Below are 229,723 nucleotides of genomic sequence, written 5' to 3' on the forward strand. Positions count from 1 at the left end.
GCAGGTAGTAGGTTGACAAGTTCAAAGCGTAAAGAGTGCTTTTGCTCAACGTATTCATTCGGTATATTTAGATTATTTCCAATTTGATGGAGGACCCAGTCAATCGATTTTTCTTTTTCGATAAGTTCTTTTGCTACGACAGATTGAGCTTTTGCAAAAGAATGGCCTACTTCAGCTCCCATGAAAGAGCCTTGAAATGTAACTCGAGGTCTTTCAATGACACCGCTCTCAATTAATATTTTTTCGTCAGGCAGTCCAACGTAGATTAGATTATTTCCAGGTATGACAATTCTATCCCAATATAAGGCGTAATAACGAATTTCTTGCTCTGAAAGTCCGCGTTCCATTACAAATCCATTGCCTTGGACGTTGATTATCGCAGGTGCTGCAATTACTCCACGGCTCATATTGATCCCCTCGCGTAACTTTCCGATGATTGTTATCTGTTTTAACTATGTGGATGTAGCACAAATAGTAAGTTATGATTTCTAAATTTATTGATGTTTACGATAGTTTAGCTCGAGTGCAAGTCGTTTTCGCGATTATTTTTAGTAACTGGTTCAGTAAAGTGTCTAACGAGAACTCTACGACCACTGGCTACGTTGATCCTTGGCGCCACTAGGCCGATGCTGTGGGTGGTGTCCGGTTTTCCGGACGCTGGCCGCGGAATGGCGCGGCACACAACAATCAGATCCGGCGGGTGTGGTGGCAGCATGACGGCTACCCACGATGACCGGACACGCCAAGGGAGAGCCGATCATGGCTCAGCAGATGCCAGTGTCAGGCGCGGCGGGTGGAGCGAAGGCGGCTGCTCCGCTGCGCAACGATTCACCTGCCACCTCGATTCATGTCGAGCGGGCGCGTCGCGAGTTGCTGCGGGCCGCGATGGATGCGGTGGAGGAGTGGGTGGTGGTGGTGGATGCCCAGGGCGGTATCCAGTTTCTGAACGCCCCCTATGCCGAGTTTCTCGGCGTCGAGGCCAGCGAGGTGCTGGGGCGCGATGTCAGCGAGGTGATCGAGAACACCCGCATGCATGAGGTGCTGGAAAGCGGACGCGCGGAGCTGGCCCAGCTGCAGTTGATTCGTGGCCACCACATGATTGCCCACCGTTACCCCATCTTCCGCGATGGCGAGCTGATCGGCGCCATCGGCTCGGTGCTCTATCACGACACCTGGGAATGGCGGCAGGTGAATGCTCAGGTCCAGGCGCTGGAAGCGGAGGTGGACTACTACCGTCAGGCGCTGGAAACCCCCAACGGCGCCCGCTGGCAGTTGAGTGACATCATCGGGGATTCGCCCGCCATGCGGGAGCTGGCCAGCAAGGTACGCAAGATCGCCCCCGGTGGCGCCTCGGTATTGATCCGGGGCGAGTCCGGTACCGGCAAGGAGCTGTATGCCCATGCGCTGCATCGCAGCTCGGCGCGTGCCAAGGGGCCCTTCATCAAGCTCAACTGCGCGGCGATTCCCGAAGCGCTGCTGGAGGCGGAGCTGTTCGGCTATGAGGAAGGCGCGTTCACCGGCGCGAGACGAGGCGGCAAGCCCGGCAAGTTCCAGCTCGCGGATGGCGGCACGCTGTTTCTCGATGAGGTCGGCGACATGCCGCTGGCGATGCAGGCCAAGTTGCTGCGCGTGCTGCAGGACCGTGAAGTCGAGGCCGTCGGCGCGACACGGCTGGTCACCGTCGATGTACGAGTCATCGCCGCTACGCACCGCCCGCTGGAGGCGCTGGTCGAGAGCGGGGAATTCCGCGAAGACCTCTTCTATCGCATCAACGTGGTGCCACTGCAGGTGCCGCCGCTGCGCGAGCGCCGTGACGACCTGCCGACCCTGGCCACGCATCTGCTGTCACGTCTGGCGCGTCGCAGTGGCCGTCGTCCGCCGATGCTCTCCGAGGCCGCGTTGGAGCGCCTGTGTGCCCATCACTGGCCCGGCAACGTGCGCGAGCTGGAAAACGTCCTCGAAGCCGCCTTCTATCTAGGCGGTAGCCATATCCAACCAACCGATCTGCCGGATGCCATCGGTGCCCGGCATGGCGATGCGCGGCATGGCGATGCCCGCCGGACTGAATTATCCACACCCCCCTCGGATTCAGACGTGCTTGCTGCTTCCGACACGCCAGTGGCAACCGGCTCGCTGCGGGAGGCGATGGCGCAGACCGAGCGACGCCTGATTGAGGCCGCCCTGTCTGCCGCCAATGGCAATCGCACCCGCGCCGCCCGTCAGCTCGGCATCGCCAAGTCCTCGCTCTACGAGAAGCTCAACCGTCATGGCCTGTTGGCCGAAACGCCCTGATCGAGAGTGGTTTCACCTTCCCGCCACAGACGAGGGGTCAAAGCGTCCGGAAACTCGGTCAGTGACCGAAATTCCGGACGCTTTGCGTGTCACGCCACCCCACGCCGTGCCTACCCGCATGGGGTCTGCCTTCCACTATCGGCATATTCGACTGGAGTCGTAGACCGAATTCATGTCAGCGCGCGACCTTGGTCGCAGCCTTGGCGACCCGCGTGTCCGGCTTTCCGGACGCTGCCGAGCATGGATGGCGGCATCGAGGACATCGTGCGGCTACTCGTGCGTGATTGGCTCTCGTAGCTCTCTGAAATCATTGGAATTGTTGTGGCGTGGTCAGGCGCTTGCGTTGTCAATGGGTAAGTTGACGTAAGCGTCAGCTTATTGCGTGCCTTATCGCCAGAAAGCATCGAGCCGTACGACCAGCCAGTACAACAACAAATCAGGGAGCCGTGCCATGTTGCATCACGCCACGCCGCGTCACACGACGCCGACTCGTCGCCTGCGCCTCGGAGCCGCCATCGCGGCGGCCGTCGCCACCACCACCTTGATGGCCGCCGCACCTGCTCAGGCGGAAGGGCCGAAGCAGCTCGACGTCGCCAGTACCTTCTCGACCAAGAACTTCCTGGGCGCCGGGGCCGTGCGTCTGTCCGAGGAACTCAAGAGCGCCACCGGCGGTGAAGTCGGTCTGCGCGTGCACGAGCCGGGCGATCTGGTGCCGGCCTTCGAAGTCTTCAACTCCGTCTCTTCCGGCGCGATCCAGGCCGGTTGGGACTGGATGGGCTACTGGGCCGGCACGGTGCCGATCACCAACCTCTACGGGGCGCTGCCGTTCGGCCCGAGCCCGGAAGCCTTCATGTCATGGATGTGGGCCGGTGAGGGCACCGAGCTGATCCAGGCGGCCTATGACCCCTACGGCGTGAAGGTGCTGCCGTGCTTCATCTCCCCGCAGGAGACGGGCGGCTGGTACAACAAGGAAATCAACTCGCCGGATGACTTCAAGGGCCTGTCGATGCGCATCTCGGGCCTCGGCGCCAAGGTGCTCAACAAGCTGGGCGCCTCCACCCAGCTGGTACCGGGCAGCGAGATCTATCTTGCACTGGAGCGTGGCCGTGTCGATGCCACCGAGTTCTCGGTGCCGCAGGTCGATCAGGCGATGGGCTTCAATGAAGTCGCCAAGTACTACTACTTCCCGGGTTGGCACCAGAGCGCCAGCTGGTTCTCGCTGTTGATCAACCAGCAGGTGTGGGACAGCTACAGTGACCAGCGCAAGGCGCAGTTCCAGACCGCCTGCCGCGCGACCCTGCAATGGGCGATGGCCGAAGCGCCGCCGGCTCAGGTACGTGCGATCCATGAGCTCGAAGCCAAGGGTGTCGAGGTCAAGCGCTTCCCGGAACCGGTGATGACCGCGCTGCAGAAGGCATGGGGGGAAGTGCTTCAAGAAGAGAAGCAGACCAATCCTGACTTCGCCAAGGCCTACGATTCGCTGATGAAGCATGCCGCACTGATCGACGAATGGTACGAGCTGCAGGCCATGCCGCAGCCGATGGCCATGAAGCAGGCCGGTGACGCTGAGGAGGGTAGCGCCCAATGACCGACCCCCGCCTTGCGCCCTGGCGGGCACAGGGCGGGGCGGTGTGTGACGCCCTGGGCCGACCGCTGGTCGGCCTGGGGCTATGGGTGGGTCGCCTGACCAGCTGGTTGGGTCTGGCGATCATCCTGGCCGTGCTCACCACCGTCACGCTCAACGCCCTGGGCATCAATGAAATCGCCAACTGGGGGTCGCCTGACGTGCTGCTGTTCGGCACCGCGATCACCATCAATTCCGTCACCGAGCTTCAATGGCATCTGTTCGGCCTGCTGACGCTGTTCGGTGGCACCTATGCCTTGCACAGCGACACGCATGTGCGGGTCGATCTGTTCTACCAGCGCCTCTCGCCGCGTGGGCGAGCCGTGGTTGATATCCTCGGCCACCTCATCATGCTGATTCCCTTCTGCCTGCTGATCGCCTGGCTGTCCAAGCACTTCGTCACCATGTCCTACATGTCCGGCGAGAAGTCCAACTATGGCGGGCTGGTGGACCGGTATCTGATCAAGGCGATGCTGCCGACGGGGCTGGTGTTTCTCGCCCTCGGCGCACTTGGGCAGATCTTCGAGAATCTGGCCTGTCTGTTCGACCCGGCGCGCACTCCTGAGCGCCTGAAGGACCACGAGATTGCCAGTCTTGCCGGCCTTGCACCTCAGGCAGGCAAGACGCAGGACACCGCTGCACACGAGACGGCCGGCACGACGGCACCCAAGGATCAAGCAGACGGGAGCCATGACGATGCTCGCTGAATACGCCTTGCCCATCACCATGGTGGTGGCACTTCTGATCGGTATCTTCTCCGGCTACCCGGTAGCCTTCCTGCTCGGCGGGCTGGGTATCCTGTTCGCCTTCATCGGTGACATCCCGCTGCCGTTTCTCGGCACCGTCGGCTCGCGCATCTTCGGCGGGGTGATCGAGAACTGGCTGCTGATCGCGATTCCGCTGTTCGTGTTCATGGGGCTGATGCTGGAAAGCTCCGGGGTGGCGCGCAATCTGCTGATGACGTTGCAGCGCCTGTTCGGTCGCGTGCATGGCGGTCTGGCCGTCTCGGTGGCGCTATTGGGCGTGGTGATGGCGGCCAGTACCGGCATCATCGGTGCCTCGGTGGTCATGCTGGGGCTGCTGGCGCTGCCGGTGATGCTGGGGCAGGGCTACAAGGCCGAGATGGCCTGTGGCGTGATCGCGGCCTCCGGCACCCTGGGCATCCTGATTCCGCCCTCGATCATGCTGGTGCTGATGGGCTCCATCCTGCAGATCTCGGTGGGGGCGCTGTTCAAGGCGGCGCTGATTCCGGGGCTGATGCTCGGCGCGCTCTACGTGGCCTATCTGCTGATCACCGCCAAGCTGCGTCCGGACTGGGCACCGCTGCCGGACCAGTCGCTGCTCGGCACCGACAAGACACCGCTGCCGCTGGCGCTGCTGCGGGATCTGCTCGGCCCGATGGTGCTGATCGTCGCGGTGCTGGGCTCGATCATGACCGGTATCGCCACGCCTACCGAGGCTGCGGCCATCGGCGCAGGTGGCAGTCTGCTGCTGGCGCTGGTGATGGGCGGGCTGTCCTTCGACACCCTGCGCAACACGCTCCGCGATACCTCGCGGACCAGCGCGATGATCCTGTTCGTCGTCATCGGCGCGACCTGCTTCTCGGTGGTCTTCAAGCGCCTGGGCGGCGACTATCTGATCGAGGATGTCATCACCGGCACCGGCCTGGGTCCCTACGGCCTGCTGTTGCTGCTGATGGGACTGATCTTCGTGCTCGGCTTCTTCCTGGAGTGGATCGAGATCAGCTTCGTGGTGCTGCCGCTGGTGGCGCCGGTGGTCGAGGCGCTGGACTTCGGGCTCGGGCTTTCCGGCCAGGGGCTGCTGGTATGGTTCGCGATTCTGGTCGCCATCAATCTGCAGACGAGTTTCCTGACGCCCCCCTTCGGCTACGCATTGTTCTATCTCAAGGGCATCACCGCCGGGCAGGTCTCCATCGGCACCATCTATCGCTCGATTCTGCCCTTCGTCGGCCTGCAGCTGGCGGGGTTGATCCTGTGCATGCTGTTCCCCGCGCTGGTGCTGTGGTTGCCGGGGCTGATGCCCTGAGTGCGGGCAGGGGGCGGGCAGGGTGCGGGCAGAGTGCGGGCGTGACATCGGCGCCGTGCCACCGCCACGCCGGGGAAGGTAGTCAGCAGGGCGAGGGGCATCACAGGGAGGTGATGTGCCACAGATCAGCCGTGATCGGCAGAGCGATCCATCAGGGAGAACGAGATGCTGCCACGACGCAGGGTATTGATTGCGGGGCAGGGGGAATGGCTGGAAGCCATGGCGCGCACCTTCCTGGAAGATGGTGCCATCATCGCCCTGATGAGCACCGCGCAGACGGATCTCGAGCGCGTGCTGGACGCGCTGGGCGGCGAGCAGTCGGATCGCTTCGGTCAGGTGGTGGGCGAGGGCTGTTTCGAGGTGCTGGTGGCGCGTCTCGGCCGTCTCGACGTGCTGGTCTGCATGCCGCCGCAGGCCGTGGCCGGGCAGTCGCTGGAGGCGTGTCTGGTCGCGCAGGTCGCCGGGCCCGGCGCCTTGCTCAAGGCGGCCTGTGCACGCATGTTGCGCCACGGTGGACGCCTGCTGGCCGTCGCGCCGCCGCTGTCCTCGCCGCTGCCCTCGCAGGAGCATCACGGCACTGCCATGGCGCAGGCGGCGCTGGGTGAGTTGATCCAGCGCCTCGCGCTGCGTGCCCCCGACAGGGTGCGCGCCAATCTGCTGTGTCCCGAGGGCAGCCGACCGGACGCCGTGGCGGAGTGCGCGCGCTTCCTGGCCGGTGGTGCCGGTCGCGCGCTCAACGGTCAGGTCCTGCACCTGACCGACTGATGTCGAATGGGGGCTCCCGGCCCTCGTTCTCTTGTCGTACCCCCGGCGCACGATAGCTGCCGGGCCTGCCTGCCATTCCTTCCCAAGCCTTGCCGATTCGTTTCCGCGGATGCGCCGCGTCCGCTGGTCCGACATATGGCCAATTTCATCAAATCTATGTCCAATTTCCTCAAACCACTTCGACGGTAGGGGCTTAAGGTAGAAGAGATTCCAGTCGGACCCGCCCCCGAGAGCAGGCACCTGCCAGGGAAAACAAGCGTGCCGCTCCCCAGCCGTGGAGAACATCGAGTGCCCAGCGCCCCCCTTTCCGTCTGCCTGACAGACTCCGGACGACAACTGCAGCTGAGCCACCCCGAGGGTGATCTGACCCTCGAGGCCCTCTGGCTGCGCGAGCGGAGTCCTGATGAAGCGACTCTCGATTCCCTGACCGGTCAGCGCCTGATCGAGGCGGCGGATCTGCCGCTGGATCTGCGCCTGAGCGAGGCGCAGCTCGACGGCGATACGCTGTCGCTGGCCTTCAGCGACGGCCACGCGGTGAGTGTCTCGTCGTCGGCTCTGCTAGCGGAGTGTCGCGCGCCACAGGCCTACCAGGGCATGACGTTCTGGAAGGGGGGTCTCGCCCAGCTGCCCGAGGCTGACTTCGCGGCAGCACTGGACGATGACGCGGCCTTGCTGGACATGCTCGAGCAGTTGCAGCGCTTCGGCTTCGTGCGGGTCAGTGGCGTGCCGGATCACGAAGATGGCATGCAGAGTCTGATCCATCGCATCGGCCCGCTGCGACGCACCAACTGGGGCGGCATCGCCGACGTGAAATCCGTCGCCAACGCCTACGACCTCACCATGACCCAGCGCGGGCTGGAGCCGCATACCGATAACCCCTATCGCGATCCGATTCCCGGCTATATCTGGCTGCACTGCCTGCGCAATGCCGCCCAGGGGGGTGACAGTACGCTGGTGGACGGGTTCAGCGCGGCGGAGCATCTGCGTCGTGAAGACCCCGAGGCCTTTGCCTGCTTAACCGAGGTCAGCCCCGGATTCCGCTATCACGATGCCACCACGCGGCTGGAGAGCGAAGGCCCGTTGATCGAGCTGGACAGTCGGGGGCAGGTGGCCCGTGTGCGCTTCTCCAATCGTACCGAGCGGGTGCCGGCGTTGCCGAGCGCGACCCTGCGCCGTTACTACGCGGCCCGTCAGGCGTTCTACCGCCTGATTGCCGGTGACGACTTCACGCTGCACCTCAAGCTGGCGCCGGGCCAGATGCTGATCATGGACAACTACCGGCTGTTCCATGGCCGCAGTGCCTTCCAGCTGGAAGGCGGCATCCGCCATATGCGTCAGGGCTATGTGGATCGCGACTCCACGGCCAGCCGCCGCCTGCTGCTGGCCGACCAGCTTGCCGATCAGCTCAGCGGTCAGCCGGACAACCGGGAGGAGGCCACCGCATGAGCCAGCAAGATACCGTCCCGATGACCCAGGCGCGCTTTCGCAGCTTCGCGGAAAGCACGCATGCCGAATGGGCGCTGATCGATGCGCACTTCCGGGAGTATCAGTCCGATGCCTGTCGGCGCGTGATCGCCCACCTGGGCTGCCTCCAGGGAGATCACCATGGCTATCCGGTGGATCGCTACGAGCACTGCCTGCAGACGGCGACCCGCGCCTTGCGTGCCGGCGCCGATGAGGAGATGGTGGTCTGCGCGCTGTTGCACGACATCGGCGATGATCTCGCACCGGCCAATCATGCCGAGATCGCCGCGGGTATCCTCGAACCGTTCATCGATCCGCTCAATGTCTGGATGATTCGCCATCACGAGCTGTTCCAGGGCTATCACTACCGGGAATTCTTCGGCCAGGACCGCCATGCACGTGATGCCTACGCCCACCACCCTGCCTATGAGCGCACCGTGCGCTTCTGTGACGAGTGGGACCAGACCAGCTTCGACCCCGAATACGACACCCTGCCGCTTGCGCATTTCCTCCCGATGCTTGCGCGCGTGATGGGGCGTGAGCCCTTTGGCGGCCTGCCGAAACTGGTGGCAGCGCCATCGGCTGCAGTCGCGCAAGGCATGCAAGACCCCGCTTGACACTCCCTATAACAAGGCCCGGCGCGACCGGTGCTGACAAGGAACGACAAGATGAAGCGACCCCTGACCTGCCTGACCTCTTCCCCGTTGCGCGGCACCCGCCGCGGACTTCTCACGCTCGGTGCACTGCTGCTCAGTACGGCGCCGCTGGCGGCTTCTGCCCAGGACACGGACGACGCCTTGACGCTCATCGTGCCGCCCTGGCCCGGTGTCAGCGTCAAGAGCGAGATCGTCGCCCAGATTCTCGCCCCGATGGGCTATGACGTGGAGCGGCAGGAAGTCAGCTCCACCGTCGGTTACAACACCCTGACCACCGGCGACAGCGATGCCTTCCTTGCCGGCTGGCTGCCGGCCCAGAAGGACAGCTACGACGCGGCCATGGCGGCCGGCGCGATCACGGATCTCGGCAACAACGTCACCGGTGCCCGGATGGGCTTCGCGGTGCCGGGCTATGTCTATGACGAGGGTATCCACAGCGCGGCGGATCTGGCCGCCCACGCCGATGAATTCGATGAGACCATCTACTCCATCGAAAGCGGCTCCACCATCAGCGACATGCTCAACGGCGCCATCGACGACGATGTCTATGGGCTGGGTGACTGGGATGCGATGGAATCCTCGACACCGGGGATGCTCAGTGAAGTGCGCGCCGCCGAGCGCGAGCAACGCTGGATCGCCTTCTACGGCTGGACGCCGCACTGGATGGTGCCGGAATTCGACACCCATATCCTGGAAGACCCGGAATCGGTCTTCGGCCCTGACAACGGCGCCAGTGACGTCAAGACCGTCGTGCGGACCGCCTACGCCGAGGCCAATCCCAACCTGACGCGCTTTCTCGATCAGCTGGTCTTCAGCTCCGATGAGCAGAGCGCCTTCATCCTCGACTACAGCCTGAACGAGCGTGACCTCGATGAGGTGGCGCACGACTGGCTCGTCGCCCACCCGGAGCGTCTGGCGGAGTTTCTTGCCGGCGTGACGACCCGCGATGGCGAAGATGCCGTCGCTGCCGTGAACGCCAGCCTGCAAGACTGACGTAGCCTCCCTACCGCGATGACGGCATGGGGCGAGAGCTGACAGATTCCTGCCCCGTGTGGCATTGCTGCGTCGCCTCAAGGCTTGCATTTCGTGCTGATAGTGCCTGCCGCACCCGTCCGTGGTGTGGGGAGTCGTTATGTGGAACGCCTATTGCTATACAACTGTATCAATTGTTGTTCGCGCTACCGCTGATGTCGCGACGGGTCGCGGCAGATCGCGGCAGGGCAAGCACCATCTGGCCATCGGTCGCTTCGGTCAGGCAGTCGCGCAGCGCATCAAAGTAGTGCGTCATGCCGATCCCCGCTGCACGGTGCCCCATCCCAAGCCAGCCACAGCCACCCACTTGTGAGTCGCTCATGACTATCTCGCCCTCGAACGTATCTCCCATGACCCGCTCGATGAAAGCAGACAGCAACGGCATCTCTCAGCCTCAGGAAGTCTGCCTTGAAGGCAGGGCAGGGCCCTCGCGATCCTCATCGAATCGGGTCATCGTCGAAGCCAGCAACATCGTCAAGCACTACGGTGATCTGGCAGTGCTGCATGACGTGTCATTGCGCGTGACGGAAGGCAGTGTCACCACCATCATCGGCGCCAGTGGCTCCGGCAAGAGTACCTTGCTGCGCTGCATGAATCTGTTGGAACGCCCCAACAGGGGGGAGCTGTCGATCGCCGATGAGCATCTACGTTTCGATCGCGACAGCCGTGGTGGCCTCATCGGGCTGGATCGTCGTCAGATCCAGCGCCTGCGCTCCAAGGTCACCATGGTCTTCCAGCAGTTCAATCTGTGGCCGCACCTGACCGTGCTCGGCAACGTCACCGAAGCGCCGATGCGCGTGAAAGGCAAGTCTCGGCGTGAGGCGACTCGCATCGCGGAACATTACCTGGAGCGGGTCGGCATGCTGGAGCGCGCCGACAGCTATCCGGCGTTTCTCTCCGGGGGGCAGCAGCAGCGAGTCGCGATCGCGCGTGCGCTGGCAATGGAACCGCGTGTCTTGCTCTTTGATGAGCCGACATCCGCTCTGGACCCGGAGCGGGTCAGTGAAGTGCTCAGTGTCATCCGCAGTCTCGCCGATGAAGGACGCACCATGCTGATGGTGACCCACGAAATGGCCTTCGCCAGAGAAGTGTCCGACCAGATCGTTTTCCTCGATGAAGGCCGAGTCGGGGTGGCAGGCAGTCCGGCGGAGGTCTTCGAGCAGACCCGCCATGAACGCTGCCGACGCTTCATCGCACCGGCAGCTTGAGGAGGCCTCCACTGAATTGCCCCGGCATGGACTTCCCCACCATGCCGCTGATGGAACCACAACAATTGCCAGGAGATGGCCTGATGATCTTGATGAACGATGCTGGATTCGCTGCCAAGATACCTTCACTGACCGCGCGTGGAACGCGTTCTGCCTCGACTTCCACATCTGCGCTGCGCAAGCTGGCCGGTGCACTGATGATGGGGGGACTGGCACTGGGTGGCCTGACGCTTGGCGCCGCCCAGGTGCACGCCGCCGACACTCTCAAGGTCGGGATCTCCGCCGAACCTTACCCGCCCTTTACCTATACCTCCGCCAGCGGCGAGTGGACCGGCTTCGAGGTCGAGCTGGCCAACGCGATCTGTGACGCCATGCAACGTGAGTGCGAGATTACCCCCACAGGCTGGAGCGGCATCATTCCTTCGCTGAAGGCCGGGCGTATCGACATGATCATGAATTCGATGACCATCACCAATGCTCGCGAGAAGGTTATCGACTTCAGCATTCCCTATTACCATTCATCGGGTGCCTATGTGGCCGCCAGCGACCTGGATATCGATATTCCAGAAGGCCTGGATGGCATGGTTCTCGGTGCCCAGGCGGCGACCACCCACGCCAACTTCGCGCGCCGGGCATTGAGGGACAGCGGTGTCCAGGTGCGCCTCTATGACCAGCAGGAGCAGGCCAACAGTGACCTGTTTTCCGGTCGGGTGGATGTGATTCTGGCAGACGAGATCGCCATGAATGCGCTGATCAAGCGCGAGGAGGCACACGGCTTCGAGATCAAGGCGACCACGCCGCAGCACCCGGCCTATGGCGAGGGGGTCGGCATCGGGATTCGCAAGGAAGAGGGGGCGCTGAAGGCGGCGATCGATGATGCCATCCAGAAGGTCTACGCGGACGGTACCTGCACGGCGCTGTCGAACAAGTACTTCGATACCGACGTCTGCCTGGGCTGATCACGAGCGTGCTGGCCCGATGGCTGGTGTCGTCTGGCCAGCACGCTTCCCGTAGTGCCTTCCTCCTATTCACCTGATACGACAAGGCTTCTGATCATGTCCCAGTTTGCCCAAGAAGGGCTTGCCGATTGGGCCGGCCCTATCCTGTCCGGTGCCGTCACCACCTTGCAGATCGCCTTTGCTGCCTATGCCATCGGGTTGCTGCTGGGGTTGGTCGGCGCAGCGGCAAGACTCAGCCCATGGGCGGTGCTGCGGGCGCTTGCCACCAGCTACTCGACCGCCGTTCGCGCGGTGCCGGAACTGCTGCTGATCATCCTGCTGTATTACGGTGGCTCCCAGGCACTCACTGCGCTCATGAACGCGCTGGGTGTCGCGGGCCAGATCGAGATCAGTGGCTTCGTCACTGCCGTCGGCGTGCTGGCCTTCGTCCAGGGGGCCTACATGACCGAGGTCTTCCGGGGCGCCATTCTGGCCATTCCCAAGGGCCAGCTCGAGGCCGCCGATGCCTATGGCTTTTCTCCGCTGGCACGGTTTCGCCATATCACGCTGCCCGGCATGCTGCCCAATGCACTGCCCGGCATGTCAAACCTGTGGCTGATTCTGATCAAGGACACGGCGTTGATCAGTGTCATTGGCTTCAGTGAGCTGTTCTTCACCGTGCAACAGGCGGCGGCCAGCACGCGCGACTACTTCCTGTTCTACAGCGTGGCAGGACTTCTGTATCTGCTGATGACGCTGACCTCGAGCCTCGCGTTCGGCCGGCTGGAGCGCTACGTGCGCCGTGGCGAGCCCGTCATTTCTGCCCAGGAGGCGTGATATGGACTTCAGCTGGTTGTCGGACCCCTACTATCAGGAATCATTGTGGCGGGGGTTGTTCAATACCCTGTTGTTGCTGGTGGTGTCGGCCGTGCTGGGTTTCACGCTGGCGGTCGGCATGGCATTGGCGCGCATCAAGGGCCCCAGGCCCCTCGCTTGGCTAGCCAATGGCGTGACCATCGTGATGCGAGGCACGCCCCTGCTGGTGCAGTTGTTCTTCTTCTATTACGGCATCGGTCGGCTGCTGGAAGGCATCCCCGGCATTCGCGAGAGCCTGTTCTGGGGCGTTCTGCGTGACCCGTTCTTCTACGCCACCCTGACCTTCACCCTCTCGGTGGGCGCCTATACCGGCGAAGTCCTGCGCGGTGCGCTGCTCAGCGTGCCACCGGGTGAGCGGGAAGCGGGGCGTGCCTTCGGCATGAGGCCCTTCCAGGTCTTCACTCGCCTGTGGTTGCCGCGTGCCATCCAGCTATGCCTGCCGACCCTGACCGGCGAGATGATCCTGCTGCTCAAGTCGGTGCCGCTGGTCTCGACGATCGCGATGATGGACCTGCTGCAGGTCGCCAACATCATTCGTGACGAGAACTTCCTCACCTACGAGCCGCTGCTGTTCATCGGTGCCATCTACCTCGTGCTGACCATCGTGCTGACCCTGTGTCTGCGTCAGGTGGAACTCAACTTCCCCGGTGTGCGCGCCCAGGCACGCAATGGCGGGTGGTTATCACGACTGCGTCCGGCAGGTTCCGTGTAATGATGTGAGACATCGCGTATTACCTGACAGGCTGCCCTGACACTCCACACCAACGACAACAGCCCCACCCTCGAGTGTCGAGAGTGGGGCTGTTGTCATTGGTGCGTCAGTCGACTGTCACCGTTCACGACAGCGCTCAGGCGTCAGGCATCAGGCATCAGACAAGCTCAGTAATAGACGGCCTTCTTTTCTTCACGATCCACCATCACGGACAGCACATCGGGGCGGGCGTAATGCCCCACCGGATCGAAATCCAGCTTGCTGCGGATCAACGTATCGCGCGCAAGTGTGGCATGCAGGATGGTACGCTCATTGAAGACAGGGCCTGCGATGATCTCGCCGAGTGGTCCGAGAATCACGCTGCCGCCGCGCATCAGGACATGTTCCGGCGAGTCACCGAGTACGCAGTTGTAGTCATCTCCGAAGTCGCCACGTGTCAGGTACTGGCAGGCACTCAGGACATAGCAGCGGCCTTCCAGCGCGATGTGCTGCATGGAAGACAGCCAGGTATCGCGGTCATCAGCCGTCGGTGCGCAGTAGATCTCCACTCCCTGCCCATACATCGTCTGGCGCAGTGCCGGCATGTAATTTTCCCAGCAGATCACCGCGCCGACCTTGGCCAGTGAGCTATCCACGGCATCCAATGTCGAGCCGTCTCCGAAGCCCCAGATGAGACGCTCCGAGCCCGTGGGCATGAGCTTGCGACGCTTGCCGACAATTCCTGCCTGCGGATCGATGAACACCACGCTGCAATACAGGGTCGAGCCATCGCGTTCGATGATGCCCATGACGATGAAGACGCCATGTTCGCGGGCTGATTCTTCAATGCTGCGCAGTTCCGGTCCGTCGATTTCCACGGCGCCTTCAAAATAGCGTCGAAAGTCTTCACGTCCTTCCGGGAGCCGCGTGCCTACCGGGGCGCCGAATGTCAGCCCCTTGGGATAGGTACCCAGAAACGCCTCTGGAAATACCACCAGCTCGGCCTCTCCCTGCGCAGCTTCCTCTATGAGACGGCATGCCTTGAGGGCTGTCTTCTCGGCATCGAATGGCACGCTGCTGTCCTGGATCACTGCAACTTTTACGTTGTCTTGCATGAGAGTCACCTATGAATTGGAGATAAAGGACGCCATGAGAATTCAGCGCGAAGGTTGAGTGCTTGAGGGAACAGGCGTGTCGCAGTTGTCGCGCATGTATTCATCGAACATGTCATGGAATTCATGCTGTGATCGTTCACAGACCGGAGCTGACAGACGACTGACGACCATCATCACGACAAGGTTGACGATGAAGCCTGAGATACTGGGGCCGATGACGATATCCAGTTGCAAGATGGCCAGGATCGCCATCACCGCAGTCCCCGAGAGCAGCCCTGCAAAGGCACCGGCTTCCGTGATTCGACGGAAATGCAGCATGCCGAGTGCGGAAGGCACCAGTTGCAGACCGAGACCGAAGCCGAGCGAAGCGATGGGCACCAGATAGCCTGCACCACTGGGCAACATGGCCAGCAGGAAGACTAGTACGGTCAATGACGCCACGACTACACGCGTGATGAGCGTGATGCGCTGACTGCTCAGCGGCTCCTTGGTGAAGCTGTTGACGATGTCTTCCGCCACGATACTGGCCGATGACAGTAGCTGGCTGTTGATGGTCGAGATGGCGGCGGCCAGGATGCCGGCAACCACGAAGGCGCCCAGCAGTGGCAGATGCTCGTTGAAGATCAAGGGAAGAATGGTGTCGCTGCTGCTGGCATCGAGGCCCGGAGCCACTCCGGGGATCACGGCCGCCAGACCCACGAGCAGCGGAATGATCGCCATCATCCAGGAATTCCAGAACGGGGTGGCCATGGCGACCTTGCCGAGTACCTCTGCGGAGGAGGCGGAATAGAACTTCTGCCACATGTGCGGCAATACCCAGGCACCGAAGCCAAGTCCCAGCCAGAGTTCCAACATTTTCAATGGCTTGCCGGAATTGACCAGCAGCTCTGGTTGAATTTCGGCCACGGCTGCGAACATCTGACTGCCGCCGGCAAGATTCATCACATAGATGGCAGTGAAGATGAGAATCGAGGCAAAGAAGATACCCATGAAGGAGTCCGTCCAGGCGGTGCCCTTGAAGCCGGCCCACAGCACGATCACACCGACCATGATGGATGTGACGGTCACACCGACAACATAGGGAATGGCTCCCCCTGACAGGGCATCCAGTGCCTTGGCACCTCCGATGACCTGGATCAGCATGACAGGCACCAGAGCCGTGATGCCGGTGACGGCCACGGCGATCTTCAGGCGCTTGCTGCGGTAGTAACGCTCGACCATCTGTCCGGGAGTGATGAAGCCGAAGCGCTTGCCAGCCAGCCAGATGCGGGTGCCGAACATCCAGATGAAGATACCGTGGAAGATGGTCCAGACGGCAAAGCCGACGAACCAGATGCCTTCGCGATAGTAGGAACCGAAGGCCCCGAGCAATGTCCAGGTGGAGAAATAGGTTGCGCCCATGGAGAGCACCAGCACCAGAGTGCCCATGCCTCTCCCGCCGATGACGAAATCCTCGGAAGTCGTGGATTGCGTATTGTTGGCACTGCGTTTGGCGAATAGCGAAATCAGGATGAAGACACTGATGAAGGCGACAAGTACAGCAATCGTGACGGTGTTATTCATGTGAATGCTCCTCCACGATGGGCCTTGCTTTCAGTGCATTCATCAAGGGCTTGAAATACAGGGGATATAGCGAAATGACGCAGAGTGTGAGCACCGCATTGCATACCAGCGTCAGTGCCAGCGGCTGGGGAATTCCCCAAATCAATTTCGAGGAGTTGAATATTCCAATATAAGGAAGCCATGTCAGTAATAGACAGAGAGCGACCACCCACCATACGAACTTTCTTATATTTCTTATGCTCATCATGTTTCCTTGCATATGACATGCAGGTCAGGATCGTTATTTATCGTGATGAAATCTTCCGGGAGATGTCCTGTTCAGAGTAAACGCGACTCCCTGTATGGGAAATTAGAATCTTGAGCACGCCGCGTTGACGTAAAGTACACACCTGACAACGTTCTGAACGTCAGAAGTGCGCTTAAATGGTGCTGACCAACCGCCCCTCGATCAGGAGGCTCCCATTCAGATACTCACTTATCGTTATTTCCTGGCTGTCGCGGAAACCGGGTCAGTTCGTCAGGCGGCGCATGAGCTGCATGTCAGTCCGTCGGCCATCAGTCGCCAGATACAGAACCTGGAACATAGCTTTCAGACGGCTCTCTTCGATCGTCGTTCTTCGGGCATGTTCCTGACGGAAGAGGGGCGCATCCTGGAAGCTCACATGCGCAATACCCTGAGAGAGATGGACCTTGCGAAGTCGAAGATTCAGGAAATCCATGGTCTGATGGCGGGGACCGTGCGCTTCGCCACCATAGAGGGGGTGATGAGAACCTGGCTGTCGCCGGCCATCGCCCGTTTCCAGCGACAGCATGAACAGGTCACCTTCTCCGGTACCGTCACGGGAAGTCCGGCGGTCTATGACCAGCTGAGTTCGGACGCGGTGGATATCGGAGTTGCCATGGAAGTGGATCTGCCTGCCGATATTGAGGTCATCGAGCGTTACCCGACGCATTTCATTGCTGTCGCGCGGCCCGACCATCCACTGGCCGGGTGCGATTCGATCACCCTGGAAGCGCTGGTGGGGTGCTCGCTTGCGATGCTGAACGGGAGTTTTCTTACGCGACAACTGGTCAATGCAGCCTCCGTCAGGATCGGCAAGACGTTCAGAGTCATCTTTGAAATGGACAATATCGAGATGCTGAAGCTGCATGTCCTGGCCAATGGAGGCATGACGATATTGCCAAGTTACGCGATCAGTCAGGTGGAGCTGAGTCGCGGCGACCTGGTCGCCATTCCGATGCAGGGTACCGCCTGCCTGGCGTGTTCCACGGTATTGTGCAAACGCCGTGATCGGCGGATGACCCATGCAGCCAGGGCCTTTGTCGAGACGCTTTGTACTGTTCCCATGACGACGCATCCATAACCTCATCGGCGGGGCTGGGTCATCACGTCAGGGGCCCAGTGTTCAGGCCCCGAAACCCGCGATGAAGACGCGCACGCAGCGCCTGACGTGTGGTCGCAGGCTTTCCGGGTCGGCCGGTTCGGGGAAGCTGCCCAGCAGGGCATCGACATGCAGCGGGTTGAGCAGCATGCCGGTCAGCAGGTTGGCGGCGGCCAGCGGTTCCTGCCCGAGGCCGGAGCCTGGCAAGTGGCCCTCCGCCACCTGTCGTGACAGGTAGCCTGCCAGCCGCTGGCGCGTCAGCTTGGGGCCATTGTCGAGGAAGAGCTTGCCGAGCTGCGGGTTGCGGCCGCTCTCGAAGGCGAGGCCACGAAACAGCCGGATCAGCTGTGGTTCGAGGGCCAGTGTCAGCATCGCCATCCCGAAGTGTTCCAGGGCCTCGTCGACGCGACGTGCCTCATTGACCTCGTGATCCATCACCGACCATACCGACTGTGCTTCCTGCTGCATCACGGCGAGGAACAGCCCCTCCTTGTTGCCGAAATTCCGATAAAGCGTCGTCAGTGATCCGCCGGCCTCCCGTGCGATCTCGTTGATGCTGGTCGCGGCGTAGCCATTTTGCAGGAAGTGTTCTCTGGCGACTTCCCGCTGGCGTCTGCGGCGGGCTTCCCCGCGCGGGGAAGTGCGGGATGTGGAGGTGTCCGGAGCACTCTGCGAGGAAGGGGAGTCCGTCATGTCTGTGTCCTCTGGTGAAAGGGGCCGACTGACGCCGTCAGGGTTGCGATATTGCGAACGAGGCACGCTGTCGGTTGACGCTGTCGGGGGTGGCTCAATGAAGTGTAGTATTCATTACACTTAGTGGCGGTGCAAGATGGCAGTCCCGAGCGCAGGCGTTGCGTCATCGAGGCCGGCCACCGTCAGACGGTTTCCCTGCCTGGCACTGACAGGCAGCAACAGAGAGTCGCCGTATGAACAAGGCAGGCAAGGGCGCAGTGGCGCTCCTCGTGGTGGCGGGCGTGATCGCGGGTGGCGTGATGGGAGTCGAGTGGTGGCAGGTCGGGCGCTTCATGCAGGAGACCGACAATGCCTATGTGCGGACCGACAGCGTGCCGGTACGTTCCGAGATCACCGCGCGTGTGACGCGCATGCTGGTGCATGACAACCAGCCGGTGAAGAAAGGGCAGTTGCTGGTTCAGCTGGACGACGGGGATGCCAGGGCCAACCTGGATCAGGCGAGCGCCGCACTCGACAAGGCGCGCACCGGGGAAGTCCAGGCCGAGCGTCAGCTGGATCTGCAGAGCGCGAAGATCGATGTGGCCAAGGCGGCCCTGGCCTCGGCCAAGGCCGAGCGCGATCAGGCCGCGCTGCATCTCAAGCGCTCAAGGAGTCTTGAGAGCCGCAGCTACGCCTCGCGGCAGTCCCTTGAAGATGACCAGGTGACCCTGCGCACCGCCGAGGCCAGCGTGGCGCAGCAGCAGGCGTCGCTGGTCTCCGCGCGTCAGCAACTCGAGGTCTACAAGGCACAGCTGGACTCGGCCCGCGCCGAAGTGGTGTCAGCGGCGGCGGATCTCGCCTACGCGCGCCACCAGCTGGAGAAGACCTCGATTCGTGCGCCCCAGAACGGCGTGGTCGGCAATCGCAGTGTCGAGGTCGGCACCATGGCCAGCGCCTCGCTGACCCTGATGCAGCTGGTGCCGGTGGAAAGCGCCTACGTGGTGGCCAACTACAAGGAAACCCAGACCGAGCGCATGCGTGTCGGGCAGCCGGTCCACCTTGAGGTGGATGCCTATCCGGACATCGAGTTCGAGGGGGTGGTGGACAGCCTCGCGCCGGCGACCGGCACCGAGTTCAGCCTGCTGCCGACGGACAATGCCACCGGCAACTTCAACAAGATCGTCCAGCGCGTGCCGGTGCGTATCCGTCTGACGGGCCCGGAAGCGGCATTGCCACGCCTGCGGGCGGGGCTGTCGGTCGTGCCGTCCATCGACACCCGCGAGCTGCCGGAGACCGGCACCTATGCGGCCAGTGTCACCGCGCCAGTCATGGCACCTGATAGCGTGCAGGCCGCCTCCGATGTCGCGGCCACCGCCGAACACGGAGCGCAGTGAGCATGGCCGAGGCAACCGCAGCCCCGGCAGGGGCTGCCAGTGACATGCCGTCGCGCCGTCAGCAGATCGGCTTCATCGCGGCGGTGTTCGGCATGTTCATGGCGATCCTGGATATCCAGATCGTCGCCAGCTCGCTCAATGAGATCCAGGCGGGCCTGGCGGCCAGTCCCGAGCAGGTCTCCTGGATCCAGACCAGCTATCTGATCGCCGAGATCGTGATGATTCCGCTCTCGGGCATGCTGGCGCGCATCTTCTCGACCCGCGTGGTACTGACCGTCTCGGCGCTGGGGTTCACGCTGGCGAGTCTGGGCTGTGCATTGTCCACCTCGCTTGAGGCGCTGATCGTGCTGCGTGCGGTCCAGGGCTTCATGGGCGGGGCGATGATTCCGCTGACCCAGGCCGTGAGCTTCTCGATCTTCCCGCGGCGCAAGATGGGCACCATTCAGGCGGTGATCGGCCTGGTGGCGACCATGGCGCCGTCCATCGGTCCCACCGTCGGTGGCTATCTGACCGAGTATTTCAGCTGGCACTGGCTGTTTCTGGCCAATCTGCTGCCGGGCATCCTCGTGGCCAGTCTGGTGTGGCGCAATCTGGAGATCGACAGCGGTGATCGCGGACTGCTCAAGCGTCTGGACACGCTGGGACTGTCGTTGATGGCGGTGTTTCTCGGCAGCCTCGAATACGTGCTGGAGGAGGGGCCGGGAGATGACTGGTTCGCCAGCACCCCCATTCTGCTGTGGGCCATCGTCTGCGCGCTGAGCTGCGTGGGCTTCTTCTGGCGCGTGCTGAGTGCTGACAACCCCATCGTGGATCTGCGCGTGTTCAAGAATCGCAACTTCGCGCTCGGCGCGCTGGTCGGCTTCTGGCTGGGCGTGGTGCTCTACGGGCTGGTCTATCTGGTGCCGCTGTTCCTCGGCAGCGTGCGTGGCTTCTCGAGCCTGCAGATCGGCGAGGTGATGTTCGTGGCGGGCGTGGCGATGTTCCTGATGGCACCGCTGTCGGGCAAGCTCTCCGATCTCATCGATCTGCGCCTGATGATGTTCATCGGTCTGGTGCTGACCGGTGTCGGCACCGGCATGAATGCTCATCTGACGTCGGGCTCGGGCTACAACGAGTTCTTCTGGCCGCAGGTCATCCGTGGCGTGGGCCAGATTCTGGTGCTGCTGTCGGTGTCACGCCTGGCGATGGGACGACTGGCGCCCCACGAACTGGGCAACGGCAGTGGCCTGTTCAACGTGATGCGCAACCTGGGCGGCGCGGTGGGGCTGGCGCTGATCGATACCGTGCGCGACTGGCGGGAGGACTACCACTGGAACCAGCTGATCGGCTCCATTGACCAGAGCCGTCAGGTGGTGATCGACCAGCTGGCCAGCTATCAGGTGACCTTCTCGGGCCTGACCGACCCCTGGCAGGCGGGCGTCGCGATGATCGCGCAGCGCATCAGTCTTCAGGCCGAGGTGCTGGCCTTCGACAATATCTTCCTGTGGCTGGGTGCGGTCTATGTGGTGGGCAGTGTCGTGGTGATCGCCTTCCGTCGCCCGGAGAACGAGGGCAGTGACGAAGGCGGCGCTCACTAGCGTGGCGTCCCGTGGCGTCACCGCCGCCCCGGCCAACAAAAAGACCCGCCTTGATGGCGGGTCTTGTCGTTTCAGCCTTCGGGTGACAGCGTCTCACCAGCCCCAGAACATCAGGTACCAGACCCCCAGCGCGGGCAGGCAGGCCAGTGCGACGCTTGTCGTGCCGACCAGTCGTGCGGCGTTGCCGGCGAGCCGTCCACCGTTGCGCTGCTCGCCGTTGCGCTGCTCGCCGTTGCGCTGCTCGCCATTGTACTGCTCGCCAGTGATGCGCCAGGCCAGTCGCAGGCCCCACAGGCAGGCCAGTGCCAGCAGCACGGCACGAAGATCATTGGCCCAGGTGAGGTTGATGCCGTCACCGCGCAGCAGCGTCATGGTGGTGGCGGAGAGGCCGAGGAACACGCCGAGCCCGCCCAGCGGAATCAGGCTCAGCGAGAGATGCCACAGGCGTGACAGCGTCGCCTTGCCCCCCATCAGCCAGTTGCCAAGCAAGAGCGGCAGGCTGGTGAGTGCGCCCAGCAGACCGCCGCCCACCACGATCCACAGCGTGATCAGACTGCCATCGAGCAGATTGAAGACATCGTTGTGCTCGGGGTAGTTGGTCAGGATCCAGGTGGGCAGGGTGGTGGTCAGCGGCCACATCAGGTCATGCTCGATCAGCCAGACGGCCAGCTGCTGCTTGAGCGCGACGAACCACGGGCTGGCGCTCCAGCTGAAGGCGCCGATGGCGATGCCGAGCAGGCCGAACACCAGCACCGAGTAGTGGGTGAAACGCACCGGCTGCGGCGGTTCGACCAGCTCCACGCCCGGCGACCGCCATTCCAGCTGCATCGCGTCCTTGTAGCCACTGCAGCGCCCGCAGACATGGCAGTCGCCGGCACTGTCGAGCTGCTTGAGCGGAATCAATGGCGCGCAGTCAGGCGCATGCGTACGCACGGCATTGCCCTGGCGCACGGCGCGGTTGTGGGCGTTCCAGCGCGCCTGGTCGGTACGGAAGTGGGTCGGCGAAAGGCGCGCCAGCAGATTGAAGACGCCATTCACCGGGCATAGCTGACGGCACCAGACACGTGTGCCCTTGCCGTAGATCAGCCCGACCACGATCGCCGCCACCGTCGAGCCGCCCAGTACCACCAGCGCGCCCAGCGGGTACTGATAGACGCTGGCCAGCTGACCGTAGAGCGTGGTGCCCAGGAAGGCCACGAAGGGCCAGCCTCCCCAGCGCATCCAGCCCGGAATCGGCCGGCCGAGCCCGATGCGGCTGGCGGCCTCCGTCAGGGTACCCTCGGGGCAGAAGACCCCGCACCACACCCGGCCCATCAGCACCATGCTGATCAGCACGAAGGGCCACCACAGCCCCCAGAACACGAATTCGGCGAACACCGTCAGATTGGTGAGGATGTGCGCCTGATAGTCGGGCAGCGGCAGCAATGCCGGCACCACCAGCAGGAAGGCGTAGATGCCCACCACCAGCCACTGGATCAGCTGGATCAGGCCGCGCCGCTGTTGCATCGCCTGGCCGAAACGCGCGATACGCGTGGCTCGGGAGGCGCCGGCTCCGGCGTCACTGGCGATGATGTCCGCCCGTGCGTCGGGGCGTGCGGAGTGTGTACTGCAATGGGCCATGAACGCTTCCTCTTCTCTCACTGGGCAGTGCGCGGGACGGGCATCAGCTGCGCGCGCGGGCGGTGAGCTGCTTGCGCTGATCCTTGCGCTCCACCTTGCGCTGGCGCTTCATCAGAGTGATGACGATGACCCAGTAGAGGGCATAGCCCAGCACCATGGTGGTGGCGGGCCAGGCGCGATAGCCGGCGAAGGTCGCCAGCAGGCCACCGAGACCGCTGCCATCATCGAGCAGCCAGCTGGAATCCCACAGCGGGTCGAGACCGGCCGGCAGATAGCCCAGGCCGATGAGCTGCTCAAGCCCTGACATCAACAATGACGCGGCCAGCAGCAGCAGCAGGACTTCCGTGACGCGGAAGAACAGCTTCCAGGAGAACAGGCGCGAACCCAGCTGCAGGGCCATGAAGGTCGCCACTGCCAGCGCGAAACCGATGAAGGCCGCGAGAGAGAAGCTGCCGATGCCACCGGACTGCAGGCTGGCGGCGCCCATGCCGTAGAGGAAGACGACGGTTTCCGCACCTTCACGTGCCACGGCGATGGCGACCAGTACCGCGACCCCCCAGTAGCTGCCGGAGGAGACGGCCTCGGCCAGGCCGCTCTCGAGTTCTGCCTTGAGAGTCCGGCCCTTGGTCCGCATCCAGAGCACCATCTGGGTGATCAGCAGGCAGGCGATCAGTACCAGCGCCGCCTGGAAGACTTCCTGGGCGGTGCCGGTCAGCCAGGTGTTGGCGCCCATCAGGGCCGCGCCCATCAGCCCGGCCAGCACCAGACCGGCAACGACCCCACCCCACAGGTAGCGCAGCCCGGCGCGCGTGCCCGACTGCACCAGCCAGGCATGCATGATGCCGATGACGAGAATGGCTTCGACGCTTTCGCGCCAGACGATAAACAGAACCTGATCAAACATGGCGGGACTCTCGGGGACAGCGGGCAGGGTGAGGAATCGGCAATGCCGTTCGTGCCCTGACAGGGAAGAGGTGGCAGGCGCGGCAGGGGACGAGACGAGTGACGGCGGACATGTGCCTGTGCCTCAGTCTTCTGCGACGACCTTGCCGCGGGCATCCGGCAGGTGGAAGTCATCGAAGTAGTCGTAGCTGCCGGCACGCAAGGGGTGGATCACCACGAAGGATTTCACGCCCGGGGCCAGCACCTTCTCCTTGCGCAGCGAATTGCTCTCGAATTCGGCGGGCGTGTTGCCCGCGTTGTGCAGCTGGATGACGAATTTCTCGCCGGCCTTGACCTTGAGCACCTCGGGACTGAGCTTGCCGTTGGTGAGCGTCAGGTCATAGGACGGCATGTCGCTGGCCAGCGTCACGCGCGGCAGCAGTACCGCCAGCAGCAGAGCGAGGGTCGGCAGCAGCGCAGCGACGGACTGCCGGGCAGAGCGACGACGAGGAAGGCGCATGATGGGCTCCGGGATAGTGGGGTAGGCACTCGGCAGAGGCACGAGGGAGAGTCATTCGGACGTGGCACTCGCGGGCGCCAGGTGCCAGGGATGGAGGGTTGCCGGCAGAGCGACCAATGGCCGCGAGCGCTTTTCAGCACAGGCGGCCATTGGAGACAGCGGGCGGACATGCCGGCGGATACGAGATGGCGCCGTCATGTCCGCCACGTGCAGAGGCTGGTGCTCAGTAGCCGCCTTTCTTGCCGACACCGGCATACACGAAGTCGTAATCGGTGGTGATGGTGTCCGGCCACTCGGCGACACCGGTTTCCTTGTCGATGTGACGCGGCATGTCCGGGTGCTGGATGTCGAAGGTCAGGTGGTACTTGCCCGGGCCATCCAGCTTGACGTTCTTGCCATAGTGGGTGCCGTCGTTGGCGATCATCGGTACCAGATCGCCTTCGATCGGGGTATCACTGCCCTGCTTGGTCAGGGTGTAGTGAATGCCCAGATAGGGAATCCAGTCGCCCGGCGCGAAGCCGTTGTCGTTTTCCATCAGTGCGTGGATATCGGCTTCCAGATGGATGTCGGCCTGATTGGCCGGCAGCTTGCCTGCCGGGGCCATCACCACTGGCTGCAGATAGACGGCCGCGATTTCCATGCCGCCTTCCTTGACCGGAGTGCCGATCGGGTATTCCAGTGCCGAGGCCTGGCCCGCCACGAACGGTGCCGCCAGGCTCAGGGCGAGCAGGGCAGGCTTGAGCGCGCGGGGCAGAGTAGTGGTGACGAAATGACGCTGTGGCATCGGGGATGGCTCGCAATAATGGGAAGTGGAGCTTCATTATCCTGATAGGCATAAATATAACCATTCTCATTCTTGCGCCGCCTGCGTTGCCTATCTTGCAACGGGGTGTTTTTAAATATGAGATATTACTTAAGTAAAAGGACGTTGAGAGAGAGGGCTGCCCGGCGTGACTGGCCCCTGGCCTCCCGTCATGGGGATTCCAGCACCATGTCTGGTCTGCCACGTCACCATGCGGCATGCTGCGCGCCATGATGACGACTTCTTCACGTTACCCCGCCCCATTGGACCCTCCCGCCATCGATGCCTGGTGCCGGACACTGCATGAGCGCCTGCTCGCGCGGCATCAGCGCGCCTGTCTGTGGATCAGCGGCGGAGAGGGCACGAGCGGTGATCCCTGCGCTGCTGCGCTGGCGATCTGTGATCTGTGGCCAGCGCGTGAGCCTGCTCCACTGTGGCTGGGAGCCGGAGAGGCGATCACGACGCCGGGCGGGACACACGTGCGCTCGCTGGCGATGGCCAAGGCTGCCACTCAGCTGGGCGGCGAGCAGGCATTGGTCGTCTTCGATGCCGCACATCCACAGAGTGGTCTTGATCCCGATGCCTTCGGGGCCGTGGCCGGCACTCTGATGGCGGGAGGACTGCTGGTGCTGGTGACGCCTGCCGCCTGGGCCGACGCCGAGCCAGCGCCAGCGCCGGATGGCGACTACGCGCGTCTGGCGCACTGGCCGTTCGCGCGTGAGCAGCTTGCGGCGCGCTATCTGGCGCGGCTGGCACGGCGTCTCCAGGCGGATGCCAGCGTACTGCACTGGCCGCAGGGCGAACCGTTACCGGCGCTGCCACCCGCCGGGGAGGCAGCGACCCGTGTCGGTGAGGTCACGGACCCTGATTGCCTGACGTCGGATCAGGCCGAGGTGGTGGCCGCGCTGGCGGCACTCCGCCCGAACCAGCCGGTGGTGATCAGTGCCGATCGTGGCCGCGGCAAGAGTGCCGCGCTGGGCATCGCCGCGGCACGCTGTCTGGCAGCGGGGGAAAGTGTCTGGCTGACGGCGCCACGGCCGGCGGCGGTGGCCGCGGTCTTCGCGCGTCTGGCAGCGCTGCTGCCGCGGGGGCGCCGCGAGGGCAATGCCTTTCGGCTTTGCGTGCCGGCAGCACCCCCCGCGCAAGGCGGGTGGACAGCTGATGGAGCGGAGGTTGCGAGCGAGCTGCGTTTCCTGGCGCCGGACGCCATCGCCGCCGCCCGCCTTGCCTGCCCGGAGGGGCCGCTGCCGCGCTTGTTCGTCGATGAAGCGGCCGCCATCCCCACCCCGTTGCTCAAGGCGTCTCTGGCGCATTTTCCGCGCATCGCCTTCGCCACCACCGTCCATGGCTATGAAGGTACCGGGCGAGGGTTCCAGCTGCGTTTCCGCCAGCATCTCGAGCGTCAATGCCCCGGCTGGCAGGCGCTTGAGATGACCACGCCTGTCCGCTGGGCGTCCGGTGATCCGCTGGAGGCGCTGACCGATGATCTGTTGTTGCTCTCGGCACTGCCATCAACGTTGGCGCCGGTCATGGAGGGTCGCAGCGATGTCGAGCAATGGCTGGCCGGCAGTGAGGTCGTCGTGCTGGATCGGGACGCTCTGGCACGCGATGAAGCGATGCTGGAGTCGCTGTTCGGCCTGCTGGTGCAGGCGCATTACCGCACCACGCCGGCGGACCTGCGCCAGCTGCTGGATACCCCGGGGCTCAGGCTGCTGGCGATTCGCCATCAGGAGACCGCCAGTGGCAAGCCGGCATGGCTGGGCGTCGTGGCGGCCGTCGAGGAGGGCGGGTTTCCTGCACCGCTGGCAGAGGATATCTGGCGAGGTCAGCGGCGGCCGCGCGGGCATCTGCTGGCGCAGTCTCTGGCGGCGCATGCCGGTCATCAGGCGGCCGCCGAGACGCGCTGGTGGCGGATTCTGCGCATCGCGATACATCCCGCACTGTGGCGGCGTGGGCAGGGGGCGCGCTTGCTCAATGCGCTGGAGCAGCAGGCACGGCTGGCGGGTGTCACTCGTCTCGGCACCAGTTTCGGGGCCGAGGCGGGGCTGGTGGCCTTCTGGCTGTCCCAAGGCTTCATGCCACTGCGCATGGGGCTCAAGCGGGATGCGGCCAGTGGCGAGCATGCGGTGATGATGGGCAAGGCGACGGGGGAGTCATGCGATGGCGCAGGCGAGGCCTCGCCGGGAGATACCTTGCTCGAGGCGCTGCATCAGGACTTTCAGCATCTGCTGCCGAGCCTGCTGGCGCATGAGCTGGCCGGGCTGCCTGACGTGCTGGCATCGCGGCTCGCCCTGGGCGGTCAACTGGCTCAAGGCTGTCAACCGGCTCAAGGCTGTCAACCGGCTCAAGGCTGTCAACCGGCTCAAGGCTGGCCGCAACGACTCGACTGGTATCGGCGCGGTGGCGGAGGTCTTGCCCTGGTGCGGCCGTGGCTGCAGGCCGCGCTGAAAGCCCACGGCTCCCCGGATGAGCAGTGCGTCGGCTCATCCGGACTGGATGAGGCCGCGCGTCACGGGCTCGCACTGGCCCTGGCCGGCCAGGATGCACCAGCCTTCATCGACTGGGCCCAGCGTCAGGGCATCGTGGGGCGCAAGGCGCGTGATCGCTGGTGTCGTGCGGCGGCAGGGCGTCTCGTCGATGCGCACGGTGCCCTGCCTGCCGGCGATCATTGATCAGAGGCCGGGGATGCCGATCGGTCCCGGCATGTCGGGAATCGGCGAGCAGCCGCTCAGCATCAGCAGGCCAGCAGTGGCGGAAAGGACGGATAACAGCAGAAGTCGGCGGGGCATGAGGGCTCCGGTTGTCAGGGGCTGGAAGTGCACAGCGTGGCCGTGTCGAGAGATCTCATCCTTGCATATTCGCAGTCACTGATCGACAGGCACCGACAACCACTAGCCACGGCCGTGGACGGTTCCGTATGCTCGGGGATGACAAGAACAGGAAACTTCGCCATGAATGAGCATATCGACACGTTGGAACCCGCCATTGTCTGGCGTCATTTTCGTACCCTGTGCAATATCCCGCGCCCTTCCGGGCATGAAGCGGCACTGGTTGAGCATCTGATTGAGTGGGCGCAGTCGCGCGGCCTCGCGCATGACCGCGACGATTTCGGCAACCTGCGTCTGCGCAAGGCGGCCACCCCCGGCCATGAGAGCGCGCCGGGGATCGTGTTGCAGGGGCATCTCGACATGGTGGCCCAGGCGGCCAGCGACTCCCGCCATGACTTCACCCGTGATGCGCTCGAGACCTATCTCGAGGATGGCTGGCTCAAGGCGCGCGGCACGACGCTAGGCGCCGACAATGGCCTCGGCGTCGCCGCGGCGCTGGCGGTGCTGGAAGACGAGACGCTGGTGCATGGTCCGCTGGAGGCGTTGTTCACCCTCGAGGAAGAAACCTCGATGGGCGGCGCATTGAATCTGGCCGAAGGCTGGCTGGAAGGGCGCTATCTGCTCAATCTGGACTCGGAGGACCGTGGCCAGGTCTACATCGGTTGCGCTGGCGGTGCGGACATCAATGTCGCGCACGAATTCGCCACGTCCTCGTTGAAGGATGCCGAGGCGGAGCTTGAGCTCACCATCGGCGGGCTGGTCGGAGGACATTCCGGGCTCGACATCCATCGTGGGCGCGGCAATGCCAACCGCCTGATGTCACGGGCACTGGTGGCGCTGGCGGAATTCTCGCCGCGTCTGGTCAGCTGGTCTGGCGGTACGCTGCGCAATGCACTGCCACGCGAGGCGACCGTCGGCGTGGTGCTGTTCGATGAGCGTGTCGCGGCAGCCCGCCAGCGCTTGGCGGAATTCGAGGCGCAGATTCGCGATGAGCTGCGTGACACGGACCCGGACGTCACCCTCAACGTGACGCGCGGCAATGCCGAGAGTGCCCTGTCCGTCGAGGATACCCAGCGGCTTGTCGCCGTACTGGATGCCGCGCCCTATGGCGTGGAGCGCATGAGCGCAGCCGTGGAAGGCGTGGTGGAAACCTCCAACAACCTCGGCGTGGTCCAGCTGCGTGAGGGGAGTTTCCATCTCTGTGCCCTGGTGCGCTCGCTGCGTGATGATGCGGTCTCCATGATGGAGCAGCGCATCCGCGGGCTGTTCGGCCTGTTGGGGGCGCACACTCAGGCCGAGAATGCCTACCCGGGTTGGCAGCCGCAGCCTGAGGCGGAGCTTTTGGCGCGATTCTGCCGCCTGCACGAGCGCGTCACCGGCCGCGCGCCGGAGATCAAGGTCATCCATGCCGGTCTGGAATGCGGCATCCTGGGGGCCAAGTATCCCCAGCTCGAGATGATTTCCTTCGGCCCCTTGATTCGCGGTGCGCACTCGCCCAGCGAGCGCGTCGAGGTCGACTCGGTCGGGGAATTCTGGCAGGTGCTCAAAGGACTGATCACGACGCTTGCCGAGCCGCGCGACGCCTGATCCGGGCCGATTGACTCCCCACGACACCGCCCCCGCAGGTAGCCTGCGGGGGCGGTGTCGTATCTGGGCATCAGGCTCTCGTTGAGCTTCCTGCGGGGGCGCTGGCTGGGCACTTCGAGAGTGCGTCAGCTCAGTGGATATTGATGCGTATCGCCGGGAAGCCGATGCTCACGCCATCGTGACGGCGGCGCAGGTCATGGCGGCGCGAATCGTATTGTCGATACTGATGAGGCGCGTAGCGCTCATGTTGGTAGTAGCGGCGCTGGGGAATGCGGTGACGTGTGTCGTGGCGAGAGTGATGGCGCTCCACCCGCGGCTCGTCGAACATCCTCAGATGGCGGCGCTTGATCGCCTCATGGCGGCTTTGCGGCGTGCTGTGACGCTCGATGGTCTGTCGGCCGTGATGCTGCTGACCCTGTGAGCGATGACGATCATCCGCGGCAACGACACCGGGGATGGCAAGGCTCAGCATGAGTCCCAGGCTCAGCAGGACTGGTGCCATTGTGATGGTGTGCATGGGGTGGTCTCCCGTGTTGTCGGATAGTCACCCTTCTTGATCCCTGTTCACACGATACCGTGTCGCGGACACTTTGACGAACAGCGTTCTCTGATGTGTCGACGTCTCCCTGAGTCCATGTCGTGATCTTCTGGCCTTCATGCTCTATGGCGCTCAAGGTAAGTGCTTGCTCGCAAATGCTTTTCCCGCGATAAGCGTCAGTCTGCGGTGCAGAGCGCAAAAAAACGCCCCTGCCGCGGGGGCAGGGGCGTTTTCGGGTGCTGTCGACGGGGACGAGATCAGGCGTGTTGATGCTGATGCTTGCCCTCGGCGAGCTCCTCGAGCAGCTTGGCATTGAAGGCATCGAGGTCATCCGGCTTGCGGCTGGTGACCAGCGCGCTGTCACACACGACGTCGCTGTCCTGCCACTCGGCACCGGCGTTCTTCAGGTCCTGTGCGATGGAGGGGAAGGAGGTCATCTTGCGGCCTTCGACCACCCCGGCGTTGATCAGGATCCACGGCGCGTGACAGATGGCGGCCACCGGCTTGTGGGCCTGGAAGAAGCTGCGCACGAAGTTCAGTGCGGTCTCGTCCTGGCGCAGGGTATCAGGATTGAACAGGCCGCCCGGTAGCACCAGGCCATGGTAGTCGTGTTCGCTGGCATCGCTGAGCGAGGTGTCGACCTGGTAGGTCTCGCCCCAGTCGGTTTCGGCCCAGGCACGAATGCCGTCCTTCTCCGGCGAGACGATGTGTACCTCGACGCCCGCCTCCTGCAGTGCGGCGCGCGGCACCGCGAGCTCGGATTCCTCGAAGCCATGGGTCGCGAGAATGGCCACGCGCTTACCTTGCAGTTGTTGACGTGTCTGCTGATCGGTCTGCTGTGTCATGCAAATCTCCTTTCCGTGCTTCGGCTCTTGCGAGCGTGTTGGGCAGAGAAGGGAAAAATTCTGCTCTCAGCATGCGTTACTCACTGAGGTGAGCGCCCCATGTTGATGCAGCGAATTCCCGTCCTTTCGTGCCCTGACACTCAAGACATGGATGCGCGATACTGACTTTCAAGGGGGTGACCCCACTGCGTTTTCACCGGCCATGGAGTGCCCGATGCCTCTGCTTTCTGAATCTTCCGCCGTGATGTGGTTGCTGGTCGGCGTGCTGTTGATGCTGTCGTTGATCCTGGGGTTGGGCTGGCGGCGAGCCCGCGAGCAGCTTCACGCTCTCGAAGAGAGCAGTGACGAAACCCGGCAGGCGTTGCAGCAGACGCTTGAAGAGGCGCGGGATCTACGGCAACAGGCCGAGCAGCGGGCGGCCCTGGTCGAGCAGCGTGCCGCACTGGATGGGCAGCAGGCGGAGCAGCAGCAACGCTATCTGAGCCAGTCGCTGGAGGAGGCGCGCCAGGCGCGCGATGCGCTGACGGAACAGCTCGCCACGCTGCGCGAATCGCTGCAGGGACGGCTTGATGAACAGTCGCGTGCGCTGAGTGAACAGCAGACGCTGGCACGCAGCCTGACCCGCCAGCAGGAAGTGCTGGAGGCCCAGCTGCTGGAGCGTGAGGAGCGTCTCGAGACATTGACCGAGCGCTACGCCGAGCTGCGCGAGACCCATGCCTCGCTGGTCACGCGTCAGCGTCAGGAGGCCACTCATCACGCCGAGCAGCTGGCACTGCTCAACGACTCCCGCGAACGCCTGAGTCAGGAATTCGAGCAGCTGGCAGGCAAGGTGTTCGAGGAGCGCCAGCAGCGTTTCACCGCTGCCAGTGGTGCCCAGCTCGAACAGTTGCTCAAGCCGTTTCGCGAGCAGGTCGGGGACTTTCGTCAGCGCCTCGAGCAGCTGCATGGCGAGGAGGTACGCGAACGCACCAGCCTCAAGAGTCAGCTCGACCAGCTGGCGGGACTCAATCGCCAGATCACCGAGGAAGCGGCCAATCTGTCACGTGCGCTCAAGGGCGACAGCAAGATGCAGGGCAACTGGGGCGAGATGATTCTGGAGACCGTGCTCGAGCGCTCTGGCCTGCGAGAGGGGATCGAGTTCAAGCGTGAGGTGTCCTTCAGCGGTGAAGGCGGGCGCCAGCGCCCGGATGCCATCGTCTATCTGCCGGATAACAAGCATCTGATCATCGATGCCAAGGTCTCGTTGAGCGCCTACACCGACTACGTCAATGCCGCGGATGAGACGGCGCGGGCGCGAGCCCTGAGGGCGCATCTGACCTCGGTGCGCGGCCACGTCACGGGACTGGCGCGGCGCAACTATCCCGCCATCGAGGGGCTGGGGTCACCGGATTTCGTGTTCCTTTTCCTGCCGATGGAGCCCGCCTTCGCGCTGGCCTTCGAGCATGACGACAGCCTGTTCCAGGACGCCTTCACCCAGGGCGTGGTGATGGTGACGCCGACCACCTTGCTGGCCAGTCTGCGCACCGTGGCCAGTCTGTGGAGTCTGGAGCGCCAGAACGACAATGCGCGCGTGATCGGTGAGCGTGCCGGGGCGCTGCTCGACAAGTTCCGCGGACTTGCCGAATCCCTCGAGGAGCTTGGTAGCCAGCTGGGCCGTACCCGCGAGGCGCACGATACCGCCATGAAGCGTCTGGCCAGCGGGCGCGGCAACCTGATCAGCCGTGCCGAGGAGCTGCTGGAGCTCGGTGCGCGCATGAAGAAGCCGTTGCCCGAGACCCTGGTGCGTCAATCCCGTGACTCCCTGCATCACCAAGGGCCGGTCTCTGGCCCGACATCGCAGTCCGATGCTGCTATTGAATCTGATCCTGAGACTGAGACTGAGACTGAGCCTGCCTCTGGCTCGACGGCGGACAAGGCTCAAGGTGCCACGCTATCGCGCTGGGAACATCTGGAGCGCAAGTGGCAAGGGGACACCCCGTGAACCGGCACATCTCGCTCATTGCCGGCTGACACTCGGTGGCATGCCATCTCTCGTATTCCCTGTTCTTTCTCGACGGCCCTCCAGCAGGGCCGTTTTTCTTGAGATGCAGGGTCAACGCAAGCTCGGACTATCGTGTTCTGACGCGGCGAGGAAGGAAATATCGTGAGTGATGCAAAAAATTCGACATCTTCTGCATCCGTTCTCCGGACCTCCCCGTAAGTTGGTTTGAGCCTGCGGTAATGGGGCGAAAATGACAAATGAACAACTTTCAGCTCATGAATGAGCGTTTTCTCAGGAGATGTGCCCATGTCTACCAAGTCCAACAAGTCCGCCAAGACCGCTTTCGCCCTGGCTTCCGCCCTCGGTACCGCCGTAGCGCTGTCTGCCGCCGTGGTCTCCATTCCGGCGCATGCCGCAGACATGGAAAAGTGCTATGGCGTGTCGCTGGCCGGTGAGAATGACTGCGCTGCAGGCCCGGGCACCTCCTGTGCCGGCACTTCGACCGTCGATTATCAGGGCAATGCCTGGAAGCTGGTCCCGGAAGGCACCTGCACCTCCATCGAAACGCCCACTGGCACCGGCAGCCTGGAAGAGATCAAGTAAGCATCACGCCTCGGGTCTCCCCCGAACCTGACGTCCGGTGGGCGGGTGTCTCACCCCTCCGCCGGACGCTCGCAGAATCGAGAGGTCGTCATGCACGAGTCATCCCCCACCTCCCGCAGCCCGGATTTCGGTACGGCCTTGCCGTCGTTCGATGACATGGCCACGGGAATCAGCCTCAAGGCGCAGCATGTCAGGGAGCTGATGTCATCACGGCCGGCGCTGGGGTTCCTCGAGATTCATGCCGAGAACTACATGGGCGCAGGCGGAGCTCCCCATGCGCGGCTGGATGCGCTGCAGGAGTATCCGCTGTCGATCCATGGTGTCGGCCTGTCGCTGGCATCGGATCGTCCGCTGGAGGCCGCGCATCTGGCGCGCCTTCGAGCGCTCTGCGAGCGTCACCCGCCCACCAGTGTGTCAGAGCATCTGGCCTGGGCCGGCCATAGCGGCCACTTCTACAACGACCTGCTGCCGGTGCCATTGACCGACGCGATGCTGGCACGGGTCAGCGATAACCTGATGCGGCTGCAGGACTGCCTGGGCCGCCAGGTATTGATCGAGAATCCCGCACACTATCTGCGCTTTGATGCGCAGGCTCTGGGCGCGGAGTTGATTCCCGAGACGAATTTCCTGACCCGACTGGTCGAGCGCAGCGGCTGTGGACTGTTGATCGACGTCAACAATGTCTTCGTCTCGGCGCACAACATCGGTGTCGATCCTGCGGCCTGGCTTGAGTCGATCCCGGCCGCGGCCGTCGGCGAGATCCATCTGGCGGGTCATGTCGTCGATGAGCGCGAAGGCCTGCTGATCGACAATCACGGTGCGCCGGTCTGCGAGGCGGTATGGGCCCTGTATGCCGACTTCATCCAGCGAGTCGGGCCGCGCCCGACCCTGATCGAGTGGGATACCCAGGTGCCGGCGCTGGAGGTGTTGCTGGGGCAGACGGCTCGGGCCGAGCAGATTCTGCAGAGCGCCTTGGTTCAGCAGGGCTCTCGGGTTCCGCAGACCTCTGGTCCTCAGGTGGAGAGTCCGCGATGAGCACGCCAACGGCCCCCATGACTGACCATGATCTTCTCGCCTGGCAGCGGGCCTTCATCACGGCGCTTGAGCAGCCTGACCGTCATCTGCCGGGCATCGAGGCGGCACATCAGGGGCGTCTTGACGTCTATCGCAACAATGTCTGGGCCAGCCTGATCTCCGCGCTGCAGGACGCCTATCCCGTGACGCGTCAGGTCGTGGGCGAGCGCTTCTTCGCGGCGCTGGCGCATGATCACTCACGCCGTCACCTGCCGGAATCGCCCTTGATGATGGAGTACGGGGCGGGGCTTGCCGAGACCTTGCACACGACTCTGACGACGCTGGTCGAGCATCGACAGGCATCGGCCGCTCAGCTGCCGTTCTACGCGGTGGATCTGGCGCGGTTCGAGGCCGCGCGTCTCACGGCCTATCACGCCGCCGACGCTGAAGTGCTGGCACCGGCCAGGCTGGCGCAGCTGTCACCTGAGGCGGTGATGGCGCTGACCTTCCTGCCTCATCCCGCGGCAGGTCTGCTGCGCCTGGAGCATGCGATCTTCGAGGTCTGGCAACGCCACCAGCATGAGGGAGCCAGCCTTGCAGGCCTGGATGTCGCGCGGCCCGAGAACCTGCTGATCACCCGTCCGGCCCTGGAGGTTCAGGTGACGGTGCTGTCAGAGGCGGCTGCCTGGTTGCTCGACCAGCTGTTGGCGGGTGAATCGCTCGCGGATGCGGCCGCCATGCTGGCGGATGTCCATCCCGAGCAGGACCTGGGGCAGCTGCTGGCCCCTCTGCTGGCAAGTGGCGTGTTTCTCGCGCCGGACTAGTGTTGCCCCATGATCTTTCGTCCATGCCAGTCTCCTGCCGACCTACCCGGGCCGAGCTGGCGCATCCCCTTTTTCTCGCGCACTGGCGCATCCTTGAGGAGGCCTCATCATGAGCCTTGAGTCATCCACGACGCCCGCAGTCCGTACCGGTGTGGCGGGGCAAGTCCTGAACGTGTTCGTCTGGCTGGAAAATCTGCGCATGGATGCCGTGCTGATCCTGATGCGCATCGTCATTGGCGCCGTGTTCTTCATGTCAGCGCAGACCAAGGTCGATGGCTTCGCGCTCAAGGAAAGCACCTTCTTCCTGTTCGAGTACGAATACGCGTTACCGCTGGTCCCGCCGGTACTGGCCGCCTATCTGGCCACGATTGCCGAGCATCTCTTCCCGCTGATGCTGTGGCTGGGCCTGGGCTCCCGCCTTGCCGCGCTGGGTCTGGCCGGCATGACATTGACCATTCAGCTGTTCGTCTACCCGGAAGCCTGGGTGACGCACGGTCTGTGGCTGTCCAGTCTGCTGGTACTGGTGCTGCAGGGCCCGGGGCGTCTGTCACTGGATCACCTGATTCGCTCACGTATCGCCTGATCTTGCCCGCTGGCCACAACGCAAGACGGAGACCTCAGGGTCTCCGTCTTGCGTTGTGCGTATCGTGGGTCGTCGTGGGTCAGACAGGCTCTTCGGCGCGCTGATGCTCGATCTCGGCACGTACCATCTCGACACTGGCGGCATCGATGTAGTCATTGGCGTGTGCATGATGCGCCATGTCGAGGCTGTCGGTGCTCAACAGCATGTCGCAGCCCAGTGCGGAGAGCTCCTCGCCCAGCGTGGCCAGCTCTGCCTTGCGCGATTCGGAGTCACCGATCTGGCGAATGTAGATGGCGCAGATGCGGCCCGGGTAACGGCGCACGACATCGGCATAGACCTCCGGATCATGCTGACCGCTGTCTCCGATGAGCAGGAACTGCATCTCGTCATACAGGTCGAGCATCTTCTCGATCAGCGCCTGCTTGTGGTCTTCCGAGCGCTTGGGCAGGGGGCGCTGCAGCGTCAGCCCCCATTCGCGCAGGAACAGGATGGGGCCGACCGGGATGCGGTTGTGCTGGAAGAACACCTCGAGCATCTCATAGATGCTCCAGGGGCCGCGTGAGACGTAGAGCAGCGGGCGACTCTGCTGACCGTCGCTGCCCTCGTGGAGCGCCTGATAGAGCGCGGCGACTCCCGGGAAGGCAGTGCGTCGCTCGGCGGATTCGATGAACAGCCGATAGAGCATCTTGAGCTTGTTGGCGACACCGGTGTACATCACGGTGTCGTCGATATCGCTGATCACGCCCAGTCGGGTACTGGCCGGTGGCAGGTAGACCTGGGCCTCGCCCTCGACAGCGGCCTGCTTCGGCGGCCGGGCGGTGATCCGTGCCGTCTGCCATTGGCCTTGATCTGCCAAGGGCGACAGCAGAGGCAGGTGGACGCTGAAGTAGCCATCGCGATCAGTGACGACGGTGGTCTGGTTGCCGCCAAGGCTGACGTCCACCTCCACGCCGCCCTTGCCCCAGCGCAGCAGACGGCGGCCGACATCCATCAGATCGCGCCCGGCCCCGGGCGCCAGCTGACTGCGCGAGCCGGGCTGCTGAAAGATGCGGCCCATCAGAAAGGCTTCATTGTGTGAGCCATAGCCACGATAGGCATGGATGACGCAACCATCCTTGCCCTGGGCATGGCGCATGGGCTTGGCAGCCACATGCAGCAACTTGCGTAGCAGACGTGTCAGCGGCAGTGACATGCAACCCTCCTGGTATGACGCCTGATCAACCTGCCTGATTGGCAGCCACCCTGCGTGTCGCGTGATGATGCGCTTCCGAGCATGGTCCTGCGCCTCTTGCTCAAGTGCTTCTCGGGCTCAAGTCCTTCTCGGGCTCAAGTCCTTCTCGAGCTCAAGTTCTTCTCGAGTCTGCCCCTAGAGTGGTGTCCGACCCACGAAAACGCCGCCTTCCGGACACCGCGCAAGCACGGGACAGAAGGCGGCGTTCACGGCCTGCCGATCACGCTGGCGGCAGTGTCAGACACGCGATGGTGTCTTGGTCAGAATCACTCGCCCAGGTAGGCGGACAGCATCCAGACCGTCTTTTCCTGCTCGCGGATGTAGTCGCCGACCAGCGAGGCAGTCCCTTCATCGTCGGCATCGGAGGCGACGGAGAGGATTTCACGCTGCAGCTCGATCAGGGACTTGTAGCCGGTGAGCAGACCCTTGACGCAAGCGGTGCCATCGCTGACGTGGGTGTCTTCCTTGATGGTCGCCACGCGAGCGTAATCGCTGTAGGCGTGCATCGGCTCGTGACCCAGGGTCAGGATGCGCTCGGCGATCTCGTCGACCTTGGTCAGCAGGTCGGTGTAGGTTTCCTCGAACTTCACGTGCAGCTCGAAGAACTGGTTGCCCTTCACGTTCCAGTGATAGCCACGCGCGTTCATGTAGAAGGTCTGGTAGTTGGCCAGCAGCACATTGAGGTGCTCCGCCAGCTGGGTTGCGCTGGAAGTATGCAGGCCAATGGCATTGGTATCGGTGGACATGAAGACTCTCCTTGAGAATGGGCGACGTGAAATGTGGTTGGAATACGTGGTGAGGCAGGGCGCGGGCACTGAGGACAAGCAGGCGATATCCCTTACCTTCGAGTGCCTCAGGTTCATGAAGCCAAGCCCATGGCACCAGGCCCGAGCAACCGGGTCGATGACACCAGTGTAGAGGGTGACGGTGCCGTGCAGTAACGAATTCGCTGCATCGTCGTGATCGTCTGGTGCTATGACGTGTTCCGGTGCGAATGATCGGATGACTGAGCCATCCAGTGCCTCACGATGAATCCGTGATCAAGCGTCTTTCTGGTACATGCGGCTCAGGATGACGCTTTTCAAGGTGGCACGGCAAGGTAGCACGCAGTTCATTGCCGGGGCATGACCGTGAGAAACGCAAAGGCCCCGCACGGGGCGGGGCCTTTGCGACAGCCAGACCAGCAGCTGTCATCACTTCAGCAACGCTCAGGCGTCAGTTGCGCGCCATGTGCAGGAAGTGCATGTGCTTCTCGTACTGATCCAGTACATCACCGATGACCTGCTCCTTGGTGTAGCCCATCAGGTCATAGGTCTGGCCGCCTTCGCGCAGGAAGACCTCGGCCCGGTACTGGCGCTCCACGTCACTGGTGCCCTTGCGCTTGACGTTGCGCAGCGCGAAGGCCGGTGCCGCATACTCGCGGACACGTACGCCATAGATGAAGTCGATCTCGTCGCCATGGCTGACCTGCAGATAGCTGCGGTCATCTTCGTCGTTGACGCGCACATCCAGTCCCTGCGCCTCGAACTCCTTGGCGACATCCGACAGCGCCGGCGTCACGACATCCGACAGATACTGCTCGACATTCTTCTGCTGCGGCGTCTCGACCAGGGTCTGGACGCGCTTCTGCCAGCTGCGTGCACCACCGGCGGTATGCCCCGGCGTGTTGCTGAGATGCTGCATGGAGCGCTGCTTGACGCCTTCAAGACGCAGCGCCTTGAGCAGGCCGTAGCAGACGAACATCAGGATGATGGCGAAGGGCAGAGCAGAGGCCAGCGAGGCGGTCTGCAGTGCGCCGAGACCCCCGGCCATCAGCAGCGCCACGGCCACGAAACCTTCGGACACGGCCCAGAAGATGCGCTGCCAGACTGGAGATTCATCGCCTTCCTTCGAGGTCAGCATGTCGATGACCAATGAGCCGGAGTCGGAGGAGGTGACGAAGAAGGTCACCACCAGCACCGTGGCCAGCAGGGAGGTCACGCTACCGAACGGGAACAGTTCCAGGAACTTGAACAGTGCCACGGAGGCATCCGCGGAGACGGCCTCGGCCAGATTGCCAGCGGCGTCGGTCATCAACAGGTGCAGTGCACTGTCGCCGAAGAAGGTCAGCCACATGAAGGTGAAGCCCATCGGCACGAACAGCACGCCATAGACGAATTCACGGATGGTACGACCACGCGAGACGCGTGCGATGAACATGCCGACGAACGGGGACCACGCGATCCACCAGCCCCAGTAGAACAGGGTCCAGCCACCCAGCCACTCGGACGGGCCGTCTTCCGGGATGTAGGCGAACATGTTGAAGGTCTTGTCGACCACTTCGCTGAGGTAGCCACCGATGTTCTGGATCAGGGTCTGCAGCAGGAAGATGGTCGGGCCAACGCACAGCACGAACAGCATCAATGCCAGCGCAAGACCGAGGTTCAGCTCGGAGAGACGACGGATGCCGCCGTCCAGCCCCATGACCACGGAGATGGTTGCCAGGCCGGTGATGATGGCGATCAGGATGACCTGGGTGGTCAGGCTGTTGTCGATATCGAACAGATAATGCAGACCGGAGCTGACCTGCAGCACCCCCAGACCCAGCGAGGTGGCCACCCCGAACATGGTGCCGAAGACGGCGAAGATGTCGACGGCATGACCGATCGGGCCGTGGATGCGCTTGCCGATCAGCGGGTACAGCGCGGAGCTGATGCGCAGCGGCAGGTTGTGGCGGAAGCTGAAGTAGGCCAGCGCCAGTGCCACGACGGCATAGACGCCCCAGGCGTGGATGCCCCAATGGAAGAAGGTGGTCTTCATGGCCTCGCGAGCGGCTTCCACGGTACCGGCATCGCCCACGGGCGGTGCGGTGAAGTGGAAGACCGGCTCGGCGACACCATAGAACATCAGGCCGATACCCATGCCCGCGGAAAACAGCATCGCGAACCAGGAGCCGTAGCTGAAGTCCGGCTCGGAGTGGTCCGGCCCCAGCTTGATGTCACCGGATTTCGAGAAGGCGAGCCCCAGCGTGAAGACCACGAACAGCCCCATGGCCAGCAGGTAGAACCAGCCGACGGTATCGATGATCCAGGTCTGGACGTGGCCGAAGACCACGTTCGCCGTCTCGGGCATGGATACGGTGAAGATCACGAACGCCAGTATCACCACGGCGGAGCCGAAGAAGACTGGCGGATTGATCTTCGCGACCGTAGGTTGGTCGGCATTTTCTGACATAAATTTCTCTCCCTGATTGCCTGTTCGACGATAATGGTAACTTATTGAACCTGTGGCGTCGTGAGTTGTCCGCGCCATATCGTTTCCATGTGTAACCGATGATGAGGCCATGGAAATGCGATGGGGACGAAAGCGCTCCGGCACGCTGATGCCTTGGCGCATCGCGGGTCAGGCGTCGTGCCAGCCGGGACTGGCCGTCGCCCGGGAACATGCATGAGGTAGGCGTTGGCGTGGTGGCGAGCTAAGATGAGACCGTCTGCATTCAGGCCCCTTTACTGCTTGATACTATAGTTATGCACAAATCCTACAAGGCTTAAGTGTCAGTCTAGTGGCTTTGCGCCATCTCGCGGATGAAAATCGTGATGGATCGCCAAGTCAGATGGCTGACCGGAGACGTTCGCATGTTCTCTCGACTTTTCTTGGCTCCCTCTCGGATCGAGGCAAGCGCTCGAACGCCGCAGGCCGGAGCGGTGTCTCGCACGGGGCTGCTCATCTCGGGCCTGCTGCTGTTGAGCGGCTGTTCCACGCTGACGAGTCAGGACCCGCTATCTGCCCATGACAGCGAAGCGCTGCCTGCGGCCTGCATCTTCCCGCGTCAGGGCGATGCCGATCAGTGGCTGCGCGCCGCCGCCGAGGTCGTGGAGGCCCGTGGCTACAAGGTGCGCGAAAGTGAGCTGTCGCTGGGCCTGGTGACCGGGGAGCGCAAGGTCGACCAACCGGGACTCGGGGCCATCGAGGGGCCCTTCGGCTCTCGCATCGGGTTCTCGGTGGGCTACGGCGTGGCCGCCGGGCGTGGCATCGGTGTCGGGGTGGGCAATGACGTCTATCGGGACGACCCGATCAGCTTCGAGCGCATCTCGCTGGTGGCACCGGACGAGCGAGTGCGCGTGATCCGTGATGAGCAGGTCATCAACCAGGGCGGGTATGTCATCGATGCCCGACCACAGAATCTCAGCGAGAGCTGTCAACAGATCGAACGTCAGCTGGAAGCCGCGCTGGCGGGCCGTGACCCTCGAGAGGTGCGCTGATGAATCCTTCCCTTTCTCGCTGCCTGCGTCTGGTGGCCTGTCTCGCCCTGCTGTCGCTGGGCGGCTGCATGACACAGCCGACCCATGCGCCGGACTCCCGTACCGCGGTGATCGCGCCCGACAGCGGCACGCTGACCTCCCGGCAGGTCTTCGTCACGCTGATGACCACGCTTGCGGAGCGCGGCTTCATCATCGAGCGGGCAGACCCGGATCTCGAGCGGCTGGATGCCAGCTACGCCGCCAGACCACCGCTGACCCTCGACGCCTGGGTGAGTGAGGTGAACGGCCAGATTCGTCTGAGCGTGACGGGTGACAGCAATGGCGCCGAGATCGCGCCGGGGCGTCTCGACAACCTGCTGGTGGACGTGGCAGTGGCGCTGAACGCACGTACCGTGCCGGTGATCGGCACGCCATGATCGCCAGCACCCCATGACATCGCGCCATGCCCCGGGGCGTGATCGGGCATCTTCCGATCGCTTGCGCCCGGAGGGATTGAGTCTGCACCGACGACGGCGCCTGGCCTGGCTGGCACTGGGCGCCAGCCTGTTGGCCGGCGTACTGGTGCTGTTCGCGCTCTGGCAGTGGGAGTTCGCCCGCAGCGAGCGTGAGGCACGCCAGCATGCGGCCACTCGGCTGCACTTCTATGCCAGCACCCTCAATGCGGAGTTGTCGCGCTTTCAGTGGCTGCCCGCCATGCTGGCGCGACAACCGCGCGTGCGTGCCGCCTTCGATGACACGGCCGATATCGCCGAGTCCGGCAATCGTCTCGACTGGCACCTGCAGCGTGTGGCCCGGGAATCCGGCGCCGCCGCGATCTTCCTGACGGATGCCTCCGGCGTGACGCTGGCCGCGAGCAACTTCGATGAATCCGACAGCTTCGTGGGCCATCGCTACGCCTACCGGCCCTATTTCCTGGATGCGATGGCGGGCGGGCGCGGGGAATTCTTTGCGGTGGGCAACACCACGGGGCGCCCCGGCTACTTCGTATCCGCGCCCGTGGCGGGGGCGGACGGCCAGCCGCTGGGCGTGCTGGTGGTCAAGGTCTCGCTGGAGGCGCTGGAGGATACCTGGCGCCAGGCCGGCGAAACGGTACTGCTGGCCGATGCCAATCGTGTCGTGCTGCTGGCCTCACGGCGGAGCTGGAAATACCGCACCCTCGAACCTCTCGCGCCCGCCGCTCTCGACGACATCCGGGCGCAGCAGCAATTCCGCGGGGCGCCGCTCTCCCCGCTGGCGCGCTCGCTGGAAGACGGCAGTCTGGTGCTGGGGGCGGGAGAGGCGTCTTCCCGCTCCTCGACTTCCGTCGGCCAGCGCTATCTGGATGAGTCGCTGTTCAGTGGTCCGCTGGCCTGGCAGCTGCACTTTCTGATGCCGCTGCGGCCTCTCTATATACAGGCGCGCAACACCATGCTGGCCGGGCTGGCGGTACTGCTGGGGCTGGGCATGCTGGCGCTGTGGATGCGCGAGCGTCAGGCGCGCCTGCGGCTCATCCGGCGTGAGGCGGTGGTCATGCGTGAGATCAACGAGCGTCTCGAGGAGCGTGTCGCCGAGCGCTCCCGCGAGCTTGAGGCCACCCGTGACGAGCTGGTGCAGGCGGGCAAGCTGGCGGCGTTGGGCACCATGGCTGCCGGCATTGCCCATGAACTCAATCAGCCGCTGGTCGGCATTCGCACCTATGCCGCCAGTGGCGGGAAGTTGCTGACGCGTGGCGTGTCTCAGGCGACGACCCGCCCGGAGCTGCTGCCACGTGCCGCCGAAGCGGCGAGCGGCAATTTCACGCGTATCGCGGCACTGGCCGAGCGTCTGGGCGACATGATCCGCCAGTTGCGGGTGTTCGTGCGGCCGGCCAGTCAGCAGCCGCCAGCGCCGCTGGCACTGGTGCCTCGCATCGAGTACGCCCTGGAACTGCTTGATGAGCGGTGCGAGCTTCTGGGGCTCGTGATCGAGCGGCAGGGACTGATGCCAGAGGTGCGGGTGATGGGAGAGCAGGCGCGCCTCGAGCAGCTGCTCACCAACCTGATCCGCAATGCCGTGGATGCGCTGGAGGGTCAGCAGCGCGATGGCACCCTGGACGGGGTCGCCCGTATCCGGCTGAGCTGGCAGGCCTGGCCTGAGGTTGCCTGGCTCGAGGGGCGGCCCGGCGGTTGCCTGCGCATCGAGGACAATGGCCCCGGGATCGACCCGGCATTGCGGGCCACCCTGTTCGACCCCTTCACCACCACCCGCGAAGTGGGTGACGGCATGGGCATGGGGCTCTTTCTGAGCTATGGCATGGCACGTGACCTGGGCGGTGTCCTGCGGCTTTCGGACGATGCCCCGCCGGGTGCGCTGGGCGGTGCCAACTTCGAACTGTGGCTGTGCACGCCCCCTGATGACGCGGGCAGCCCGACACCCACTCGACTGACCCCGGAGGCACCTGACCATGAGTGATGCTGCCTTCGAGACAGGCGATGAGCGCCTGACTCAGGATCATGAGCTGACCCGCGAGGCGCCCATCTGGCTGGTGGACGACGACCCGGCCGTGCGGGAATCGCTGTCTCAGTGGCTGGAACTTGCGGACCTCAACCTGCGCTGCTTCCCGCGGGCCGAGGCCTTGCTGGAAGCGCTGGCCGCCGGCGAGCCGGTCAGTGTGGTGATCAGTGACATTCGCATGCCGGGCATGGATGGGCTGACGCTGCTGTCACGGCTCACGCTCGAGGCGCCGGAGCTGCCGGTGCTGATGATGACAGGGCATGGCGATGTGGCCACTGCGGTCTCGGCCATGCAGGGCGGAGCGCGCGATTTCATCGAGAAGCCCTTTGACCCGGAAGCGCTCGAGCTCAAGCTGCGTCAGGCGCTGGCAGGCCGGCGGCTGAGCGATGAGAACCAGCGGCTGCGTCGTCGCCTGAGCGTGCGGGGGCTTGCCGGTCTGCTACGTGGTGAAAGCGCGAAGATACGTCAGTTGCGCGAGCAGATACTGGAGCTCAAGGGGCATCCGGCACGCGTCTGGATCACGGGGGAGTCGGGCAGCGGGCGGACCACCACGGCGCTGGCACTCGCCGAGCATGCGCCGGCGGAGGGAGAGGCCCAGCGCGTCGGCACATCGCCGGCCTCCGCGTTGCTGGCGAAGGTCGAATGTCGTGCCCTGGTCGGTATGGCGTCGAGCACCAAGGCGTCGAGCGGCGCGGCGTCGAGCGGTATGGCGTCGAGCGGCGCGGCATTGTCCGAGGCGATTGATGAGGCTCTTCAGGCCGCTCCCGAGATGAATACCCTGTTGCTGCATGACGTCGACGTCCTGAGTCGCGAGCAGTGGCAGTGGCTGGACGCCTGGCTGAACGCTCAGCCCGAGGGCGGACGTCGCGCGCCGCGGGTGGTCTTCAGCGCCGAGTGCAGCGTCCAGGCATTGGTGGCCTTCGGCACGCTGGGGCTGACGCGGGGGCACGCGCTGGCGGAGATCGAGCTGGTCACGCCGTCACTGCGTGAGCGGCGCGAGGATATCCCGTTGTTGATGGCGCATTTCAGCCGCCAGGCCGCCGACGTTCATCAGGTTCCTGAACTGCCCTTCGTCCGGGGCGAGCTGACGACCCTCATGGCGGCCGACTGGCCCGGAAATCTTGCCCAGCTGCGTCAGCTGGCCAGCCAGCGGACCGTGCTGGGTGAACAGGGGCAGGAGCCGCCGGCGACCGGGCAGGAAGTGGGAGAGGAGGACCCGGACGGGCTTGCCGCGCAGGTGGCGTTGTTCGAGGCGACGCTGATTCGAGCGGCCCTGACACGTGCCCGAGGCAACATTGCCCAGGTGCTGGAGGAACTGGCCCTTCCGCGCCGGACGCTCAACCTCAAGATGCACAAGTACGGACTGCGGCGTGATGACTTTCGTCATGGTGCGGACGGGGTATCGGAATGAGCGCCTGCTCGGGAATCAAATTGTCGGTCTGGCGTCGAAGGGGTGGTTCGTGCCCCCGAATGTTATAAGGTAACGACGATGTGCCACGCCTGGCATTCGCTTTTCTTCGTATCCGCCTTTCCGGAGTGTCTGCATGCCCCTTGCTGTTGATCATCGCGATGATGCGCGATCGTTTCCGCGCGCCTGGCGTCGTTGCCTGCGCTTGCTGACGGGGGCGTGGGTCGGCATGTTGGCCATCGCGTCGTTGATGGTCAGTCAACCGGCGCTTGCCCATCCGCATGGCTGGGTGGATCTGCGCGTGACCCTGCGCCTGGATGATCAGGGGCGGGCGGTGGCATTGCGTCAGTACTGGTTGCTGGACCCCTTCTATAGCCTGACGCTGCGGCAGGAGCTGGCCGCCCTGCAGGACGATACCAGCATGGAGCAGCGCCTGGATGCGCTGGGCAGCGAGATCCTCGCCAATCTTTCCCAGTTCGATTATTACACCCATGTTCAGCGTGACGGAGCGCCGGTGGCGCTGGGAGAGGCGACACGCCAGACCACCTGGCTCAAGGGGGAGCGCGTCGCCTTCCAGATGGAACTGCCGCTGGCCGAACCCGTGCCGATGGCCGGCCATACGCTCAGTTATCGCATCTATGATCCCACCTATTACATCGAGATCCTGCATGACCCGGATGCGATCGCCGTCCAGGAAGGGCTGGTGATCAAGGGGTTGTCCTCGCAGCAGGTGCCGATGGACTGTACGGCGAAGATCGCCAAGGCAGACCCGGATCCCCAGAAGGTCGCCGAGGCCTCGATGCTGGATATCAATGCCACCGCGCCGATGGATCTTGGCCAGTATTTCGCCGATGTCGGCAGTGTCCATTGTGAGTCGTCTCGATGAGCGATGAGCACAAGGACACCACCGGGCTTGGGGATGTCAAAAGCCTCAAGGGCATGCGTGATGGCCTGCTCAAGCCGGCCTCTTCGCGAGGGCGACGCCTGGCCGGCTGGCTGGCCCTCGGATTCGGATTGATCGTGCTGGGCATGGCCCTGTGGCCGAGCCTGGTACAGGCCTGGGGTGAGGCGCTGGGCTGGATCTTCGCTGAACAGTCGCGTTTTCAGCGCTCGCTCGGGCGCGCCATGAGCGAGCTTGCCGCGCACCCCGGCACCCCCTGGGCGCTGATCGGGCTGTCCTTCACTTACGGAGTGCTGCATGCGGCGGGCCCCGGCCATGGCAAGGTGGTGATCAGTACGCTGCTGGCCAGCCAGCCCATCGCGCGGCGACGTGCGCTATGGCTCTCGCTGCTGGCGGCCTTGCTGCAGGGCGTGAGTGCGCTGGTGCTGGTCGGCCTCGGGGCGGGACTGCTGGACTGGGCCGGGCGTGAGGTGCTCGGGCAGGTCGAGAAGGTCACTCTGCTCAGCCATGTCGGCGTACTGGCGTTGGGCCTGCTGCTGCTGTGGCGTGCCGCGCGTGCGTTGTGGCGGGCACTCAGGGCGCCCGCCACCACTGGCATGGAAGAGAGCGTGACGACACAGGAAGCGCCAGCGATGCAGGGACTGGCGTTCGAGCCGTCGCATGGTCGCGACCACTCTCACGGCCACGATCATTCACACGGGCATGACTGCGGTTGCGGCCATGCGCATGGCGTGACGGCGGAGCAGGCCAGCGGCGACTGGCGCACCATGGGCATGGCGGTGCTGGCGATCGGCCTGCGGCCGTGTTCCGGCGCGATTCTGGTATTGCTGGCCGCGCTGGCGCTGAATCTGGTCGGCAGCGGGGTACTGGCGGTGCTGGCGATGTCACTGGGCACCGCGCTGACGGTGGGCAGCGTGGCGATGGCCACGCTGCTGATGAAGGCCAGCGGGCGTCTGGCGGCGGGCACGGCGCGCCTGACCGGCAAGCGCGAAGAGGGCGGAGCGCTTCGCCAGTGGCCGTGGGCCGCGGTGATCGGGCTGCTCGGCGGGATCGTCATCAGCGTGTTCGGGACCTTGCTGGTCGCCAGCAGTCTCAAGGCGCTGGAATCCCCCACCGGACGCGGTGCCTCGCCGTTCGGGCGCGCGGCGCAGAGCGCGCCGTCCCCGCTGCGTGCCGCTCCCGCCACGTCTCTGGTGGCTCCGCGCCCCGCCGTCGAGGCACCAGAAGCAGACACATGACAGGTGCCTGGCGATCCAGTGTCCGGCACTCGGTGTCCGAGTGATGTCATGCTGACTGGCTTTCCTTCCCATCACGACAACGGGGCCCGCTGGGCCCCGTTGTCGTTGGCGCCTGAACCGGGCGCTAGAAGGAATAGGTCGGCAGCTCGGCGATCTTCATGCGTAGCGTGTCAATCAGCGTGGTGAGCGCTTCATTGTCATAGGCCTTCGGGCGTCCCACTCCCCAGACCGGCCCGGGCCAGGTGGCATCATCGCTGCTGCGGGCGATCACGTGTACATGCAGCTGTGACACGACATTGCCCAGGGTGCCGATATTGAGCTTTTCGCCGTCACTGAGCTGCATCAACAGCTCGCCGAGCAGGGTGGTCTCGTGCCACAGCTGGTGCTGGGAATGGCTGTCCAGCTCATAGACTTCGCGAATGTCCGCACGGCGTGGCACCAGCATCAACCAGGGATAGCGCGCATCGTTCATGAGGCGCACGCTGCACAATGCCAGATCGGCCACGAAGTGAGTGTCTGCCTCCAGCTGCGGGTGCAGGGTGAAATCATTCATTGTCGTTCCTCGTCGTCGCGGGGCTGGCGCGCCCGAATGGCCTCGGCTGGTCTGCCGGTCCGTCTGCCGGCGGGGCCGTCACGGGTGTCCCCAGGCCGGGTGTCTGAATGTCTCCAGTGTGACCAGATCGGCAGAATCCTGCCACTTTTCGGTTTGCGCCATGCCGGCCGGCCGTTGGCGCAATGCCCCCATCGCCAAATACCGCCCCTGCTCGACACTTGCTAGTCTTCACTCAAGGCTGGGCAGTACGACCTGACCTTCGCTGTCCCGTCCGCTATCGCCACGTCTCGCCTATTCCAACAATAAGGGTTCGCCTGCGTTCCGGCAGGCCCGCCAAGGAGTCATTCCATGCAAAAGCGCCAGTTCCTCAAGGCCGGCCTCGGTCTCGCCATCGCTGCCTCTCTGGGCCTCAGTGCCGCAGCCCAGGCGGAAGGCAAGTACATCATGGGTACCGCGACCACCGGCGGTACCTTCTATCCCGTCGGCGTGGCGCTTTCCACGCTGATCAAGGTCAAGCTCGAGCCGACCGCCGGCATCTCGGTGTCCGCGATCTCCTCCGCCGGCTCCGGCGAGAACCTCAAGCTGATGGAAGAGAACCAGGCCCAGTTCGGCATCATCCAGGGTCTCTATGGCGCCTGGGCATGGAATGGCACTCCGCCGGTCAACAAGGCGCACAAGGACCTGCGCAGCATCTCGATGCTGTGGCAGAACGTCGAGCACTTCGTGGCACGCAACGATGAGGTCAAGACCGGCACCATCGAGGACATGACCAACTTCTATGGCAAGAGCTTCTCCATCGGCAAGAAGAACTCCGGCACCGAGGGCTCGGGTCGCTTCATTCTCGAGCAGCTGGGCATCGATGCCGACAAGATGAATCTGGCCTACATGGGCTATGGCCCGAGTGCCGACGCGATGCAGAACGGCAACATCGACGGCATGAACATTCCGGCAGGCGCACCGGCTTCCGCCGTGACGCGTGCCTACGCCAACCTCGGTGACGAGATCACCACGCTGGACTTCACCGAAGAGCAGCTGGCCAAGGTCAATTCCCAGTTCGAGCTGTGGACACCGTATGAAATCGCCGCTGGCACCTATCCGGGCCAGGACAAGGCGATCAACACCATCGCCCAGCCGAACATCCTCGTGGTACGTGATGACGTCTCCGAAGAAGACGTCTACCAGATCACCAAGACCATGTACGAGAACCTGCCGTTCTTGAACAACATCCACCCGGCCACCAAGGCCATGGCACTCGACAAGGCCATCGCTGGTCTGCCGCTGCCGCTGCACCCGGGTGCCGTGCGTTACTTCAAGGAGCAGGGCATCGAGATCCCTGAGCGTCTGATCGCCGACTGACCCACCCCTGAGTCCGCTCCATCGCTGCCCTCATCGCGCGCCCATGGCCGCGGTGAGGGCTGTGCAGTCCAACAAGACAGTGCCGGTCCGGCGTCATGCTGCGCCTTCGTTTCGCAAGGCAGCCTCTGCCAGGCCAAAGCCTGCCCATGCATCACTGATGTCACCGACGTCAGTGATGAAGCAAGTCCGCATTTCCTCGCAAGCCCGGGCGCAGGTTGACGCCACACGTCGCCGCCGCGCCATCGCTGTCTGATCCCGTCTTGAGGCACCGCCATGCATGATTCCCGCTCGCCAGAGCCCTCTCGTCCCACTGAAGCCGTGCCGGATGCGCCGGACCTGTCCGGTGTGCGCGATGAATCCGTCGAAGCCGCGCCATGGCGCATGGAACTGCCCTGGCTAGGGCGGGCCGTGTTCGTGATTTCCATCGTCATCTGTCTGGCGCATCTGTACTTCAACACCATCTCGACCCTGTCGGAGCTGTGGGTGAGCGCGTTGCACTTCGGGCTGTTCGGCCTGCTGTGCGCGCTGACCATCCCGATGCTGACGCCGTCCAGTGATGGTGCCAAGCGCTGGGTGCTGGGTGTGGATGTCATGCTGGGGCTGGCGGCACTGGGTTGCGGTCTCTATCTGATCGGCTTCGAGGATGCGCTCTATGATCGTGGGGTCGTGTTCTCCCCCGCGGACTGGGTGGTCTCCATCGTCGCGGTGGGGCTGATTCTCGAGTTCGCGCGGCGCACCACCGGCTGGTTCATCCCGGTGCTGTGTCTGATCGCGCTGACCTATGTGGCCTGGTGGGGCAAGTATGTCGGTGGCGTGTTCAACTTCCCGGGCCTGACCTGGGAGACGGTGCTGTTCAGAAGCTTCATCGGCGGCGAAGGGATGCTGGGCTCCATCGCGCGCATTTCCTGGTCCTACGTGTTCATGTTCATCCTGTTCGGCGCCTTTTTGGTCAAGTCGGGCGCGGGTGACTTCATCATCGATCTGGCGCGCTGCGCGGCGGGTCGCTTCAAGGGTGGCCCGGGCTTCGTGGCCGTGTTCGCCTCCGGCCTGATGGGCTCGGTCTCCGGCTCCAGTGTCGCCAACACCGTCTCCACCGGCGTGATCACGATCCCGCTGATGCGGCGTGCCGGCTTCCCGGCGCGCTTCGCGGCAGGTGTGGAGGCCGCCGCCTCCACCGGTGGCCAGCTGATGCCGCCGGTGATGGGCGCGGGCGCCTTCATCATGGCGTCCTATACCCAGGTGCCGTACCTGACCATCGTCGGCGTGGCCGCCTTGCCGGCGCTGCTCTACTTCCTGTCTGTCGCCATGTTCGTGCGCATCGAGGCCAAGCGCTCCGACGCCACGGCGCTGGATGACCCGCAGGGCCCGCGCCTCAAGGACGTGCTCAAGGATGGCTGGCACTACCTGGCACCGCTGTTCGTGCTGGTCGGTGCACTGATCTACGGCTTCACGCCGACCTACGCCGCCGGCATCGCGATCCTGTCCGTCATCGCGGCCTCGTGGCTGTCGAAGAACCCGATGAAGCTCGGCGACATCATCGAGGCGATGCTGGCCGGGGTGCGCAACATGACCACCACGGCGATCCTGCTGATCACCGTCGGGCTGATCGTCAATGTCGTCTCCACCACGGGGATCGGCAACACCTTCTCGCTGATGATCACCGACTGGGCGGGTGGCAGCCTGCTGATCACCATCATCCTGGTCGCGCTGGCGTCCTTGATCCTGGGCATGGGGCTGCCGGTGACGGCGTCCTATATCGTGCTGGGCACGCTGTCCGCCCCGGCGCTCTACAACCTGATCGCGCACTCCCAGCTGGTGGATCTGCTGGCGGCGGGCAACCTGCCGGAGCAGGCCAAGGCCATCTTCATGCTGGCGGCACCTGACAAGCTGGACCTGCTGGGCGCGCCGATGAGCATGGACGCCGCACGTGAACTGCTGGCCCTGGTGCCGGATACCTTCCAGAGCCAGCTGTATGAGCAGGCGCTGTCGCCGCACGTGCTGACCATGGCACTGGTGAGTGCCCACATGATCATCTTCTGGCTGTCCCAGGACTCCAACGTCACGCCGCCGGTCTGCCTGACCGCCTTCGCGGCTGCCGCCATCGCCAAGACACCGCCGATGAAGACAGGCCTGATGGCGTGGAAGATCGCCAAGGGGCTCTACATCGTGCCGCTGCTGTTCGCCTGGAGTCCGCTGATCTCCGGCGACATCGGTGAGATGCTGACGGTCTTCGTGTTCGCGCTGTTCGGGATCTACGCTATCGTGGCGGGCATGGAAGGCTATCTGGAGCACGAACTGCCCTGGTGGCTGCGTCTGGCGATGTTCCCGCTGGGAGCGCTGATGCTGTGGCCGCATGGTCAGCTGACCTATGATATTGCCGGGCTGGCCATCTTCCTGGGCGTGCTGACCTACAGCGTGCGCCAGAGTGGCCGTCAGGAAGCCCTGGCTTCCTGAGTTCCGGCAGGTTCCGGCAGATGTGCCTGAATCCTGCATGACGTGACGCAATGCATCACCCACGATGCCCGGCATCCCTGCCTTCGCGAGGTTCCTGCGAGGAGGGTGTGTCGGGCATCGCGCGCTCTGAATGACGAAGTGGGTGCAGCGTGTCCCCCTTTTACGGCAAGACAAGGAATGTCGGCATGACAAGTGATGTGGCAGGGCTGGCTGGCGGCCTTGATCTGATCAGCGTGGTGGCGCTGATCGCGCTGGGTGGCGTGGCCGGCTTCATCAATGTGCTCTCGGCGGGTGGTTCGATGCTGACGCTGCCCTTGTTGATGTTTCTCGGCCTGCCCCCCGCGCAGGCCAATGCCACCAACCGCGTGGCGATCGCGTTGCAGAGTGCGACTGCCACCAGCACCTTCCTCAAGGCGGGGGCGCACAACATGGGGGTGGCCTGGCGACTGGCCGTGCCTGCCGTGCTGGGCGCGATGCTGGGGGCCTGGCTGGCGACCCGGATCAGTGCCGAGGCCTTCGAGGGCGTGCTGATCGTGGTGATGGTGGTGTGCTCGATCATGATGCTGCTGCCGACGCCGCGCATCGACACCCGTGAGCTGACCCCGGAACGCATCACTCCCATCGTGCTGCTGGCGATGTTCGGCATCGGTCTCTATGGTGGCTTCATTCAGGTGGGCGTCGGCGTGCTGTTCATCGTGGTGCTCTACCGGTTGCTCAAGATCGATCTGACCCAGGTCAACGTCTTCAAGGTCTTCATCGTGTTGATGTATACCCTGCCGGCGCTGGCGGTCTTCGTGTTCGATGGTCAGGTGCGCTGGGCCTATGGCCTGGTACTGGCGGTCGGCAACATGAGCGGCGCCTTCCTCGGTGCGCGGGTCAACATGAGTCCTGCTGGTGCGCGTTGGGTCAAGTGGCTGACGGTGGCGGTGATCTTCCTCATCGTGCTCAAGCTGGTGCTGACCTGATGCTGATTTGAGGCATGACACGGAGTAAGCTCGGGTCATTGCCGACATGGCGCCACCTTCGTGGCGCGGTGTCACCCAACTTTCATGACGGCGCCGTGCGGGCAGGGCGTCGCTTCTTTCTCATTGTTCAGGAGTCTTCCCACATGCAGGCCATGGTCATCGAGCAATACGGCGCCCCGGATGTGTTCGTCGAGCGCGAGCTGGACACGCCGACCCCGGCACGAGGTCAGGTGCGCATCAAGGTATCCGCCTCCAGCGTCAATCCCATCGAGACCAAGCTGCGCAGTGGCTTGGTCAAGTCGCACCCCGACTTCCCGGCCATCCTCAATGGCGATGTCGCGGGGGTGATCGACGCCGTCGGCGAGGGCGTGACGGATTTCTCGGTCGGCGATGAAGTGCTGGGCTGCGCCGGTGGCGTGAAGGGCTGGCAGGGCGCACTGGCGGATTACATGATCGCTGACACCCGTGTGATCGTGAAACGCCCGAGTCTGGCGGCGCTGACCCTGGAAGAATGCGCGGCCTTGCCGCTGGTGTTCCTGACGGCCTGGACGGCGCTGGTCTCGCGCGGTCAGATCAAGGAAGGCGAGCACGTGCTGATCCACGCCGGTACCGGAGGGGTCGGCCATGTCGCGGTGCAGATCGCCAAGTATCTCGGCGCACACGTCACCACCACCGTGTCCAGCGAGGCCAAGGCCGATCTGGCGCGCCAGCTGGGCGCCGACGAGATCATCAACTATCGCGAGGAAGCGGTCAGTGACTACGTGGCACGCCTGACCTCCGGGCGTGGCTTCGATCTCGTCTTCGACACCGTCGGTGGTGACAATCTGGATCGCTCCATCGAGGCCACGGCGATCTCCGGTCGGCTGTGCTCCATCAACACCCGCTCGACCCACGACCTGACCCAGCTGCACGCCAAGAACCTGTCGCTGCATGTCATCTTCCGCTCGGTGCCGCTGCTGACCGGTATCGGCATGGATGAGCAGCCGGAGCTGCTCAACGCCTTGAGCGAGATGCTGGAGGCCGGGGCGGTTCGCCCGCTGCTGGACGAGCATCAGTTCAGCTTCCGCGATATCGCCAAGGCACATGAATTGATCGAATCCGGCGAGGCACTGGGCAAGATCCTGCTGGTGAATCGCTGAGAATTGGCACTTTCCAGTGTCACGAAGGTCAGAGTGGCAGAGACGATTGATCAGGAATGCATGACATGCGAGTGACTCGCTTGATGATGGCCGCCTTGCTGGTGGCCAGCGTGGCCCTGACGGGCTGCAACACGGTGGCCGGCTTTGGCAAGGATCTTGAACACCTGGGTGGCAAGATCGACAACGCAGCCAGCTGAGCCTGACGGCCTGATCGACACCTTGCGTGCGATCAGGCACTTGAGAGAGGAATACCCATGCGACGCTTCATGATGATGACCGGTACGGCTCTGCTGTTCGGCCTGATGCTGGGAGGCTGCAACACCGTGGAAGGCTTCGGGGAAGATCTTGAGCATCTGGGGGGCTCCATCGAGGAGTCGGCCAGCTGAGCGAGTGAGGTGGCAGCGGATTCAGGCAATGAACGAAACATGAATTTCTCCCTTGAAACCCCGCAGGGTGGCCCAAGGTAATGGGTATCAGCGCAGGCATGACGCGTTGAATGGCAGGATCCATGATATCCATCACCACAAGGAGCATGACCATGTCCCGTACCATTGCACTGCTGTTCGCCTCTTTCTTCACTGTGGCGGCACTCTCCGGCTGCAACACCGTTGACGGTGCCGGCCAGGATGTCGAGCACGCAGGTGAAGCCGTTCAGGACGCTGCCCAGTAAGCAGGTCGCCAGACACGCCGCTTCACTGTCAGCACGAGACGTGAGGCATGAGGCGCGATGCAATAGCGGCCCTGCGCCGATGATGACGCCCGGTGATTTCCGCCGGGCGTCGTCGTGTCCGGCCTTCCGTCGTCGCGTGCATCTGCTCTGCGTGCCATTCACTTTCTCTACTCTCCCCCTCGCAAGGACCCCGTCATGGATCATGGGCAGTTGGGCTTTCTGGTCGCGCTGGCCAATGAACGCCATTTCGGACGGGCGGCGCGAGTCTGCCATGTCACCCAGCCGACGCTCTCGGCGCGTCTCAAGCAGCTGGAAGAGGAGCTGGGCACGGCGCTGATTCTCAGAGGGCATCGTTTCGAAGGCTTCACGCCGGAGGGGGAGCGGGTGCTGACGCATGCGCGGCGCATCATCGCCGAGCTGGATGAGCTCAAGGGAGATCTGTCACCCGAGGCCGTGCTGACCGGTCGGCTGACGCTGGGTGTCGTGCCGTCCGCGCTGGCGGCGGTGGGGGAATTCCTGCCGCGTCTGCGTGAGGCCTTTCCCCAGCTCTCCCTGCGCATGCGGGAGCTGTCCACCTCTTCGCTGGCTCAGGGGCTGGAGGATGGTGAGCTGGATCTCGCGGTCGGCTATCCGGCGGCACCCGCCATGAGCGGCTTCGCCTGCCGACCGCTCTATCAGGAGCATTCGGCGCTGATTGCCAGTCAGGCGCATTTCCTGCTGCCCGAGACACCCGCATGGGAGTGTCTGCGGGAGTATCCGCTGGTGCTGCTGACGCCGGAGATGCAGCAGCGACGCCGGCTCAATCAGCAACTGGCTCAGCTGAACCATCAGCCGTCGCCGTTGCTGGAAGCCAATTCCATCGCGGCGCTGGGCGTGATGCTGGAGGCGGGCCTGGGGGTGAGCGTGCTGGCGGAACACCTTGCCGACTCGCGTCTCGGTACGGGGCTGGTGGCGCGACGCCTGCCCGGGGAGGGCGAGACGGTGGGGCTGCTGTGGCGTAGCGGCCAACAGCATAGCCGTCGGCTGAATGCCGTGCTGGAGCTGTTGCGCTCGCTCCCTCGGTCGGCAGACGTGGACGGGTGATGGAGGGGGCAACGCAAGACACCCCGTGAAAACGGGGTGTCTTGATCAGTCTTCAGCCACGCACGAGGTCGGGGTCAGCCCTTGTCGGCGTCCTGCGTCTGCGCCTTGAGCGCGGCCAGACGAGCCGCTTCGCGCTGACGCTGCTTGGCGTCACGACGCGCCTGCATCTGGGCGAGCGCGTCCTTGCCCAGGTGCGCCTCACCCCGTTGCTCGGCGAGACGAATCTGATTCTCGCGCTCGGCAAAGCGTGCCTTCTGGGCATCGCTGAGCTTGTCGTAGCAGCGCGGGCAGCTGACACCCTTCTGGTACTTGTCGCTCTGCTTGTCCGCTTGCGTGATCGGCAGACGGCAGGCGTGACATTGGTCGAACTGACCGGGGCGCAACTTGTGGTCGACGGTGACACGGTCATCGAACACGAAACATTCGCCCTGCCACAGCGTCTCTTCCTGGGGCACCTCTTCCAGATACTTCAGAATGCCGCCCTTGAGGTGATAGACCTCCTCAAACCCCTGCTCCTTCAGATAGGCGGTGGATTTCTCGCAGCGAATGCCTCCGGTGCAGAACATCGCCACCTTGCGGTGCTGCTGCGGGTCCAGCTCACGGGAGACATAGTCCGGGAAATCACGGAAAGCGGCCGTGTTCGGGTTGACGGCACCCTTGAAGGTCCCCACTTCCACTTCATAGTCGTTGCGGGTGTCGATCAGCAGCACGTCAGGGTCGGAGATCAGCGCGTTCCAGTCCTTCGGCTCCACGTAGGTACCGACGGTATGGCGCGGGTCGATCCCTTCCACGCCCATGGTGACGATCTCGCGCTTGAGCTTGACCTTGGCACGCAGGAAGGGGGACTGCTCTGCCAGAGACTGCTTGGTGTCCAGTTCCGCCAGGCGCGGGTCTGCCATCAGCCAGGCCAGCAGGGCATCGATGCCGGCGCGAGAGCCGGAGACGGTGCCATTGATGCCTTCGCGTGCCAGCAGCAGGGTGCCGCGGATGCCATGCTCGTCCATCACTGCCAGCAGCGGTTCGCGCAGCGACTCGAAGTCCTCGAGGGTGACGAACTTGTAGAGCGCGCAGACGACATGCTGCGGCGCCAGCGGGCTGGGACGAGCGGTGTCGGCAGCCGGTGCGACGGTCGTGGGGGTATCGGTCATGCAGGAGTCCTCATGCGGGCCGGAACGTAAATCCGGAGCAGGATGATCAGAAGGGAAGGCGTGCGACAGCGCGTGAGTGCCGCGTCGTCCAGGCGAGCCTTCGTGGTTCGGCGGCATATTTTACGTGACTCGCGCACGAATTTCCTGCGCGGGATCAAGGGGTCGCCTCATGCTGGCAATTTCATTGATGGTGTCTATCAAGGTACGGGCGAGTTCAATTGGTGAGCGATCGATGATGACGCTATCGTATCGCCATGACGGCTTGCGTACATTCGCGAATCTGCACAGTGATGTCGCGCACAACGGGGTGTCGGAATGAGTGATTCACTCTATCAAGCAGCGACCGAGGGACTGCGTTATCAGGATGCGCGTGAGCGGCCCTTGCGAGAGCTGGATGGGCCCTCCGAGCTACCCGTGAGTCTGGTGCTCAATGAGATCCCGATGGGCACGCTGCTGGCGAGCCCCGAGGCGCTGGAGCCACTGGCGCTGGGGCACGCCTTCACCGCAGGCTGGATCACGCGGCGTGAGGAGGTCACCGCCATCCATCTCTCGCGGCTGCGCCATGGGCTGGCGGTGCGTCTGGATGTCAGCGAGTCGCTGGCGCGCAAGGCCGAGGGCCATCAGCGGCGCGAGAGCAGCGTGTCCAGCTGTGGCGCCTGTGGCGTGCAGGATGAGGCCGAGCTGATGGCTGGCCTGACACGCCTGCCGCCACGGGCAGCGCTCACACCTGAGGCGTTGATGCGTGGGCTGGAGCGCCTGGAGCGCGCGACACGGCGCGGCATGCACCTGGCGCTGGGGCTGGACGCCGAGGGCGGCCTGATCTCGCAGGGGGCCGATATCGGTCGCCACAATGCGCTGGACCGCGTGATCGGCATGAGTCTCGACAGCGGCGTCTGGCCCGAGGCGCTGCTGGTCTCCAGTCGCTGCAGTCTGGAGCTGGTCCAGAAGACCATCCGTGCCCGCATTCCGACGCTTGCCACCCTTGCTGTGCCTTCACGCCTGGCGGTGGAGACCGCGCGTGCCTGTGATCTCAACCTGATCTGTGCCCATCGCGGGCGTCGACTCGAGCTGCTCAGTGGTCAGGCCGACTGACGGCCCCTGGCGCGTACTCACGCCTGTCTGAACCTTTCCCGCCTTCCCCTTTTGCCTGTGGACCCTGACATGACTGATATTGCCGCCCCCGAGACGCCTGAGCACGCATCGGCTCGCCTGCCACGTGAGGATGAGAGGATGACGCGCCATCCCCGCATCGCTGCCTACTCCGGTCCGGCGGGCGGCTGGGGGGCGCTCAAGAGCGTCGGTCAGCATGTCAGCCACTCCAGGGCGCCATGGAAGAGCGTGCGCTCCCTGCTCAAGGCCAATCAGGACAAGGGCTTTGACTGCCCCGGCTGCGCCTGGGGCGATCCGGAGCACGGCTCCTCCTTCGAATTCTGCGAGAACGGCGCCAAGGCAGTGGCCTGGGAAGTGACCGCCAAGCGTGTCACGCCGCGCTTCTTCGCTCAGCACACCGTCACGGAGCTGCTGGGCTGGGACGACTTCATGCTCGAGGATCAGGGCCGCCTGACCGAGCCGATGCGCTACGACGCGGCCAGTGACCGCTACGAGCCGATCAGCTGGGAGGCGGCCTTCGCGATCATCGCCGAGCACCTCGATGCGCTGACGTCACCGGATGAGGCGCTGTTCTATACCTCCGGACGCGCCAGCAACGAGGCGGCCTATCTGTATCAGCTGTTCGTGCGTCTGTTCGGCACCAACAACTTCCCCGACTGTTCCAACATGTGTCATGAGGCCAGTGGCGTCGGCATGAAGGCGAGCCTCGGTGTCGGCAAGGGCACGGTACTGCTGGAGGATTTCGAGCACGCGGATGCCATCTTCGTGTTCGGTCAGAACCCCGGCACCAACCATCCCCGCATGCTGGGGGATCTGCGACGTGCCTCTCGACGTGGGGCGCGCATCGTCAGCTTCAATCCGTTGCGTGAACGGGGGCTGGAGCGCTTCGCCGACCCGCAGTCGCCGCTGGAGATGATGACCCTCTCCAGTCAGCCCATCAGCCATCGTTATTACCAGCCGCGGATGGGGGGTGACATGGCGGCGGTGCGTGGCATGGCCAAGGCACTCTTCGCCATGGAGGCGCGCGGCGAATTCACGCGCGCTGCTTCCTTCATTGAGCACCACACGCGGGGAGCGACGGCCTGGCAGGACGTGGTCGAGGCGACGGACTGGGCCACGCTCGAGGATCAGTCCGGACTGACCCGTACGCAGCTCGAGGAGGCCGCGATGATCTTCGCCGGGGCCGACAACGTCATCTGCACCTGGGCGATGGGCATCACGCAACATCTGCACGCCGTGGACAGCGTCCGGGAGATCGTCAATCTGCTGCTGCTCGGGGGCCATTTCGGGCGTCCCGGTGCCGGTGCCTGCCCCGTTCGCGGACATTCCAATGTCCAGGGTGACCGCACCATGGGCATCGACGAGAAGGCGCCGGCCGCGTTGATCGATGCACTCGAAGCCCGCTATGGCGTGAGCATGCCGCGTGGCCAGGGCTTCAACACCGTGGAGAGTCTGGCGGCGCTGGAACAGGGCAGGGCGAAGACCTTCATCGCGCTGGGCGGCAACTTCACGCGCGCCACGCCGGACAGCGAGCGCACCGAGGCGGCCATGCGCAACCTCAAGCTCAACGTCCAGATCAGCACCAAGCTCAACCGCAGTCATCTGGTGATCGGCAAGACGACGCAAGCGCTGATTCTGCCGTGTCTGGGGCGCAGCGAGATCGACCGCTCCGCACAGGTGGCCTCCCAGCACATCAGCGTCGAGGACTCGATGTCGATGGTGCACTCAAGCGCTGGCATCAAGGCGCCGGCCAGTGACGAGCTGCGCTCGGAACCCGGCATCATCGCGGGTATCGCGCGCGCCACGCTCGCCCGGGTGCTGCCACGGCGCGGCGTGAGTGACCCGGTCAACTGGGAGGCGCTGAGCGAGAACTATGATCTCATCCGCGACGAGATCGCGGCGGTGATTCCCGGCTTTGCCGATTTCAATGCCCGTCTGACCCACAAGCGCGGTTTCCATCTCGCCAACCCGGTGCGTGAGCTGCGCTTCCCCACCACCAGTGGCCAGGCGGAGTTCTCGGCGGCGGCGCTGCCGGGGTCCGTGCTGCATCAGCAGCTCGCGCGTCGGGAAGGCTGGTTGACCCTGCAGACCATGCGTAGCCATGACCAGTACAACACCACCGTCTATGGCTACAACGACCGCTATCGTGGCGTGTCGGGTCAGCGTCGAGTGGTCTTCATCAATGCGCAGGACCTTGCCCGCCTGGGACTGGCCGGTGGTGACTGGGTCGACATGGTCGGTGAGCCGCGCCCGGATGGCAGTGAGCGGCGTGCGCCTCAGTTCAAGCTGGTGGAATACGATATCCCGGCCGGTTGCATCGGTGCCTATTATCCGGAAACCAATGTGCTGGTCGCATTGGAAAGCCATGGCAGCGATACCGGCACACCTGCCTCCAAGGCGGTCCCCGTGCGGCTGGAGCGCAGTTCACGCATCGCCTGACGGTGCGAGGCGCCAGCAGTAGGATGCAAGCATCACCACATTGCCGCGTGGCGAGGAGACTCGTCGCGCGGCAGTCGTGTGTCTAGAATATTCCCGTACGCCGAGCCCGCTTCGCTCGGCGTACGTCCTTTCCCGTCTTCAGTGCCGGCTCATCCATCGTTCAAGAGAGTGATCCATGCAATATCTGCACACCATGCTGCGTATCCGTGATGTCGACGCTTCACTGCATTTCTTCCGTGACCTGCTCGGCATGGTCGAGATCTCGCGCAAGGATTCCGAGAAGGGCCGCTTTACGCTGATCTTCCTGGCAGCCCCGCAGGATGCCGAACGTGCCCGTGAGATGCAGGCGCCGATGCTGGAACTGACCCATAACTGGGACCCGGAAGACTATGAAGGCGGGCGCAACTTCGGCCATCTGGCCTATCGTGTCGAGGACATATACGCCACCTGTCAGCATCTGATGGACAATGGCGTGACCCTCAATCGCCCACCGCGTGACGGCCACATGGCGTTCGTGAAGAGCCCGGATGGCATCTCGCTGGAGTTGCTGCAGGCCGGCGAACCCCTTGCGCCGCAGGAACCGTGGGTCTCGATGGCCAATACCGGCAGCTGGTAACGCTCACGCCGGGGTCGCGATGCCCGACAGCGCTCAGGCGCGGGCAAGCGTCGCACAATGGTGACGCAATGTCGGTGCGGGGCTGGCGGAACCGGCATTTGGGCTTATGCTGTGATCAGAACGATAATGCTCGCCGCATGAGACATGACACGTCATGCGGTGGCTTTCTGGTGTTGTGCAGGGCTACCCCTGCCGTCCAGACAGGTGCAGGCTCCATGACACTCCCCCTGTCGCGCGCTGGCCGTGTCCGTGTCATGAGAGTTTCGCCCACGTGATGACCGCCGAATGGCAAGGACTGCCTGATGTTGAGTGTTGCTCGTGCCTGGTTGCGTCAAGAACCGCGTCTGCTCGCTGTCGAGCATCGCCGTTTCTATCATGCCTATCTGTGGGTCTATCTGATGGTGCTGGGCCTTTATGTGGCCTGGCTGCCTGTCTTCATGGTGCTCAAGGCACCACGCCTGGCGTTCGCCAGCGGGATCATGGTGCTGGTGGGGCTGCTGGGGGTGCTGTTGCATCGTCAGCATCACATGCTGATGGCTCTGGTGCTGGTACTGGGCAGTCTGACGTTGATGACCTGGCTTGCCTCCTACTGCTTCGGCAATGCCGCCGGCTACGAGTATTACTTCTTCATCGTGATGGCCGGTATCCATCTTGCTCCCCTGTCAGGCAAGGTGCGTGTCATCAGCACGCTGTCTCTCTTCGTCGCTGCAGTGCTGTCGCTGATGGTGGCCTCTCAGCATGTTTCCGATGGCTTCATCCCTGTCTGGATCATGCAGTCATTCAACCTGTTTGCCGTCTTCATGCTGATGGTCACCTTCCTGTGGCGCATGCTGGCACTCACCGAACACTTCGAACGCCAGTACCGCCAGGACGCCAGTCGCGATGAGCTGACCGGGCTGTTCAATCGGCGCCAGACCCTGCGCCAGGCGGAAAAATGGTGGCAGGACGCCGTGCCCTGCTCGGTATTGATGATGGATGTGGATCACTTCAAGCAGATCAATGATCTGCGGGGGCATGCGGCAGGTGATGAGGCCCTGAGACAGATCGGGCGCCTGCTCAATGCCACACTGCGCCAGGGGGATAGAGCAGGGCGTATCGGTGGTGAGGAGTTTCTGGTGCTGTTGCCGCGCAGCGGGCGCGGCGAGGCGATTTCCGTGGCGGGACGGATACGTTCCCTGCTGGCCAGCTCGCCGCCACAGTTTGCGGGAAGCGCCGTGCCGGTCACCGTCTCGATAGGGGTCGCCGTCAGTCATGAGTGTGAATCACTGGATGACCTGCTGCAGCTGGCGGATCGTCGCCTGTACCACGCCAAGCATCAGGGGCGCGACCGGGTGGTAGCGGGGGGGGAGCGGCAGCAGGAAAGGGAAGGCGACTCATGCAGCCTCTTGGCTGCCCCTGAGACGGCGCGCCAGGGGGATCAGGGTGAGCCCTCGGCAGAACATGGGCACTTCGCCGACAGGACACTCGTGGGGTGATTCGAGGCTGTCTTGCGCTCTCGAGTCGCTCTTCAGTTCTCGAGCGTGTGCCGGCCGAGGCCTGACAGGCAGCGCTCGATGGCTCTCGCCAGACGGCGCGCCACGGGCGTACACAGCACCCAGGGCAGAATGATCAGTGCAATGCTGAGCGAGCCCAGATAGACATCACTGAACCAATGGGCACCCACCATGATGCGTGGGGCACTCAATATCACCACGAATGCCAGACTCCACAGCGCGATGCGTCGTGGGGCGAAGGCCCACATGTAACCGGCGAAGACCATCAGCATCAAGCCGTGATCCCCCGGGAAGCTGTTCGAGGCCGAGTCCTTGGTCTTGAAGGACACCAGGTCGGAGAGATGCTGTGCGTGCTGGAAGACGCGAGTCGGACTGGCATGGCCGTAGCTGATGGCGCGCAGCACGAACAGCGAGATGATACCGGCGGTCAGCAGCATGGTGATGCCGAGGCTGGTCCAGCGCCGGTAGCGGTCGGGGCGCGAATCCTCAAGCATCGCCCAGCAGAACAGGACACCCATCAGGCCGAAGGCCGCAGCATCGAAGAATCGCGTGTTGAGAAGCCCCAGCAGGGTATCCCAGTGCGGATTGAGTGGCGTGATGAGGTGATTGAATGCCCAGAATACCCGGCCGTCCAGATCGGGCCAGAAATCCAGTGCCGGTACCCACCAGCTGATCAGCAAGGCGAATCCTGTGGCATTGAGTGCCAGTAGTCGTCTGGTCAGCATCTCCGTCCCTCCTGGTGCAGATGGTGCGAGGTATCATCAAGCATCAGCAAGCGATCCCTATCGCTGCCTTCACGGCGTATGGTAATTTCAAAGGCTCTTCAAGAAACACTGTTTTCGAATGTTCCAGGAGAGAAGCATCGTTGCGTCAGACGCGATCTGGCGGGCTATCGTCTCGCAAGCCAGTCGGCCTGTCGGGACCGGGATGGCGCAGGGCATCAAGGGGCTTGTGGTTTGTGCGACGGGTCTGCATGCTCGCGCCCGATCGTTTCATCAATGCCTGACATCGAGGCAGGCTCATCACGGGGGATCTCTTCATGAGCGTCATCTTGCGCCGTCTATCACTTGCCACTTCGCTGGCGATCGCGACTTCCCTGCTGGCCGGCTGCGCGGTCAGTCACTCAGGCGCGACGGACGCCGGGCAGGGCGGCGGGAGCGGTGCCGGCAGTGCGAGCCCTGCGCTGGTCGGTACCCCCTGGAGCTTCTCGAAGACCGAGGAGACCGGTGAGGCGCCCAATTTCCTGTTGCAGGCCCCGACACCGGAGCAGCTGGCGGATGAAGAGGATGACCGCCTGCGCCTGGTGGGCAGCAATGGCTGCAATCGTCTGATGGGGCCGGTGGTACTGGATGAGTCTCGCCAGACCCTGGAGATCGGCCCGCTGGCCTCGACCATGAAGATGTGCCCCAATCCGGAGCAGTCCAATGCCTTCAATCGCATGCTGGAGGAGGTGGCTCGCTATCAGATCGTCGGCAGTGGCGAGAGCGCTCGCCTGCGGGTGATGGATGACACCGGCTACCTGCTGGCGACCTTCATGCCTGTCGCGGCCAGCGACGACTGAGCGCTAGCGACGATTGAGCACCTGCGCCGACTCCCGTGACATGCCCGGAATGAAGAAAGCCCCCGGCACCTTTCGGTGCCGGGGGCTTTTGCCTGCGATCAAGACGAGTGTGGCTTACAGCGCTTCGATCTTGGCGCGCTGACTTTCCAGCAGTGCAAGCTCCGCCTGGGCATCGGCCAGCTTGGCGCGCTCCTTCTCGACCACATCGGCCGGTGCGCGACCGACGAACTTCTCGTTGCCGAGCTTGTTCTCGAGACCGGTGATGACCTTCTGCTGCTTCTCGTGTTCCTTGTCGATGCGCTTGAGCTCGGCATCCTTGTCGATCAGGCCTGCCATCGGCACCAGCACTTCCAGCTCACCGACGCGCTGGATGGCGGACATCGGCGCTTCATCGCCCGCCGCCAGGAAGGTGATGCTTTCCAGACGGGCCAGCTTGGACAGGAACAGACGATTGGCTTCCAGACGCTCGGCATCGCCGTCGGCACCGTTCTGCAGGTAGACCTCCAGCGGCTTGCCTGGGGACAGGTTCAGCTCGTTGCGGATATTGCGCACCGCGATGATGATGCCCTTGAGCCACTCGATGTCACGGATGGCCTGCTCATCGATCCGCTCGGCGTCGGCCTGCGGCCACGCCTGGCTCATGATGCTCTCACCTTCCACCGGCTTGCCGGCGTGAGGCGCGATGCGCTGCCAGATCTCCTCGGAGATGAACGGCATCATCGGGTGGATCAGGCGCAGGATGGTCTCGAGCGCGCGCACCAGGGTGCGACGCGTGCCGCGCTTGGCTTCCGCGCTGGCGTTCTCGTCCCATAATACCGGCTTGGAGAGCTCCAGATACCAGTCGCAGTACTCGTTCCAGATGAACTCGTAGAGCGCCTGGGAGGCGTGGTCGAAGCGGAACTCTTCCAGCGCGCGGGTGACCTGCTGCTCGGTCTGCTGCAGGCGCGCGATGATCCAGCGATCGGCCAGTGACAGCTCGACGGCTTCGCCGTTGACGCCGCAATCCTGGTCCTCGGCATTCATCAGCACGTAGCGCGCCGCATTCCACAGCTTGTTACAGAAGTTGCGATAGCCATCGAGACGGCCCATGTCGAACTTCACGTCACGCCCGGTGGACGCGAGTGACAGCAGGGTATAGCGCAGCGCATCGGTACCGTGGGGCTCGATGCCCTCCGGGAACTCGTTGCGCGTGGCCTTGGCGATCGCCTTGGCCTTCTTGGGCTGCATCATGTTGCCGGTACGCTTCTCGACCAGCTCATCCAGGCCGATGCCGTCGATCAGGTCGATGGGGTCGAGGACGTTGCCCTTGGACTTGGACATCTTCTGACCGAGGCTGTCACGCACCAGACCATGCACGTAGACCTTGCGGAACGGCACTTCACCCTTGAACTTCAGAGTGAACATGATCATCCGCGCCACCCAGAAGAAGATGATGTCGAAGCCGGTGACCAGCACGTCGGTGGAGTGGAAGGTCTTGAGTTCTTCGGTGTCCGCCGGCCAGCCGAGGGTGCCGAAGGTCCACAGCGCAGAGCTGAACCAGGTGTCGAGGACGTCTTCGTCCTGACGCAGTTCGACGTCGGCACCCAGCTGGTTCTCGGCGCGGACTTCTTCCTCGTTGCGGCCGACATAGACGTTGCCGTCGTTGTCATACCAGGCCGGAATGCGGTGGCCCCACCACAGCTGACGCGAGATGCACCAGTCCTGCAGGTCACGCATCCACGCGAAGTACATGTTCTCGTAGTTCTTGGGCACGAACTCGATGTCGCCGTTCTCGACCGCCTCGATGGCCGGGCGTGCCAGCTCCTCGACGGCCACGAACCACTGGTCCGTCAGCAGCGGCTCGATGACGTCGCCGGAGCGGTCACCGTGGGGCAGGGTGTTGTTGATGGTCTCGACCTGCTCCAGCAGACCCAGCGCGTCCATGTCGGCGACCAGCTTCTCGCGCGCGACGAAGCGATCCAGGCCAGCGTAGGCGGCCGGCAGGCTGGCATCTTCCTGGGGCTGCGGACGTCCCTGCAGGTCGTAGATCTCGGCGCGCTCCAGGATGGTGGCATCCTGGCTCATCACGTTGATCAGCAGATGGCCCTGACGCTTGCCGACTTCGTAGTCATTGAAGTCGTGTGCCGGAGTGATCTTGACGCAACCGGAGCCCTTTTCCATATCGGCGTGTTCATCGGCGACGATGGGGATGCGACGGCCGACCAGCGGCAGCTCGATGAACTTGCCGACCAGGCTTGCGTAGCGCTCATCCTTGGGATTGACGGCCACGCCGGTGTCACCCAGCAGGGTTTCCGGGCGCGTGGTGGCGACGACGACGTAGTCCTTGCCATCGGCGGTCTTGACGCCATCGGCGAGCGGATAGCGGAAGTGCCAGAAGCTGCCTTGCTGATCACGGTTCTCGACTTCGAGATCGGAGATCGCGGTGTGGAGGGTCGGGTCCCAATTGACCAGACGCTTGCCACGGTAGATGAGGTCTTCCTTGTGCAGGCGCACGAAGACTTCCTGCACGGCCTTGTAGAAGCCATCGTCCATGGTGAAGCGCTCGCGGCTCCAGTCGATGCTGGTGCCCATGCGACGCAGCTGACGCGTGATGTTGCCGCCGGACTCTTCCTTCCACTCCCAGATCTTGTCGGTGAAGGCTTCGCGACCCAGATCATGACGCGTCTTGCCTTCTTCGGCGGCGACCTTGCGCTCCACCAGCATCTGCGTGGCGATGCCGGCGTGGTCGGTGCCTACCTGCCACAGGGTGTTGCGACCCTGCATGCGACGCCAGCGCACCAGGGTGTCCATGATGGAATCCTGGAAGGCATGGCCCATGTGCAGGGAGCCGGTGACGTTGGGCGGCGGGATGACCAGTGAGAAGCTCTCGCCCTGGCCTGACGGCGCAAAGCGATTCTCGGATTCCCAGCGCTCGTACCAGCGCGTCTCGATGGCGTTCGGTTGGTAGGTCTTGTCCATGGGTCTGCAAATGATCCGGTTGGGCGGGACGTCCCGCGCCGGCTCAGTGAGCGGGGCAGCGCAGGCAGAAAATGGGCTCGATTATAGCGCCGCTGATGTCAGGCGTCATTCGGTCTTGGCGTGCAGGCTCTTGTGGCCCTCGCCAAGGGGACGGTTTCACAAAGCAGGCAACATCCACGCAATGATGCCGTATCCTGTCGCAACCTGCTGACGCCGAGGTGCCTCGCCTCGGAGTCTCCCTCCTGTTACTGCTCGCGGAGCCGCAATGTCCAAGCCTCGCCCCACGGATGGTGCACCTCGTCCGACCCGTCGCTGGGTCTGGCATGAACTGCTGCGTCATGCCCTGGTGCCACTGCTGGTGATGGAGGTGGCGCTGCTGGGCGGTTATCTGGGCTTGCACTGGCTGGTCGCGCAGCAGCAGGAAGCGACCCGTGAAGACCTGATCCGCACCCAGCTTGAGCAGCTGAGCCGTTATGAGGCGGAGCATGCCGGCATGGTGGTGGAGGATTGGCGCAGGGAAGTGCAGCAGCTGGCACACTCGGCACTCCGTGAGATGGATGCTCCCATCGCGCCGGGCGAGCGTGTCCGAGAGATGGCGCGTCATGTCTTCAGTGAGGATGGCACCCTCTACGTGGCCGAGGATGACGGGGAAGCCGGCTCCTATTATTCGTCGCTGGCCCCCAGTTATCTGCAGGACTACGGCAAGGTGGCACGGCTGTCGCGGCTGGATACGGTCATGCAGGACATGCTCGAGATCCGTCCCGAGCTGCGTCAGGCGTGGTTCTCCAGCTACGACGGCTATTTCCGTATCAAGCCGTGGATCGACACCCACGGCATCTTCACCCCCGGGGTGGATCTCACCAGCTACGGCTTCTATTACCTGGCCGATGATCGCAACAATCCCACGCGTGAGCCGGTCGTGACGCCAGCCTATCAGGACCCCGTCGGGGGAGGCTGGCTGATCTCGACCCTGATGCCGGTGCATCGTGGGGACTTCCTTGAGGGGGTCGTCGGTATCGATGTCACGCTCGATGCGCTGGCGAAGCATCTCGAGAGCACGCGACTTCCCTGGAACGCCTATCTGGTGCTGGTGAGTGGCAACAGCGTACTGGCCATGCCCGAGGCCGGTCAGAAGGATTTCGGGGTGCATGTCCCTCCGCGGATCGAGCCGACCCCGTTGACGCATGACCGCTTCCTGGAAACGGCACGTGATCAGAGCAAGTCGCCGGAGATGGTGCGCCTGCTGCATGGTATCGACGATGCTCCCCATGGCATGCGCAAGATACCGCTGCTCGCCGGTGAGCGGCTGGTGGCGTGGTATCCGGTGGCGGGGACGGACTGGCGGCTGCTGGCCGTGGTGGACCCGCAGCAGGTGGAAAGCGGCATCCAGCACTGGAATACGCGTTTCAATCAGTTGGGTTACGTGATGCTGGTCGGCCTGATCGCCTTCTTCCTGGTCCTGCTGGTGGTGATGCGCTGGCGGGCGGAGTCCATGGCCACCACGCTTTCCGAAGCCCTGGAACGCTTGAGTGACATGGCGCTGCGCATCGGTCGCGGACAGCCGGTGGTGCGTCAGCGTTTTGCCTTGCAAGAGCTTGATCAGGCGGGGGAAGCCCTGCGGGAAGCCGCATTGCGGCGTGATCAGATCGAGCTCGAACGCGCCGAGGATGCCCGGCATGTCGAGATGGTGATGGCGGCCTCCGGTGATGCGACCTGGCGGTATGACTTCGAGCGTGATGATCTCCACTTCCACGAGAACTTCTTCCTGATGATGGGACTCCCCATCCAGGCCAGCATGCATCTGGCCGATCTCGATGCCATGACACACCCGGAGGACCTGGCGGGGATGCTGGAATCCCGCTGGCGCGTGTTGCATGGCGACAGCTGGGCCGAGGCGCGTGACGTGCGTTACCGCCATGCCGACGGCAGCTGGGTGTGGATGCAGGTGCGAGGTCAGGTGACCCGCCGCGATGGTGACGGACGACCGCTGCGTGCCACGGGGGTGGTGCTGGACATCCAGCGTCACAAGCAGACGCTGCAGGTGCTGGAAGCGGCACGTGACAGTGCCACCGAGGCAAGTCAGTCCAAGTCGCGGTTCTTCTCGAGCTTCAGTCACGAGATCCGCACGCCCCTCAATGCCATCCTGGGCTTCACTGACCTGCTGGCGGACGAATCGTCCCTGACGCGCGAACAGCGTCGCTATGTGGATGAAGCGGGCCACGCGGCAAGCCAGCTCTCGGCGCTGATCGAGGACGTGCTGCAGATGTCGAGCCTGGAGGCGGGAGAACTGCCCCTCGATTGCCAGCCTCTGTCGATCGGCCAGCACCTGATTCGCCTCGTCAGTCAGTACCAGCCGCGGTTGGACCAGGCGGAACTGACGCTGTCACTGGCGCTGGAAGAGGCGTCGCTGTGGCTGAATGCCGATCGCCGTCGTCTGGACCAGATTCTCGGCAACCTGATGGGGAATGCCATCAAGTACAACCGCGCGGGCGGCTGGATACGTCTCGCTCTTGGGCGCGGTATCGACTCCCACGGCCAGGAGATGGCCTGGGTGGATGTCGAGGATGGTGGCTTCGGGTTTGACCCGAATCAGGCGGCTCAGCTGTTCCAGCCTTTCTCGCGTCTGGGCCGTGAGGATTCGGGAATCGAGGGCACGGGCCTCGGGCTTGCGCTGTCGCGTGAGCTGGCGCGGCGGATGCAGGGGGAGATCACCGCGCAGAGCGTACTGGGCGAGGGGGCCTGTTTCCGGGTATGGCTGCCGTTGGCGGATGTCAGTGCCCATGAACGGGTCGTGAAGGCGGCATGGTCGGCAGATCAGGCGCTGCCAGTGGCGTGTCGCTGGCTGGTGATCAGCACGCGCGCGGAGGACAGACTGCGCCTGGAAGTGATCGGCAGCCATGTCGCCAATCTGGACATCATCACTGCCAGCAGCGCGGCTCAGGCCTTGCGCCTGGTGCGCGATGTCAGTCCCTGCATGGTGATCTTCGGAGACGTCGCCGACATGAGCGTGGCGTCGCTGTTCAGCGAGATCCAGCGTCTGCCGCGTGAGGCGCCGTTGTGGGCTGTGCGTATCGGCGAGCGAACGGGCGCGGAAGCCGATGGCCTGCCGCCGGAATTCTTTGCGGTGGGGGAGAGTCCCCCCGGCATGCAGGACGTCGAGCACTGGATCGAGTGGCTGATCGTGCGTTTTCGCGAGTTTCTCGAGGCTCGGGAGCAAGACGAGGAACGCGAGCGCTGAGTCGGCTGACAGCGCCACCGGTACCTGCGGCGTCAGCTCACGCCCTTGAGCTGATGCGAACGCACCGCATAGCCACGTGACTTGTAGGTACGCCAGCATTCGCGCTTGGTGACCAGCACATCCTGATGCTGGTTGATGATCTCGGCGACGCGCTCGAAACGCGAGAACCACTCGGGGATCTCGGGGTGCAGATTGAGCAGTGCCTCGATGCCCGGTGCCGGCGCGTCCTGCCAACCGATGGTCACGGGCGGACGTGGCACGTCATCGGCGTGTTCTGCCTCGCGCGCCGCGAGATCCAGATCGATATCCAGCGCATGGGGTACGAAGCTCTCGGGGCGGAACTGCCACAGGTGCTCATCGAACTGACGCGCCATCGCCTCATCCTCGACATGCACGTGCAGGCGGAACCCCTTGGCATGGATGGTCTCGGCCAGACGGCAGGCGAATTCCAGCCGGGCTTCCAGCGTGGTATCGGGCAGGATGTAGAAGTCGATCTGGGTCATGGGCACCGCTCGTGGCAAGAGTTCGCGAGCGCTCAGGATACCGCACTCGCCACGTGGCTTCGATGCAGGAGGGACTCGGTACGCATCGGAAAGCGCGATATCTTCGCGTCTGCAAACATGAAGGCCCGCCTCTTGCGAGGCGGGCCTTCATGTTGTCGTCTGGCATGGGCCACAGGGCTTACGCCAGGCGGGTCATCCAGCCACGCGTGTCTTCGGCGCGACCATATTGCAGGTCCAGCAGCTGGCGACGCAGACGCATGGCCACGTCGCCGGCATTGGCGGTCAGATCCAGACGCGCGTCTTCGCTGACCAGCTCGCCCACCGGGGTGATGACGGCGGCGGTACCGCAGGCGAACACCTCGGTGATCTCACCGGAGGCGATACCTTCGCGCCACTCGTCGATGCTGACCGGGCGCTCTTCCGGCGTCAGGCCGAGATCACCCGCCATGGTCAGGATGGAGTCACGGGTGACACCTTCCAGAATGGTGCCGGTCAGACGCGGCGTGACCAGACGACCATCCTTGAAGACGAAGAACAGGTTCATGCCACCCAGTTCCTCGACCCACTTGTTCTCGGCGGCATCCAGGAAGACGACCTGATCGCAGCCATTGGCGGTAGCTTCGCTCTGGGCCGCCAGGGAACCGGCATAGTTGCCGCCACACTTGGCAAAACCGGTGCCACCGGCCGCCGCACGGTTGTAATGCGAGGACAGCCAGATGGAGACGGGCTTGATGCCACCCTTGAAGTAGGCGGCCACCGGCGAGGCGATCACGTAGTAATCGACTTCACGCGACGGACGCACACCGAGGAAGGCTTCGCTGGCGATCATGAACGGGCGCAGGTAGAGGCTGCACTCATCGCTGGCGCTGGCGGGGGTCGGTACCCAGGCGCTGTCCTGGGCGAGCAGGGCCTTGAGCGAGCCGACGAAGTCCTCGTCGGAGAGCTCCGGCAGTGCCAGGCGGCGGGCGGAGTTGCGGAAGCGTGCCGCGTTCTTTTCGGGGCGGAAGGTCCACACCGAGCCGTCTTCATGACGATAGGCCTTGATGCCTTCGAAGATTTCCTGGGCGTAGTGCAGTACCGAGGCGGCGGGGTCGAGGCTCAGCGGGCCATAGGGGCGGACTTCATGGCCGTGCCAGCCGCCATCGGCGGTCCAGCGGACGTGTGCCATGTGGTCGCTGAAGTGACGGCCGAAGCCGGGATTGGCCAGGATGGTGTCGCGAATGGCAGCATCCGCCGGTTGCGTGGACGCGCGGACGTCGAAGCCTTTGGTCACGTGGGTGTCTCCGTAGCAGCGAGACCCCCGGCGCGAAACGCCGGGGGTCGAATCATTTTTATAGGACCTCTGGGGTCAGCGGTGCCGAGTGGCGTGCCGACCCGCGTGTCTCAACGCTAGCACGCCATCGAGAGCATGCGAAGCCTCAGAGCGTCTCTTCCTGGGCGGCATTGAGTTCCGCTTCGCGATCCAGCAGATACTGGGTCAGCAGGCCCACCGGGCGGCCGCTGGCACCTTTCTGCTTGCCGGACTGCCAGGCGGTGCCGGCGATGTCCAGGTGCGCCCACGGGAAGGTGTCCGCGAAGCGGGACAGGAAGCAACCTGCGGTGATCATGCCGGCTTCACGGCCACCGATGTTGGCGATGTCGGCGAAGTTGGAATCCAGCTGTGCCTGATACTCGTCCCACAGCGGCATGTGCCATGCGCGGTCCCAGGCTTCTTCCCCGGCATCCAGCAGATCCAGCGCCAGGTCATCATCGTTGGAGATCAGGCCGGTGGCGTGATTGCCCAGCGCGATGACGCAGGCGCCGGTCAGGGTGGCGATGTCGACGACGCTGGCCGGCTCGAAGCGCTCGGCGTACGTCAGGGCGTCGCACAGCACCAGGCGGCCTTCGGCGTCGGTGTTGAGGACTTCGACGGTCAGGCCCTTCAGGGTCTTGATGATGTCGCCCGGCTTGGTGGCACGGCCGTCCGGCATGTTCTCGGCGCTGGCCACGATGGCGACCACGTTGAGCTTGGGCTTGAGTGCCAGCACGGTGCGCATGGTGCCGAAGACGCTCGCCGCGCCGCCCATGTCGTACTTCATCTCGTCCATGCCGGCGCCCGGCTTCAGCGAGATGCCACCGGTATCGAAGGTGATGCCCTTGCCGACCAGCACGTGCGGTGCCTCGTTCTCGTCTTCCGCGCCGCGGTATTCCATCACGATCAGACGGCTCGGCTCTTCACTGCCACGGCCGACCGAGAGCAGTGACAGGGCGCCAAGCTTCTCGAGTTCTTCCTCACCCAGCACGGTCACCTTCAGTGCGCCTTCGGAGGTGCTGCCCAGTTGCTCGGCACGCTCGCCCAGATAGGTCGGGGTGCAGATGTTGCCCGGCAGATTGCCCAGGGTGCGGGCTTCGTTGACCCCTTCGCCGATGGCCGCGCCAATACGCAGACCCGCTTCCAGTTCTTCCTGCTGACTCTTGTCGGCACTTACCACGCTCAGACGGGTCAGAGAGGCAGGCTCGCCCGGCTGACTCTTCATCTCGGTGAAACGGTAGGCGTTGCGCAGCGCGCTCTCGGCGATCATGCGTGCCTTCCATGCGGCGTCGCGCAGCTCGATATCGAGGCCGACTCCCGCGAAGGCGGCGTCTTCCACCGGCAGCTTGAGCAGTGCCGCCATGGCGGCGTCCAGCCCGCGCTTGTAGCGGCTCTCGTCGAGTTTCTCGGCCTTGCCGAACCCGGCCAGCAGCAGGCGCTGTGCGCCGAGCCCCGGGGCGAAAGGCAGCAGCAGGGTGTTGCCCAGCTCGGCCTTGAAGTCGCCGCGTTCGATCAGCTGGGAAATCAGCTTCTCGCTGGCATCGTCCAGACGTGCCGCGGCGCCTTCGAGTTCGCCTTCAATGACGGGAACCACCAGGCAGGCGGTCTCTAACTGGGCCGGATTGACAGTGACAACAGGAAATTCCATGACAACTCCACGCGGGCGAGTAAGGGATACGAAAATGAGGATAGCGTCAGACCGAAGCGGGTCGGACGTGTCGCGATATCCGGGGTCAGGCATCCAGGTCCGGCAGGGGCGGATGTGAAGAGGCTCTGCCGTCCATCGGTGTCTGACCGAGCATGACCTTTGAATGGGGACACTGGCCGCTGATGGCAAGCATCTCCCAGTGCCGTCCATCATGCGGAAGATCATGTGCCTGTCGCAAGGCATGGCCGCGACAAGGCTGCATGCTTTCTGGATAATGCTCGAGCATGTCCTTGCGGGGCTCGGCACGCCCAGTGTCATCGACACTCGATCGCACCGGGCCGAGGCGCAAGCGCAGGCCGGATGCCCAGTGTACGCAAAGGCGGTTCGGCATGCATGAGGGATGGTGCATCTTCATGTGTCCCGTATCGTGTCTTCACCGGCTATCATCGTTCTGGTCAACACGCTCGATTGCGAGTGGGAAACAGGAGTTTCATTTGATCATCTTCCGCTACCTGACACGCGAGATTCTCACCACCATGGCCGCGGTGGCCGGGGTGTTGATGCTTGTCATCATGGGCAGCCGATTCATCCGCTATTTCAGTGACGCGGCAGAGGGGGACTTCCCGGCCTCGATTCTCGGCAGCCTGATGCTCTATCACCTGCCGGGGTTCTTCGAGCTGCTGCTGCCGCTGTCCTTCTTCCTGGCCGTGCTGCTGGCCTTCGGTCAGCTGTACATGAACAGTGAGATCACCGTGCTGGTGGCCTGTGGTGTCGGCCCGGAGCGTCTGCTGCGCGTCACCTTGCTGCCGGCACTGCTGATCACGGCGCTGGTGGCGGCCTGCAGCCTCTATCTGACGCCGGCTGGCGCGCTGAAGAACGAGATGTTGCTGGAGCTTCAGAAGCAGAAGACCGACTTCTCGGTGCTGGGCGCGGGACGTTTTCAGCAAATCGGCGATCGCACCGTCTATGCCGAGAGCATGAGTGACGACAATAGCGAACTGAAGCACGTCTTCATCGCCGAGCGTGGCAATGACGGGGCCACCCGCCGCGATGACAGCGAACCGAGTCAGTCGGTGGTGCGCGCCGAGCGCGCCTTCCAGGACGTCAGCGAGGAGACCGGCAGTCGCTATCTGGTGCTGGCGGATGGCTCACGCTACGCGGTGGAGCCGGGCAAGTCGGCTTCACAGCGACTGGGCTTCGAGCGTTATGCGGTGCGGGTCAGCGAGGGGCAGAGCGAGGCAAGCCTCAAGGATGACATCGAACTCGTCTCCACCCGAGAGCTGTTGGCCACGCAGACGCCCGAAGCCCAGGCCCAGCTGCAATGGCGTATCTCCCTGCCGTTGATGGTGCCGATCCTGATGCTGATCGGTCTGCCACTGGCACGCGTCAATCCGCGCCAGGGCCGCTTCGCGCGTCTGCTGCCGGCCATCTTCGTGCATATCACCTACCTCAGCTTGCTGATCGCGGCTCAGAATGCCGTCGCGTCCGGCAAGTATCCGGCCGCGATCGGCCTGTGGCCCATTCACGGCGTCTATCTGGCGCTTGGCCTCTGGCTGAGCTGGCGCGACAACCGCGGAGGTGGCCGCTGATGCTGCTTGATCGTCTCGACCGTTACATCGCGCGCAACGTGCTGCTGGCCATGCTGGTGGTACAGGTACTGATCCTCGGGCTTGATCTGATGATCACCTATATCAATGACCTGGGCGATGTCGAGGGGGATTACGGTGCCCTTGAGGTCTTGCTCTACCTGTTGATGAGGCTACCGTCACGTTTCTACGAATTCGTGCCGGTAGGGGTGCTGCTGGGGGCCTTGATCGGCCTGGGCAGCATGGCATCCAGCAATGAGCTGACCATCATGCGTGCGGCGGGCCGCTCCTTGACGCGCATCCTGTGGGGCGTGATGAAGCCGCTCGGGCTGGTGATCGCCATCACCATGGCCGTGGGAGAGTACGTGGCGCCTGTCACCGAGATGCAGGCCGATGCCTGGCGCGCCGAGAAGCAGCAGGGGGCGGGTGCCGTCTATGCCGAAGGCGGTGGCTGGCAGCGTGAGGGCAACAACTTCTATCGCTTCGGTTCGATCCGCAGTGATGATGTGGTGCTCAACGTGACCCGCTATCAATTCGATGATGATCAGGAGCTGAAGCAGGCCATGTACGCCCGGCGTGCTGTCTGGGAGGACGACCATTGGACGCTGGAGGCGGTGGAAACCACGGTCTTCGAGCGTGAAGGCGGCGAGGTGGCCTCCACGCGTGTCGAGCAGCAGGACTCACGCCAGTGGGATACCCGATTGACGCCGGACCTGCTCAAGCTGGTGATCACCGAACCCAAGCAGCAATCCGCCTCTGATCTGTGGCGCTACGCCAGCTATCTGAAGGGGCAGGGTCTGTCCGCCAACCAGCCATTGCTGTACTTCTGGCAGAAGATCCTGCAACCGCTGACGCTGGCAGCGCTGGTGCTGGTGGCAGCGTCCTTCGTGTTCGGGCCGTTGCGCACCGTGGCAGCCGGGACGCGCGTGTTCTACGGGATCATCGTCGGTCTGCTGTTCAAATACCTGCAGGACCTGTTGGCGCCGGCCTCGGTGGTCTTCGGGTTCGCGCCCATCTGGGCAGTACTGGCCCCCACGATCGCCTGTTACGTGATCGGCCTGCTGCTGATTCGTCGCAGTGGCTAGGGCACGGTGCCCGGTGGCCCGGCGCTGCTTCGCGCAGCAGGGCGTGCGCCCTGCCGGGCTGATGCGGCGTCTGGGTGGATTGGTGTATGACACCTTTCTGGTAGTGGCGCTGTTGATCGTGCTGGGGTTCGTGGGGGTGGCCGCGAATGGCGGAGAGGCCAATCAGTCGCCATTGTTCCGCTCGCTTCTGCTGGTGGCGGTGTTCGCCTTCTTTGCCTACTTCTGGAGTCGAAGTGGCATGACGTTGGGCATGCAGGCCTGGCGGCTCAGGCTGCAGACGCCGGAAGGCTGCGCACCGACACTGCCTCAGTGTCTGCTGCGTTTTCTGGTTGCCGGCCTCTCGCTGGGATGCGGTGGACTGGGGTATCTCTGGCAGCTATGGGACTCTGAACACCGCAGCTGGCACGACATCGCCTCAGGCACGCGCGTGGTGGTGGTGCCGAGGCCCAGCCGAGAGTGACGGCCCGGTAGGCGCCGCCTTGCGGGTGTCGTGCAAGGGCGGCGTGCAGGAATCGCCGTGAAAGGCATGCCGAATACCGGAAAACACAACGCCCCGCCAGTCATCGACTGGCGGGGCGTTGTGTCTGTCAGGGGGGGCAGGACGTGAATCAGACGCCCAGCAGACCATCGAGGCGCGTGATGATGCGGTCGACCGTGGCGCGTGACACGACCAGGCTGTCTTCCTGTGCCGCGGTTTCCGGCAGCTCACGTGGCAGGTCGAGTACCGCGTTGCCCATGCCCTCGAAGCGCACGCCATCACGATAGCGCACGAAGGGCAGCTGGCCGATGGGGCGCTGACCGTCATGGTCGAGGCGGGCCAGGCGTGTGAAGGCACTGACCGTGTCCAGCACCGGTGCGCTGGTCAGCGGCAGGTGGGTCAGGCGCCATGCCAGCCAGTCGTCCACTTCGACGGCTTCGTCACGCAGGGTGGCGAACCAGTGACGGGCCTGATCCAGGCGATAGCGGGCACGGCCCTGCTTGTCCAGCCACAGGACGTCGGCGCTGGCCTGACGCGGACTTTCCAGCTCGCCGGGCAGGTACAGCCAGGCCTCGGTGAGGCGATGCAGCGCGCCCGGCAGTGGCTCATCGAGGGTACGCTCGTTGAGCGAGTCCAGTGCAGCATTCAGGTCGCCCTGTTCGGCACTGCTTTCACTGTTGGCGTAACCGACGTTGTAGCGCCAGACACGATCGGAGATTTCCTGGGTGACGACGTGATCGTGCGGCAGTGCGATGTGACTCATCAACTCACGTGCGTTGCAGCTCTCGTCCACCAGGCCTTCGCGACGCGCCTCGCGATAGAGATTGCGCAGCAGCGGATTGAGCGGCAGGCGGTGATGGTCCCCGAAGCAGCTGCCGGCATCGCGAACGGCGTCGAGATTGAGCGGCAGGTGGGAGGCGGCGTGATGTTCGGCGGTAGCGATGGATGCGGACATTGGGTCAGGACTCCTTGCAGTTTGGCAGTAGGCGAAACGAACGGACAGCAGACGGATTCGGGCCGGTCACGGCATCATCATGTCGCCCATCATCGGCATGCCGATGGGCCGAGTCAGGATGGAGGGCGTCGACGGAATCTCTTGCAGTGTCCTGTTCATGTGCTTTTCCTGATTGCCTGGCAGGTCGTGGCAGTCATTTGCCGTCGCCTTGCTGCGTGTGGGTCATCGTCATGAACGGCAGCGTTCTGGCGAAGTGACGCTAGCAGGAGGCGAGTGACCTGCCTGAACCATTGGATGTCGATGGCTCATTATTTTTTGTTGCGACTTGATTCTTGTCTGCATAATAAAACGTTATACATCTTAGCGTCCCTGTCCCAAATCGCAACCCCTGCCTTAGGCAGGTGACTCCCTTCTTTATACGGTGGGCGCTTTCATCGATGCAACGGATTTGAGAGCAGTGGATTTGAGAGCAGTGGATTTGAGAGCAGCGGGTTGAGGAAAGCGGGGATAACGGCGGGGTCGAGAACCATCACGCGGCTCTGGTCGGACGTTCACATCCCGCAGCAGCAATTCATGGCGCTGACGGTGGAAGACGGGGTAATGCAAGTGGTTGATATGGCATGCAAATGAGAATTTTTTGCAGTCAGGTGTTGCGCATCTTTCTGCGAATCATTTACATTTGTCTCACTTGGAGTGAGCGAGGTGAGCCATGTACGTCTGTCTGTGCAAGGGTGTATCAGACCACAAGATCCGTGAAGTCGTGGAGCAGGGGGCGCGCAGCTTCCGTGAGGTCCGCGAGCAGACCGGGTGTGCGACCCAATGTGGAAAATGTGCCTGCATGGCCAAGACGATCACCCGTGAAGCCGTGGCTCGCGAAATGATGCCGGCTGACGATCTCGCCTACGCGGTCTGATGTCAGGGGAGCTTGCCTCTCCAGGCCTGGATTGCCCTGTCGATGCAGCACAGCGCCACGAGTCCATGTCATTCAAGCGCCAGAGGCCCGATCAAATGATCGGGCCTCTGGCGTTTTCGCATGCCGCTCCTTGCCGGGAGAGCTCATCTTTCCAGCTATCCTCTCTCGCACTTTCCTCTCTCGCACTTTCCTTTCTCGTGCTTTCCTCTCCCGGGCTTTCATCGCTTGTGGGCTCACCTCGGTGTCCGTCTGCATATGACAACGCGGATACCAATCTTTCCCATTTGCGCCTAAAAGTCGATAACTTGTTGTCATGTCTCGAAAAATTCATGGTTTTGCGCCATACTTGCCGGACCTGACGAAGCGGGGCGAGTGCCTGAGACGCCTCACCCCCGACGGCCCCTGACACCGGCATGCATGCCGGTCGCCGACGACAACGAGACCGCACCGGACAAGAGAGGAATGGCGACATGAAAGGCGATCCCAAGATCATCGAGCATCTCAACACCATACTGGGCAACGAGCTGGTAGCCATCAATCAGTACTTCCTGCATGCGCGCATGTACAAGGACTGGGGGCTCAAGCGCCTGGCCAAGTGGGAATATGACGAGTCCATCGAAGAGATGCGTCATGCGGACACCCTGATCGAGCGCATCCTGTTCATGGAAGGCCTGCCCAACCTGCAGGACCTCGGCAAGCTGCGTATCGGCGAGAACACCAAGGAAATGCTCGAGTGCGATCTGGCGCTGGAGCACCAGGCTCATGGTGATCTGAAAGAAGCGATCGCCTATGCCGAGCAGGTCCGCGATTACACCTCACGTGATCTGTTCCGCAAGATCCTCGACGACGAGGAAGAGCATATCGATCACCTGGAGACCGAGCTGGGTCTGATCGAGAAGGTCGGTATCGAGCTCTACCTGCAGAAGCAGATCCATCACGAGATCGACTGATTCCAGGCGCGGCTTTCCAGGTCGTGACAGGAACGAAAACGCCCCCGCTGCCATCGGCAGCGGGGGCGTTTTGTCTTCAGTGGCGCAGAACCGGCTTACTTGCCCAGGTCATTGACCAGCAGCGCCTCGACGGCTGCGATGCGCGCGTCGAGACTGGCCTGGTCGGCGGCCAGCACCGTGATGTGACCGATCTTGCGGCCGGCTCGCGGTGCCTTGCCGTAGTCATGCAGGCGAGCACCGGGAATGGCCAGCACGGCATCGCGCTCTGGCATGCGCCCGATGATGTTGAGCATCGCGCAGGGAGCCAGCAGGGCTGTCTCGCCCAGCGGCAGGCCGGCGACGGCGCGCAGATGGTTCTCGAACTGGCTGGTGACCGCGCCCTCGATGCTCCAGTGACCGGAGTTGTGCACGCGCGGGGCGATCTCGTTGGCCAGCAGGCGCTCGCTGCCGTCCGCTTCCTTGACCACGAAGAACTCGAAGGCCATCACGCCCACGTAGTCGAGTTCGTGCATCACCTTGAAGGCAGCCGCTTCGGCCTCGGCCTGCAGGTCATGCGCGGCCAGCGGTGTGGCGCAGTGCAGGATGCCGCTGCGGTGCTCATTGCGGGACAGCGGCCAGGCGCGTGTCTCACCGTCACGACCGCGTACCGCGATCACCGAGACCTCGTGATCGAAGGCGATGAAACCTTCGAGAATCAGCGGCACGCTGCCGAGTTCGGCGAAGGTGTCGGCCACGTCCGCCATCTCGCGCAGCACCTTCTGACCCTTGCCGTCGTAGCCCAGCGTACGTGTCTTGAGGACGGCAGGCAGGCCGATGGTGGCCACCGCGCTTTCCAGATCGGCCTGGCTGTCGACCAGCGCCAGCGGCGGCACCTCGATGCCCAGACGCATGAACAGCGACTTCTCGTTCCAGCGATCCCGTGCGGTATCCAGCGCGCCGGCCGGGGGATAGGTCGGACGCTCTGCCGCCAGGCGCTCGACGGCGTCGGCGGGCACGTTCTCGAACTCGAAGGTGATGGCATCGGAGGCCGCCACCAGCTGTGTCAGAGCGGCGTCATCCTGCCAGTCGGCGCGCAGATGATGGCCATGCACGCGGCCACACGGCGAGTCGGCGGGATCAAGAAAGGTGAAGCGGGCATTGAGGGCGGCGCCAGCCTGAGCCAGCATGCGACCCAGCTGACCACCACCGACGATACCGAAGCGGATCGGCTCGCTCATGATTCACTGGCCTCCATGCGACAGGCTGGGAGCATCGGGACGCGGGTCCGGATTGTCCAGCACGCGGTCGGTCTGCTCGGCGCGGAAGTTGATGAGCGCCGTGCGGATGGCCGGATACTTGTTGGCCAGCTGGCTGGCAGCCAGCAGCGCCGCATTCACGGCACCGGCACGACCGATGGCCAGGGTGCCGGTGGGGATGCCGGCGGGCATCTGCACGATGGAGAGCAGAGAGTCGACGCCAGACAGCATGCTGGACTGCACCGGCACGCCCAGCACCGGCAGCCAGGTCTTGGCGGCACACATGCCCGGCAGGTGGGCGGCGCCACCGGCTCCGGCGATGATGACCTCGAGACCACGCTCCGCGGCGGTGTCGGCATAATCGAACAGCAGGTCAGGCGTGCGATGGGCAGAGACGACCTTGACCTCGTGTTCGATCCCCAGGGCTTCCAGGGTCTCGACCGTATGGCACATGGTCGCCCAATCCGATTTTGATCCCATGATGACACCAACCAGTGCGCTCATGCTTCCTCCGCTCTTGACGTGGTATGAACCAGCTCACAGCCACCGCCAGCGCATGCTGGACGGCCCGCTGTGTGGGCGTGGTCGAGGTGGCCGGGCCGTGATGGCCAGTCCCACCTCAATGCGTATGTCTGGAAAAACAAGCGGCGCAGTATAGCACCGAGCCTGAGAGGCGGCATGCACCTGTCCGGTCGGTCAGCTTATGGGCGCCACCGACCGGCGAGGCTCAGCAGGACCATTGCGTGACCAGCGCGAAACGCGGCACTGGCTCGCCCTGGATCTCGACATTCTCCATGAACATGCTCAATGGGCGCACCCACAGGCCACATTCGCCGTAGAGGGCGCGGTAGACCACCAGCAGCTCTTCCGTCTCGCTATGACGACTGGTGCCGATCACCTCGTATTGCGCGCCCTTGTAGTGGCGGTAGAGCCCCGGCACTGGGCGATTCTCGGGCAGCGGCGGCATGGGAGGCAGCTCTGACATGATGATTTCCTTGATGGGCAAGACAGTTGGCGCGGTCGCCCGGCGCGATCAGGCGTCGGGCGCGGGATTGAGAGCGTTGGCCGGCGTGGCCTTGGCACCGCGGCGTGCGATGCGCGCCAGGGCGCGTGCACTGGCGGTGAAGCCGAAGCTGCCGGTGACGAAGGTGGCGGCGCCGAAGCCGCCGGCGCAATCCAGACGCGTGGCGCTGTCGCCGGGTTTGGTGGCGCAGACCTCGCCATCGGCACCGGGGTAGGTCAGCTGCTCGTCGGAGTAGACGCACTCGACATCGAAACGGCGCTTGAGATTGCGACTGAAATGGTAGTCGCGGCGCAGCAGGGAGCGAACGCGCGCCAGCAGAGGGTCCTGCTCGGTACGGGCAAGATCCGCGATCTGGATGCGTGTCGGGTCGAGCTGGCCACCGGCACCGCCCGTCACGGTCAGCCCCAGCTTGCGACGCTTGCACCAGGCGATCAGCGCCGTCTTGGCGGGTACGCTGTCGATGGCATCGATGACGTGATCCAGCTCATCGTGGATCAGCTCGGCCAGGTTGTCCGGGGTGACGAAGGCCGAGATGGCGTGAATCTTCATCTGTGGCGCGATCAACTGGCAGCGCTCGGCCAGCACCTCGACCTTGGGGCGGCCGATCTGGCCATCCAGCGCATGCAGCTGACGATTGACGTTGGAGACGCAGACGTCGTCGAGGTCGATCAGCGTCATCTCGCCGATGCCGGAGCGTGCCAGCGCCTCGGCGCTCCAGCTGCCGACCCCGCCGACCCCGACCACCGCGACATGCGCGTGACGGAAGTGGGCGAAGGCGCTGGCGCCATAGAGACGACGAATGCCGCCGAAACGGAAGTCGTAATCGTCCTCCGCCGGTGCCTCGGCGTCGGTGGCGAAGAAATCCGCCAGCATGCGTTCGCTGGCAGAGGGCGCGGCGTCCGAGAGAGAGGCCGTGTGGGCCGCTGGCTCATTCAGCGGAATGTCGTCAGGGGTAGTGGTCATGCGCAGCTCATGCTTTCCAGGGACGTTGAATGCAGATGGCGAAGCGTGTTCGCGGGTGCCCGGTCGTCATTCGGGCAAGTCGTCTGTGGGCCGGCCAGCCAGGTCGCTTTCGGGGCGTTCGGCCTGGTGGATGGCATGGCGCTCCGGCAGATGCCCCAGCCAGCCAAAGCGCGCCAGCAGGGCAGCGTAGGCGCCATCCGGTGGGCATGAAAGACGCAACCAGCCACCCTCGGGGTGCGGCAGTTCCAGTCCGACCGCCGCCAGCAGCAGACGCGGACATTCCAGGGTCGAGGCGAAGTAACGATTGTAGTTGCCCTTGCCGTGCCTGGCATCTCCGATGATGGGATAGCCACGGCGCGACAGGTGCCGACGAATCTGGTGTCGACGGCCGGTCAAGGGGCGTGCCTCCACCAGCGAGAAGCGTGACTGGGGGTAGCGGTCGATCGCGACGGGCAGCTCGACCTGCGCCAGTCGGCGGATGTCGGTGATGGCTTCCTGCTCCGGCATCTGGGCCTTGGGCAGGCGACCCTCTTCCTTGCGCAGGCCGTAGTCCAGGCGCTCCTGTTCGGGAGCGACGCCACGCACCACGGCCAGATAGCGTTTGCTGACCTGCTGTTCCTCGAAGGCGGCGCTCAGCTTGCGGGCGGCTTCCGGTGAGAGGCCGAAGACCATCAGACCGGAGGTCGGGCGATCGAGACGATGCACCGGGAAGACGTGCATGCCGATCTGGTCACGCAGGCGCTGCAGCAGAAATTCCGTCTCATGCTTGTCGATGGGGCTGCGATGCACCAGCAGGCCAGAAGGCTTCTGCACCACCACCAGCACGTCATCCTGAAACAGGATGTCGAGTGGCAAGATGGGCTCGGCCTCGTGAGCCGGGTCAGCATCGAGGGGCGCCGACACGAGTGGTCGAGACGTCACTGACGCGTCGCAGGGCAGGCCATCGGGAGAAGAGGGCAGATCATGGGAAGAAGGGGGCATGGGCATCACGGCAGCAGGAAGACGAAAGCCGATCACCAAGGGGGTGATCGGCGTGTATTGTCCGGCTTTCCTGGCTGGCTGTCATGTCCGGTCTGTTGCAGGAGGGGGCGCCGCCTCAGGCAATACGGTCTGAGGTATGGCGGCTGGCTCGTCCGGTGTCTTCGGGACGTATCAGCATGCCGGCCGGTATCCATTGCACCAGCAGGTTGATGGCGGCGCCCGGCGCTGCCTCGGCGCCGACTTCGGGGGCCAGCAACTCTCCCAGTGAGGCGAAGCTCAGGCCGTCATCACCGGCAGAGAGAATGGCGTTGAGCACCAGCGCTTCCAATGGCTCGAGAGAGCGATAGTGCACCTCGGGTGCGCCCTCGGTGGGCTGACGCCAGACGATCCATGGCGTGGGGATGTCGCTCTCGACCGGCGCACGTGGCGGCTCGTCATTGTCGATGGATTTCCAGATGGCCGGCGTATCGAAATGAAAGGCGAAGTGATGCAGTGACGGATGGGCTGCCAGTCTCAGCGTCGGCCAGTCTTGCGGGGCGAGCCCTTGCAGGGTCTCGACGCTGAGCGGCGCGATCTCCTCGGCATCCAGTGCCAGCCCCAGTGCCCATTCGAAGGCCGCCATCTCGGTGACCAGCGAACGCCGGGGTTCGCGCGCGGCCACGAAGGCCGGAAAGTGCTGGCCTGCCCAGCGGATCGAGTAGTGGCTCGGCGGATGGGCATTGAGGTACTCGCGACACAGCAAGCCGAAGGCATCATCGCCAATCAAGGTGTGCACGGCCTCGAAATCACCGCCGAAGACATCGAACAGGCGCAGGCGGTAAGCCGTGGCATAGATGCCAAGGCGCTCCTCGGCACTGGCCAGCTCATCACTGATGACAGCCTGTGCCGCGATGCTGCGGGTGTCGGGTGACGGCGCGGCCAGATAGGCGGCGGTGGCGTCCTGAAGCTGGGTCAAGGCGCGGCGATCGAACTGTGATGCTGTCGTCGCTGTGGTCGATGCATGCGTCATGCGTGCAGCCCCCCATTCATTGCCGCCGCGACAGTCCGGGTCGGTTGATCGTCGGCCAGCGGGCGACCACTGCGGCGACGCAGCTCGGCATATTCTTCCATCAGCTCCGACCATGGCGGGAAGTTGTCATCGCGCTCGATCATGGTGGCAACATCGCCGAAGCGCTCGCGTGCGGCGTCATGCAGCGACCACACGGCATCCGGGACGGGTTGGTCGTGGGTGTCGATGCACAGCTCACCGCCAGACACGTCCTGCCTGATGTGCCCGGCGAGATGGTGCTGCCAGACACGCTCCGCCGGCATGGCATCCAGATAGGCCAGCGGATCGAAGTCATGATTGTGGCTGGAGACGATGACGTTGTTCAGGTCGAGCAGGATCAGGCAATCGGCACGGCGGCTGACCTCGGCCAGAAACTCCCATTCGCTCATCTCGTCGGGCTGCCAGGTCAGGTAGCTGGAGACGTTTTCCAGCAATAGCTGGCGCCCGAGCGCGTTCTGGACCTGGTCGATGCGCTCGGCCAGGTGCGTGATGGTGGCCTCGGTATAGGGCAGAGGCAGCAGGTCATGGAATTGATGCGCGCCGGTGCGGGTCCAGCACAGGTGATCGGAGACCCACATCGGTTCGATGCGCTCACACAGTGCGCGCAGCTCGCGCAGATAGCGGGTGTCGATGGGATTGCTGCCACCGATGGATAGCGAGACGCCATGCAGGGCGATGGGGTAGTGCTCGCGGACTCGCTCAAGGAAGTGTAGCGGCTTGCCGCCGGCACTGACGCCGTCGGAGTCGATGAATCCGGGGCCCATGTAGTTCTCGCTGATGGCCTCGAACCAATCGATATCCGGCAGCGTCGTCAGAATCTCGTGGTAGTACTCAGGACGTAGCCCAAGCCCTTGACCGGCACCCGAGGTGGCAGTGGCAGGCTGGTGACTCCGGGAAGCTGTCGTCATGAGTGACTCCTTTTCCATGGCATGGCATGGCAGGCAGTGCCTGCATTGGCAGTGTAGACCTGATGCAACAACGGGAGGACGGCATGCTGTCCTCCCGTTGCGTCCAGGGACTCCTGGCGACACCGTTACCTGGGTGACGGTGCCCTCATCTCGAGTGCTCAGCTCTTGCCGGAGATGACTTCGCCGCCAGCGCCGACACAGGATTCGGCACTTGCGGTGTAAGACCAGCCCTGACCCTTGCAGGCATTGTGGCCCTTGCAGGCGCTGGTGGCGGTGGCGCACTCGGAGGTGCCCTTGCAGGAGTTGATGCCGGAGCACTTCACGGCGTTGTCAGCCGCCTGCACGGACATGGAGGTCAGGGCGGCGGTGGAGAACAGTGCAGCGGCAGCAGCGGCAAAGGTGGCGGCAGTCACGGTCTTCTTCATGGTCATGATGGTTTCCTTTCGGGCGAGCCCGTTTTTTCTGGTTGTTGAGCAAGGTTCGATGCAGATATCCACCCGGCCAGTCAGGTCTCGTTGCCGGGTCATTGAGTCTTACGTCGCCGGCGTGAAGGTGGATGCACCGCGGCTCGAGAATTTGACCGGGAGCGCGAAAACCCTCTGAAAGACGCTATTCTGCTCGTGGCATACTGTGTGCCTGTCATGTCTTCTGTGCTCTGTCGAAGCAGTGTGCAGCGGGCCCCGCCTGCCTCATGGCCGATCCGTCCATCGGTCTCGTACTCTGCTTATGGAGCCTTGCATGCTGAACTCCCTTCGACGCCTGTGGCATACCCCGCGCTGGCGCTGGAGCATCCTCGTCATCCTGTTGCTGGGAGGATGTAGCGCCGTCACCGTGCATCAGCTGGATGCGCGTTTCGGGACGCCCGAGCCACGCGATCGCGTCGTGTCCGGCGATAGTCTGGCGGGGAGGCATTGGGAAGATGAGGTCAAGCCGATCCTCGAGACGCGTTGCGTGGTCTGCCATGGCTGCTATGACGCCCCGTGCCAGCTCAAGATGTCCTCGGCGGCCGGGATCGACCGCGGTATCAATCCCGCCCCTGTCTATGACGGCACCCGCTTGCTGGCGGCCAATCTGACGCGACTGTTCGAGGATGCCGACAGCACCGCTGAATGGCGTGACATGAACTTCTCGCCGGTGCTCAACGAGCGCAACGACTCGGCGCTCGCCAATCTGGAAGGCAGTGTGCTGTTCCGCTCGCTGAGCCAGAAGCGCAAGCAACCCCTGCCGGTGACGGAGGAAGGCCTGCTGCCGGAAGACCGCTTCGATCTGTCGCTCAATCGCAGTCAGGTGTGCGCGCCCATCGAGCGCTATGATGCCTTCGCGGAAGATCACCCGGACTGGGGCATGCCGTATGCGCTGCCGCAGATCAGTGATGAGGAGCACCGTACGCTGGTCAACTGGTTGGCGCAGGGCTCCCCGATGACCAAGGTGCGCCCGGTGTCTGAGGCCCTGGTGCCACGGATTCAGCAGGTGGAAGCCTTCCTCAATGGTGACAGCCTCAAGCAGCGGCTGATGAGTCGCTACATCTACGAGCATCTCTTTCTGACCCACCTGTATTTCCCGGAAGCGAAGGGGGCCAATGGCCGGCCGATCTTCTTCTCGCTGGTGCGCTCCAGTACGCCGCCCGGCGAGCCCATCCAGCGTATCTCCTCGCGCCGCCCCTATGACGCTCCCTACGCCGCCTATCCCGGAGATGGTCGTGACGTCATGCCGCATGACGAGGCCGGGCGTCCTCGCGTCTATTACCGTCTATGGCAGGAGCGCTCGACGATCCTGGCCAAGAATCATCTGCCCTATTCGCTGAGTGACGCGCGCCTGGAGCGCTGGCAGTCGCTGTTCCTCGCGCCGGACTATACGGTGGATGACCTGCCTGGCTATGACCTCAAGACGGCGTCCAACCCCTTCCTGACGTTCGAGGCGATCCCTGCCGAGTCACGTTACCGCTTCATGCTGGATGAATCGCAGAACACCATCATGGGCTTCATCAAGGGGCCGGTCTGTCGTGGCCAGGTGGCCGTGGACGTCATCAATGACCACTTCTGGGTCAGTTTCACCGATCCATCACTGTTCAGCCTGCCGCAGGTCGAGCGCACCCTGGCACGGGAGGGCGAGAATCTCAGCCTGCCTGCCGAGCAGAGCAGCAATGCATTGCCCATCTCCTCGTGGATCAAGTTCGAGCGCAAGCAGCAGGCCTATCTGCAGGCCAAGCAAAAGCTGATGATGCAGGCCTACGAGGACGGCAATCTGCGTCTGGACATGCAGCTGTTGTGGGACGGCAGCGGCTGGCAAGGTGGCGAGGGTGGCGATCACAACCCCAATGCCGCCCTGACGGTCTATCGTCACTTCGACAATGCCGCCGTGATGAAAGGGCTGGTCGGCAATGTGCCCAAGACGGCCTGGGTGATCGATTACCCGATGCTTGAGCGCATCCATTACCTGCTGGTGGCCGGCTTCGATGTCTATGGCAACCTCGGCCACCAGCTGACCACGCGCCTGTACATGGACTTCCTGCGCATGGAAGGCGAGAACAACCTGCTGGCGCTTCTGCCTGCCGGCGAGCGTCAGGCAGTGCATGACAGCTGGTATCAGGATGTGGATTCTGGGCTGGAAAAGCTGCTGTTCAAGAAGCCGCCCCAGTTTGATGCCCCGAGCGATATCGTCTGGACACCGGGAGAGCTTTCCTCACCGGAGAAGGCGCGCATTGGGTTGATGCGCCGCCTGCGCGAGCGCCTGGCGCCGGAACTTGTCCACGAGCGTAGCCTGGAGACGCTGGAGGATGATGCCGTGCGCCGCGAATTGAAGGCCTTGAGCGAGGTGAGTGGTCTGGCGGCCAGCCTGCTGCCGGAAGTCACCATCATTGCGCTGGAACGGAAGGGAAGCGAGCACCCACAGTTGTTCAGCGTGCTGCGCAACTCGGCTCATGCCAACATCACCAGTCTGTTCGACGAGGAAGCCAATCGGCGTCCTGAGCGCGATACGCTGGATGTGCTGCGCGGCGTGGCCGGGGATTATCCGAATGCCTTCTGGCATCTGACACCCGAGTCGCTGCAGGGATTGGCACGGCGGGTCGCCGTGCTCAAGGATGAGGCGGACTATCGACAGCTGATGGCCGATATCGGAGTGCGGCGCACCGATCCACGCTTCTGGCAGTTCTCGGACAGCGTGCTGCGTGCCAATTATGCGGATCGTCCCGTCGAGGCCGGGTTGCTGGATTACAATCGTCTGCAGAATCGCTGAGCGTCTCCGAGCCGCCTGGCGCTGTCTGGAAAACACGAAGGCCCGCCACATGAGGATGTGGCGGGCCTTCGTGGTGAGAGAGATGGCAACACGGGGGTCAGCGACCGCCCTGACACTCTCCTTCTGCCAGCTCGATCAGGCCATCCAGGTGCAGGATATGGACCTCGCGGGCCTGGATATCCACCAGCCCCTGAGCCTGGAAACGCGTCAGGATACGGCTGATGGTTTCCACGGCCAGTCCCAGGTAATTGCCGATGTCGGCGCGGGACATGGAAAGACGGAAACTGTATGGCGAATAGCCGCGGCGACGGAAGCGCTGAGAGAGGTTGACCAGGAAGCTGGCCAGGCGCTCATCTGCCGTCTTGCGCGACAGCAGCATCATCATCCGACGATCCTCATGCAGCTCCTTGCTCAGGCTCTTGAACAGCTGGGTGCGCAGTTCCGGCAGTTGGGCGGAAAGCGCATCGAGGCGATCGAAGGGAATCTCGCACACGGTCGTGGTCTCGAGTGCCACGGCGCTGCCGGGGTAGGCATTGCTGTCGATGGCATCCAGTCCAGCCAGCTCGCTGGGCAGGAAGAAACCGGTGAGCTGCTCCGTGCCACTGTTCTCGGTGTTGATCTGTTTCAGGCTGCCCGAGCGCACCGTGAAGACGCAGTCGAAGGGCTCGCCCTGGGTGAAGAGAACCTCGCCCTTTCTGAGCGGCGCGCGGCGCCGAATGATGGAGTCGAACTGGTCGATGGCTTCCATGTTCAGTGCCAGCGGCAGACACAGTGAGCTGAGCGAGCAGGTCTGACAGCGTGCTTCATGCGCACGCAATCGATGGGATGCCGTTGTCTGGGCCGTCATGGTGACTCTCCTGGGGCATTACGCCGAAACTCGTGGGGGGCGGGTTTCGGGTGGGGGTGTCCGGGTGCGACACCTGGTACAGGGCGATTCCATGGTCCTGTACGGAGAGGCAGCATCCTCATGGACTGAGTCGCTGCTGCCTGTCGGTGCTGTCCGTCAATGATACCTGTCAGGCGCACTTCCCAGAACGGGTTCCCGTCCTGTGGGGCGGGATGTGAAGTGCTCCGTGAATCGCGCGCATTATATTAGATAATTCTGATTGTGTCGTGATGTCCTGCATGACTCTAGACGCAGAACCTCCCGAAGGGGCAGGTTGCGACGCCCTGCCTCATCCGACTCGGGAGAGCCAGGTGACATCATCCACTCAAGGACATGACGATCTGCCCCATGCTGACCAGCAGCGTGAGCAGAAACAGCAGACTCCAGACCAGCGGCAGCGGCCTGTCCGGCTGAGGGGTGCCGTCAATGCGGTGTTCGTCGCCTGGCCCATCTCCCTGCAGGTCATCATCGGGTGAGGTGCTGCGAGAGCGAAGCCCGACAAGCAACAGCGTGCAGAAGGCCAGGCTGCCCAGCGTGAGCATGCTGATCCATGCCTGCCAGAACAGTGGCAGATCGACGTTTGCCAGCAGGTTCATGGTGCAGCTCCTGTCGTCAGTGTCAGTGTGACGAGTGTCTCCCCTGTCGGGTCGGGTGCTGTCGCGGATGAGTGCCGAGGGGGATCCGTCTGTTGAAGATAGGCCAGCAGAGCGGTCGCCTCGGCCTTGCCGCGTACCCGGGCGGGCGCCGCGAGGATCTCGTCGTCTCGGTAGGGTACGCCAAGCGTCTGCAGGGCCTGCATGCGCTCGGCGACACCCTCGCCGCTCAGGGCGTGCTCGAACAGCCAGGGGTAGGCCGGCATGCTGGAATCCGCCACCTTGTGGCGCGGCGAGTACAGGTGCAGGCGTTGCCAGGCCTCATCATGTTCCGCCGGGAGGCGGCTCAGGTCAGGGCCATGACGAGCGTTGCCCCACAGGGCCGGTCGCTCCATGAGGTGGCGGGAGGCGGCGTCCCGGCTTGCATGGCGTGCCTGGTCTCCCGGCAGATCCCGCACCATTCGGGTATGGCATTGCTGGCAGCCTTCCCGCAGGTAAAGGCGCTGGCCCTCCAGCGCCAGCGCATCCAGCGGTGTCACTTCTTGCCTTGCCTCCTGAAACCCCAGAGGCAGCAACTGGGCCAGCGCGCCGACACTTGCCGCCATCACGCAGAGCGCGGCCATCAGGCCCGGATGCCGTTCGAGCAGTACGTGTCTCATGCCGGTGTCCTCCCCCGAGCGTGTGAATCCCCGATGTGGTGATGAGCGCGCTGGGTAGAGGGGCGCGTGATGGGACGGCGGGAGGCGCGCAGGAGATACGCTGCCATCAGCAGCAGGCCGAGTGCCCAGCAACTCAGCCCCACCAGCGTCATCAGCATCGGCGGGCGAGCCACCGCCAGGACGTCGGCGAGGGAGTGCAGCGGTTGTCCCTCTGCGTCTACGGCATGCCACAGGCTGCCTTGCAGCAGGGTGGTGGTCCAGCTGGCAGCGATGCAGAGCAACGTGCCGGCGATGGCCAGCCAGGCGTGGGTCATGATCAGCGCCGAGGGTGCTTCAGGCAGCCGCAGACGGTAGAGCATGAGCACGCAGACCAGACCGATGACGCCCAGTGTGCCGGCCGGCGAGAGGCTGCCGGCGGCGCTGAAGGTCATGTCGTTGAGCGGGGCGATGGACAGTGCCACATGCTCCATCACGCTGATGGCCAGAAAGAGCAGGGCCGCGCCGAGCAGGCAGGTCTGAGGATGATGGCGCAGGGAGGGCCAGTCCGCCTTGAGGGTCAGCAGGCCGTTGAGAGGAATGGCCAGTCCCGGCGCCAGCAGCAGGAGCCCCATCGCCATTCCCAGCGCCTGGCTCCACTGGGGCAGGGCGCTGGCATGCAGCAGCGCCGCGCCGCTCCAGGGCAGCAGCAATACCAGCAGCCAGAAGCTGATGATGGCCAGACGGTGAGAGTGAAGGGGCTGGCGGGTCAGTCCCGAGAGTGCCTGATACGCCATGGCAATGAAGCCCAGTGCCAGCATGCCGCCGGGCAGCATTCCCTTCTGCCAGCTCTGCAGCAGCGCGTCCAGACTGCCTGAGAACATGGGTAACGATGTCAGCGGGCCCAGGGGCACCGCCAGTGACAGCAGGGTATGCTGCATCAGTATCATCACCAGACAGCCAATGAAGCACCAGCCAGCCACGGGCAGGCGCACTGTCGGTCCTGCCTTCCAGTTGACATGGAAGAGCCACGCGACCGCGATCCACACTGCCAGCATCAACAGGTTGAGTGGCCAGGGATATTCGGATTGGCCATGCCCCGACGCGAAGCCCGCGGCAATCGATATGCTGCCAAGCACGAGAATCGTCTGCCAGGCCTGCAGCGTGAACCGCTGGAGACGCCGCTGGCCCGGCCGGGCTTGCGTGTCATGATTGACCAGTGAATACAGGCTGGCAATCAATGCCGAGCCGCCGAGGCCGAAGAGCAGCAGATGCTGTTGCACAATGGCGAGACGGCCATGGCTTAGCCAGGCGATGGGCGGGGCCAGGGTTGGCCACAACTGCACGGCGGTCAGCCATGCCGCCAGCAATAGACTGACGGCGCCTGAAAGAATGGCCGTCGTGCCAAATTGGCGAATCACCTCGTGAGAGGCGCCTGCTCCATCAGGTGCTGTGCCCATGTCATGACCTCATCATGCAGTGAACAGCGATGTGCTCTCCTGAAGAGAGCACGACTCACGAGACGATTCAGCATTCATTTCAGCTACCAGGGAGGACACTGAGTGTCTCTTGTCACTTCATCATCGGACGAAGATCGGGATGCGTCCAATGTGGCGGCCGTTCCCACCCCCTACGCCGAGGAAGGTTTCAAGGTCGCTTCCTTTGACGCCATCGCCGATGAGCTGGAAAAGCGTCTGGAGCTGTCAGAGGAGGCGTTGGCGGCGCGCGGTCCCTGGCGAGGCTGGGTGGCCTCGTTCGGTCCGCTGGAGATTCATGGCAGCCCTCGGCAGGTGATTCTGCTGCATGCCCATGGGGCGGGCGCCGGACGCGAGACCGATTTCCATCAGCGGTTCGGCAAGGCCTGTGCACACCAGGGGGCGGCATGGCTGGGATTCGACTTCGCCTACCTCGTCAAGATGCGCTGCGAGGCACGCCGTCGTCCGCCGCCGCGGCTGCCCGGGCTGATCGAGGAAATGACGCGCTGGCATGAGGCGCTGGCCGCCAGTCTTGCCGCCAGGGCGTCTCTGGCGACATGCCCGGTATTGCTTGGTGGCAAGTCCATGGGGAGTCGCGTGGCCTCGCATGTGATGCAGGAGCTGGAGGGGCGAGGCATGCCAGCCCCCTCATCAGGCCCACGTCGAATGTCGCCCCTGGGCTGGTATGCGCTGGGCTATCCCTTTCACCCGACCGGCAAGCCGGACACGCTGCGAACCGAGCATCTGGCGGCCATTGATGCCCCGGGCGTGATCTGCCAGGGCACGCGAGATCCCTTTGGTCATCGCGAGGAAGTCGAAGGTTACGGATTGCCATGCACCATCAGCCTGCAATGGCTGGAGGATGGCGAGCATGATTTCAAGCCTCGCAAGGCGAGCGGCAAGACGCGTGAGGGACTGATTCGCTCAGCGGTGGCAGCGATCCTTGCACACCCTGCATTGCGCTGATGGGTGTCAATCCATGAGCGACACGAATTTTCTCCCTCGTGGCATCCTGATGTCAGAATGTTGACACAATGCTGATGGTTGCTGGGCTACAGGTGAGTGGTGCTGGGAAAATCCAGTCTTATCAAGACCCTGTCGAGGAGCATTCTGAAACTACCTGTAAAAAAAGTATTGACTCATGGGGCGGATTCCGTAGAATGCAGCGCCAACGAGACAGGGGTGGTTAGCTCAGTTGGTAGAGCACCAGCCTTACAAGCTGGGGGTCACTGGTTCGAACCCAGTACCACCCACCATTTGAAAAAAGTTATTGCTTATCAAAGCGTTACTTGATTAAATGGCCTGGTTCGTCAGCAGAAGCAAACGTTGCAGTGGACTGGTAGTTCAGTTGGTTAGAATGCCGGCCTGTCACGCCGGAGGTCGCGGGTTCGAGTCCCGTCCAGTCCGCCACTACCGTTTGTCATGCGCCCGATGTTGAGTTGTTCTGAATGGACTGGTAGTTCAGTTGGTTAGAATGCCGGCCTGTCACGCCGGAGGTCGCGGGTTCGAGTCCCGTCCAGTCCGCCATTCAGAATGACGCGATGTCACCGCTGCTTGCAGCAAGGATCGTCTGTGTTGGGTGATTAGCTCAGTTGGTTAGAGCACAAGCTTCACATGCTTGGGGTCACTGGTTCGAATCCAGTATCACCCACCAATGTGGACTGGTAGTTCAGTTGGTTAGAATGCCGGCCTGTCACGCCGGAGGTCGCGGGTTCGAGTCCCGTCCAGTCCGCCACTCGATCTACAGAATTCGTGAAACCCGAGCCCTCGTGCTCGGGTTTTCGCGTTTCTGGCCAGCAAGATGCGCGTTGTTGCCTTCCTCGTTGTTGCCTTCCTTCTGGACGTCCCATCGTCCCATCATCCCCCGTTCGACGTTTCTTCGTGTTTCAGGTCCGTGAGCTACCCGTTCGGCTGGATGCGCGGTGCTGTCTGCGCCATGCGCCCGGTGGTTTGGCGTGCCAGCGCTTGCAGGCGTGCTGGAAGCTTTCCGGACCGGCAAATCCCAGTACCCAGCTGATTTCCTTCAGGCTCAGATGGGTGTCGCGCAGATAACGCTCGGCCAGCGCGCGGCGTGTGTCATCCAGTAGCCCCTCGTAGTGCCAGCCTTCGGCAGCGAGTCGTCTGGCCAGGGTACGCGGGTGCAGATTGAGGGCCGCTGCGATCTCGTCGCGTCCGGGTGCGCGCCCCGAAAGCCGCATGGCAATGGCACGTCGTGTGCGTGACAGCGTGTCATGAGGGCCCTGACGGCTCTCCAGTCGCTCCGTGATCTGTTGACGAAGCTGGGCAAAGGCAACCGGTGCTGCCTGCACGGTAGGGGCGTTCAATACTCTGTCTGGCAGCCACAGCCGATTGCGCCCTGTCGCGAAGTGCAACTGGCTCGCAGGCAGGCCCAGGCGTCGGGCATATCGCCAGCGCCAGCGCTTCTCCGTCTGCTCATGCATATCGTCTGGTGAGGGGGTGAGCGGAGAGCTGTCCTCCGGCGAGCGGGGGATCGTGTAATCGATCTCGAGCGATGCATCGCTCAAGGCATCGCCACTCAGCTGGCGAGCCAGATGCCACCAGCCTCCCAGCACGCTGTCGACCACGAAGCGGTTGTAGGCATTGTAGGGAGCGAGGGAGTAGAAGTTCAGCCAGCCGCCGGTGGCCTGGCGCTCGAAATGGCCATGCCCACGACTGTTGTCGCTGTAAAGTGCCTCAGCCTCGCACAGCAACGTCAGCCCTGCCGCCAGAGTGGGGGCGCAGGCACACGCAAGTCCGGGGAGCAGAAAGTCTCCCGGGCGAATCTGAGCGGCCATCTCTAGGCCGAACAGTTCATCACCGCTGGCAGTGATGGCGGCATGGCCCAGTCGCATGTAGCGAGCGATGCCGATCCGGGCATCTCCGTCGTCCGGCAGCGGCCAGCCCGTGTAGGGCTGCATGATGGGCTCGGCGTGCACGTTGCGCGCGTCCAGGGCACGTGCAACGAGGTGCGCCAGGCTGACCGAGACTTCTCCTAATTGCATGGGGCTGGCTCGTGTCGAGAGGTCGGGGAGACAAGCGCGAGGCTTGCCGTCGGCCGGATATTGCTCAGGGCATGTCCTGCAAGGATATCAATGTGTCCTCCAGGCGCATTGAGTGCAAGCGATGATGCACTACACTGAGCGTATCGAGATTCATACGACTGTTTGCCTTGGGTGTGCGTCGCCCTGACGTGTCTACCGCCAACGTGCACGAGCAACGCAAGGCGACAAGATGACAATGACGACCTGATGAGTTCCGCGTACTGGTGTCCCAGGGTCCGGTTGACGGCCACGCCAGTGCGACGGCAAGGAGCAAGCGCCATGACTGCCTATCCGAATATCTTCCGTCCGCTGAAGCTGGGACACATCACGCTGAAGAATCGCGTGCTGATGGGGTCGATGCATACCGGGCTCGAGGAAGCTCCCAATGGCTTCACGCGCCTGGCGGCCTTCTATCGCGAGCGTGCCCGTCATGGTGTCGCCCTGATCGTCACGGGAGGGATCGCCCCGAACCCGGAGGGCGCGGTCATGCAAGGGGCGGCCAAGCTGACCACCTCACAGGAGGCGCAGCGTCATCGTGAAGTGACCGATGCCGTGCATGCCGAGGACGGGCGGATATGCCTGCAGATCCTGCATGCCGGTCGCTATGCCTATTCTCCGGATCAGGTCGCGCCATCTGCCATTCAGGCCCCGATCAACCCCTTCATGCCGAGGGCGCTGAGCACCGAGGAAGTGAAAGGCCAGATCGCGGATTATGTACGCTGTGCCACCCTGGCACGCGAAGCGGGCTATGACGGTGTCGAGGTGATGGGGTCCGAAGGTTACTTCATCAACCAGTTCATCTGTCGACGGACCAACCAGCGTGAGGATGAATACGGTGGCAGCTTCGAGAATCGCATCCGTCTGGCGGTGGAGATCGTCGCGGGCATCCGCGCGGCGCTGGGCGAGGATTTCCTGATCATCTATCGGTTGTCGATGCTGGATCTTGTCGATGAGGGCAGCACCTGGAGCGAGGTGGTCGCGTTGGGCAAGGCCATCGAGGCGGCCGGTGCCAGCCTCATCAATACCGGGATCGGCTGGCATGAGGCACGAGTGCCCACCATCGTCACCAGTGTGCCGCGTGCCGTCTTCACCGGACTGACCCAGCGCATGAAGGCGGAGCTCAGTCTGCCGCTGATCACCACCAATCGCATCAACATGCCGGACGTGGCCGAGTCGGTACTGGTGGAGGGACATGCCGACATGGTGTCGATGGCGCGTCCGTTCCTCGCTGACCCGGCGTGGGTCAGCAAGGCGCAGGCGGATGATGCCGCGATCATCAACACCTGCATCGCCTGCAACCAGGCGTGTCTTGATCACACCTTCCAGATGAAGCTGACCTCATGTCTGGTCAACCCGCGAGCCTGCCACGAGACCGAGATGGTGATCGAGCCTGCCCGCCGCGTGCGGCGTGTCGCCGTGGTCGGAGGTGGTCCAGCAGGTCTGTCGGCGGCCGTCACCGCGGCAGAGCGTGGTCATGAGGTGGTGCTGTTCGAGGCGCAGGCGGAAGTCGGCGGGCAGTTCAATTTCGCGCGCCGCATTCCGGGCAAGGAGGAGTTTGACGAGACACTGCGCTACTTCAACGAGGCGCTGGCACGCAATGGTGTCGAGGTTCGGCTCAATACGCGTGCCACCGCGGAGATGCTGGCAGCGTTCGATGCCGTGATCCTGGCCAGTGGCGTGCGTGCGCGTACGCCCGCGATTCCCGGTATCGAGGAGGGCATCTCGCGTGGCCAGGTGCTCAGTTATGGCGAGGCGATTCGTGCTCCGGAGCGAGTGGGGCGACGTGTGGCGCTGGTCGGTGCGGGAGGCATCGGATTCGATGTGGCGGAGTTGATGACGCATCGTGAGCCGTCACCCTCGCTGGATGGCGAGCTGTGGTGCGAGGAGTGGGGGGTGGATCTCTCGGTCAGCACCGCCGGCGGTCTCAAGACACCGATGCCCGGCGAGAGCCCTCGTGAGGTATGGCTGCTGCAGCGCAAGACCTCCAAGCCGGGCAAGCATCTGGGCAAGACGACCGGCTGGGTGCACCGGGCCACCCTCAAGCAGCGCGGAGTCAAGATGGTGGCAGGCTGCGATTATCAGTCCATCGATGCCCAGGGGATGACCGTCAGCATTGATGGCAAGGTCCAGCATCTGGCGCTCGACAGTATCGTGCTGTGTGCCGGCCAGGAGTCGGTGCTGGAGCTCAAGGCGCCCCTGGAGGCGGCAGGGATCGAGCTGCACATCATCGGTGGCGCCGATGAAGCCGCTGAGCTGGATGCCAAGCGCGCCATCGCGCAGGGCACCATGGCGGCCGCAGCCCTCTAGCCCGCTCCCGGGAGTCTCGGCTGGCCGGGGCGCCTTTTGTGGCGGAGCGAGTGTCGGCGAGATGGGGATATTCAGCGTTGAGTTGAGCCGAAGCTCTGCCTAGACTGAGAGTGGCCATCACGGCCGTCGTGTCTGCGTGACAATGACGGCCGTGATGGCCTTGTCGTCTCTCCGCCTTCTGCCGTTCTCACGGCGCATCACCACGATGGGACTCGCTCATGTCATCGCACGCAGCCGCTTCTCGCCAATCCACCGACGAGACTCTGCCGCCGGATGGCGCCACGGTCCTGTCCGCGCCTCAAGGTGCGCTCTCCTCTCCTGCTGCTGTCGCGTCTTCAGCGACTGTCACGGCCTCGCCGATCGCCTCGCTCGAGGCCGACTCCTCATCGGCAGGGGGCGGCCTGGAAGCACTGCTCGAGTTGTTCACCCTGCCACGGGTGGAGCGCCTTGACTGGCGCGTGGCCCGCGAGGCCGGGGTGGTGGTCGAATGCCTGCGGGCCGATACCCTGGATGCCGAGATATCCGGCAACAAGGCATGGAAGCTGCGCCTGCCACTGGCGCGAGCGCTCAGCGAGGGGCGAGGCATCATCAGCTGTGGCGGCGGCTGGTCGAATCACCTGCATGCTCTGGCGGCTGCCGGGGCGCGTCTGGGGGTGGCGACGCATGGCCTGGTGCGTGGGCATCCGGAAGCTCCGCTGACGCCGACGCTGAAGGATGCCATGGCCAACGGCATGCACCTGAACTTCATCTCACGGGCGGAATATAAACAGCGCGACCAGCCCGGGTTCTCTGCCCGCTTCAGTGATGCGCTGTGGGTGCCGGAAGGTGGGGGCAGCGTGGAGGGGGTGGCGGGGCTCGAGCCGTTGGCACAGGCGCTGGTGACACCTTGCAACGGAGAGCCGGCGCCCCAGCTGGTACTGATGGCCTGCGGCAGCGGGACCACGCTGGCGGGTGTTCTGAGTGCGCTGGGGGAGCGTGATGGTCTGCGTGTGATTGGCGTCCCGACCATGAATCACGGAGATCAGCTCTATCACCGTGTGCGTCGTCTGCTGGCCCGGAGCGGCGGCAGTGAGCAGAAGACACCGGAGTGGGGGCTGTGGTTGGGAGCGCAGGCGGGCGGCTTCGCCAAGGCACCCGCCTGGTTGATCGACTTCATCCAACGATTCGAGGCCGAGACCGGGTTGCAGGTCGAGCCGGTGTATACCGGCAAGTTGTTTGCCTCACTGGCCCACCATCTCGCCAACGGGATGATCGCCCCCGGGACTCGTGTACGGGTCCTGCATACGGGCGGTCTGCAGGGGCGCAGAGGGTACCCGGCTCTCGATGCTGCCTGAGGGATTTTCCTGCATGGCCGTCTCGTCGTGATGGTCGCGTCGGATCATGGCTGGCGGCGGCATGCAGCGCTGTTATGATGGGATTTCTACTGTGGTGCCTGCCATCCTGGGTACCGCGTTCGTTTCATCGGGCAAGGTGACCCCTTGCTCTGCTCTGGATACTCCCATGACGACTGACGCCCTCGCCACGACCCGCTCCGCGGCCACTGACATCGATGACACCTGTACATCACGTTTTCTGGCCAGTGACAACACGTCCGGTATCTGCCCCGAGGCGATGGCATACATGATGCGAGCCAATCAGGATGATGATCTCGCCTATGGCAACGACCGCTGGACTCAACAGGTGACGGACAGCTTCCGTCAGCTGTTCGAGACCGAGTGCGAGGTATTCTTCGTCTTCAATGGCACGGCGGCGAATTCCCTGTCGCTGGCGCATCTGTGTCAGTCCTATCACAGCGTCATCTGCCATGAACTGGCCCATATCGAGACTGACGAATGCGGAGGGCCGGAGTTCTTCTCCAATGGCTCCAAGCTGCTCAATGCGCCGGGTCCGAATGGCAAGCTGACGCCTGAAGGCATCGAGCGACTGGTCACCAAGCGCAGTGATATCCATTATCCGCGTCCGCGTGTCATCTCGCTGACCCAGTGCACCGAAGTCGGCACCGTCTATAGCCTGGAAGAGCTTCAGGCGATTCGCGAAGTGGCCGACCGTCATGATCTTCAGATCCACATGGACGGCGCGCGCTTTGCCAATGCCTGTGCCTCGCTGGGCGTCTCTCCGGCCGAGCTTACCTGGAAGGCCGGCGTGGACGTGCTGTGCTTCTCCGGTACCAAGAATGGGCTGGCGATGGGGGAGTCGGTGATATTCTTTGATCGCGAGCAGGCCCGTGACTTCGACTATCGCTGCAAGCAGGCCGGTCAGCTTGCCTCCAAGATGCGTTTCATCGCCGCGCCGTGGATGGGGCTGCTCGAGAATGACGTCTGGCTGGACAACGCACGTCATGCCAACACCATGGCGCAGTATCTGGCCGAGCGACTCGAGGCATTGGACGGCATCGAACTGCTGTTTCCCTGTGAGGCCAACAGCGTCTTTGCCAGCTTCCCCGAGCATGTGCTGACGGCGCTGCGTGAGCGTGGCTGGACCTTCTACACCTTCATCGGCGCAGGTGGCGCACGCTTCGTATGTTCCTGGAATACCAGTACGGATCTTCTGGATGCTCTGCTTTCTGATATCCAGAGTGCCCTGTAAGAAAGGGAGCTGAGAGTGACACTCTCGTAGCGTGTGCTGAAAAGTGAAAAAAGCCCATCGGCCATCCGATGGGCTTTTTTTTCATGAAGATTTTTCAGGACGTTGCGATGCGTCCATGCCCTTGCGGGGGTGTGACAAGGTCAGTGATCGCTACGGCCAAGGCTTCTGTCAGCAGTCGCCTCGTGGCCGCCCGCGTCGGCGGTTTCGCATGTCATCGATTCGCCTTCGGGTCGCCATCGAGTCGCTGGCGACACCTCGTGGGGCCGGATATGTGCAAGGACTGGCTGGCGAGACTCGCCGCTCTGTCCCTATTCTGAACGTGTGCTGCAGTGCGACGTGGCAGACATGGTGCCTTTCAGGAGGAGGGGCTTCAACGGCCACGAGGCGAGGCAATTCTTGCGCAACGGTGCGCTCGAGGAGGCGTCACTCCTGCCTCGTTCCAGATCGCGCTTGTCATGCAGGGACGAGGTTGTCCATTCGGGTGGCGAAAGTTCGTTGAATGCGGTGGGTCCATGTATTGGACACTCGCTACCTATATCGATCTATGCTGATAAACACGCCGAGGCAGTCACCTGAGCGCCAGCAGCGCGGGGCATCAAGTGACCTGGTACCACTGTCATCGTACAGGAGTGGCCCCGGCGATGGTCCCAGCGACCCCGAGTCGCGACAAGGAGGCTTCCATGAGCATCTTCGATCACGTGCAGAGCCGCTACGAGCGGGTCCAGCAAGAAGAGATGAGTCTCCAGGAGTACCTGGAGTTATGTCGGCAGGATCGTTCTGCCTACGCCAGCGCTGCCGAGAGAATGCTGGCGGCCATCGGTGAACCGGAGGTCATCGATACCGCCAAGGATCCCAGTCTTTCCCGGATTTTTTCCAACAAGCTGATTCGACGCTACCCCAGCTTCGCCGAGTTCTATGGCATGGAGGAGGCCATCGAGCAGATCGTGTCCTACTTCCGTCATGCGGCTCAGGGGCTTGAGGAGCGCAAGCAGATTCTCTATCTGCTGGGGCCAGTCGGCGGCGGCAAGTCATCGCTGGCCGAACGACTCAAGCTGTTGATGGAGCAGATTCCCTTCTATGCCATCAAGGGGTCACCGGTATACGAGTCGCCGCTGGGGCTGTTCTCGCTGGAAGAGGATGGCGAGGTGCTCGAGAAGGAATATGGCATCCCGCGCCGCTGCATGCGCAGCGCCATGTCGCCCTGGGCGGCCAAGCGTCTCAAGGAATATGGCGGAGATCTCAGTCAGTTCCGTGTCGTCAAGCTCTACCCATCCCGCCTGAACCAGATCGCCATCTCCAAGACGGAGCCGGGCGATGACAACAACCAGGACATTTCCGCGCTGGTCGGCAAGGTCGATATCCGTCAGCTTGAGCTCTATGCCCAGGATGATCCGGATGCCTACAGCTTCTCCGGCGGGCTGTGCAAGGCCAACCAGGGGTTGATGGAATTCGTCGAGATGTTCAAGGCGCCGATCAAGGTGCTTCACCCGCTGCTGACCGCGACTCAGGAAGGCAACTACAACCCGACCGAAGGCATGGGGGCGATTCCCTTCGATGGCGTGGTGCTGGCGCACTCCAATGAGAGCGAGTGGCAGGCCTTCCGCAACAATCGCAACAACGAGGCCTTCCTGGACCGCGTGTTCATTGTCAAGGTGCCCTACTGCCTGCGGGCCTCGGAGGAGGTGAAGATCTACGCCAAGCTGCTGGAGCACTCGTCGCTCAATCATGCGCCCTGTGCGCCAGACACCTTGCGCATGCTGTCCCAGTTCATCGTGCTGTCGCGCCTGCAGGAACCTGAGAACTCCAGTATCTATTCCAAGATGCGCATCTACGATGGCGAGAACCTCAAGGATACCGACCCTCGCGCCAAGTCGATCCAGGAGTACCGTGACAGTGCGGGGGTCGATGAGGGCATGGATGGTCTGTCTACGCGCTTTGCCTTCAAGATCCTCTCCAAGGTCTTCAACTTCGATGCCAGCGAGGTGGCTGCCAACCCGGTGCACCTGCTCTATGTGCTGGAGCAGCGCCTCGAGCAGGAGCAGCTGCCCAAGGAGACCCACGAGCGTTACCTGCGCTTCATCAAGGAGTATCTGGCCCCACGTTATGTCGATTTCATCGGCAAGGAGATCCAGACCGCCTATCTCGAGTCCTACTCCGAGTATGGCCAGAACATCTTCGATCGTTACGTGACCTACGCTGATTTCTGGATTCAGGACCAGGAATACCGTGACCCCGAGACTGGCGAGCTGCTCAATCGTCAGTCGCTCAATGAGGAGCTGGAGAAGATCGAGAAGCCGGCAGGCATCTCCAATCCCAAGGACTTCCGTCATGAAGTAGTCAACTTCGTGCTGCGCGCTCGCGCGCAGAACAACGGGATGAATCCGGGCTGGCAGTCCTACGAGAAGCTGCGTGCGGTGATCGAGAAGAAGATGTTCGCCAATACCGAAGAGTTGCTGCCGGTCATCTCCTTCAATGCCAAGGCATCGGCATCGGATCAGCGCAAGCATGAGGATTTCGTGGCGCGCATGGTGGATCGCGGATATACCGAGAAGCAGGTGCGTCTGCTGTCCGAGTGGTATCTGCGAGTGCGCAAGTCGCAGTAAGCCCTGCCGACTGACGACAGGCCTGCCGGCGGGCGTGATTGCCGCCGGCACTTGCCATCCGGTCTTTCGCTGAACGCGAGGCCGGCAAGGAGGGCGAATGAGTTACTTCATTGATCGACGCAGCAATGCGCGCAACAAGAGTGCGGTGAATCGCCAGCGCTTCATCCGGCGCTACCGCAGCCATATCAAACGGGCGGTGGAGGATGCCGTCAATCGGCGCTCCATCACCGACATGGAGCGTGGCGAGGAAGTCTCCATTCCGACTCGCGATATCTCGGAGCCGGTCTTCCAGCATGGCCAGGGCGGCAAGCGGCGTGTCATCAACCCGGGCAACAAGGAGTTCGTGGAAGGTGATCGCATGCGCCGCCCGAGTGGTGGCGGCGGTGGCGGCGGCAGCGGAGAAGGTCAGGCTTCCAACCAGGGTGAGGGCGAGGATGATTTTGCCTTCACCCTGTCGCGCGAGGAGTTTCTCGAATTCGTGTTCGATGGTCTGGAGCTTCCGCATCTGGAGCGCAAGCAGATCGCGGACATGGATGAAGTACGTCCGGTGCGGGCGGGTATCGCTCGCGATGGCACTCCCGCCAGGATCAATATCGTGCGCTCGATGCGTTCAGCCCAGGCGCGGCGTATCGCCATGCGATCCCCCATCAAGCGGGCGCTGAAGGAGGCCACTGACGCGCTGGAGCTTGAGGAGCGCAAGGATCCGGTGCTGCGCAACAAGGTGCGCATTGCCGAACTCAAGGCGGAAATCGAGCGTCTCGAAGCGCGCCTCAAGGCGGTGCCGTTTCTCGATACCTATGATCTGCGCTACAACCACCTCATCAACCAGCCGATGCCGTCCAACAAGGCAGTGATGTTCTGCGTGATGGATGTCTCGGGGTCGATGACACAGGCGCACAAGGATATCGGCAAGCGCTTCTTCCTGTTGCTCTATCTGTTTCTGGAGCGCAACTACGAGAAGGTCGAGCTGGTGTTCATTCGCCACCACACCGCCGCCAAGGAAGTGGATGAGGAAGAGTTCTTCTACTCCCGAGAGACCGGCGGCACCATCGTCTCCAGTGCTCTGACGTTGCTGGATGAAGTGATCGAATCCCGCTATCCGGCGGGTGAATGGAATCTCTACGTGGCCCAGGCGTCCGATGGTGACAACTGGGATGACGATTCCACCAATTGTCGCGAGCTGATGATCAAGAAGCTGATGCCGCGTCTGCAATATTACGCCTACGTGGAGATCACCCCGCATGCACACCAGGCATTGTGGGAAGAATATGAGCGAGTCGAAGCCGAATTTCCGGATCGTTTCGCCATGCAGCAGATTGTCGAGGCGGGCGATATCTACCCGGTATTTCGAGAGCTGTTCAAGCGCCGCATCAGCGCCTGATCGCATCATGTGACGCGCCCGGCCATCTGCCGGGCCGGGAGGCCCCATGAGCCAGAGACGTGATAATCGACTGGAAAATCAGCAACCGGCCAGTGGCTCCGATTGGACCTTCGAGCTTCTGGAGCATTTCGAGCACGAGATCGCGCGTATTGCTGCGCAGTATCGGCTGGATATCTACCCCAATCAGATTGAGGTCATCACTTCCGAACAGATGATGGATGCCTATGCCAGCATCGGCATGCCGGTGGGCTATCACCATTGGTCGTTCGGCAAGCAGTTTCTCTCGGTGGAGCAGGCCTATCGGCGCGGACAGATGGGACTGGCCTATGAGCTGGTGATCAATTCCGATCCCTGCATCGCCTATCTCATGGAAGAGAACACCCTGATGATGCAGATTCTGGTCATGGCGCATGCCTGTTATGGCCACAACAGCTTCTTCAAGGGCAATTACCTGTTTCGTGCCTGGACGGATGCCTCGGCGATAATCGATTACCTCGTCTTCGCCCGTAAGTACGTGTCCGAATGCGAGGAGCGCCATGGTGTCGATGCGGTCGAGCAGCTGCTGGACGCCTGTCATGCGCTCCAGAATTATGGCGTCGATCGCTACAAGCGTCCCTCGCCCATCTCGCCGGAAGAGGAGATCCAGCGTCAGCAGGAGCGTGAGGCCTATCTGCAGGCTCAGGTGAATGCGCTGTGGACCACCATTCCGCAGGCCGAGGAGGAGGATGAGTTGATCGATGAGGTCAACGACCCACTGGGTCTGCATCGTCGTGGTCGCTACCCGCCGGAGCCGCAGGAGAACCTGCTCTACTTCATCGAGAAGAATGCACCGTTGCTGGAGCCCTGGCAGCGGGAGCTGGTGCGTATCGTGCGCAAGCTGGCGCAATACTTCTACCCGCAGCGCCAGACCCAGGTAATGAACGAAGGCTGGGCATGCTTCTGGCACTACACCATCATGAATCAACTCTATGATGAGCAGTTGATCGGCGAGGGGGTGATTCTCGAGTTCCTGCAGTCGCACACCTCGGTGGTGCAGCAGCCGGGCTTCGATCACCCGCATTACAATGGCATCAACCCCTATGCGCTGGGCTTCGCGATGTTCATGGACATCAAGCGCATCTGCGAGAATCCTGACGACGAGGACCGTGAGTGGTTCCCCGACATCGCCGGCAGTGACTGGTTGGAGACGGTGCATTTCGCAATGCGCAACTTCAAGGACGAGTCCTTCATCCAGCAGTTCCTGTCGCCCAAGGTGATCCGTGATCTCAAGCTGTTCTCGCTGGTGGATGACGACAGTGATGAGCATCTTCTCATCGATGCCATTCACGATAGTCGAGGCTACAAGCGCATTCGAGAGGCGCTGTCGGTGCAATATGCGCTCAGCCATCGCGAGCCGAACATCCAGGTGTGGGCCGCGAATATCCGGGGAGATCGCTCGCTGACGCTGCGCCATGTCCAGGATGATCGTCGCCCGCTGTCACGCAGCGTCTATCCCGTGATGCGCTATCTGCATCAGTTGTGGGGGTTCCCGGTGCATCTCGAATCATTGGAGCAGGATGAGATCGCGCGCCGCTACCAATGGCCGTTGCCGGAGGATGCTTCCGGCTCCACTGCGAGCTGACGTCTGGTCCCGGTAACACAGCCATGAAAAAGACCGCCTCGGGATTGGCTCCCGAGGCGGTCTTCTCGTATCAGCTCCGAGGTGACACCGGTATCATGCCGGGCGCTTGGTCCAGGACTGGCACCAGCCTTCGGGTGCCACGCTATTGCTGGGGAATAGCTGGCAGCCCTTGTTCTCCGGCTTGTAGAACATGCAATTGGTGCAGTCGGAGCCGGGCTTGAAGGCGGGGTGATCACTGGCTTCGCTGGCATCTTCCACATAGTGGAGCGCCTTTGCCTGCGGGTTGTCGGTATCCAGTGGGGGCAGGTCGGCGGCAAGGGCGCGCGGCGAGAGCACGGCAGCACCCAGTGGCAGGGCGGCAAGCCCCAGCAGGCTGTTGCGCATGAAGTTACGACGGCTTTGATCAGCCATGGTCAGATTCCTTCTCATCGTTGGAGCACAGCCGGTGGGATGTGCTGCGGTCACGGCTCGCCTGTCAGGAGGCGCTTTCATGTCGATCGTTGCAGTGTCACTCGTGCCACGGGCGTCTTGATGAGCGCTCTGTGTGGCGCGGCTGGTCGCAAGCATCCTGGTACGGGAAGATGCAGGTGGCATGCCAGATACTGATCATGCGGTCAGATTCTGCGGTATCCGCCGTCGGGATGATCCCCCTCGTGGATATCTGCTCGCTGATGGTGCATGAAGCAAGTGCTGCCTGCTTATTGTGGCTTGAGTTGGGGCGGTCGTCAGCCTCGCGAACGGAACTCTGGCATGATGGAATGCTACGGTAGAACGTGAATGAAGTTGCTGCGGCTTGCGGGTCGTGACGGAATGACGAGCGCATGCCTTGCCGAGGCAATGGCAACGACAAGAAGGAAATGGCGGGATGCTGGATGTGATGGATGATATTCGCTCGGCCGGTCGCAAGCTGTGGCGAGGGTTTGGCGTCAGCGTGGCATTCGCGCTGGTGGGAGGTGGGCTGTGGTGGTGGCAGGAGCGTGATTACCAGCAGTTCTACGCCTGGCAGGGAGTGCCTGAGGCACGTGAACTTGACTGGAAGACGCTGGCGCGTGGCTTGCGCAGCGATGCCTATCTGGTGGGGTGGTCGGATCTGCGCGCCAACCCGTTATGGGTGACATGGCGTCTCGAGAATACCCAGGGGTCGCGGCTGGGGGAGCGTCCTGACGAGTTCGAGCGCGACTGGCGCTCGCTATGGCCCGTCACGCCGGACAGCTATCGCAACAGTGGCTACGACCGCGGACACCTGGCGCCCAACTACGCCATCGGCAAGATCTACGGGGTCAAGGCCCAGCATCAGACGTTTCGCATGACCAATATCTCGCCACAGACACCGGCGCTCAATCGCAAGCTGTGGCAGCGACTCGAGGCGGCCATCATGGACAGGATTCTGCCGCGGGAAGAGGCGCTGTGGATCACCGCAGGTCCGGTCTTCACGGGAGAGATCGAGCGTCTGCCGAATCTGATCGAGATTCCGGATGGTTTCTACAAGATCATCGTCTCGCCCGGCACTGCTCGGCAGGCGCCTCGCGCCCTGGCGTTTCTCTTTCCTCAGCAGGTAAGAGGGGATGAGCCATTGGATCGCTTTCTGGTCAGCATCGATAGAATCGAATCTCTCACCGGTTTCGATTTCTTCCACGAGTTGCCGGACGATATCGAGCAGCGCCTGGAAGCCTCGGTACGTCGTGATGGGTGGCAGGTCGAGAGTTTCAGCCGCATCCCGTCACGCTATTGAGTGTCTGATGACTCTGATGGCGCAGGGGAGGCAATGGGTCGTGCAGAAGAATGCGTCGGGGGATATTCGTCGCGCAGTCGCAGGAAATTCATCCACAGGCCAGGCAGTGAAAGCGGGTGTGGACAAGTCAGCAGGCGTAGGGGGAATCTGTGTTTCTCGGAGCACGCGAAAGACAACGCAGGGCGCTGCAGGTCTGGATAAAGCAATGAAGCTGATAGCAGGGGGAGAGTATCGCGATGTGAGCAGCGGGCGCTGCGAGAAAGTACATCGGATGACAACTTGATGGTGCCCAGAAGAGGACTTGAACCTCCACGTCCATACGGACACTAGCACCTGAAGCTAGCGCGTCTACCAATTCCGCCATCTGGGCATCAAGTTGTGTGCTGAAGTCTCAAGAGCAGAGCCTTGCAGCGGAACGACCATGACATCCTTGGTAGTGGATACCATGTTCCCTGTTCGAGTGCGCATCGTGGTGCCCAGAAGAGGACTTGAACCTCCACATCCTTACGGATACTAGCACCTGAAGCTAGCGCGTCTACCAATTCCGCCATCTGGGCGAAGCGCGATACAGGGGTCGTTCATCGTGAGTCTGACGTCCGTGGTGCCCAGGAGAGGACTTGAACCTCCACATCCTTACGGATACTAGCACCTGAAGCTAGCGCGTCTACCAATTCCGCCACCTGGGCAGACATCAGAACTCGTTTTGGTCCAAGGACCCGGATCAGCAGTCCAAGTTGTTGAAACTTGAATGCTTTACCCGTTTTCCGGTATCCATCCTAACGTGTGTCACGTCAACATGAAACCTGAAATTGGTGCCCAGAAGAGGACTTGAACCTCCACGTCCATACGGACACTAGCACCTGAAGCTAGCGCGTCTACCAATTCCGCCATCTGGGCAAGTGGTGCCGAATAATACGGATCTTCTGAGGGAATGCAAGAGGTTTCTGTTTTATTTGTGACGTCAGGGGCTGCATGACGCATCTCGGTCGTCTGCCTTGCTGGCCGGAACTTCGAGATGGTGCAAGCTTTGGAAGACCCGATGGAAAAACAAGCGCTTGGCAAAGTCATGGAAGAAAGCCATGAAATGAGGCCTCCTGCATCACTCTGACGAGCTTCAGGGAGTCGGAAGGTTGGGGAATGGTTGGGTCGGCCCAATGGTAGGGGCTATAATGCGCGCATGAGAGACAACCAGTCATTCCGTGCCGCGCCCGCTGCCCGTCTCGAATTCATCGTCAAGGAATCCTGATTAATGACCCAATGGACGCTCAGCGACGACCCGCACGCGGAACGCGAAGCCCATAAGTACGACAAGCCCATCCCCAGTCGCGAGTATCTTCTCGACAAGCTGGAAGAGTATGGCAAGCCCATTACCCACGAGAACATGAGCCGCATGCTCGGTTTCGAGGACGACGAGCAGCAGGAAGCCGTGCGCCGTCGCCTCAATGCCATGGAGCGTGATGGCCAGGTGCTGCGCAATCGTCGTGGTGCCTATGCACTGATCGACAAGCTGGACCTGATCCGTGGCCGCATCGTCGGCCATCGCGATGGTTTCGGTTTCCTGGCGCGCGAAGATGGCGTCAAGCCGGATCTTGCCGTGCCGCCGCGCCAGATGCGTCGCGTCTTCCATGGTGATCAGGTGCTGGCGCGCGTCAGCGGCCGTGATCGCCGTGGTCGTGATGAAGTCACTATCGTCGAGGTGCTGGCTCACAATACCCAGACGCTCGTCGGCATCTATCGCCAATCCGAGCCGGACTTCGGGGTACTGATTCCGGAGAATTCGCGCATCGCGCAGGAAGTGATCATCCCCAACCGTGTGGCCAATGGTGCCAAGGACGGTCAGGTGGTGTCCGTGCGCATTACCCAGCAGCCCGCGACACGCGTGCAGCCGGTGGGGGAAGTGGTCGAGGTGCTCGGTGAGCGCATGGACCCGGGCATGGAGATCGACATCGCGATCCGCTCGCATGACATCCCCAGCGAATTCCCGCCGGAAGTCGAGGACCAGATCTCGACCATCTCCGCCGAAGTGCTGGAAGAGGACAAGAAGGGGCGTATCGACCTGCGCGAGACGCCACTGGTCACCATCGATGGCGAAGACGCGAAGGACTTCGATGACGCCGTCTGCGCCTGGCAGGACGACAACGGCAACTGGAAGCTGCTGGTCGCCATCGCCGATGTATCGCATTACGTGCGTGGCGGCAGTCCGCTGGATCAGGAAGGCTACGTGCGCGGCAACTCGGTCTATTTCCCGGGTCAGGTCGTACCGATGCTGCCGGAGCTGCTCTCCAATGGTCTGTGCTCGCTCAACCCGCATGTCGATCGTCTGACGCTGGTCTGTGAGCTGACCATTTCCGCCGCCGATGGCGAGATGCTCGACTACCGCTTCTTCGAAGCCGTGATCCGTTCCCATGCGCGTCTGACCTACGAGAAGGTCGGCACCATGCTGACGGACCCGGAAAGTGAGGAAGGTCAGGCACTGTGTCAGCAGTACAACGAACTGCTGCCGTCGCTGCACAACCTGCACGCGCTGTACGGTGTGTTGCGCAAGGCGCGCGACAAGCGTGGTGCCATCGATTTCGAGACCACCGAGACGCAGATCCTGTTCAACGATGAGCGCAAGATCGAACAGATCGTGCCGCGTACGCGCAATGACGCGCACAAGCTCATCGAGGAATGCATGCTGGCGGCCAACGTCGCCACGGCGCGCTTCCTGGATCTGCACGATCTGCCGGCCCTCTATCGTGTCCACAAGCAGCCGGCACCTGAGCGTCTCAACAACCTGCGCGCCTTCCTGGGTGAGCTGGGTCTGACGCTGGAAGGTGGCGATGAGCCACAGCCGAAGGACTTCCAGGCACTGCGTGCCTCGATCGCCGAGCGCCCGGACCTCGACATCATCCAGACCGTGATGCTGCGCAGCATGACCCAGGCGGTCTACTCGCCGCAGAACGAAGGTCACTTCGGTCTGGCCTACGATGCCTACGCCCACTTCACCTCGCCGATCCGTCGTTATCCCGATCTGCTGGTGCACCGTGCGATCCGTTCCGTCATCCGTGGTCCGCGCAAGACCGACACCGTGCTGCGCGCCGAAGATGCCGTGACCGAGCGTCCGACCAAATGGTGCCCGTACACCTTCGAGCAGATGCTCGAGCTGGGTGAGCACTGCTCGATGACCGAGCGCCGCGCCGATGAGGCGACGCGTGACGTCAACGACTGGCTCAAGTGCGAGTTCATGAAGGACAAGGTCGGTGAAGTGCTGGAGGGTACCGTCGCGGCGGTCACACAGTTCGGCCTGTTCGTGCGTCTGGATGCCTACTACGTCGAAGGTCTGCTGCACATCTCCTCGCTGCCGTCCGACTACTACCACTACGAGGCCGAGAAGCATCGTCTCAAGGGTGAGCGTGCCGGCGTCAGCTATGGTCTCGGCGATGGCGTCACCGTCCAGGTGGCTCGCGTCGACATGGATGAGCGCAAGATCGACTTCATGCTCAGTGACCCGACGCCGCGTCCCAAGCGCAAGCCGCGCAAGGCACGCAGCAGCGAGCGTGATGCTGACAAGCCCGCAAGCGGCAAGAGCGGTGCAGCCTCCGGCAAGGAATCTGCCCCCAAGGGTCGTCCCGGCAAGCGTGAGCGCGAGCGCCTCAAGTCCCTGACGGAAGAAGTCAGTCAGGGAGGCCAGGGTGGCGGTACGGACGGAGCGTCCGAGACGCCTGCGCAGGAGAGTCCTGCCCGCAAGCCGCGCAGCGAGCGTGATGAGCGTTCCGGTCGCGGCGAGCGCAAGCCCTCCACCGGTAATGAGCGTCCGTCCGCGCCTGAGTCTCCGGCAGCGGCGCGCCCGGCGGTGCCGAGCGGTCCGGAATCTGCTGACAGTCCGTTCGCGGCAGTCGCGCCGATGGGTGCCGCTGGCAAGGATGATCCGTCGCGCAAGCGCGGCTCCCGTTCTCGCGGGCGTCGCGGCAACGGCCGCAGCTGACCGCCGGCAAGATTCACCGCGCAGCATTCATCAGCCCCGGCCATGGTCGGGGCTGATGCGTTGCACGGCCGTGAGTTCGCAGGATTTCATGGCTGTCGCCATGGCGACAGCTCAGTTTCCGTCCAAGTGACAGGGCCCTGTCAGGGCCATCAGGCAGGAAGGCACTATGAGTCAGGACAAGGGGCGCAAGCCCGGCCGCGGCAAGCCCGCCGGCGAGCGCGGTAGCCATTCTCGAAGTGAGCACTCTCGAGGCGAGCACTCAAGGGGTGAGCGTGGTGGCGCTCATCGCCAGGAACGTGGCGGGGCCCGCAGAGGTGGCGCTCGCACTGGCGCACCGAAGATCCCCGGTGGCCTGGAAGCCGTCTATGGTGTGCACGCCGTGGAAGCCTTGCTGGCACGCGGCCGCGCGCCGAGCGAGCTGTGGGTGCAGGCAGGCGAGGCCGAGCTGCGTCTGAACGAGATCGTCGAGCAGGCGCGTGCCGCTGGTTCACGCGTCACCTTGAAGGCGCGTGAGGAGCTGGATGCGCTGTCCACCGGCGGTGGTGCCCATCAGGGGCTGGTCGCTCTGTGCGCGCCGCTCGCCACCGAGAACGAGACTGGTCTCAAGCTGCGCCTCGATGGCTGGTCCCATGAGGAAGCGCCGCTGTTTCTGGTGCTGGATTCGGTCACGGATCCGCACAACCTCGGGGCCTGTCTGCGCAGCGCCGATGCCGCCGGTGCCCATGGTGTCATCGTGCCCAAGGACAAGTCCGCCTCCCTGAACGCGACCGTGCGCAAGGTCGCCTGTGGGGCAGCGGAAGTGGTGCCGGTCTATCAGGTCACCAACCTGGCCCGCACGCTGGATGCCATGAAGGAAGCCGGTGTCTGGGTGCTGGGTACGGCTGGCGAAGCCGAGGCCATGGCCTTCGAGGCCGATTTCACCGGGCCGGTGGCCATCGTGATGGGCGCTGAGGGCAAGGGTATGCGTCGTCTGACGCGCGAGCACTGCGACAGCCTGATCAAGCTGCCGATGGCGGGCAGTGTCTCGAGTCTGAATGTCTCGGTCGCGGCCGGTATCTGCCTGTTTGAAGCCGTTCGTCAGCGCCGCAACGGCTGACAGCGAGAATGGGGGTGTCAGGGCATGAGGCGTGCCTCGCGACGTGTCGCTTGCCAAGCCCTTGACACCTCTCTACAATACTGCGGTTCTGTGAAGTGCAGTCTGCAGTGAATGCGCGGCATGGGGGCACCTGTCCTCGCCCGCGCGCGTTGTACGTGGCTTTCGAGCCCGAATGACACAACCGTAGTAATCACTCCACTCCTTGCTTCCCGGCCCGAGACGCGCCGTGGAGGCTGTCAAACCGAAAGGAGCCAAGCCATGCGTCACTACGAGATCGTGTTCATGGTCCACCCGGACCAGAGCGAACAGGTTCCGGCCATGATCGAGCGTTACACCTCCATCGTGACCGAAGCCGGCGGTACTGTGCATCGTCTGGAAGATTGGGGTCGCCGTCACCTGGCCTACCCGATCAACAAGATCCACAAGGCCCACTACGTGCTGATGAACGTCGAAACTACCGGTGAAGTGGTCGAGGAACTCGAGACCATCTTCCGTTTCAACGACGCCGTCATCCGTAACCTGGTTGTGCGTGCAAAGGAAGCGGCCATCGAGCCGTCTCCGATGATGAAGCCGGCTGAAGAGAAGCGTCCGCGTCGCGAAGACAAGCGTGACGAAGCCGAAACTCAAGACGCTAACTGATACCGCACCCCCAGGAGGTCATTGCAATGGCACGTTTTTTCCGTCGTCGCAAGTTCTGCCGCTTCACCGCTGAAGGCGTGAAGCAGATCGACTACAAGGACATCGAAGTCCTGAAGTCTTACATCACCGAGACCGGCAAGATCGTCCCGAGCCGCATCACCGGCACCAAGGCGCGTTATCAGCGTCAGCTGGCGACTGCCATCAAGCGTGCGCGCTACCTGGCACTGCTGCCGTACAGCGACAGCCACCAGTAAGGCGACACCATGATGCTGGCATTGGCACGTTGGGCCATGCGCGGACCGTTGCAGTGCATCGCGATTGCACTGCTGACGGGTCTTCTGCCCTGGTTCTTCTGGTTCAGTGCCTCCATCAGTGCGCTGGTCACGCTTCGGCGTGGCCTTGCGCCAGCCGCACCCGTGTTCATCGCCGCTGCCATTCCGGCAGGCTGGTGGTGGACACAAGGCGATCCGGTGCCATTGGCGACCGTGTTGCTGGTCACGTTGATGGCAACCCTGCTGCGTGCTCGCATGCGATGGGGGGAGGCGCTGATTGGCGCCAGCCTGACAGCGGCAATGATGGTGCAGTCCGGGATATTCCTGCCACCAGGCGGGGCTGGTCCACTGCTTGAGAGCATTCGTCAGAATGCCCCTGAGCTTGATGCACGCTTGAGCGACTTTGCCGCTCAAGGTGTGCCGACTGAACAGCTCGCAGGGTTGGTCATCGGCGGTATTACCGGGTTGGTGGTCCTGCTGGCCGCCACGGCCTGTCTGGCCCTGGCGCGCAGTTGGCAGTCCGGGCTCTACAATCCGGGTGGATTTCGTCACGAGTTTCATGCCTTCCGGCTGAGCCCGCGAGAAATCCTGATACTGGCAGCCTGCGGCATCATCGGGGTCTTCCTCGATGTGCCTGCAGTGCTCCTGCTGATCTGGATACCGTTGTTCGTGGCCGGCATTGCCCTGGTGCATGGCTATATCGGGTTAAAGGGGATGAGCGGGTTATGGTTGGTCGGCGTCTACTTTCTGCTGCTGACGACCTGGCCCACGATTCTGATTTTGCTGCTGCTGGCTCTTGTTGACGTCTTTGCGGATCTTCGCGCACGTCTTGCTGGCAGTCATCGATAAGAGGTTTACGAGATGCAAGTCATTCTGCTCGACAAGATTGGCAAGCTGGGCAACCTGGGTGACCAGGTGTCCGTCAAGGCTGGTTTCGGTCGCAATTATCTGCTGCCGTACGGTCTGGCTGTTCCGGCCACTGCCGAAAACCAGGCGGCTTTCGAAGCTCAGCGCGCTGAGCTGGAAGCACAGGTTGCAGAGCGCAAGGCCGAAGCTGAAGCGCGTGCCGCTCAGCTGAACGAAATCGAACTGTCCCTGGTCGCCAAGGCTGGCGAAGAAGGCAAGCTGTTCGGTTCCATCGGTCCGCGTGATCTGGCCGAAGCCATCGCCCAGTCTGGCATCGACATCGCCAAGAGCGAAGTCCGCATGCCGGAAGGCCCGCTGCGCAACACTGGCGAATACGACATCGTGCTGCAGCTGCACGCTGAAGTGACTGCCACTGTTCGTGTGGTCGTGGTCGGCGAGTAATCGCTGATCCGTGGTGGCTGCCCGGTGATCCGGCGCTGCCACCACAGGTGGTACTCGAACCGCCCTCGCATCCTTGATGCGGGGGCGGTTTTTTTGTGTCTGGCGTTTCTTTGTCGGGCGTGACAGGGAAAATCCTCTGCACGCGGGCAGGGCGATGACAGGCAAAATCCGGTAGAATGCCTGCCCCCGTGAGGTAGAGCATCATGTGCGGTCGCGATGGTTGGCAGGCTCGCGGCGATGCACGAAAATGGAGGTTCCCGCGGGCGTGTCAGTCATCAGCAGGAGTCAGCCAGGCATGAGCGAGATGCAGGATCAGGATCGCGAGACGGCGGCGCTCAAGGTGCCCCCCAATTCGCTGGAGGCCGAGCAATCGGTCCTTGGCGGTTTGATGCTGGACAACAGCGCCTGGGACACGGTGTCCGAGCGACTGGTGGCCGACGACTTCTATCGCTACGAGCATCGTCTGGTCTACAACGCCATGTCCCAGCTGGTGGGCAGCAGCCGGCCGCTGGATGTGGTCACGTTGTCCGAGTTGTTGGAAAGCCGTGACCAGCTGGAGTCGGTCGGCGGGCTTGCGACCCTCGCCGAGCTTGCGCGCAATACGCCCTCGGCCAGCAACATCAAGGCCTATGCCGACATCGTTCGCGAGCGCGCGACGCTGCGCAAGCTGATCCAGGCGGCCAACCAGATCGCCGAGAGCTCCTTCAGCCCTCAGGGGCGAGACGCCGACGAGCTGGTCAACGAGGCCGAGCGTCTGGTGTTCCAGATCAGCGAATCACGCCCCAAGAGCGGCGGCCCCAAGGGCATGAGTCAGCTGCTGACCGGCGCGGTGGACCGCATCGATGAGCTGTTCAATCTCAAGGGCCAGATGACCGGCCTCTCGACTGGCTTCCGGGACCTGGATGACATGACCTCCGGTCTGCAGCCATCGGACCTGGTGATCATCGCGGGGCGCCCCTCGATGGGCAAGACCACCTTCGCCATGAACCTGGTCGAGCATGCCGTGGTCTCCGGCGACAAGCCGGTGGCCGTGTTCTCGATGGAGATGCCGGCCGAATCGCTGATGCTGCGCATGATCTCCTCGCTGGGCCGCATCGATCAGACCAAGGTGCGTACCGGTCAGCTGGATGACGAGGATTGGCCGCGGCTGACCTCGGCGGTCAACCTGCTCAAGGACAAGCAGCTGTTCGTCGATGACACGGCGGCCCTGTCGCCCAACGAGATGCGCTCACGCTGTCGCCGCATGGCGCGCGAACACGGCGGCATCGGCCTGATCATGATCGATTACCTGCAATTGATGCAGGTGCCGGGGCTGTCCGAGAACCGTACTGCCGAGATCTCCGAGATCTCGCGCTCGCTCAAGGGTCTGGCCAAGGAATTCGCTTGCCCGGTGGTGGCGCTCTCGCAGCTGAACCGCTCGCTTGAGCAGCGTCCCAACAAGCGCCCCGTGATGTCGGATCTGCGTGAATCCGGCGCCATCGAGCAGGACGCCGATGTCATCGCCTTCGTCTACCGTGATGAGGTCTACAACAAGGACAATCCCGACAACAAGGGCTTGGCCGAGCTGATCATCGGCAAGCAGCGTAACGGCCCCATCGGCACCGTTCACATGGCCTTCATCGGCAAGTACACCCGTTTCGAGGACCTGGCGCCAGACAGTTATGGCCAGGCCTTCGCTGAATGACGTGATGCGCATGCGCATCAAACATGTACCCGGGCGGCGGCAGCGACGTCGCCCCGCAAGACCCGCACTGACGGGGAGGAGATAGCATGGCAGGTGGATTTGGGCGCGGACGCGCACGCACTCCCAAGCTTCAGGGACGCGGTACGCTGGAGAGCCTTGAGCGCGAAGGGCCTTTCAAGGAATGGCTGGGCATGCCGGATCTCTATCGCTTCACGCTGGTCGTGGAGGGCGAGAGCTACAGCTATCAGACCGAAGACAGTGAAGTGCCGGTCGTCGCGGGCGACATGGTGGTCTTCCGTTACAAGGAAACCAAGGCCGGCAAGTGGATCGACCGCAATTCCCTCGGCAAGGCCATCGACCCCAACTCGCTGTAAGGCGTCCACTTCCGGCGTGGCATGAGCGTATTGGCCAGCCACGACCGGGCAGGCTCGTCGCAAGGCGTCCTTGCACGGCAGCACCGCGGTGATGTGCCCGACCCTTCGCTGACACATCACCGCCCCGTGTCATTTTCCTGTCATATCAGCATGCTTTGATTCTGGCATGCTGCCATCCCCGCATCCCGCTTTAGCTGAGGCATCCACTCCCGAATCCGTCCAGGCGCTGGAGGCGTTGCTGCGTCTTCGCCAGTTGCGGATGCATTTCCAGCCCATCGTGGCGGCAGATGGCCGTGAGGTCTTCGCCTACGAGGCACTCGCGCGCGCTGCTGCGGGATGCAGCTTGCGCTCACCGATGGCGATGTTCGAGGCGGCTCGCCAGCATCGGCGCCTCGCCGAGCTGGACGGCCTCTGTCGTGAGCTGGCGCTTGAGCAATGGGCCGAGCAGGGCCTGAGTGAGCGCCTGTTCCTGAACGTGTCGCCGGAGGTGCTGCTGGACAGTGCGCATTCTCGGGGACTGACGCGTCATCTCCTGCATCGCCATGGGCTGCATCCGCATCAGGTCGTCATCGAGTTGACTGAGCAGACCCCGGGGCTCGACCCGGCACTGATGCGTGAGGCCGTCTGCCATTACCAGTCAATGGGCTTCGCCATCGCGCTGGATGACCTCGGTGAAGGGTACGCCAGCCTCAAGCTGTGGTCGGCGGTTCAGCCTGACTTCGTCAAGATCGACCGACACTTCATCAGTGGTATTCATCAGGATTCACTCAAGCGGCGTTTCGTGCGCTCGATCATCGACATCGCCCACGGCAGTGGCAGTCAGGTGATCGCGGAAGGCATCGAGCAGGAAGGCGAGATGGAATGCGTGTCTCAGCTGGGGGCCGAGTATCTGCAAGGCTGGCTGTTTGCGAGCGCCGAGGTGGACCCCGCTGGCGAGCGGGCCGGCCTCGAGCAGCGCCTGCGTCGTCTGAGTCTCCGCCGGCATGCCGCGCCTCTGGCACTCGGTGCCGGCAGCCTGCTGCGGCAGGTGGCGCCGGTACTGCAGGATACCTGTCTCGAGGAGGTGGCCGAGCGTCTGCATGCCGAGCCGGAATTGATGGCGCTGGCAGTGGTGGACGCGCAGCAGCGGCCGGTCGGCATGATCATCCGCCATCGACTGCTGGGATTGCTGAATCAGCGCTTCGGACCGGAGCTGCATGGACGACGGGCGATCCATGAGGTCATGCAGACCCATTCACTGCGTGTCGAGGAAGATGAGCCGCTCGAGCGTCTGTCGGCCAAGCTGCTCGGGCGCCGGGACATTCATCGTGACGAGGATTTCATCATCATGCGAGGGGGATGCTATCGCGGCCTTGGGCGTCCTCTGGATCTGCTGCGTATCCTCGCGGAACGTCAGCTGGCGGTTCGTGCTCAGTGTCCGTGAGCCTCTCCGGGGCGGCGGCCTTGAACATGACGTCATCCAATGGTCATGGCGGTGCCGTTCAATCGTCATCGTCCCCCCGCAAGCTGGCGTGAAGCCTTGACGCCACCTTCACGATGATGGATACCTCAGACAACAGAGGTCCAGGAGCCGACACCATGTCCAGAATTGCCGCTGCCTTCACACCTGCTGGCCTGCTGGTCAGCAACCTGAATGCGCTGATCGCCGAGTATCCGGCACTGGAGGCGCGCGTGATCAGTCATGCCGCCAGCCGCTTCTATCAGGTCCAGCTGGTACTGGAAGCGGGTGCCGATGAAGACGATGAGCGCAGTGAACTGTTGATGAAGCGTGGCAAGCCGATGCTGTTCCGCTCGCTGGAGGATGTCTACAGCGAGCTCAGGCGCGCCGGTCTGTCACGCGCCTGGCTGGTATCCCAGGTGGCCAACGACGAGATGATCGGCCGACCGCCTCAGTACCATCAACCGTTGAGCTCGCGCATCCCCTTGAGCTTCTGAGTCAGCGTCTCCTCTGGGGGACCCAGCGGCCGATACGCTCACGGTGGCGGGCAAAGACCCGATAGCCCACATCCAGCATCGGACGCAGCCCCGGCAGCAATGACAGCCTCACCAGGCGCCGATAGCCGAGCACCGCATAGAGGGCTCGGCTGGCGTCCATGCCGACATACCACTCCCCGCGCGCATCCTGCACGTGCAGGCGCCCCATCATCGTCTCGAAGCTCAGCCCCAGAGCATCTGGGGAAAAGTCCTTTGCACGAATGTCGACCGTCCTGACCCGTTCCCGCCTCGGGTGTCTCGCCAGCCAGGCGACCTCGCGCTGGCACAGGGGGCACTTGCCATCGTGATAGAGCGTGACCGGTGCACTGGCCTGCCAGATGCGACTCATGAGGATTCCTTGTCGGTCGTGGAACTGGAGGGCGCGGGATGGTAACCCGCGCGATGGGCACCGCTGCCATAGTCAGCGGCGCTGTCGAGTCGGGCGAGAAAGGCCTCGGCCTGTTGCAGCAATGCTTCGCGCTTTTCGTCCTTCATGCGTCGCCAGCTGCCATAGACCAGCGACATGCGCGGGTTGCGTGACAGTGATTCGCGATGGCGTTCGATGAAGTGCCAATAGAGACTGTTGAAGGGGCAGGCATGCGTGCCGGTGACCTTCTTCGGCGAGTACTGGCATCTGTCGCAGTGATTGGACATGCGATCGATGTACTTGCCCGAGGCACAATAGGGTTTGGAGCCCATCAGGCCGCCATCGGCGTGCAGCACCATGCCCAGGGTATTGGGCAGCTCCACCCACTCGCAGGCATCGACGTAGACCGCCAGATACCAGTCGCACAGCGCCTCGGGCTTCACGCCGCACAGCAGGGCGAAATTGCCGGTGACCATCAGGCGGCGGATATGGTGGGCATAGGCATGATCACGCGTACTGAGGATGGCTTGATCCACACAGCGCATGCCGCTGTCGCCGCGCCAGAAGACCTCCGGTAGATCCCGTGTCGCACTCAGGCGATTCTCCTGCTTGTAGCCGGGCATGCGTGTCCAGTAGATCCCACGCACATACTCTCGCCAACCGAGAATCTGCCGGATGAAGCCCTCGGCGGAGTTGACCGGTACCTCGCCACGTCGCCAGGCATCATCGACGGCAGCACAGACTTCGTGGGGACTCAGAAGCCCGATATTGAGCGCCGCGGAAAGTCGGGAGTGGAACAGGAAGGGGTCACTGTCATCGATGGCATCCTGATGGCGGCCGAAGTCTGCCAGGCAGTGCGCGAGGAAGTGAGCGAGATCGTCGAGCGCCTGGGCGCGGGTCACGGCCCAGTTGAAGTTGTCCAGATTGCCGAAATGACGCAGCTCGCCCTCGGCTCCCTCGCCGAAGCGGGTGTCCACCAGCGTCAGCACTTCGCGCGTCAGCGCATCCTGGCGGTGGTCATGCTGCGGTGGTGGCGGTGACTGGAAGTCGGCGGGAATCGGTTCGCGATTGTCATGATCATGATTGAACTTGCCGCCGGCGGGCTCGCTGCCTTCCATCAACAGGTCCGTGTCACGACGCTGTTCACGGTAGAAGTATTCCATGCGCAATTGCTTGCGTCCGTCGGCCCAGGTCGCGAACTGTGCCGGTGTGGTGAAGAAGCGGTGATCTTCCAGCACCACCCAGGGGATCTCGCCTTCCTCGCGGCGTGCGAGGAAGGCCTCCAGCAGTCGCCATTCCCCGGGGCGAGTCACCAGAATGCCGTCACACTGATGGAGCGCGGCCAGCCGCTCGGCTTCCAGGATCAGCGATTGACGATTGTCCGGGTCATCCAGGCGGCTTTCATGCACCTGCCAGCCGCAGTCGCGCAGCTCTTGTGCGTGATGGCGCATCGCGGCCAGCATCATCGCGATCTTGTGCGGATGGTGTGGCACGTAGCGGCCTTCCTCCTCGACCTCGCAGAAGGCGATCAGACTCTCGGCAGGTGCCTGCTTGAGGCTCGCAAGCTCGTGACTGAGCTGGTCACCGAGAATCAACACCAGCGGGCGCGCGAAGTCGTGACGGGTGGCAAGTTGCAGAGTGGAGGTTTCGGGCACACTGACTCCTGCGGCGGGGCGCAAGCACGGCTTGCGTCAGGTTGTGACAATAATTGTCGTAAAGCTGTACAAATCGTAATGATAGTATAACTTCATCCCTCACGCACAGGGCGAGCTGGTAACATGGCTGCGCTGTCGGTGAGGGTGGCTGGTTGCCGCTTCACCCCTTTTCTTGCCCCTTGTCAGGAGTTCATCGCCCATGAGCACCCCGCGTTTCGGCGTCATGCTGGTCAATCTCGGCACCCCTGAAGCCCCGACACCCAAGGCGGTGCGTCGCTACCTCGCGGAGTTTCTCGGTGATGTACGCGTGATCGACCTGCCGCGTCTGCTCTGGCTGCCGATCCTGCATGGCCTGGTACTGACGACTCGCCCCAAGAAGGTCGCCGAGGCCTATGCCTCGGTGTGGACAGAAGACGGCTCGCCGCTGATGGCCATCGGCAAGCGTCAGCGTGCCGCGCTGGAGGCGCGTCTGGCCGAATCGCTGGGCGAGGAGATTCCGGTAGAGCTTGCGATGACCTACGGCAAGCCGACCATGGAAGAGGTGGGGCGCAAGCTGGCCAGTCGTGGGGCAGATCGCATCCTGGTGCTGCCGCTCTATCCGCAGTTCTCGCGGACCACGACTGCCGCAGTGTTCGATCGCCTGGCGCGCGCGCTCAAGCCGTGTCCGCACCTGCCGGAACTGCGCTTCGTGCGTGACTACCATGATCATCCCGACTACATCGCCGCGCTGGCCGCCAGTGTCCGTGAGCATTGGGAAAAGGCAGGGCATCGCGGCAAGCGTCTGTTGATGAGCTATCACGGCATCCCCAAGCGCTATGCGACGGCGGGCGACCCCTACCCACGCCAGTGCGAGCGCACCAGCCAGCTGCTGGCCGAGGCGTTGGGGCTTGGGGACGATGAGTGGGCGATGACCTACCAGTCCCGCTTCGGCAAGGCCGAGTGGCTCAAGCCGTATACCGATGAGACGCTCAAGGCCTGGGGGGCTGAAGGTCTGGAAAGCGTCGACGTTATCTCGCCGGCCTTCGCGGCCGACTGTCTCGAGACGCTGGAGGAGCTGGAAGAGGAGAATCGCGGCTACTTCACCGAGTCCGGCGGGGGCGAGTTCCGCTACATTCCGGCGCTCAATGACCGTCGTGAGCATATCGATCTGCTAGAGGCACTGTGCCGCCAGCATGCTCAGGGGTGGTGATGAGCAGGGCAGGCAAGAGGCCCGCCTGAATGATCTGAGCACCGCAGTCCGTGTGACAGATGCGCAGTGAAATGCTGGAAAGACAGCGCCCCCACCAGTCTCCTGGTGGGGGCGCTTTGCGTTGGTCTGCCGTCTCGCCTCGCGAGAGGAGTGGGGCCGACCGGGGCAGGTCAGAGCGTCAGGCGAACACGAGCGCTCAGGGCAGGCGCGATTCCGAGGCCTCGGCATTTGCCTCATCCGGTTCGTCTGATACTTCTAGACGTTCCGGCACGTTGCGGGTACGGATGTCCGCCACCAGCTTCTGATGCAGCGCGGCCTTGGACAGCAGGTGTGCGGTCACCGGGGCGGTGATGAACAGGAAGATGGTGATCAGCATCTCCTGGAAGCTGAAGTGACCGGTAGTGGCGCGGAAATAGATCATCGACGCCATCAGTACGCAGCCGACCCCCAGGGTGGTGGTCTTGCTGGGGCCGTGCAGACGCATGTAGAAGTCCTTGAGGTGCGTCAGCCCCAGCGACCCGATGAAGGCGAACAGGCCGCCGGCGATCAGGAAGAAGGCGATGACGCCTTCCAGGACAGGATAGAACCAGGTGGGCATGGAGACTCTCCGCTCAGGTCATTCGATGATGTCGCCGCGCAGCAGATACTTGCAGACTGCCACGGTGCTGACGAAGCCCAGCATGGCGATCAGCAGCGCCGCCTCGAAGTAGGCCTTGCTGTTGAGCTGGATGCTGAACAGCACGATCAGCGCGATGGAGTTCACGTACATGGTGTCCACGGCGAGGATGCGGTCCGGCAGGTCCGGGCCGATGGCCAGCCGGAAGACGTTGAGCATCAGGGACGCCGCGAACAGCGCGATGCTGATCCACAGGGCGATGTCTAGCATTCGTAGATCTCCTTCAGCGGGCGCTCGTAGCGCTGGCGGATCTCGTCGATCAATGCCTGTTCATCCTCGACATCCAGTGCATGGATGATCAGATGGCGACCATCCAGCGTGAGATAGGCAGAGACCGTCCCCGGTGTCAGCGTGATGGTGCTCGACAGCAGGGTGATCGGGAACTTCTGCTCGAGCTCCAGCGGATAGCGCACGAAGGCCGGGCGGAATTTCGCACGCGGATTCAGGATGAGTCGCGAGACCTGCAGGTTGGCGATGATGATGTCCAGGATGACGCGCAGCAGGTAGCCGATCAGTCGCCACGGTTTCTGGAGGTCCGGCTGCGGCTCCCAGAAACGATAGGTCAGTGCCGGGATGGCGATGGCCAGCACCGCGCCGAGCAATATCTGCCCGGGCGAGACGCTGTTCTGCAGCATCAGCCACACGACCAGCAGCAGGGTCGAGAGCATCGGGGTGGGCAGAACGCGAGAACGAGACTTGATCATTGAGCGTCTCCCTTGAGCGGCAGAGCGGTTTCCGGTGCGGCGTCCTTGCCCAGAAGGGCATCGAGATAGGGGGCCGGGTCCGACAGTTGCTGTGCGGTGGCCTTGGTCCACTGCGAGACGGGACCGGCGAAGACGACCAGTGCCAGTGCGGCGGAGATCAGGCCGCAGGTCGCGATGCCGCGCGCGACACCGAGTCGTTCACCGCTGGGTTCACTGTTGCCGGTGCGCCAGAACACGCTGGAACCGGCACGCGAACAGGCCACGATCGAGCACAGCCCCGCCAGCAGCAGCACTGGCCACAGCCATACCTGCTGCTCCAGTGAGGCGGACGACAGGATCAGCGCCTTGCCGATGGCGCCCGAGAAGGGCGGCAGGCCCGCCGCGGCCGCCGTGCCGATCAGGAACAGTCCGCCCAGCAGGCCTGCCTGCAGCAGTGGCCGTGAGCGCACGATACGGGCACCGGCCTTGCCACGCTGGCCTGCCATCACATCCACCAGCAGGAAGAGGCCGCCGGTGACCAGGGTGGAGTGGATCAGGTAGAACAGCAGGGCGCTGTCCGCCGCAACGCTGTTCATGCCCAGCGCCGTCAGCAGCGTACCGACCGAGATCATGACCAGATAGGCCACCAGGGTGCGCAGGTCACGTGCCGAGAGCACGCCGAGCATCGACACGACCAGCGTGGCGAGCCCTGCCCACCACAGCCAGTCGCGACCAAGATCTGCCAGGGTGCCGGCGTTGTCGGTGAAGATCAGCGAGTAGACGCGCAGGATGGAATAGATGCCGACCTTGGTCATGATCGCGAACAGCGCCGCCACCGGCGCCGAGGCCGCGGCGTAGGCGCGGGGCAGCCAGAAATACAGCGGCAGCATCGCGGCCTTGAGGCCGAATACCACCAGCAGCAGCAGACCGCCGGCTTCCATCAGGCCGGCCCGTCCCGGGTCCAGCGTGGTGACGATGACGGCCATGTCGGCCATGTTCAGCGTACCGGTCACGCCGTAGAGGATGCCCAGCGCGATCAGGAAGAACGCCGACCCCATCAGGTTCAGCACCACGTAATGCAGGGCTGACAGCGTGCGTGCCTTGCTGCCGCCGTGCAGCAGCAGGGCGTAGGAGGCGATCAGCAGGACCTCGAAGAACACGAACAGGTTGAAGAGGTCGCCGGTCAGGAAGGCACCGTTGATCCCCATCAGCTGCAGCAGGAACAGGCCATGGAAGTTGGAGCCTGTCTCATCGATGCCCGCCGTGGCATACAGGCAGGCCAGCAGGCCCAGCACCGAGCTGAGCAGCACCATGGTCGCCGACAGGCGATCCAGCACCAGCACGATCCCGAAGGGAGGCTGCCAGTCGCCCAGCGCGTAGTAGCGAATGGTGTCGTCGTTGGCCTGAACGACCAGCGCGATGGCGATGGCCACCATGATGGCCTGGGTGATCAGGCTGATGCTGCGGCGCAGTACCGGCGATGAGCCGCGACTCAGCAGCAGGCAGGCGCCCACCAGCAGTGGCAGGACGATCGGAAGGACAATCAGGTGTTGCAGCATCACTTGCCATCCTCTTTCGAGTCGTCCAGACGGTTGCCGTTGACGTGGTCACTGCCCAGGTCACCGCGCGCGCGCATGGCGAGGATGACCACGAAGGCCGTCATGGCGAAGCCGATCACGATGGCGGTCAGCACCAGTGCCTGGGGCAGCGGGTCCGCCGTGGGCGAGCCTGAGCCGACCACGGCGGGGGTGCCGTGCATGGCAAGCCCCCCCATGGAGAACAGGAACAGGTTGACCGCGTAGGACAATAGCGTCAGCCCGACCACGACAGGGAAGGTGCGCCCGCGCAGGGTCAGGTAGACACCGCAGGCGGCCAGCAGGCCGGTGGTAGTGGCGTAGAGGGCTTCCATCAGCTCTTCTCCTTGGTCGGACGGTGCGGTGTCGTCAGCTTGCCGAGGTTGGCGAGAATCATCAGGGTCGCGCCGACCACGGTCAGATAGACCCCGAGGTCGAACAGCAGCGCGGTGGCCAGCTCTATCTCACCGATCACGGGAATCGTGAAGTGGCCGAACGATGACGTCAGGAACGGATAGCCGAAGACCCAGCTGCCCGCGCCCGTCAGGCCGGCGATCAACACCCCGGCCGCCGCGACCGGCTGGTAGGGGAAGCGCAGCCAGCGCTGTGTCCAGTCCACGCCGCGCGCGATGTAGAGCAGGATGATGGCCACGGCGGTCACCAGACCGGCGATGAAACCGCCGCCGGGTTCGTTGTGGCCGCGCAGGAAGATGTAGACCGAGACCAGCAGCGCCAGTGGCAGCAGGGTCTGGGACACGGTGGCCAGAATCATCGGGTGGCGGTCTGGCGACCAGTTGCGGCCATCCAGGTCAGTGGATGGCATGAACAGGCGCAGGCGGTTGAGCAGCTTGAAGATCGCCAGTCCGGCAATCCCGAGTACGGTGATCTCGCCCAGCGTATCGAAGCCACGGAAGTCGACGAGAATCACGTTGACCACGTTGTGGCCCCCACCGCCGGAGACCGCATTGGCCATGAAGAAGTCGGAGATCGATTCGACCGGGCGGGTCAGGATGGCGAAGTTGAGGCTTGCGACCACCACGCCGAAGGCGCTGGCGAGCAGGACGTCACGCATGATGCGTCGCGCGCTGGATTCCTTGGGTGTGCGCTGTGGCAGGAAGAACAGTGCCAGCATCAGCAGGATCATCGTCACCACCTCCACCGCCAGCTGGGTCAGTGCCAGGTCCGGGGCGGCAAAGCGTGCAAACGCCAGCGAGGTCATCAGGCCGACCACTGACAGCATCAGCAGGGAGATCAGGCGCTTGCGGTGAGTGATCGCGGTGCCCAGGCCGGCCAGGCCGGTGATCACGGCACCCGTCAGCAGCATGCCATCGAAGGGCTGCTGCTCAAGCTCTCCACCCAGACGCGGCACGGCCAGCAGGCCGATGCCGACGAAGACCAGCGCGGTCAGCAGCAGCCACAGCATGTAGCGCTGCAGCGAACCGTTCTCGAAGCTGTCCATGAAGCGCTCGGACAGTTTCACGACTCGCTGGACGTTGGCCTCGAAGACCAGCAGGGCGTTGCGCGCCCGGAACTGGCGCTGGAAGGCGTACAGATGATGGCGCAGGGCGTAGACGGCGACACCGCCACCCAGCGCGATGACGCTCATCAGCAGCGGCAGGTTGAAGCCGTGCCAGATGGCGAGACTGAAGTCCGGCACCGGCGCTGCCAGCACGCTGGCGGAGGCGCTCACCAGCAGGTCCTTGATCACCAGTGACGGCAGGATGCCCACCAGCAGGCAGATCAGCACCAGCACCTCGATGGGCAGCTTCATGTAGCGCGGCGGCTCATGCGGGGTCTTGGGCAGGTCCTTCGGCTCGCCATTGAAGAAGACGTCGTGGATGAAGCGCAGCGAGTAGGCCACCGACAGGATGCCACCGAGGGTCGCCAGCGCCGGAATCAGCCAGGAAAGACCGCCCAGCAGCTGGGCATCGAGGCTCTCGGCAAAGAACATTTCCTTGGACAGGAAGCCGTTGAGCAGCGGCACGCCGGCCATCGAGGCCGAGGCGACCATCGCCAGCACCGTGGTATGCGGCATGTAACGGTACAGGCCGTTGAGCTTGCGGATGTCACGCGTGCCACATTCGTGGTCGACGATGCCGGCTGCCATGAACAGCGAGGCCTTGAAGGTCGCGTGATTGATGATGTGCAGCAGGCCCGCGACGGCGGCCATCTGGCTGTTGAAGCCGAACAGCAGCGTGATCAGACCCAGATGGCTGATGGTCGAGAAGGCCAGCACGCCCTTGAGGTCCTGCTTCATCAAGGCGAACCAGGCGCCATACAGCAGGGTGGCAAGGCCCGTGAGGCTGACGATGTAGAACCAGAGATCAGTCCCCGAGAGCACCGGGTGCATGCGCGCCAGCAGAAAGACTCCGGCCTTGACCATGGTGGCGGAGTGCAGGAAGGCGGACACCGGTGTCGGAGCCGACATCGCGTGGGGCAGCCAGAACTGGAACGGGAACTGCGCGGACTTGGTGAAGGCGCCCAGCAGCACCAGTACCAGTGCGACAGGATACAGCTCGTGGGAGCGGATCTGGTCTGCCGCCGCGAGGACGTCATCGAACTGGTAGCTGCCGACGATATGACCGATGACCAGGATGCCGGCCAGCAGCGCCAGCCCGCCCGCACCGGTGACGGTCAGCGCCATGCGGGCGCCCTTGCGCGCCTCGCTCAGCTGATACCAGTAACCGATCAGCAGGAAGGAGCTGAGACTGGTCAGCTCCCAGAACACCCACATCAACAGCAGGTTGTCCGCCATGACGATGCCGAGCATCGCGGTCATGAACAGCATCAGGAAGCTGTAGAGGCGTGCCAGCGAGTCCTCGCTCGACAGGTAGTAGCGAGAATAGAGGATGATCAGCAGTCCGATGCCGAGAATCAGCAGGACGAACAGAGCTGACAGGCCATCGAAGCGTAGCGCCAGATCCAGCCCCAGTTCGGTGATCCACGGCAGGTGGAACTGGGCTATCTGGCCGGCGAAGACATCGCCGAGATGGAAGACGGCGATACCAAGTGCCAGGGCAGGGGCAACCGCCGTCAGCCAGGCAAGGCGGCCGCGGGGCAGGTCTCTGGCCATCAACGGCACCAGGGCACCGAGCAATGGCAGTAGCACGATCAACAGCAGGGTCATGGAAGACTCGCTCCAGTCGTTGTAGGGCGTTGTCCCTCTGTCGTCAGCGGAGCGGACACGGGCTCAGGGCCAGGCCACCAGCTTCGAGGTCGGGACGCGGATTTCGGCCACTGGGTGCCGATAGGATAGGCGAGCGCATTGCAGGCTGCCGAGGTTGCCACCTCTGGATCACGCTTCCGTGTCAGGTCGACGCCTGCTCGGGAGGTGCGTGCCGCCATCAAGTGGCGGGAATGAGTGGCAGTGGCAGCCGATGGCGGCTCAGAGGTTCAGGCGCCCGGCAGGGACGCAGGTACCTCGGGATGAGACGTCACCGCCGCGGGCGGATCAGTCAGAAAGGGGAGGCGCACGGCACGAGGTGCCAGCATCCAGGTGGGGATGAGGTCCGCAGCGCGCCCCCGGCTGCCCGCGATGGGCAGACGGCGAAGATGCCGGGTTGGTGCGGTCATGTCATGTCTTGCGAGCATGGCCGTATTCCTCCTGAAGCCCCTGGATGACAAGTGTGTTTGCGGGTAGAGACACTTGCGCGATCTTGTTGAAAACATTGGTGGATCGTGACCTAACCTCTCGAATGTATCACGCACTTGCACCCCTCGCCAGCGCACGGGCGGCAGGTCGGATGAGGTCCCTGATCGGACAGCGTGTTGTACAGAGCGGGCTATTTATTGTACAAATATTATACGCCGATAACGCTTTGGAGCTCGCATGCGAGAGGCCATCAGCACGAATTCGGGCGGCCCACCGGAGACGTCACTTGTCTGGCTGCGTCATGACCTGCGTCTGGAAGACAACCCGGTATTCGCGCTGCCCAGTGTCCGTCGCCCCTATCAACTTCTGGTCATGTACGTGCTGGACCAGCGCTGGTTGACGCCTGTCGAGGGTCTGCCTCGCCTGGGACCTGCCCGCCTTCGCCTCCTCTGGCAGAGCCTGATGAACCTGCGTGGCATGTTGCTGCGCCGCGGCAGCGATCTGCTGGTGCGAGTGGGGGATCCCGTCAGCGAGGTGCTGGCCCAGGTCCGCCAGCATGACGTGGACTGCCTGGAAGTCAGTCATTCCCGAACCCCGGATGATGCCGGCAATCTTCAGCGTCTTGCCGCGCAACTTCCTGCCAGTACCCGGCTGCATTGCCACCCACGTGAAGGGCTCGTGCTGGAGCCGCTGGACGAGCGGGATGCGACGCAGGAGCCCACGGCCCTGTGGACGCCTCCGCAGGTGATGGAAAGCCCGGCCCATGGTGCGAAGGCGATGTCTCTCGCCGCCCCGGAATTGCCCGCTTCCTCGCGGCTCTCGCCAGCGCTGGCGTCATGCGGGGCGATGTCTCTGCGTCTCGATGATGCCCAGTGGTGGACGCGTCATGCCTCGCGAAATCCCTTGCAGGGGCTGCCGTGTTCCTTGCCGCCATGGCCGGAATCGGCATCACGCGGTTTCCCGCCGCTGGAGGCAGTGTGCGCCACGGCCAGCGCCTGGCAACCGGTGGGGGAAATCGCCACGCTTCAAGGCGGGGAGGAGCCGGCGCGCGAGCAGCTGTATTCCCTCGTCTGGTCGCGTCCGGAATCAGAGGATGCCGAGGTGCAGGCTGCCTGGCGCCTGTCCGCCTGGTTGGCGCAGGGCTGCATCAGTCCGCGGCGCATCCTGCAGGCACTGGCGGAACATCGACGGGAAATGGGGGAGTCTCTCGCGGCGCATCAGCTGATGGCTGTGCTGCTCCAGCGCGAGTACTGGCAGCGGGTCCTGCAAGCGCAGCCCGAGGAATCGCTGATGGGCTGGTATGGCGAGGCGCTGGAGAAGGAGGCGGCCTGCGATGTGGCATTCCAGCGCTGGCGCGAAGGGCGCACGGGCGACGTACGGGTGGACCGGGCCATGCACAGGCTGACTCGGGAAGGCTGGCTGCCGTGGGATGAGCGCCAGCATCTGGCCCGTGCATGGCTTGCCGCCGGGGGAGACTGGCGACTCGGGGCGCGCTGGTTCGAGCACTGTCTGCTGGATTTCGATGCCGCCGTCCACTGGGGGGAGTGGCGGCATCTGGCGGGTCAGCCGGTGTGAGGTCTCAGCCCAGTCGCGCCAGCAGCGCCGTGACCGCCGTCTCGACGCGCAGGATGCGCTCGCCGAGGTGCACGCCTTCGAAGCCGGCCTTCATGAACTGCTCCACCTCATAGTCCACGAATCCACCCTCCGGGCCGATGGCCAGGATCACCGGCTCACTCACCGCGCGCGGGCACTCCTGCGGCATGCCCGGGTGCGCGATGATGCCGCGCGGCTTCACGGCGCTCTCCGGGGCCATCAGGTCCGGCAGTCTGTCCTCCACGAATGGCTTGAACAATGTCTCCTGTGTGACCGTCGGCATGATGGTGTCGCGCGCCTGCTCCAGTCCCAGCACCAGATGCTGGCGAATCTTTTCCTCTTTCAGCTCCGGCGACTGCCAGTAGCTCTTCTCCACGCGCCGCGTATGCAGCAGGGTGATGTGCTTCACGCCCAGCGCCGTGATGTGTTCCAGCGAGCGCGCCAGCATGCGCGGGCGTGGCAGCGCCAGCAGCAGATGGACATCGAGTGGTGCCGGCGGCTGACGCTCCAGACGCAGACTGAATTCGGCCACCTCGGCGTCCAGCCGCTCCAGGCGTCCACGACCGATCAGCCCGCCTTCGATTCCCAGGGTCATCTCGTCACCGACAGCGGCACGATGCACCTCACGCAGATGGCGCAGTCTGCGCGGGTCCGTCACGCGTGCATGGTCGGAGGCGAGCAGGTCATCAGCGCCGAGCAGGATAAGGTTCATGGCGATACCGTAGACAGACAGGAGGAAAAGAGGCGGCATTCTAGCATGGACGTCAGATGGCTCGGCTCCGGCGAAATGACAGCGAAGGAGGCGATTGCCCGGGGCGTGGCGGGAGTGGATCAGGCGCGTGGAAGCGGCTTTCCTTGCAGTGCCCCCCCTTGAGTGCACAATGAAGAAAAATCGACAGGAGCTTGATCCGTGAGAGTCATCCGCAAATACGCCAATCGGCGTCTCTACGATACCGAGCAGAGCCGTTATGTGACCCTCGAGGACCTGCGCAGCCTGGTGCTGGCGGAAGAGGTCTTCAAGGTCGAGGACGCCAAGAGCGGCGAGGACCTCACGCGCACCATCCTGCTGACCATCATCATCGAGCAGGAGCAGGGCGATGGTGAGGCCGAAGTCTTCTCCAACGAGCTGCTGGAGCAGTTCATCCGCATCTATGCGATGGCCAAGCCATTGCCGCTGGCGGGGTATCTGGAGCAGGGCACGCGGCTGATGATGGAGCAACAGCAGCGCATGCAGGAGCAATGGTCCCAGGCCATGCGCCACTCGCCCATGGAGATGATGCGCGAAGTCGCCGAAGAGAATCTGCGCTTCTGGCAGCAGGCCATGGGGGGCGGCATCAACCGGGGCCGGACGAGCTCACGCTCTGCCGATGATGCCCCGGAGGGCGGGACGAACGACGACGGCGAGGCTCACGACCCCGAGGGCACACGCTGAGTGATGCCTGGTCGGCCGGCATGAAAATCACATGAAATCGCGTTGATGTGAAAAGGGGCGTCCCGAGGGGAGCCCCTTTCTGCCATAATGCGCAGCCTGACATTTCCTCGGTCGCCCGTGTCTTGCGGGCAGCCTTGATCCTCACTGGCTCATGAAGGTTGAAAAGATGAAGGTCCTGATCATCGGCGGCGGTGGCCGCGAACATGCGCTGGCCTGGAAAGCCGCCCAGTCCTCCCGTGTCGAGGAGGTCTTCGTGGCCCCCGGCAATGCGGGCACGGCGCGCGAGTCCAAGCTGACCAATCTGGCGATTGCCGCTGACGATCTCGATGCTCTGGTCGCCTTCGCGCGGGACAACGCCATCGAGCTGACCATCGTCGGCCCGGAAGCGCCGCTGGTGATCGGCGTGGTCGATCGCTTCCGCGAGGCGGGGCTCAAGTGCTTCGGCCCGACGGCCGGCGCTGCCCAGCTGGAAGGCTCCAAGGCCTTCACCAAGGACTTCCTGGCGCGTCATGCCATCCCGACCGGCGATTACGCCACCTTCGCCGAGGTCGATGCGGCGCTTGAGTACCTGGCCGCCCACCCGGCACCGATCGTCATCAAGGCCGATGGTCTGGCGGCGGGCAAGGGAGTGGTGGTCGCGATGACCGATGAGGAAGCTCGCGCCGCCGTGCGTGACATGCTCGAGGACAACGCCTTCGGTGATGCCGGTGCACGCGTGGTGATCGAGGAGTTCCTCGATGGCGAGGAAGCCAGCTTCATCGTGATGGTCGATGGCGAGAACGTGCTGCCGATGGCCACCAGTCAGGACCACAAGCGGGTCGGTGAAGGCGATACCGGCCCCAACACCGGTGGCATGGGGGCCTATTCTCCGGCACCGGTGGTCACCGCCGATGTGCACCAGCGCGTGATGGACGAGATCATCCTGCCCACCGTGCGTGGCATGGCGGCAGAGGGACATCCCTACACCGGCTTCCTGTACGCCGGCCTGATGATCGATGCCCAGGGCGCGCCGAAGATCATCGAATACAATTGCCGCTTCGGTGATCCGGAGACCCAGCCGATCATGGTACGTCTGAAGTCCGACCTGGTGGCGCTGTGTCTGGCCGCCGAAGACGGGCGCCTCGATACCCAGACCTGCGAGTGGGATTCCCGCGCGGCGGTCGGCGTGGTGCTGGCGGCAGGCGGCTATCCGGCCAGCTACCGCAAGGGCGATGTCATCACCGGGTTCGACGCTGCCGAGGCGACCGGTTGCAAGGTCTTCCACGCCGGCACCGCCGAAAAGGACGGGCAGGTGGTCACCAGTGGCGGTCGCGTGCTGTGCGTCACCGCGCTGGGCGACAGCGTGGCCGCCGCCACCGAGCGTGCCTACGAGGGTGTGGACGCCATCGACTGGCAGGACGTGCTGGTGCGACGTGACATCGCCTGGCGTGCCATCGCCCGTGAGCGTGGCGACGCCTGAGCATGTCCGGCATCATCGCATTGTCTGCAAGACCCGGCCTCTGGCCGGGTCTTGTCGTTATCGCACCGTGATTCTCGCGTCGGCCATTCTACGACCATCGTGTCGAGAGTCTGGTCATGTCGGTGTCGGCCGTGCGATAACCTTCATCATCACTTGTTCACGCATGAACGGCGGCCCATGGGTCTCCCCGGCCTTGAGCATGGCATCGGGGAAGCATGGCGACTCCGCCGTCATCGTCCATTTCCGTCTCGCCGACGAGGAGTCCTCATGGAGCGTATTCGGCTCGAGTTCCCAGAGCAGCGCCTGGTGCATCGTCATGCGATGACGATTCGTGTCAGCGATATCAATTATGGCCAGCATCTCGGTCACGATAGCGTGGTCAGCCTGGCGCACGAGGCACGCGGCCAGGCCTGGCAGGCACTCGGCTTCCCGGAATGGGATGTCGATGGCCTCATGAGCATCGTCTCCGATCTTGCCGTGCAGTATCAGGGGGAAGGCAAGCTGGGCGATGCGCTGGTGGTGGAGACCGCCATGGACCCCGTGTCCGGCAAGGGACTGGGCGTCCATCATCGTCTGGTGCGGGTCGGTGACGGCAGCGTGCTGGCCACCGTCAGGGTCGGGCTGGTGTTTGCCGGCCCCGACGGACTGGCCGTGCCGAGTGCACGCGTCAGTGACGAGATCGAGCGCACGGTCGCGGCGCTGGCCTGCGAGGTGGCGCGCTGATGTCGCGGGAGTATCCGATCATCGCCGTGACGGGCTCCTCCGGTGCGGGGACGACCACGGTCATGCGGACCTTCGAGCGCATGTTCTCGCGTGAGTCGATCCATGCCGCCTATGTGGATGGCGATGCCTTTCACCGCTATACCCGCGATGAACTGGTACGCATGTTCCAGGAGGCGCCGGAGCGCAAGCGTGAGCTGTCACACTTCGCGGTCGAGGCCAACCAGCTCGATCGACTGGAAGCGCTGTTTCTGGAGTATGGCGAGCAGGGCTCCGGCACGCACCGTCACTACATCCATGCCGAAGACAAGCGCATGATCGAGGCGGGCTACAAGGTCGGGACCTTCACCGAATGGCAGTCGCTGCCGGATTGCACGGACCTGCTGTTCTACGAGGGCCTGCATGGCGGGCTGGTGACGCCCGAGCATGACATCGCGCGTCATGTGGATCTGCTGATCGGCGTGGCACCGACCATGAACCTCGAGTGGATCCAGAAGATCGACCGGGACACCAAGCTGCGCGGGCACTCCCAGGAAGCGGTGGTCGATACCATCCTGAGCCGCATGGATGACTATGTCCGCTATATCCAGCCGCAGTTCTCGCGTACCCATATCAACTTCCAGCGCGTACCGACGGTGGACACCTCCAACCCCTTCGAGCCGCAGGACATTCCCACCGATGCCGAGTCGATGGTCGTCGTGCACTTCCGTGATCCGGGCAGCGTCGATTTCCCCTATCTGCTGGCGATGATCCAGGGCTCCTTCATGTCGCGCCCGCACACGCTGGTGGTGCCGGGTGCCCTGATGGCGCTGGCCATCGAGTTGATCATCACGCCGTTGGTCAGGAGTCTTCTGGCCCAGCGCCGCTTCCGCTGAGACGTGAGGTCGGCGAGAGCAGGACGCGTCACCGGCCCTTGAGACGCGGCAGGATGCGTTTCTTCCACAGGCGCAATACCTGATTCAGGCGACCGCTGCGCATCAGCAGGCGAGCCTCGCGTGGCCGCAGCGGCAGCCCCAGCGTACGTTGCTTGAGCTTGAGGGAGTGGCGCAGGTCGAAGCGACGCATCATGCGCATCACACCGGCCGTGCCCGGCAGTCGCGGCAGCCGCACCGCCGAGGTGAAATCGATCAGTACCGGTATGCCATCGCGCAGTATGACGTTGGATCCGCGGATGTCGTTGTGTGCCATCCGGCGCTGATGCAGCTGCTGCACGACGAGAATCAGCTGCTGGCAGAGTCCTGGATGCGCCGCGGGATCCAGCTGCGCATCGCTCAGCAGAGGGCCGGGAATGTATTCCATGGCCAGTGCCAGCGGGGAGACGCGTGCGATGGCGCGCGGTGCATGCGTCCAGCCGGCCAGGCGGCTCAGCATCTTCAGTTCTCGACGGACCAGCCAGCGCGCGACCAGTGCCGCCGGGGTGCCGGCATAACGACGGTAGTCCTTGCATACCACCGTCTGGCCATCGAGGTGCGTGAGATAGACTTCCGCCTTGAGAAAGCCCTTGGCGCGCTGCAGAAAGTCCTCTGCCGCCGGTTCGCGTGACAGCGTCCCGGCAGTGTCCGCGTCAGGCGTGGCCACTAATGCCTTGGGTGTCACTGTACCCGTGGTGGCCCTGCCGGAGGCGTCCAGCTCGTGAGTCGCCTTGTGCAGGGAGGGGATCAAGGAGGTTTGCAGGCGCATGACGGCAGGCTTCTTGTTAGCGAGGTAACAATGATTATCCTATCATTTAGCGAGTCCGCCCACCGTCGTGAGTGAATCATTCTGTTGCCCATCCAGCGACACTCGTCTCATGCGCAGAAGCCTGTCGGTATCGGGGGCGTCTCGGTGATCACTGTCTCGGTGATCATTGTCTTGGTGATCATTGTCTCGGGGCTTGGCCCATTGCGGTGCTGACGCTACGCTTGCACCTTGCGCTGCCGTTGGCGGCGACGTCATTGTCGAGGGAGAAGGTGTCATGGACTGTCTGTTCTGCAAGATCATCAATCGCGAGATTCCCGCCGATATCGTCTATGAGGATGAGGAGGTGCTGGCCTTCAATGACATCAACCCTCAGGCGCCGACCCATGTGCTGATCATTCCCAAGCAGCACATCGCCACGCTCAATGATATCGAGGAAAGCCAGCTGGCCACGGTGGGACGCCTGCAGTACACCGCCGCCAGACTGGCGAAGGAATACGGCTTCGCCGACGATGGCTACCGTGTGGTGATGAACTGCAATGAAGATGGCGGCCAGACGGTCTATCATATTCACATGCACCTGATGGGTGGTCGCCGCTTCACCTGGCCGGCTGGCTGAGCCGGCGTAGAGCAGGCGCCTGTACCGGCGGTTCGCGGGCAGGTAGCGGCTAGCGATATACAAGCGTGCGGCACACGGGCGCATACCGGGCATGACGTGAAAGCGTCATGCCCGGTCTTGTTCTGCAGGCTGCAGGCAGGAGATGTCGGAGCGATGCGAGATTCAGACGTGCCGACGACGACAGCGTCACTCTGCCCCTTACCGTGAGTGGGGGCCTTGCGTAAGATGGTGGCATTGCTCACGCCGTGCAGGAGTTCTTACATGACGCACCCCACCGCCAGTCAGGCACAACGTCACCACAGTCGCGCCGACCAGTTGATCCATCAGTTCGATACCGTTCTGCGCACGCTGGTCCCTCATGCGGCTCAGCCGTCACGACCTACCCCGGCAGGCGATATCGTGGACAGTGAGATCAGTGATGCGGAGCGTCAGCATGCTGCCGGTCTGATGCGCATCAATCACACCGGTGAAGTCTGCGCCCAGGCGCTGTACCAGGGCCAGGGGTTCACGGCGCGTCTGCCGGAAACGCGCAGCCAGATGGAGCTTGCCGCTCAGGAGGAGATCGACCATCTCGCCTGGTGCGATGCACGTCTCGTCGAGCTGGATGCCAATACCAGCCTGCTCAATCCACTGTTCTACATGACGAGCTTTGCGCTCGGGGCAGCGGCCGGCGCCATCAACGACAAGGTCAGCCTCGGGTTCGTGGCCGCGACCGAGGAGCTGGTAGGCGAGCACCTGTCGAAGCACCAGCAGACACTGCCCGAGGGCGATCAGCGTTCACGCGCGGTGCTGCGGCAGATGGAGATCGATGAAGCCCATCATGAGCAGTGGGCGCTGGAGGCCGGAGGACATCGCTTCCCGGGGCCGCTGAAGAGCGCCATGCGGCTGATGTCCAAGGTGATGACCGCCAGCGTCTATCGCGTGTGAGGGTCAGGCACCTGAGCTTGCCTGTGTAGCGTCAGGCCGCTGAAACGAAGAAGGCCGCCCCGTGGGGCGGCCTTCTTGCGTCGTGTGACCCTGAATCGGTCATCGGTGTCGGGGCTTATTCCTTGACCTGGTACTCACCATCCAGTGTCGCGGTACTGCTGCCGTCTTCACGTGTCGCATCCCGCGAATAGTTCTGGCGGCCGTTGGCCTTGTCCTGGGCTTCCTGCATGCGCTGTTGCATCTCGCTCATGCGCTTCTTCATGCGCCGGCGGATGAAGGGCAGCATGATGATGCCCAGTACCATCATGATCAGTGCCGCGAACAGGCTGAAGATCATGACGACACCGCCGATCAGCCAGGCAGCGACCAGCTTGAGGCCGGACAGGCCTTGAGAAGGACGCTGGTTGCCGGCGTTGGCCTGCCATTGGCGAGCCTGGTTCCAGAGAGTGTTGTGCTGTTGGCCTTGCATGTTGATTCTCCGCAATGGTTGCCGGGCCGATGGGCCGGGCAGGGAAGACCCGATGTGTGAAGGTGGATGGTCGGGGGTATCGGGTCTGGAAAGTGGGGTGTCTCTTTTGGCTGTCAGCGCCTGAAGCACCTGAGCCAGGGCGGTACTGCAGGCCCCTGCGAGATTCGTCATGCCTTTGGCTGCCTCATGATCTCAGCATCGAGGTTGGCAGCGTTGTCGTCAAGGCGATTGTCGTGTCCGCAGGGGCGCGGTGGAGGCCGTCAGGTCCGAGCGTCATCCGCCCGGCATCGTGCTGGCGAGGGTGGGCAGGCTCAAGGACAGGGTCTGCTGTCGGCCTTGCCCGTCCAGTCCGACGATTCGGATGGCATGCGCCTCCACGTCGACACTGCGTATTCTTTCAATGCCGTCGCTGGCGGCAAAATTCAAGGTCTGACGCAGGCTGTTTCTCCCCATTGCCCCTTCCTCCGTCTGGCGGGTCTGGCGGCGTAGCGCCTCATCGATCAGCTCGCCATCCGCGCGATTGATGGACAGTTCCATCTCCCAGCCGTCTCGCCCCCAGCCGGTGAAACGGACCTGATTCGCCACGATGTCCATGCCACTGAATTGACGCATCCCACTGTGGCTGGCTCGCATCATCAGCTGGGTCAGCAGTTCCGGGGCCAGCCCCGTGGACAGGAGGCGAGAGCTTTCGTGAGAGCCTCCGTGATCGCGCTGCGAGCCCGGTGCCGCTTGCCCTGACGTGGTATCGCCATTGTCATCGCCCATCCCTGCAGCACGCCTGTCAGGGCTGCCAGAGCTGTCAGGACTGCCAGAGCTATCGGGACTGTGCCCGCTCGCCGTGGCGAGCGCGGCCACCTCGCGACGAGTGTCATCCAACCCCGTGCCCAGCGTGGAAGCACTCAGTCGATGCTGGGGAGGGAGATCCTCGATGCCATTGGCATAGGCGGGCACCGAGCCCAGCATCAGGCCGAGAGCGCCCGCTCCCAGTCGCTGGCGAAGGTTCAATATGGAGCGCCCCGCCAGCCGGATGCTGATGGCCCGAGAGCGAGCCTCCTTCACACTGGTAGAGGCAGGAGATGACGGCATGGACGCCTCCTCAAGGCAGTGGAACATGGCCTCACTGTGAGACATGCGACCTTGCATGACACTGAGAGGGGGATTCATCTGAGGTTCATTGCTGCCTGTCAGTCTTTGCGGCATGCGGTCATCCGTGCGCATCCGCTGGCGTCCGCGCTGTTCCAACGCAGGTTTGCTTGCACATTCCATTGCCAGGATGCTTGTCGAGCATCAGCGCCCGTCGCGGCGCACCAGACCCGCCGCAATTCAAGAGGTTTTCCGTCATGCCGACTCCCCGCAAGGCCCAGACAGGCGCCAGCGCATCCCGCGTCAGCCAATGGCGGCAACGCTATGGATGGTTGTGCCTGGGGCTGGGCGGCTTGCTGATCGGTGTCCTGGCCATGCCGCCGCATGCGCTGTGTGACAGTGAGCGCTGGCGTAGCCTGCACGATGAGGTGGCTGCCGGCCGTGTCATTTCACTGTCTGAACTGCTGGACAGTCTCGAGCGTGACTGGCTGGGGCAGGTGGTCGAGGTGGAGCTTGAAGACATCCATGGCGAGTTGATCTACGAGGTCGAGATGCTCGGACCGCAGGGCCAGATGGCCAAGTTCACCGTACGGGCCGCGGATGGAGAGCTGCGTGAGGTGCGTGGCGTCAATCTGGACGCGATGCGCCGTCATGCTCTCGAGAGCCCGGCAGGCCCGTCGCCATCCCTGAGCGAGCGTCAGCCAACGGGCGGTCTTGAGGGTGCCGAAGACCCCTGAGGACCGTTATGCTTGCAGCAGTGTCCTCGTGTGATGCCGTGACGCGGTATCCGTCACCGGATAGCGACTGCCCAGGAGTGCCCAGAATTCATGAAGATATTGTTGGTGGAAGATGACATGCCGTTGGCCGAAGCGCTGATGGCACGCCTCAGTGAGGCAGATGTGCTGGTCGAGCATGCCGTCAATGGTGCCGATGCCGATTTTCTGGTGCAGACCGAGCGCTATGATGCGGTGGTGCTGGACCTTGGCCTGCCGGATGGTGATGGCACCCGCTGGCTGGCCCAGTGGCGTGAGGCCGGCATCGAAGTCCCGGTGCTGGTGCTGACGGCGCGCGAGCGCTGGTCGGACAAGGCGGCCGGCTTCTCTGCCGGTGCGGATGATTACGTGACCAAGCCCTTCGAGACGGCCGAGGTCATCTTCCGCCTGCGCGCGCTGGTGCGTCGCTCGCGCGGGCATGCCCATCCGGTGCTCAAGCTGGGGGATCTGGCCTGTGATACGCATGGCGGCACCGTCAGCCTGGCGGGGCGCCCCGTGTCACTGACGGCACAGGAGACGCGGTTGCTGATGCACCTGATGCATGCCGTGCCCGGCGTGGTGAGCCGTTCGGAGCTGGTCGAGCATGTCTATGACCGCGACCACGAACCCGACTCGAATGTCATCGATGTCCAGATCAGCCGCCTGCGTCGCAAGCTGGGGGCTGAGCGTATCGAGACCCTGCGCGGCCGCGGTTATCGCCTGCGCGACCCGGATGCCGAATCGGGTGGCGCAGACGGGGCCGGCGTAGCGGGAGCGGACGGCCGCGACGCATGAAGCCATTGTCCGTCGGCCGGCGACTGCTGGGTGGCTCGCTGGTCATCGCCTTGATCGTCATGCCGTTGACCGGTCTGGGGCTGGCGTGGAGCTTTCGGGATGCGGTGACGACGGCCTTTGACCAGCGGCTGCTGTCGCTGTCGAAGGTGTTGATCGCCGCGATCCAGTTCGATCGCGAGAAGGGCCGTCCGGGGCTTACGCGCTCGTTGGGTGATCCGCGTTTCGATCAGGCCTACTCCGGCTGGTATTGGCAGATTTCCGATCGCCACGGCAATGTGCTGACCTCGCGCTCGCTGTGGGATCAACGCCTGCCGATTCGCGATGAGATCAGTGCCGACGGGTTCCTGAGCCGGGATCTCGACGGGCCGCGTCATCAGTCGTTGCGCGCCATCGAGCGTGATATTCGCCTGCCGGGCCGCAGCCAGCCACTGCATGTGATGGTGGCGGCGAGTCGCAGCGAGGTGGACGCCGAGGTCGCGCGTTTCGAGTGGTTGCTGGCGGGAGCGCTTGTCGCGCTGGCGTCGTTGCTGGTGTGTGGCTCCGCCGCGCAGATCAGCTGGGGGTTGGCACCGCTTCGGCGGTTGCGGGCACGCCTCAAGCGGGTCGCGGAGGGGGAGGCGGACAGGCTGGAGGAAACACGCCTGCCACCTGAGCTGACTGAGCTGACGCGCGCGATCAATGCAGTGCTGGAGCGAGATCAACGCCTGATCGAGCGTGGGCGTGCCGCGGCGGGCAATCTGGCGCATGCGCTCAAGACGCCAGTCAGTGTGCTCAAGGCCCAGTCCGAGCGCTTTGATGGCGAGGACCGCGCCCGCATCGATGCCGAATTGCGACGTATCGATGAGGCCGTGCGTCACCATCTGGCGCGGGCGAGTGCCGCGGGCGGTGCGCATCTCAGTGGGCGAGTCAGTCTGCGCGAGGCCGCCGGGCCGGTGTTCGATGGCCTTGGGCGCCTGGCGAGCCGGCGTGGCATCACCCTAAGCCTCGCGCTGGAGGATGATGCCGGTGTGCGCGTCGACCCGCAGGACCTGCAGGAGATGGTCGGCAATCTGCTCGAGAACGCGCTGCAATGGGCGCAGCAGCAGGTACGTGTGACCAGCGAGTCCCGCGATGGCGGTGTGCTGCTGGTCATCGAGGATGATGGCCCGGGCATGAGCGACGAGCAGAGCGCCGCCGCGCTGGGGCGTGGTGCACGTCTCGATGAGGGGCGCTCCGGTTCAGGACTCGGGCTTGCGATCGTGGACGACCTGATGGCGCTGTATGGCGGCGAGCTGAGGCTGGAGCGCTCCGCTCTGGGCGGCCTGGCGGCGCATGTCTGGCTGCCCAGCTCACCGCTGGTGGGGACCAAGCCCACGGCCTGATGGGAAGAGGGGTGTCCTGCAGCCCTTTGATATTAGCCTATTGAAAGATATCAACTCATAGGGCTTGGCTATCATCTCGATCCCGAGAGATGATTGGGCGTCACGCCAGCCGCACCGTATTCTAAGGGGGTTCGGCTGGCAGCCGGACGGGCTTCGTTTCTGAGTCTCGTCTGCCGCGCCCTGCGGTGATGACGAACTGGCGCTCCTTCGGGGGCGCTTTTTTTATGCCTGATATCTCCCTGTTCCGGCAGCGGGATGCGCGCGTGACAGTGACCCCGGGAGAGGGTTGACGGGTGTGCAAGGCGGAGATTGAACGCAGGGAGGCTAACGGTCGTCTTCAGGATCGCATAGGCTGTCAGACAGGAGTCGTGTGAATTCTCAGGCGTCAGGAGGTGGGCATGAAGGACATGACGATGTGCGCTCAGCGTGGGGATCTGGAAGGGCTCAGGGAAGCGCTTGCCGAGCCCGGGGCGCGTGAGCGCCTCAATGATGTCGATTATCGCGGACGCTCGCCGTTGATGGTGGCCGTGCAGGCCAATCAGCCCGAAGCGGTGGCGGCGCTGTTGGCCGCGGGAGCTGACAGCGAGCAGACCGACGCCCTGCATGACACGCCTTTGCTGGCTGCCGCGGCGCTGGGATATGGCAATTGCCTGACCTGCCTGCTTGAGCACGGTGCCTCGGCCACGGTGCTCAATCGTTTCTCCTCCACGGCCCTGATGTCCGCCAGCGAGCGCGGCCATGCGGATATCTGTCGCGTGTTGCTGGAGCAGACGGACGTGCCGCCTGATCATCAGAATCGCCTTGGCTGGACGGCGCTGATCGAAGCCGTATTGCTGGGGGACGGCGGGGATGCCTATCAACAGGTGGTCAAGCAGCTGCTGGATCACGGCGCTGACGTCAATCTCGCGGATGCCGAGGGAGTGACACCTCTGGCGCACGCACGCTGGCGCAAGTTCGAGACCTTGAGTGACATGCTGGAAGCGGCTGGTGGTCGGGAGCAGGGCGTGGCGCATGTCGTGTCGGACGAGACGCTTCAGGCAGCCCGCTCGGCGAGTTCTCGCCAGACATGATGGCCAACCTACGCAGGAGGCAGCGCATGGTATTACCCTGGGGGCTGTTGATCATCGGCGTGGCGCTGCTGTTGCTGGGTGCGCTTCGCTGGCAGTACGCACAATCACTCGCACGGGAAAGCGTCCAGGTGATGGGAGAGGTGATCAGTCATGATCGCGCCCTGAACGTGGAAGGGCGCGGCCGCATCCATCTGCCCAAGGGCGGTGAGTTGAGTGAGGACGAGGCCCTGGCGATGGCAGGCTTGCCGCCGGGGGGGCGATTCAATGTCGAGTCGATCCAGTACGCGCCCATCGTGCGTTACCAGGACAGGCGTGGCGGTTGGCATGAATATGTATCACCGCTGGCGGTACAGACGCCGACACCTGCGGTCGGCGAGACCGTGGCCGTGAACTATCGACGCAGTGCGCCTCACGAGGCCAGTCTGCCTGGCACGCGCGGCTGGTTGATCGGCGTCCCATTGGCGCTGGGGATCGCGCTGTGTCTGGTGGCGCTGCGTCTGTTGTTGAGAGGGCCGGTAGCATGAAGAAGGCCGGTGGCATGGAGGGGGATGCATGTTGGCAACCGGCTGTCAGAGGTGAGGGTGAATGAAGGATTCTGAAGGCCAGGGGGCAACCCGGCGTTACGGTATCGGCATGCTGGTGCTGTGCTGGGGGCTGATACTTGGCATGCTGGTGTGGTGGTTCCAGGGGCAGCTCGAGGAGCGTACCCGCCCGAATGCCTCGCTGGCCGGTCAGGCATTGTCCCAGGGGGAGCCGCTGACCCTGACGCGCAACCGCTCAGGGCACTTCGTGGCCCCCGGCGAGATCAATGGTGAGCCGGTGACCTTCCTGCTGGATACCGGCGCCACCTATGTCTCGGTGTCCGAATCACTGGCCGAGCGTCTGGCGTTGCCGCGCGGGCGCGATGCCCGCTTCACCACCGCCAATGGGGTGAGCCATGGCGCACTGACCACGCTGGATGTCGTCAGTCTGGCGGGGCTCAACCAGCGCGAGGTGCGCGGGGCCATCGTGCCGGGCATGCATGATGAGGTGGTGCTGCTGGGAATGAGCTTTCTGGGGGAGTTCGATATCAACATGCGGGGGCAGCAGATGACACTCACGCCGGTTGCGGGGCGTGGCGGCTGACGAGACTGCCGGGCAGGAGAGGCCGGCCAGATAGTCAGACCGACAGGTTCTGATGCTCATGCTGTCTTGCCAACGATGGCCTCGCCAACGAAACGCCCCGCTCATGGGAGACCATGAGCGGGGCGTTTCACGTCTGATGCGTCAGCGGAAGATCAGTCCTGCTTGGGCGGCTCGACATGACCACCGAAGCCGAAGCGCATCGCGGACAGCAGACGGTTGGCGTAGGTGTTTTCCTTGCGCGAGCTGAAACGCGAGAACAGCGCGTTTGCCAGCACCGGCACGGCAACGCCCTGCTCGACGGCGGCATCGACGGTCCAGCGGCCTTCGCCACTGTCGGAGACGGCACCGCTGTAGTGATCCAGGCGCGCATCGCCGGCGAGCGCCTGGGCGGTCAGGTCGAGCAGCCAGGAGGAGACGACGCTGCCACGACGCCAGACTTCCGCGATGTCGGCCAGGTTGAGGTCGAAGCGCTGGTCTTCCGGAAGGTCCTCGGAGCCCTTGCTCTGCATCAGCTCGAAGCCTTCGGCGTAGGCCTGCATCAGGCCGTACTCGATACCGTTGTGCACCATCTTCACGTAGTGACCGGCACCGACCGGGCCTGCGTGGATATAGCCACGTTCCGCGCGCTCATCCGGGGCATTGCGACCCTTGGTGCGCTCCAGATTGCCATAGCCTGGGGCGAGGGTGTCGAACAGCGGCTCGAGATGATCGAACACGGCCTTCTCGGCGCCGATCATCATGCAGTAGCCGCGCTCCAGGCCCCACACGCCACCGGAGGTGCCCACGTCCACGTAGTTCAGACCCTTGTCCTTCAGCGTGGCAGCACGACGGATGTCGTCCTTGTAGAAGGTGTTGCCGCCATCGATGATGGTGTCGCCGGCTTCCATCAGCTCGGCCAGTGCGCTGATGGTCTGCTCGGTGATCTCGCCCGCCGGCAACATGACCCACACGGCACGCGGTGCCTTCAGCTGCTGGACCAGCGCCGCGAGATTGTCGACGTGGGTCGCGCCGTCAGCGACCAGTGACTGGGCAATCGCCTCGTCACGGTCATGGGCGACCACTTCGTGGCCATTGCGCATCAGGCGGCGGGCGATGTTGCCGCCCATGCGGCCGAGTCCGATGATACCGAGTTGCATGTTCGTTCCTTTCACGTGAAGCCGGGGAGAGTCGGGACGGCGCGAAGCCTACCCTGTGCGGGCGCTGGACGCAAAAACGGGCCATATCAATGACATGGCCCGTTGGGGTGCTCAGCGGAGACAGGCGTCAGTCGCGTGCCTGTCTCCGGGAGAGGGAGTGATCAGCGATCAATCCCAGCTCAGGGCACCGCCGACCTGATATTCGGTGACGCGCGTCTCGAAGAAGTTCTTCTCCTTGCGCAGGTCGATGATCTCGGACATCCACGGGAACGGGTTCTTGGCGCCCGGGAACTGCTCCTTGAGGCCCAGCTGCGCGAGGCGACGGTTGCAGATGAAGTGGAGGTATTCCTCCATGATGGCCGCGTTCATGCCCAGTACGCCGCGCGGCATGGTGTCACGCGCGTATTCGATCTCGAGCTGGGTGCCTTCCAGAATCATCTGGGTGACTTCGTCCTGGAATTCGGCGGTCCACAGGTGCGGGTTCTCGACCTTGATCTGGTTGATCACGTCGATGCCGAAGTTCAGGTGCATGGACTCGTCACGCAGGATGTACTGGAACTGCTCGGCGACGCCGGTCATCTTGTTGCGACGACCCATGGACAGGATCTGGGAGAAGCCGCAGTAGAAGAAGATGCCTTCGGTGACAGCGTAGAAGCCGATCAGGTTGCGCAGGAATTCCTGATCCGCTTCCGGGGTGCCGGTGTGGAAGTCGGCACGCGCCAGCGCCTGGGTGTGCTTGAGGCTCCAGGCGGACTTGCGTGCCACGGAGTCCACTTCACGGTACATGTTGAAGACTTCGCCTTCGTCCATGCCCAGGGACTCGATGCAGTACTGGTAGGCGTGGGTGTGGATCGCCTCTTCGAAGGCCTGACGCAGCAGGTACTGGCGGCACTCCGGGTTGGTGATGTTCTTGTAGACGGCCAGCACCAGGTTGTTGGCGACCAGCGAGTCGGCAGTGGAGAAGTAACCCAGCGAGCGCATCACGATCAGACGCTCGTCTTCGGTCAGGCCGTCCTGGCTCTTCCAGAGCGCGATGTCCGCGTTCATGTTCACTTCCTGCGGCATCCAGTGGTTCGCGGAGCCGTCGAGGTACTTCTGCCATGCCCAGTCGTACTTGAAGGGCACCAGCTGGTTGACGTCGGCGCGGGCATTGATCATGCGCTTCTCGTCGACCTGAATGCGCTGGGCACCCATTTCCAGTTCTTCCAGACCCTTGGCCACGTCAAGATCGTCCAGCGCCTGCTGGGCGCGGGCGATGCGTTCCGCTTCGCTGACCGCGTAGCCTTCGCTGTTCTCGCTCGCGACGGCAACTTCAGCCGCAGGGGCAGCCGCCGGGGCTTCGGCCTGCGGCGCCGGTTTGGCAGCGGCCGGCTTCTCGGCAGCGGGGGCTTCGTCTTCGTGGAAATCGTCCCAGTTCAACATGTTGCGTTCCTCGTGTTCGTAGTGGTCACGCGGGCAATCAGCGTGACAAGAAGGCGTTGGCGGTGCGTCCTGCGACGCTGGCGCCATCGAGAGGCGTGATCTGCCGAGAGGGAAGGTCAGGCCCGGGCCGTGTTTCGAGACAATGTCAGGAGGCAGTGATTGTTGTGTCGGCACAAGACCGAGCCAGGCTCGGTCTTGAGAAAGTGCCGCAGCCCGCCTGCCGGGGATGTCATCGCAGGCGGGGAGTCAGGCAGGGCCTGACTCGAGTCTTGCGCAATCGCTTACTGACAGGCCTCACAGCCCAGCTCATCGATGTTGCTGGCGGAGGGGGCACGCTGACCGCTCTTGCCTTGCAGGAAGTCTTCGATGCCACGCGGTTCCGGCTTGGCTTCCGGTGCCGGGGTCGGCGCGGGAGCAGGAGCCGGGGTCGGTGCGTTGCCGACGGCGTTGTGCTTGCTGCGATCGACGGTGGACTTCTCCACGGCGGTCGCACCCAGAGCACGGAGGTAATAGGTGGTCTTGAGGCCACGGAACCATGCCATGCGGTAGGTCACGTCCAGTTTCTTGCCGGACACGCCCTGGATGTACAGGTTCAGGGACTGCGCCTGGTCGATCCACTTCTGGCGACGCGAGGCGGCTTCGACGATCCACTTCGGCTCGACTTCGAAGGCGTTGGCGTACAGCGCCTTGAGGTCTTCCGGAATGCGCTCGATCGGCTGGACGCTGCCGTCGTAGTACTTGAGGTCGTTGATCATGACCTCATCCCACAGGCCGCGCGCCTTGAGGTCGTTGACCATGTAGGCGTTGACCACGGTGAACTCGCCAGACAGGTTCGATTTGACGAACAGGTTCTGGTAGGTCGGCTCGATGGACTGCGAGACGCCACAGATGTTGGAGATCGTCGCGGTCGGCGCGATCGCCATCACGTTGGAGTTGCGCATGCCCTGAGTGCGGACCTTCTCGCGGATGTAGTCCCAGTCCTGAGTCTGGCTTTCGTCCATCTCGATGTAGTCGGCGCCACGCTCGGTCTTGAGCTTCTCGATGGAATCGATCGGCAGGATGCCCTGACTCCACAGAGAGCCGTCGAAGCTCTCGTAACGGCCACGCTCGGCCGCCAGATCACTGGAAGCTTCGATGGCGTGATAGCTGACGAGTTCCATGGATTCGTCGGCGAAGGTCACGGCTTCTTCGGAGGCATAGGCGATGGACTGCGCGTAGAGCGCGTCCTGGAAGCCCATGATGCCGAGGCCGACCGGACGGTGACGCATGTTGGAGCGACGCGCCTGCGGAACGGCGTAGTAGTTGATGTCGATGACGTTGTCGAGCATGCGCACGGCGGTACGTACCGACTTCTTGAGCTTGTCGCCATCCAGCTTGCCGTCGATGACGTGCTGCGCCAGGTTGATCGAGCCCAGGTTGCAGACCGCGATCTCATCCTCGGAGGTGTTGAGGGTGATCTCGGTGCACAGGTTGGACGAGTGCACGACACCGGCGTGCTGCTGCGGGCTGCGCAGGTTGCACGGGTCCTTGAAGGTGATCCACGGGTGGCCGGTCTCGAACAGCATGGAGAGCATCTTGCGCCACAGATCACGCGCCTTGACGCGCTTGAACAGCTTCAGCTGGCCCTGACGGGTCATCTCCTCGTACTGCTCGTAACGCGCCTGGAAGGCCGCGCCGTACAGGTCGTGGAGGTCCGGGCAGTCGGACGGCGAGAACAGGGTCCACTCGGTGTCATCGAAGACACGCTTCATGAACAGGTCCGGCACCCAGTTGGCGGTGTTCATGTCGTGGGTACGACGACGGTCATCACCGGTGTTCTTGCGCAGGTCGAGGAATTCCTCGACGTCCATGTGCCAGGTTTCCAGGTAGGCACAGACGGCGCCCTTGCGCTTGCCACCCTGGTTGACGGCAACGGCGGTGTCGTTGACGACCTTCAGGAAGGGCACGACGCCCTGGGACTTGCCGTTGGTGCCCTTGATGTAGGACCCCAGTGCGCGCACCGGCGTCCAGTCATTGCCGAGACCGCCGGCCCACTTGGAGAGCATGGCGTTGTCGCGGATGGCACCGTAGATGCCATCCAGGGCATCCGGCACGGTGGTCAGGTAGCAGCTGGACAGCTGGCTGCGACGGGTACCGGCGTTGAACAGGGTCGGCGTGGAGGCCATGTAGTCGAAGCTGGACAGCAGCTCGTAGAACTCGATGGCGCGACCTTCGCGGTCTTCCTCGTTCAGGGACAGACCCATGGCGACACGCATGAACATGACCTGCGGCAACTCATAGCGCACGTCGTTCTGGTGCAGGAAGTAGCGGTCGTACAGGGTCTGCAGGCCGAGATAGGTGAACTGGTTGTCACGTGTGTGATCGATGGCGGCGCCGAGGCGATCCAGATCGAAGGTGGCCAGTTGCTCATCCAGCTGCTCGAAGGCGATGCCGCTCTCGATGTAGGCCTTGAAGGCGACCGGGTAGTGGTCCTTCATCTCGCCGAAGGTGGCCTCGTCAGCGACCTTGAGGAAGCTCAGGGCTTCGCGGCGCAGGTTGTCCTGCAGCAGGCGGGCGGTGACGTAGGTGTAGTTCGGGTCCTTCTCGACCAGCGTGCGCGCGGTCATCATCAGCGCGGTGGACACGCCATCGACCGGCACGCCGTCGTACAGGTTCTTCAGCGAGTCATCGACGATCTTCTGGGCGTCGACGTTGGACAGCTCGGCGCAGGCATCGAAGACGAGTGTCTCGATACGGCCCAGATCCAGCGGACGCACGCTGCCGTCGAGGTGCGTGACATTGATGGTCGGGTGCGGCTTGGCGATGCCGTCGTTCTGCGCGCTGCGGGCACGGGCGTGCTCGTCACGGTAGAGAACGTAGGCGCGGGCCACCTTGTGCTCGCCGGAGCGCATCAGGGCCAGTTCGACCTGGTCCTGGATGTCTTCGATATGCAGAGTGCCACCATCAGGCATGCGACGCTGGAAGGCATCGGTGATCTGGCTGGTCAGCTGCTGGACCAGATCGCGGATGCGCGAGCTGGACTCGACCTGATCGCCTTCCACGGCGATGAACGCCTTGGAGAGTGCGACGGAGATCTTGCTGGCATCGAAGGGCGCAACATCGCCAGTGCGCTTGATGACGCGCAGGCGCTGGGGTGCGGTCACGTCGACTGCCGCCTGATCGGTGCTGAAAGTGGAATCCATGACGCCTTCCTGAATCGTCTGAAGGTGAATCGTTGCCCGGCGAGGGCCCGTGGGCAAAGCGTGTGTCACTGCCGGCGAGGCACCCGGTGGGGCGTGCCATCACGCACGGCTGGCTGACATATCATCTGATTGCTGTCTCGGCTGGCATGACCCGTCAGGCCACTGAAAGGCGGTCAGACAGGAAATTCGGTACCGATGACAGCTTGGTCGCGGCAGATCATGCGTTGCCGCGCCATCTGCTGAATCATCTCTTTCGGGCTTGACTTGAGGCTTGAAAATTGCCTTTCCGGCTTATGGGTGCGGACGTCGCCAAAACCCTACATATGGGGTGTGAGCTGAATTTGGACACAAGATAGTGTTGTTTTTGGGGTCGTGCAAGTGGATAACTTGTGGGTAAGGTGTGGTTGAAAATCCGTGCCTGCCGCCCGGGGATGTCAAGACATTGCGTGTTAATTTCTTTGCCCCTCGTCAGTGCGCATGTGTGCGGGACAGCTGGCGCGTAAATCCCCAAATTGGCGTATCATTCGTGACAAATCACCCTGAAAAGGTTACGACGTGGCACAGGACGGTAACTCCCTGTGAGCCGCTGGCCACGTCGACCCAACGATGCGGATGGAATGCCCTTGGATACCAATGCGCAAGAACATGTACTGATTGTCGAGGATGACGAGCGTCTGGCGACATTGACGCGTGAGTATCTCGAAGCCAACAACTTCCGCGTCAGCGTCGAACACGATGGCGGCCGGGCAGTGGACCTGATCATCAGCCTGCGCCCCGACATCGTGATCCTCGATCTGATGCTGCCGGGCGAGGATGGCCTGTCCATCTGTCGTCGCGTGCGGCCCCAGTTCTCCGGCCCCATTCTGATGCTGACGGCACGTACTGATGACATGGATCAGGTGCTGGGCCTCGAGATGGGCGCCGATGACTACGTGCCCAAGCCGGTGCAGCCTCGCGTGTTGCTGGCGCGCATGCGTGCCTTGCTCAGGCGGGCCGACGGCCCGGAAGAGGCGGCAGGCGAGACGCGTCTCGTCTTCAATGACCTGGAGATCGACAACGCTACCCGTGAAGCCTGGCTGGCGCGTGAGCGTATCGAGCTGACCAGTGCCGAGTTCGATCTGCTGTGGCTGCTGTCTTCCAATGCCGGGCGCGTGCTGACTCGTGAAGAGATCTTCTCGGCGCTACGTGGCATCAAGTATGACGGCCAGGATCGCTCCATTGACGTGCGCGTCTCGCGCATCCGGCCCAAGATCGGTGATGACCCCAATCACCCTGAGCGGATAAAGACGGTACGCAGCAAGGGTTACCTGTTCGTCAAGGACCTCTGATTCATGCGGCGTGCGCTGTCTGACAGTATCTTCCTGCGCGTCTACGTGGTGCTGCTGCTGGCGTTGCTCCTGACGCTGGGCGTGGCGTTGGGCGGTTATCAGCTGACCAACGCCGTTCGCCTCGAGGCCTACCAGACCCGCCTGGGGGCGGCGCCGATGCTGCTGCTGACCCGGCAGGTGGCCGAGGCGCCTCCTGCCGAAAGGTCGAGCCTGCTGGAGCGCTCCTCGCGCATGCTGGATGCGCGGCTGATGCTGGCGCCTGTCGAGGTATTCGACCTCAACTGGTGGGAGAAGCGCCGTCTGGCGGCCGGCCGGCCTCTGGTGCATGAGCATCAGGATGCCGGCTGGCAGCTACTGATGCAGGTGCCGGGTGAGGAGCAGGTGCTGGAGCTCAGGCTGCTGCATCTGGCTGAGCGACAGTTGCGGGGATTGATGTCGTTGCTGCGGGAAACCTTGTTGCCCATGGCACCGGAGCAGCGTGTCGCTCTGTTGTCGGAGCTGCAGGATGCCTCCGGGCTGGCCTTCGCTCAATTGCCTGACATGCCCAACGGGCTGGATGCGCAACAGGTCGGGCGGATCAACGACCAGCGAGTGGTGCTCAACATGGCAAGCCATGGACAGGCGCTGGCGCTCTATACCCGCCTGGAGGGTCACAACCTGATCAAGGTCGGGCCGCTGCAGGTCTTCGAGACGACCCCGGCGGCATTGATCGTTGCCATGATTCTGGCCGTCATCAGCCTGTTGGGGGGTGTCATCTATCTGGTCGTGCGTTCGCTGGAGGCACGGTTGACTCGACTGGAGAAGGCGGCGACCCGGATTGCCGGCGGCTACCTCGATACGCGGGTCAGGATCGAGACCAATGACTTTCTTGGCCGTCTCGGCATGGCCTTCAATGGCATGGCCGAACGCGTGCAGGGATTGCTGGGAGCCCAGCAGGACATGATTCGCGCCGTCTCCCACGAGCTGCGTACCCCGGTGGCACGTATCCGCTTCGCGCTGCAGATGATCGAGGACATGGTGGATGATGACTTCGTGCTCCGGCAGATCAAGGGCGCCGATGGTGACATCGAGGAGCTCGACAAGCTGATCGACGAGATCCTGACCTATGCACGCCTCAATGACGCCGCCGGGGTTCAGCTGGATCTGGGGGCGGTGGACTGTCGGGAAGTGGCGGAGCAGGTCTGTGAAACCCTGGCGCCACTGCATCCTGAGCTGCTGCTGAGCATTGAAGGCGGTGCCTTTGATGTGGAGGCGGAGGCACGCTATCTGCAGCGTGCGCTGCAGAATCTGGTCTCGAATGCCTGTCGGCATGCAGATTCACGTGTGCTGGTGCGCATCTCCAGAGACCCGCAGGTGGTGCGCATCGATGTCGAGGATGATGGCCCCGGCGTGGGCGAGGAGGACCGCAAGAAGGTCTTCAAGCCATTCGCGCGACTGGATGATTCACGCACGCGATCTTCAGGTGGCTATGGTCTGGGGCTCTCCATCGTGCAGAAGATCATGCACTCTCATGGCGGAAGCGTGGTGGTCGATCGGGGCATCGCCCTGAAAGGGGCACGTTTCAGCCTGCTGCTGCCCTTGTCCAGCAGCAAGCTGGGACGTGAGGCACCTCCTTCCTTGCCGCCCGTGACCCCCGGGGAGGGGGATGACGGGCAGCGCACCTGAGCGATGCTACTCTATCGTGATACGCAGTGGTGCGAAGCGATGTCATCAGCGAGGAGGGCAAGTGGATGAATCTGCAAGATGCGAGCCGTGACGTCGGGGCTCTGCATGACGCATTGATCGGCTCCTGGGAGCTGCAACGCTTCTGGTATGCCTGGCCGGATGGGCGTGAATGGGAGCCATTGGGGAGGTGTGCGGGTCAGCTGCACTATCTCCCCAATGGCTTCATGAGCGTTCAGCTGGCGGCTCGTGAGCGTGAGCCTCTTGGGGTGGCGCCCACTGATGATCAATTGATGGCGGCCTTTCGACAGGGCTTTGCCTATTGTGGGCGCTGGTGCTGGGATGAGCGGCGTCAGGAGGTCCGTCATCAGGTAGACGTCGCGAGCATCGCGGACTGGAGTGGCGTGACGCTGGCGCGGCGAGTCCAGCTCACCGGAGAGTCACTGCTGCTGGGCACGGACGCGCCCAATCTTCAGCTGCCTGCAGGGGGCTATACCACCTGGCTTGCCTGGCAGCGTCTTCATGATAGATGACATCATTACCGAAAAGGCTTGACGGGATCATGGCTTAAGGTGCAAGGTAACCCCTGTTGGATAGCAAGACGCACCACTCAGTCGCCTGTGCTGCTCGGTAAAACGCCTTGAGCGCCCCGAAATGCCTCGCTGATTTGATGCATGGTTTTGCTTTGCCCACGCTCTTCGGGTAATGCCCGTTATTTCAAACATGCTAATCAGAGAGGAATTTCTCATGGCAACTGGTACAGTTAAGTGGTTCAACGACGCGAAAGGTTTTGGTTTCATTGCTCCGGCTGACGGCGGTGACGATCTGTTCGTTCACTTCTCCGAAGTCCAGGCAGAAGGCTTCAAGACCCTGCAGGACGGCCAGCAGGTCTCCTTCGACGTGACTCAGGGCCAGAAAGGCCTGCAGGCAGCCAACGTCAAGGCTATCGACTGATCATTACTCGCTGCGGAATCCGTTCCGTGTGAGATGATAGATGTCTAGAAGCGCCCCAGCTCATGCTGGGGCGCTTCTGTTTGTGTGCGTGAAAAACGCAGTATCGGTGACCTGGTACGCCCCGCAGGGGCATGCCATGAACAAGAGCCCCGTCCCATTGCACGAGAAGCGCAGTGGGGCGGGGCTCTTGTCGTTCAAGTGGTTGTCCGGAGATGCCCTGGGGCATTGGCTCAGGCTGGCTTTACGCCGCTGAGCACCTCAAAGGAGGTCTCGCGGGCAGTGCGCAGGAAATCATCCATCCAGGGAGTGCCCAGCAGATCCTCTCGCACCGCGGCATAGAGCGTTGCCCAGATTCCGTCGCCCAGAGGCAGGCCGCGAACGTAATCGCGGGTCAGGTATTCGGCCAATGCCCAGTTGGGCAGTGCCGTCACGCCGCGACCGCTGGCGACAAGCTGCATCATCATGACCGTCATCTCGGCATGGCGGATCTCGCGAGGGCTGATGTTGGCGGGCTCGAGGAACTGGGTGAACACGTCCAGTCGGTCATGCTCGACAGGGTAGATGATCAGCACTTCTTCTTGCAGGTCTTCCGGTTCCACACGGCCCTTGAGAGCCAGTGCATGCTGGCGTGCCACGGCCAGCATGACTTCGTAGCGGAACAGTGGCAGGTACTGGATACCGGTCATCTCCACCGGATTGGCCGTGATGACCAGGTCCAGCTGCTCGCGACCCAGCGCCTGGAGGGGAGAGAAGCTATGGCCCGAAGGAATGTCGACCTCGATCTCCGGCCAGTGATCCCGGAAGCGATCCACCGTCGGCATCAGCCATTGGAAGCAACTGTGGCATTCGATGGCCATATGCAGCCGTCCTTGCTCACTGCCTGCCATGCGCGCGATGTCACGCTCTGCCATGCGAAATTGCGGCAGTACCTGTTCTGCCAGTGACAGCAGGCGTTGCCCTGCACGGGTGAACTCGACCGGGCGCGTCTTGCGAATGAACAGCGGCGTGCCCAGGCGCTCTTCCAGGTCCTTCAGTTGATGTGAGAGGGCGGACTGGGTGAGGTGGATGCGCTCGGCAGCCTCGACCAGCGAGCCGGCATCACGCAGTGCCAGCAGCGTGCGGAGATGGCGTAGTTCGAGCATGATGAGTTTTGCTCATTTGGATGAGTGAACAGTTCATTTTCATTCAATTCTTGGGCGAAGTGCTGCGCAGGTCAATCGCTGCTGCGCGAGGAAGCGTCAATGAGCTCCGTTGGGCATTCCCCCTGAGCCTGATGGATCTCGGCATGGCCATCGCAGAGGGAGGCGTCTCATGCAGGCAGTGCCAGTGTCTTCACGATGACGGCACCTCATGGGAATTGCCGTGAATCGAGGCCCACAAGGCTGGCTGCGCTTGATAGACTTTCTTCATGCGCCAGGATGGCGTTGCTCTCTACGCCTTGAAATCACGCTGTGTCGCCGCCTCCAGCGGAGTGCGGTGCGTTACTTTCTGTTGTCAGGCATGCCCAGGGAGGGCTTTACATGTTTCCGTTTCACTCGCGCCCGGATCATACGAGGGCCGCTGCCTGTTCGGCGCCAGATGTCTCGCCTTGGCGTGGCGGGCGTCAGGTGGCCACTATCTCGACATGCACTGCGACAGGTATCTCGACAGGTGCCTCGGCCAATCTCCTGTGCGTGTCGATGATGGCGCTGCTGAGTGGCTGCTCCATGCTGTCGGATGAATCGCGTGATGCGCCGAGTGCGCAGGTGATGCCGGCACCGCTGAAGATCCCTGAAGTGCGTCCTGCCACGAAACCAGTCAAGCCCAGGGCACCCAGTGCCGAGTCGCTGGGTCAGGCGCCGGCGGTGACATTGCCCGCGACCTTCCTGCCGCCTCGGGGGGCCAGCGAGTATCAGGTCTGGCGCTGTACGCCGGCGCAGGATCTGTTGATGGCCTTCAGTGATGGACAGGACGCGAGGGGCAGGCCTCCCGTCTCTGTGGCGACGGACACCCCTCAGGAGGCGACTGCTGAAGGCTGGCTGCGGCTATGGTCGCGTCAGCATGCCTACGCCCTGGGGCATGTGGTGAGTGCTTCCGGCGCCCGTTATCGGGCCAATGACGCCCCGGTCTCCGAGCGGCAGCGTCAACAGGCCGAGGGGGGAGCCCGTGAACTGGAAGTCTGGTTCAAGGGGCGGGAAGCCACGCTGCACAATGCGCGCGGCAATCTTGAGTGCGTTCAGGATGATCAGCGCACCATCCAGATCCCCGATGACCAGCCGCTGCTGGTGGCACAGGGTCACGAGCCTGAGTGGCGTATCAGTCTGGATCGAGCGCATAACCGGATGACGGTGACGGCATCGCCCGACCTGTTGGGTGCCGTGCAAGGCAAGGCGCGGGTGTCGCAGGACGCTACAGGCACCGATGACAGCAGCTCTGGCGTTGCCGGGAACGAGAGCGGCAAGCAGGAGCAGGAGCAGGAGTCATCGTCGCTCAGTCAGTTGACGTTACCCTATCGGGTCAATGACGACGGCAAGCATGGCAAGGTGCTGTCGGCGCGCTTGCCGCGCGCTTCAGTCGGCAGGGGGTGGCTGAAACTGAGCCTGACGCCGGGTGCCTGCTTCGACACCATGCAAGGTACCCCGTATCCGCTGACCTCCGAGCTGACTCTGACGCGAAAAGGAGGAGAATCTCGAGATCTGAGTGGCTGTGGAGAGGCATACCTCCCCTGACATGACGTTTTTTTCGTCGATTTTTTCGAATGGTTGGTGCGATCTTTATCGCTTTTCGTGCCACGGAGTTCATCTATCATGGCGGGCAGCTCTCCATCACGGGCAACGGATGCCAAGCCTGGCTCGTGATGGGAAATCGTCCTTTCTGTCTGCGGAGAACCTGCCATGTCTGCCACACCGCTCAATGTTCTGCTGGTCTCATCTTCCCTGTTCGGAGAAAAAGGCAACTCTCGTGAACTGGCTTCCGCGTTCGTGGATGCCTTGCAGGCGTCCGGTCACGAGCATCAGTTGACGCATCATGATCTGGTCGAGCGCGATCTTCCGCACCTGGGTGCCGCCGAGATGCAGGCATGGATGACGCCGGCGGATGAGCGAAGCGCCGAGCAACGCAAGCTCGCCGAGCTGTCTGATGGTTTCCTGGCCGAGCTGAGAGCGGCTGACCTGCTGGTCATCGCGGCACCGCTCTACAATCTGGGCCTGCCGACGCAGATGAAGGCGTGGTTCGACCGGGTGCTGCGTGCCGGCGAGACCTTCCGCTATACCGAGAAAGGGCCCGTGGGTCTGCTGGAAGGCAAGCAGGCACTGGTGCTGGCAGCACGTGGCGGGATGTATGCGGGCAGTGACCTGGACTCCCAGACGCCGCATCTCAAGTCGATGCTCGGGCTGATGGGCATCACGGATCAGCACTTCGTATACGCTGAAGGCCTCAACATGGGCGATGAGCCAAAGGTGGGAGCTCTGTCAGAGGCCAGGACAGGCATTGCCAACTACGTAGATGCTCTCTGACCTGGTGTATCTGCCGTAGCTGAGTCACATTGGTTGAGCATGATGAATGAAAACGCCACCGCCGCTCTGAGAGGAGCGGCGGTGGCGTTTGTGCTATCGGGAAGCAGAGGTCACTGGGGGAGGAGACAGTGGCTGGAAACGCTCAGCCTTGGTCTTCGAGCACTTCCAGTGCGCCCTTGAGGCGCGCATGCAGCTCTTCCAGCGGCGGCTGAGCGCCGCCTTGCGGCCAGCCGGCCGTCAACACCACGCCATCGGCGGCATAGTCGCTGGCATCCACCGGTACATCGTAGCCGCTCAGCCAGTGACGCACGTCGGCCTCATGAGCGAATCCGACCTTGAGGCGCCTGGGCGTACGCGGCGTGAAGGTGGTGGTGGGCAGTCGCTCGAGGGCGTCGAGCACGGCACGACTGTATGCACGAGCCAGGCCACCGGTGCCCAGCTTGATGCCGCCGAAGTAGCGGATCACCACGCAGGCGATCTGCCCCACGCCGCTGCCTTCCAGTACCTGATACATCGGCCTGCCGGCGGTACCGCCCGGCTCTCCGTCATCGGAGAAGCCGATGGCATTTTGCTCATTCGGCGCACCCGCGATGAATGCCGTGCAGTGATGACGTGCATTGGGATGGGCGAGATGCGCCTTTACCAGCAGCCGCGTCATGGCGTCTGGTGTCGGAGCGTGGGCCAGCCAGGCGATGAAGCGGCTCTTCTCGATCTCGATGCTGTGCTCGTGATGCGCCTCTGGCGCCAGTGCAGGTATCTGATAGCTCATCGTGCCATCTTAGCAAAGCGTCGCCCTCAATGAGTGACGGCGTTGCCGCGAACGACACCCATCACCATGCCCAGCACTTCGATATCGGCATTCTTGAGGTAGATGGGGGCCATGCTGTCGTTGGCCGGTTGCAGGCGTACACCGCTCTTCTCGATATACAGCTTCTTCAGCGTCACTTCCTGCTGGTTGATCATCACCACGGCGGTCTCACCATTCTCGGCACTTTCACTGCGCTCGATGATGATGATGTCGCCATCATGGATATTGCAGTTGATCATCGAGTGGCCGCGAACGCGCAGGGCGTAGGTATTGCGTCGCACCATGCGCGTCGGCACGGCGATCGTGCCACAGTCGGCGATGGCTTCGATGGGCATGCCGGCGGTGATGTTGCCGAGCAACGGGATATCCATCATGTCGCTGGCAGTGATTTCCTGCCAGGCCTCGTCATTGAGCGGCAGATTGTGAAGGCGCTGAAGGTAGTGTGGAGCGTGAAGACGTGACATGAGCTATCCCCTGATGCTGTGCGGTCGGCAGAGGGAGCCGACCTGCGATGCAGCGTGAAAGGTCGTCAGGCTGAGTTCATCTGCGGCCTGATAGGCTCTGCGAACATGATGACAACGCGATGAGAGCCGACCCGTTCGGTCTGCTGCCCGGGCAATGCCAGGCATGCGATGACGATACTGTATGAGTACTGTTTTTGTATACAGTGTCTGCATCATAGCAAGCCAGCGCGAGGTGGCAAGGGGTGAGTCGGTCGTCGATGCCAATCAGGCGATGGGTGTGTCGTATGAATGTGCACCATGCTTTGCTGATGGAGCGCGCGAGAACTTGACTCCCGTGCAAGGCTCGACGCGTGCGGGTCGCGTCATTCGGGCGACCGGTGGCCAGTGCCGGCTTCAGCTCGTAGAATGACGCGATTGGATCCCTCGGGACCAGCCTCTGATGTCGCGCTCCGCGACTGACCAGCCGCGAGATGTCGGGATGTCGATCCAGCCAGTCAGCGATGAAGCCCGTTGCGTGCCGCCCTTGCTGGCGGTGCGGGCGCTTGGGTGTGAGCGCGATGAGCGCTGGCTGTTCCAGGCGCTCGACTTCAGCCTCGCGGCGGGCGAGATCCTGCAGATCGAAGGCCCCAATGGCAGTGGCAAGACCACCCTGCTCAAGATTCTGTCCGGGCAGTTCCATGATCACGAAGGCGAAGTGCTCTGGCAGGGGCAGCCTGCCTCGCGGGTGCGCGACGACTTTCTGGGATCACTGCTCTATCTGGGTCACCAGCCCGGCATCAAGGGCACGCTGACGGCATTGGAGAATCTTGCCTGGTATCAGGCGCTCGGTGACGCTGCATCTTCTCGAAACGCCGCGGAGCGACGCTCGCTCGCCTGGGCAGCGCTGGACGCCGTGGGGCTTGCCGGCTTCGAGGATGTCCCGGCCCAGCAGCTGTCGGCTGGTCAGCAGCGGCGCATCGCCCTGGCGCGATTGCATCTGACACCGCGTCGACTGTGGGTGCTCGACGAGCCCTTCACCGCCATCGACATCGATGGCGTCCAGGCGCTGGAGGCGCTGCTGCTGGCGCATGCCGAGCGGGGTGGCAGCGTGGTGATGACGACCCACCATCGCTTCTCGGATGTCTCGCGATTGCGCCGAATAGGCCTTGGGCAACGCGCTGGCGCGGAGTCGAGGGAGGGTGCCTGGGCATGAGACATGATCCTCTGACACCATTGTCCGAGTCTCCCGTTGCCTGCTCGTTGGGTGGAGCACTCAAGGCGACACTTCGACGCGACCTGCGTCAGGCGTTGCGCCGGCGCAGTGAGCTGATCAACCCGCTGGTATTCTTCGCCCTGGTGATCACGCTGTTTCCGCTGGGGATCTCGCCGGACAAGGCGCTGCTGGCGACACTGGCGCCGGGGCTGCTGTGGGTGGCGGCCTTGCTGGCCACGTTGCTGTCACTTGAGGGGCTGTTCCGGCAGGACCTCGACGACGGTAGCCTTGAGCAACTGCTGCTGACCCCCCAGCCGTTGCCATTGCTGGTGCTGGCCAAGGTGGCGGGGCACTGGCTGTTGACCGGTCTGCCGCTGGCGCTGATGGCGCCGCTGCTGGGCGTGATGCTGGGGCTGCCGAGCGGCGCCTTTGGCGTGCTGATCGCCTCGCTGGCGCTGGGCAGTCTGAGCCTGTCGCTGATCGGCGCGATCGGCGCGGCGCTGACGGTCGGGCTGCGGCGCGGCGGCGTGCTGCTCTCGCTGATCATCCTGCCGCTGTACATTCCCGTGCTGATCTTCGGCGCCGGCGCGGTGCAGAGCGCCGTCACCGGCATGCCCAGCGCCGCCCACCTGGCCATGCTGGGTGCGATGCTGGCGCTGGCACTGTTGCTGGCGCCGCTTGCCATCGCCGCCGGCCTGAGGTTGAGCATCAATGGCTAGTCCCTGCTCCCTGCCGGCTGGCAGAGGGTGGCCTGAGTGCCGCCAGCACTTCGCCAGATATCCTTTCGCCCCTGACAAGAGGCTCGTGTGAACGCCGATTCCGACTCTCATCAAGCGCCTGCTCGCAAGGTTCGCCCGCGCAAGGGTGGGCTGTGGCCATGGCTGCATCGCTTGGGCACACCGGCGACCTTCTTCGCGGCCAGCCAGCGCTGGCTGCCGTGGCTATGGGCCGTGGCGATCCTCGCGCTGGTGGCCGGCAGTGCCTGGGGACTGGCCTTCGCGCCGGCGGATTACCAGCAGGGCAACAGCTTCCGCATCATCTACGTGCATGTGCCGGCGGCGATTCTCGCCCAGTCCTGCTTCATGCTGCTGGCGGCATGCGCACTCATCTTCCTTGTCTGGAAGATCAAGCTGGCGGACATGGCCGCCACGGCCGCCGCTCCCGTCGGCGCCTTGATGACGGCACTGGCGCTGTTTTCCGGCTCGGTATGGGGCATTCCCACCTGGGGCACCTGGTGGATCTGGGATGCCCGGCTGACGTCGATGCTGATCCAGCTGTTCCTGTATCTGGGCGTGATCGTGCTGCGTGGTTCCTTCGCCAGTCGTGACAGCGGCTCGCGTGCCGCATCGATTCTGGCGCTGGTCGGCATGGTCAATATCCCGATCATCAAGTATTCGGTGGATTGGTGGAGCACACTGCATCAACCTGCCACCTTCACGCTGAGTGAAGCACCGCCGATGCCGGCCAGCATGTGGATTCCGCTGCTGCTGATGGTCATCGGCTTCTACGCCCTGTTCGGTGCGCTGGTGCTGATGCGCACGCGGGTCGAGGTGCTGAGGCGTGAGAGTCGCAAGCAATGGGTGCGTGACCTGCTGAGCCCGCACTCGGACTCACGCCCCGGCCAGAATTCGCCTGCAGGCCCCGTTTCCACAGAGGGTGATCACTGATGAGCTTGCCCGATGTCGCCTTCTCGAGTGTCAGCGAGTTCTTCGCCATGGGAGGGCACGCCCTCTACGTGTGGTCCGCCTGGGGGCTGACGGCGGCGTGCCTCGCGGGGCTGGTGATCGCCACGCGGCTGTCCCGTCGCGCGGTGGAGGCCGATATTCGCCGTCGCCTGCGTCGGGAATCCGCCCGTTCCTGAATCCATTCTCGACCTCCCGTGCCAGTCGTCCCGCTGGTCGCGAGAGGCATGATCGTCCCTTGCCCTGATCGAGCCCTGACCATGACCCCCAAACGCAAGCAGCGCCTGTATCTCGTCACGGCCATCGTGCTGCTGGCCGCCCTCGCGGTGGGCCTCACGCTCTATGCCCTGCGCGCCAACATCAATGCCTTCTACACCCCGACCCAGATCGCCAGTGGCGAGGCGCCCCAGGGGCGTCAGATTCGCGCAGGCGGCATGGTGCGCGATGGCAGTGTCAGGCGTGACAACGAGACGCTGGATGCCATCTTCACCGTCACCGACTTCGATCATGACGTGACGGTGCATTATCAGGGCATCCTGCCGGACCTGTTCCGTGAAGGGCAGGGCGTGGTGGTGATGGGCACCTTCGATGGTGAGCATCTCGAGGCCAGCGAAGTGCTCGCCAAGCATGACGAGAAGTACATGCCGCCGGAGGTATCCGAGGCTCTCAAGGCGTCCGGACGTGATGTCTCTGGCAACAGGACGGGTGACAGGATAGACACCGGGATGACAGAGAAAACACCTCAGGAGGCGCAGTGATGTTGACGCAACTGTTGCCGGAAATCGGCCATTTCGCGCTGATTCTGGGGGCCTGTCTGGCCTGCGTGCAGGCGGTGGTGCCGCTGGCGGGAGCCGCCACGCGTCGCCCGCTGTGGATGAGCTTCGCCCAGCCGATGGCCTGGGGGCAGTTCCTGTTCGTGCTGATCGCCTATGCCTGCCTGACCGCGAGCTTCCTGCTGGATGACTTCAGCGTCGCCTACATCGCCAACAACTCCAACAGCCAGCTGCCGTGGTACTTCAAGTTCAGTGCCGTGTGGGGCAGTCACGAGGGTTCGGTGCTGCTGTGGAGCCTGATACTGGCGGGCTGGGGCTTTGCCGTCTCGCTGGGTGCGCGCGATCTGCCGCGCGACATGCTGGCGCGGGTACTGGGCATCATGGGATTGATCTCCACCGGCTTCATGGCCTTCGTGCTGCTGACCTCCAATCCCTTCGCACGTCTGCTGCCGGACATGCCGGCAGATGGCGCGGATCTCAATCCGCTGTTGCAGGACATCGGGCTGATCATCCATCCGCCGATGCTCTACATGGGCTATGTCGGTTTCTCGGTGGCATTCTCGTTCGCGATGGCGGCTCTGCTGGGCGGGCGCCTCGATGCGGCATGGGCACGCTGGGCGCGCCCCTGGACCAACATCGCCTGGGCGTTCCTGACCGTCGGCATCGCGCTGGGCAGCTGGTGGGCCTACTACGAGCTGGGCTGGGGCGGCTGGTGGTTCTGGGATCCGGTGGAGAACGCCTCCTTGATGCCGTGGCTGGCGGGGACCGCCCTGATCCACTCACTGGCGGTCACCGAGAAGCGCGGTGCCTTCAAGAGCTGGACGGTGCTGCTGTCGATCTTCGCCTTCTCGCTGTCACTGCTGGGGACCTTCCTGGTGCGCTCCGGCGTGCTGACCTCGGTGCACGCCTTCGCCAGTGACCCGGACCGCGGCCTGTTCATCCTCGTGCTGCTCGGTATCACCGTCGGTGGCTCGCTGTTGCTGTTCGCGCTGCGCGCACCGCGCGTGCGCTCGACGCTCGGCTTCCACTGGCTGTCGCGGGATGCCTTCCTGCTGGTCAACAACCTCGTGCTGCTGGTGATGATGGTCACCGTGCTGCTGGGCACCCTCTATCCGCTGGTGCTGGATTCGCTGGGGCTGGGCAAGATCTCGGTGGGCCCGCCGTACTTCAATGCGCTGTTCGTGCCGCTGACCACGCTGCTGTGTGCCTTCATGGGGCTCGGGCCGGCCTCGCGCTGGAAGCAGATGCCGGGGCGCGAGCTTGCACGCCGTCTGGCACTTTCCGGCGGCGCGGCACTCATCATCGGCGGGCTGCTGCCGCTGTTGCTGGATATCGAGTGGAGTCTCTCGGTGGCGCTCGGGCTGGTCATCGCGCTGTGGGTGGTGCTGCCGCTGCTGCGCGACCTGTGGGACAAGAGTGCCTCGAAGTCAGGGCGCTTGGCGGGTCTCAAGCGCCTCACGCCCAGCTACTGGGGCATGCAGCTGGCGCATCTGGGCCTGGCGGTGACCATCGTCGGCGTGACGCTGGTCTCCAATACCGAGGTCGCCGAGAACGTGCGCATGGTGCAGGGCAAGGAAGTCAGCGTGGGCGGCTATCAGTTCCGCATGACCGAACTTGGCGAGTATCGCGGCCCCAACTACCTGTCGGACCGCGCCACGGTGGAGGTCAGTCGTGATGGCGAGGCGGTGACGATGCTGCATCCCGAGAAGCGCCTGTTCCTGGCCAGCGGCATGCCGATGACCGAAACCGCGCTGGATGCCGGCTTCACGCGTGACCTCTACGTCGCCATGGGCGAGAAGCTCGATGACGATAGCTGGGCAGTACGCATCCAGGTCAAACCCTTCGTGCGCTGGCTGTGGCTGGGCGCCTTGCTGATGGGCGCGGGCGGCGTGATCGCCGTGCTGGATCGCCGTTATCGTCGGCGTGTCGAGGCCAGGGCGGTGAGCGACAATCCCTCACTCACCACGCAGGAGGCTCACCCATGAATCTTCGTCGTCTGGTGCTGTTCTTGCCGTTGGTGGTCGTGGTGGGGCTGGGCGCTTTTCTCTATCAGCGCCTCGATGATGACCCCTACGCACGGGATTCCGCGCTGCTGTCGCGCCCCTTCCCCGCATTCTCGCTCAGCACCCTGGGTGACCCGCAGGCGAGCCTCGATGCCTCGCTGCTCAAGGGCCAGGTCAGCCTCGTCAACGTCTGGGGCGAGTGGTGCCCGACCTGCAAGCACGAGATGCCGCAGCTGCTGGATCTCGCGAATCGTGGTGTGCACATGGTCGGGGTCGACTACAAGGATACGCGTGCCAAGGGCCGGCAGTTCCTGGAGGAATTCGGTGACCCGTTCAGCGTCAATCTCTTCGACCCGGACGGCACCCTGGGGTTTGATCTCGGCGTCTATGGAGCACCGGAAACCTTCCTGGTCGATGCCGAGGGCGTGATCCGCTATCACCACACCGGCTACATCCGCCCCGAGGATGTCCGTGATGTCATCCTGCCGACACTGGAGCGGATCGCGAAACCTGCGACTGGTGCCGCCGGCGAGGAGGCCAGCTCATGAAGTCCGTGCTCAAGAGTGTCGCCATCCCGCTGGTGCAGGCGCTGGTCGTGCTGCTGTTTCTCTCGTGGCTGGCGGCTGGCAAGGCGCAGGCTGCCATCGAGGTGCATCAGTTCGACAATCCTGTGCTGCAGAAGCGCTACGACAGCCTGACGGCCGCGCTGCGCTGCCCCAAGTGTCAGAACCAGGCGATCGGTGACTCGGATTCCCCCATCGCCGGTGACATGCGCCAGAACGTGGCGGATCTGCTCAATGATGGTCGCAGTGACAGCGAGATCCAGAATTTCATGGTCGCGCGTTTCGGCGAGTACGTGCTCTACAATCCGCGCCTTGATGGGCGTACCTGGCTGTTGTGGGGCGGCCCGGCGGCCCTGATCGCGCTCGGACTGCTCATCGTGGCCTTGATCGTGCGGGCCCGGCGACGGGCACGGGTGCGTGCGCTGGACGATGATGAGCAGGCACGCCTGTCAGCGCTGCTCGACAGGCACCGCGATGCCGGCAATGCACCGCAAGACGCCAAGGAGCGCTCATGATTCTGTTATGGCTGGCGATCGCCGTGCTGCTGCTTCCCGCCGGTTGGCTGCTGTTGCTGCCACTGCGCCGCGCGCGCCGTGTGCATGCCGCCCAGCAGGCCTTCGAGGACAACGACAGCCTCGGCGCCGAGAATGTGCGTGTCTATCGACGTCGACTGGCCTCGCTGGAGCGCGGCCATGCGCGCGGCGAGCTGGATGACACGGCGCTGGCGGAAGGGCGTGTCGAGCTGGAACGCAGTCTGCTGGAGGATGCCGAGGCTTTGAGGCGCTCCCCGCTCAAGGCGGCCGGCAGTGGTCGTGTGCTGGTGCCCGTGTTGCTGGTGGCGATGGTGGCGGGCTCGCTCTACTGGTATCAGCGCGAAGGGGCGAGCGGCGATCTGGCGCTGGCGCAGGCGATCGCCGCCACGCCGATCCATGATGCCGCCAGCTTCAATGCGCGCATCGCGCGTCTGCGTGCCGAGGCCGAGGCACAGCCGGATAACGCCAAGGTGTGGATGGCACTGTTTCCGCTCTATCGTGATGCCGGACGCCTCGATGAGGCGATGCAGTCTCTCGAGGCGTTGATCGCGCTCGAAGGTCGGGTGCCCGCGCTGGTCGCGCAGCTGGCGCAGCTCAAGTTCTTCGCCGCGCAGCGCACGCTGACCGATGAGGTGCAGGGGCTGGTCGACGAGGTGCTGGCAGCCGACCCGCGTCAGCCCACCGTGCTCGGCCTGTTGGGGATCGAGGCGTTCGAGCAAGCCCGCTATCCCGAGGCCATCGACTACTGGCGCAAGGCGATTGCCGGTTTCGAGAACCCCGATGCCGCCAAGGCCCTGCGTGAAGGCATCGCGGCCGCGCGTCAGCGCATGGCGAGTGCCGGTGAAGTCGATGCCTCGGTGGCGCTGGACAGCCCGGCAACGGCTGCTGCTCAGGACAGTCAGGCAGGCACTGCACGTCTGACCCTCAAGGTGTCGCTGGACCCCGCACTCGAGGCGCAGTTGGCGGCGATGCCGGTGAGTGCTGACGAGGCGACCCTGTTCATCGTGGCGCGTGATGCCGAAGGCAAATTGCCGCCGCTGGCGGTGGTGCGTACCACCGCAGACACGCTGCCGTTGACGGTCACGCTCTCGGATGACGACGCCATGGCCCCGATGGCGCGGCTCTCGATGGCGCGGCTCTCGATGGCGGAGCGCGTCACTCTCGTCGCGCGCATCTCCGCTTCCGGTCAGCCGGCGGCGCAGTCGGGGGACCTTGAAGGCAAGCTCGAGAATGTCATCGTTACTCGCAGCACCGAGGCCGATGCTGATGTCAGCCACGAGGCTGCGGACGCACCGCTGATGCTGCGTATCGATCACCGCGTCGCACGGTGAGTCGCGATGTGCCCCGACTCGACGATCTGATCACGTGGATCATCATTGCGCCGGTTGGGGCCATCGCCGCTTTTGGGTAGACTGCGCGCTGGTTTTTCGAAATGCCCTCGATGAGCGGCTGCTTCGTCGTTAGGACATGTTTACCCTGCGGCGGCGCGGGCTCTCCACCGGGAGACCTGAGAGACCGCGGCGGTTCAGGTTTTCCTGCTTCAGCTCTTCTTCCTCCAGACTCAAGGACGCGCCAGGCGCAATGCGGCTCAAATCGATCAAGCTGGTCGGCTTCAAATCCTTCGTCGATCCGGTCACCGTGCCCTTCGACAGCAACATGACGGCGATTCTCGGCCCCAACGGCTGCGGGAAATCCAACGTCATCGATGCTGTGCGCTGGGTCATGGGCGAGTCCAGCGCCAAGAACCTGCGCGGCGAGTCGATGACGGACGTCATCTTCAATGGCTCCACCGGGCGCAAGCCGGTGGGGCAGGCCTCCATCGAGCTGACCTTCGACAATGCCGACGGCAGCCTCGGTGGCGCCTGGTCCGAGTACGCCGAGATCGCCGTCAAGCGTCTGGTGACGCGTGACGGCCAGTCCGGCTACTTCCTCAATGGCCAGAAATGTCGCCGACGTGACATCTCCGATGTCTTCCTCGGCACCGGGCTCGGCCCGCGTTCCTATTCCATCATCGGTCAGGGCATGATCTCGCAGCTGATCGAGGCGCGCCCGGATGATCTGCGTAGCACCCTCGAGGAAGCCGCCGGCATCTCCAAGTACAAGGAGCGCCGCCGCGAGACCGAGAACCGCATGAAGCGCACCCAGGAGAACATGGAGCGCCTGGATGATCTGCGCGAGGAACTCGACAAGCAGCTCGAGCGCCTCAAGCGTCAGGCCGAAGCCGCCAAGCGCTATCAGACCCTCAAGCAGGATGAATACCGCCTCAAGGGCGAGCTGGCCGTGCTGCGTCGGCGTGGCCTGCGCGCGCAGCAGCGTGAGCAGCAGTCACGTGTCGCGGAGCTGGAAACCGGTGTCGAGCGCGAGATTCTCGGTCAGCGTCAGTGTGAGAGCCAGCTGGAAGAGCAGCGCTATCAGCACGACGAGCTGGCCGGTGAGCTGGAAACGCATCAGGCCGCCTTCTATGAGACCGGTGCCCAGATCGCCCGTCTCGAGCAGAGTCTCGAGCACGCCCGAACCCGTGAGCAGCAGCTGGCGGCGGATCTCGAGATCGCGCGGCGTGAACTGAGCGACATCCAGCGCGTCGAGGGCGAGGACGGCGAGCGTCTCGAGATGATCGAGGCGCGTCTGGAAGATATCGCGCCGGAACTGGAGCTGGCGCGTGAGACGCTGGAAGGCCTTGAACTGTCGCTGGAAGAGGCCGAGGAGCGCCGCCAGGACAGCCAGAGCGAGTGGGAGCGCTTCAGCCAGGCCGACAACGAATCCCAGCGCGGGGCCGAGCGTGCCCAGAGCGAGATCCAGCGCATCGAGAATGCCATTCGTGACGCCGAGACTCAGCGCGAGCGCCGCCGTCAGCAGCTGGCGGAGCTGCCGGATGTCGCCGAACTGCGCGAGACACGCGAGGAACTGCGCGAGCAGCTCGACGAGCTGACGCTCGGCAGCGAATCGCTGGAGTCGCGCCGCGAGCAGGCCAGTGAATCCCGTGAGCAGGCACAGACGGATCGTCTGGTGCTGGACGGTGAGCGTGACCAGCTGCGCCAGCGTCGCAACGTGCTGCAGGGCGAGCAGGCCTCGCTTCAGGCGCTGATCGATGCCGCGCTGCGGGATGACGATGACAGCCTGGCGACGCATCTGGACCGACATGGTCTCGCGCAGGCCCCGGCGCTGGCCGAGGGGCTCGAGGTCGCCGAGGGCTGGGAGTCCGTCAGTGCCTGGGTGCTGGGGCCCTTCCTCAAGGCACGCATGTCCCGTGCAGAGTCGGATGCGACGGCTGCCCTGATGAGTGAGTTGCCTGGTGGCGAGCTGTTGCTGGTCGATGCTGCTGGGGAGACGAATGCCACGGCCCCTGAAGGCACGCTGGCGGCGCGGATCAGCGGTGCCCCGGCGCTGACGGGCTGGCTATCCAGCATTCACTGCGTCGAGTCACAGGCCGCCGCCTGGGGCCGGCGCGATTCGCTGGCCGCCCATGAAAGCGTGCTGACACCGGACGGCCTGTGGTTGGGACGTGGCTGGAGTCGGCGTCAGATAGCGGGCGAGCGTGCCGACAGCGTGATCGGCCAGCGCGCGCGTCTCGAGCAGGTCGTGCTGGAACTGGAAGCGCTGGAGTCGCGACTCGACGATATCGAGGCGCGGCTGGCTGCCGCTGATGAACAGATTGCCGGCGCCGAGCAACAGCTCGAGCATCTGCGGGTCGAAGAGCGGGAGCTTGGCGAGCGTCAGCGTGAGCTGAGCCTCAAGGAGGCGGGGCTCGCCAGCCGACTCGAGCACGTCGATGGCCGTGCCCGTGAGCTTGAGGAAGAGCTCGAGCAGCTGGCGGAGACCCGCGAGAATCATGCCCTGACGCTTGAGGAGGCGCGCGAGCGCTGGCAGCAGGCGCTGGAGGCAGTGGAGAACAATGCCCAGTCGCGTGAGTCGCTGGAGCGCTCACGGCGCGAGCATCAGGAGGCGCTGGCCGGGCTGCGTGCCCAGTTGGCGCCCGCGCGGGAGCAGGTCAGCCGTCTCGACATGGAGCGTCAGCGCCTGGTGACAGAGCGCGATGGCATGCAGGGCCAGCGCATGCGGGCCGTCGAGCAGCGCGAGAAGCTCGCCGAGCGCATCGAGCTGCTCGAGGCCAGCCGTGAAGAAGCCTCGCTGCCGCAGGAAGAAGAGCGCGAACAGCTCGAGATGTTGCTCGAGACACGCCTCTATCAGGAAACCAAGCTGAATGCCTGTCGTGACAAGACTCATGAATTGGTCGAACAGATGCGCCAGGCCGAGCAGTCGCGCCAGACCCATGAACGCAATCTCGAGGGCATTCGTCAGCGCCTCGAGGAAGGGCGCATGCAGGTGCAGGCCCTGACCTTGAAAGCGGATGCGCAGGATGAGCAGCTGGTGGAGCTGGGCTATGACGAGGCGGCGATCACGCTGCTGGAGGACGAGCTGGACCCGAACGCCACCGAATCGGCCTGGAGCCACAATCTGGAGCAGGTCGGGGAGCGCATCAAGCGGCTGGGGGCCATCAACCTGGCCGCCATCGAGGAGTACGACCAGCAGGCCGAGCGTCGCAACTACCTGGAAGCCCAGCATGCGGAGCTGGCCGAGGCGCTGGAGACCCTTGAGCGTGCGATACGCAAGATAGATCAGGAAACGCGGGTGCGTTTCAAGGACACCTTCGACAAGGTCAACGCCGGAATCCAGACGCTTTTCCCGAAGATCTTCGGTGGCGGAACCGCGTGGTTGACACTGACAGGCGATGATTTGCTCGAGACGGGCGTGGCGATCATGGCACGCCCGCCGGGCAAGAAAAACTCGACCATTCATCTTCTGTCAGGCGGGGAGAAGGCTCTGACGGCGCTGGCGCTGGTCTTCGCCATCTTCCAGCTCAATCCGGCCCCGTTCTGCATGCTCGATGAGGTGGATGCGCCGCTGGATGATGCCAACGTCGGGCGTTATGCAAGGCTGGTGAAAGAGATGTCGGAAAGCGTACAGTTCATCTATATCACCCATAACAAGATCGCCATGGAGGCGGCGGATCGGTTGATGGGCGTCACCATGCAGGAACCGGGCGTCTCGCGTCTTGTCTCTGTAGGGATCGAAGAAGCGGCGGTACTGGCTGAAGCGTGAGTGAAAAGCCGTGCAGGAGGCCAAGGTCATCCTTGTGCGCGGTAGCCAGCGGCCGTCTTTGCGGCCAAGTTGGCAAAATCGTGTTGCACATAGAGATCGAAAGCACTACGAGTTTGCGTCATAGTGTCAGTCAGGGATAATTGAAGGGCGATTGCGCAGGTCACCACCACAGGATTGACATTCGAAAAATGTCCCCTTTTTCTGCAATCGCGCTATGCTGTTCACGTGCATGGTGCCCAAGCAAACAGGCTAATGACCCATGGAATTGAGAGAGTGGCTCATCTTGTTGGGGTTGGTGCTGGTCGCAATCATCGTCGTTGACGGTGTGCGCAGGCTCCAACGTCAACGTCGAGTACCCCGACTGGATCGAGCGGGTACGGAAGATTCCACCGAAGAGGCGGGTGTTTCCGCGGTGGAAGAAGAGGAAGAACGTGACAACTGGGAGCTGCCGAATGGCGGCTACCGGGTGGTTGGCGATGCCGAAGCGCAGGCCGAGGCGGAGCAGGATGCCGTGCTCGACAATGCCCATGGCATCAAGGCCTCACGGGTGACGCAACCGAGTCGTCCGGCACAGCCCATGGAGCGCCGTGAAGCGCCGGAGCGCAAGGGCTTCGGCGAGCGTGCGGCGGCCTTCGGTGCGCGTGCCAGCCAGTCGATGCGCGACGTGACCGCCAGTCTGGGCGCGCGGCGCGACGACGAGCATGACGAGGCGCATCGCGAGCCTGTGCTCGGCACCGCCTCCAGCGAGCAGTCAGAGACGGCGCGCGAAGAGGATTTCCATGAGAAGCCGGTGATCACCGCCGAGGACGACAGCATCAGCGTCTCCTCCACCCAGGCCGATGATCTCGAGCCGATGGCCGAGATCGAGGAAGGTCAGGATGTGAAGGCCGAAGCGTCCTCCGCTGGCCAGCAGGCCGATGACGAGCGCGCGGCTTCCGAGCGCAAGGAACCTTCGCTGGAAGCGGCCGCCGTGCCTGCTGCCGACACGACAGTCTCCGAGGATGATCGCCATCCGCTGGTGCTGCGTGCCGAGCGCAATCAGGTCGATGACCAGCTCGCCCGTGACACCCTGGCCGATGCCAGTGAAGTCATCATCATCTCGGTGATGGCGCGTGGCGAGGAAGGCTTCAGCGGTGAAGACGTGCTGGGCATCTCGTTGGCCTGTGGTCTGCGCCATTCCGAGATGGGGCTGTTCCTGCGCCATGAGGAAGATGATGACGACAGTCCCTTGCAGTTCGCGATGGCCAACGTGGTCAAGCCGGGGATCTTCACGCCGGCCGAGATGGTGGACAGTCAGCTGGATGGTGTCACCTTCCTGATGCCGCTGCCGGGCGCGGACGACACTTCTGCCGCCTTCGAGACCATGGTCGAGATCGCCATGCTGCTGGTGCGTCGCCTGGGCGGTGAGCTCAAGGACGAGAACCACAGCGTGATGACGGCCCAGACCATCGAGTTCAAGCGCCAGCAGGTGCACGAGTTCGAGCGTCGCAATCGTCTGCATCGCTACCAGGCCAACTGATCGACTCGCGAGCCATTCTCTGAGTGGGTCCGTCATGCCACAAACGCCAACGGCGACCTTCGGGTCGCCGTTGGCGTTTGTGTTTCATGTGATTCTCCGTCCTCGTTCTGAAGCGCCTGATGCCATGTGTCATATGCGGTCTTTCCTCTCAGCCGGGAGTGGGGTCCATCGAGCGCTTTGAGTACAATGACGGCATCATGGCGACCCCCCGGCCCTGCGATTCAGGCCGGAGAACCTGTCGCCACCCGCTTTCCGGTCGATCAGCGCAGCCCTTTGGGCACTGCTGATGAGGCCACCGTTTCGAGTGAGTGTCATGTCAGCCCAGGATGATCTGTTTTCGGCCCCTGCCGATGATTCCAGCGCCTCGAGCGTTCCTCAGTCCGCTGCCCCGGCCGCGGTGGAAGGTGTGCCTGCCAAGGTCATGGAGGAGGTCGCACAGCTGCATCGCGAGCTGCTCGAGGCCAGCCACCGCTATTACGTGCTGGATGACCCGACGCTGACCGATGCCGACTACGACACGCGTCTGCGCCGTCTCGAGGCACTGGAAGCCGACTACCCCCAGCTGATCACGTCGGAGTCCCCCACCCAGCGTGTCGGGGCCGCACCGGCCAGCGGTTTCGAGGAAGTGCAGCATGCGGTACCGATGCTGTCGCTCAACAATGCCTTCGATGACGATGAGCTGCGTGCCTTCGTGCAGCGTGCGGCGAAAACCCTGGAGTTGGGCGATGCGGAAGACGCAGGCGAGGCATTGAGCTTCTGCTGTGAACCCAAGCTCGATGGCCTGGCCGTGTCGCTCATCTACGAGAATGGCGTGCTGGTGCAGGGCGTGACGCGCGGCGATGGACGTACCGGGGAAGGCATCACCACCAATCTGCGCACCATCCGCTCGATCCCGCTCAGGCTGCGGGGGGATGATCTGCCGGCGCTGCTTGAAGTGCGCGGCGAGGTCTACATGAGTCACGCCGGCTTCGAGGCGCTGAACGCGCGCGGCCGCGACGAGGATGGCAAGGTGTTCGCCAATCCGCGCAATGCCGCCGCCGGCAGTCTGCGTCAGCTGGATTCCAGCATCGCTGCCTCGCGCCCGCTGGAGTTCTGTGCCTATCAGGTCGCGCGCCTCGATGAGGCGCTGCTGGCCACGGAGGTCGGCCAGAATCATTCCAGCCTGATGGCGCTGCTCAATGACTATGGTTTCCGCACCAGCCCGCAGCTTGAGGTGGTGCGCGGTGCCCAAGGCATCATCGACTACACCCGCCGCCTCGGTGAGCAGCGCGAAGGGCTTGATCACGACATCGATGGCGCGGTCATCAAGCTGGATGCGTTGCGTCTGCAGCGCGAACTGGGCTTCGTGGCGCGCGCGCCGCGTTGGGCCATCGCCTTCAAGTATCCCGCGCAGGAGCAGGAAACCACTCTGGAAGGCGTCGATTTCCAGGTCGGACGAACTGGCGCGCTGACACCGGTCGCCCGGCTGGCACCGGTGCAGGTCGCCGGGGTGGTGGTCTCCAATGCCACGCTGCACAACATGGATGAGGTGGAACGTCTCGGCGTGCAGATCGGTGACAGCGTGATCATCCGGCGGGCCGGCGATGTCATCCCGCAGGTGGTGCGGGTCGCCAGCGAAGGGGCCAGCCGCGAAGCCATCGTGCTGCCGGACGGCTGCCCGGTGTGCGGCTCCGAGATCGAACGTCTCGAAGGCGAGGTGGTGGCACGCTGCGCGGGCGGACTGATCTGCGCCGCCCAGCGCAAGGAGGCGCTCAAGCACTTCTCCAGCCGCAAGGCGCTGGATGTCGATGGCCTCGGCGAGAAGCTGATCGAGCAGCTGATCGAGCGTGAGCTGGTCAAGACACCGGCGGATCTGTTCCATCTCGACGCTGCCACGCTCGCCGAGCTGCCGCGCATGGGCGAGAAGTCCGCCGCCAATCTGGTCGCCTCGCTGGACAAGAGCCGCCACACCACCCTGGCGCGCTTCATCTATGCCCTCGGTATCCGCGAAGTCGGCGAAGCCACCGCGGCGAATCTGGCCACGCACTTCGGCACGCTTGAAGCGCTGCGTGCGGCGGATCAACCCGTGCTGGAAGCCGTGGAAGATGTCGGCCCCATCGTCGCCGCGCATATCCATACCTTCTTCCAGCAGCCGACCAACAACGAGACGCTGGAGGCGCTTCTCGCCTGTGGTCTGCGCTGGGAAGAGGTCGAGATCGGTGAGCGGCCCCAGCCGCTGGCAGGCCAGACCTGGGTGCTGACGGGGAGTCTCGACAGCATGACGCGTGATGAAGGCAAGGCGCGCCTGCAGGCGCTGGGCGCCAAGGTGGCGGGCAGTGTCTCGAAGAAGACCGCTGGTGTCGTCGCCGGGGAGGCGGCGGGCAGCAAGCTCGAGAAAGCCATGCAGCTGGGGCTCACGGTGCTGGATGAAGCGGCCTTCGTGGCGCGTCTGGCCGAGTGGGAAGCCGGCACCGACTCAGTTTCAGGCTCAGATTCAGGCTCAGATTCGGACGCGCAGAAAGCCGATGCGCAAGACCGCGCAGGAGAGGATGCATGAGTACGGACACGCTGAATGATGCACCGCAGGCGCCAATGGCTGCGTCACGTTCCACGGATGAACAGGAGCTACCCATGAGTCAGATGCCGCTTGATCAGATGGACCCGAAGGATCGCTTCATCGAGGTGCCGCAGACCATGCTGCCCGCCGACACGCGTCGCGCCCTGCTGGAGACCTTCGTCACCCGTCAGGGCTACGACACCACCGATGTCGGCGAAGGCATGGCCGGCTGGGTCGCGGAGCTGGAAGGCCAGCTGTCACGCGGCAAGCTGTTGATCGTCCATGACATCGGCACCGAATCCACCGAGGTGATGACGCTGGAGCAATGGCAGTCCTTCGGTCGCCAGCTGGCAGACGATGAGGAAGAGGGCGACTGAGCCCGGCCAGCGGTCATGATCCGTTGGCGAAGCCCTGACCTTGCTCCTGACCCTGGAAACGACGACGCCCCCGGCACAGGCCGGGGGCGTCGTCGTTCCTGCAGCGTCTGTCGAGGCACCTGGCGTCGGTGCTCCTATCGAAGCCGGATCATGCGCATCGAGGCCGGATCATGCGAACCACATCGGCACGACCAGACTCGAGATCAGCAGGATCAAGGCTCCGCCCAGGCGCGAGGAAATCTGCGCGAAGGGCATCAGCTGCATGCGATTGGCCGCCGAGAGGACCGCGACGTCACCCGTGCCGCCCATGTTGGCCATGCACAGGCCAGCGGTGATGGCGGACTCGATGGGGTAGAAGCCGACCAGCTTGCCCACCAGCCCTGCACCGAAGGCGGCACCGGCGACGACACCGAAGACGATCACCACGTAGGTGATGGTGATGGCGTCGATCACCTGGCCCAGGTCGGTGTAGGCCACGCCGATGCCGAACAGCAGCGCGAAGGTCCAGTTGCCCGCGACGAAACGGAACCATTGAGCGGCAGCCTGGTTGATGCTTTCCGGCACCAGGTTGGCGCACTTGAGTACGGCAACCGCGATGATCATCAACGCGTAGGGGTGCAGCGGGATGACCTTGCCGAGAATCTGGCTGGCGACGAAGAAGCTCAGGGCGATGACCATGCCGATGCCCAGCTGGGAGAGATCAGGCGCGCTCTTCTCTTCACGGACATCGACGCCCGGCATCATCTGGCCGCCGCCGGTCAGTGACGGGAAGCGCTTGCCAAGCCCGTTGAGCAGCCCGGCGATGATGATGGCGAAGACATTGCCCAGCGCCAGCGCCGGTACCAGGATCGAGATGTAATAGCTGGCCGGCTGCCCCAGCAGTTGCTCGTAGATCTGGCTCATCGGCACGGCGCCTGCCCCCATGCCACCGCCCATGATGGGCAGGGCGATGACCATGACGGCATCCTTGGGCGAGAAGCCCATGATCCAGCCGACCAGCATCGCGAAGAGTGCCGCGAACAGCACCGAGCACAGCAGCGGCAGCGCGAAGCGCGCCCCGACCTTGACCAGCACGCGGGAGTCCATGCCGAGAATGCTGCCGGTGATCAGTGCCGCGATGTAGAAATTCAGAAAGCCGCCGGCCTTCATGAACTCGCTGACGCTGGCCGTGACATCCTGTGGCAGCCAGCCGCTGTAGACCAGCGCTGCGGCACCGAAGATGGCGAGAATCGCTCCGCCTCCCAGGTAGCTGTTGATGATCGGCAGGCGATCACCCAGAAAGCCCAGCAGCTCACCGAGGACCATCATGACCATCAGGGCGCCGATCATGCCGGCCGGCAGGGTATCGGTGGCGATGGCGGCGATCAGGGCCAGAAACGACAGGGCGAAGATCGGCAGGGACATGCCGAAGATGCGTGTCTTCAGGTAAGGCGACTCGTCGGCAGGCGTGGCCGTGGCGGTCTGCGAGGAATGTGTCATGCAGGCTCCTTGTCCTGCACTCTGTCGTTGCAGGACCTGTTGTCATGTCCGGATGCGCTGGCGTGGCATCGCGGGATCGGTTGGGACAAGGTGGGACATCATGTCCGCGCAGTGGATGCGCGTCACAGGGAGCTTACGATGTGGCTTTCGAGGGCCAAGTTTTGCGAATTAAAGAAAGCCTTTTGAAACTTATGAAACCGCATGGCGCGGCTCGCTCACGTGCTGGGCGAATTGGCCATGCCACCAAGGGGGCACGTGGACTGTCTGGCGTGTTGCATTCTTCTCAACCCGGACTGAGTGCGCTGACCTCGCTGCTGGCTGCCGGCATGGTGATCGTCAGTCTGCTGGTCGCGGCCTGGCTCTTCAGTGCGCAGCTGGAGCGGACCCAGCATGAGATACAGGGACAGCGCATCGCCGCCCTCGCGCAACGCATCGCGCGGCTGCCTGAGGTGCGCGCCACCTTGAGCGAAGCCAACGCCTCGCAGGCAGCGCCTCCCGCCGCGAATAGCCGCCTGGCGGCACGCATCGAGCGGCTGCGCCGCGAGAATGCCGTCGACTTCATCGTGGTGATGCGTCCGGACGGCGTGCGACTCAGTCACCCGGAGCCCGCGCGGATCGGCCAGCCGTTTCAGGGGGGAGACGAGCAACGTGCGCTCGGAGGCGCAGCCTATCTCTCCGAGTCCCGCGGTACGCTCGGCGAAAGCCTGCGCAGCTTTGCCCCGGTGATGGCCTCTGCATCCGATGGCGAAGCGCGTTCCGTCATCGGCGCCGTTGCCATCGGCATCACGCTGGATTCGCTGGGACGGCGGCTGGCCGATGAGAAGCGTCAGCTGCTGATCGGGTTGGGCATCCTGATGCTGTTCGGCACGCTGGGGGCGCTGGGACTGGCACGCTATCTGCGCAGACAGCTCAAGGGGCTGGAGCCGGCGGCCATCGCGCGTCTGGTGGAAGAGCATCAGGCGGTGCTGGCCAGCCTGGAAGAGGGCATCATCGTGGTCGACCCCGAGGGGCATGTCACCCTGGTGAATGCCGCGGCGCGCGAGCTGCTGGGGACGGCTCCCGAACCGGGAGAATGCCTTGAGGCGTGGTTGCCCGATACCGGCATGCACGAGTGTCTAGCCGCGCACTCGCCGGTGGCGGAGCAGGACGCGGCTTGTCTGCGTCAGGTCACCCATGACGGGCGACGATTGTGGGTGCGTTGCCAGCGGGTGCATGATGGCGAGCATCTCATGGGCGGCGTGCTGGTATTGCGTGAGCATGACCGCATGCAGCGCCTTGCCGAGGAGCTGACCGGCGTCCGCCGACAGGCAGAGTCACTGCGCGCCGCGCGCCATGAGTTTCGCAATCGGTTGCATGTGTTGTCAGGGCTGACGCAGATGCAGGACCTCGACGGCCTGCGAGATTACCTGGCATTGCTGGTGGAGCGGGAGCTGCCAGCGGATGCCGCGGCCGCCGAGCGCATCGCGGACCCTCTGCTGGCAGGATTGCTGATCGGCAAGCACAGTGAGGCTCGCGAGCGGGGCATCGCGCTCAATGTCGAGCTGGACGTCGAATGGCATCATGCACGGCCCGAGCACCGGGAGATGCCCGGCGCAGCGCTGTCTCAGTCCGAGTTGTCTCAGGCCGTGCTGCCGGTGCTGGAGCGCAGCTTGAGCCATGATCTGGTCAGCGTGATCGGCAATCTGCTCGACAATGCCTTCGAAGCGCTGGAGGAAATGGACGATGCCACACACGCCCCGGCCGTCACTCTGAGCCTGATGCTGGAATCCGTGGGTGAGGCGTCAGAGGCCCAGTTGTCGATCAGCGTGGCAGACAACGGCCCCGGCATGCCGGCGGAGCTCATGGAGACGGCGCGCGCGGCGGGGGTAAGCAGTCGTGGTGAAGGTCGCGGGCTGGGGCTGTCGCTGGTACAGGAGATCGTGACCGCGCGCGCGGGAGACTGGCACTTCTACTCGCCCCCGGGCGGCGGCACCCTGGTCGAGCTGACCTTGCCCTGCCAGCGGTCGCCCACTGCGGCGCCCTGAGCGCATTTCACGTCGTTGGACGGCTGCCGTCCAAGACCCCGCATGATCAAGGAGCCTGAGCGCATGCGTGTGCTGATAGTCGAAGACGACCCCATGGTCATGCGTCTCAATGTCGAATACCTCAATCGTATCGATGGCATGCGCCTGGTCGCCCAGTGCGAGGATGTCGCCGCGGCGCTGGAGGTGCTGGCGCAGGAGGCGGTGGACCTGGTGCTGCTGGATGTCTATCTGCGCAGCCGCAGCGGTCTGGAGGTATTGCGCTGGTTGAGACGCCATGCCGCCCCTGACATCCAGGTGATCCTGATCACCGCCGCCAGTGAGGCGGATACGGTGCGCAGCGCGCATGCGCTCGGGGTATGCGATTACCTGGTCAAACCCTTCAGCTTCGCCCGCTTCCAGCAGGCGCTGGCACTGGCATGGCGTGGTCGCCAGCAGCTGGAGAGTCTCGAGGGGGAGGTCAGTCAGCAGCAGCTGGACCAGCTGTTCGGCTCGCATATGGCGGTCAGTGGCGCGGTGGGGACGGTGTCTGATGGCCGCCTGCCCAAGGGCGTGACGGCAGCGTCCCTGGCGCTGGTCGCCGGTGCCATCCAGGCGCTGCCACGCGCTGAAGACAGTTTCACCAGCGAGGCATTGCTGAGCGCCACGGGCATGTCGCGCGTGACCATCCGCAAGTACCTGCGCCATCTGGCGGCCTGCGGCATGCTCAGCGAGGCCTTCCACTACGGCCAGATAGGCCGCCCCTCCTTCACCTATCAGGTCATCGATCGTCAGGCGCTTGCCAGGCAGTGCCGGCTCCCCTGAAGGACGTCATCGGAGGGCGAGCCCTGTGTCTCTGCCAGTGCCCACCCACGTCTGCCAGTGTCCACCCATGTCTGCCAATGCCTCAGCGCCGCTGCACGATGTCGCGAATCAGGCGGCGTCCCGGGTGCAGGTGCTCGGCCAGTTCGCGCTCCAGCGGCAGCGGCTCGCCGCACAGCTGTGAGGCGATCAGCTCCGCACACAGCGGTGCGGTGGTGAAGCCGCGTGAGCCATGCGCGGTGGAGAGCCACAATCCCGGTAGATGGGCGCCGCTCAGTGATGGCACGCGCTTTTTCGCATCGAAGGCCATGGCGGCGTAATCCTCACGCCATTGCGCGGCGTCCGGTGCCGGGCCGGCCAGCGGGCTCTTGTCGGGGCTGGCGGCGCGCCAGGCGACACGCCCCTGCCAGGCATCGTCTTCCAGCCTGACGCCACGCGCCCGCTCCCAGGCAGCGACGAAGGCGGGCAGCGCACTGCGCAGCTCGGCGACATTGGCGATGTGATCCGCCTCACGTACCGAGTCATCCTCATCGCGCGGGGCGAAGGTCGCGCCGAAGCTGAGCGTCACGCTGCCGTCGGCGTGACGTTGACAGGGCGAGACATAGCCACCGGCACACACCACGCTGTCGAGCATGGGCAGCCCTGCTGCCTGTTCGGGCGGCACCGTGATCTCGCTGACCTGACCACGAATCGGCTGCAGCGGCAGATGCGCGAGCGGCTCGGGCAGGTGTGTCTGCTCCCCCAGCGCGACGATCAGCTGATCCACTTCCAGACAGCTGCCGTCGCTGGCTTGCAGCTGCCAGCGTGGCGCGCCGTTGCCTGTCTTTCCGCCTTCCTCTCTGCCTTCCTCGGCCCCCAGCGACTGAATGGCCTCGATGCGCGCCTGTCGAAAGTTGACGCCCGGTGTGGCGGCGAGGTGCTGGCACAGCGCCTTCGGACGCACCCAGCCCGCGACGGGATAGAGGAGGCCATCGAAGGTGATCTCGCTGCCGGCGATCTGGCTGGCCTGGCCGGCAGTGACCGGCCTGAGCAGCGCCTCGGGCAGCGGGTGATTGTCCGCGAAGCGCTGTTGGCGCTTGCGCTCACGCTCGCTGGTGGCCAGCTGCAGCACGCCGCTGGCGGACCACAGGGTCTGCTCGGGGTCGAGGCTTGCCAGCCAGCGCCGGCTGTATTGCAACGCGGCCAGCTGGAAGCGGCTGGCAGGGTTGGTCTCGGCGGCCAGCTTCACGTAGAGCGCCCCCTGGGTATTGCCGGAGGCCCGCGCACCGGGGGCTTCGGCGTCGATCAGCGTGACCTTCACGCCACGCCGCGCCAGCGCCTCGGCGCAGCTGGTGCCGGCGATGCCAGCGCCAAGTACCGCGACGTGTGTCTCGCGGGAGATGGGCGCCGGCTGGGGCGGCTGCGTCCAGGGCTGTTCCCGGCGCAGCGGATGAAGCACCCCGCGCTGTGCGGGCGATGTCAGCGGGGGACGGGGCCGGTCATGCTGTTCCTGCCTTTCGGCAAGCCCCATCAGCTCGGCGCGCGCCGCCGAGGTGGCAGCGTCCAGCTCGCCGCAGATCATCTCGCGCTTCATGCCATGGCCGGGCACCTTGCGCCAGGCGAAGCCTGCCGCCCGCAGGCCGCGTCGCACGAAGCCCGCGGCGGTGAAGGTGGCGAAGGTCGCCTCGGGATGCGAGATGCCGGCCATGGCCGCGAACAGCGCCGGTGACCACATTTCCGGATTCTTCGACGGCGAGAAGCCATCGAGGAACCAGGCATCCACGCCTCCTTCGAGGCGTGACAGGCGCTCGACAGCATCGCCGAAGTGCAGATCCAGCGTGATGCGCTCATCCAGCCACAGACGATGCACGCCGAGTACCGCAGCCGGCCATTGCGCCACCAGCGGTTTCGCCAGTGAGGCGAGATCCGGCCAGGCGGACAGCGCGCGTTCGAGATCCGCGGCACGCATCGGATGCTTTTCCACCGAGACGACATGCAGGCGTGCCTCGGCGGGTGCCGTGGCCAGAAAGCGCTGGGCGGCGCACAGGATATTGAGGCCGGTGCCGAAGCCGGTCTCGCCGATCACGAAGGGGCGCGCTTCCCGCCAGTCACGGAAGCGCTCGCTCAGACGATTGCTGTCGAGGAAGACGTGCACGGTCTCGGCGCGGCCATCGTGGATCGAGAAGTACACATCCCCGTAATCCATGGCCTGTGGGGCCGCGTCATCCCATTCAAGGCGTGCCTCTTCCAGCGCGGCCAGCGGTGCCAGCGGGACCTCCGGCACCACGCCGGGGGCCGTGACGGGGTCGATCGCGCTCGGTGGCGTCGTCGCAGGCTTGCGTGTCATGGCGTTCGGCCTGCCCTTCGGCGCCGCGTCGGACACTGACGATGCGGACGGCTCAGGCGTGGCGGAAGCGGGCTGGCGGGGGGAGGAGGGACGATCGTTCACGGGCATTCCTGGCAGGAGGTCGAGCGGGAGAGCAGGGCATCAGGGCAGTGGCCGGGCAACGTCTCCAACGCAGACGACGGACAGCCAGGCTGTCCGTCGTCAGGGGGCGAAGCCGCCGGTCAGCGGCCGAGCGGCAGTCAGGACTAGGGCAGTGTCTGCTTGAACGGCTTCACTTCGGCGCTTGCATAGACACCGGCGATGACGAAGGGATCGGCATCGGCCCACTTCTGGGCCTCTTCGAGGGAATCGAACTCGGCGATGATGACGCTGCCGCTGAAGCCGGCGTCTCCCGGTGCTTCGCTGTCGATGGCCGGGTTGGGGCCGGCGATGACCAGACGGCCTGCGGCATTCAGGGCCTCAAGACGTGCCAGATGTGGTGGTCGCGCTGCCATGCGCGCTTCGAGACTACCTTCGACATCCTGACAGACAATGGAATACAGCATCACGAATCATCCTTATGTGAAGAGGTGGAAGAGGAAGACTCTTCCTGAGGGGCCTGCACCATGTGACGGGACAGATAGACGCCCTGAACGATGACGAACAGCAGTGTCAGGCCAAGCATGCCGAACAGCTTGAAATCGACCCAGATGTCTTCCGAATAGTGGCTGAAGACATAGATGTTGAGGCCGCCCATGGCGAGGAAGAATACCACCCACGCCAGGTTGAGGCGGTGCCAGATGGCACGCGGCAGCTGGATCGCCTTCTCCATCATGCGCTCCACCAGCGGCTTGCCGCCGAACAGCGGCGAGAGCAGGAAGGCGACGGCAAACAGCCAGTTGACCACGGTCGGCTTCCACTGGATGAAGGCGCTGTTGCCGAACAGCACGGTCGCGCCACCCAGCACGACGACCAGCGCCAGCGTGACCAGCTGCATCTTCTCGACACGCTTGTGACGCCAGTAGATGTAGAGCACCTGGGCGAGGGTGGCAGGGATCAGTACGGCCGTGGCCATGATCATGTCGCCAGTCGTCTTGTAGACGGCGAAGAAGATCACGATCGGCAGAAAGTCGAGCAACATCTTCATGAGAAACACACACTCCTGGACACGACGGCGGTGCCGTCGGGAAGGCAAGGGCTTGTGCGAGTGGTATCCTTTGGCAACCAGCGGCGCACCCTTGCCTGCATGCGTTCATTCTGCCGCCATTGCTGCCTGCTGACAAAGCCCATGTGGCTTCCAGACATATACGGCAGTCAACACTGCCCCTGACGTCCTTGCCGAGGGCTTGCCAGCATGATCGGCAACTCTAGGCTCTGGACGTTCATCCCGAGAGGTTTTCCCGTGTCCGACGTCCTGTCCGACCATCCGCCGACATCCGAGTCGCCCGCTCACCAGCCATCATCGCCACCGCCTGCCCGTCCGGTCCCCCGCGCGCTGCCCCAGCGTTTCGAGACGGACATCGAGGTGCCGGACATCGACCTGCACATGCACTCGACCGCCTCCGATGGCGGCATGGCACCGGCAGAGCTGGTCGCGCTGGTCGCGCGGCGCGGCGTCTCGCGCATGTCACTGACCGATCACGACAGCATGGAAGGCATCTTCGAGGCTCAGCAGGCGGCGATTGCCCATGGCGTCACCCTGCTGCCGGGCTGCGAGCTGTCCGTGCGCTGGCGCAATCAGACCATCCACCTGGTGGCGCTGATGCCCGAGGGCGCCGGAGACGCGTTGAGCGCCGGCCTCAGGCAGCAACATGATGCACGTGAGCGGCGCAGTCACGAGATCGCCGCGCGCATGGAGAGGCTGGGACTGAGTGATGCCATGCAGCGTGCCCGTGAGCAGGCCACGCTCAGCGGGTCGGGAGACCGCCCCCTGTCGCGGCCGGACTTCGCGCGCGCGCTGGTGGAGGCAGGACTGGCCCGTGATCTTCAGGATGCCTTCAAGCGTCACCTGGGCTCCGGCCAGAAGGGCGACGTCAAGGCACACTGGCCCGAGATGGAAGAGGCGGTGGGATGGATACGTGCCGATGGCGGTGTCGCGGTGATGGCGCACCCGATGCGCTACAAGCTGACCCGCACCAAGCGCGGTGAGCTGCTGCGGGACTTCATCTCTGCCGGCGGTGAGGCCGCCGAGCTGGTCAGCGGCTTCCAGAACATCGACCGTGCGCGTGACCTGGCGCGTCAGCTGGATGAACTGGGCCTCTATGCTTCCGTCGGCAGTGATTTCCACTTCCCGGGGGGGCCGCTGGCACCCGGCAGCATGAGTCCGCCACCGCGCACCAGGGTGCCGCCCGTCTGGTGTCATCCGCGCCTTGCACCCTTTTTTGCGGCCGCCACCGCCACCATGTGATAGAGATGGCAGAGCCGGCCTGACTGGCGTGTCGCGTCGTGTCAGGCCGGTCTTGTCGAGAGTTCGCCGAGAATTTGCCGAGAGTTCGCCGAGAATTTGTCGAGAGTTCGCCGAGATCAGTGCGCCAGTGTCCGGCGCACTGTGCTGACGCAAGGAGCGCCGCATGGGACAGTTTTTCCAGATACACCCTGAAAACCCGCAGAAACGTCTTATCGATCAAGCGGTTGCCATCATTCGGCAGGGGGGCGTGATCGCCTACCCGACCGATTCCGGCTATGCACTGGGTTGCCACCTGGGCGAGAAGAAAGCCATCGAGCGCATCAAGCGTCTGCGTGAACTCGATGACAAGCACAACTTCACCCTGATGTGCTCGGATCTGTCGGAAATCGGTACCTACGCCAAGGTGGACAATGCCGTCTTCCGACTGCTCAAGAGCCACACGCCCGGAGCCTTCACCTTCATCCTCCACGCGACCACCGAAGTGCCACGCCTGCTGTTGCATCCCAAGCGTCGCTCCATCGGCGTGCGCGTACCGGACCATGCCATCACGCATGCCCTGCTGGAGGCACATCACGAACCGCTGATGAGCGTGACGCTGATTCCGCCGGGCGAGGAGCTGCCGATGACGGACCCGGAAGAGATCCGTCAGCGCTTCGGGCATGCGCTGGATCTGATCATCGATGGTGGGGCCTGCCGCCTGGAGGCCACCAGCGTGGTGGACCTGCGCGACTTGCCGCCCGTCATCGTGCGTGAGGGACGAGGCGACATCTCGAACTTCGTCGAGTGAGGCATGCCGCATGACGCGCGTGGCGAGATGCTCATGACGCGTTGCTCATGATGACGAGAAGCGGATGGTGACATGGCAGGCGAGGTCGTTGAACAGGAATTCAATAACGCTGAGTGTTAATATTCGGCTGTCTTGATAATTCAACGACATACCTATCATGCACAGAGGATCATCGATGCCGATCACGTCTTCATCTCAAGCGCGTGTCTCGTTGCTGGCGAGAGCCACCAGGGTCGCGACACTGGCAGGAATCATGGGCCTGGGTGTCGCTCCCGTCAGTCAGGCGGCCGAGACACCCGAGGCAGAGCAGTGTCCGCCGGCAGCATATGCCATGGCACTGCGCTATCAGCAGCAATCGGCGGAAGTCGCGGCCCTGCAGCGTCAGAGCTATGCGCTGGCGACACGTCAGCTGGAGACACTGCTGGCATCTCGTGATGACGAGAAACCTGCCGCGATCATGACCGACCTTGATGAAACCGTGATCGACAACTCCGCGCTGCTGGTGCGTGATCTGAAGGCCTGTCATGACTTCACGGGCTGGGACACCTGGAAGGCGTGGGAGCGAGAGGGCAAGCCGACCCTGATTCCGGGTGCCAGGGAGTTCCTCGAACTTGCCGCATCGCGTGGCGTGGCGATCTACTACGTGTCGGATCGCTACGAGGAGAACAAGGACGCCACGGTCGCCACGCTGAAAGCCCTGGGTCTGCCCGGTGTCGATGATGCCCATGTGCGCCTGCTGGGGCCGAGCAAGTCGGTGCGTCGCCAGGCGATCGCGAAGGATCACGACATCGTGATGCAGCTGGGCGACAGCCTGCATGATTTCGCGGATGACTTCTCCGACAAGACGCCCGAGCAGCAGAAAGCGCTCGTCGCGGAGCAGGCGCAGCATTTCGGCAAGGATTGGATCATGTTGCCGAATGCCTCCTACGGCAGCTGGAGCGAGGCCACGCTGACCGCCTGGGACAAGCCCTTCTCTGACCGCTAGCCCTTGCCGGCTTCCGGCTGAATGACAACGCCCCCGGACCTTGCGGTCTCGGGGGCGTTGTCATTTCCGAGGCGTTGTCGTGTGCCGAGTGACACTCGGCCTCGTCAACTGCGATCGCGGTCGGGGGAGTCGTCGCCTGGGGAGGCGGTTTCCTCCTTCGCTGGCGGCTCGGCATCGGGCTCAGGTCCAGGTTCGGGTTCTGGGTCTGTCTCAGTCTCAGGCTCTGGCTCGCGTGGGTCACGCGTGTCTTCATCCAGCCAGGTACCGCAGAACTTGCAGTACTTGGCATTGCGATCATGGCCCTCACGGCCACAGCCGGGGCAGGCTTCATCGCTGGTCTGCTGCATGCGCAGGCCGTTGAGCACCTCGGCCGAGAACACGCCGGTGGGCACAGCGAGAATCGAATAGCCCAGTATCATCATCATCGCCGAGATGAACTGGCCCAAGGGCGTGATGGGGGCGATATCGCCGTAGCCCACCGTGGTCAGCGTCACCACCGCCCAGTAGAGCGCCTTGGGGATGGAGGTGAAGCCGGCTTCCGGGGGTTCGATCAGATAGATCAGGGCGCCGAACACCGTGATGATGCTGAGTACGGTGATGAAGAACAGCAGGATCTTGCGACGACTGCGCGCGAGAGCCTCGACCAGCATGCGACCTTCGCCGACGAAGGCCATCAGGCGCAGCACGCGGAACAACCGCAGCACGCGCAGCACGCGCACCACCAGCAGTGCCTGCGCCCCCGGAATCAGCAGCGAGAGCCAGGTCGGGGCGATCGACAGCAGGTCGAGCACGCCGTAGAAGCCCTTCGCCCAGGTGCCGGGGTGTTTGAGGCAATAGAGGCGTACTGCGTATTCCAGCGTGAACAGCAGGGTGAAGGTCCATTCCAGGATGCGGAACAGCTCCCCATGGCGGGCATTCAGCGATGGCACGCTATCGAGCATCACCACGGCGACGCTGGCGAGAATCATCGCGACCAGCGCGATATCGAAGGCCTTGGCCGCCTTGGTGTCGGACTCGAAGATCCAGTGGAACAGCCGGGCGCGCAGCCTGCCGCTGGCCGGCTCGAAATCGCTGGAGCGAGGGGGGGCGGTGGCGGATTGTGACGTACTGCCGTATTCGTTGGCCGGCCCTTGGCGTTCAGGCATGCGGGCTTCCTTGACTGGCGTCGCAGCGCCGGGGCGGGCTGCGACGCGATGGTGGGGGCAGGGCAGGTGAGGGCGCGATGGCCTGGCGCTCAGCGAGCGATTTCACCGGGGTCTCTCAATGAGCTTTCTCAACGAGCTTTTAATGAGCTGCCTCACTGGCCTCGGCTGCGCAATGCCGCCAGCAGCGACAGGCTGTGCTGACCGAAGGCCGCTGTCATCCATCTGTCTGACGTGCCCTGCTCACGGGATTCGCTCAGCGCCTCCGTCAGCGCCACCGCATGGACATGACCGGGATGCTGACTGGCGGCCAGGCGCGAGGCCAGGGCCGAGAAGGCGGCCAGGGCGTGATCGTGCCAGCGCATGTCATCTTGCTGCTGGCGGTCGGCATGTGCATCCAGGGCATCGATGGCCGCGGCGAGCAGGGCATTCGTGTCGGTGGTATCCAGCGTCTTCTCGTGCCATTCGCCATCTCTGAGTGCGGCACCGCGGCGTGCCTTGCTGGCATCTGCCGGGCGCAGGGCCAGTCGGCTGGCCAGGGATTCCGCCAGCGCCCACAGCACCCCTTCGCGCTGCTCGGCGCTCAGGTCGTCACCGCCAGTGAGTTCCAGTTCGATCTCGCGGATGTGCGTTTCCCGACCTGCTGCCTTCACGTGGCCGAGATCCAGCGCCATCTCGACGCCGACACCCGCTGTCTGGCCATCCTGCGTCACCGTCAGCTCCAGCTGCCAGGCATGACGTTCGAAATCCGTGCTGAAGGTAGGGGCGAGGGCGCCGAGCAGGTGCTCACGCGGACCTTCCTCAAGCGCCTGCAGAGGGGGAAGGCCGCGCAGGCCATCGAGATCGAGGCCTGTCTGGCCGTCGGGCAGCGCCCATTCCCACTCGCCCCGCGAATGCAGGCCGCCATGGCTTTCGCCACTGGTCTTGAGGGTCTGGCGCAAGGGGCCCGGACTGTCGGCATCCTCTCCACTGCGGCGCAGGCGCAATGCCATCTTGGCGCGTTCCAGCGCATGCTCAGGCGTGTCGAAATAGGTATTGGCCAGCCAGCGACGACGGGGCGTGGTGCCAGCCAGTTCCGCGATATCCGCAAGACGTTCCAGAATCGCCGTGCGTCCGAGGCCGCTGTGGGTCAGCGCCAGCTTGAGTTCGATTTCCTGCGCCATGACGACGGCACTCCCTGTACGAGAAGATGAAGAATGAAGATGGCCGGGCATGGATGACGACAGCGATACGAGGACGCTGGCTGCCTGTCCGAGATCCCGGGACAGGCAGCCCCCGGCGGCTTCATGCTCGCGCCTGTCCCTTGCCAAGGCAAGCGCAGAGCGTGTCGCCAGCCTTCCCACGGCAGGTGATCCGTCAGCAGAATCACAGTGATATGACAGTATCGTGACATTTGTGTGACATGAATTGCCTGCCGCCAACTCCTTGGTTATATTATGAACAATGTAATCAGTCAGCGACCCCGCGTCCTGTCGCTACATGACAATCTCTCCTCTGGAATCCTTCGAGTTCCCCCCGACTGCCGCTGATGTTGCGTGAAGTACAACAGCATGGCGGTATCGTGTCGTTACGATGAAAGTTATGTGATCGTCACAAAGGCTTTGCTACACTCCGCGCGTCAATCCTTAACGCCGACGGCCACTATGGTAACGACCAACCCTTTCTCTTCGATGTTCGGGCGCTCGCCTTTCAAGGCGCTGCACACCCACATCATCAAGACAGACGACTGTGCCCAGCACTTGCTGACCTTCTTCGACGCCTGCGAACAGGGTGATTGGGATCAGGCGGCCAGCATTCGTCAGACCATCAGCAAGCTGGAGCGTGAAGCGGACGAACTGAAGACGCAGCTGCGTCTCAATCTGCCCAATTCGCTGTTCCTGCCGGTATCCCGTTCCGACCTTCTCGAGCTGATCCATGTCCAGGATTCCATCGCGAACGTCACCAAGGATATCGCCGGCATCATGCTGGGTCGCCACATGCAGATACCCACCGCGCTGGTGCCCGCCATGCGTGAGTATCTGAAGACTGCGGTCGAATCGGTCTGCCAGGCGCGCCGTGCGCTGGGCGAGCTGGAAGATCTTGTCGAGTCCGGCTTCGGGCGCAACATGAGCGAGCTGGTCGACAAGCTGATCAATGAGCTGCATGAGCTCGAGAAGCAGTCCGACGAACAGCAGATCGCGATCCGCCAGACCCTGTTCTCGCTGGAAGCCGCTCTGCCACCGGTCGACGTGATCTTCCTCTACAAGATTATCGACTGGGTCGGCGATGTCGCCGATCAAGCTGAAAAGGTCGGTACCCGACTGCAGATCCTGATGGCGCGCTAAGCGCTGTCAGGACGTCCTGCCATCTGCTCAAGAGTTCCCTAATGTCCATCATTGCTCAATACGGCGATGTGCTCGTCATCCTTGCCTGCGTATTCGGTTTCTTCATGGCGTGGGGTGTAGGCGCGAACGATGTCGCCAATGCCATGGGTACCTCGGTTGGTTCCAAGGCCATTACCATCAAGCAGGCGATCGTCATCGCCGTGATCTTCGAATTCCTCGGTGCCTGGCTGGCTGGTGGTGAAGTCACCGATACCATCCGCAAGGGCATCATCGACCCGTCACTGCTGATCCAGAATCCGCAGTTCCTGGTCTACGGCATGCTGGCATCACTGCTGGCCGCCGGTATCTGGCTGCTGATCGCGTCCATGAAGGGCTGGCCGGTCTCCACGACCCACTCCATCGTCGGTGCCATCGTCGGCTTCGCGGCGGCGGGTCTCGGCGTGGATGCGGTCGAGTGGCCCAAGGTCGGTCAGATCGCGGCCTCCTGGCTGGTCTCGCCGCTGCTGGCGGGCTCCATCGCCTTCGTGCTGTTCAAGTCCGTGCAGACGCTGATCTTCGACAATGAAGACCCGTTCGCGGCCGCCAAGCGCTATGTCCCGATGTACATGTTCCTGGTCGGCTTCATCATCTCGATGGTGACCATGGTCAAGGGCCTCAAGCATGTCGGGCTGCACCTGAGCTTCGAGTCCAGTCTGCTGCTGGCCGTCGTCATCGGTGCCATCGTGATGGGGATCGGCGTGCTGATGGAGCGCAAGGTCGCGCGTTCTCGCCTCAAGGAGAAGAATCGCGCCACCGGGGATGATTTCGACTTCAGCGGCGTCGAGAAGGTCTTCGGCCTGCTGATGATGTTCACCGCCTGTGCCATGGCCTTCGCCCACGGCTCCAACGACGTGGCCAACGCGGTCGGTCCGCTGGCAGCCATCATCAGTGTCGTCGATTCCGCCGGTCAGATCGGCGCCAAGGCCAGCATGCCCTGGTGGGTGCTGGTGCTGGGTGGCGGCGGTATCGTCGTCGGCCTGGTCACCTATGGTCGCCGCGTCATCGCCACCGTCGGTACCGGCATCACCGAGCTGACCCCGTCTCGTGGCTTCGCGGCCACCCTGGCGGCGGCCTCCACCGTGGTGCTGGCCTCCGGCACCGGCCTGCCGATCTCCACCACCCACACCCTCGTCGGTGCGGTGCTGGGGGTAGGTCTGGCACGCGGCATGGCAGCGCTCAACCTGCGCGTGATCGGTACCATCGTGATGTCCTGGCTGATCACTCTGCCGGCCGGCGCGATCCTGTCGATCCTGTTCTTCTTCATGTTCAAGGGCATGTTCGGCTAAGCCGACATCTGCCTCAGCGCCCGGGCTTGCGACGGGGTGTGCGGACAGGGCGCTGCATGAGAGAAACACGCAAGATGCATTGGCAAGACGCATCGGCAAGATGTATCGGCAAGACGCACTTGAAAAACGTTTTTGAAAAAACGTTTTTGAAAAACAAGAGAGGCGACCTTCGGGTCGCCTTTCTCGTTTAGGCCGCATGGATGTCAGGGGCGTCGCTCGCCGTGCAGGCTGCGGCGCTGATATGATGATTCATGGGCATGCCTGACATGTCATTTTCCTCCCTCCTGCACGGAGCTGGCTCTTGAACACGCGTTTTCCCTTCGCGGACTGGTTTCGCAACTCCTCTCCCTACATCAACGCCCACCGTGGGCGCACCTTCGTCATTCTGATCGAAGGCGAAGCGCTGTCTTCCTCACGACGAACGCAGTTGATTCAGGATCTGGCGTTGCTGCACACCCTCGGCGTGCGACTGGTGGTGGTGTTCGGCGTGCGTCCGCAGGTCAGGGAAGCACTGGAGGGAGTGGGAATCGAGGCCGAGCGTCATCAGGGACGTTGGGTCGTCACCCGTGACATCCTCGCGCATCTGGAGCAGCAGGTCGCCACGTTGCGCCTGCGCCTGGAGGCCAGCCTGTCGCTGGGGCTGCCCAATACCCCGCTGCATGGTGTCGAGCTCTCCGCCGTGTCGGGCAATCTGGTGATGGCCAAGCCGCTGGGCGTGCGAGAGGGCGTCGACTTCCTGCACGGTGGCGAGGTGCGTCGGGTGCGCAGCGAGGCCATCCAGGGGCTGCTTTCCCAGCAGGCCATCGTGGTGCTGCCGCCGCTGGGCTTCTCCAGCACCGGCGAAGTCTTCGACCTCGATGCGGCCGAGGTGGCCGAGCACGCGGCCGTGGCGCTGGCCGCCGACAAGCTGATCCTGCTGGGAGAAGGGGAGGGGCTGTTCGATGAGCATGGCGTACTGTTGCGTCAGCTCAACCCTGAGCAGGCCGCCGCCCTGGCGCCGCCACGTGAGGATGACAGCGAACTGTCTCGTCATCTGGCCGCGGCCTGCGGTGCGGCGCGGCGCGGCGTCGGTCGCACTCACCTGCTCAGCTGGCGGGATCGCGATGCGCTGCTGGGCGAGCTGTTCACCCGCGACGGGATCGGCACCATGATCACCCGCCAGGGCTACGAACAGCTGCGCAAAGCTCGCCTGGAGGATGTCGGAGGATTGCTGGCATTGCTGGGGCCGCTGGAACAGCGCGGTATCCTCGTCGCTCGCTCGCGTGAACGCCTCGAGCACGAGATCGACGACTATGTCGTGCTCGAGCGTGACGGCATGATCATCGGCTGTGCAGCCCTGCATGTCAGTCGTGACGCTGCCATGGGTGAGCTGGCCTGCGTGGCCGTGCATGATGACTACCGTCGTGGCCAGCGGGGTGAGCAGCTGCTGGCCGAGATCGAGGTGCGTGCACGGCGTGGTGGCCTCACGCATCTGTTCGCGCTGACCACGCATACCCTGCACTGGTTCATCGAGCACGGCTTCGTGTCGGCCGGCCTGGATGACCTCCCGCCGATGCGACGAGAGATCTACAACTCCGCGCGCAATTCCAAGGTGCTGATCAAGGCGCTCTAGTCACGACCCAAGCACGTGGCGCTCAAGGCGCTTGCCGTCACCCTCAAGACTCTCGACCCCCGTCAGCCGCCTGAACGCTTCAGGTGACTGACGGGGGTCTTGTGCATGATGGGCGGGAAATTCCGGCAAGATGCCGCGCTTCTGGCTCGATGTCGCAATTCTTGATCGATGCCGCGCTTCTGGATCAATGCCGCGCTTCTGGATCGATGTCGCACTTCTGGATCAGTGAGTGGCGCGATGTCTTGCAAAGGAGACGTTTCAATTGATTGATATGTAAGGAGAAAATCGGATACCAACGATAACTGTTGGCATTTTGCGACGAAAAGGACATGTATTTCATCGTTTCACGCCTCGTGCGTGGGAATCCACGCCGATGCCGGTTATTGTATCTTTACAAGTCATTGTTTTTGAATGTGTTTTGCGGTTATTGGCACGGCGTTGGCAATAGTCATGTTGAGCACGAGGGAGTGCCCATGAAAATGGACATTTTCTCCGGCCTTCCAGCGATGACGGTACTCACTACCCTGTGCGCTCCGTGATCGCTGACAGGCCAAGCGTCTGCTCCACGCGATGTGTGACTTCAGGTTGCGATGAGACAGGTACGGCCCCCAGAGGGCATGGAAAGTATCTTTAGGGCAAGGATGCCCGGGCATGGATGCCCGATACTGGATGCGGTGATGCTTGATCCGTCACCGCCATCCCCAGAATTCAGGTGAGCGCCGGGAAGTGCCCGGCGAGCGCCGCAAGCATTGCGATGCATCGCCCCCCTGTGATGTATCCGATAGGGAGCTCGGACCCTGTCCGAGGCGAGTGTCAACTGACCTGGAACGACCACCAGGTGGCACTGGCGACTCCCGGGCCAGCGACAGGCAGACCACCTGTCAGGCCCAGCAATCACGATGGAGGTCTGCTCTCCAGGTAACAGGCATTCGTCGTGATGACTGACCCTTCAGTTCCCTGCGTACTTGGGCCGGCTCTTGCCGGCCCTCTTTTTGTGCGTTTCACGAGGATGGGTCAAGTGAATCATCCACGACACCTGCCCGGGCGCGGTTTCTGTCGTCGAGCGGGGATGAATTAAATCAGAATCATATTGATTAACGAACTGGCAACCGCGATGGGCGCTGGCGAACTCTGGTATCCTTGGAAGACGTGATTCGATGATGACCACCCCTTTCCTGCATAGAGTTCTTTCAATGGCCTCCAAGGTGACACGGCACTGGCGCCCCCGCTCTCTGCTTCAATTGGTATTGATGGCATTCATGGTGGTGATGCTGCCGATTGCAGTGCTGATGTTCCAGGCGGGTCAGGCACTCTCCGAGCTCTCGGAGCTGGCCGATGTCAGCGCTCGCCAGGCGGTTGACCAGACTCGCCGAGCCCGCACCCTGACCAATCTCGCCGTCGAGATGGAGCGCAGCGCACGCCAGTACGCGGTGCTGGAAAATCCGGATCTGATGAAGATCTACGCTGACAAGGCCAGTGCCTTCCGCGAGCTGCTGGACGAGCAGGCGCGCCTGCTGGGCGAGGGAGACCCGCGCGTCAGCGAACTCAAGGGCTCGCTGTCGCAACTCGAACGCATGCCCGAGATGAGCGTGGCGCAGGTCAGCAGTCATCTCGAGGACTTCGGTCCCTTCTCCATCCAGGCCAGCGGCCTTCTGAACTCCACCCGTGAACTCGTCGATGCCCGCATCGAGGGCATTCGTGCGCGCGCCTCCCAGGTGAAGACTCAACTGTGGTGGCAGACGGCCGCGCTCGTCTCCATCAGTCTGTTGCTGATGCTGTTCTTCACCTGGCTGATCATTCGTCCCATCCGTCAGCTGGAGCGGCGCATCAATGGTCTCGGCAGCGGCACCGACCGAGAGGGTCCGCTCATCAAGGGGCCCGCCGAGCTGGTCCAGCTGGGTGAGCGTCTCGACTGGCTGGCGGCGCGTCTGGATGAGCTGGAAGAGCAGAAGCAGCAGTTCCTGCGTCACATGTCGCATGAGCTCAAGACACCGCTGGCCAGCATCCGTGAAGGCACCGGGCTGTTGATCGATGAGGTCGCCGGTCCGCTCAGCCCGCATCAGATGGAAATTCTTGGCCTGCTGGATGACTCCAGCAAGGAATTGCAGAAGCTGATCGAGCAGCTCCTGGACTACAATCTGCTGCAACACAATCAGGGGCTCGAACGTAGCCGCTTCGATGTGCACGAAGTCTTCAAGGAAGTGCTGTCAAAGCACCGCCTGGCACTGGAGAAGAAGGGCATGCGCGTGCACCTGCCACCCGCCAGCCTCAGCTGGGAGGCGGATCGTCCGCGTACCGGCCGGATTCTCGACAACCTGATCTCCAACGCCATCGCCTATGGGGAAGATGGCGGCGATCTATGGCTGAGGGCGCGCAAGGAGCGTCGCCAGCTGGTGATCGAGGTCGCCAACAGCGGCGAACCGATCGCCCCGAAGGACCGCGATCACCTGTTCCAGCCCTTCTATCAGGGCGCGGTGAAGCGCAAGGGGCCGCTCAAGGGCTCCGGTATCGGTCTTTCGGTGGCCGCCGACAGTGCTCGCGCCCAGTTTGGTCAACTGGCGCTGGTGGAGGACGCCAAGGCCGACGTCTGTTTCCGCCTGACCTTGCCGACCCCCAGCCGCTCACCCTCCTCTGGTCAGGAAGGTGAGCAGGTCCTGCTGGGGGGTGACAGTGCACCCCATACCACATGAAATGGCACCCGAGAGTGCCATCAGACACGCAAGGAAGAGAAGTGATGAAGGGTCAACGACTGTTGACGGGAATCACCACCGGCATGCTGGTCAGCTTGCTCAGTGCCTGTGGCGCCCTGTCGAATATCACCTTGCCGGGCAACGAACACGTCGCCGATACTCCCAGCGTTCAGGACAGCTGTCATGGGGCGGGCGATCTGCCCGATTTCAAGGAAGGAAACTGCCTGCTGGATGAGTGGGTCGCCTTTGCGCTGCAGGCTCAACGCGGCAACGATCAGTGGCGCGACAGCACCCTGATGCAGCTGGAAGGCAACCGCCATGACCGTCGTCTGGCGCGTGCCATCGTGCTCAGCTGGGGAGACGAGTCCGATTGGGAGCTGGCCTCTGACCTCTACAAGGCGGACCTGCCCACCGCGCCAAGTCGTCTGCAGCCGCTGCTGCGCCAGTGGCTCAACGGGCTGGAGGAGCGTCGCGGCCTGATCGCGGATCGCGACAAGAGCGAAGGCGTCCGCCGCAAGCTGAGTGCCGAGAACGCCCAGCTCAGCAAGAAGCTCGAGGCGCTGACCGCCATCGAGGAAGCCATCAATTCTCGCCGTCAGACCACGCCCTGAATCCGATGCCGGGCGTGTCTGGCCACGAACTGTCATTGGCCCAACCGGCTGCATGACGCAAGACTGTGCGGGACTGACGTCGGAGGGATTTCCGAGCGACAGGCCCGCAAGGAGAGTTAGTGTGAAATACGCTCAAGCGCATATTCTGCTCGTGGATGACGATGCAAGTCTGCTCAAGCTGCTCGGCATGCGTCTCGAAAGCCGTGGCTTCAAGGTCACCACCGCCAGTAGCGGCCGTGAGGCGCTCAGCCGTCTGGAGGCGGCGCGTCCTGACCTGGTGCTGTCTGACCTGCGCATGGACGAGATGGATGGCATGGCGCTGTTCGGCGAGCTGCAGAAGCGTCAGCCGGGCATGCCGGTCATCCTGCTCACGGCGCATGGCTCGATCCCGGACGCCGTCAGTGCCACTCGTCAGGGCGTGTTCAGCTTCCTGACCAAGCCCGTCGACAAGGATGAGCTGTTCGCGGCCATCGACGAGGCGCTGGCCCAGGCGCCGCCCGTAAAGGAGGGTGACGATGCCTGGCGTGCCGGCATCATCACGCGTTCCCCGCAGATGGAGCAGATTCTGGAGCAGGCACGCATGGTCGCGGCTTCCGATGTCAGCGTGCTGGTCACCGGCCCGTCCGGCTCCGGCAAGGAGCTGATGGCCAAGGCCATCCACAACGCCAGCCCGCGTGCCTCGCGTCCCTTCGTCGCCATCAACTGTGGCGCGCTGCCGGAGCAACTGCTGGAAAGCGAGCTGTTCGGTCACGCCAAGGGCTCCTTCACCGGTGCAGTCAGCGCGCACCAGGGCCTGTTCCAGGCGGCGGATGGCGGTACCCTGTTCCTCGATGAGATCGGCGACATGCCACTGGCGTTGCAGGTCAAGCTGCTGCGTGCGCTGCAGGAGCGTCAGATCCGCCCGCTGGGCTCCACGACGTCAGTGCCCATCGATGTGCGCATCATCTCCGCCACGCACCGCAACCTCGACAAGGCGATGCATGACGGCGACTTCCGCGAAGATCTCTACTACCGCCTCAACGTGGTCAATCTGAAGCTGCCCGCCCTGCGCGAGCGTGCCGAGGATGTGCCGCTGCTGGCCAAGTACCTGATCAGCCAGGCGGCTGCCCGCCACAAGCCGTTCGTGAAGGGCTTCTCGCCGGAAGCGCTCAATCTGCTGGCCTCCAGTGCCTGGCCGGGCAACGTGCGTCAGCTGGTCAACGTGGTCGAGCAGTGTGTCGCGCTCACCAGCTCCTCGATGATTCCGGAAGCGCTGGTCTCCCAGGCGCTGGCCGCGGAAGAGAACGCCTTGCCGTCCTTCTCCGAGGCGCGTGCCGGTTTCGAGCGCAGCTATCTGATCAAGGTGCTCAAGATCACCGAAGGCAACGTGACCCAGGCCGCGCGGATCGCCGGGCGCAACCGCACCGACTTCTACAAGCTGCTGGGACGTCATGATCTGGAGCCGGGCGCCTTCAAGCCGGGCGCCGAGCAGGGTCCGCCTGATTTTTGATCCAGCGCGCCCGGAGCTGCGCGAAAGGCGTAAGGTCAAAAGCGATCCAGCACGCCCGGAGCTGCGCGAAAGGCGTAAGGTCAAAAGCGATCCAGCACGCCCGGAGCTGCGCGAAGGGCGTAAGGTCAAAAGCGATCCAACGCGCCCGAAGCTGCGCGAAAGACCAGGGTCAAGACCTGCGTAGCCGTTCACGCGTGTCAGTGTGAGTGGTGCGCAAGGCGAGTGATCAAGAGCGGTCCGGTGTATCTGACGTGAACCGCCCATGAAAAAGCCCCGTTACCGGTTCCGGTAGCGGGGCTTTTTTCGGTCTGGTGGCGCATCAGTGCCGATCAGGTGCTCAGGGTCTGGGCTTGTAGCGGCGCTTGACCTCGACGGCCAGACGACCCTCGCCGAGGCGGATCGAGAGCATCTCGCCGGGCTGGGTCTGATGGGCGGCGCGGATCACCTTGCTGTCGTCCGCTGCCGGCGTCTGGCTGCCGCCGACGCGCTCGACGATGGCATAGCCGCGGTTGAGCACGTTGAGCGGGCTGACCGCATTCAGTGCACGCATCGCGCCTTCCAGTCGCTCACGATCCGCTGCCAGCCGGCGCGGCAGGGCATTGTCGAGGCGTGGTGTCAGCATCGCCAGCTGCTGGCGATGGCGCTGGATGTCACGTGCGGGGCTGGCCTGCTGCAGGCGGCGGGTCAGCTGGTCGGCCTTCTGCTGCTCACTGGTCATGCGCATGCGCACTGCGGCGTGCAGGCGGCGCTCCAGCTCACGGGCTTGCTGGCGCTGGGCCTGCAGCTCGCGCGCCGGATGGCGCAGGCGCGAGCGGGCGTGATCCAGTCGCTGTGCCGCCTGATCGAGCCGTCCGCGCTGAGCGCGCCACAGACGCTGCGTGAGGGCAGCCAGCTGCTGCACCTGGGCACGTTGATCCGGATACAGCGCCTCGGCGGCGGCGGATGGCGTGGGCGCGCGCAGGTCGGCGGCCAGTTCCGCCAGTGTGGTGTCAGTCTCGTGGCCGATGGCCGCCACCACCGGCAGGCGCGAGTGGAAGATCGCGCGCGCCAGATGCTGGTCATTGAAGGCCCACAGGTCCTCGAGACTGCCGCCGCCCCGCGTGATCAGCAGCGCATCGCAATCGCTGTCGCGATTGGCCATCGCCACCGCACGAATCAGCTGGGGTACCGCCTGTGGCCCCTGCACCGCCACCGGCAGCACGCTCAGGCGTGCCTGCGGCCAGCGCTTGCGGGTCACCGCGATCACGTCCTGCAGCGCCGCGCCGGTCGCGGAGGTGATCACCCCCAGATGGCGCGGCGGGTGGGGCAGGGCGCGCTGATTGGCGAACACGCCCTCGGCTGCCAGCTGTTCCTTGAGGCGCGCCAGGCGCGCCAGCCACTCCCCCAGCCCCGCCTGCTGCAGCGCCTCGACGATCAACTGATAGTCGCCACGCGCCTCGAACAGCGACACCTTGGCGCGCACCCGTACCCGGTCACCATCCTTGGGCTTCTCACGCAGGAACTGGGCGCGGCTCTTGAACAGCGCACAACGCACCTGGGCGTTGTCATCCTTGAGCGTGAAGTAGCAATGGCCGGAACGCGGCTGCGAGAAGCCCGAGATTTCCCCCTCGATCCAGAGCTCCCCCAGCCCCCGCTCCAGCAGGCGCTTGGACTCACGATTCAGCTGAGTGACGCTGATGGCATCGGCGGCAGACGATGTTTCGAACACGCGGCAATCCTTGTGTGAGGGCTTGTGGGGGAATCCGTAGCGGAGCTTGTCTGGTAGATGGAGAGGGCCATGATGCCACAGGCGGGGAGCCTGCCACCAAGAAGCCCCCGGACTCCTGAGGGAGAACGGGGGCTTGGGGGGTGCCACACGGGGTGCCTTGCTCAGGCTGTACGCGTCTTGCGCTTGCCGAGTCGTGACAGCAGGAAAGGCCCGAGCAGCAGCAACAGCGAGGCCAGCCACAGGCCCTGCGAGATGCCCGATTGCCACAGGATACTGTTGTCGCCACCGCTGATGGCCAGGGCGCGACGCAGATTCTCTTCCATCAGTCCGCCGAGCACGAAGCCCAGCACGATGGTGGCCAGCGAGAAGTTCAGCTTGCGCAACAGGTAGCCCAGCACGCCGATGCCCAGCATCAGGTAGATGGCCCCCATGTCGGAATGCAGCTGATAGACCCCGACGAAGGACAGGATGACGATGCCCGGTACCAGCGCCCAGCGCGGGATGGTCAGCACGCGCGCGAAGAAGCCGGCCAGCGGCAGGTTGAGCAGCAACAGCACGATGTTGCCGATGTACAGCGAGGCGATCAGGCCGCCCGCGACCTTGGGATGCTCGCTGAACATCATCGGGCCCGGCGTGATGTTGTAGAGCATCAGCGCGCCCAGCAGCACGGCGGTGGTGCCGGAGCCCGGAATGCCCAGGGTCAGCATCGGCACGAAGGAGCCCGCTGCGGACGCGTTGTTGGCGGCTTCCGGCGCGGCCAGGCCGCGCATGTCGCCGGTACCGAAGGTGTTGTGCTTGTCGCTGACGCGCTTTTCGGTGGTGTAGGAGACGGCACCCGCCACCGAGGCACCGGTGCCCGGCAACACCCCGATCAAAAAGCCGAGCAGGCCGGAGCGCAGCATCGCGCCCTTGCAGTAGAGAATTTCCTTCATCGTCACGAAGACGCGGCCGATGACAGGCAGGGCGCCGGTCTTGCCATGCTGCAGGCGGCTTTCCAGCATCAGCAGGATTTCACTGATCGCGAACATGCCGATGATCAGCACCACGAAGTCGATGCCGTCGTAGAGGTCGGGGATATCGAAGGTGAAGCGCTGGATACCGGTGCCGGAATCGACGCCGACGGTGCCGATCAGCACGCCGAGAATGGCGCCCAGCGCCGTCTTGACCGGGTCCTTGCCCATCATCACCGACATGGACGCGAAGGCGAATACCATCATGGTGAACAGCTCTGCCGGACCGAACTGCACGGCCACCTTGGCCAGCAGCGGGGCGAACAGGGTCAGACCCAGGATCGCGATGCTGGCACCGACGAAGGAGCTGATCGCCGAGATGCCCAGTGCCGGTCCCGCCAGGCCCTGCTTGGCCAGCGGATAGCCGTCGAGGGTGGTCATCACGGCGCCGGCATCCCCCGGCACGTTGAGCAGAATGCTCGACATCCGGCCGCCGTATTCGGCACCGGTATAGATGCCTGCGAGCAGAATCAGTGCCGATTCCGCCGGCAGGCCGAGGGTATAGGCCAGCGGCATCAGAATGGCGATGCCGTTGATGGGGCCGATGCCCGGCAAGGCACCGAACAAGGTGCCCAGCAGTGCGCCACTGAAGGCCAGGCCAAGGTTGAGTGGCGTCAGTGCGACGCCAAAGCCCTGGAGGATGAAATCAAACATGAGAAAGCCCTCTCGGAATCAGGAAAACCACAGCCCGGTCGGCAGCGAGATTTCCAGCACGGCGGTGAACAGCACGTAGCTTGCGCCGGCCATCAGCACCCCGGTCACGCAGGCAGCGCGCCAGCGGGCACCGAACAGGCGGGCGATGGCGGTGATGGCGGCGACGGCCGTGATGGGGTAGCCGAGGCGCACGAAGAAGAAGGCGAAGGCGATCAGGATCACCATCACCAGCCCCAGTTGCAGCATCACGCTGGCGGATGGCCAGTCACCTTCCGGGCCAGGGCGCAGGATCAGCACCAGCGAGAAGATGGCCATCAGGATCGAAAGGCCGATGGGAAAGGCCTTGGGGCCTACCGGGTCGTAGGCGAAGGGTACTTCGATACTCAGGGACTGGGCGACGATGAACGCCGCCAGTCCCATCAGGGCGAAGCCCAGGATGCGATCGGCGGCGAGTCTCATTTTGTCAGTCCCACTTCCTTGGCGAGGGTCTTGAAGTCGGCGACCTGGCCTTTCACGTAATCGTCAAAATCCGCGCCGAACTTCTGGATCGGGAACAGGCCGCGGGCTTCACGGATCTCGGCGAATTCCGGTTTTTCGCTCAACTGCTTGAGGCGTTCGACCCAGGCATCGTAGTCGGCATCGCTGACGTTCTTGCCCATGTAGTAACCACGCCAGATCGGCCAGGTCACGTCATAGCCCTGTTCGGCAGCCGTGGGAATCTCGGCGAAGGCGCCGTCCATACGTTCTTCGGACAGCGCGGCCAGTACGCGAATCTTGCCGCTGGAAAGCTGTGACTGAAGCTCTGACAGATCACCGGTATAGACCTTGATGTGATTGCCCAGCAGTGCCGCCAGCGCTTCACCGCCGCCCTCGAAGGACACGTAACGCAGCTTGCGCGGCGAGACATCGATGGACTTGGCGATCAGCGCGGCCTTCATCCAGTCCTGGCTGCCGATGGTGCCGCCGGCGCCGAAGGGAATCTCGCTGGGATGTGCCTTGAGGTCCTGCATCAGTTCATCGAGGGTCTGCCACGGGGCGTCTGCATTGACGACCACCGCGCCATAGTCGACCCCCAGTGCGCCAACCCAGCGGACGTCATCGGCGCTGAACTTGCCGAACTTGCCCAGCGCCAGATTGACGGCGGCACCGGTGCTGGCGGCCACGACCAGATTGGGGTCATCACTGCGTACCCCGATGACGTGGTTGTAGGCGACCGCGCCGATGCCACCCGGCATGTAGGTGACCATCATCGGCGAGTCGATGATGCCGGTTTCCAGCAGGCCATTGGCGGCCAGGCGGCAGGTGAGGTCGTAGCCACCGCCGGGCTTGGCCGGGGCGATGCATTCGCTCTTGTCGGCCGCGGCGGCGGGCATGGCGACCAGGCTTGCCGCGGCCAGCGCGAGCGGCGCTGCCATGGCGGCGGCGAGGCGCAACGGCGTGATGTCGCGAAGGGAAGAGGGCAGGCGTCGGGACTGGCGCATGGTGTGCTCCTGATGGCTGTTGTTTTTGTCTTCACAGCGCCTTTTGCTTTATGTTCATGGCGACAGGGTGGCGCTGTCTGATCGGTATATCGCAGCGGTAATTGCGATACCGGCATGGTAGGAGCGCGACCTTTCATCAACCTGTCACTTTCCCTTCCCCTTACTGAGACTTTGGATGCATGCGCCTGCTCGTCGTCGAGGATGATCCCCTCATTTCCCGCACCCTGCAGCGCAGTCTGTCGACGCTGGGCTATGCCATCGATGTCTTCGATACTCTGGCACCTGCACGGGACGCGGCGCGCCAGGGCGGCTTTGATCTGATCCTGCTTGATCTCGGCCTGCCGGATGGGCAGGGCATGGACCTGCTGTCGGAGTTGCGTCAGCGCAATGACCTGACGCCGGTGCTGATCATCACGGCGCGGGATGGGGTGGATGACCGGGTGCGTGGACTGGATCTTGGTGCCGATGATTACCTGGCCAAGCCGTTCTCGCTGGTGGAGATGGAAGCCCGTGTGCGGGCCTTGCTGCGGCGCAGTCAGGGGCGCAGTGACAACACGCTTCGCTTCGGTCCGCTTGCCATGTCGACCCGCAGCGGCACTTTCACGCTGGTGGGCGCGACGCTGGATCTGCCACCACGGGAGCGTCTGCTGCTGGAAAGCCTGATGCTGCACGCCGGCAAGGTGGTGTCGCGGGAGGTGATCGAAGGCAAGGTATTCGGCTATGGCGAGGTGGGCTCGAATGCGTTGGAGGTCTACATCAGTCGGCTGCGCAAGCGCCTGGCAGGCAGTGAGATACAGATCCGTACCCTGCGTGGGCTGGGCTATCGTCTCGAGATGACAGACGCTGGATGATCATCCACGGCAAGCTGCGCAATCGCCTGCTGGGGTGGATGCTGAGCATGATGCTCATCGTCGGCGGGCTCGTGTTGATCGATGCCTGGGTCACCAGTCAGCGCTCGGCCCAGCGCGCCTTCGACAATCAGCTCGAGGATGCGCTGCTGGCCATGTCAGAAGCCATCCAGTGGCAGGATGACAAGCCGCGCATCATGATGCCGCCGGCTGCCCTCAAGATTCTCTCCACACGACATCAGGAACGTGTCTTCTACCGCCTGCTGGATGATCAGGGGCGGGTACTGGCCAGCAACCTCGAGATCCCGCTAACCCCGCAGATGCTGCGCGAGGCTGGAGAAAGGGATGTCTGGCAGGACATCCGTTATCAGGGCGTCACGTGGCGGCTGCACGCGCGCAGCGTGCGTTCCGCAGGCTGGGAGCGGCAATTTCGTGTGCAGCTCTGGGTCGGACATACCACCGAAGGGCGCCGGCAGCTGGCGCGCGAGCTGATGATTCGAGCCACGGGCCGCATGCTCATCATGGGGGTGCTGGCGGTGGTGATGATCCTGATCACGCTGAGGCTGGCGCTGACACCGCTCAAGCGTCTGCGGCATCAGTTGCGTCGGCGTCAGCCGCAGGATGCCACGCCGCTGGAGGGCACCATGCCGGAAGAGATGCGCGAGCTGGTCGAGACGCTGGAGCAGCTTTTCCACCGCCAGGGAGAATCCCGCGATGCGTTGCTGCGTTTTACCGCCGATGCCAGCCACCAGCTGCGCACGCCGCTGGCGGGAGTGCAGAACCTGGCGGAGTTCGCGCTGACGAGCTCATCACCTGACGAATGGCGCGCAGCGCTCGGGGATATCCACGCCAGCGCTGCACGCACCAGTCGCCTGGCGGGGCAGTTGTTGAACCTGACGCGGCTGCGTCATCTGGCATTGCCCACCGAGCAGGATGCGCTGGACCTCGGTGAACTGCTTCGCGGCGTGGTGCTGGAGTGGGTCGATCACGATCTCGCGCGCCAGCATGACCTGGGGCTGGCCGAACTGCCTGCACAGCCGGTCTGCGTGATTGGCGAGTCGTGGGCGCTGCGCGAACTGATCGGCAATCTGATCGAGAATGCGTTGCGCTACACCCCGCCCGGCAGCGAGATCACCCTGCGCCTTGCCGCCCATGACGATAGCGTGCTGCTCAGCATCGAGGACAACGGCCCCGGTGTGCCGAAGGAGATGCTGGAACGACTCTGTCAGCCCTTCGAGCGCGCAGGGCGTCAGGACACCGACGGTTCGGGACTTGGGCTGGCGATCGTCGAGACGATTGCCCTGCGCCATCAGGCTGACTTGCAGGTCACCAATCGCGATGTGGGAGGGCTGTGCATTCGCATCCGCTTTCCGAGGTGGCCGTCATGAACCTCATGTCTGGCAGGCTGCGCGCCACCCCAGGGGCCCGTCGAGTCACGAGTTGCCTGGTGCTGGCCCTGTGGGCAGGTCTCGCCATCCTCCTGGCTGCCAGGCCAGTCATGGCGGCACAGGACCGCCTGGTCATTGAAGCGGCAATGGATCGCCAGGTCGCGGCGCCCTTGCTGGCGGCCTTCTCGCGCCAGTATCCCGCCATCGAGATCGTCTATCACGATCGCACGACGATGACGCTCAATGCACTGGCCGTTCAGGACGACGCGGGGGCCGATATCATCATCAGCTCGGCGATGCCCTGGCAGGTGGCGCTGGTCAATCAAGGACTGGCCCAGCGACTGGACAGCGAGGCTGCAAGGCAATGGCCCGAGTGGGCCAAGTGGCGCGATGAAATCTTCGCCTTCACCTTCGAGCCCATCGTGATGGCCTACCGGCTGGATCTCGCGACCAGAATGATGCCGCCATCCTCGCATGCCGACGTACTGAACATGCTGACGGAGCATGCCGAGACACTGACGGGGCGAGTCGTGGCCTATTCGCCCTCGAAGAGCGCACTGGGATACGCGCTCCATCTTCAGGATTCCTACTATTCAGGACGCTTCTGGAAACTGGTCGCGGCGCTCGGACAGGTCGACACCACTCTCGAGACCAGCACGCAGCGCATGCTGGAAGGCCTGAGCGATGGCCGCTACTGGCTGGGGTACAACCTGCTGGGGTCCTACGCCATCCGCTGGGCACAGTCCCACTCTGAGGTCATCGTGCAGATGCCCACTGACTATGCGCTGATCTCCATGCGCACCGCCTTCATCCACCGCGATGCTCCGCATCCGGAGGCTGCGCGAACCTTCATGGACTTCCTCATCGGGCGGCAAGGGCAGCATGTGCTGGCGGGCGAGACACCGCTCTACAGCATCCGCACGGATATCACCGGCCCCTACACCGCCCAGTCGCTGCGGGATCAGGTCGGCCAGCGGCTCTACCCGCAGCCTCTGGACGCCTCGATTCTGAGCATGCTGGACACGGCGCGTCGTCACGATTTTCTCGACCGCTGGTTCGATGCCTACTCCGGCGGTACGCCGACCCCCTGACGCCAGCGCATCCGCCGGCGCATCCCGCCGCAGGCCGCGCCATCCGTGGCTCTAGTTGACCAGATGGTTAGTGTCAGGGGTGTGCGAAATCGCGAGATTGATAGCCTGCGACGTTTGTCTCGAGTGGGGCGAATGGGTTATCATGGGTGATTACCTCGCAGCAACCGCTAGAACCGTAGTCATGGCGCCCGTCCATCGGGCCCTGCACTGCGGCTTTCGCGCATCCCTCATAAACTGCTACTGGGCGTTCGACATGCTACGTATAGCGCAAGAAGCTCTGACGTTTGATGACGTTCTTCTCGTCCCCGGCTACTCCGAGGTCCTCCCCAAGGACGTCAGCCTGAGATCACGTCTCACACGCGACATCAGCGTCAATATCCCGCTCATCTCCTCTGCGATGGATACCGTCACCGAAGCTCGCCTGGCCATCGCCATGGCGCAGGAAGGTGGTGTCGGCATCATCCACAAGAGCATGAGCATTGCCCAGCAGGCCGCGGAAGTCCGCAAGGTCAAGAAGCACGAGAGCGTCATCGTGCGTGACCCGGTCACTGTCAGCCCGAAGGCCAAGATCCAGGATCTGCTGGCGATGTCCGAGGAGCATGGCTACTCCGGCTTCCCGGTGGTCGAGGGTGAATACCTGGTCGGCATCGTGACCGGTCGCGACATGCGCTTCCAGCCTGACTTCAGCGATACCGTCGCCGGCATCATGACCGGCCGCGACAAGCTGGTCACCGTGCTGGAAGGCACGCCGCTGGAACAGATCAAGGCCAAGCTGCAGGAAAGCCGCATCGAGAAGATGCCGATCGTCGATGACGAATTCCGCCTGCGCGGTCTCGTCACCGTTCGCGACATCGAGAAGGTCAAGACCTACCCGAACGCCGCGAAGGACAGCAACGGCAGCCTGCTGGTCGGTGCCGCCGTCGGCACCGGCCCGGAAACCCCGGACCGCGTCGCGGCTCTCGCCGAAGCCGGCGTTGACGTCATCGTCGTCGACACCGCTCACGGTCACTCCAAGGGCGTGATCGACCGCGTCGCCTGGGTGAAGGAGCATCATCCGAAGATTCAGGTCATCGGTGGCAACATCGCGACCGCCGAAGCCGCCATCGCCCTGGCAGAAGCCGGCGCGGACGGCGTCAAGGTCGGCATCGGCCCGGGTTCCATCTGCACCACGCGCATCGTCGCCGGTGTCGGTGTGCCGCAGATGAGCGCCGTCGCCAACGTCGCGGCCGCCATGGCCAAGTACGACGTGCCGGTCATCGCCGATGGCGGTATCCGCTTCTCCGGTGACATCGCCAAGGCCATCGCCGCAGGCGCCAGCATCGTCATGATCGGCGGTCTGCTCGCCGGTACCGAGGAAGCGCCGGGTGAAGTCGAGCTGTTCCAGGGCCGTACCTACAAGGCGTATCGCGGCATGGGTTCCATGGGCGCCATGTCCCAGACCCAGGGTTCCAGCGATCGTTACTTCCAGGACAAGAACGCCGGCGTCGAGAAGCTGGTACCGGAAGGCATCGAAGGCCGCGTGCCCTACAAGGGCATGATGAGCGCCATCGTGCACCAGCTGATGGGCGGCCTGCGTGCCTCCATGGGCTACACCGGCAGCCAGACCATCGAAGAGATGCGCACCAAGCCGCAATTCGTGCAGATCACCGGTGCCGGCTTCGCCGAATCCCACGTCCACGACGTGCAGATCACCAAGGAAGCGCCCAACTATCGGCGCGACTGAGACATAGCGAAGCGCGATGCAAAGCGGGAGCCCTACACGGGTTCCCGCTTTGCTTAGGTCGAAGAAACTTCTGGTCTCGGCTATTCTCGGCGCCAGATTGTGTCGACCCCGCGCTCCCTCGCAGCTCCGAAGCGGGTCACATGACTCCCCAATGAGAGACTGAAGATGCAAGACATCCATTCCCACAAGATCCTGATCCTCGATTTCGGCTCCCAGTACACTCAGCTGATCGCACGTCGCGTGCGTGAGCTGGGCGTGTTCTCCGAGGTGCGTGCCTTTGACATCACCGAGGAAGAGATCCGCGAGTACAACCCCAACGGCATCATCCTGGCCGGTGGCCCGGAATCCGTGACCGAGCTGGACTCGCCGCGTGCGCCGCAGTGCGTGTTCGAGATGGGTCTGCCGGTGTTCGGCATCTGCTACGGCATGCAGACCATGGCCGAGCAGCTCGGCGGCAAGGTCGAAGGCTCCAACGTGCGCGAATTCGGCTATGCCCAGATTCGTGTCGATGGTGAGTCCGCGCTGTTCAAGGACATCAAGGACCACCTGGACGACGAAGGCCGTCCGCTGCTCGACGTCTGGATGAGCCACGGTGACAAGGTCGCGAAGGTCCCGGAGACCTTCACCGTCACTGCCTCCACCCCGAGCTGCCCGATCGCCGCCATGGCGTGGGAAGAGAAGCAGTTCTACGGCGTGCAGTTCCACCCGGAAGTCACCCACACCCTGCAGGGCCAGCGCATCCTCGAGCACTTCGTGATCGAGATCTGCCAGTCCGAGCGCCTGTGGACCCCGGCCAAGATCATCGAAGACCTGACCGATCGCGTTCGCGCCCAGGTCGGTGACCGCAAGGTGCTGCTCGGCCTCTCCGGTGGCGTCGACTCCTCCGTGGTCGCGGCGCTGCTGCACAAGGCCATCGGTGACCAGCTGACCTGCGTCTTCGTCGACAACGGCCTGCTGCGCAAGAACGAAGGCGACCAGGTCATGGAAACCTTCTCGCGCCACATGGGCGTCAAGGTCATCCGTGTAGACGCCGAAGACCTCTTCCTCGGCAAGCTCAAGGGTGTCAGTGACCCGGAAGCCAAGCGCAAGGCCATCGGCAACACCTTCATCGAAGTGTTCGATGCCGAAGCCGCCAAGCTCAAGGACGTCGACTTCCTCGCCCAGGGCACCATCTACCCGGACGTGATCGAATCCGCTGCCAGCAAGACCGGCAAGTCCCACGTCATCAAGTCCCACCACAATGTCGGCGGCCTGCCGGACGACATGAAGATGGAACTGGTCGAGCCGCTGCGCGAACTGTTCAAGGACGAAGTCCGCAAGGTCGGTCTCGAACTCGGCCTGCCGTACGACATGGTCTACCGTCACCCCTTCCCGGGGCCGGGTCTGGGCGTGCGTATCCTCGGTGAAGTGAAGAAGGAATACGCGGACATCCTGCGTGAAGCCGACGCCATCTTCATCGAAGAACTGCACAACTTCGACTGGTACCACAAGACCAGCCAGGCGTTCGCCGTCTTCCTGCCGGTCAAGTCCGTCGGTGTCGTCGGCGATGGCCGTCGTTACGAGTGGGTCATCGGTATCCGTGCCGTCGAGACCGTCGACTTCATGACGGCCCGCTGGGCGCACCTGCCGTATGAGCTGCTGGAGAAGGTCTCCAACCGCATCATCAACGAGCTGGAGCACGTCTCGCGCGTCACCTATGACGTCAGCAGCAAGCCGCCGGCCACCATCGAGTGGGAATGATCGCCTGACGATCACCCCTCGCTGAGCTGAGGCAGCGTTCTGTCGAGACGGTCTCTTGAGCTGATCGAGACGAGAACGCAGCAAGCAAAAAGCCCTTCTGGCCATTGGCCGGAAGGGCTTTTTTGTGGGCGCGATTCAGGAAACGCTTACCGCTTTGTTTACTGCAGTTCGAATCACTCCTGCTCGACTCACTCCTGTTTGACTGGCGCCTGCCTGGCCTTGCGCAGGTCGAGCCGGACGCCGTGGGAGGAGTGGAAGAAGCCGAAACCGGCCAGTGGGCGGGTGTCGCCGTCGGGCGTTTGCCAGTAGACATCGGCGCGATGATTGCGGACTTCGTGCATCACGGCGTCGTATTTCAGCAGCAGTGAGTCTGGTTCGGGCTTTTCGGTCTTCACGTTCCATTTGGTGATGACCAGTACGTAGTCGCCGAGTTGTGGCTGATAGGTGGATTCGAGACGCGCTCCCACAAGTTGCAGCGTCAGTGGCGTGTGATTCGCTGACAAGGCGAGGTGGTGACGGAGGTAGTCGCCGAGTTGATCTGTCAGCGGCTGCGGCAGGGGCTGGCCTGGTGCCTGCTCACCAAGGGCTGCCAGTTCCGGCGCGGCGATCAGCAGGTCTTCACGCGGGAATTGGAGCGTGAGGTGCAGCGTGTGCTGCGGTTGCTGCTCGAATGTCAGCACACTGCCGGGCAGGGCGTGGGCGTGAGCCGTCTCGATGAGGCCGCCTCCCGCCCCGCTGGCCCCATTGCCGAGGGAGATCACGGCAAGGGCGAGCAGGGCGGTGCGCCAGGAAGCGCGCCGGCTCATTCGGTCTGGCCGCCGTAGTCGTCGGTGCGATCCCGCCATACCGAGTGCGGATGGTTGCCGACCTTGTCGGTGGACTTGTTCGACTGCAACGAGAATTCGATCCACAGCGAGGGGCCGTGGATACGCACGTAATCGTTCTCGGCGCTGACCTGCGGCGTGCCGGAGAAGCCGAGGTAGGTGTCCGGAAGCTCAGCGGTGTACTTCGCCATGTAGGCCTTGGCCTCCGGCGCGGAGATGTCGTCCACGTAGGTCTCGATGGCGGTGAGCAGCAGCGCTTGCTGGTCATCATCCAGCTCGGAGACGGGAATGCCTTCATAGCTTTCGGGGATGGCATCGTCGGCCTGGGGGCCAGCGAGGATGTCACGGTAGGTGCCTTCCAGTGTCGCCTCGGCCTGTTGATCCTCGGAGAGCGAGCTGAGCAGGGTGGCGAAGGCATCGCGTTCCTGGGTCAGCGGCTCGTTGACGCGCCCGTTCATCTCGAAATACGGGAAGGGTTCCACGCCACGGAAGGAGGGCGTGGCACCGGCCAGCTTGCCGTCGGTGTAGGTGTTGGCGAAGGCCATGTGGTGGCCGCCGTAGTACAGCTCCCAGGTGCCGCTCTCACCCGGCGTGCCGAGGAAGGCGAACTTGGTGTTGTAGGAGGAGTAACCGGCCTTGTAGTCGGTGCTGACGGTGTTGATGTAGTCGTCGGCATTGAGCGTCTGAATCATCTCGTCGAAGCCTTCATCCGGCGCGTGGCCGGTGGCTTCCAGCATGATCGCCTTGACGAGGCCGCGCTGCTTGATGTTCAGCTCGCCCAGCAGCACGCCGGGGCGTTTCGGGAAGGCGCCAGCGGGCAGGTTGCTCCAGTTCTCGGCCTCTGCGAGGGAGTAGTCATGCTGCAGGTTCTTGAGGATGTCATCGTCGGAGATATCGGCCTTGAGCAGACCGATCAGGCACAGCATGCGCTCATAACCTGGCGTGTCGCCGCACTCGGCGGCGCTCTCGGGGATCGGCACGCTCTGCATCAGGGTGCTGGTATCGCCCATGCGCGCGCGCAGCGCCTCGCTCAAGGCCTGGTCTTCCGCTGACATCGGCGGCGGGCCATCGTGATCGGGCGGCGGCCCGTCGTGCCCTTGTTGTGCAAGAACGGGGAAGGACAGGAGCGCGGCCAGCGCGGCTCCTCCGGTCACTGCGAGACGTCGGGACATCGATGGGCCTATTTTCCGGGGACAGGAAGAAAACCTTAGCCCGCCTGACGTCGAGCAGGAAGCCTTCGCCAGATGAATTCTTTGTGCACATGCCGTGGGCTGTGCGTCGGCTGGCGACGACAGCCACTGGCTATCTCGCGCCTCACGCCAGCGTCAGATCACCGTCGTATTCGAAGCACCTTTCCTCGCCGCTGACGGGATCAATGAACTCGAATCCCTTGGAGAGCAGCTGTAAGGGGCGCGCGTAGTCATCCGGCGAGAGCGGTTGCAGCTCGGGGTAGTAGCGGTCATTCAGGATCGGCCAGCCCAGCGACTGCATGTGCACCCGCAGTTGATGGCGACGCCCGGTGATGGGGTGCAGCTCGAACAGTGCCTGACTACCGCGTTGCGCGACACAGCGGATCAACGAGTGGCTGTTGGGCTCGCCTTCGGAGACCTGAAAGCGGAAGCGTTGCTCGGCCTGTTCAAGGCGGTTCTTCACCTCCCACTGCTGGCCCACCAGGGACTCATCGCTGTGGGTTTCGGCAATGGCCTGATAGGTCTTGTGGATATTCCGCGACTTGAACAGCTCATGATAGCGGTGACGCGATTCGGGATTCAGCGAGCACAGCACCAGCCCGGCGGTGGCCCTGTCCAGGCGATGCACCGCCTGCAGCGCCTCTATTCCGGTACTGTCGCGCAGGCGCTGCTGCAGGCACTCGTTCACGTACAGGCCGCCGGGCGTCACCGGCAGAAAATGCGGCTTGTAGGCCACCAGAATGTGCTCGTCCTGATGGAGAATCCGCTCCGCGAAGGGGATGCTCGGCTCGCGCGCCACCTCACGGTAATAGAAGACGCGCAGATGTGGCTGGTAGGGCGTCTGCGGGGTGATCAATGCGCCATCCTCGCGATGCACCTTGCCGGTGGCCATGCGCTCGCGCCAGGTGGCCTCATCGATGGCCGGAAACTTCTGCAGCAGATATTCCAGTACCGTTGCCACGCCGGGGTTGATCTGCGGCAGGCTCAGCTTGGAGGGGCGGGCGGAAATGGACATGGAAGGCATCACGGTGGCGAGAAGAAAGGGCGAGCGTGGGGCGAGCAAGCCTCACCCTCATGGCGATGGCCCAGTGTAACCGAGCGACGCATGGCTGTCGGGGCAGATGGCCTTGCGAGAGGTTGGCGCGGGAGTGGAGCGATGCGTGCGAGAGGCTTGCCGAGGCGACCAGCGCGGCCTGTGGCTGGGGATATGCGGGTTATCTTTAGAAGAAAATAGCCAAATAAGCCTTGTCGTCTTACGCTGAAAGCCACGCATGACGAGGCTTTCATCCCCACCCCCCACGACTGGAGCGAAGACGCGATGCAAGATGCCAACAGCCACCTGCCGATTGCCATCATCGGGGCAGGCCCGATAGGGCTGAGCGCTGCGGTCAATCTGCTGGCAGCGGGCCTGGAGCCCATCATCTTCGAATCAGGCGAGCAGGTCGGGGAGCATCTGGCCCACTGGGGGCATGTGCGCATGTTCTCGCCGTGGTCCTACAACGTGGACCCCGTGGCAGCCGAATGGCTCACGCCCACCGGCTGGCAGGCGCCACGAGCGGATGCCTTCCCCACCGGCGCGGAGCTGCTCGCCGACTACCTTCAGCCGCTGGCCGCGCTGCCGGAGATTGCCTCCCGCCTGTATACCGCGACACGGGTCACGCATGTCAGTCGCCTGCAGCATGATGTGCTGCGCTCGCAAGGGCGAGAGGAGGCACCCTTCGTGCTGCGTGTCTCGGGGCCGGATGGCGAGCGCGACGTGCAGGCACGGGCGGTGATCGATGCCTCCGGCACCTTCCAGTGCCCCAATGGCATCGGGGCGCATGGCATTCCCGCACTGGGGGAACTCGCGGCGGCAGAGCGGATCGCCTACGGCGTGCCGGATATCACCGGCAAGGCGCGGGAAGACTATGCCGGCAAGACGGTGCTGGTGGTCGGGGGCGGGCATTCGGCCTTCAACGCGCTGCAGGATCTGGTCAGCCTGGCCGAGCAGAACCCGGACACACGCATCCTGTGGGGCGTGCGCTCCGCCACGCTGGACAACGTCATCCGCTCACCGAAGGACGATGAGTTGCAGGAGCGCCGGGCGCTGGAAGTGCGTATCCAGCAATGGTTGGAAGACGGCAGATTCGAGGTGGTGACCAATCTCGCCATCGAGGCGATTCATCCACAGGGAGAGCAGGGTGCTCGCCTCGTGGTGGAAAGCGGTGGCCAGCGCCTGCCGGCGGTGGACCGCATCATCGCCGCCACCGGCTTCCGCCCGGATCTTGCGCTGCTCTCGGAGCTGCGTGTCTCGCTCGACCCCGCCACCCAGAGCCCGGCGCGCCTCGCGCCGCTGATCGACCCCAACCAGCACAGCTGTGGCTCCGTGCCGGAACACGGCGCCGCCGAACTGACTCACGCGGAACCCGGCCTCTATATCCTCGGCATCAAGAGCTACGGTCGCGCACCCACCTTCCTGATGCGCACCGGCTACCGCCAGGTGAAATCCGTCGTCGCCGCACTGCTGGACCCCGACGCCGTCACCCCCGCCCCGGTGTGTGGCGCCACCAGCAGCATTGCCAATCAGGCATCACGCCAGTTTGAGCCAAGCTGTGGGTAAAGGCTGACAACAAAACAAGCCGTGGCAGAGTAGCCACGGCTTTTGAAAAGCTGTCATATCTATAGTTCTGCTGCGCTTTGGCTAGATAACTACTTGCCCCATCGCGATGATATGTATGGCTCGCAGTGCTGCACTCAGTCAGAGCTTTCGTTATGAGTATATTGTTAACGACAATAAGCAAATTTAATTATCTTTCGCAAAGTGTCTTGAGACTCAGCTGATAAATCGATTTCACCTGAAATATAATCTTTGGTTCGCTTCCACGAGTTGAACGGTTTGTTGCTAGATTTTATTTCTCCTCTTTCGTCCGTACCCCATAAAACGTGTTCAAATGTATCATCTACTGAATAAACGGTATTATCTTTTGCGGAGGCTAGTATTTTAGCATTTGCTCTATATGGATCTATGGCTGGCGTCGAGTCTAAGGTATCCTGATCTCGGTCTTTTATATCTTTGTCGTGTATCACTCTGTAATCGATGTCTAGTTCGTTTAAAATCTTAACTAATGCTGGTATTGTCCACTTTCCACCTGCAGATACAATAGTCGTATCATCATGCAGTGAATCTTCCACACCTAATTTATCGCAAAGACCTTCTATCATGCCAAATACAGCGACTTCAGTATCACCTTCAACTACTATTACTCTTTTTGCAAATAATGCTTCACAGACAGTTGGATGAAAATCCAAGGCTGCTCTAAGAATCACTCGTTCATCATACTCGCCATCTCTTTCAAAAATTTCTTTTCTAACTTGATGTACTTGCCTAGCGTTGCTGGGGTCTCTTTTAATAAGCTTGAGTGATTCTGGGGTGTCTGCTATATCGATCAAGAAGGGCGAGTGAGTAGTGCATATTACTTGCCATTTATTGGACTCAGATCGATCTTTTAAAGTGGATTTTAGTCTTTTCATAAGGTGAGGATGTATATATAGTTCTGGTTCCTCATATAATACAATAATAGTTCTTTGTTCCCCTGATACCTCACACTCGATTGCAGCGTTGCTTTCTAGCATTGCAAAAGCAAGTGCTCTTTGAACTCCGCTGCCTTGGTACTGCAGGCTAGTTTCTATCTCATCGTCAATTAGAAATGTAGCAGCTTTCATGAAGAGAGGTTCTATATCGATATTTCCTATCGACAACTTAACTTTTGAGTCAAAATCTAATATCTTGTTCAAGGTCACTGATACTGAATTTAAAACATCATCAAGACCCTCTATTTTACTGCCATCTTCAGATTTGCCTTTCAGTTTTTTCTGTAATAGTTCAGCTTTGTCTATATAGTTGGTGTAACTTTCATCACTTTTAACCCTTGGGAACAGTTTGTTTGAAAACAGGAAAGAAAAAGGGCTGCTATTAGTTGATTTAAGTTCGTCTTCTATCTTGAAGCTAGCAGGGACATACATTACGTGTGGTACTGCTTGCTGTAAAGAATTGGCAAATTTCTTTAAATGCCAGTCAGTAGAGGTATTGCAGTATTCTGGATGATTTTGTGATATATAGGCTTCAATGTCATCTGACTTATCATCAAAATGTGCTTTTGTTCTTATACCGAACGCCTCAGATATCTCTTTCCAAGTAGGATGTTTCTTGTAATTAGAATATCCTTCTTCAGTCCATGGGTATATGGTTTTCGAGTGAAAAACATAATAGTCATGAGTGTAGTCTGACTTTTCATCATTCCATTTAGCTAATAGTTTTATTTTCAACATATCGTCATGCAATAGTTTCGAGATTGCCGGCTTGCTCTTCTCCCAATCTTCTAAGTTGTTAAATTCACATGTTATATGCATTTCACTGTCAGAAGGTTTTTGGCTTGGCCAGTCTTCCAGTTTAGGTTTTTTGTTATCAAGGACCATGTGTATGGCATTCAGTATCGTGGATTTACCTATATTGTTTGGTCCTACTAGCGTTGTAAAATTTTCAAAATCTATTACAGCGCTACCGATACCTCTAAAGTTTTCTATAGTTAATTTTTTGATCTTCATTGCTTTCCCTGAGTTTAGTTTTAATTTTTTTCATATGTAGTGTAGATTAAGTGAAGAGAAATGAAGTATGAGTATTTTAGTATAATAATATTAAATATTAGCAATTTTTTGGGGTTGGCATATAAATCAAAAAAGCCCTCCCGGCATCGCCGGGAGGGCTTTTTCATGCGTCTTGCGGACTACGTTCACCGATGGATGATCTGCGGGTTTCTACTGAGATCATCGTCTTACATCGGGTGTTGCTCTTCTTCGTAGAGCTCGGCCTTGGCGTCGCGGAGGACATCTTCGCAGGCGCTGTGGTTGGCCAGTTGCAGCATCAGATTCTGGCTGAGGGCGAAGCCCTTGCCCAGACAGGTGTCGACCTCTTCGCGACTGAGCGCCGGGGTGACATTGCAGTCAATCTTCATCGTACGACTACCGCCATCAAAGCGGTCGGCGAGGGCGCGCAGGCGCCAGGCAAGCCGTGTTTTCCAGCGGGCGGTGGGGTCGGGGCCTTCCGTCACGTCGAGCGTGCAGCGCCATTCAGGTTTGTAGACCTTCATGTGAACCTCCTCGGCTGGTCGTTTCAATGATCGATCGTGATGTTCTGCTCCGCTTGCTGTGCTTGATGTCTTGCGTTGTTTCTCGTACCGGAAGTCCGTTCCAGACGTGCTCCTGGTCGTCGTGCGCGTGCATCTGCCACGAGGGCGGCGGCGAGACATGGACTGTCGTCAACCGGGCCCGTCACTTCACCATACGAGTTTTGGGCCCGGGTTACATCAGTTCGAGTGTAAACGTTGGTTATCCTCATGTGTTCTCAGCAGGCATTCCAGTGCCAGATGCAGCCAGTCAAAGGTGTCACGCGGGGCTACCGCTGGCGAATCATCAGGGCTGAGGGCTCTGGTGTGCTCGCCCAGCAGCTCCGTAAGCGTCTCGATCTGCATGGCGTGATGTAATGCGAATGTCTCAAGCTCCCCACTGGTAGACCAGATCTCCTGCATCACGGTCGGCACGGCACTCATGGCGCAGGCGGCGTCCAGTATCTCGCCGCGTTCACGCTCGGCCTGTATGCGCGCGGCATGCTCCAGCAGCCTTGCGCTCAGGGCGGGAAAGCGTGCCTGGGCAATCGCGGGCGGCAGGTGGGAGGGAGATGTGCACGGCGGGTGGGCAGAAGCGTCGCGGGGGGCCTGCCAGCGGCGCAGCGGTGCGCCGGATGTCGGCGTGTCTGGTTGAGAGGCCATGTGGATAACTCCAGTGTGCAAGCGCCAGTGCTACAGGTGTCTTGAGGATGGACAGGTATTCAAGCGTTGTCAGTCGCGGCAGGAGAGCAGAGATGAGGCGGCATCACCGCTGTCGCAGCAGTGACTTGCGCCGAAGAGCGCAATCGCGTGATGGACTGCCAAGTGGTTCATTTCGCGAGAAAAAAGTTGATCTGGATGCAACCAGACCTCAATGGTGTGCGTACACAGGAAGACGTGCCCGGCACGAGGCGGCGCTGACTGCCTGACAGGCCCATTTCCTCTGGAGAGAATTGACATGACGAAGTACGCCGATCGAATCCGCATTTCCCTGCTGCTGCTGCGCCTCGGGGTCTTCCTCGTGATGACAATGTGGACGTTGGACAAGTTCTTCAATCCCGGTCACGCCGCGGCCATCTTCGAGAAGTTCTATTCCATCGGCGGTGTCGGCGAAGGCATCGTCATCGTGATCGCCGCCATCGAGATGGTGCTGTTGCTGATGTTCCTGGCAGGCGTGAAGAAGACCCTCACCTATGGGCTGGTGCTGGTGCTGCATGCCGGCTCCACGCTGTCTGCCTTCAATCAGTATCTCGCGCCGTGGGAGCACCTGCTGTTCTTCGCCGCCTGGCCGATGCTGGCCGCCTGTGTGGCGTTGTTCCTGCTGCGGGAAATCGATACCTGCTTCACCCTCGGCGGCAAGCAGGCACGTCTCGCGCAAGCACAGACCCAGGCCGGCTGAATCGCGGGTTCGTGGATGCGCTCGCCTGAGGGCAGTTGCGCTCAGGCGAATCGTGAGTCACTCGTTGCCCGTGCGCTGACAGCAAGCGCCAGTAGCCAAAAGGCCCGGTCATGCGATGCATGGCCGGGCCTTTCATGTGCTTGCTGCAGGGTGTCGTGTGTGTCTTTCGCCTAGTGTGTCAGAGTGTCATTTCTCGTTATTGTTATCTTTGTGATAATCATGATGACGTTGTTGAGGCTGCCAGCGCCTTGTTGGCGTATTCATAACGACGCCAGATCATTACGTAAGATATGATGCAAGGCGTGGCATGAGCCCTCATGCCTTGTCGATGCATGCCTTGTCGATGCATGTCAGGCGATGCAGGTCAGGCGATGCTGGAGCGCAGTGGCGAGGACAGAGTCTCGCTCAGCGTGTTCAGCGCCGTGGTCAGCTCGCGTTCGGCCTCCTTCATGCGTTGTGCGCCAGAGGATGGCGCTGCCTGCTCGGCCAGCTGGGTGGCGGCGGACAGCGGGTCCGTCACCGGTGCTGCCACATGCTGCGTTTCCAGGCGTGCGAGGATGGTCTCCAGTGCTGGCAGGCTTGCGTTGTTGTGGAATTGCCAGACGCCGTAGATGCGGCCATCGAAGGCGGCTTCACTGCCTAGGGTGGGGTCTGCCGCCAGTCCGGCGCCGAGCCCGAACAGGTAGAGGCCCTCAAGGAGGTTGCCTGAGAGGTCTCGGGGATTGCCGGTGGCATCGGAATCCAGTCCGCCCTTCACCTGGCTGAGCGGTAGCGGCTGACGCGTCGCATCCAGCAGGCGCGGCAGAATCGGCTGATAGCCGTTGCACTGCACCACTACCGGCGCGTCGGCCAGTGCTTCGCTGGCCGCGAGCAGGCGTTGCTGAGGGCCGGGGCCGGTCTGGATGAGCCTGACCTGCATGTCGCAGTCTGCTATCCGACCGCTGGAGAGCACTTGCTGGCCGATGCTCAGGGCACGGTAGCGCAACCCGCCGGAGCGATTGATGCGTCCGCTGATGGGGCAGACATCGCGCTCGACATCATAGGAATAGCCCGCGGCCTTGGCCTCTTCGGCGTTCTCGAAGAACAGCCGGACAGGCGAGCGGTGGAGCAGGGTGATCTCGTCGATGCGCGTCTTGTGGAATGCGCTGGCGAGCAGATCCAGCATCGAGAAGGCGCTGTGGGAGCCACCCACCACGCAGACACGCCCACCACGCCGCAGGCGCGGCAGCAAGAGGCTGCGCAGCTGACCTTCCGGCATGCGCAGCAGTTCATCACCGCTGTAGATGCGCGCACGCGGTGACAGGGACAGTCCCTGGCGCGAGAGGTCCTGGGTCAGGTGTTCCGGGCATTGATAGCCGCCGAGATTGAGCACCAGGTTGGAGGTGCGGATCCGTGTCGGACGAGACGCGTGTTCCGGTGTGTGAGTCAGCGTCAGCAGATTGTCATCCTCGATACGCTCAACCTCATCGAGACTCGTGCCGCACCACAGCTCCACGCCGGCAAGGCGGGTGGCGTGTTCCAGCACCAGCCGGGACGCCGCTTCCAGCAGGGCGCCCACTTCGCTGAGCGCCGGGGCGGTGAAGGCCTGGGCGCGGATGTTCTCCAGGCACGGATCGCCTTCCAGCGGAGCGAAGACCTCCGCGAGGGCCGGGTCTCTCAGGCAATCGAGAAAGACGTCCCCCACCGAGTTGGCCGTGATGCGATATTCGCCCAGCCGTCCGGCCCCCAGAGGCGCATCCCGATGAATGCCTCCGGCATCCAGTATCAGCAGACCATGGCGTGCGAGTTGCGCCAGTTTTCCGGTTTTCAAGGCATTGAATAGAAACCCCATGCCCGCTGGGCCAACACCGGCCACGACACATCCGTAGGCGGTGATTCGTGAAATATCCTTCATCAGGTTCTGCTCCCTTTGTGGTTCGCTGCGTCCTGAAACTGTCTTGATGACGGGGTGTTTCTCCTGACCAGTGGAGCCCCTGTTCCTCAAGAAGATCGTGGCCATTCAGCGCCAGTCTGTGCTGGCTCGTGAAGGCGTCATTGGCGTCGTCGGCCCTGGCCCACGCGGAGGGTATGAGCGTGTTCGGGCTGTCATGCCTTCATGAAAAGGCATTGATATTTCTCATTGATATCAATTTAATCAACAAGATAGCGGAGTAATGGGCGTGATGATGCGGTGATGCTCTCATGACGGGACATGGGTGTTGCACAGATGATGCAGACGATGATCAGTGACGAGACTCGATACCGGTGCGTCCCTTTTTCGTTGAGGTCCGCACCCTTGATGCAACGCTTGAGGCATGGCGATAGGTATCGATGACAATCAATTCTCACACGCGCACGATCACTCGTGGCGTGGCGCAAGACGTGGGAAATGACAGGAACGTCAACGGGTATTCTGGTGAATCGGGCAGGATTAATAAATGACCTGAATCAGGATTGAAAACGGCTGATGACGAAAATCATTCATTGCCATTAATGCGATATCGTTTGCCTCATGCGAGGGGATTATCGACTGGTGCGAGGAAGGGACTGACAACCAGCAGTCGATCAGCTGTCGTGTCGTTGGAAAGGATGGCAAACGTGAACGCGGCCGGCGCGCTGGCAGGAACCCGCAGACATGTGAATTCGCAGGTAGAGGCGTGCAGGCGAGCGAGCGCTGGCTCTGCTATGCTCTGCGCCCGCACGCATGCCTGTTCGGCTCGTGCCTGTTCATCGACTGAAGGAATGTCCTCGTGACTGACGCCACCGCCACCCCTGCCTTTGCCTCTCTGGCGCTGGCGCCCGAGCTGCTCACCAATCTGGAGACGCTCGACTATCACACCATGACGCCGATTCAGGCGCAGAGCCTGCCGCCGATGCTGGAAGGGCGCGATGTCATCGCCCAGGGCCAGACGGGCTCCGGCAAGACCGCCGCCTTCGGCCTCGGCCTGTTGTCGCGCCTCAAGGTCTCGCGCTTTCGTGTCCAGTCGCTGGTGCTGTGCCCCACGCGTGAGCTGGCCGATCAGGTCGCCGGCGAGATTCGCCGTCTGGCGCGCGGTCTGCACAACGTCAAGGTACTGACGCTGTGTGGCGGTGCGCCCTTCGGCCCGCAGCTGGGCTCGCTGGAACACGGTGCGCATATCATCGTCGGCACGCCGGGCCGTGTGGACGAGCACCTGCGCAAGGGCAGCCTGAGCCTTGCCGAGCTCAATACCCTGGTGCTGGACGAGGCCGACCGCATGCTCGACATGGGCTTCGCCGAGGTGCTGGATGCCATCATCGCCGAGACCCCGGAAGCGCGTCAGACGCTGCTGTTCAGCGCGACCTTCGCCGATGGCGTGCGCCCGATCGCCGAGCGCATCCTGCGGGAGCCGGTCAGCATCGAGGTCGCCTCCACCCACGATGACAGCAGCATCCGTCAGCTGTTTCATCGGGTGGCGGATGAAGAGGCGCGTTTCGAGGCACTGCGTATCCTGCTGCTCAAGTATCGTCCTGACACCAGCGTGGTGTTCTGCAACACCAAGCGTGAGGCACAGGAGGTCAGCGATGCCCTCAATGAGCACGGTTTCAGTGCCATGGCCCTGCACGGTGATCTGGAGCAGCGCGAGCGTGATCAGACGCTGGTGATGTTCGCCAACAAGAGCACCTCGATTCTGGTGGCCACGGACGTCGCGGCACGCGGGCTGGATATCGACGCGCTGGATGCGGTCTTCAATTACCAGATCGCCCGGGACCTCGATGCCCACGTCCACCGTGTCGGGCGTACCGGTCGCGCGGGCAGCTCCGGTATCGCCTGTACGCTGTATACCGAGAAGGAAGACTATCGCCTGGCCAAGCTGGGAGATTTCCTCGAGCAGACGCTGGAAGCCGAGCCGCTGCCGGCGAAGAGCATGCTGACCCGTGAACCCTTCCGCGCGCGCATGGCGACGCTGCAGATCGATGGCGGCAAGAAGGACAAGCTGCGTCCCGGCGACATCCTCGGTGCCCTGACGGGCGATGGCGGCCTGCCGGGCAGCCAGATCGGCAAGATCAAGGTACTGGCCCGCACCACCTACGTGGCCGTGGAGCGCGATGTCGCCAAGGCGGCGCTGACACAGCTGATGAACGGCAAGCTCAAGGGGCGTTCCTTCCGCGCGCGTCGCCTCAAGAGCTGACAGGGGCGCACGCCTGATGGCGTTCAAATCAGCAGAGGAGTGACATGGCAGGTCCCACGTCTCTCATCTGGATCACGACCTTGTCATCACGTCATTCGATGCCCGCCACTTCGGCGGGCATCGTGCTTTTTGAGCAGTAGATTGACTCTCGCGGGCCATGACGGCGGTGGCTAAGCTTGGGGGTGACGGCCCTGATCGACAGGGCGCTGAACCGGTAACTCGTGATGACTGACAATCCCGCCGATAATCTTCGCATCCGTGAAGAACGTCTCATCGATCATGAGCGCATCTACCGCATCCATGAATCCGTGTTTGCCGGCCACCGGGAGGCCCGCCTGGGCGACAGACTGCGTCGCAGTGATCTGGCGCAGATCTCGCTGGTGGCTGAGCGCTTCTCTGACCCGGAAAGCGGGCGTCACCTCAGTGAAGGCGAAGGAGGGCTGCTGGGGCATGTGATGGCCTCGCGCGTGGAACTCTCCGGCTGTCCGGGGCGCGTGCTGATGGCATTGGCGCCTCTGGCGGTGTTGCCCCAGCACCAGCGTCATGGCATCGGCAAGCGGCTGGTGATCTCGGCGGTCAAGCGTTGTCGTCTGCTGGGAGCGGGCGCCGTGGTGGCGGCGGGTCATGCCGAATTCTATGCCCATCTGGGCTTTCATCCGGCGCGCCATTACGGCCTTTATTGCCATCACGAGGATGTGCCGGGCGCCTTCGTGGCCATCGAGCTGGTGCCGGACTATCTGGCGGGGCTGGGAGGCGAGGTGCTGTTCGACCATGGTTTCTCTGACCTGGGCCTCTGACCTGGGCCTCTGGCTCGAGCGCAGATTCGCGCTCTGATCCGGGCTCCTCGAAGGGGCTTGCCCTGTGGTGTGCCTCGTCACTCGGTCATCCCCTTGCAACTCGGCGTTGCGCCACCCTTGAAACCGCGCGACACCCGCTCCATGTCCTGTGTATCCCCGCGCTGTTGTCTGTACTGGTGTGCAGGCCGGGGCGTTATCCCGACCGATGATTCAAGGAGAGACATCATGAAGCTCAAGACTCTGGGTAGTTCGCTGATGATTGCCATGCTGGGTCTCGGTGGCCTGTCACTCGCCGGTTGCGAGGACGAGGGCCCGATGGAGAAGGCTGGCGAGAAGATGGACAACGCCGTGGAAGACGCCGGTGACAGCGTCGAGAACGCCACCGACAGCTGATGGCTGGCCGTGACTCGCCCGCGAGCACGGCGAACCGCAAGGTGTGAATGCATAAAGGCCCCGCCTCTCAAGAGGCGGGGCCTTTGCATGTCAGGGCTCCGTGTATCAGGGCTCCGTATATCAGGGCTGCATGTGTCAGAGGTTTGAGAAAGTCTCAGGAAGAGACAGGCTCAGACAGACACGGGCTGCTGGTCGCTCTGCTGCTTGCGTTCCGCGACGGCGGCCTCATAGGCGCGGCCTTCCTCGGCCTCGGTGGCGGCGCTGAAGCGCACCAGCAGGGCGAACAGCGAGATCACGATCACGCCCATGCCCAGATACATCAGGCCTTCCTGGTAGGTCAGTTCTTCACTGCGGAACAGGAAGCCCGCGGCGACAGCCCCTGCGTTGCCACCCGCGCCGACGATACCGGCCACCGCGCCCAGTGCCTTGCGATTGACGAAGGGCACGATCCCGAAGGTGGCGCCTTCCGCCATCTGCACGAACAGGCTGAACACCAGCATGATACCGATGGCCACCGCGAGGGTTTCCATCTGGGCGAAGCCGACCAGCGCCACGCCTTCACACAGCAGCGCGATGAACAGCCAGCGCACGCGACCCTTGAGGCCGGACTGACGGGCGAACAGGTCGGAGAACACGCCGCCCAGGGTGCGCGCGAACAGGTTCATCAGGCCGAACAGGCCCGCGATGAGGCCGGCGGTGGCGAGGTCGAGATCGAAGTGATCGAAGAAGTAGATGGCGGCGACGTTGTTGATGGTCAGCTCGACCCCGAAGCAGGCGCCGTAGACGAGGAACAGGGCCCAGACACGGATGTCGCGTGCTGCCGCGCCGAAGGTGGCGCGCATGCTGTATTCCTTCTCGGCCTTGGGCAGCTCACCACGCTCACGCAGCTCGCTGAAGTTGCCGTCCGGCGCATCCTGGGTGAAGAAGTAGTAGGCGATCCCGGTGAGGAACAGCACGATGCCCGGCACGACCATCGCCAGACGCCAGCCCAGGGTCTGCTCGACGCCCAGCATCAGCAGGCCGGCCATCACCAGCGGCATCAGCATCTGGGTGGTGCCGCCGCCCAGGTTGCCCCAGCCGGCGGTGGTGGCATTGGCGGTGCCGACCACGTTGGGGCCGAACATCACGGAGGTGTGGTACTGGGTGATGACGAAGGACGCGCCGATGGCACCGATGGCCAGACGGGCGAGGAAGAAGGATTCGAAGCTGTCGGCGAAGCCGATGCACATTACCGGCAGCGAGCCGAGGCACAGCAGCCAGGTGTAGGCCTTGCGTGGCCCGATGCGATCACACAGCACGCCGATGGCAAGTCGCACGATCACCGTGATGGCGACGGAGGCGATGATGGTGTTGCCGATCTGGGTCTTGGTCAGGCCGAGGTCATCGCGCACCACGGCCATCAAGGGCGCGATGCCGAACCAGCCGAAGAAGCAGACGTGGAAGGCGAACCACGACATGTGGAAGGCGCGCATCTGCGGGGTATTGAAGCTGAACAGCCGGATACGGCTGGCCTTGTTGCGAATATCCATGAGTGGGCTCCTGGTACAGCGTCGGTGCCGGACGCCAGGGTCTCGGCGCACGACGGGTGGTCGAACAGCTGTGAACGACAGCGGGGCGCCTCGTCATTGAGGGGCCTGGTTCGACGCACTCGTACTCCCGGGAGCCTGGTCCACGTCATGGATGATGCATGGCACGCTTGTCTGCCATTGCCTGACTCAAAGCAAGTAGCGCGCCACTTGCGGGGGTGTTGTGCGTCCAACCCCCGTCATATCAAGGGCTTGGAATCATCACGCCGGGCAAGACAGCAGTGGGGAGTAAGCAGGGCGATGCCCAGTGGCGGTGCGCGGCGGGGTGAGGATGATCCAGTCTGGCGCACGTGGCGGGCGAGAGATCGCCAGATCACGCCATGCATCATTGCTGTGCAGCCGGCGCGCCCTTGCGCACTGCGGAAGGCCGTTCAGGCCAGCGCTGCACCAGTTTGTGGCATGAATCCTGCAGTGTCAGAGGCGTGACGCCATCCTGACTCCCGCTTGCGAAGACGCCGTCGTCCTTGATCTCGGACGTCGGTGCCTGATCGCTCGAGGCGTCGCCTGACACCCCGGCACCACCGCCTGACACACTGCCAAGGAAGCCTGATATGCCCGTGACCGTGTTGATCGTCGATGTGCGCAGCGAGCGTTCCGCCGCTCTGGAGCAGGCGCTGTTGAGCGCCGGCTTCGAGGTGGCGCTGCGGGTCGATGAACACGAGGACCTGCATGCGCTGGTGCAGCACCATCAGCCGGATGCCGTGATCATCGACGCCGACCTGCCCAGCCGTGACACCCTCGAGCACCTCGGCCAGCTGGGGCGTCACTATCCCAAGCCGATGATCATGCTGGCCAGTGAGGATGCGCCGGACCTGGTGCGCCAGGCGGCTGGCGCCGGCGTGTCCGCCTACGTGGTGGATCACGTCATGCCGGCGATGGTGCGCAGCATGGTCGAGGTGGCCATCACCAGCTTCGAGGCTCACCGTGCCCTCAAGGGCGAACTCAATCGCACCCAGACCACTCTGATACAGCGGCGCAGCGTGGATCGCGCCAAGGCGCTGGTGATGGAGAGTCGCGGACTGGGGGAGGATGCGGCCTACCAATATCTGCGCAAGACCGCGATGAATCGGCGTCTGGCATTGCACGAGCTGGCCGATGAGCTGCTCAAGGCGTCGCGTCGGCACTGAGCCGAGTCTCGTGATGTCCTTCTCTTTCGATCGTTCAAAAGGTGGATGTGATGCTCAGTGATTCTCTTCTCAATGGCCATCAGTTGACGCTGGGGTTGATGCCGCTCAATGACGCGGCACCTCTGGTGGTGGCGGAGCGTCAGGGGTTCTTCCGTGAGGAGGGGCTGGCCGTGACGCTCAAGTGGCAGCCGTCTTGGGCGGCACTGCGCGATGACCTGCAGACCGGCGTGTTGCAGGGCGCGCAGATGCTGGCGCTGATGCCGCTGACCTCGACCCTGGGGCTGGATGGCCGCGCCACACCGGTGATCAGCGCGATGACGCTCAATCTGGGCGGCAACTCCATCACCCTGTCGCGGGCCCTGATGGCGGCGCTGGCCGAGGAGGGGCATGACCTGGGCTCTCCGCTGGCGGTGTCTCGGGCGCTGGCGGCGCACGTGCAGGCGCGCCGCGAGCGTGGGGAGGCGGCGCTCAAGCTTGCCAGCGTGCATCCCTTCTCCTCGCACCGCTATCTGCTGCGTTACTGGTTGGCGGCCGGCGGGATCGACCCGAATCGCGACATCGAGATGCGTGCGGTGGCCCCGCCGTTGATGGCCGCCCAGCTGGCAAGTGGCGCGCTGGACGGCTTCTGTGTCGGAGAACCCTGGAACAGTCTGGCCGCCGTGCAGGGCATGGGGCAGGTGGTGGCGGGCAGTCATGATATCTGGCGCTTCGGACAGGAAAAGGTGCTGGGCGTGCGCGAGGACTGGGCGGAGCAGCACCCGCTGGCGCATCAGGCGCTGATTCGCGCGCTGCTCAAGGCCTGTGCCTGGCTGGACCGCCCGGGCAACCGTGAGCAGGCCGCGCAGTGGCTGCATGATGAAGGCATGCAGGAAGTGCCGCTTTCGGTGGTGGCGCGTGGACTGCGCGACGTGGATGTCGAGCAGTCGGTGGAGGCGTTCCAGCGGGAAAATCCCGGCTGGACCATCTTCCATCGCTACGCGGCCAACTTCCCGTGGCGCTCGCAGACCCGCTGGTATGCCGCCCAGATGCAGCGCTGGGGGCATCTCGAGGGAGTCAGCGACAATGACCTCGAAGCGACCCTGGCACGCTGCGTACGCCCGGACCTCTACCGCAGCGCAGCCCGCAAGCTGGGCATGGTGGTGCCGGTGGCGGATGAGCGCAGCGAAGGCACGCATCCGGCGCCCTGGTGGCTGAGCGGTGAGGCAGGGCAGGTGCCGATGCCGGCGGATGGCTTCATCGATGGGGCGGTCTTCGAATGACACCGCTGGCGCGCGCGGAAGCGTGAGGCGACAAGCCGAGGGGTGAGCAGTGGGAAGCGTGAGGCAAGAGGCAAGAGGCGAGAGGTGAGGGGTGAGGGGTGAGGGGTGAGGGGTGAGGGGTGAGGGGTGAGGGGGTAGAGAAAAGACGCCCGCGAGCGCGAAACCTGTCGGCTCAGGCATGTTGGCAGTGCGGTTATGATATTCTCATCCCACTGCCAGCACCGCGTCAGGGGATCGCATGACCACTCGCAAGTCTCAGATTCGCAAGGATAATGTCGGCCGCATCCTGCTTGCCGCCGAAAAGATCTTCGCTCTCAAGGGCTATGTCGGCGCCAGCATGGTCGATATTGCCGCCGAGGTAGAGCTGCCCAAGTCCAATCTGCATTACTACTTCAGCACCAAGGAAGCGCTGTATCGCGCGGTCCTCGATGGTCTGCTGGCGCTGTGGAAGGAAGATGCGCTGTGCTTCGAGGCCTATGACGACCCGCAGCTGGTGCTCTCCACCTATATTCGCGCCAAGATGATGCACTCGCGCCAGCGTCCGTATGGCTCCAAGGTATGGGCCAGCGAGATCATGCAGGGCGCGCCGGTGCTGGGCGAGGAGCTGACGGTGTGGCTCGACGAGTGGGCCGAGATGAAGAAGTCACGCCTGCGCCAGTGGATCAGTGAGGGGCGCATTGACAACGTCGATGCTTCCGCCTACCTGTACATGATCTGGGCCAGCACCCAGCACTACGCCGACTTCGACCACCAGATCGCGGTACTCAATCAGGGCAAGGCGCTGAGTGATCGCGAATTCGAGCAGGCGGTGCAGAACGTCACGCGGGTGCTGCTGAAGGGCGTTGGCTTGTCCGCCTGAGTCAGCAGATGATGTCATGATCAAATTATCCTTAAGCTAACAATGATCATCATTGATGGATCATGAGACCATTGAAAAGGGGCTGACATTGCTGGCAGCCCCTTTCTGTTTTCACGCCACTGAACGTGGTGTCATGCGCTGGAATCTGTGCGGATCATCCGGATCTTGTCCGCAACGTCAGGGTCACGCCGCGCGATGCGGGTTGCGCGGGTCCTCCATCCAGTTCATGTACGGCTTGCCGGTGTCCTGCACTTCCATGGTGATGCAGTCCTCGACCGGGCAGGTGATCTCGCACAGGTTGCAGCCCACGCAGTCGGCGTCCTTCACCTCATAGCGGGCGGTGCCGTTGTCCCTGGCCAGATGCAGGATGGCCTGGTGCGAGGTGTCCTCGCAGGCGATGTAGCAGCGTCCGCAGCCGATGCACTTGTCCTGGTCGATCCGCGCGATCACCTGGTAGTTCATGTCCAGCTGCTTCCAGTCGGTGGTGTTGGGCACCGCCGCGCGGGAGAACTCGTCGATACGCTGATAGCCCTTGCTGTCCATCCAGCGCCCCAGGCCGTCCTTCATCTCCTCGACGATACGGAAGCCGTGCAGCATCGCCGCGGTGCACACCTGCACGCTGCCCGCGCCGAGGGCGATGAATTCGGCGGCATCTTCCCAGTTGGAGATGCCGCCGATACCCGAGATCGGCAGGTTGGCGGTTTCCGGCGTGCGCGCGATCTCGGCCACCATATTCAGCGCGATGGGCTTCACGGCGCTGCCGCAGTAGCCGCCATGGGTGCTGCGGTCGCCGACGATGGGATGCGCGACCATGCGGTCGAGATCCAGATGGGTGATGGAGTTGATGGTGTTGATCAGCGAGACGGCATCTGCGCCGCCACGCCAGGCCGCCTTGGCCGGTTCGCGCACGTCGGTGATGTTGGGGGTCAGCTTGACGATCACCGGCAGCGAGCTGTAGGTCTTGCACCAGCGCGTGACCTGCTCGACATACTCCGGCACCTGGCCCACCGCCGCGCCCATGCCGCGTTCCGGCATGCCGTGGGGACAGCCGAAGTTGAGCTCGATGCCGTCACAGCCGGTAGCCTCGACCTGCGGCAGGATGGTCTTCCAGGCCTCTTCCTCGCACGGCACCATCAGCGAGACGATCAGCGCGCGGTCCGGCCAGTCCTTCTTGACCTGGGTGATCTCGCGCAGGTTGATCTCCAGCGAGCGGTCGGTGATCAGCTCGATGTTGTTGAAGCCGCTGACCTCGCCATTCGGGCCATAGTGCGCCGAATAGCGCGAGGAGACGTTCACCGCCGCCGGGTCTTCCCCCAGCGTCTTCCAGACCACGCCTCCCCAGCCGGCTTCGAAGGCGCGTACCACGTTGTAGGCCTTGTCGGTGGGCGGGGCGCTGGCCAGCCAGAAGGGGTTGGGGGCACGGATGCCGGCGAAGTTGACCGACAGATCGGCCTTGTAGCTGGCGACGTGATCGCCACTTGCTCCAGCACTTGAGCCAGCGCCTGCCGGACGCGCGTTGTCATCATTGAGCGGGGTATGAATGGTCATCAGGCGGCCTCCACCTTGAGCATCAGATCGTGATGGATGGCCTCGGCGGCCAGCTTGCCGTGGGCGACGGCTTGAACGGTGAGATCCTGTCCGCGAGCGATGCAGTCACCGCCGGCATAGACGCCCGGCAGACTGGTGCGCAGCATCTCGTCCACCTCTATCTTCGCCCCCTCGCGGGCCAGCCCCGCGGCATGCGCATCGCTCAGGCTCGCGTCATCGAAGCCCTGGCCGATGGCGGTGAAGATCCCATCGCAGGCCAGGGTGAAGGTCTCGCCGGTATCGACGAGTCGGCCATTCTCGACCCGCGTGCGCGCGAACTGCATCGCACTGAGCGCGGCGTCACCACCATCCTCACTGTCGCTTGCCACATCGATGGCCAGCGGACGCGCCCAGGTGTGGATCATCACGCCATTGGCACGCGCGATTTCCTGCTCGTGATGGGTGGCGGACATCTGCTCCTCGCCACGCCGGTAGACCAGGTCCACCGTCTGCGCGCCCAAGCGTTTGGCCTGCACGGCGATGTCGATGGCGGTGTTGCCCGCGCCGATCACCACCGCGTGCCTCGGTACTGCCAGCGCGTTCAGTTCGCCACTCTGACGCAGCACCTTGATGAAGTCGGTGGCCGCCATCAGGCCGCTGGCATCCTCGCCGGTCAGGCCGAGGGCATGGCTGGTGCCAAGGCCCAGGCCCAGGAAGACGCTGTCGAACTCGCGTGTCAGGGCGGCCAGTGCCAGGTTGTCGCCGAGGCGCTGGCCGTGGCGGATCTCGATGCCGCCGATCTCGAGCAGGAATTCGACTTCGCGGGCGGCGAAGTCATCGGTCAGCTTGTAGCGAGCGATGCCGTATTCATTCAGGCCACCGGCTTTCTCCTCGGCCTCGAAGATCACCACATCGTGGCCGAAACGCGCCAGGCGGTGGGCGCAGGAAAGCCCGGCAGGCCCGGCACCGACCACGGCGATGCGCCGGCCGGTGCTGGCTGCCCGCGTGAACGGGTGGGCCTCGAACTGGGCGTTGTCCAGTGCATGGCGCTGCAGCAGACCGATCAGCACCGGCTGGCACTCATCGCCCTGATTGCGCACGCAGGACTGCTCACAGAGGATCTCGGTGGGGCAGACGCGGGCGCAGCTG

At 63.4% G+C, this 229,723-nt stretch carries 197 protein-coding genes, 9 tRNA genes and 1 pseudogene (1 of these 207 cut by a window edge); 129 read left to right on the forward strand and 78 right to left on the reverse strand.

All coding sequences use genetic code 11. The features are described from left to right. Nucleotides 1–407: DUF6236 family protein (locus PJK54_RS04065; protein ID WP_271302323.1), on the reverse strand; the 407-nt coding region annotated here is incomplete at its 3' end. A 352-nt stretch (nt 408–759) separates the two neighbouring features. On the opposite strand from PJK54_RS04065, the gene PJK54_RS04070 reads away from it, so the two are divergent. The 8 genes from PJK54_RS04070 (at nt 760) to PJK54_RS04105 (ending at nt 9,840) form a co-directional block, all read left to right on the forward strand. Beyond that, nucleotides 760–2,292, forward strand: coding sequence for a sigma-54 interaction domain-containing protein (locus PJK54_RS04070; protein ID WP_271302324.1), 1,533 nt, complete (start codon nt 760–762; stop codon nt 2,290–2,292). Between the two features lie 451 nt (nt 2,293–2,743). Next, nucleotides 2,744–3,880, forward strand: coding sequence for a TRAP transporter substrate-binding protein (locus PJK54_RS04075; protein ID WP_271302325.1), 1,137 nt, complete (start codon nt 2,744–2,746; stop codon nt 3,878–3,880). After that, entirely contained in the window at nt 3,877–4,623 is a 747-nt protein-coding gene (locus tag PJK54_RS04080) for a TRAP transporter small permease subunit (RefSeq protein WP_077378593.1), read from the forward strand. The genes PJK54_RS04075 and PJK54_RS04080 overlap by 4 nt, the downstream gene beginning before the upstream one ends. Further along, nucleotides 4,613–5,962 (forward strand): TRAP transporter large permease, encoded by a 1,350-nt coding sequence (locus PJK54_RS04085; RefSeq protein WP_077378596.1) that lies wholly within the window; start codon nt 4,613–4,615, stop codon nt 5,960–5,962. Before PJK54_RS04080 ends, PJK54_RS04085 begins: the two co-directional genes overlap by 11 nt. 165 nt (nt 5,963–6,127) lie before the next feature. Next, a complete protein-coding gene (locus PJK54_RS04090; RefSeq protein WP_077378599.1) occupies nt 6,128–6,727 on the forward strand; it encodes a hypothetical protein in 600 nt (199 codons plus the stop codon). A 288-nt stretch (nt 6,728–7,015) separates the two neighbouring features. Beyond that, nucleotides 7,016–8,173 (forward strand): 2-trimethylaminoethylphosphonate dioxygenase, encoded by a 1,158-nt coding sequence (gene tmpA, locus PJK54_RS04095; RefSeq protein WP_442870666.1) that lies wholly within the window; start codon nt 7,016–7,018, stop codon nt 8,171–8,173. Nucleotides 8,174–8,193: 20 nt separating this feature from the next. Then, entirely contained in the window at nt 8,194–8,808 is a 615-nt protein-coding gene (locus tag PJK54_RS04100) for an HD domain-containing protein (protein ID WP_271302433.1), read from the forward strand. A 51-nt stretch (nt 8,809–8,859) separates the two neighbouring features. Continuing rightward, entirely contained in the window at nt 8,860–9,840 is a 981-nt protein-coding gene (locus PJK54_RS04105) for an ABC transporter substrate-binding protein (RefSeq protein ID WP_271302326.1), read from the forward strand. 169 nt (nt 9,841–10,009) lie between these two features. On the opposite strand, the gene PJK54_RS04110 is transcribed toward PJK54_RS04105, so the two are convergent. Continuing rightward, the gene (locus PJK54_RS04110; RefSeq protein WP_176493724.1) at nt 10,010–10,201 is read right to left on the reverse strand and encodes a hypothetical protein; all 192 of its coding nucleotides are present in this window, start codon (nt 10,199–10,201) and stop codon (nt 10,010–10,012) included. Between the two features lie 40 nt (nt 10,202–10,241). Between PJK54_RS04110 and PJK54_RS04115 the strand changes: the two genes are divergently transcribed. The 4 genes from PJK54_RS04115 to PJK54_RS04130 all read left to right on the forward strand — a co-directional run bounded on the left by PJK54_RS04115 (nt 10,242) and on the right by PJK54_RS04130 (nt 13,613). After that, the gene (locus tag PJK54_RS04115; RefSeq protein WP_176493723.1) at nt 10,242–11,087 is read left to right on the forward strand and encodes an amino acid ABC transporter ATP-binding protein; all 846 of its coding nucleotides are present in this window, start codon (nt 10,242–10,244) and stop codon (nt 11,085–11,087) included. 83 nt (nt 11,088–11,170) lie between these two features. Next, a complete protein-coding gene (locus PJK54_RS04120) occupies nt 11,171–12,046 on the forward strand; it encodes a transporter substrate-binding domain-containing protein (RefSeq protein ID WP_240499620.1) in 876 nt (291 codons plus the stop codon). A 96-nt stretch (nt 12,047–12,142) separates the two neighbouring features. Next, nucleotides 12,143–12,862 (forward strand): ABC transporter permease, encoded by a 720-nt coding sequence (locus PJK54_RS04125; RefSeq protein WP_084209450.1) that lies wholly within the window; start codon nt 12,143–12,145, stop codon nt 12,860–12,862. A gap of 1 nt (nt 12,863) precedes the next feature. Further along, entirely contained in the window at nt 12,864–13,613 is a 750-nt protein-coding gene (locus tag PJK54_RS04130) for an ABC transporter permease (RefSeq protein WP_084209449.1), read from the forward strand. 167 nt (nt 13,614–13,780) lie between these two features. Here PJK54_RS04130 and PJK54_RS04135 read toward each other — a convergent pair whose 3' ends face one another. Then, nucleotides 13,781–14,707 carry a carbon-nitrogen hydrolase family protein gene (locus PJK54_RS04135; protein WP_084209448.1) on the reverse strand — a complete coding sequence of 309 codons (927 nt, stop codon included), beginning with the start codon at nt 14,705–14,707 and terminating at the stop codon, nt 13,781–13,783. 42 nt (nt 14,708–14,749) lie between these two features. Beyond that, nucleotides 14,750–16,270 carry a sodium:solute symporter family protein gene (locus PJK54_RS04140; RefSeq protein WP_084209447.1) on the reverse strand — a complete coding sequence of 507 codons (1,521 nt, stop codon included), beginning with the start codon at nt 16,268–16,270 and terminating at the stop codon, nt 14,750–14,752. Nucleotides 16,271–16,683: 413 nt separating this feature from the next. On the opposite strand from PJK54_RS04140, the pseudogene PJK54_RS04145 reads away from it, so the two are divergent. Then, nucleotides 16,684–16,905, forward strand: a pseudogene (locus PJK54_RS04145) (helix-turn-helix domain-containing protein); the annotation flags it as partial. A gap of 27 nt (nt 16,906–16,932) precedes the next feature. Next, complete coding sequence (locus PJK54_RS04150) at nt 16,933–17,634, forward strand: LysR family transcriptional regulator substrate-binding protein (RefSeq protein WP_255304479.1); 702 nt, start codon at nt 16,933–16,935, stop codon at nt 17,632–17,634. Between the two features lie 42 nt (nt 17,635–17,676). On the opposite strand, the gene PJK54_RS04155 is transcribed toward PJK54_RS04150, so the two are convergent. Continuing rightward, nucleotides 17,677–18,345 (reverse strand): TetR/AcrR family transcriptional regulator, encoded by a 669-nt coding sequence (locus PJK54_RS04155; protein WP_141392733.1) that lies wholly within the window; start codon nt 18,343–18,345, stop codon nt 17,677–17,679. A 233-nt stretch (nt 18,346–18,578) separates the two neighbouring features. On the opposite strand from PJK54_RS04155, the gene PJK54_RS04160 reads away from it, so the two are divergent. Continuing rightward, nucleotides 18,579–19,718, forward strand: a complete 1,140-nt coding sequence (locus PJK54_RS04160) for an HlyD family secretion protein (RefSeq protein WP_271302327.1) — start codon at nt 18,579–18,581, stop codon at nt 19,716–19,718. A 2-nt stretch (nt 19,719–19,720) separates the two neighbouring features. Then, the gene (locus tag PJK54_RS04165; RefSeq protein ID WP_271302328.1) at nt 19,721–21,295 is read left to right on the forward strand and encodes a DHA2 family efflux MFS transporter permease subunit; all 1,575 of its coding nucleotides are present in this window, start codon (nt 19,721–19,723) and stop codon (nt 21,293–21,295) included. Between the two features lie 93 nt (nt 21,296–21,388). Here PJK54_RS04165 and PJK54_RS04170 read toward each other — a convergent pair whose 3' ends face one another. From PJK54_RS04170 to PJK54_RS04185, 4 genes are all read right to left on the reverse strand, one after another. Beyond that, nucleotides 21,389–22,915, reverse strand: a complete 1,527-nt coding sequence (locus PJK54_RS04170; RefSeq protein ID WP_271302329.1) for a 4Fe-4S binding protein — start codon at nt 22,913–22,915, stop codon at nt 21,389–21,391. Nucleotides 22,916–22,958: 43 nt separating this feature from the next. Further along, nucleotides 22,959–23,819, reverse strand: coding sequence for an FTR1 family iron permease (locus PJK54_RS04175; RefSeq protein WP_077378619.1), 861 nt, complete (start codon nt 23,817–23,819; stop codon nt 22,959–22,961). A gap of 123 nt (nt 23,820–23,942) precedes the next feature. After that, a complete protein-coding gene (locus PJK54_RS04180) occupies nt 23,943–24,317 on the reverse strand; it encodes a cupredoxin domain-containing protein (RefSeq protein WP_077378622.1) in 375 nt (124 codons plus the stop codon). 223 nt (nt 24,318–24,540) lie between these two features. Continuing rightward, nucleotides 24,541–25,101 (reverse strand): iron transporter, encoded by a 561-nt coding sequence (locus PJK54_RS04185; RefSeq protein WP_077378625.1) that lies wholly within the window; start codon nt 25,099–25,101, stop codon nt 24,541–24,543. 248 nt (nt 25,102–25,349) lie between these two features. Here PJK54_RS04185 and PJK54_RS04190 point away from each other — a divergent pair, with 248 nt between their 5' ends. Continuing rightward, the gene (locus tag PJK54_RS04190) at nt 25,350–27,791 is read left to right on the forward strand and encodes a GNAT family N-acetyltransferase (protein ID WP_271302330.1); all 2,442 of its coding nucleotides are present in this window, start codon (nt 25,350–25,352) and stop codon (nt 27,789–27,791) included. Nucleotides 27,792–28,070: 279 nt separating this feature from the next. Continuing rightward, entirely contained in the window at nt 28,071–29,534 is a 1,464-nt protein-coding gene (locus PJK54_RS04195) for an aminoacyl-histidine dipeptidase (RefSeq protein WP_271302331.1), read from the forward strand. A gap of 130 nt (nt 29,535–29,664) precedes the next feature. Here PJK54_RS04195 and PJK54_RS04200 read toward each other — a convergent pair whose 3' ends face one another. Both PJK54_RS04200 and PJK54_RS04205 read right to left on the reverse strand, forming a co-directional pair. After that, nucleotides 29,665–30,051, reverse strand: coding sequence for a hypothetical protein (locus tag PJK54_RS04200; RefSeq protein WP_136939110.1), 387 nt, complete (start codon nt 30,049–30,051; stop codon nt 29,665–29,667). A gap of 278 nt (nt 30,052–30,329) precedes the next feature. After that, on the reverse strand, nt 30,330–30,917 hold the full coding sequence (locus PJK54_RS04205; RefSeq protein WP_136939109.1) for a type 1 glutamine amidotransferase domain-containing protein: 588 nt from the start codon (nt 30,915–30,917) through the stop codon (nt 30,330–30,332). A gap of 214 nt (nt 30,918–31,131) precedes the next feature. On the opposite strand from PJK54_RS04205, the gene rmuC reads away from it, so the two are divergent. The 5 genes from rmuC (at nt 31,132) to PJK54_RS04230 (ending at nt 35,922) form a co-directional block, all read left to right on the forward strand. Next, nucleotides 31,132–32,898 (forward strand): DNA recombination protein RmuC, encoded by a 1,767-nt coding sequence (gene rmuC / locus PJK54_RS04210; protein WP_271302332.1) that lies wholly within the window; start codon nt 31,132–31,134, stop codon nt 32,896–32,898. Between the two features lie 306 nt (nt 32,899–33,204). Next, the gene (locus PJK54_RS04215) at nt 33,205–33,501 is read left to right on the forward strand and encodes a BufA1 family periplasmic bufferin-type metallophore (RefSeq protein WP_077378640.1); all 297 of its coding nucleotides are present in this window, start codon (nt 33,205–33,207) and stop codon (nt 33,499–33,501) included. Between the two features lie 90 nt (nt 33,502–33,591). Beyond that, nucleotides 33,592–34,536 (forward strand): MNIO family bufferin maturase, encoded by a 945-nt coding sequence (gene bufB / locus PJK54_RS04220; protein WP_077378643.1) that lies wholly within the window; start codon nt 33,592–33,594, stop codon nt 34,534–34,536. Further along, nucleotides 34,533–35,339 carry an HvfC/BufC N-terminal domain-containing protein gene (locus tag PJK54_RS04225; RefSeq protein WP_271302333.1) on the forward strand — a complete coding sequence of 269 codons (807 nt, stop codon included), beginning with the start codon at nt 34,533–34,535 and terminating at the stop codon, nt 35,337–35,339. Before bufB (PJK54_RS04220) ends, PJK54_RS04225 begins: the two co-directional genes overlap by 4 nt. Before the next feature lie 109 nt (nt 35,340–35,448). Further along, nucleotides 35,449–35,922, forward strand: a complete 474-nt coding sequence (locus tag PJK54_RS04230; protein WP_077378649.1) for a DoxX family protein — start codon at nt 35,449–35,451, stop codon at nt 35,920–35,922. A gap of 79 nt (nt 35,923–36,001) precedes the next feature. Here the strand turns inward: PJK54_RS04230 and PJK54_RS04235 are convergent, their stop codons facing one another. The 3 genes from PJK54_RS04235 to betT form a co-directional block, all read right to left on the reverse strand. Beyond that, complete coding sequence (locus tag PJK54_RS04235) at nt 36,002–37,114, reverse strand: App1 family protein (RefSeq protein ID WP_077378652.1); 1,113 nt, start codon at nt 37,112–37,114, stop codon at nt 36,002–36,004. 305 nt (nt 37,115–37,419) lie between these two features. Next, the gene (locus tag PJK54_RS04240) at nt 37,420–37,899 is read right to left on the reverse strand and encodes a Dps family protein (protein ID WP_065392451.1); all 480 of its coding nucleotides are present in this window, start codon (nt 37,897–37,899) and stop codon (nt 37,420–37,422) included. A 469-nt stretch (nt 37,900–38,368) separates the two neighbouring features. Further along, nucleotides 38,369–40,366 (reverse strand): choline BCCT transporter BetT, encoded by a 1,998-nt coding sequence (gene betT, locus PJK54_RS04245; RefSeq protein ID WP_077378655.1) that lies wholly within the window; start codon nt 40,364–40,366, stop codon nt 38,369–38,371. A gap of 401 nt (nt 40,367–40,767) precedes the next feature. Between betT and PJK54_RS04250 the strand changes: the two genes are divergently transcribed. The 6 genes from PJK54_RS04250 (at nt 40,768) to PJK54_RS04275 (ending at nt 47,413) form a co-directional block, all read left to right on the forward strand. After that, complete coding sequence (locus tag PJK54_RS04250) at nt 40,768–41,394, forward strand: hypothetical protein (RefSeq protein ID WP_271302334.1); 627 nt, start codon at nt 40,768–40,770, stop codon at nt 41,392–41,394. After that, the gene (locus PJK54_RS04255) at nt 41,394–41,810 is read left to right on the forward strand and encodes a glycerate kinase (RefSeq protein WP_136939104.1); all 417 of its coding nucleotides are present in this window, start codon (nt 41,394–41,396) and stop codon (nt 41,808–41,810) included. Before PJK54_RS04250 ends, PJK54_RS04255 begins: the two co-directional genes overlap by 1 nt. A gap of 13 nt (nt 41,811–41,823) precedes the next feature. Then, nucleotides 41,824–43,824, forward strand: a complete 2,001-nt coding sequence (locus tag PJK54_RS04260) for a sensor histidine kinase (RefSeq protein ID WP_271302335.1) — start codon at nt 41,824–41,826, stop codon at nt 43,822–43,824. Continuing rightward, entirely contained in the window at nt 43,817–45,277 is a 1,461-nt protein-coding gene (locus PJK54_RS04265; protein WP_271302336.1) for a sigma-54-dependent transcriptional regulator, read from the forward strand. The genes PJK54_RS04260 and PJK54_RS04265 overlap by 8 nt, the downstream gene beginning before the upstream one ends. Before the next feature lie 133 nt (nt 45,278–45,410). Next, entirely contained in the window at nt 45,411–46,160 is a 750-nt protein-coding gene (locus PJK54_RS04270; RefSeq protein ID WP_271302337.1) for a DUF1007 family protein, read from the forward strand. Next, nucleotides 46,157–47,413 (forward strand): nickel/cobalt transporter, encoded by a 1,257-nt coding sequence (locus PJK54_RS04275; protein WP_271302338.1) that lies wholly within the window; start codon nt 46,157–46,159, stop codon nt 47,411–47,413. The genes PJK54_RS04270 and PJK54_RS04275 overlap by 4 nt, the downstream gene beginning before the upstream one ends. A 124-nt stretch (nt 47,414–47,537) precedes the next feature. Here PJK54_RS04275 and PJK54_RS04280 read toward each other — a convergent pair whose 3' ends face one another. Next, nucleotides 47,538–47,966 carry an HIT domain-containing protein gene (locus PJK54_RS04280; protein WP_077378676.1) on the reverse strand — a complete coding sequence of 143 codons (429 nt, stop codon included), beginning with the start codon at nt 47,964–47,966 and terminating at the stop codon, nt 47,538–47,540. Between the two features lie 348 nt (nt 47,967–48,314). Between PJK54_RS04280 and PJK54_RS04285 the strand changes: the two genes are divergently transcribed. The 8 genes from PJK54_RS04285 to PJK54_RS04320 all read left to right on the forward strand — a co-directional run bounded on the left by PJK54_RS04285 (nt 48,315) and on the right by PJK54_RS04320 (nt 55,633). Next, the gene (locus PJK54_RS04285; RefSeq protein ID WP_077378679.1) at nt 48,315–49,322 is read left to right on the forward strand and encodes a TAXI family TRAP transporter solute-binding subunit; all 1,008 of its coding nucleotides are present in this window, start codon (nt 48,315–48,317) and stop codon (nt 49,320–49,322) included. Nucleotides 49,323–49,703: 381 nt separating this feature from the next. Next, entirely contained in the window at nt 49,704–51,776 is a 2,073-nt protein-coding gene (locus PJK54_RS04290) for a TRAP transporter permease (protein ID WP_205632796.1), read from the forward strand. Nucleotides 51,777–51,961: 185 nt separating this feature from the next. Then, complete coding sequence (locus PJK54_RS04295) at nt 51,962–52,741, forward strand: sulfite exporter TauE/SafE family protein (protein WP_077378685.1); 780 nt, start codon at nt 51,962–51,964, stop codon at nt 52,739–52,741. 143 nt (nt 52,742–52,884) lie between these two features. Beyond that, complete coding sequence (locus tag PJK54_RS04300) at nt 52,885–53,880, forward strand: zinc-dependent alcohol dehydrogenase family protein (RefSeq protein ID WP_084209433.1); 996 nt, start codon at nt 52,885–52,887, stop codon at nt 53,878–53,880. A 65-nt stretch (nt 53,881–53,945) separates the two neighbouring features. Continuing rightward, nucleotides 53,946–54,077, forward strand: coding sequence for an entericidin A/B family lipoprotein (locus PJK54_RS04305; protein ID WP_077378691.1), 132 nt, complete (start codon nt 53,946–53,948; stop codon nt 54,075–54,077). 57 nt (nt 54,078–54,134) lie between these two features. Then, entirely contained in the window at nt 54,135–54,266 is a 132-nt protein-coding gene (locus tag PJK54_RS04310; RefSeq protein ID WP_077378694.1) for an entericidin A/B family lipoprotein, read from the forward strand. A gap of 152 nt (nt 54,267–54,418) precedes the next feature. Continuing rightward, a complete protein-coding gene (locus tag PJK54_RS04315) occupies nt 54,419–54,550 on the forward strand; it encodes an entericidin A/B family lipoprotein (RefSeq protein WP_077378697.1) in 132 nt (43 codons plus the stop codon). 195 nt (nt 54,551–54,745) lie between these two features. Next, entirely contained in the window at nt 54,746–55,633 is an 888-nt protein-coding gene (locus PJK54_RS04320; RefSeq protein WP_271302339.1) for a LysR family transcriptional regulator, read from the forward strand. Between the two features lie 74 nt (nt 55,634–55,707). On the opposite strand, the gene trhO is transcribed toward PJK54_RS04320, so the two are convergent. Then, on the reverse strand, nt 55,708–56,781 hold the full coding sequence (trhO, locus tag PJK54_RS04325; RefSeq protein WP_077378703.1) for an oxygen-dependent tRNA uridine(34) hydroxylase TrhO: 1,074 nt from the start codon (nt 56,779–56,781) through the stop codon (nt 55,708–55,710). A 315-nt stretch (nt 56,782–57,096) separates the two neighbouring features. On the opposite strand from trhO, the gene PJK54_RS04330 reads away from it, so the two are divergent. The 4 genes from PJK54_RS04330 to PJK54_RS04345 all read left to right on the forward strand — a co-directional run bounded on the left by PJK54_RS04330 (nt 57,097) and on the right by PJK54_RS04345 (nt 62,421). Continuing rightward, nucleotides 57,097–57,873 (forward strand): formate dehydrogenase accessory sulfurtransferase FdhD, encoded by a 777-nt coding sequence (locus PJK54_RS04330; protein ID WP_271302340.1) that lies wholly within the window; start codon nt 57,097–57,099, stop codon nt 57,871–57,873. A gap of 69 nt (nt 57,874–57,942) precedes the next feature. Next, nucleotides 57,943–60,330 carry an FdhF/YdeP family oxidoreductase gene (locus PJK54_RS04335; protein ID WP_442870667.1) on the forward strand — a complete coding sequence of 796 codons (2,388 nt, stop codon included), beginning with the start codon at nt 57,943–57,945 and terminating at the stop codon, nt 60,328–60,330. 175 nt (nt 60,331–60,505) lie between these two features. Beyond that, a complete protein-coding gene (locus PJK54_RS04340) occupies nt 60,506–60,946 on the forward strand; it encodes a VOC family protein (RefSeq protein WP_084209428.1) in 441 nt (146 codons plus the stop codon). Between the two features lie 302 nt (nt 60,947–61,248). Next, the gene (locus PJK54_RS04345) at nt 61,249–62,421 is read left to right on the forward strand and encodes a GGDEF domain-containing protein (protein WP_191236499.1); all 1,173 of its coding nucleotides are present in this window, start codon (nt 61,249–61,251) and stop codon (nt 62,419–62,421) included. A 32-nt stretch (nt 62,422–62,453) separates the two neighbouring features. On the opposite strand, the gene PJK54_RS04350 is transcribed toward PJK54_RS04345, so the two are convergent. Further along, nucleotides 62,454–63,164: a phosphatase PAP2 family protein gene (locus PJK54_RS04350; RefSeq protein ID WP_136939097.1), complete on the reverse strand. Its 711-nt coding sequence runs from the start codon at nt 63,162–63,164 to the stop codon at nt 62,454–62,456. Between the two features lie 314 nt (nt 63,165–63,478). On the opposite strand from PJK54_RS04350, the gene PJK54_RS04355 reads away from it, so the two are divergent. After that, nucleotides 63,479–64,000: an META domain-containing protein gene (locus PJK54_RS04355; RefSeq protein WP_077378721.1), complete on the forward strand. Its 522-nt coding sequence runs from the start codon at nt 63,479–63,481 to the stop codon at nt 63,998–64,000. Nucleotides 64,001–64,114: 114 nt separating this feature from the next. Here the strand turns inward: PJK54_RS04355 and PJK54_RS04360 are convergent, their stop codons facing one another. Then, a complete protein-coding gene (locus PJK54_RS04360; protein WP_191236502.1) occupies nt 64,115–66,958 on the reverse strand; it encodes a valine--tRNA ligase in 2,844 nt (947 codons plus the stop codon). Between the two features lie 265 nt (nt 66,959–67,223). Between PJK54_RS04360 and PJK54_RS04365 the strand changes: the two genes are divergently transcribed. After that, on the forward strand, nt 67,224–70,196 hold the full coding sequence (locus PJK54_RS04365) for an ATP-binding protein (protein ID WP_271302341.1): 2,973 nt from the start codon (nt 67,224–67,226) through the stop codon (nt 70,194–70,196). Nucleotides 70,197–70,228: 32 nt separating this feature from the next. On the opposite strand, the gene PJK54_RS04370 is transcribed toward PJK54_RS04365, so the two are convergent. The 3 genes from PJK54_RS04370 to PJK54_RS04380 form a co-directional block, all read right to left on the reverse strand. After that, entirely contained in the window at nt 70,229–70,699 is a 471-nt protein-coding gene (locus tag PJK54_RS04370) for a DNA polymerase III subunit chi (protein ID WP_077378736.1), read from the reverse strand. Nucleotides 70,700–70,877: 178 nt separating this feature from the next. Continuing rightward, nucleotides 70,878–71,972 (reverse strand): branched-chain amino acid aminotransferase, encoded by a 1,095-nt coding sequence (locus PJK54_RS04375; protein ID WP_084209423.1) that lies wholly within the window; start codon nt 71,970–71,972, stop codon nt 70,878–70,880. Between the two features lie 145 nt (nt 71,973–72,117). Continuing rightward, complete coding sequence (locus tag PJK54_RS04380; RefSeq protein WP_141392388.1) at nt 72,118–73,638, reverse strand: leucyl aminopeptidase; 1,521 nt, start codon at nt 73,636–73,638, stop codon at nt 72,118–72,120. 494 nt (nt 73,639–74,132) lie between these two features. Here PJK54_RS04380 and lptF point away from each other — a divergent pair, with 494 nt between their 5' ends. Genes lptF through PJK54_RS04395 form a run of 3 tightly spaced genes read left to right on the forward strand, consistent with a single transcriptional unit; the run spans nt 74,133 to nt 76,769 of the window. After that, the gene (gene lptF / locus PJK54_RS04385) at nt 74,133–75,227 is read left to right on the forward strand and encodes an LPS export ABC transporter permease LptF (protein WP_169477242.1); all 1,095 of its coding nucleotides are present in this window, start codon (nt 74,133–74,135) and stop codon (nt 75,225–75,227) included. Then, nucleotides 75,227–76,309: an LPS export ABC transporter permease LptG gene (lptG, locus tag PJK54_RS04390; RefSeq protein ID WP_077378750.1), complete on the forward strand. Its 1,083-nt coding sequence runs from the start codon at nt 75,227–75,229 to the stop codon at nt 76,307–76,309. Before lptF ends, lptG begins: the two co-directional genes overlap by 1 nt. After that, on the forward strand, nt 76,302–76,769 hold the full coding sequence (locus PJK54_RS04395; protein ID WP_271302342.1) for an RDD family protein: 468 nt from the start codon (nt 76,302–76,304) through the stop codon (nt 76,767–76,769). Before lptG ends, PJK54_RS04395 begins: the two co-directional genes overlap by 8 nt. A gap of 148 nt (nt 76,770–76,917) precedes the next feature. Here the strand turns inward: PJK54_RS04395 and PJK54_RS04400 are convergent, their stop codons facing one another. Then, on the reverse strand, nt 76,918–77,742 hold the full coding sequence (locus PJK54_RS04400; RefSeq protein ID WP_077378753.1) for a hypothetical protein: 825 nt from the start codon (nt 77,740–77,742) through the stop codon (nt 76,918–76,920). A 709-nt stretch (nt 77,743–78,451) separates the two neighbouring features. Between PJK54_RS04400 and PJK54_RS04405 the strand changes: the two genes are divergently transcribed. Continuing rightward, complete coding sequence (locus PJK54_RS04405; RefSeq protein ID WP_077378756.1) at nt 78,452–78,655, forward strand: bacterioferritin-associated ferredoxin; 204 nt, start codon at nt 78,452–78,454, stop codon at nt 78,653–78,655. A 470-nt stretch (nt 78,656–79,125) separates the two neighbouring features. Next, nucleotides 79,126–79,605, forward strand: coding sequence for a bacterioferritin (bfr, locus tag PJK54_RS04410; RefSeq protein ID WP_077378759.1), 480 nt, complete (start codon nt 79,126–79,128; stop codon nt 79,603–79,605). A gap of 95 nt (nt 79,606–79,700) precedes the next feature. Here the strand turns inward: bfr and PJK54_RS04415 are convergent, their stop codons facing one another. From PJK54_RS04415 to bufA2, 8 genes are all read right to left on the reverse strand, one after another. After that, nucleotides 79,701–80,822: a 5-(carboxyamino)imidazole ribonucleotide synthase gene (locus PJK54_RS04415; protein ID WP_240704287.1), complete on the reverse strand. Its 1,122-nt coding sequence runs from the start codon at nt 80,820–80,822 to the stop codon at nt 79,701–79,703. A 3-nt stretch (nt 80,823–80,825) separates the two neighbouring features. Continuing rightward, nucleotides 80,826–81,344 (reverse strand): 5-(carboxyamino)imidazole ribonucleotide mutase, encoded by a 519-nt coding sequence (gene purE / locus PJK54_RS04420; protein WP_077378762.1) that lies wholly within the window; start codon nt 81,342–81,344, stop codon nt 80,826–80,828. Between the two features lie 223 nt (nt 81,345–81,567). After that, nucleotides 81,568–81,825: a DUF1653 domain-containing protein gene (locus PJK54_RS04425; RefSeq protein ID WP_240499615.1), complete on the reverse strand. Its 258-nt coding sequence runs from the start codon at nt 81,823–81,825 to the stop codon at nt 81,568–81,570. A 48-nt stretch (nt 81,826–81,873) separates the two neighbouring features. Next, the gene (gene tcdA / locus PJK54_RS04430; protein ID WP_271302435.1) at nt 81,874–82,737 is read right to left on the reverse strand and encodes a tRNA cyclic N6-threonylcarbamoyladenosine(37) synthase TcdA; all 864 of its coding nucleotides are present in this window, start codon (nt 82,735–82,737) and stop codon (nt 81,874–81,876) included. Nucleotides 82,738–82,893: 156 nt separating this feature from the next. Next, nucleotides 82,894–83,685: a pseudouridine synthase gene (locus tag PJK54_RS04435; RefSeq protein WP_077379350.1), complete on the reverse strand. Its 792-nt coding sequence runs from the start codon at nt 83,683–83,685 to the stop codon at nt 82,894–82,896. A gap of 238 nt (nt 83,686–83,923) precedes the next feature. Continuing rightward, nucleotides 83,924–84,817, reverse strand: a complete 894-nt coding sequence (locus PJK54_RS04440; protein ID WP_167593059.1) for an HvfC/BufC N-terminal domain-containing protein — start codon at nt 84,815–84,817, stop codon at nt 83,924–83,926. After that, complete coding sequence (bufB, locus tag PJK54_RS04445) at nt 84,814–85,764, reverse strand: MNIO family bufferin maturase (protein WP_271302343.1); 951 nt, start codon at nt 85,762–85,764, stop codon at nt 84,814–84,816. The genes PJK54_RS04440 and bufB (PJK54_RS04445) overlap by 4 nt, the downstream gene beginning before the upstream one ends. Before the next feature lie 158 nt (nt 85,765–85,922). Then, on the reverse strand, nt 85,923–86,195 hold the full coding sequence (gene bufA2 / locus PJK54_RS04450; protein ID WP_240499614.1) for a BufA2 family periplasmic bufferin-type metallophore: 273 nt from the start codon (nt 86,193–86,195) through the stop codon (nt 85,923–85,925). Nucleotides 86,196–86,502: 307 nt separating this feature from the next. On the opposite strand from bufA2, the gene PJK54_RS04455 reads away from it, so the two are divergent. Beyond that, complete coding sequence (locus PJK54_RS04455) at nt 86,503–89,001, forward strand: fatty acid cis/trans isomerase (RefSeq protein ID WP_271302344.1); 2,499 nt, start codon at nt 86,503–86,505, stop codon at nt 88,999–89,001. A 97-nt stretch (nt 89,002–89,098) separates the two neighbouring features. Here the strand turns inward: PJK54_RS04455 and fnr are convergent, their stop codons facing one another. From fnr to PJK54_RS04475, 4 genes are all read right to left on the reverse strand, one after another. Next, nucleotides 89,099–89,848, reverse strand: a complete 750-nt coding sequence (gene fnr, locus PJK54_RS04460; protein WP_077378772.1) for a fumarate/nitrate reduction transcriptional regulator Fnr — start codon at nt 89,846–89,848, stop codon at nt 89,099–89,101. A gap of 356 nt (nt 89,849–90,204) precedes the next feature. Continuing rightward, nucleotides 90,205–90,483, reverse strand: a complete 279-nt coding sequence (locus PJK54_RS04465; protein ID WP_084209417.1) for a hypothetical protein — start codon at nt 90,481–90,483, stop codon at nt 90,205–90,207. Beyond that, nucleotides 90,480–91,139, reverse strand: coding sequence for a cbb3-type cytochrome c oxidase subunit II (locus PJK54_RS04470; RefSeq protein ID WP_271302345.1), 660 nt, complete (start codon nt 91,137–91,139; stop codon nt 90,480–90,482). Before PJK54_RS04470 ends, PJK54_RS04465 begins: the two co-directional genes overlap by 4 nt. Then, nucleotides 91,136–92,575, reverse strand: a complete 1,440-nt coding sequence (locus PJK54_RS04475) for a cbb3-type cytochrome c oxidase subunit I (RefSeq protein ID WP_271302346.1) — start codon at nt 92,573–92,575, stop codon at nt 91,136–91,138. The genes PJK54_RS04470 and PJK54_RS04475 overlap by 4 nt, the downstream gene beginning before the upstream one ends. A gap of 150 nt (nt 92,576–92,725) precedes the next feature. On the opposite strand from PJK54_RS04475, the gene PJK54_RS04480 reads away from it, so the two are divergent. From PJK54_RS04480 to PJK54_RS04505, 6 genes are all read left to right on the forward strand, one after another. Then, nucleotides 92,726–93,556, forward strand: a complete 831-nt coding sequence (locus PJK54_RS04480; RefSeq protein ID WP_217622004.1) for an alpha/beta family hydrolase — start codon at nt 92,726–92,728, stop codon at nt 93,554–93,556. A gap of 214 nt (nt 93,557–93,770) precedes the next feature. After that, nucleotides 93,771–93,846: transfer RNA gene (locus tag PJK54_RS04485), tRNA-Val, on the forward strand. Between the two features lie 77 nt (nt 93,847–93,923). Then, nucleotides 93,924–94,000, forward strand: a tRNA-Asp gene (locus tag PJK54_RS04490). 40 nt (nt 94,001–94,040) lie between these two features. Beyond that, nucleotides 94,041–94,117: transfer RNA gene (locus PJK54_RS04495), tRNA-Asp, on the forward strand. 50 nt (nt 94,118–94,167) lie between these two features. Next, nucleotides 94,168–94,244 (forward strand) — tRNA-Val (locus PJK54_RS04500). Between the two features lie 4 nt (nt 94,245–94,248). Beyond that, a tRNA-Asp gene (locus tag PJK54_RS04505) sits at nt 94,249–94,325 on the forward strand. Between the two features lie 151 nt (nt 94,326–94,476). Here PJK54_RS04505 and PJK54_RS04510 read toward each other — a convergent pair. Next, entirely contained in the window at nt 94,477–95,592 is a 1,116-nt protein-coding gene (locus tag PJK54_RS04510; protein ID WP_271302347.1) for an AraC family transcriptional regulator, read from the reverse strand. Between the two features lie 318 nt (nt 95,593–95,910). Between PJK54_RS04510 and PJK54_RS04515 the strand changes: the two genes are divergently transcribed. The 6 genes from PJK54_RS04515 to PJK54_RS04540 all read left to right on the forward strand — a co-directional run bounded on the left by PJK54_RS04515 (nt 95,911) and on the right by PJK54_RS04540 (nt 106,129). After that, a complete protein-coding gene (locus PJK54_RS04515) occupies nt 95,911–97,938 on the forward strand; it encodes an NADPH-dependent 2,4-dienoyl-CoA reductase (protein WP_271302348.1) in 2,028 nt (675 codons plus the stop codon). 218 nt (nt 97,939–98,156) lie between these two features. Then, nucleotides 98,157–99,272: a 1-aminocyclopropane-1-carboxylate deaminase/D-cysteine desulfhydrase gene (locus PJK54_RS04520; protein ID WP_271302349.1), complete on the forward strand. Its 1,116-nt coding sequence runs from the start codon at nt 98,157–98,159 to the stop codon at nt 99,270–99,272. Nucleotides 99,273–99,483: 211 nt separating this feature from the next. After that, nucleotides 99,484–100,524 carry a threonine aldolase family protein gene (locus PJK54_RS04525; protein ID WP_271302436.1) on the forward strand — a complete coding sequence of 347 codons (1,041 nt, stop codon included), beginning with the start codon at nt 99,484–99,486 and terminating at the stop codon, nt 100,522–100,524. Nucleotides 100,525–101,204: 680 nt separating this feature from the next. Next, nucleotides 101,205–103,127, forward strand: coding sequence for a PrkA family serine protein kinase (locus PJK54_RS04530; RefSeq protein ID WP_077378796.1), 1,923 nt, complete (start codon nt 101,205–101,207; stop codon nt 103,125–103,127). A gap of 97 nt (nt 103,128–103,224) precedes the next feature. Beyond that, nucleotides 103,225–104,508 (forward strand): YeaH/YhbH family protein, encoded by a 1,284-nt coding sequence (locus PJK54_RS04535; RefSeq protein WP_084209411.1) that lies wholly within the window; start codon nt 103,225–103,227, stop codon nt 104,506–104,508. Nucleotides 104,509–104,554: 46 nt separating this feature from the next. Beyond that, nucleotides 104,555–106,129, forward strand: a complete 1,575-nt coding sequence (locus PJK54_RS04540; RefSeq protein ID WP_077378801.1) for a SpoVR family protein — start codon at nt 104,555–104,557, stop codon at nt 106,127–106,129. A gap of 93 nt (nt 106,130–106,222) precedes the next feature. Here the strand turns inward: PJK54_RS04540 and PJK54_RS04545 are convergent, their stop codons facing one another. Continuing rightward, the gene (locus tag PJK54_RS04545; RefSeq protein WP_077378804.1) at nt 106,223–106,540 is read right to left on the reverse strand and encodes a high-potential iron-sulfur protein; all 318 of its coding nucleotides are present in this window, start codon (nt 106,538–106,540) and stop codon (nt 106,223–106,225) included. A 454-nt stretch (nt 106,541–106,994) separates the two neighbouring features. Between PJK54_RS04545 and PJK54_RS04550 the strand changes: the two genes are divergently transcribed. Beyond that, on the forward strand, nt 106,995–107,861 hold the full coding sequence (locus PJK54_RS04550; RefSeq protein ID WP_255304467.1) for a DNA/RNA non-specific endonuclease: 867 nt from the start codon (nt 106,995–106,997) through the stop codon (nt 107,859–107,861). A 283-nt stretch (nt 107,862–108,144) separates the two neighbouring features. Here the strand turns inward: PJK54_RS04550 and PJK54_RS04555 are convergent. The 4 genes from PJK54_RS04555 to PJK54_RS04570 form a co-directional block, all read right to left on the reverse strand. Next, nucleotides 108,145–108,231 (reverse strand) — tRNA-Leu (locus tag PJK54_RS04555). Nucleotides 108,232–108,331: 100 nt separating this feature from the next. After that, nucleotides 108,332–108,418, reverse strand: a tRNA-Leu gene (locus PJK54_RS04560). A gap of 42 nt (nt 108,419–108,460) precedes the next feature. Next, a tRNA-Leu gene (locus tag PJK54_RS04565) sits at nt 108,461–108,547 on the reverse strand. Nucleotides 108,548–108,671: 124 nt separating this feature from the next. After that, nucleotides 108,672–108,758: transfer RNA gene (locus PJK54_RS04570), tRNA-Leu, on the reverse strand. A 352-nt stretch (nt 108,759–109,110) separates the two neighbouring features. Here PJK54_RS04570 and rnr point away from each other — a divergent pair. From rnr to PJK54_RS04620, 10 genes are all read left to right on the forward strand, one after another. Then, nucleotides 109,111–111,828, forward strand: a complete 2,718-nt coding sequence (gene rnr / locus PJK54_RS04575) for a ribonuclease R (protein ID WP_271302350.1) — start codon at nt 109,111–109,113, stop codon at nt 111,826–111,828. A 340-nt stretch (nt 111,829–112,168) separates the two neighbouring features. After that, the gene (gene rlmB, locus PJK54_RS04580; RefSeq protein ID WP_240704295.1) at nt 112,169–112,924 is read left to right on the forward strand and encodes a 23S rRNA (guanosine(2251)-2'-O)-methyltransferase RlmB; all 756 of its coding nucleotides are present in this window, start codon (nt 112,169–112,171) and stop codon (nt 112,922–112,924) included. A 258-nt stretch (nt 112,925–113,182) separates the two neighbouring features. Beyond that, a complete protein-coding gene (gene rpsF / locus PJK54_RS04585; protein WP_065392636.1) occupies nt 113,183–113,563 on the forward strand; it encodes a 30S ribosomal protein S6 in 381 nt (126 codons plus the stop codon). Between the two features lie 26 nt (nt 113,564–113,589). Continuing rightward, entirely contained in the window at nt 113,590–113,817 is a 228-nt protein-coding gene (rpsR, locus tag PJK54_RS04590) for a 30S ribosomal protein S18 (RefSeq protein WP_024952281.1), read from the forward strand. Between the two features lie 12 nt (nt 113,818–113,829). Next, nucleotides 113,830–114,684 carry a hypothetical protein gene (locus PJK54_RS04595; protein ID WP_136939159.1) on the forward strand — a complete coding sequence of 285 codons (855 nt, stop codon included), beginning with the start codon at nt 113,830–113,832 and terminating at the stop codon, nt 114,682–114,684. Nucleotides 114,685–114,696: 12 nt separating this feature from the next. Beyond that, on the forward strand, nt 114,697–115,143 hold the full coding sequence (gene rplI, locus PJK54_RS04600; RefSeq protein WP_065392637.1) for a 50S ribosomal protein L9: 447 nt from the start codon (nt 114,697–114,699) through the stop codon (nt 115,141–115,143). Between the two features lie 304 nt (nt 115,144–115,447). Further along, nucleotides 115,448–116,827, forward strand: a complete 1,380-nt coding sequence (dnaB, locus tag PJK54_RS04605; RefSeq protein WP_077379359.1) for a replicative DNA helicase — start codon at nt 115,448–115,450, stop codon at nt 116,825–116,827. Between the two features lie 86 nt (nt 116,828–116,913). Next, a complete protein-coding gene (locus PJK54_RS04610) occupies nt 116,914–117,201 on the forward strand; it encodes a hypothetical protein (protein ID WP_043334752.1) in 288 nt (95 codons plus the stop codon). Nucleotides 117,202–117,367: 166 nt separating this feature from the next. Continuing rightward, complete coding sequence (locus PJK54_RS04615) at nt 117,368–118,624, forward strand: EAL domain-containing protein (protein WP_271302351.1); 1,257 nt, start codon at nt 117,368–117,370, stop codon at nt 118,622–118,624. Nucleotides 118,625–118,779: 155 nt separating this feature from the next. Continuing rightward, a complete protein-coding gene (locus PJK54_RS04620) occupies nt 118,780–119,136 on the forward strand; it encodes a DUF6482 family protein (RefSeq protein WP_219815849.1) in 357 nt (118 codons plus the stop codon). 1 nt (nt 119,137) lies between these two features. Here the strand turns inward: PJK54_RS04620 and PJK54_RS04625 are convergent, their stop codons facing one another. Next, nucleotides 119,138–119,524 carry a thiol-disulfide oxidoreductase DCC family protein gene (locus PJK54_RS04625; protein ID WP_077378818.1) on the reverse strand — a complete coding sequence of 129 codons (387 nt, stop codon included), beginning with the start codon at nt 119,522–119,524 and terminating at the stop codon, nt 119,138–119,140. Continuing rightward, complete coding sequence (locus PJK54_RS04630) at nt 119,521–121,197, reverse strand: cryptochrome/photolyase family protein (RefSeq protein ID WP_271302352.1); 1,677 nt, start codon at nt 121,195–121,197, stop codon at nt 119,521–119,523. Before PJK54_RS04630 ends, PJK54_RS04625 begins: the two co-directional genes overlap by 4 nt. A 199-nt stretch (nt 121,198–121,396) precedes the next feature. Here PJK54_RS04630 and hemH point away from each other — a divergent pair, with 199 nt between their 5' ends. Further along, a complete protein-coding gene (hemH, locus tag PJK54_RS04635) occupies nt 121,397–122,386 on the forward strand; it encodes a ferrochelatase (protein WP_077378824.1) in 990 nt (329 codons plus the stop codon). 196 nt (nt 122,387–122,582) lie between these two features. On the opposite strand, the gene PJK54_RS04640 is transcribed toward hemH, so the two are convergent. Genes PJK54_RS04640 through PJK54_RS04665 form a run of 6 tightly spaced genes read right to left on the reverse strand, consistent with a single transcriptional unit; the run spans nt 122,583 to nt 128,446 of the window. Continuing rightward, the gene (locus PJK54_RS04640; protein ID WP_077378827.1) at nt 122,583–122,984 is read right to left on the reverse strand and encodes a Na+/H+ antiporter subunit G; all 402 of its coding nucleotides are present in this window, start codon (nt 122,982–122,984) and stop codon (nt 122,583–122,585) included. Nucleotides 122,985–123,002: 18 nt separating this feature from the next. Further along, nucleotides 123,003–123,272 carry a K+/H+ antiporter subunit F gene (locus PJK54_RS04645; protein ID WP_077378830.1) on the reverse strand — a complete coding sequence of 90 codons (270 nt, stop codon included), beginning with the start codon at nt 123,270–123,272 and terminating at the stop codon, nt 123,003–123,005. Further along, entirely contained in the window at nt 123,266–123,766 is a 501-nt protein-coding gene (locus tag PJK54_RS04650; protein ID WP_077378833.1) for a Na+/H+ antiporter subunit E, read from the reverse strand. The genes PJK54_RS04645 and PJK54_RS04650 overlap by 7 nt, the downstream gene beginning before the upstream one ends. Then, entirely contained in the window at nt 123,763–125,304 is a 1,542-nt protein-coding gene (locus PJK54_RS04655; RefSeq protein ID WP_077378836.1) for a monovalent cation/H+ antiporter subunit D, read from the reverse strand. The genes PJK54_RS04650 and PJK54_RS04655 overlap by 4 nt, the downstream gene beginning before the upstream one ends. Next, nucleotides 125,304–125,654, reverse strand: coding sequence for a Na+/H+ antiporter subunit C (locus PJK54_RS04660; RefSeq protein ID WP_077378839.1), 351 nt, complete (start codon nt 125,652–125,654; stop codon nt 125,304–125,306). Before PJK54_RS04660 ends, PJK54_RS04655 begins: the two co-directional genes overlap by 1 nt. Continuing rightward, the gene (locus tag PJK54_RS04665; RefSeq protein ID WP_136939080.1) at nt 125,654–128,446 is read right to left on the reverse strand and encodes a monovalent cation/H+ antiporter subunit A; all 2,793 of its coding nucleotides are present in this window, start codon (nt 128,444–128,446) and stop codon (nt 125,654–125,656) included. Before PJK54_RS04665 ends, PJK54_RS04660 begins: the two co-directional genes overlap by 1 nt. A gap of 702 nt (nt 128,447–129,148) precedes the next feature. On the opposite strand from PJK54_RS04665, the gene PJK54_RS04670 reads away from it, so the two are divergent. Then, nucleotides 129,149–130,486: a deoxyribodipyrimidine photo-lyase gene (locus tag PJK54_RS04670; protein ID WP_271302353.1), complete on the forward strand. Its 1,338-nt coding sequence runs from the start codon at nt 129,149–129,151 to the stop codon at nt 130,484–130,486. 4 nt (nt 130,487–130,490) lie between these two features. Here the strand turns inward: PJK54_RS04670 and PJK54_RS04675 are convergent, their stop codons facing one another. Further along, nucleotides 130,491–131,216 carry a 16S rRNA (uracil(1498)-N(3))-methyltransferase gene (locus PJK54_RS04675; RefSeq protein ID WP_271302354.1) on the reverse strand — a complete coding sequence of 242 codons (726 nt, stop codon included), beginning with the start codon at nt 131,214–131,216 and terminating at the stop codon, nt 130,491–130,493. A 198-nt stretch (nt 131,217–131,414) separates the two neighbouring features. On the opposite strand from PJK54_RS04675, the gene phaR reads away from it, so the two are divergent. The 4 genes from phaR (at nt 131,415) to PJK54_RS04695 (ending at nt 134,990) form a co-directional block, all read left to right on the forward strand. Next, complete coding sequence (gene phaR / locus PJK54_RS04680; protein WP_084209401.1) at nt 131,415–131,936, forward strand: polyhydroxyalkanoate synthesis repressor PhaR; 522 nt, start codon at nt 131,415–131,417, stop codon at nt 131,934–131,936. A 166-nt stretch (nt 131,937–132,102) separates the two neighbouring features. Then, nucleotides 132,103–133,395, forward strand: a complete 1,293-nt coding sequence (gene purD / locus PJK54_RS04685) for a phosphoribosylamine--glycine ligase (RefSeq protein ID WP_077378851.1) — start codon at nt 132,103–132,105, stop codon at nt 133,393–133,395. Between the two features lie 267 nt (nt 133,396–133,662). Continuing rightward, nucleotides 133,663–134,118, forward strand: coding sequence for an acyl-CoA thioesterase (locus PJK54_RS04690; RefSeq protein ID WP_077378853.1), 456 nt, complete (start codon nt 133,663–133,665; stop codon nt 134,116–134,118). Then, complete coding sequence (locus tag PJK54_RS04695; protein ID WP_077378856.1) at nt 134,118–134,990, forward strand: phosphoribulokinase; 873 nt, start codon at nt 134,118–134,120, stop codon at nt 134,988–134,990. Before PJK54_RS04690 ends, PJK54_RS04695 begins: the two co-directional genes overlap by 1 nt. Before the next feature lie 28 nt (nt 134,991–135,018). Here the strand turns inward: PJK54_RS04695 and PJK54_RS04700 are convergent, their stop codons facing one another. After that, complete coding sequence (locus PJK54_RS04700) at nt 135,019–135,795, reverse strand: RIO1 family regulatory kinase/ATPase domain-containing protein (RefSeq protein WP_271302355.1); 777 nt, start codon at nt 135,793–135,795, stop codon at nt 135,019–135,021. 274 nt (nt 135,796–136,069) lie between these two features. Here PJK54_RS04700 and PJK54_RS04705 point away from each other — a divergent pair, with 274 nt between their 5' ends. After that, nucleotides 136,070–136,411 (forward strand): histidine triad nucleotide-binding protein, encoded by a 342-nt coding sequence (locus PJK54_RS04705; protein WP_084209399.1) that lies wholly within the window; start codon nt 136,070–136,072, stop codon nt 136,409–136,411. Between the two features lie 261 nt (nt 136,412–136,672). Beyond that, nucleotides 136,673–137,338, forward strand: a complete 666-nt coding sequence (coq7, locus tag PJK54_RS04710) for a 2-polyprenyl-3-methyl-6-methoxy-1,4-benzoquinone monooxygenase (protein WP_084209398.1) — start codon at nt 136,673–136,675, stop codon at nt 137,336–137,338. Between the two features lie 115 nt (nt 137,339–137,453). Here the strand turns inward: coq7 and PJK54_RS04715 are convergent, their stop codons facing one another. Both PJK54_RS04715 and PJK54_RS04720 read right to left on the reverse strand, forming a co-directional pair. Next, the gene (locus PJK54_RS04715) at nt 137,454–137,807 is read right to left on the reverse strand and encodes a hypothetical protein (protein WP_077378868.1); all 354 of its coding nucleotides are present in this window, start codon (nt 137,805–137,807) and stop codon (nt 137,454–137,456) included. Between the two features lie 273 nt (nt 137,808–138,080). Next, a complete protein-coding gene (locus tag PJK54_RS04720) occupies nt 138,081–138,893 on the reverse strand; it encodes a hypothetical protein (protein ID WP_271302356.1) in 813 nt (270 codons plus the stop codon). A 254-nt stretch (nt 138,894–139,147) separates the two neighbouring features. Between PJK54_RS04720 and PJK54_RS04725 the strand changes: the two genes are divergently transcribed. The 6 genes from PJK54_RS04725 (at nt 139,148) to PJK54_RS04750 (ending at nt 143,993) form a co-directional block, all read left to right on the forward strand. Beyond that, on the forward strand, nt 139,148–139,627 hold the full coding sequence (locus PJK54_RS04725) for a PepSY domain-containing protein (RefSeq protein WP_176493686.1): 480 nt from the start codon (nt 139,148–139,150) through the stop codon (nt 139,625–139,627). Nucleotides 139,628–139,717: 90 nt separating this feature from the next. Continuing rightward, a complete protein-coding gene (locus tag PJK54_RS04730; protein ID WP_271302357.1) occupies nt 139,718–140,437 on the forward strand; it encodes a response regulator transcription factor in 720 nt (239 codons plus the stop codon). Then, nucleotides 140,434–141,798, forward strand: a complete 1,365-nt coding sequence (locus PJK54_RS04735; protein WP_077378875.1) for a sensor histidine kinase — start codon at nt 140,434–140,436, stop codon at nt 141,796–141,798. The genes PJK54_RS04730 and PJK54_RS04735 overlap by 4 nt, the downstream gene beginning before the upstream one ends. A gap of 398 nt (nt 141,799–142,196) precedes the next feature. After that, nucleotides 142,197–142,868 (forward strand): ankyrin repeat domain-containing protein, encoded by a 672-nt coding sequence (locus PJK54_RS04740; RefSeq protein ID WP_084209395.1) that lies wholly within the window; start codon nt 142,197–142,199, stop codon nt 142,866–142,868. Nucleotides 142,869–142,894: 26 nt separating this feature from the next. Beyond that, nucleotides 142,895–143,392: a DUF3592 domain-containing protein gene (locus PJK54_RS04745; protein WP_084209394.1), complete on the forward strand. Its 498-nt coding sequence runs from the start codon at nt 142,895–142,897 to the stop codon at nt 143,390–143,392. Nucleotides 143,393–143,453: 61 nt separating this feature from the next. Next, on the forward strand, nt 143,454–143,993 hold the full coding sequence (locus PJK54_RS04750) for a retropepsin-like aspartic protease family protein (protein WP_084209393.1): 540 nt from the start codon (nt 143,454–143,456) through the stop codon (nt 143,991–143,993). A gap of 152 nt (nt 143,994–144,145) precedes the next feature. Here PJK54_RS04750 and gnd read toward each other — a convergent pair whose 3' ends face one another. From gnd to PJK54_RS04765, 3 genes are all read right to left on the reverse strand, one after another. Next, on the reverse strand, nt 144,146–145,129 hold the full coding sequence (gnd, locus tag PJK54_RS04755; RefSeq protein WP_077378886.1) for a phosphogluconate dehydrogenase (NAD(+)-dependent, decarboxylating): 984 nt from the start codon (nt 145,127–145,129) through the stop codon (nt 144,146–144,148). A 168-nt stretch (nt 145,130–145,297) separates the two neighbouring features. Beyond that, a complete protein-coding gene (locus PJK54_RS04760; RefSeq protein WP_136939074.1) occupies nt 145,298–146,551 on the reverse strand; it encodes a ribonucleotide-diphosphate reductase subunit beta in 1,254 nt (417 codons plus the stop codon). Between the two features lie 281 nt (nt 146,552–146,832). Continuing rightward, complete coding sequence (locus PJK54_RS04765; RefSeq protein ID WP_084209391.1) at nt 146,833–149,733, reverse strand: ribonucleoside-diphosphate reductase subunit alpha; 2,901 nt, start codon at nt 149,731–149,733, stop codon at nt 146,833–146,835. Between the two features lie 623 nt (nt 149,734–150,356). On the opposite strand from PJK54_RS04765, the gene PJK54_RS04770 reads away from it, so the two are divergent. The 4 genes from PJK54_RS04770 (at nt 150,357) to PJK54_RS04785 (ending at nt 153,677) form a co-directional block, all read left to right on the forward strand. Beyond that, nucleotides 150,357–151,061, forward strand: a complete 705-nt coding sequence (locus PJK54_RS04770; RefSeq protein WP_371861098.1) for a winged helix-turn-helix domain-containing protein — start codon at nt 150,357–150,359, stop codon at nt 151,059–151,061. A gap of 3 nt (nt 151,062–151,064) precedes the next feature. After that, nucleotides 151,065–152,726 carry an ATP-binding protein gene (locus tag PJK54_RS04775; RefSeq protein WP_271302358.1) on the forward strand — a complete coding sequence of 554 codons (1,662 nt, stop codon included), beginning with the start codon at nt 151,065–151,067 and terminating at the stop codon, nt 152,724–152,726. Between the two features lie 65 nt (nt 152,727–152,791). Beyond that, nucleotides 152,792–153,256, forward strand: a complete 465-nt coding sequence (locus tag PJK54_RS04780; RefSeq protein WP_139345494.1) for a lipocalin-like domain-containing protein — start codon at nt 152,792–152,794, stop codon at nt 153,254–153,256. Between the two features lie 214 nt (nt 153,257–153,470). Beyond that, complete coding sequence (locus PJK54_RS04785; RefSeq protein WP_077378903.1) at nt 153,471–153,677, forward strand: cold-shock protein; 207 nt, start codon at nt 153,471–153,473, stop codon at nt 153,675–153,677. A gap of 230 nt (nt 153,678–153,907) precedes the next feature. Here PJK54_RS04785 and PJK54_RS04790 read toward each other — a convergent pair whose 3' ends face one another. Continuing rightward, the gene (locus PJK54_RS04790) at nt 153,908–154,819 is read right to left on the reverse strand and encodes a LysR family transcriptional regulator (RefSeq protein ID WP_271302359.1); all 912 of its coding nucleotides are present in this window, start codon (nt 154,817–154,819) and stop codon (nt 153,908–153,910) included. 537 nt (nt 154,820–155,356) lie between these two features. Here PJK54_RS04790 and PJK54_RS04795 point away from each other — a divergent pair. Then, nucleotides 155,357–156,385, forward strand: a complete 1,029-nt coding sequence (locus PJK54_RS04795; protein WP_271302360.1) for an MliC family protein — start codon at nt 155,357–155,359, stop codon at nt 156,383–156,385. 165 nt (nt 156,386–156,550) lie between these two features. After that, on the forward strand, nt 156,551–157,171 hold the full coding sequence (locus tag PJK54_RS04800) for an FMN-dependent NADH-azoreductase (protein ID WP_271302361.1): 621 nt from the start codon (nt 156,551–156,553) through the stop codon (nt 157,169–157,171). 142 nt (nt 157,172–157,313) lie between these two features. On the opposite strand, the gene PJK54_RS04805 is transcribed toward PJK54_RS04800, so the two are convergent. After that, on the reverse strand, nt 157,314–157,940 hold the full coding sequence (locus tag PJK54_RS04805; protein WP_191236528.1) for an IMPACT family protein: 627 nt from the start codon (nt 157,938–157,940) through the stop codon (nt 157,314–157,316). A gap of 26 nt (nt 157,941–157,966) precedes the next feature. After that, the gene (locus tag PJK54_RS04810; protein ID WP_077378921.1) at nt 157,967–158,443 is read right to left on the reverse strand and encodes a LexA family protein; all 477 of its coding nucleotides are present in this window, start codon (nt 158,441–158,443) and stop codon (nt 157,967–157,969) included. Nucleotides 158,444–158,921: 478 nt separating this feature from the next. Between PJK54_RS04810 and ccmA the strand changes: the two genes are divergently transcribed. The 13 genes from ccmA to PJK54_RS04875 all read left to right on the forward strand — a co-directional run bounded on the left by ccmA (nt 158,922) and on the right by PJK54_RS04875 (nt 174,721). Then, nucleotides 158,922–159,635 carry a cytochrome c biogenesis heme-transporting ATPase CcmA gene (gene ccmA, locus PJK54_RS04815; RefSeq protein WP_077379364.1) on the forward strand — a complete coding sequence of 238 codons (714 nt, stop codon included), beginning with the start codon at nt 158,922–158,924 and terminating at the stop codon, nt 159,633–159,635. Further along, a complete protein-coding gene (gene ccmB, locus PJK54_RS04820) occupies nt 159,632–160,354 on the forward strand; it encodes a heme exporter protein CcmB (protein ID WP_077378925.1) in 723 nt (240 codons plus the stop codon). The genes ccmA and ccmB overlap by 4 nt, the downstream gene beginning before the upstream one ends. A gap of 150 nt (nt 160,355–160,504) precedes the next feature. Then, complete coding sequence (locus PJK54_RS04825) at nt 160,505–161,302, forward strand: heme ABC transporter permease (protein ID WP_271302437.1); 798 nt, start codon at nt 160,505–160,507, stop codon at nt 161,300–161,302. After that, on the forward strand, nt 161,302–161,496 hold the full coding sequence (gene ccmD, locus PJK54_RS04830; RefSeq protein ID WP_077378928.1) for a heme exporter protein CcmD: 195 nt from the start codon (nt 161,302–161,304) through the stop codon (nt 161,494–161,496). Before PJK54_RS04825 ends, ccmD begins: the two co-directional genes overlap by 1 nt. Nucleotides 161,497–161,577: 81 nt before the next feature. Further along, nucleotides 161,578–162,075 (forward strand): cytochrome c maturation protein CcmE, encoded by a 498-nt coding sequence (ccmE, locus tag PJK54_RS04835; protein ID WP_084209386.1) that lies wholly within the window; start codon nt 161,578–161,580, stop codon nt 162,073–162,075. Further along, complete coding sequence (locus tag PJK54_RS04840) at nt 162,075–164,075, forward strand: heme lyase CcmF/NrfE family subunit (protein WP_271302362.1); 2,001 nt, start codon at nt 162,075–162,077, stop codon at nt 164,073–164,075. Before ccmE ends, PJK54_RS04840 begins: the two co-directional genes overlap by 1 nt. Then, nucleotides 164,072–164,641 carry a DsbE family thiol:disulfide interchange protein gene (locus PJK54_RS04845; RefSeq protein WP_077378937.1) on the forward strand — a complete coding sequence of 190 codons (570 nt, stop codon included), beginning with the start codon at nt 164,072–164,074 and terminating at the stop codon, nt 164,639–164,641. Before PJK54_RS04840 ends, PJK54_RS04845 begins: the two co-directional genes overlap by 4 nt. Then, nucleotides 164,638–165,171, forward strand: coding sequence for a cytochrome c-type biogenesis protein (locus tag PJK54_RS04850; protein WP_103751472.1), 534 nt, complete (start codon nt 164,638–164,640; stop codon nt 165,169–165,171). The genes PJK54_RS04845 and PJK54_RS04850 overlap by 4 nt, the downstream gene beginning before the upstream one ends. Continuing rightward, the gene (ccmI, locus tag PJK54_RS04855) at nt 165,168–166,520 is read left to right on the forward strand and encodes a c-type cytochrome biogenesis protein CcmI (RefSeq protein ID WP_271302363.1); all 1,353 of its coding nucleotides are present in this window, start codon (nt 165,168–165,170) and stop codon (nt 166,518–166,520) included. Before PJK54_RS04850 ends, ccmI begins: the two co-directional genes overlap by 4 nt. A 250-nt stretch (nt 166,521–166,770) precedes the next feature. Beyond that, nucleotides 166,771–170,289 (forward strand): chromosome segregation protein SMC, encoded by a 3,519-nt coding sequence (gene smc, locus PJK54_RS04860; protein WP_271302364.1) that lies wholly within the window; start codon nt 166,771–166,773, stop codon nt 170,287–170,289. A gap of 259 nt (nt 170,290–170,548) precedes the next feature. After that, nucleotides 170,549–171,808: a cell division protein ZipA C-terminal FtsZ-binding domain-containing protein gene (locus PJK54_RS04865; protein WP_271302365.1), complete on the forward strand. Its 1,260-nt coding sequence runs from the start codon at nt 170,549–170,551 to the stop codon at nt 171,806–171,808. A 421-nt stretch (nt 171,809–172,229) separates the two neighbouring features. Further along, entirely contained in the window at nt 172,230–174,344 is a 2,115-nt protein-coding gene (gene ligA, locus PJK54_RS04870) for an NAD-dependent DNA ligase LigA (protein ID WP_271302438.1), read from the forward strand. Between the two features lie 74 nt (nt 174,345–174,418). Continuing rightward, complete coding sequence (locus PJK54_RS04875; RefSeq protein ID WP_240499610.1) at nt 174,419–174,721, forward strand: YheU family protein; 303 nt, start codon at nt 174,419–174,421, stop codon at nt 174,719–174,721. Nucleotides 174,722–174,889: 168 nt separating this feature from the next. Here the strand turns inward: PJK54_RS04875 and PJK54_RS04880 are convergent, their stop codons facing one another. Continuing rightward, nucleotides 174,890–176,200: a 2-hydroxycarboxylate transporter family protein gene (locus PJK54_RS04880; RefSeq protein WP_271302366.1), complete on the reverse strand. Its 1,311-nt coding sequence runs from the start codon at nt 176,198–176,200 to the stop codon at nt 174,890–174,892. 269 nt (nt 176,201–176,469) lie between these two features. On the opposite strand from PJK54_RS04880, the gene PJK54_RS04885 reads away from it, so the two are divergent. Together PJK54_RS04885 and PJK54_RS04890 are read left to right on the forward strand one after the other, a co-directional pair. After that, nucleotides 176,470–178,224 carry an ATP-binding protein gene (locus PJK54_RS04885; RefSeq protein ID WP_271302367.1) on the forward strand — a complete coding sequence of 585 codons (1,755 nt, stop codon included), beginning with the start codon at nt 176,470–176,472 and terminating at the stop codon, nt 178,222–178,224. A 63-nt stretch (nt 178,225–178,287) separates the two neighbouring features. Then, entirely contained in the window at nt 178,288–179,025 is a 738-nt protein-coding gene (locus tag PJK54_RS04890) for a response regulator (RefSeq protein ID WP_271302368.1), read from the forward strand. A gap of 82 nt (nt 179,026–179,107) precedes the next feature. On the opposite strand, the gene mnmC is transcribed toward PJK54_RS04890, so the two are convergent. The 3 genes from mnmC to PJK54_RS04905 all read right to left on the reverse strand — a co-directional run bounded on the left by mnmC (nt 179,108) and on the right by PJK54_RS04905 (nt 182,474). Further along, nucleotides 179,108–181,348, reverse strand: a complete 2,241-nt coding sequence (gene mnmC, locus PJK54_RS04895) for an FAD-dependent 5-carboxymethylaminomethyl-2-thiouridine(34) oxidoreductase MnmC (protein WP_271302439.1) — start codon at nt 181,346–181,348, stop codon at nt 179,108–179,110. Between the two features lie 245 nt (nt 181,349–181,593). Next, nucleotides 181,594–181,893 carry a YciI family protein gene (locus PJK54_RS04900; RefSeq protein WP_077378958.1) on the reverse strand — a complete coding sequence of 100 codons (300 nt, stop codon included), beginning with the start codon at nt 181,891–181,893 and terminating at the stop codon, nt 181,594–181,596. Then, nucleotides 181,893–182,474 (reverse strand): septation protein A, encoded by a 582-nt coding sequence (locus tag PJK54_RS04905; RefSeq protein ID WP_077378961.1) that lies wholly within the window; start codon nt 182,472–182,474, stop codon nt 181,893–181,895. Before PJK54_RS04905 ends, PJK54_RS04900 begins: the two co-directional genes overlap by 1 nt. 255 nt (nt 182,475–182,729) lie before the next feature. Between PJK54_RS04905 and PJK54_RS04910 the strand changes: the two genes are divergently transcribed. The 3 genes from PJK54_RS04910 (at nt 182,730) to PJK54_RS04920 (ending at nt 185,506) form a co-directional block, all read left to right on the forward strand. After that, nucleotides 182,730–183,734, forward strand: a complete 1,005-nt coding sequence (locus PJK54_RS04910; protein WP_271302369.1) for a PHP domain-containing protein — start codon at nt 182,730–182,732, stop codon at nt 183,732–183,734. Between the two features lie 163 nt (nt 183,735–183,897). Next, nucleotides 183,898–184,521 carry an L-threonylcarbamoyladenylate synthase gene (locus PJK54_RS04915; protein WP_077378966.1) on the forward strand — a complete coding sequence of 208 codons (624 nt, stop codon included), beginning with the start codon at nt 183,898–183,900 and terminating at the stop codon, nt 184,519–184,521. Nucleotides 184,522–184,696: 175 nt separating this feature from the next. Beyond that, entirely contained in the window at nt 184,697–185,506 is an 810-nt protein-coding gene (locus PJK54_RS04920; RefSeq protein WP_271302370.1) for a 5'-nucleotidase, lipoprotein e(P4) family, read from the forward strand. A 104-nt stretch (nt 185,507–185,610) separates the two neighbouring features. Here PJK54_RS04920 and PJK54_RS04925 read toward each other — a convergent pair whose 3' ends face one another. After that, nucleotides 185,611–186,651: an ion transporter gene (locus PJK54_RS04925; RefSeq protein ID WP_271302371.1), complete on the reverse strand. Its 1,041-nt coding sequence runs from the start codon at nt 186,649–186,651 to the stop codon at nt 185,611–185,613. 152 nt (nt 186,652–186,803) lie between these two features. After that, on the reverse strand, nt 186,804–187,811 hold the full coding sequence (locus tag PJK54_RS04930; protein ID WP_271302372.1) for a CYTH domain-containing protein: 1,008 nt from the start codon (nt 187,809–187,811) through the stop codon (nt 186,804–186,806). A gap of 480 nt (nt 187,812–188,291) precedes the next feature. Between PJK54_RS04930 and PJK54_RS04935 the strand changes: the two genes are divergently transcribed. The 6 genes from PJK54_RS04935 (at nt 188,292) to glrR (ending at nt 196,699) form a co-directional block, all read left to right on the forward strand. Beyond that, entirely contained in the window at nt 188,292–188,972 is a 681-nt protein-coding gene (locus PJK54_RS04935; protein ID WP_077378976.1) for a TIGR00153 family protein, read from the forward strand. A gap of 41 nt (nt 188,973–189,013) precedes the next feature. Beyond that, nucleotides 189,014–190,297 (forward strand): inorganic phosphate transporter, encoded by a 1,284-nt coding sequence (locus PJK54_RS04940; RefSeq protein ID WP_077378980.1) that lies wholly within the window; start codon nt 189,014–189,016, stop codon nt 190,295–190,297. Between the two features lie 301 nt (nt 190,298–190,598). Further along, nucleotides 190,599–191,909, forward strand: a complete 1,311-nt coding sequence (gene argA / locus PJK54_RS04945) for an amino-acid N-acetyltransferase (protein ID WP_136939061.1) — start codon at nt 190,599–190,601, stop codon at nt 191,907–191,909. Nucleotides 191,910–193,102: 1,193 nt separating this feature from the next. Then, on the forward strand, nt 193,103–194,599 hold the full coding sequence (locus PJK54_RS04950) for a sensor histidine kinase (RefSeq protein WP_077378985.1): 1,497 nt from the start codon (nt 193,103–193,105) through the stop codon (nt 194,597–194,599). Nucleotides 194,600–194,643: 44 nt separating this feature from the next. Further along, nucleotides 194,644–195,210, forward strand: a complete 567-nt coding sequence (locus PJK54_RS04955; protein ID WP_077378987.1) for a hypothetical protein — start codon at nt 194,644–194,646, stop codon at nt 195,208–195,210. 121 nt (nt 195,211–195,331) lie between these two features. Beyond that, nucleotides 195,332–196,699, forward strand: coding sequence for a two-component system response regulator GlrR (gene glrR, locus PJK54_RS04960; RefSeq protein WP_127736341.1), 1,368 nt, complete (start codon nt 195,332–195,334; stop codon nt 196,697–196,699). Between the two features lie 337 nt (nt 196,700–197,036). On the opposite strand, the gene xseA is transcribed toward glrR, so the two are convergent. From xseA to PJK54_RS04980, 4 genes are all read right to left on the reverse strand, one after another. Then, nucleotides 197,037–198,407, reverse strand: coding sequence for an exodeoxyribonuclease VII large subunit (gene xseA / locus PJK54_RS04965; protein WP_271302373.1), 1,371 nt, complete (start codon nt 198,405–198,407; stop codon nt 197,037–197,039). A 161-nt stretch (nt 198,408–198,568) separates the two neighbouring features. Next, on the reverse strand, nt 198,569–200,071 hold the full coding sequence (locus tag PJK54_RS04970) for a tripartite tricarboxylate transporter permease (RefSeq protein WP_271302374.1): 1,503 nt from the start codon (nt 200,069–200,071) through the stop codon (nt 198,569–198,571). 18 nt (nt 200,072–200,089) lie between these two features. Continuing rightward, complete coding sequence (locus PJK54_RS04975; RefSeq protein WP_077378995.1) at nt 200,090–200,530, reverse strand: tripartite tricarboxylate transporter TctB family protein; 441 nt, start codon at nt 200,528–200,530, stop codon at nt 200,090–200,092. Then, nucleotides 200,527–201,552, reverse strand: a complete 1,026-nt coding sequence (locus PJK54_RS04980; RefSeq protein WP_271302375.1) for a Bug family tripartite tricarboxylate transporter substrate binding protein — start codon at nt 201,550–201,552, stop codon at nt 200,527–200,529. Before PJK54_RS04980 ends, PJK54_RS04975 begins: the two co-directional genes overlap by 4 nt. Nucleotides 201,553–201,731: 179 nt before the next feature. Here PJK54_RS04980 and PJK54_RS04985 point away from each other — a divergent pair, with 179 nt between their 5' ends. From PJK54_RS04985 to guaA, 5 genes are all read left to right on the forward strand, one after another. After that, a complete protein-coding gene (locus PJK54_RS04985; protein WP_077378999.1) occupies nt 201,732–202,403 on the forward strand; it encodes a response regulator in 672 nt (223 codons plus the stop codon). Further along, nucleotides 202,400–203,788 carry a sensor histidine kinase gene (locus PJK54_RS04990; RefSeq protein WP_141392584.1) on the forward strand — a complete coding sequence of 463 codons (1,389 nt, stop codon included), beginning with the start codon at nt 202,400–202,402 and terminating at the stop codon, nt 203,786–203,788. Before PJK54_RS04985 ends, PJK54_RS04990 begins: the two co-directional genes overlap by 4 nt. A gap of 59 nt (nt 203,789–203,847) precedes the next feature. After that, nucleotides 203,848–204,879, forward strand: coding sequence for an ABC transporter substrate-binding protein (locus PJK54_RS04995; protein WP_271302376.1), 1,032 nt, complete (start codon nt 203,848–203,850; stop codon nt 204,877–204,879). 253 nt (nt 204,880–205,132) lie between these two features. Then, nucleotides 205,133–206,602 (forward strand): IMP dehydrogenase, encoded by a 1,470-nt coding sequence (guaB, locus tag PJK54_RS05000; RefSeq protein ID WP_077379374.1) that lies wholly within the window; start codon nt 205,133–205,135, stop codon nt 206,600–206,602. A gap of 165 nt (nt 206,603–206,767) precedes the next feature. Continuing rightward, the gene (gene guaA / locus PJK54_RS05005) at nt 206,768–208,342 is read left to right on the forward strand and encodes a glutamine-hydrolyzing GMP synthase (RefSeq protein ID WP_077379004.1); all 1,575 of its coding nucleotides are present in this window, start codon (nt 206,768–206,770) and stop codon (nt 208,340–208,342) included. 188 nt (nt 208,343–208,530) lie between these two features. On the opposite strand, the gene PJK54_RS05010 is transcribed toward guaA, so the two are convergent. The 3 genes from PJK54_RS05010 to PJK54_RS05020 all read right to left on the reverse strand — a co-directional run bounded on the left by PJK54_RS05010 (nt 208,531) and on the right by PJK54_RS05020 (nt 211,371). Further along, nucleotides 208,531–209,148 carry a hypothetical protein gene (locus PJK54_RS05010; protein ID WP_271302377.1) on the reverse strand — a complete coding sequence of 206 codons (618 nt, stop codon included), beginning with the start codon at nt 209,146–209,148 and terminating at the stop codon, nt 208,531–208,533. Continuing rightward, nucleotides 209,145–210,338 carry a DUF3500 domain-containing protein gene (locus PJK54_RS05015; protein ID WP_271302378.1) on the reverse strand — a complete coding sequence of 398 codons (1,194 nt, stop codon included), beginning with the start codon at nt 210,336–210,338 and terminating at the stop codon, nt 209,145–209,147. The genes PJK54_RS05010 and PJK54_RS05015 overlap by 4 nt, the downstream gene beginning before the upstream one ends. 142 nt (nt 210,339–210,480) lie before the next feature. Next, entirely contained in the window at nt 210,481–211,371 is an 891-nt protein-coding gene (locus PJK54_RS05020) for a pseudouridine synthase (protein WP_271302379.1), read from the reverse strand. 303 nt (nt 211,372–211,674) lie between these two features. Between PJK54_RS05020 and PJK54_RS05025 the strand changes: the two genes are divergently transcribed. After that, on the forward strand, nt 211,675–212,955 hold the full coding sequence (locus tag PJK54_RS05025) for an NAD(P)-binding domain-containing protein (protein ID WP_271302380.1): 1,281 nt from the start codon (nt 211,675–211,677) through the stop codon (nt 212,953–212,955). Between the two features lie 164 nt (nt 212,956–213,119). Here the strand turns inward: PJK54_RS05025 and PJK54_RS05030 are convergent, their stop codons facing one another. From PJK54_RS05030 to PJK54_RS05040, 3 genes are all read right to left on the reverse strand, one after another. Further along, the gene (locus PJK54_RS05030; RefSeq protein WP_271302381.1) at nt 213,120–214,940 is read right to left on the reverse strand and encodes an ATP-dependent nuclease; all 1,821 of its coding nucleotides are present in this window, start codon (nt 214,938–214,940) and stop codon (nt 213,120–213,122) included. Between the two features lie 227 nt (nt 214,941–215,167). Further along, a complete protein-coding gene (locus tag PJK54_RS05035; RefSeq protein ID WP_077379015.1) occupies nt 215,168–215,482 on the reverse strand; it encodes a hypothetical protein in 315 nt (104 codons plus the stop codon). Between the two features lie 216 nt (nt 215,483–215,698). Continuing rightward, on the reverse strand, nt 215,699–216,160 hold the full coding sequence (locus PJK54_RS05040; protein ID WP_176502997.1) for a hypothetical protein: 462 nt from the start codon (nt 216,158–216,160) through the stop codon (nt 215,699–215,701). Between the two features lie 295 nt (nt 216,161–216,455). Here PJK54_RS05040 and PJK54_RS05045 point away from each other — a divergent pair, with 295 nt between their 5' ends. After that, complete coding sequence (locus PJK54_RS05045) at nt 216,456–216,896, forward strand: hypothetical protein (RefSeq protein ID WP_077379019.1); 441 nt, start codon at nt 216,456–216,458, stop codon at nt 216,894–216,896. A gap of 364 nt (nt 216,897–217,260) precedes the next feature. Here the strand turns inward: PJK54_RS05045 and PJK54_RS05050 are convergent, their stop codons facing one another. Continuing rightward, the gene (locus PJK54_RS05050; RefSeq protein WP_271302382.1) at nt 217,261–218,790 is read right to left on the reverse strand and encodes a hypothetical protein; all 1,530 of its coding nucleotides are present in this window, start codon (nt 218,788–218,790) and stop codon (nt 217,261–217,263) included. Between the two features lie 835 nt (nt 218,791–219,625). On the opposite strand from PJK54_RS05050, the gene dbpA reads away from it, so the two are divergent. From dbpA to PJK54_RS05065, 3 genes are all read left to right on the forward strand, one after another. After that, nucleotides 219,626–221,026, forward strand: coding sequence for an ATP-dependent RNA helicase DbpA (dbpA, locus tag PJK54_RS05055; RefSeq protein ID WP_077379020.1), 1,401 nt, complete (start codon nt 219,626–219,628; stop codon nt 221,024–221,026). A gap of 224 nt (nt 221,027–221,250) precedes the next feature. Further along, nucleotides 221,251–221,823, forward strand: coding sequence for a GNAT family N-acetyltransferase (locus PJK54_RS05060; protein WP_077379022.1), 573 nt, complete (start codon nt 221,251–221,253; stop codon nt 221,821–221,823). A 225-nt stretch (nt 221,824–222,048) separates the two neighbouring features. Further along, nucleotides 222,049–222,216, forward strand: a complete 168-nt coding sequence (locus PJK54_RS05065; protein ID WP_164850377.1) for a hypothetical protein — start codon at nt 222,049–222,051, stop codon at nt 222,214–222,216. A 170-nt stretch (nt 222,217–222,386) separates the two neighbouring features. Here the strand turns inward: PJK54_RS05065 and PJK54_RS05070 are convergent, their stop codons facing one another. Beyond that, nucleotides 222,387–223,745: a NarK family nitrate/nitrite MFS transporter gene (locus PJK54_RS05070; protein ID WP_077379024.1), complete on the reverse strand. Its 1,359-nt coding sequence runs from the start codon at nt 223,743–223,745 to the stop codon at nt 222,387–222,389. Between the two features lie 608 nt (nt 223,746–224,353). On the opposite strand from PJK54_RS05070, the gene PJK54_RS05075 reads away from it, so the two are divergent. The 3 genes from PJK54_RS05075 (at nt 224,354) to PJK54_RS05085 (ending at nt 227,047) form a co-directional block, all read left to right on the forward strand. After that, complete coding sequence (locus tag PJK54_RS05075; protein WP_077379026.1) at nt 224,354–224,929, forward strand: ANTAR domain-containing response regulator; 576 nt, start codon at nt 224,354–224,356, stop codon at nt 224,927–224,929. Between the two features lie 50 nt (nt 224,930–224,979). Next, nucleotides 224,980–226,188 carry a CmpA/NrtA family ABC transporter substrate-binding protein gene (locus PJK54_RS05080; RefSeq protein WP_084209361.1) on the forward strand — a complete coding sequence of 403 codons (1,209 nt, stop codon included), beginning with the start codon at nt 224,980–224,982 and terminating at the stop codon, nt 226,186–226,188. 238 nt (nt 226,189–226,426) lie between these two features. Then, nucleotides 226,427–227,047, forward strand: a complete 621-nt coding sequence (locus tag PJK54_RS05085) for a TetR/AcrR family transcriptional regulator (protein ID WP_077379030.1) — start codon at nt 226,427–226,429, stop codon at nt 227,045–227,047. A gap of 183 nt (nt 227,048–227,230) precedes the next feature. Here the strand turns inward: PJK54_RS05085 and preA are convergent, their stop codons facing one another. After that, nucleotides 227,231–228,595, reverse strand: a complete 1,365-nt coding sequence (gene preA / locus PJK54_RS05090; RefSeq protein WP_271302383.1) for an NAD-dependent dihydropyrimidine dehydrogenase subunit PreA — start codon at nt 228,593–228,595, stop codon at nt 227,231–227,233. After that, on the reverse strand, nt 228,595–229,723 hold the 3' portion of the coding sequence (locus PJK54_RS05095; RefSeq protein WP_271302384.1) for an NAD(P)-dependent oxidoreductase. 263 nt of this gene lie beyond the right edge of the window; only the last 1,129 of its 1,392 coding nucleotides appear in the window; its start codon lies beyond the right edge, outside the window — the gene reads right to left on this strand; the stop codon is at nt 228,595–228,597. Before PJK54_RS05095 ends, preA begins: the two co-directional genes overlap by 1 nt.

This window comes from Cobetia sp. MMG027, assembly GCF_027947415.1.
Taxonomy (GTDB): domain Bacteria; phylum Pseudomonadota; class Gammaproteobacteria; order Pseudomonadales; family Halomonadaceae; genus Cobetia; species Cobetia marina.

Excerpts from the sequence above, each read along its gene's own strand:
- PJK54_RS04510 (WP_271302347.1), bottom strand. The coding sequence starts at position 95,592 with ATGCAATTAGGAGAAGTCTCGGTCAGCCTGGCGCACCTCGTTGCACGT.
- PJK54_RS05025 (WP_271302380.1), top strand. The coding sequence starts at position 211,675 with ATGCAAGATGCCAACAGCCACCTGCCGATTGCCATCATCGGGGCAGGC.
- PJK54_RS04840 (WP_271302362.1), top strand. The coding sequence starts at position 162,075 with ATGTTGACGCAACTGTTGCCGGAAATCGGCCATTTCGCGCTGATTCTG.
- ccmI (WP_271302363.1), top strand. The coding sequence starts at position 165,168 with ATGATTCTGTTATGGCTGGCGATCGCCGTGCTGCTGCTTCCCGCCGGT.
- PJK54_RS05015 (WP_271302378.1), bottom strand. The coding sequence starts at position 210,338 with ATGTCCCGACGTCTCGCAGTGACCGGAGGAGCCGCGCTGGCCGCGCTC.
- PJK54_RS04785 (WP_077378903.1), top strand. The coding sequence starts at position 153,471 with ATGGCAACTGGTACAGTTAAGTGGTTCAACGACGCGAAAGGTTTTGGT.
- PJK54_RS04930 (WP_271302372.1), bottom strand. The coding sequence starts at position 187,811 with ATGGCGCAGGAAATCGAACTCAAGCTGGCGCTGACCCACAGCGGCCTC.
- PJK54_RS04725 (WP_176493686.1), top strand. The coding sequence starts at position 139,148 with ATGCCGACTCCCCGCAAGGCCCAGACAGGCGCCAGCGCATCCCGCGTC.
- PJK54_RS04850 (WP_103751472.1), top strand. The coding sequence starts at position 164,638 with ATGAAGTCCGTGCTCAAGAGTGTCGCCATCCCGCTGGTGCAGGCGCTG.
- PJK54_RS04170 (WP_271302329.1), bottom strand. The coding sequence starts at position 22,915 with ATGGCCCATTGCAGTACACACTCCGCACGCCCCGACGCACGGGCGGAC.
- trhO (WP_077378703.1), bottom strand. The coding sequence starts at position 56,781 with ATGACCGATACCCCCACGACCGTCGCACCGGCTGCCGACACCGCTCGT.
- coq7 (WP_084209398.1), top strand. The coding sequence starts at position 136,673 with ATGACGCACCCCACCGCCAGTCAGGCACAACGTCACCACAGTCGCGCC.
- PJK54_RS05085 (WP_077379030.1), top strand. The coding sequence starts at position 226,427 with ATGACCACTCGCAAGTCTCAGATTCGCAAGGATAATGTCGGCCGCATC.
- PJK54_RS04810 (WP_077378921.1), bottom strand. The coding sequence starts at position 158,443 with ATGTCACGTCTTCACGCTCCACACTACCTTCAGCGCCTTCACAATCTG.
- ccmD (WP_077378928.1), top strand. The coding sequence starts at position 161,302 with ATGAGCTTGCCCGATGTCGCCTTCTCGAGTGTCAGCGAGTTCTTCGCC.
- PJK54_RS04130 (WP_084209449.1), top strand. The coding sequence starts at position 12,864 with ATGGACTTCAGCTGGTTGTCGGACCCCTACTATCAGGAATCATTGTGG.
- PJK54_RS04515 (WP_271302348.1), top strand. The coding sequence starts at position 95,911 with ATGACTGCCTATCCGAATATCTTCCGTCCGCTGAAGCTGGGACACATC.
- bufB (WP_271302343.1), bottom strand. The coding sequence starts at position 85,764 with ATGACGACAGCTTCCCGGAGTCACCAGCCTGCCACTGCCACCTCGGGT.
- PJK54_RS04440 (WP_167593059.1), bottom strand. The coding sequence starts at position 84,817 with ATGACGCATGCATCGACCACAGCGACGACAGCATCACAGTTCGATCGC.
- PJK54_RS04970 (WP_271302374.1), bottom strand. The coding sequence starts at position 200,071 with ATGTTTGATTTCATCCTCCAGGGCTTTGGCGTCGCACTGACGCCACTC.
- PJK54_RS04520 (WP_271302349.1), top strand. The coding sequence starts at position 98,157 with ATGTCATCGCACGCAGCCGCTTCTCGCCAATCCACCGACGAGACTCTG.
- PJK54_RS04150 (WP_255304479.1), top strand. The coding sequence starts at position 16,933 with ATGCGCAATACCCTGAGAGAGATGGACCTTGCGAAGTCGAAGATTCAG.
- PJK54_RS04865 (WP_271302365.1), top strand. The coding sequence starts at position 170,549 with ATGGAATTGAGAGAGTGGCTCATCTTGTTGGGGTTGGTGCTGGTCGCA.
- PJK54_RS04745 (WP_084209394.1), top strand. The coding sequence starts at position 142,895 with ATGGTATTACCCTGGGGGCTGTTGATCATCGGCGTGGCGCTGCTGTTG.
- ccmE (WP_084209386.1), top strand. The coding sequence starts at position 161,578 with ATGACCCCCAAACGCAAGCAGCGCCTGTATCTCGTCACGGCCATCGTG.
- PJK54_RS04235 (WP_077378652.1), bottom strand. The coding sequence starts at position 37,114 with ATGTCACTGCCGCTGACACGTCTGCTACGCAAGTTGCTGCATGTGGCT.
- PJK54_RS04465 (WP_084209417.1), bottom strand. The coding sequence starts at position 90,483 with ATGAACCTGCTGGCAAACGTCGATCTGCCACTGTTCTGGCAGGCATGG.
- PJK54_RS04875 (WP_240499610.1), top strand. The coding sequence starts at position 174,419 with ATGAGTCAGATGCCGCTTGATCAGATGGACCCGAAGGATCGCTTCATC.
- PJK54_RS05035 (WP_077379015.1), bottom strand. The coding sequence starts at position 215,482 with ATGAAGGTCTACAAACCTGAATGGCGCTGCACGCTCGACGTGACGGAA.
- PJK54_RS04640 (WP_077378827.1), bottom strand. The coding sequence starts at position 122,984 with ATGCCCACCTGGTTCTATCCTGTCCTGGAAGGCGTCATCGCCTTCTTC.
- PJK54_RS04125 (WP_084209450.1), top strand. The coding sequence starts at position 12,143 with ATGTCCCAGTTTGCCCAAGAAGGGCTTGCCGATTGGGCCGGCCCTATC.
- PJK54_RS04400 (WP_077378753.1), bottom strand. The coding sequence starts at position 77,742 with ATGTCCGCATCCATCGCTACCGCCGAACATCACGCCGCCTCCCACCTG.
- PJK54_RS04475 (WP_271302346.1), bottom strand. The coding sequence starts at position 92,575 with ATGGGCACAGCACCTGATGGAGCAGGCGCCTCTCACGAGGTGATTCGC.
- PJK54_RS05030 (WP_271302381.1), bottom strand. The coding sequence starts at position 214,940 with ATGAAGATCAAAAAATTAACTATAGAAAACTTTAGAGGTATCGGTAGC.
- PJK54_RS04165 (WP_271302328.1), top strand. The coding sequence starts at position 19,721 with ATGGCCGAGGCAACCGCAGCCCCGGCAGGGGCTGCCAGTGACATGCCG.
- lptG (WP_077378750.1), top strand. The coding sequence starts at position 75,227 with ATGCTGCTTGATCGTCTCGACCGTTACATCGCGCGCAACGTGCTGCTG.
- rplI (WP_065392637.1), top strand. The coding sequence starts at position 114,697 with ATGCAAGTCATTCTGCTCGACAAGATTGGCAAGCTGGGCAACCTGGGT.
- tcdA (WP_271302435.1), bottom strand. The coding sequence starts at position 82,737 with ATGCTGGCGGATTTCTTCGCCACCGACGCCGAGGCACCGGCGGAGGAC.
- PJK54_RS04655 (WP_077378836.1), bottom strand. The coding sequence starts at position 125,304 with ATGCTGCAACACCTGATTGTCCTTCCGATCGTCCTGCCACTGCTGGTG.
- PJK54_RS04240 (WP_065392451.1), bottom strand. The coding sequence starts at position 37,899 with ATGTCCACCGATACCAATGCCATTGGCCTGCATACTTCCAGCGCAACC.
- PJK54_RS04615 (WP_271302351.1), top strand. The coding sequence starts at position 117,368 with ATGCTGCCATCCCCGCATCCCGCTTTAGCTGAGGCATCCACTCCCGAA.
- PJK54_RS04180 (WP_077378622.1), bottom strand. The coding sequence starts at position 24,317 with ATGCGCCTTCCTCGTCGTCGCTCTGCCCGGCAGTCCGTCGCTGCGCTG.
- PJK54_RS04115 (WP_176493723.1), top strand. The coding sequence starts at position 10,242 with ATGAAAGCAGACAGCAACGGCATCTCTCAGCCTCAGGAAGTCTGCCTT.
- PJK54_RS04750 (WP_084209393.1), top strand. The coding sequence starts at position 143,454 with ATGAAGGATTCTGAAGGCCAGGGGGCAACCCGGCGTTACGGTATCGGC.
- PJK54_RS04535 (WP_084209411.1), top strand. The coding sequence starts at position 103,225 with ATGAGTTACTTCATTGATCGACGCAGCAATGCGCGCAACAAGAGTGCG.
- PJK54_RS04080 (WP_077378593.1), top strand. The coding sequence starts at position 3,877 with ATGACCGACCCCCGCCTTGCGCCCTGGCGGGCACAGGGCGGGGCGGTG.
- PJK54_RS05040 (WP_176502997.1), bottom strand. The coding sequence starts at position 216,160 with ATGGCCTCTCAACCAGACACGCCGACATCCGGCGCACCGCTGCGCCGC.
- PJK54_RS04780 (WP_139345494.1), top strand. The coding sequence starts at position 152,792 with ATGAATCTGCAAGATGCGAGCCGTGACGTCGGGGCTCTGCATGACGCA.
- PJK54_RS04275 (WP_271302338.1), top strand. The coding sequence starts at position 46,157 with ATGAGCGATGAGCACAAGGACACCACCGGGCTTGGGGATGTCAAAAGC.
- PJK54_RS04990 (WP_141392584.1), top strand. The coding sequence starts at position 202,400 with ATGATCATCCACGGCAAGCTGCGCAATCGCCTGCTGGGGTGGATGCTG.
- PJK54_RS04255 (WP_136939104.1), top strand. The coding sequence starts at position 41,394 with ATGAATCCTTCCCTTTCTCGCTGCCTGCGTCTGGTGGCCTGTCTCGCC.
- rpsR (WP_024952281.1), top strand. The coding sequence starts at position 113,590 with ATGGCACGTTTTTTCCGTCGTCGCAAGTTCTGCCGCTTCACCGCTGAA.
- ccmA (WP_077379364.1), top strand. The coding sequence starts at position 158,922 with ATGTCGATCCAGCCAGTCAGCGATGAAGCCCGTTGCGTGCCGCCCTTG.
- bufA2 (WP_240499614.1), bottom strand. The coding sequence starts at position 86,195 with ATGACCATGAAGAAGACCGTGACTGCCGCCACCTTTGCCGCTGCTGCC.
- PJK54_RS04190 (WP_271302330.1), top strand. The coding sequence starts at position 25,350 with ATGATGACGACTTCTTCACGTTACCCCGCCCCATTGGACCCTCCCGCC.
- rmuC (WP_271302332.1), top strand. The coding sequence starts at position 31,132 with ATGCCTCTGCTTTCTGAATCTTCCGCCGTGATGTGGTTGCTGGTCGGC.
- PJK54_RS04705 (WP_084209399.1), top strand. The coding sequence starts at position 136,070 with ATGGACTGTCTGTTCTGCAAGATCATCAATCGCGAGATTCCCGCCGAT.
- PJK54_RS04790 (WP_271302359.1), bottom strand. The coding sequence starts at position 154,819 with ATGCTCGAACTACGCCATCTCCGCACGCTGCTGGCACTGCGTGATGCC.
- PJK54_RS04070 (WP_271302324.1), top strand. The coding sequence starts at position 760 with ATGGCTCAGCAGATGCCAGTGTCAGGCGCGGCGGGTGGAGCGAAGGCG.
- PJK54_RS04315 (WP_077378697.1), top strand. The coding sequence starts at position 54,419 with ATGTCCCGTACCATTGCACTGCTGTTCGCCTCTTTCTTCACTGTGGCG.
- PJK54_RS04085 (WP_077378596.1), top strand. The coding sequence starts at position 4,613 with ATGCTCGCTGAATACGCCTTGCCCATCACCATGGTGGTGGCACTTCTG.
- PJK54_RS05010 (WP_271302377.1), bottom strand. The coding sequence starts at position 209,148 with ATGAGCCGGCGCGCTTCCTGGCGCACCGCCCTGCTCGCCCTTGCCGTG.
- PJK54_RS04610 (WP_043334752.1), top strand. The coding sequence starts at position 116,914 with ATGGCAGGTGGATTTGGGCGCGGACGCGCACGCACTCCCAAGCTTCAG.
- PJK54_RS04955 (WP_077378987.1), top strand. The coding sequence starts at position 194,644 with ATGAAGGGTCAACGACTGTTGACGGGAATCACCACCGGCATGCTGGTC.
- PJK54_RS04380 (WP_141392388.1), bottom strand. The coding sequence starts at position 73,638 with ATGGAATTTCCTGTTGTCACTGTCAATCCGGCCCAGTTAGAGACCGCC.
- guaB (WP_077379374.1), top strand. The coding sequence starts at position 205,133 with ATGCTACGTATAGCGCAAGAAGCTCTGACGTTTGATGACGTTCTTCTC.
- hemH (WP_077378824.1), top strand. The coding sequence starts at position 121,397 with ATGAGCACCCCGCGTTTCGGCGTCATGCTGGTCAATCTCGGCACCCCT.
- PJK54_RS04140 (WP_084209447.1), bottom strand. The coding sequence starts at position 16,270 with ATGAATAACACCGTCACGATTGCTGTACTTGTCGCCTTCATCAGTGTC.
- PJK54_RS04800 (WP_271302361.1), top strand. The coding sequence starts at position 156,551 with ATGTCTGCCACACCGCTCAATGTTCTGCTGGTCTCATCTTCCCTGTTC.
- PJK54_RS04075 (WP_271302325.1), top strand. The coding sequence starts at position 2,744 with ATGTTGCATCACGCCACGCCGCGTCACACGACGCCGACTCGTCGCCTG.
- PJK54_RS04795 (WP_271302360.1), top strand. The coding sequence starts at position 155,357 with ATGATGGCGCTGCTGAGTGGCTGCTCCATGCTGTCGGATGAATCGCGT.
- PJK54_RS04110 (WP_176493724.1), bottom strand. The coding sequence starts at position 10,201 with ATGAGCGACTCACAAGTGGGTGGCTGTGGCTGGCTTGGGATGGGGCAC.
- betT (WP_077378655.1), bottom strand. The coding sequence starts at position 40,366 with ATGTCAGAAAATGCCGACCAACCTACGGTCGCGAAGATCAATCCGCCA.
- PJK54_RS04845 (WP_077378937.1), top strand. The coding sequence starts at position 164,072 with ATGAATCTTCGTCGTCTGGTGCTGTTCTTGCCGTTGGTGGTCGTGGTG.
- PJK54_RS04765 (WP_084209391.1), bottom strand. The coding sequence starts at position 149,733 with ATGGATTCCACTTTCAGCACCGATCAGGCGGCAGTCGACGTGACCGCA.
- PJK54_RS04625 (WP_077378818.1), bottom strand. The coding sequence starts at position 119,524 with ATGAGTCGCATCTGGCAGGCCAGTGCACCGGTCACGCTCTATCACGAT.
- purD (WP_077378851.1), top strand. The coding sequence starts at position 132,103 with ATGAAGGTCCTGATCATCGGCGGCGGTGGCCGCGAACATGCGCTGGCC.
- PJK54_RS04675 (WP_271302354.1), bottom strand. The coding sequence starts at position 131,216 with ATGAACCTTATCCTGCTCGGCGCTGATGACCTGCTCGCCTCCGACCAT.
- PJK54_RS04670 (WP_271302353.1), top strand. The coding sequence starts at position 129,149 with ATGCGAGAGGCCATCAGCACGAATTCGGGCGGCCCACCGGAGACGTCA.
- PJK54_RS04340 (WP_084209428.1), top strand. The coding sequence starts at position 60,506 with ATGCAATATCTGCACACCATGCTGCGTATCCGTGATGTCGACGCTTCA.
- smc (WP_271302364.1), top strand. The coding sequence starts at position 166,771 with ATGCGGCTCAAATCGATCAAGCTGGTCGGCTTCAAATCCTTCGTCGAT.
- PJK54_RS04735 (WP_077378875.1), top strand. The coding sequence starts at position 140,434 with ATGAAGCCATTGTCCGTCGGCCGGCGACTGCTGGGTGGCTCGCTGGTC.
- PJK54_RS04265 (WP_271302336.1), top strand. The coding sequence starts at position 43,817 with ATGAGTGATGCTGCCTTCGAGACAGGCGATGAGCGCCTGACTCAGGAT.
- gnd (WP_077378886.1), bottom strand. The coding sequence starts at position 145,129 with ATGCAACTCGGTATCATCGGACTCGGCCGCATGGGCGGCAACATCGCC.
- PJK54_RS04405 (WP_077378756.1), top strand. The coding sequence starts at position 78,452 with ATGTACGTCTGTCTGTGCAAGGGTGTATCAGACCACAAGATCCGTGAA.
- PJK54_RS04120 (WP_240499620.1), top strand. The coding sequence starts at position 11,171 with ATGATCTTGATGAACGATGCTGGATTCGCTGCCAAGATACCTTCACTG.
- PJK54_RS04100 (WP_271302433.1), top strand. The coding sequence starts at position 8,194 with ATGACCCAGGCGCGCTTTCGCAGCTTCGCGGAAAGCACGCATGCCGAA.
- fnr (WP_077378772.1), bottom strand. The coding sequence starts at position 89,848 with ATGACGGCCCAGACAACGGCATCCCATCGATTGCGTGCGCATGAAGCA.
- PJK54_RS04650 (WP_077378833.1), bottom strand. The coding sequence starts at position 123,766 with ATGATCAAGTCTCGTTCTCGCGTTCTGCCCACCCCGATGCTCTCGACC.
- PJK54_RS04695 (WP_077378856.1), top strand. The coding sequence starts at position 134,118 with ATGTCGCGGGAGTATCCGATCATCGCCGTGACGGGCTCCTCCGGTGCG.
- PJK54_RS04350 (WP_136939097.1), bottom strand. The coding sequence starts at position 63,164 with ATGCTGACCAGACGACTACTGGCACTCAATGCCACAGGATTCGCCTTG.
- PJK54_RS04905 (WP_077378961.1), bottom strand. The coding sequence starts at position 182,474 with ATGAAGATGTTGCTCGACTTTCTGCCGATCGTGATCTTCTTCGCCGTC.
- PJK54_RS04975 (WP_077378995.1), bottom strand. The coding sequence starts at position 200,530 with ATGAGACTCGCCGCCGATCGCATCCTGGGCTTCGCCCTGATGGGACTG.
- PJK54_RS04310 (WP_077378694.1), top strand. The coding sequence starts at position 54,135 with ATGCGACGCTTCATGATGATGACCGGTACGGCTCTGCTGTTCGGCCTG.
- PJK54_RS04160 (WP_271302327.1), top strand. The coding sequence starts at position 18,579 with ATGAACAAGGCAGGCAAGGGCGCAGTGGCGCTCCTCGTGGTGGCGGGC.
- PJK54_RS04915 (WP_077378966.1), top strand. The coding sequence starts at position 183,898 with ATGGGACAGTTTTTCCAGATACACCCTGAAAACCCGCAGAAACGTCTT.
- PJK54_RS04980 (WP_271302375.1), bottom strand. The coding sequence starts at position 201,552 with ATGCGCCAGTCCCGACGCCTGCCCTCTTCCCTTCGCGACATCACGCCG.
- PJK54_RS04365 (WP_271302341.1), top strand. The coding sequence starts at position 67,224 with ATGTCCAAGCCTCGCCCCACGGATGGTGCACCTCGTCCGACCCGTCGC.
- dnaB (WP_077379359.1), top strand. The coding sequence starts at position 115,448 with ATGCAGGATCAGGATCGCGAGACGGCGGCGCTCAAGGTGCCCCCCAAT.
- PJK54_RS05050 (WP_271302382.1), bottom strand. The coding sequence starts at position 218,790 with ATGAAGGATATTTCACGAATCACCGCCTACGGATGTGTCGTGGCCGGT.
- PJK54_RS04665 (WP_136939080.1), bottom strand. The coding sequence starts at position 128,446 with ATGACCCTGCTGTTGATCGTGCTACTGCCATTGCTCGGTGCCCTGGTG.
- guaA (WP_077379004.1), top strand. The coding sequence starts at position 206,768 with ATGCAAGACATCCATTCCCACAAGATCCTGATCCTCGATTTCGGCTCC.
- PJK54_RS04715 (WP_077378868.1), bottom strand. The coding sequence starts at position 137,807 with ATGCAAGGCCAACAGCACAACACTCTCTGGAACCAGGCTCGCCAATGG.
- PJK54_RS04720 (WP_271302356.1), bottom strand. The coding sequence starts at position 138,893 with ATGCCGTCATCTCCTGCCTCTACCAGTGTGAAGGAGGCTCGCTCTCGG.
- bfr (WP_077378759.1), top strand. The coding sequence starts at position 79,126 with ATGAAAGGCGATCCCAAGATCATCGAGCATCTCAACACCATACTGGGC.
- PJK54_RS04105 (WP_271302326.1), top strand. The coding sequence starts at position 8,860 with ATGAAGCGACCCCTGACCTGCCTGACCTCTTCCCCGTTGCGCGGCACC.
- rpsF (WP_065392636.1), top strand. The coding sequence starts at position 113,183 with ATGCGTCACTACGAGATCGTGTTCATGGTCCACCCGGACCAGAGCGAA.
- PJK54_RS04660 (WP_077378839.1), bottom strand. The coding sequence starts at position 125,654 with ATGGAAGCCCTCTACGCCACTACCACCGGCCTGCTGGCCGCCTGCGGT.
- PJK54_RS04890 (WP_271302368.1), top strand. The coding sequence starts at position 178,288 with ATGCGTGTGCTGATAGTCGAAGACGACCCCATGGTCATGCGTCTCAAT.
- PJK54_RS04470 (WP_271302345.1), bottom strand. The coding sequence starts at position 91,139 with ATGAGACACGTACTGCTCGAACGGCATCCGGGCCTGATGGCCGCGCTC.
- PJK54_RS04320 (WP_271302339.1), top strand. The coding sequence starts at position 54,746 with ATGGATCATGGGCAGTTGGGCTTTCTGGTCGCGCTGGCCAATGAACGC.
- PJK54_RS04090 (WP_077378599.1), top strand. The coding sequence starts at position 6,128 with ATGCTGCCACGACGCAGGGTATTGATTGCGGGGCAGGGGGAATGGCTG.
- PJK54_RS04335 (WP_442870667.1), top strand. The coding sequence starts at position 57,943 with ATGACTGATATTGCCGCCCCCGAGACGCCTGAGCACGCATCGGCTCGC.
- PJK54_RS04230 (WP_077378649.1), top strand. The coding sequence starts at position 35,449 with ATGAGCCTTGAGTCATCCACGACGCCCGCAGTCCGTACCGGTGTGGCG.
- ccmB (WP_077378925.1), top strand. The coding sequence starts at position 159,632 with ATGAGACATGATCCTCTGACACCATTGTCCGAGTCTCCCGTTGCCTGC.
- mnmC (WP_271302439.1), bottom strand. The coding sequence starts at position 181,348 with ATGACACGCAAGCCTGCGACGACGCCACCGAGCGCGATCGACCCCGTC.
- PJK54_RS05065 (WP_164850377.1), top strand. The coding sequence starts at position 222,049 with ATGAAGCTCAAGACTCTGGGTAGTTCGCTGATGATTGCCATGCTGGGT.
- PJK54_RS04195 (WP_271302331.1), top strand. The coding sequence starts at position 28,071 with ATGAATGAGCATATCGACACGTTGGAACCCGCCATTGTCTGGCGTCAT.
- PJK54_RS04540 (WP_077378801.1), top strand. The coding sequence starts at position 104,555 with ATGAGCCAGAGACGTGATAATCGACTGGAAAATCAGCAACCGGCCAGT.
- PJK54_RS05075 (WP_077379026.1), top strand. The coding sequence starts at position 224,354 with ATGCCCGTGACCGTGTTGATCGTCGATGTGCGCAGCGAGCGTTCCGCC.
- PJK54_RS04300 (WP_084209433.1), top strand. The coding sequence starts at position 52,885 with ATGCAGGCCATGGTCATCGAGCAATACGGCGCCCCGGATGTGTTCGTC.
- PJK54_RS04550 (WP_255304467.1), top strand. The coding sequence starts at position 106,995 with ATGCTGGATGTGATGGATGATATTCGCTCGGCCGGTCGCAAGCTGTGG.
- PJK54_RS04345 (WP_191236499.1), top strand. The coding sequence starts at position 61,249 with ATGTTGAGTGTTGCTCGTGCCTGGTTGCGTCAAGAACCGCGTCTGCTC.
- PJK54_RS04360 (WP_191236502.1), bottom strand. The coding sequence starts at position 66,958 with ATGGACAAGACCTACCAACCGAACGCCATCGAGACGCGCTGGTACGAG.
- PJK54_RS04425 (WP_240499615.1), bottom strand. The coding sequence starts at position 81,825 with ATGTCAGAGCTGCCTCCCATGCCGCCGCTGCCCGAGAATCGCCCAGTG.
- PJK54_RS04925 (WP_271302371.1), bottom strand. The coding sequence starts at position 186,651 with ATGCCTGAACGCCAAGGGCCGGCCAACGAATACGGCAGTACGTCACAA.
- PJK54_RS04935 (WP_077378976.1), top strand. The coding sequence starts at position 188,292 with ATGGTAACGACCAACCCTTTCTCTTCGATGTTCGGGCGCTCGCCTTTC.
- PJK54_RS04290 (WP_205632796.1), top strand. The coding sequence starts at position 49,704 with ATGGAACTGCCCTGGCTAGGGCGGGCCGTGTTCGTGATTTCCATCGTC.
- PJK54_RS04185 (WP_077378625.1), bottom strand. The coding sequence starts at position 25,101 with ATGCCACAGCGTCATTTCGTCACCACTACTCTGCCCCGCGCGCTCAAG.
- bufB (WP_077378643.1), top strand. The coding sequence starts at position 33,592 with ATGCACGAGTCATCCCCCACCTCCCGCAGCCCGGATTTCGGTACGGCC.
- PJK54_RS05060 (WP_077379022.1), top strand. The coding sequence starts at position 221,251 with ATGACTGACAATCCCGCCGATAATCTTCGCATCCGTGAAGAACGTCTC.
- PJK54_RS04985 (WP_077378999.1), top strand. The coding sequence starts at position 201,732 with ATGCGCCTGCTCGTCGTCGAGGATGATCCCCTCATTTCCCGCACCCTG.
- PJK54_RS04415 (WP_240704287.1), bottom strand. The coding sequence starts at position 80,822 with ATGAGCGAGCCGATCCGCTTCGGTATCGTCGGTGGTGGTCAGCTGGGT.
- PJK54_RS04760 (WP_136939074.1), bottom strand. The coding sequence starts at position 146,551 with ATGTTGAACTGGGACGATTTCCACGAAGACGAAGCCCCCGCTGCCGAG.
- PJK54_RS04530 (WP_077378796.1), top strand. The coding sequence starts at position 101,205 with ATGAGCATCTTCGATCACGTGCAGAGCCGCTACGAGCGGGTCCAGCAA.
- PJK54_RS05020 (WP_271302379.1), bottom strand. The coding sequence starts at position 211,371 with ATGTCCATTTCCGCCCGCCCCTCCAAGCTGAGCCTGCCGCAGATCAAC.
- ligA (WP_271302438.1), top strand. The coding sequence starts at position 172,230 with ATGGAGGAGGTCGCACAGCTGCATCGCGAGCTGCTCGAGGCCAGCCAC.
- PJK54_RS04200 (WP_136939110.1), bottom strand. The coding sequence starts at position 30,051 with ATGCACACCATCACAATGGCACCAGTCCTGCTGAGCCTGGGACTCATG.
- PJK54_RS04700 (WP_271302355.1), bottom strand. The coding sequence starts at position 135,795 with ATGCGCCTGCAAACCTCCTTGATCCCCTCCCTGCACAAGGCGACTCAC.
- preA (WP_271302383.1), bottom strand. The coding sequence starts at position 228,595 with ATGACCATTCATACCCCGCTCAATGATGACAACGCGCGTCCGGCAGGC.
- PJK54_RS05070 (WP_077379024.1), bottom strand. The coding sequence starts at position 223,745 with ATGGATATTCGCAACAAGGCCAGCCGTATCCGGCTGTTCAGCTTCAAT.
- PJK54_RS04900 (WP_077378958.1), bottom strand. The coding sequence starts at position 181,893 with ATGCTGTATTCCATTGTCTGTCAGGATGTCGAAGGTAGTCTCGAAGCG.
- PJK54_RS04155 (WP_141392733.1), bottom strand. The coding sequence starts at position 18,345 with ATGACGGACTCCCCTTCCTCGCAGAGTGCTCCGGACACCTCCACATCC.
- rnr (WP_271302350.1), top strand. The coding sequence starts at position 109,111 with ATGACCCAATGGACGCTCAGCGACGACCCGCACGCGGAACGCGAAGCC.
- PJK54_RS05080 (WP_084209361.1), top strand. The coding sequence starts at position 224,980 with ATGCTCAGTGATTCTCTTCTCAATGGCCATCAGTTGACGCTGGGGTTG.
- PJK54_RS04690 (WP_077378853.1), top strand. The coding sequence starts at position 133,663 with ATGGAGCGTATTCGGCTCGAGTTCCCAGAGCAGCGCCTGGTGCATCGT.
- PJK54_RS04215 (WP_077378640.1), top strand. The coding sequence starts at position 33,205 with ATGTCTACCAAGTCCAACAAGTCCGCCAAGACCGCTTTCGCCCTGGCT.
- PJK54_RS04455 (WP_271302344.1), top strand. The coding sequence starts at position 86,503 with ATGCTGAACTCCCTTCGACGCCTGTGGCATACCCCGCGCTGGCGCTGG.
- PJK54_RS04355 (WP_077378721.1), top strand. The coding sequence starts at position 63,479 with ATGAGCGTCATCTTGCGCCGTCTATCACTTGCCACTTCGCTGGCGATC.
- PJK54_RS04330 (WP_271302340.1), top strand. The coding sequence starts at position 57,097 with ATGAGTGATTCACTCTATCAAGCAGCGACCGAGGGACTGCGTTATCAG.
- PJK54_RS04920 (WP_271302370.1), top strand. The coding sequence starts at position 184,697 with ATGCCGATCACGTCTTCATCTCAAGCGCGTGTCTCGTTGCTGGCGAGA.
- PJK54_RS04545 (WP_077378804.1), bottom strand. The coding sequence starts at position 106,540 with ATGGCTGATCAAAGCCGTCGTAACTTCATGCGCAACAGCCTGCTGGGG.
- PJK54_RS04135 (WP_084209448.1), bottom strand. The coding sequence starts at position 14,707 with ATGCAAGACAACGTAAAAGTTGCAGTGATCCAGGACAGCAGCGTGCCA.
- PJK54_RS04205 (WP_136939109.1), bottom strand. The coding sequence starts at position 30,917 with ATGACACAGCAGACCGATCAGCAGACACGTCAACAACTGCAAGGTAAG.
- PJK54_RS04285 (WP_077378679.1), top strand. The coding sequence starts at position 48,315 with ATGCAAAAGCGCCAGTTCCTCAAGGCCGGCCTCGGTCTCGCCATCGCT.
- PJK54_RS04280 (WP_077378676.1), bottom strand. The coding sequence starts at position 47,966 with ATGAATGATTTCACCCTGCACCCGCAGCTGGAGGCAGACACTCACTTC.
- PJK54_RS04940 (WP_077378980.1), top strand. The coding sequence starts at position 189,014 with ATGTCCATCATTGCTCAATACGGCGATGTGCTCGTCATCCTTGCCTGC.
- PJK54_RS04295 (WP_077378685.1), top strand. The coding sequence starts at position 51,962 with ATGACAAGTGATGTGGCAGGGCTGGCTGGCGGCCTTGATCTGATCAGC.
- PJK54_RS04740 (WP_084209395.1), top strand. The coding sequence starts at position 142,197 with ATGAAGGACATGACGATGTGCGCTCAGCGTGGGGATCTGGAAGGGCTC.
- PJK54_RS04370 (WP_077378736.1), bottom strand. The coding sequence starts at position 70,699 with ATGACCCAGATCGACTTCTACATCCTGCCCGATACCACGCTGGAAGCC.
- PJK54_RS04730 (WP_271302357.1), top strand. The coding sequence starts at position 139,718 with ATGAAGATATTGTTGGTGGAAGATGACATGCCGTTGGCCGAAGCGCTG.
- PJK54_RS04775 (WP_271302358.1), top strand. The coding sequence starts at position 151,065 with ATGCGGCGTGCGCTGTCTGACAGTATCTTCCTGCGCGTCTACGTGGTG.
- PJK54_RS04270 (WP_271302337.1), top strand. The coding sequence starts at position 45,411 with ATGCCCCTTGCTGTTGATCATCGCGATGATGCGCGATCGTTTCCGCGC.
- purE (WP_077378762.1), bottom strand. The coding sequence starts at position 81,344 with ATGAGCGCACTGGTTGGTGTCATCATGGGATCAAAATCGGATTGGGCG.
- PJK54_RS05045 (WP_077379019.1), top strand. The coding sequence starts at position 216,456 with ATGACGAAGTACGCCGATCGAATCCGCATTTCCCTGCTGCTGCTGCGC.
- PJK54_RS04225 (WP_271302333.1), top strand. The coding sequence starts at position 34,533 with ATGAGCACGCCAACGGCCCCCATGACTGACCATGATCTTCTCGCCTGG.
- PJK54_RS04595 (WP_136939159.1), top strand. The coding sequence starts at position 113,830 with ATGCTGGCATTGGCACGTTGGGCCATGCGCGGACCGTTGCAGTGCATC.
- PJK54_RS04880 (WP_271302366.1), bottom strand. The coding sequence starts at position 176,200 with ATGACACATTCCTCGCAGACCGCCACGGCCACGCCTGCCGACGAGTCG.
- PJK54_RS04805 (WP_191236528.1), bottom strand. The coding sequence starts at position 157,940 with ATGAGCTATCAGATACCTGCACTGGCGCCAGAGGCGCATCACGAGCAC.
- PJK54_RS04260 (WP_271302335.1), top strand. The coding sequence starts at position 41,824 with ATGACATCGCGCCATGCCCCGGGGCGTGATCGGGCATCTTCCGATCGC.
- PJK54_RS04950 (WP_077378985.1), top strand. The coding sequence starts at position 193,103 with ATGGCCTCCAAGGTGACACGGCACTGGCGCCCCCGCTCTCTGCTTCAA.
- PJK54_RS04175 (WP_077378619.1), bottom strand. The coding sequence starts at position 23,819 with ATGTTTGATCAGGTTCTGTTTATCGTCTGGCGCGAAAGCGTCGAAGCC.
- PJK54_RS04645 (WP_077378830.1), bottom strand. The coding sequence starts at position 123,272 with ATGCTAGACATCGCCCTGTGGATCAGCATCGCGCTGTTCGCGGCGTCC.
- PJK54_RS04250 (WP_271302334.1), top strand. The coding sequence starts at position 40,768 with ATGTTCTCTCGACTTTTCTTGGCTCCCTCTCGGATCGAGGCAAGCGCT.
- PJK54_RS04305 (WP_077378691.1), top strand. The coding sequence starts at position 53,946 with ATGCGAGTGACTCGCTTGATGATGGCCGCCTTGCTGGTGGCCAGCGTG.
- PJK54_RS04620 (WP_219815849.1), top strand. The coding sequence starts at position 118,780 with ATGTCCAGAATTGCCGCTGCCTTCACACCTGCTGGCCTGCTGGTCAGC.